This is a genomic window from Variovorax sp. PAMC28562 (assembly GCF_014303735.1).
In the GTDB taxonomy this organism is placed as follows: domain Bacteria; phylum Pseudomonadota; class Gammaproteobacteria; order Burkholderiales; family Burkholderiaceae_C; genus Variovorax.
In genome coordinates, this window is sequence record NZ_CP060296.1 from 1 (window position 1) to 226,264 (window position 226,264).

Genomic DNA, 226,264 nt, shown 5'->3' on the forward strand with positions numbered 1-226,264 from the left:
CCCCGTCACCGACGACCAGCGCGACTACCTCGCCACGCTGGCGCGCGACACGTGGCGCTTCTTCGAGCGCGTGGTCGGCCCCGAAGACAACCACCTGCCGCCGGACAACCTGCAACTCGAACCGCAGCCGACCATCGCCCACCGCACCTCGCCGACCAACATCGGCATGTACCTGCTCGCGACCTGCTGCGCACGCGAGTTCGGCTGGATCGATTCGCAGGCATTGGTGGCACGGCTCGGCGCCACGCTAGACGCCATCGACAAGCTCGACAAACATCAGGGCCATCTCTACAACTGGTACGACACGCAGACGTTGCGATCGATGCCGCCGACCTATGTGTCGAGCGTCGACAGCGGCAACATGGCGGGGCATTTGCTGGCGGTGGCACAAGCCTGCCGCACCTTTGCGAACGAGGATGCCGGCGGAGCCGCCGGCAGCGCCGCATCGGCGCACTCGCTGGAAGCGATCGCCCACCGCTGCGAGGCGCTGTGCGCCGCCATGAATTTTCAAGGCCTGTACGACGCCAAGCGCCACCTGTTCCACATCGGCTTGCGGGTCGACGACAACGCGCTCGACAAGAGCTACTACGACCTGCTGGCTTCCGAGTCGCGTCTGCTCAGCTTCCTGGCCATCGCCAAAGGCGACGTGCCGCGCCGCCACTGGATGGCGCTGGGACGCCCCTTCCTGTCGGTCGGTGCGCGGGCCAGCCTCAAGTCGTGGTCGGGCTCGATGTTCGAGTACCTGATGCCGGCACTCGTCATGCCCGAGCCCGACGACGGTCTACTGCAGGTCGCCAACGCTGCCGCTGTGACGGAGCAACAGGCTTACGGCAAGGCGCAGAAGCTGCCCTGGGGCGTGTCCGAGTCAGCGTACTTCGCGCAGGACCACTCGCTGGCCTACCAATACTCGCCCTTCGGTGTGCCGCGCCTGGCCTTGCGCCGCACGCCACCGACCGACCGCGTGGTCGCGCCCTATGCGAGCGCGATGGCGGCGTTGATGGCGCCGGCCGATGCGGTGGCCAACCTGCGCTTGCTCGAATCGCTCGGTGCGCGCGGCGACTGCGGCTTCTTCGACGCGGTCGATTTCACCGTATCGCGGCAACCTGAAGGCGAGCCGTTGAGCGTCGTGCGCAACTTCATGGCGCACCACCAGGGCATGTCTTTGGTGGCGTTGTGCAACGTGCTGCGCAACGACGCGCCGCGGCGCTGGTTTGCCAGCGCGCCGCTGGTCGAAGCCCATGTGTCGCTGCTGCACGAGCGCACGCCACGGCAGATCATCGGCAGCGCCGATCCGCGCACGCCGCCGGAACCTGCCGAAGGCGAAGCGCTGCCGGTGTTCCAGCCACGCGTCGTCGATCCGTCGGCGCCCGGCTTTCAACCGACGCACCTGCTGTCGAACGGCCGCTACACCGTCGCGCTGCGCGCCAATGGTGCCGGTGTGAGCCGCTGGCGATCGTTCAACGTGACGCGCTGGCGCGACGACCCGCTGCGCGACAGCCACGGCACGTTCTTCTACCTGCGCGACGTCGGCGACCGGGTACTCACGTCGGTCACCGCCCTGCCCGCGCCCGGCGAAGGCTGGAACTACCGCGCCCGCTTCCTGGCCGATCAGGTGCAGTTCGACGCCCGCACCAAAGACCTGCACGTGCGAACCACGGTGCTCATCAGCCCCGAAGACGACACCGAGCTGCGCACCGTCGCCATCCATAACACCGGCACAGAAAGCCGCACGCTCGAACTGATCTCGTACTTCGAGCCGGTGCTGTCGAACCCGAAGGCCGACGAGACCCATCCGGCCTTCACCAACCTCTTCGTCGAGACGCGTTGGGAGCCGACCTGGCGCGCCGTGCTGCTGTCGCGCAATCCGCGTCTTCACGGCGACGCCGTGGTGGCTGCCGCGCACTTCGTAGCGTCGGTCGACGCGCATGTCCTGTCGGTCGATTGCATGGTGGACCGCCGCGCCTTCATCGGCCGCAACCGCACGCTCGCGACGCCCGCGCTCGACCCGCAACCGATGACGGCCGATGGCAAGCCGACCAACGGGCTCGACGCCATCGCCTGCCTGCGCGTCAAGCTCGAGATCGCCGCCGGTGCGACGGCCCGCGTGACCTTTGCGACCGCGGCCGACGAGAACGTCGAAGCGCTGCTCCCGAGCATCGACCGCTACCTGCAACCGATGCATGTGGAGCGTGCCACGCGCATGGCCGCAACGCTGGCGCAGGTGCGACTGCGCGACCTCAGCATCGACCCCGCACAGAACCTGGCGCTGCAAGACCTCACCACCATCCTCACCTACACGACGCCGCGGGTGATGAGCGACCGCGGGCTGATCGACTTGCACCAGATCTGGCGCTTCGGCATCTCGGGCGACAAGCCGATCGTGCTGGTGCACATCCATTCGGTGACGGGCATGCGGCTGGTGAACGCCCTGCTGCGGGCACAACCCTGGTGGGGATTCGGGGGCGTGGCCTGCGACCTGGTCGTGCTCAACAGCGAACCCAATTCGTACCTGATGCCGCTGCAGCGCGAGATGGAAGCCTTGCGCGACCGCGTGGCGCAACAGACGCAGAACAGCTTTCCGCGCAACGATGCGGCCGGCTTCTATCTGCTGCGCGACCATGAAGTGGCGCCTTCGGAAAAGGCGGCGCTGTCGAGCCTGGCGCGCGTGGTCTTCACCGCCGATGGCCGCTCGCTCGAAGTGCAGGTGGCCGCGTTGCGCGACGCGGCGGTATCGGTGTCGATCGTCGCGCCGCCCGCGCGCGTGGCGCTGTCGGCACTGCCCTCTGCCGCGCAGCTCGCCGAATCGGTGACGGCGCCGCAGGGTGCGTTCGATGCCGCCACCGGCGAGTTCTGCTTCGAGGTCGACTTGAACCAACGGACGCCGCGGCCGTGGATCAACGTGATCGCCAACGCGTCGTTCGGCTTCCAGGTGTCGGAGTCGGGCATCGGCTACACGTGGGCGGTCAACAGCAGCATGAACCAGGTCACGCCGTGGTCGAACGACCCGGTGCAAGACCCGGCCTTCGAGCACTACCTGCTGCAGGACGTCGACACGCGCGAGCTGATCCCGCTGACGCCCGCAGGCCGCGGCGCCGGTGCTTCGCGCCATCGCGTGCGGCACGGCCAGGGCTACACCGTGTTCGAGTGCCTGCATCACAACCTGGTGCTGGAGACGACCTTCTTCGCGGACCGCGACGACGCCGTCAAGGTCGTGCATGTGAGCGTGCGGCACGAGGGCATCGGACAGCGCCGCCTTCGCGCTCTGGCGATGGTCGAGTGGCAGCTCGGAGCCGCACGCGGCGCGCGCCGTACCGTTCACACATGGAAGCCGGAGGACCAGGCCGCGGTGTTCGGGCTGCAGCGCGAGTCGAGCGCAGGTTTCGGCGGCAGTGCGGGATTCGTGCAACTCACCGGACTCGACGGCTTGTCGGCGCCGCTGCAATGGACCTGCGACCGCAGCGAATTCTTCGCCGGCCGCGGCATGGTCGAACTCCCCGACATGCTCGGCCAGCGTGCCGGCAGCGGGCTCGACGCCTGTGCCGCCATCGCCGGCGAGTTCACGCTCGCGCCAGGGCAGACGGCGCGCTTCAGCTTCGTGCTCGGCCATGCGGAGAGCGCCGACGCCGCACAGCAACTGGCAAGGCGCTGGCAAGCCCTGGACGCGATGCAGGCACTGGCGCAAGTGCGCGCTTTCTGGGACGACCTGCTCGGCCGCCTGCAGGTGCGCACGCCCGACCCGTTGTTCGATGCGCTGGTCAATCGTTGGCTGGCGTACCAGACGCTGGGGTGCCGCCTGTGGTCGAAGGCCGGCTTCTACCAGGCCGGAGGCGCCTTCGGCTTCAGGGATCAGCTGCAGGACGCCATGGCCTTTGCCGTGACCGATCCGGCGCGACTGCGCGAGCAGATCCTCGTCAACGCAGCACGGCAATTCCCCGAAGGCGACGTGCAGCATTGGTGGCACATGCCCGGCGGTGCCGGCGTGCGCACGCATTTCTCCGACGACCTGCTGTGGCTGCCTTACGCCGCAGCGCACTACGCCGAAGTCACCGGCGACCTGACGCTGCTCGACGAGACCGTGCCCTTCATCGACGGTCCGGCCATTCCGCCTGGCGCCGAAGACGCCTACTACGCACCGCAAATCTCCAGCCAGACGGCCAGCCTGTTCGAGCACGGCGCGCGCGCTATCGACCACAGCCTGGCGGTCGGCGCGCACGGCCTGCCGCTCATGGGCACCGGCGACTGGAACGACGGCATGAACCGCGTCGGCAATGAAGGGCGCGGCGAATCGGTCTGGCTCGGCTGGTTTCTCTGCAGTGTGGTCGCAGCCTTCTCGCCGTTGGCTGAAGCGCGCGGCGAGCACGAGCGCGTGGCGCGCTGGGCAGAAGCACGGCGCGGTTGGATCGCCGCCCTGCACGATACCGGCTGGGACGGCGCCTGGTTCCGCCGTGCGTTCTTCGACAACGGCGCGCCACTGGGTTCATCGACCAACGACGAGTGCCGCATCGACTTGATCGCACAGGCGTGGTCGGTGATTTCCGGTGCGTCGAGCGAGCGCTTCACGGCGCCGGCAATGGCCTCCGTGAAGGAACATCTGTTCGATGCACCGGCAGGCTTGTTGCGTTTGCTCGCGCCGCCGTTTGCCAAGTCGGAGAACAACCCCGGCTACATCCAGGCCTACCCACCGGGCGTGCGTGAAAACGGCGGCCAGTACTCGCACGGCGCGGTGTGGGGCCTGATGGCGCAGGCGCTCAGCGGCGACCACGAAGCGGCGTGGCGCAGCTTCGAAGGTCTGAGCCCCGCCCACCGATCGAAACATGCCGAGCGTGGCCCGGTCTACGAGCTGGAGCCCTACGTGATGCCCGGCGACACCTACGGCGCAGCGCCCTACGTCGGCCGCGGCGGATGGAGCTGGTACACCGGCTCGGCGGCCTGGCTGCATCGTGCGGCGGTCGAGACCTTGCTCGGCCTCGATGTGCGCGGCGACCGGCTCTCGATGACACCACGGATTCCGGCGCATTGGCCGGGCTTCGAGATGACGGTGAAGCTGGGTGGCCGGACTGTCGGGATCCGGTGCACGCGCGCCGGGACTGATCGCAATGCCGATGCAGAGGGCGGCCCGGTCCAACAGCTAGCGGCTGGCGAGTGGGTCGACTGGAGAGGGCTGCCGGAAGGGACTGTCTTGCAGGTCGAAATGGGGACTGCGCAAGGCGGTGCTGCGGGACTTTGAGATGGGTGAGCTGTTGAGGATGCGCCTGCGGTGTCTTTGCCAAGCAGGTCGCTGTGTCCGCTTGACTGGCCAGAGCCGGGCCTTAAGCCGCAACGCGTCGGCGTTCTCCTTTCTCGTCGCTGCAGAAGTTACGTACTTCGTTTAGATGACGCCAAGATTGCGGGGGAACAGTAAGGTACCGCGACACCACGGAGAAGAGCTTGAACCACCTATTCGAACGTTGCGCATCGGGCCTCGGCGTCATGGCTGTGTCCTTCACGACCTTCGACTGGGGCGCGACGGAAACTGAGAGCTGGTGCCGCTTTCTGTATCCCGTTGAGGACCGCTACTTCAGACCCAATCAGTGCTCCGGCATCTGCAACACTGGCATTCCCAGATGCTCAACAGCCTTGCGCACGCCAAACGATCCACCGGCAATCGCAGCAAAGAGATCAATCCCTGAATACCGGCGCACGAAGGCCCTCGCAGTTACCGCGTCAACAGGGTTAAGCCTGACCCTTCGGTCGAGACAGAAAGCCGCCGCAGGCGGACACTCCGGCAAAGCTTTCGGAGACTTCCATGTTGCGCACGATCACGGCGTTGGCACTGGCGACTGTTCTTCCACTCAGCGTCGCGGCGGCTGAGACGGCACGCGTAAAACCGCAGGGCAAAGTGCCACGAACGCATGCCGCTGCAAAAGCCTTTGCGAAGCCTCCCGCCGCCGATCCGAATGCCCTTGCTGCCGCCCTCGGAACCTATCCCGCCAAGGTCGAATATGCATCCAACGATGCACCTTTCGTGGTGTTCGATGTCTCTCCCCGAAAGCTGGAGCCGACAGCTGGCGCCGCTGACCCCAGGGAGGCGTCGCTGATGTTCGTCGCGACCGACGTGTTGAGTTACGTGAATGTCTTCATGTATTCGACTTCAGCGCAAAGCGAGCCAAAAGATGTGCCCGGTCGCACGGCCTGTGGCAGCAAGACTCCCGGCCACTACAGCTGCTCAGTGCCGCTCGGGGCCGCACTGGCGCAACTGAAAGGCGGCGATGGCATGGTCGGCCTCCGCATCGAAACCGAAGGGCTCGATGGCGACCGCAGCACGGTCAGGGTGACATTGCCGGTGAAGGCGGCATCGCAAACTACGCTGCCCGCACCATCGGCGCCAGGCCAGAACAACACGCCGACTTACCGGCACGCACTGCGCTTCATCGTCGACCACGCCAGCGACGTCAATCGCCCAGCAGTTCACCGATAGGCTGCAGGTCTTCGACGCGGTCGCATACCGCCTTGAAGACCATCATGATCGGGATGCCGAGCAGCAGGCCCCACACGCCCCACAGCCAGCCCCAGAAGATCACACCGACGAAGACGGCGAGCGGGTTCATGCGACTGGTGCGGCTGGTCAAAAACGGCAGCAGCAAATTGCCGACGAGGGTGTGGATCACCAGCGAGACACCGCCGATCACAAGCGCCATCTGGATGCTGTTGAACTGCAAAAAGGCGACCAGCCCCGCTGCGCCCATGACGATCACCGAGCCGATGTAGGGGATGAGATTGGTCACAGCGGCCAGGATGCCCCACACCGCGGCATTGCCAAGCCCCAGCGCCCAGAACGACAAGCCGGTCGCCAGGCCGACCAATGCGCTGGTGAAAATCTGGACGAGAAGGTAGCGCTCGATCTGTTTGGACATATCGTCCAGCACATGCACGGTGATCTTCTTTTTCTCCAGGCTCGGCCCGGTGATCTTCACCAGCTTGCGCCGGAATGTATTGCCCGACCCGAGCGCAAAGAAGGTGAGGAACACCACCAGTGTGAGTTGCCCGGTTGCCGACAGCAGCCCGACAGTGCCGCTCCACATGTAGTCGCGCACATTGAAGGCCGGGCGCTCGACGACTACGCGGGTGGCGCCGGTTCGGCTTGCGACCTTCGCCGAGTTTTCTTCGGCTGCCCGCTCCAGTTGCGACGCCGCCTGCTGCACGCTGTCCAGTGGCGTGCCGGTGCGCGCGGCAGCGCCCTGCCGTACTTGCGCCCGCAACTTTTGCGCCGCAAGGGGAAGCGAGTCGACAAGCTGTAAGGCGCTACCGGCGAGGGAATAGGTGGTCCATGCGATCGCACCGCCCAATATCAACAGAATCGCGGCTGCACCGAACCAGCGAGAAATTTTTATCCGCTCGAGTCGCGTGACGAGCGGCGCCAGCGCATAGGTGAGCAGCAGGCTCACCATCAGCGGAATGAATACCGCGGAAGCCCATTGCAGCGCAAAAACCGTGGCCAGCACGGCCAGGACCACGAGCGAGGCACTGCGCACATCGACCGGCATGTGAAGCAGCACGCGCTTCCCGTTTTTCTTCGCTCCCTCAGTAGAACTCGGTGCCTCAGGCGGTGGCCCCATCAGCGGTTCCAGCGCCGCCTCGATGACTGCCGGCAGTTCGACCGGAGACTCGTCTGCGGCGTGCGGTGTCACGGTGCTTCCTTCATCGCCTCGCGCACGGCGCTGAGTTGCCGTCGAGACACGACGACCGGCTCCGGAATGCCTTCGAGGCGCAAGGCCCAGCCGTCGATGTCTTCACCGTCGTCGTACTTCTCGAGTGCGCGAATGGCCGCACGCGACACCAGCGCGTTGCGATGCACGCGCACGAAGCGGTCGGCATAGCGCTCTTCGAACTCGACCAGCGAACCGTCCAGGATATGGCTGCGGGTGGCGGTGCGCACCGTGAGGTATTTGTACTCCGACTTGAGGTACAGCACCTCCGACAGCGGCACGCGTTCGGCACGGCCGCGGTCCTGGATCAACAGCGTTTCTTGCGGCACCTCGGGCTGTTGCCCGCGCCGGTCTTTCAGGTAGCGCTCGACTTTTTGCAGCGCTTGCTGGAGGCGCTCGACGCGCACCGGCTTGGTGAGGTAGTCGACGGCATCGAGCTCGAAGGCGGTTACCGCATGCGCAGCGTGCGCAGTCACGAACACCACGGCTGGCGCGTCGCTGCGCGCCTTCAGGCTGCGCGCGACTTCGAGTCCGTCGATGCCCGGCATGTGGATGTCGAGCAGCACCAGGTCGAGGGGCGTGTTGGCCAGATGCTGCAGGGCTTCCGCGCCCTGTGCCGCTTCCGCAACCACTTCGGCGCCCGGCTCAGTGCACTCGCCGAGCAAGGTGCGCAGACGCGATCGTGCGAGCGCTTCATCGTCGACGATGAGAGTCTTCAAGTTCATCGGTTCGTCTCGCTTGCGGCGCTCTGGGAGTGGCGCCCGTTCATGAAAATCAGTCGGCTTCCGCCGGAATGGCGATGCGCACGCGGTAATTCTGCTGATCGAGCCCGGCGCTGAACTGCGCCTGCATGTCGTGCAGCAGGCGCAACCGGTCGCGCACGTTGTCCAGCGCAATGCCATGGCCGCGAGGCAGTGGCTGGTCGGCCCAACGCAGCGGTGGCAGGCTGTTGATGACCTCGATCACCACCATGCTGCCGCGCCGTTCCGTGCGAATTCGCAGTTTGGCGCCGTCCGGACTGGGCTCGACGCCGTGCTTGACCGCGTTCTCCACCAGCGGCTGCAGCAGCAGGGGCGGCAGGCGCGCGCCACTCGCTGCCGCATCCAGATCCCAGCGAATGCGCAAGCGATTGCCGAAGCGCACCTGCTCGATCGCCAGATAGCGCTCGGCCAGCGCGATCTCGTCGGCCAGCGTGACCGACTCCCGTGGTTCGGCCAGGGCTTGCCGAAACAACTCGCTCAGGTCTTCCAGCATCGCTTCGGCCTTGGCCGGCTCGTCGCGCACGAGGGCGATCGCGCTGTTCAGCGTGTTGAACAGGAAGTGCGGCCGAATGCGCGCTTGGAGTTCTTCGAGCCGTGCCGTGGTGGCGGCCGGCGTGCGACCACGGGCGCGCAGAACCAGCGTCACCATGACCACCGCAGCGAACAACCCACCGGCCAGCACGCTGGCGATCCACGGCGCCGACGCCAACACGCCGGTCAGGCGCAGCAGGCCGCAGCCATAGAGCGCCGACAGCGAACCAAGCAAGCTGCCGACCGCGTACTGCGCGGGCCGTGGCAGGCGTCCGAGCACCTTCTTCAAGGCACAGGCCAACACCAGCCACAGCAACGTGGCCGGCAACGCGCCCCCCGTGACCGTAGCCGCCAAGGTGAGCCAGTCGGCCGGTGTCGGTGCAACGAAGAGCGTGGCAATCGCCACCACCGCTTCGACGAAAAGCACTGCCCGCAGCACCACCCCGATCTGGCAGGCGTCGAACAGCGCAGCGCCACCGTTCGGCGCTCTTCCCGCCGACCGCGCTGCAGAGGCTATTGCGGGCGCGCGCGTCTTCAAGAGCGTTGCCGCTGCGGTTTTGGGAGAGGTGCCCGATAAAATCGACGGGTTGCGCATCGCAGAAACGGTGGGTGACTAACCCATTATTGCCTCCCGGCACGCCCCTCGACAGGCCCGTATGACCCAAAACCAACTCGACAAGAAATCCGAAGCCTGGTCGGCTCTCTTCTCCGAACCCATGAGCGATCTGGTGAAGCGCTACACCTCCAGCGTGTTCTTCGACAAAAGGATGTGGGAGGCTGACATAGAGGGGTCGCTGGCGCATGCTGCAATGCTCGCCGCACAAAAGGTCATCGGCGCGCAGGACCACGCCGCGATTCAAAGCGGGATGACACAGATTCGTGCCGAGATCGAATCCGGCGCTTTCGAATGGAAGCTGGACCTCGAAGACGTGCACCTGAACATCGAGGCACGCTTGACACAGCTGGTCGGCGATGCGGGCAAGCGCCTTCACACCGGCCGCAGCCGCAACGACCAGGTCGCGACCGACGTGCGCCTGTGGCTGCGTGGCGAGATCGACCTGATCTCCGCCCTGCTGATCGAATTTCAGAAGGCGCTGGTCGACATTGCCGACAAGAACGTCGAGGTCATCCTGCCTGGCTTCACCCATTTGCAGGTGGCCCAGCCGGTGAGCTTCGGCCACCACATGCTGGCCTATGTCGAGATGTTCGCCCGCGACGCGGCCCGCATGCTCGACGTGCGAAAGCGCGTCAACTGGCTGCCGCTGGGCGCCGCCGCACTGGCCGGTACCAGCTACCCGCTCGATCGCGAGATGGTCGCTAGGACGCTCGGCATGGTCGACGAGCACGGCCATGCCAACGTCTGCCAGAACAGCCTCGACGCAGTGAGCGACCGCGACTTTGCGATCGAGTTCACCGCTGCGGCCAGCCTGTGCATGGTGCACATCAGCCGCATGAGCGAAGAACTGGTGTTGTGGATGAGCCAGAACTTCGCGTTCATCCAGATCGCCGACCGCTTCACGACCGGCTCGTCGATCATGCCGCAGAAGAAAAACCCCGACGTGCCCGAGCTGGCGCGCGGCAAGACCGGTCGCGTCGTCGGCCATCTGATGGCACTCATCACCCTGATGAAGGGCCAGCCGCTGGCCTACAACAAGGACAACCAGGAAGACAAGGAACCGCTGTTCGACACGGTCGACACCTTGAAAGACACGCTGCGCATCTTTGCCGAAATGATCGGCGGCATCACCGTCAAACCGGAGGCGATGGAAGCCGCTGCGCTGCGCGGCTACGCCACCGCGACCGACCTCGCCGACTATCTGGTGAAGAAGGGCCTGCCGTTTCGCGATGCGCACGAGACCGTGGCGCACGCGGTCAAGGCGGCCATATCGCACAAGGTCGACTTGTCGGAGTTGCCGCTCACCGTGCTGCAGCAGTTCAACCCGAACATCGAAAAAGATGTGTACGACGTGCTGAGCCTGCGCGGCTCGCTCAACGCACGCAACACGCTCGGCGGCACGGCCCCGGTGCAGGTGCGGGCGCAAATCGCAAGGCACCGCAGACGCCTGGGCTGATCACCTTCAAAGCGTCACGTTTGCACGCCTCGGTGCAACATGTGGCACGCTGAATCCGACACGCAAGCCCGCTCGTACCTTCTACATGACGCCCCATGTTCGACAATTCGCCAATGACAGCACTCAGCCCCGACGCCGAACTGATGGCGTTGATCGACCGTGTCGGCCAGCGCGACGAAACGGCATTGCGCCTTCTGTATGACCGCACCGCGCCCAAACTCTTCGGGCTCGCACTGCGCGTCGTGCGCCAGCGCGAGTGGGCCGAAGACGTGGTGCAGGAGGCTTTCATGACGATCTGGCGCATTGCGGGCGACTACCGTGCCACCCTGAGTCCGCCGATGGCGTGGATGGGCCTGATCGTCCGCAGCCGGGCGCTCGACCTGCTGCGCAAGCGCACCGCCGACCGCGCCCATCTCACGCAGGAGTTCGACGAGATCATGGAGGACACGATGCAATCGGATGCGGCGGACCCTTCCGCGACTGCCGATGCAAGTCAGCAGGCGTGGGCCTTGCATCAGTGCCTGAGCCAACTCGAAGGCCGGCAACGCGAGGTGGTGAGCCTGGCTTACCTGCGCGACTTGAGCCACAGTGAACTGGCCGAGCAGCTCAAGCTGCCGCTCGGCACTGTCAAAACCTGGATTCGCCGCGGCCTCGAGAAGCTGCGCGTCTGTATGGGCCGCTTCGCCTGAAGCAAAACATGAGACGCACAGGGACTTATCCATGAACCTTTCTTCGCATCCTGAATTGCTCGAGCTGCTGGCTGCAAGCCACGCGCTCGGCACGCTGCGTGGCGGCGCCCGGCGCCGTTTCGAATCGATTGCGCGGGAGCAGGCGCCAGTGCGCGCCGCGGCGCTGGTCTGGCAGAGCCGCCTGTCCAGCATGACCGAGTTGCAGGCATCGGTCACGCCCGACCCGGCTGTGTGGACACGCATTCGCAACATGATCGAGGCCGAACAAAGCGATCAGGCCATGCAGCGACAGCGTACTGCCCCCGCCGTGACCCCGGTCGCGGTCGGTCCGGTCGGCTGGCTGCGCAGCCTGGCGTTGTGGCGCGGTGCTGCGGCCGCTGGCGCTTTGGCCACGGTGCTGGCGGTGGTCGTCGGCATCAACCTGCGCGATGAGCTGCGCAATGCGCCGGCCGTGCAGTACGTGGCCGTGCTGCAAGACGACAAGTCCGCCGCGTCGATGCTCGTCACCTTTGATCCAAAGAGCCGTCAGCTGGTGCTGCAGCGCGTGGGCAGCTACCAAACAGCCGCCGACCGCTCGCTGCAACTCTGGGCCTTGCCACCGGGCGCTGCGCCGCGGTCACTCGGCGTGCTGGGCGACCAGCCGGCCCTGAAGCTCGCGGCCTCGGCATCGGAGATGCAGGCCGTGCCGACACTGGCGATCACCCTGGAGCCGCGAGGCGGCGTGCCACCCGGCAGCGGACCGACCGGTCCGGTGCTGTTCAAGGGTGCGTTGATCGAGAAAATGCTGTGATGCGATGCGCTTGATCGCGCGCGGGCAGCGACTGAAGCTGCAGCTTGCCCTGTCGTTCTCGTGCGCGTTCCTGCTGGGCGCGACGAATCTCTACGCGCAGCCCGTCACCAAGGCCATCGCGGACGCAGCCGCAGCCGATGCGGCGGTTACTGCCGCCGAGCAGGCCACGGCCACGGCCACGCAATCCTTGTCCGCGCACGCACGGTGGCGCCAGGAGCTGGACGCCATCGCCGCCGCCGACCGCGCACAACCGCCGCCGCTCGAGGGTGTGGTGTTCGTCGGCAGCTCGACCATCCGCCTGTGGCCGCATCTGGCGCAAGACTTTTCTCAGGTTCCCAACGTGATCCAGCGCGGCGTGGGCGGCTCGACACTGGCCGAGCACAGCGTGCTCGAGCATCAGCTCGTCGGCCAATACAAACCGAGGCAGGTGGTGGTCTACGCTGGCGACAACGACCTCGTCGAAGGCCAAACGCCGCTGCAGGTGCTGCACAGCTTTGCGCGTTTTGCCAATGCGGTGCGGGCCGACGCCCCGGATGCGCGCATCACCTTCATTTCGGTCAAGCCGAGCCCTTCGCGCGAGAAGGTATTGCCGCAGGTCCGCGAGACCAACAACATCGTTTCAGCGTATCTGCGTACGCTGAGCAACAGCGATTACGTCGACGTGTTCACTCCCATGCTGGGTGCCAATGGACGCCCGCGAACCGAGCTCTTTCGCGGCGACCAGTTGCACATGAACGCGACCGGCTATGCGCTGTGGCAGTCGCTCATCGCTTCGCATCTGGTGCCGCCGGTTTCTGCACTCGCGACATCGCCGACGGCTGCCGCGCCGCCGCGTTGACGGCTGGCTTGCGCCGGTCCCAGCGCAACATCGCCCACGCCACCGCGTAGAGCCAGCCGAACACCGCGAGCAACAACAAGGCGTCGCCCCACCAGGGCCGGGCGGTCTGGCTGTCGCCATAGAACGCCAGCACCGTCAGCACCGCGACCAGGTGTGCGCAAAACACCGGCAGCGATGCGGAGCCCATCGCCTCGAGCCATCGAAAGCGCGGCAGTCGTTCGATGATGGCGGGCCCGAAGCGCACCGCGAGGACGCCCAGCGCAGCAAGATCGAGCAGGCGCAGCGGGCCGAGCTGCCACTTGTCGAACAGCAGGTTGAGTTCGACATCGCCGCCAAAAGGCGCCTGCCCGTGCGCGCCGAAGTGCCGCCACACCAAGCCGTACAGCGCGACCACCGCCGCGAGCGACACCAGCCATGACGGAAAGCGCAACGGCCTGGCATCGGGCGCGTTGCGGCTGGCGCCCAGCCACAGCCCGGTGAACCACAGGAACTGCCAGCCGAAGGTGTTGAACGCTCCCATTTCCTGGAACGGCACCGGCAAGCCCGTCCAGTGCACGGTGAAGGCATAGATCCATTCGCTCAGCCCTAACTGCGCCAGCACCCAGAGCGCCGTGCTCATCGCCATCACGCCGAGCCAGCCGTGGCGCAGGCCGAAGGCCATGACCCACGGGCTCAACAGCATGAAAAAGATGTACATCGGCAAGATGTCGAGCAGCGCCGGTTCGTAGATCAGCAGCAGGCTGTAGATGAAGCCTCGATGCGGCTGCGCGAGGTAGTACGACACCAGGTTCTTCACCGCTTCCTGGTCGATCCGCAGGCTCACCGCGGTGATCACGAAGAACAGAAACAGCAGCGTCGCGGCCTGGCTCAGATAAACCTTGAGCGCGCGCTTCCAGAAGGCACGCCGCATCGGCTCCACGCCCTGGCTGTAGCCGATGCGGCTGTACACCAGGCCCGAGACAAAGGCCGACAGCAACACGAAACCTTCCGCCGCGGAGACAAAACCGAAAGGCTGGCCGAGGGGGTCGGTGAGCCGTGTCGGCAAGTGGGTGACGGTCATCAGCACGAGCATCAGCCCACGCAGTGCATCGATTTCCCAGAGGCGTTTCATTGGTCGCGTCGATTGTATGAATCGGCTACGCTGCGGCCCCTAAAGAGGGAGGAACCCGATGAACCGATTGCTTTCCAAATGGGCGCTGGGCACAGGCGTCTCGCTGGCCATGATGGCGCTGCCCGCCCACGCGCTGCAGATCACCAGTCTCACGCCCCAAGGCGAAGTGGCGCGTGTGCGCCAGATCGTCGCCAAGTTCGATCAGCCCGCAGTCAAGTTCGGCGACCCCAAAGCACCCGCGCCGCTCGCGGTGAGTTGCACGGACGCCGCCGCGGGCAAGGGCACCGGTCGGTGGACCGGCGAGAAGCAATGGGTCTACGACTTCGAGAACGATCTGCCGCCCGGCGTGCGCTGCACGGTCACGCGCATCGCCGATTTCAAGTCGGGCACCGGGGCCGAACTGACCGGCCCGGAGCGCTACCAGTTCAACAGCGGCGGCCCCTTCGTGCGCAACGTGCAGCCGAGCTACGGAAAGATCGACGAGCAACAACTCTTCGCGCTCGAACTCAGCGGCCCGGCCACGCTGGCCAGCGTGCGCCAGAACGTCTGGTGCGCGGTCGATGGCGTCGGTGAACGCGTGCCGGTGCGCCTGATCGAAGGGGCAGACCGTACCGGCCTGCTCAAGTCGTTCGGGCAGGACAAGGCCGCCGAGAAGGAGCCGCTGCGCTTCGTCACGATGCAATGCAACCGCACGTTGACCCCGGCAAGCCGCGTGCAGATCGTCTACGGCAAAGGCGTGGCGACGCCATCGGGCATTGCCAACGCGATCGAAAAGCGATTCGCTTTCGAAGTGCGCGAACCGTTCGCGGTGTCGTTCACCTGCGAGCGCGAGAACGCGCAGGCGGCCTGCCTGCCGTTGCGCCCGATGGAGCTGCGCTTCAACGCGCCGGTGTCGCGCAAGCTGGCGATGCAGATCACGATGAAGGGCGGCGACAAGACCCAGAAGCCAAAAGCCGACGAGGACAACGCCAACGACGATGACGCGGTGGTCGAGTCCGTCAGCTTCGCGCCGCCCTTCGCCGAGAGCACACCTTTCACCATCGCGCTGCCCGCTAAGTTCGTCGATGCGTCGGGCCGCGCGCTCGCCGCGCCGGGCAGCTTTCCGATGAAGACCGCGACCGGCCCGATGCCGCCGCTCGCCAAGTTCGCCGCCTCGCCCTTCGGCGTGGTCGAGCGCTTCGCCGAACCCGGCGGCGTGGCGATGATGCCGGTGACGGTGCGGCGCGTCGAGCCCGCATTGATGGTCAACGCGCTGACACCGGGCAAGGTCAGCGACATCAACCCACAGACCGATGCCGAGATCATCGCGTGGTACCGCAGGGCCAGGTTCTACGACAACAACTACACGGTCGACCGTAAGCTCGCGCGCACGGACGTCAAGGGTGCGCTGCCCAAGGTGATCGACAAGGACGAAAAAGACAACGTGCAGACGCGCATGCTGTCGCTGCTGGGCGGACAGGCGGGCGTCAAGACGCTCGATATGCCGAAGTCGGAGAGCGGTGATCCTCGGCCATTCGAGGTCATCGGCATCCCGCTCACGCCGGGCTTCCACGTGCTGGAGATCGCCTCGCAAAAACTCGGTGATTCGCTGCTCGACGAGCGCTACGGCGCGGGCCGCACGATGTACGTGCGCACCACCGCGCTGGCCACCAATTTGGCGGTGCACTTCAAGCTCGGTCGTGAGAATGCGCTGGCCTGGGTCACGACGCTCGACAAGGGCCAAGTCGTCGCCAACGCGAAGGTGCGCGTGTCCGATTGCCGCGGCAAGGAAGTCGCGACCGGCACCACCGATGCGAGCGGCATTGTCACGCTGAAGGGCATCTCGCCGGACGCGCCGAAGTGCAACGGCGCCGGGGGCAGTGACGGCAACAGCGACGGCGACGGCGACGACTACGGCACCGGTGCCTATTTTGTCAGCGCACGCGCCGGCGACGACCTCGCCTTCACCTGGACCGACTGGCAACGCGGCATCGAGCCCTATCGCTTCAACGTGCCGACCAGCCTGCAGGCCGAGCCCGATCGCGTGGCCCACACCATTTTCGACCGCACGCTGTTGCGCGCCGGCGAAACGGTGTCGATGAAGCACCTGATGCGCACGCAGACCAGCGCCGGCTTCGGCGTGACGGACGACCTGCCCGACACGCTGGTCATCACCCACGTCGGCAGCGGGCAGGACTACGACCAGCCGATCACCTGGCGCAAGACCGCGACGGGCGGCCGCAGTGCAGAGAACACCTTCGCCATTCCGCCAGCGGCCAAGCTCGGGCTGTACACGGTGGCGCTTGCGGGTGGAAAAGCAAAAGCCGGAAAGTCCGGCGGCGAGAGCGACGACGACAGCCGCGCGCTATCGACCGGCTCGTTCCGCGTCGAAGAGTTCCGCCTGCCGGTGCTCGAAGGCCGGGTCACGCCGACCGACAAGAAGCCGCTGGTCAACGCGACCACGGTGCCGACCGACGTGCAGATCAACTACGTGGCGGGCGGCGGCGCGGCCAACCTGCCGGTGCGCGTGTCGGCGCTGGTGCGTGGCAAGAACCTGAGCTTCGGCGACTACGACAGCTTTACCTTCACGCCGCCGCAAAAGCAGGACGCCTCGGCCGCCGGTGCCGATGAAGAAGCCGACGCAACGCAAGACGCGCGCGTCATCGCCGACAAGCTGCCGGTGACGCTCGACAAGAACGGCGCCGGCAAGGTGACGGTCGACAAGGTGCCGAAGAACATCGCACCGCGCGAACTGCTGCTCGAGGCCACTTACGCCGACCCGAACGGCGAGGTGCAGACCATCCGCAGCACGCAGACCCTGTGGCCCGCTGCGGTGATCGCCGGCGTGAAGACCGAGAGCTGGATTTCGGTCGGCCAGAAGCTCAAGTTCCAGGCACTCGCGCTCGACCTGAGCGGCAAGCCGCAAGCCGACGTCGCGCTCGATGTGAAAGCCATCGCGCGCATCACGACCAGCAGTCGGAAGCGCATGGTCGGCGGCTTCTACACCTACGACAACAAGACCGAAACCAAGGACCTGGGCACCGTGTGCAGCGGCAAGAGCGACAGCCGCGGCCTGCTGCTGTGCGATGCATCGCTGACCGAGCCGGGACGTGTCGAACTCATCGTCAGCGCAAAGGACATGGACGGCAACACCAGCGTCGCCGCCAACTCGGTGTACGTGACCAAGCAAGGAGAAATCTGGTTCGGCGGCGAAGACAACGACCGCATCGACGTGCTGCCCGAAAAGAAGAATTACCAGCCGGGCGAGGTCGCCAAGTTCCAGGTGCGCATGCCGTTCCGTTTCGCGACCGCGCTGGTGTCCGTCGAGCGCGAAGGGATCATCGAAACGCACGTGGTTCAACTCAATGGGCAAGATCCGACGGTGAGCCTCACGGTGAAGTCCGAGTGGGGACCGAACGCCTATGTGAGCGTGCTCGCCCTGCGCGGCCGTCTGCGGGAAGTGCCGTGGTACAGCTTCTTCACCTGGGGCTTCAAGGCGCCGCGCGAGTGGTGGACCGCCTTTTGGTACGAGGGCAAGGAGTACGTCGCGCCGACGGCGATGGTCGACCTGAGCAAGCCGGCCTATCGACTGGGCCTGGCCGAGATTCGCGTCGGCACGCGTGCGCACCAGATCGACGTGAAGGTGACGAGCGACAAGCCGAGCTACCCCGTGCGTGGCAAGGCGCAAGTGACCATCACAGGCAAGCTGCCCGATGGCAAACCGGCCGCAGGCGCCGAAGTGGCACTGGCCGCGGTCGACCAGGCGCTCCTCGAACTGATGCCCAACGACAGCTGGAACTTGCTCGAAGCGATGCTGCAACGGCGCAGCTGGGGCGTGAGCACCTCGACGGCGCAAATGGAAATCGTCGGGCGCCGGCATTACGGGCGCAAGGCCGTGCCGGCCGGCGGAGGTGGTGGCAAGGGCGCGGCGCGCGAGTTGCTCGACACGCTGCTGTTGTGGAACCCGCGCGTGGTCCTCGACGCCAATGGACAGGCCGTGGTGACGGTGCCGCTCAACGATGCGCTGACGACCTTCCGCATCGTCGCGGTGGCCGATGCAGGCACCGGGCTTTTCGGCACGGGCCAGACCACGGTCCAGGCCACGCAAGACCTGCAGATCATCAGTGGCCTGCCACCACTGGTGCGCGAAGACGATCAGTTCCGCGCGCAGTTCACCCTGCGCAACACCACGCAGAAGCCGATGAAGGTCGAGGCAGCACCGCGTGCGACGTTGCTCACGATGGCGCCGCAAACGGTCGACATCCCCGCCGGCGAATCGCGTGAAGTCGCGTGGATGGTGACCGCACCGGCGCAACTCGCGCAAACGCGGGCCGAGGCGATCCTGTGGGAGATCGAGGCCAGGGACATCACCGCCGGCAGTACCGGCAGTACCGGCAACAGCGCCGCGCGCGATGCGTTGAAGGTCCGGCAGCGCATCATCCCAGCGGTGCCGTTGACGGTGCAACAAGCGACGCTGGTCCAGCTCGAGGGGCCGTTCACGCTCGACGTGGCGATGCCCGCCGACGCCTTGCCCGGCCGCGGCGGGTTGAAGATGTCGTTGCAACCCAAGCTGGCCGAAGGCCTGCCCGGCGTACGCGACTACTTCGCCAACTATCCTTTCAGCTGCCTCGAACAGAAGACCAGTAAATCGGTCGGACTGCGCGACGGCCAGTTGTGGAAAGGCGTGGTCGCGCAGATCCCGAGCTACCTCGATGGCGACGGCTTGGCCAACTACTTTCCGCCACGCGATGGCGAGGCCAATCGCGGCAGCGACATCCTGACCTCGTACCTGCTGGCAGCGACGCAGGAAGCCGCGGCGCTCGACCCTGCCTTCGCGTTACCCGACGACGTGGCGGCACCGATGCAGGCCGGCCTGATCGCTTTCGTCGAAGGCAAGATCCAGCGCGAGTTCTGGAGCCCGCGCAAGGACCTGGACGTGCGCAAGCTCGCGGCGCTCGAGGCGCTGTCGCGCTACGGCAAAGCGCAGGGCCGCATGACGACCAGCATCACCATCGCGCCCAACCAATGGCCGACCAGCGCGGTCATCGACTGGATGAACATCCTGAAGCGCGTAACCGACGTGCCGCAGCGCAAGCAACGACTCGACGAAGCGAACAACGTGCTGAAGGCGCGCCTCAGTTACCAGGGCACCAAGCTCATCTTCAGCACCGAGCAGGACGACTACTGGTGGTGGTTGATGACCAACGGTGACGTCAACACCGCGCGCCTGTTGCTCAGCGTGATGGACGACCCGGCATGGAAAGACGACATCGGCAAGCTGGCCAACGGCTTCATCGGCCGGCAGCAGAACGGTGCCTGGCACACGACCACCGCCAACCTGTGGGGCGGCCTCGCGCTGGAGAAATTCTCGAAGGCCTTCGAGAGCACGCCGGTCACCGGCATCACTGCGGCGACGCTGGGCACCATCAAGGCACAGGTCGACTGGAGCAAGGTCGAGCGTGTGAAGGCGAGCGATGCGGCCGGCGTACCGAATCAAAGGACGTTCTTCGGCGCGCCCGCCTCGCCTGGCAACCTGCGCAACAACAGCATGTTCCTGCCGTGGCCGGCGGCGACACCAGCAGTCGCCGGCGCAGCCGCAGCGGCAGTCACGCCTGGTTCGCACGACACGCTTCTGGTGACGCAGCAAGGCACCGGCAAGCCGTGGCTCACACTGCAGTCGATCGCCGCGGTACAGCTCAAGGCACCGTTCGCGGCCGGCTACCAGATCAAGAAGACCATCACGCCGGTCGAGCAGGCCACGCCGGGCGTCTACACCCGCGGCGACATCCTGCGCATCGCCCTGGAAGTGAACGCCAGTGCCGACATGACCTGGGTCGTCATCAGCGACCCGATTCCCGGTGGCGCGACCATCCTCGGCGGTGGCCTCGGCCGCGATTCGCAGATCGCCACGCAAGGCGAGAAGAAGAGCGGCGCGGGTTGGGCGGCTTTTGAAGAACGCAGCTTCGAAGCCTTCCGCAGCTACTACGAGTACATGCCGAAGGGCGTGGTCAAGAGGGAGTACACCGTGCGCCTCAACAACGTCGGCGACTTCGCGCTGCCGCCAAGCCGCGTCGAGGCGATGTATGCGCCCGAGATGTTCGGCGAAATGCCGAATGCGCGGGTGAAGGTGGAACAAGCGAAGTAGAAGATTTACATCCGGCGCGCCGCTGCAGGGGCGGCGACACAGGCAACCAAGCGGTGCAGCGTCCAGCGATGCCCGCTTGCGTTCGGCAAGCCGGTGAACTAAAACGGCTGGCCCTTCGAAAGACTGCCCCATGACTGCCAGCGACCCGCTACTTGCCAGCCAACTCGTGGTTCGGGTTTGCCTCTTTCTCGTCGCGGCGATCGCCCTGTTTGGCGGTACGCTGCAAATGTTTCTAGGCCAGCCCGACACGTCACCGCGGCTGGACAACGTTCACCGATTCATGGCGGGTGTGTACTTCTCCACTGGCGTCATCAGCCTGTGGGCCGCCATCACCATTCGGCAACAACACACACTCGTGTACCTGCTCGCGCTCGGCGTGCTGCTGGCTGGCGTGGGTCGACTGGTCTCCATCAGCAAGGTCGGCCTGCCGAAGCCAACGGCCGTCTGGCTGGGCTATCTCATCCCCGAGTTGGCCCTGCCTTTCATCATCGCGATCGCACACTACATCGGCTCCAAATGACACATGCAACGCTCACCACTTGGCACGAGTTGGTCAAGACTCGCAACACCAAAGGGCTGAAGGATCTGCTGGCAGACGACGTCGTTTTCTACTCGCCCGTGGTGCACACGCCGCAAGCCGGCAAGGCGGTCACGGCGCAGTACCTGTCCGCCGCCTTTCACGTGTTCTTCAACGAAACGTTCCGCTACGTCCGCGAACTTGTCGGACCGAGCGATGCAGTGCTGGAGTTCGAGGTGAACATCGATGGCATCGCGGTCAACGGCGTCGACATGATCAAGTGGAACAACGAAGGAAAGATCGTCGAGTTCAAAGTGATGCTGCGACCACTCAAGGCGATCAACTTGATCCACCAGAAGATGGGCGTCCTGCTGCAGGCGAAGCAATAGCCACCAAATACCCGTCCGGCTTCACATGCGCGCCACCATCGCCAGACCGCTCGCTGCGCTGCTGTGCATGTTGGCGGCAGTCACAACGGCCGCTGCGGTCCCCACCTTCGATGCAGTGAAGCGCGACTTCCGCTCATCCGACGTCGCCGTGCTCGATCGCCATGGCGAACTGCTGCAACGGGTGCGCATCGATCCGACCGTGCGGCGCGGGCAATGGATCGACCTGGACGCCGTATCGCCCGCCCTTCGTACCGCGATGGTGCTGAGCGAAGACAAGCGCTTCTACGAACACAGCGGTGTCGACTGGCGCGCGGCATCGTCGGCCGCATGGGGCAATCTGTGGAACACGAAAACGCGCGGCGCCTCGACGATCACCATGCAACTGGCCGGCTTGCTCGACGACGACTTGCGGCGCGCGAGCGGCGGCCGCAGCTTCTCTCAGAAGGTCGGGCAGACGGTGGCTGCGGCGCAGTTGGAACGCAGTTGGCGCAAAGACCAGGTGCTGGAGGCGTACCTCAACACCGTGCCATTCCGCGGCGAAATCGTCGGGATCGATGCGCTCTCGCGCACGCTGTTCGGCAAGGCGCCGCACGGGCTCGATGCGCGCGAGGCGGCAGTGGCGGCGGCTTTGGTGCGAGCACCCAATGCGAAGCCGGCGGTGGTCGCGCAGCGGGCTTGCGAGGTACTGCGCGTGATGGAGCCGGAGCGAAGCAAGTCGGATTGCGAAGCGATGGACATGTTCGCGAGCGCGGCGTTGCAGAAGCGGGCGTTCGATTCGAACGAGGGGATTGCGCCGCATCTGGCGCGGCGGGTTTTGAGGGAGCGGGAGAAAGACGAAATTTCCACCACCTTGCGGGCGCCGTTGCAGCGCTTTGCGCTCGCCTCGCTACAACGCCACCTGCGCGAACTGCGCGGACGCCATGTCGAAGACGGCGCACTCGTCGTGCTCGACAACGCGAACGGTGATGTGCTCGCATGGGTCGGCTCGTCGGGTGTATTGAGCCAGGCAGCGGAGGTCGATGGCGTGACAGCGCAGCGGCAGCCGGGTTCGACCTTGAAGCCGCTGCTCTATGCCGAAGCGTTGGCCGAGCGGCGGCTCACCGCAGCATCGCTGCTCGATGATTCATCGGCACAGATCAACACGGCCGGCGGGCTCTACATCCCGCAGAACTACGACCGGCAATTCAAGGGGCCGGTGTCGGTGCGCACCGCGCTGGCTGCATCGCTCAACGTGCCGGCAGTGCGCACGCTGGTCATGGTGTCGCCGGCAGCCTTCGCTCGGCAACTGCGTGCCGCGGGCGTGCCGTTGAAGCAGAGCGGCGACTATTACGGGTACAGCCTGGCGTTGGGGAGTGCGGAGGTGTCGTTGCTGGCGTTGACCAATGGGTATCGGACGTTGGCGAACGGGGGGCGGTTCGGGGAGACGCGAGTCGTTGCGGGGCTGTCGCCATCCCTGCCTTCCCCCAGCGGGGGAAGGAGCAAAACAGAAGAGATGCAAGTCGTGCGCGCGGTCGATGCGGGTGCGGCCTTTATCGTGGGGGACATCCTTTCCGACGCCAATGCGCGGGCGCGCACCTTCGGGCTCGACAGCATCCTGTCGACGCGCTTCTGGACCGCCGTCAAGACCGGCACCAGCAAGGACATGCGAGACAACTGGGCACTAGGCTGGTCCGAGCGCTACACCGTCGGCGTATGGGTCGGCAACGCGAGCGGCGCGCCGATGTGGGACGTGAGCGGCACCAGCGGCGCGGCGCCGGTGTGGGCCGAGGTGATGCGCTTCCTCCATGCCAACGAACCGAGTCGCGCGCCGACGCCACCGACCGGGCTCGTTCGCACGCATGTGACTTTTGGCAGCGGCAACGACGGCGGGCTGCTCGAAGCGGCACGCGACGAGTGGTTTCTGCAAGGCACCGAGCAGGCCGAATTCGCGCTCGACTCGGTCCCCGGAAAGTCGCAACGCGACGGCGCTTCGGCGCGCATCACGTCACCGTCGAACGGCACCATCATCGCGCTCGACCCGGACATCCCACCGAACCGCCAGCGCGTGCGCTTCGAGAGCGGCGCGGGCGACCGCGCGGGACTGCGCTGGCAGATCGACGGCAACCCTTTTGCGCGCGGCGCCAGCGCGCAATGGTTGCCTTGGCCGGGACGACACGCCATTCAATTGGTCGATGCGGCCGGCGCGATACAAGACGAAATCAAGCTCGAAGTACGCGGCGCCGGCGTCGTTTCACCCGCACCCAAACGCTGAGCCGCTGCAGTGCCCGGGCCACCGTCCGGACGGACTTCGTCGCGTGCGCTTTAATCGAAGCAATGAGTTCCGTCGACCTGCTGATCGATGCCGAGTGCGACAACGCACCGGCACCATCCCCCACCCCTGCCATCACCCGCTCCAGTCGCTTGCTGCTCGGCCTCAGCGTCGTGCTGATCGCGTTCAACCTGCGACCGGTGTTCGCGAGCCTCTCGGTGGTGCTGCCCGAGATCATCGCTGCCACCGGCTTGTCGTCCACCGCAGCGAGCTTGCTGACGACCTTGCCCGTGGTCTGCCTCGGCGTCTTCGCGCCGTTGGCGCCATCGCTGGGCCGCCGCTTCGGCACCGAGCGAACGCTGCTCGGCTGCATGGCGCTGATCTTTGTCGGCACCTTGCTGCGCGGCAGCGGCAGTGTCGGGCTGCTGTTCGTCGCATCGGCCATCGCGGCCGCCGGCATTGCAGTGTCGAACGTGCTGCTGTCGGGCCTGGTCAAGCGCGACTTCGCAAAGCAGGCCGCGCTGATGATGGGCCTTTACACCATGGCGGTCTGTGGCGGTGCCGCTGCCGCGGCCGGCTTCACCGTGCCGCTCGAACATGCCATGGGCGGCGGATGGACCTGGGCGCTGGCGATGTGGGCCGTGCCGGCCGGCGTGGTCACCCTGCTGTGGGCGCCGCAAGCATGGTCGCTGGCTCCAGTCGCCAGCGAAGCTGCCTACACCGTGCGTGGCCTGTGGCGCGACAAGCTGGCGTGGCAGGTCACTTTCTTCATGGGACTGCAATCGGCTCTCGCGTACATCGTCATGAGCTGGCTCGCGCCAATCCTGAGGGAGCGTGGCCTTGGCGATGCGGCAGCAGGCTACGTTCTGTCGCTGTCGATCATCACGCAGGTGATCACCTGCCTCGTCGTGCCGGCCATCGCAGTCAAGTTCCGCAATCAGGTCGGCGTGGCCGTGGTGCTGGCCGTGCTCATCGTCGCGGCCATGCTGGGCTGCCTGCTGGCGCCGCTGTCGGGCATCTGGGTCTGGGCCGTGCTGCTCGGCATTGCGCAAGGCGGCTCATTTGCACTGGCGTTGACCTTCATCGTGCTGCGCTCGCCCGATGCACATGTGGCGGCGCACCTGTCGGGCATGGCGCAAGGCGTGGGCTATGTGGTCGCGGCCCTCGGCCCGCTGCTGGTGGGTCTGCTGCGCGGGTGGACCGGTGGGTTCGCGGCGGCGGCGTGGCTGTTCGTGGGGCTCGGCGTGGCGCTGGTGGTGGCCGGGCTGGGTGCGGGTCGCACGCTGCATGTGGGGGCGGTGACGGTGCCCGCGCTGGGCGGCAGTCGCTAGAGCGCGGTGTGGGTGTCGATACCGGCGATTTTTTAAGAATCGGCTGGGCGTTGCTTTGAAGCGTATGGCCGCTATGGGCATTGCACTGAAGTCGGCCCGCATGCGCTATGGCGCGCTGCAGGTGCGGGCCGTTTGGGTGAGGTCACCAAGGCAGGCTCCCCTATAATTTAACGGTTGGTGCTCGCTTTGGTTTTCAGGTCAAAGCAGTTCAACGGGAATCAGGATGGGATGCTGTGTATGTCTGAGTGGACACGCTTCGGCGCCCGAACCTGAGCTGCCCCCGCAACGGTAAGCGGACGCAAGCCCAGTGCTTGCAGCTCGTATTAAGTGCCCACTAGGTGAACGCCGCGCAAGCGACGGCCCGGGAAGGGAATACGGGTCGTCTTCGCCAGCCCGGATACCGGCCAATGAGGTGGCGCGTCATGCGAATGATGCGCCTTGCGGTGCATGCCTGCGGGGAAGCGGGCGAGCATGTCCAGTGCGGTGTTTCCATCATCATTCATTTCCCTTTCAGGTCGCTTGAGGTGACGCTGCTCCGCCAGTTTGTGGGCGATGGCGACGCCATGCATCTACGCAGGGTCCGAAACGCTGTCCCCGTCCAAACGGAGGTCACGGGATGAGCGCAGCCACTGCCGTGTCCTGCCGCGCACTGATGATCACTGCCCCGGCTTCGGGCCAAGGCAAGACCACGGTCACCGCCGCGCTGGCGCACTGGCACCGCAGCCGAGGCCGCCGCGTGCGGGTGTTTAAAACCGGCCCAGACTTTCTCGACCCCATGGTGCTGGAGTGCGCCAGCGGCGCGCCAGTGCAGCAGCTCGACCTGTGGATGGGTGGCGAAGCGCACTGCGCTGAATTGCTCTACGACGCCGCCATTCAGGCCGATCTAATTCTGGTCGAAGGCGTGATGGGTTTGCATGACGGGACGCCGTCGAGTGCCGATCTCGCATTGCGTTTCGGCCTGCCGCTGTTGGCCGTGATCGATGCCTCGGCGATGGCGCAAACCTTCGGTGCCGTGGCGCACGGGCTCGCCACTTACAGAGCCGGCCTGCAACTGACCGGCGTGCTGGCCAACCGAGTCGGCAGCTCGAGCCATGCGCAGATGTTGCGGGAAAGCTTGCCTGCCGGCATGACTTGGTATGGCACGCTGCCGCGTGGCGGAAACTACGGTTTGCCCGCGCGTCACTTAGGGCTGGTGCAGGCTGCAGAAGTCGGTGACATGGCCGAGCGGATTGCAGCTGCCGCACGGGCGCTCGGCGAGAACGGGGAGTTGCCCATCCCGCCGGTTGTTCAATTCGAGGCACCGCTCGCCTCGGACAATCTAGCGCTGCCGGCACTGCTGAGCGGCACCACCATTGCCATTGCGCGAGACGCTGCCTTTTCATTTCTATACCCCGCTAATCTCGATACCCTGCGTGCCTTGGGCGCACGGCTGTGCTTCTTCTCGCCGTTAGCCAACGAGCCGGTGCCGACTGCAGCTCAAGCGCTGTACCTGCCCGGCGGTTATCCGGAATTGCACTTGCAGGCATTGGCGAACAACACCGTCACGCGCCAATCCGTCCATGCACACCACGCTGCTGGCCGGCCCCTGGTCGCAGAGTGCGGCGGCATGCTGGCACTGCTGGAGACGCTCAGCGACAAGGCAGGCCACAGCTCGCCGATGATGGGCCTGCTGCCCGGCCAGGGCGTCATGACCGATAGGCTCGTCAACCTCGGCATGCACAGCCTGATGCTGCCTCAAGGCCAGGTGCGTGGCCATACCTTCCACCATGGACGCATTGCGACAACGTTGCCGGCCACGCTGCACACCGTGGCTCAGCGCCAGCAGGGTCGGGCCGAAGCCGTGTTCCACCAAGGCCGCTTGTTCGCTTCGTTCATGCACCTGTACTTTCCGAGCAACCCACTGGCCATCGCCGCGATGTTCAAGCCATGACCTTGTCCGCAATGTCCACCGAGCGAGCACTGCAGCCCTTGCCCGACACCCAACCACCACAGGGTGCGTCGCACGGCCGCGTCACCGTGCACACCGGCCCCGGCAAAGGCAAGAGCACAGCCGCGTTCGGGCTCGCGCTGCGCGCTGCCGGCCAAGGCGAAACAGTCAAGATCTACCAGTTCATGAAAGTGCCCACGGCGCGCTTTGGCGAGCACCGCTTATTCGAGCAACTGGGCATGCCTATCGAAGGTCTGGGCGACGGCTTTAGCTGGAAGAGCCGCGACTTGGAACATTCGGCCGAACTCGCGCGCGCGGGTTGGGCCCGTGCCGAGGCCACAGTGCGAGCCGGCGCGCACTCCCTGGTGGTGCTCGACGAAATCATGTATCCGCTGCGCTATGGCTGGATGTCGCTCGACCCGGTACTGGCCTGCCTGCGTGAGCGCCCATCGCATGTGCATGTGGTGCTCACTGGCCGCAATGCGCCGCAGGAAATGATCGATATCGCCGATTCAGTGACCGAAATGGCATTGATCAAACACCACTTCAAGGCAGGTGTGCCGGCACAACGCGGCATCGAGGACTAGTCACTTCGTCGCTTGCCTGACTTCTCTACGCTCACTCAGCCCATCCAGGAATCGACCATGCAATCCCGCAAGATCCCCGCCACCATCGTCACGGGTTTTCTCGGCAGTGGCAAGACCACTCTGCTGCGTCACCTGCTGCAAAACGCCCAAGGCCTGCGCATCGCAGTGATCGTCAACGAGTTCGGCGAGCTAGGCATCGACGGCGAATTGCTGAAAGGCTGCGGCATCGGTTGCGACGAGACCGGCGCGCCCAACGGCCAGTTGTTCGAATTGGCCAACGGGTGCTTGTGCTGCACCGTGCAGGAAGAGTTTGCCCCGGTGATGGAGCAGCTTGCAGCGCGCCGCGACCAGATCGACTACCTGGTGATCGAGACCTCGGGCCTGGCGTTGCCCAAGCCGCTGGTACAGGCCTTCCAGTGGCCCGCGTTGCGCAACGCCTTCACCGTCGATGCCGTGATCGCGGTGGTGGATGCGCCTGCCGTGGCGGCCGGCCGCTTCGCCGACGATCCGGTGGCGGTCGATGCCCAGCGCCGCGCCGACGACAACCTGGACCACGACTCGCCATTGCACGAGTTGTTCGAAGACCAGCTTGCCACCGCCGACCTGGTGATCGTGCACAAGACCGACGGCATGGACACTGCCGCGCTGGCCGGCGTCGAAGCTGCCATCCGCCTGGAAACCGCACCGGGCGTGAAGCTGCTGCATGCGCAGCATGGCCGCATCGACCTGGGCGTGTTGCTGGGCCTGGAGCGTGCGGTCGAAGACGTGATCGACCAGCGCAAGACGCACCATGACGCGGAAGAAGACCATGACCACGATGCCTTCGATTCCGTCTCGGTGAGTTTGCAGGTGCTCGATCGGGCGCGGCTGCTGACGGTGCTGCAAGACCTGGTCGAACGCCACGAGATCTACCGCGTCAAGGGATTTGTCTCGCTGCCCGGTGCGGCCATGCGACTGGTGATTCAGGGCGTGGGCACGCGCTTCGACAGTTACTTCGACCGGGCGTGGCGCGGCGACGAGATGCGCCAGTCGCGCCTGGTGCTGATCGGCGCCGGTCTGGACGCTGCAGTGCTGCAGGCCGAACTGGACCGCGACCTGTCGGCCAGCGTTCATTCCTGAAATCACCCAAGGACTCTCATGCACCTGATGTCCACACGCCCGGGCGGCCACGTTGAAGACGGTGGCCAGGGCGTCGTGCGCGTCGAGCAGACGCCCGCCTCGATCGTGGTGCTGAGCGCGGCGGACACCACGCTCTCGCTGCTCGCCGATGTGGCCGCCCAGCTCGGCCCCGACTACCCCAGCGTTCGCCTGGCCAACCTGATGTGGCTGCGCCAGCCAGCCTCCGTCGACATGTACGTCGACGACGTGCTGCGCCATGCCCGCGTGATCGTGATCGACCATCTCGGCAGCCCCAGCGACTGGGCTTACGTGGTGGAACGTGCGATGTCGCTTGCGCGCGAGCGGGGCCAGTGGCTGGCGATGTTCTCGGGTGATGCCTTCGAGGACGCGCAACTACTGATCCGCAGCACCGCACCGCAAGACGATTGCCGCCACCTGTGGCGCTGCCTGCGCGAAGGCGGGCGCGACAACGCAAAGGCCTTTTTTTCGCTGATCGGCCATGCCGCATTCGGCCTGGGCGAGCGGCCGCCGGTGCCGGTGCCGTTGCCCAGCGCCGTGCGGTACGAGCCCCAGGCCATCACCTGCCGCACACCGTGGAAATCGGGCGCACCCGTGGCCCTGCTGCTGTTCTACCGCGCCCATTTGCTCGCCGGCAACACGGCGGTTTTCGATGTGATGTTGGAGGCGCTGGCCACCGCCGGCCTTAACGCAGTGGCTCTTGCCGTCGATTCCCTCAAGAACCCTGAAAGCCATGCCGCGGTGCAAGCGCTGGTCGCGGAACACGCCGTGGCGATCGTGCTGAACGCGACCAACTTTGCCACCGCGTCGATCGACGGCAGCGATCTGGGCGATGCAAGAGATGCGGATACAGCGCCCGCGACCCTGGCCGGCGATGCCCCTGTGTTGCAACTTATCACCGCCGGCTGCTCGCATGAGCAGTGGCTGGCGGACGCACACGGTCTGGCGCCGCGCGACCTGGCCATGCAGGTGGTTCTGCCCGAGGTCGACGGCCGCATCCTTACGCGCGCCATCAGCTTCAAGGGCATGGCCTGGCGTTGCGAACGCACCGAACTCGACGTGGTGCGCTACGAAGCCGAACCCGAGCGCATGGCCTTCGTGGCCGAACTGGCGCGCCGCTGGTGCGTGCTGCGCGAGAAGCCCAATGCCGACAAGCGCATAGCGCTGATCTTGGCGAATTACCCGATCGACGATTCACGCATTGCCAACGGCGTGGGGCTCGACACACCCGCCTCGACCGTGGCTGCGCTGCATGCGCTGCAAGCGGCAGGCTACGCCACCGGAGAATTGCCGGCCAGCGGTGACGCGCTGATCGCTTCGCTGTTGCGCGGCATCACCAACGACCGTGTTGCCAACGACGCCCGGCCCGCCGCTCAGAGTTTCGCCATGGCTGATTACCTGGAAGACTTCCTTTTGCTGCCAGCCGACAGCCGCGCTGCCGTCAACGCCCTTTGGGGCGCGCCGGAACAGGACCCCACGCTGCGCAGCGGTCGTTTCACCATCGCCGGTCTGCGCTTCGGCCATGTCTTCGTCGGCATCCAGCCGGCGCGCGGACGCGACATGGATTTGTCGGCCAGCTATCACGACGCCGAGCTGGTGCCACCGCACCATTACCTGGCGTTTTATTTTTGGTTGCGTCGCGCCTTCGCGGTGGATGCGATGGTGCATGTCGGCACGCACGGCAACCTCGAATGGTTGCCCGGCAAGAGCGTGGCGCTGAGCGCAGCCTGCTGGCCCGATGCCATCCTCGGCCCGCTGCCGCACCTGTACCCCTTCATCGTCAACGACCCCGGCGAAGGCAGCCAGGCCAAGCGACGCACCCAGGCCGTGATCATCGACCACCTGATGCCTGCCATGACGCGCGCCGAGACCTACGGCCCGCTGCAGCAGATCGAGCGCCAGATGGACGAGTACTACGAGGCCTTGTCGCTCGACCCGCGGCGCGCGCGGCGGCTGCGTGAGGACATCCTCGAACGCACGCTGCGGGAAGGCTTGCACGAGGAGCTGGGCTTTGCCCGACCGGCAGACGACACCGCACGCGACAGCCTGTTGAAGGGGCTGGACGCTTATCTTTGCGAGATCAAGGAATCGCAAATTCGCGACGGCCTGCACACCCTCGGCAGCTCTCCACAGGGCCGGCAACGCATCGACACGCTGGTCGCGCTAGCGCGCTTTTCAGCAGGCACGGTGGCGGGTCAGAAAAGTCTGCTGCTGGCACTGGCACAAGACTTGGCACTCGACGGGGTGGACGGGTTCAACGTGCTCGGCCCGGACTGGGCCGCGCCGTGGCAGGGACCGCGCCCGCCGGCGCTGCAGCAGCTCAGCGACGATGTCTGGCGTCACGCCGGACACACACGCGAACGGTTGGAAAGGTTGGCCTCGCGTCTGGTGGCCGAACAGGTGATGTCCGATCAAGCTACACCAAAGGCCGATCCGGAGGCATTCGATGCGACAGCCTGGCCACACACCGCCCCGGTGCTGCAACGCCTGCGCCAAGTACTGCTCCCCCGGCTCGACGCTTGCGGCCCGCAAGAGATGACGCAGTTGCTACGCGGACTCTCCGGTCGCTTCGTGCCGCCCGGTCCGAGCGGTGCGCCATCGCGTGGCCGGCCCGACGTGCTGCCGACGGGGCGTAATTTCTACAGCGTCGATACCCGCGCCGTACCGACACCCACGGCCTACGCCATGGGTGCGGCCGCCGCCGAACGGCTCATCGAACGCCATCTGCAGGACCACGGCACGATGCCCGGCGAGGTCGGGCTGTCGGTATGGGGCACCAGCACCATGCGCACGGGCGGTGAAGACGTGGCGCAGGCTTTCGCGTTGTTGGGTGTGCGGCCCAAGTGGGCCGATGGCAGTGCACGGGTGGTCGACGTAGAAGTGCTGCCAATGGCCATCCGTCACCGGCCCCGCGTCGACGTGACCTTGCGTGTATCGGGCTTCTTTCGTGATGCCTTCCCCAACGTGATCGATCTGTTCGACACGGCAGTGCGTGCCGTCGCCGCCATCAGCGAAGACGACGAACCAGATGACGTGAATCCGATTCGTGCCCGCGTCCAGCGTGAAGCGGCGGCTGCCCTGGCGGCCGGCCAGGCGGCGGACGAAGCGGAACGTCAGGCCACCTGGCGCGTGTTCGGCCCGCGCCCCGGCGGCTACGGCGTCGGTGTGCAGGAGGTGTTGGACAGTTGCGACTGGAAAGATGGCGCCGATATTGCCCAGGCCTACGTTCAGGCTGGTTCCTTTGCCTATGGCCAGGGCGACCATGGCGTCGCGGCCCGCGCGCCGTTCGAGCGGCGACTGGCGCAACTCGATGCGGTGCTGCACAACCAGGACAACCGCGAGCACGATGTGCTCGACGCTGCCGACCATGCCCAGTTCCAGGGTGGCATGGCGGCCGCCGTGCAGCATCTGTCGGGCGTCCCGGCGGCGCTGTACCACGGCGACTTCAGCGTGCCGGGTTCGCCGCGCATTCGCACGCTGCGCGAAGAGGTGGCACGCGTGGTCCGTTCGCGCGCCGTCAACCCGAAGTGGCTGGAAGGCGTGCGTCGCCACGGCTACAAGGGTGCTTCGGAGATCGCCGTCACGGTGGACAACCTGTTCGCCTACAGCGCGACCACCGGTGTGGTCGCTGACCACCAATTCGCGTTGGTGGCCGATGCCTACCTGCACGACGACACGACGCGCGAATTTCTGCAGCAACACAACCCGCTAGCGCTGCGCGGCATCGGCGAGCGGCTGCTCGACGCAATGCGGCGTGGCCTGTGGGCCGAGCCTGGCGACCAGCGCGAGCGGATCGAACACCACCTGCTGGCGCTGGAGCGCCGGCTTGAAGAACACGGCGAAGGGCCGCTCTGATGACATCGAACTCTGCTGAACCGATTGCCGGGCCAACTGCCGACTCGAATGCCTGCCTCGTCGAACCCGCCACCCGCGCGACCTTCCCCTTCAGCGCGTTGGTCGGCCAGCCGTTGTTGCAGCGCGCTTTGCTGCTCGCAGCGATCGACCCCGGTATCGGCGGGGTGCTGATCAGCGGTCCGCGTGGCACCGCCAAGTCCACGGCAGCGCGTGCGTTGGCGGCCCTGGTGCCTCCGACGCCGGCGGCGTTACCTGCGCCTTTCATCACCTTGCCGTTGTCGGCCACGGTCGAGCAACTCGTCGGCACGCTCAACGTCGAAGACGTGCTGCGCGACGGTCGTCTGCGTCTGGCGCCGGGCCTGCTGGCGCGTGCCCACCACGGCGTGCTGTATGTCGATGAAGTCAACTTGCTGCCCGATGCGTTGATCGATGCTTTGCTCGATGTCGCGGCCAGTGGTGTCAACACCGTCGAGCGTGACGGCATCTCACGTCAGCATGCCGCGCGCTTCGTGCTGGTCGGCACCATGAACCCGGAAGAGGGCGAGTTGCGCCCTCAACTGCTGGACCGGTTTGGTTTGTCCGTTTCGCTGGCCAATCCAACCGATGCTGCGCTGCGCACGGCGATCGTGCGGGCGCGCCTGGGCTTTGACGAGAATCCGCACGGTCTGGTCGAACAACATGCTGGTGAGCAGGCCCGTCTGGTCGATGCTGTCGCCACGGCACGTGCTGCGTTGCCGCGCTTGGCGTGGTCGGATGCGGTACTGCACCACGCTGCGGCCTGCGCGCTGGCGGCCGGGGTCGATGGCATGCGGGCCGACCTGGTGATGCTGCGGGCGGCGCGTGCACTGGCGGCCTTTGAAAGCCGTGACGAGGTGACGACGCTCGATGTCGACGCGGTGGCTGAACTGGCACTGGCGCACCGTCGTGGTGACAAGGCACACGCCCTCCCCCCGCCCCCGGCGTCTCGCGCCCCGTCCGAGCAGAAAGCACAAGATCGCCACGCCGCGTCCACGGCACCCGGTCCCGACCCCGAACGCGCATCACCCGACGCCCTGGCCGCAGAGGCTCCGATCGGCGACTGGGGTGCCCTGCCGCCACGACCTGAAACCACCACACGCGTAACCGGCGTAGGAGGATGGCCATCAAAAAAAGCCTGAGCCCCCGTAGCCGTCTCGTGCGCCCCGGGCGCGCCGGTCTGCGGGGGCCGAAACCCCATCCCTCATCGACGCTCCATGCGCCAAGGCAACCCGCCGAGGGCTTGGCGCGTGGCCCTGTCGCGTGGTTGCCTACGTTGCTGGCCAAAGGCCCACAGCCGCTCCAGAGTGTCCACCTGCGCTATGCCGAGCGGCTGGTGAAGCACGCCAGGTTGCACCTCATCGTGCTCGACACCTCTGGCTCGATGCGCCAGCGTGGGCGCCTTGCGCTGGCCAAAGGACATGCGCAGTGGCTGATCGAGCAGGCCGCCCGCGTTGGCGACCACGTGGCACTGCTGTGCTTCGGCGGTCAGGGCGTGGTGTTGCAGCTGCCACCCGGACCGGCCCGCGCCTCCGGCCGCGCCAAGCTTCGACCGCTGGGCGGTGGCGGAGGCACTCCGCTGACGCATGCGCTGGCCGAGTCCGACGAGCTGCTGCGTCTCGCGCAGCGTCGCAATGGCCCGTCCGAAACCTGGCTGTGGCTGCTGACCGATGGCCGCACGCTGGAACAGCCGGTCGCACCGCAACTCGCCGGGCATGTCGTGATCGTTGACTTCGACGAACCTGCGAGCTCCATCGGCCGCTGTACCGCATGGGCGTTGCGCTGGGGCGCTGAACATCGTCTTGCCAGCCGGCCTACCTGAATCCTGAATACCGATGACCATGTCCCTTGAAGTTCCCCCTGCGCAGGTTACTGAAATCGTTATCTGCACGACCTGCCGACCTGCCGGCGCTTCACGCGAGTTGCCCGCTGCCGGAACGATACTGTTCGACGCCGTGCTGGCGCTGCAACACGAGGCACGACGGGCCGGCATCCATGTGCGCGGCATTGCCTGCATGAGCGGGTGCGAAAGGGCCTGCACCATCGCATTCCAGGCAGCAGGCAAACCCACCTACTATTTCGGAGACCTCGTCGCCGATATCGAAACTGCCGCGCAAGTCTTGGCTTGCGGACAGCTGCACGCAGACAACGCCGACGGCGCCTTGCTGCGCAGCCAGCGCCCGGAGCGGCTACGCGGTGGCATCCTGGGCAAGTTGCCGCCGATGATGACGTCGTTGCCGACCGCAGTGGAAGTCGTTGCAACAACGGCGGCGGTGGCCTGACGCTGATGGCCTCGATCCGCGTCATGCTCCCGATGCCGACGCCTCCGGAACCGGCCAGCGTTCCGGGGTCATCTGGTGTGCGTCCTCAAGCCAAAGGCTGGTGCCCTGGTGCGCATCGCGCCATGGCCTCGGGCGATGGGCTGTTGCTGCGGGTGCGGCCGCCACTGGCAAGAATGACGCGCGCTCAGGCGCTGGGGCTGTGCGAGCTTGCGCAAAGCCTGGGCTCGGGAATGATCGACCTGACTCACCGTGCCAATCTGCAACTTCGCGGTGTCCGGGCAGAAGACCACGACGCCGTGGTGGAGGCGCTTTGCAGGTTGGGTCTGGTCGATGTCGACGCCACACACGAAGCCTGGCCCGCCGTTCTGGTCGCGCCCTGCTGGCAGGCCGGCGATGACACGCAACGCATCGCCAGTGCACTGCTGGCGCGTCTGGGTGAGTTGCCGGCCTTGCCCTCCAAATTCGGTTTTGCCGTGGATGCGGGGCCGGCACCGGTGTTGACGGAGGCCTCGGCTGACGTCCGCATCGAGCGTGCCCGCTCGGGTGGTCTCATCGTGCGCGCCGATGGTGCTGCGGCCGGACATCTGGTACCGCGAGGCGACTTAGCGGAAGCCGTTGCAATGGCACTCGCGATGGCCGTTTGGTTTGCGGCAACTGCTGGGTCCGTGGCGCCGCCATCGAGACGCATGCGCGGGCTTCAGCAGGTGTGCGCAGTGCCCGGTGGAGATGCGCCGCTCGACACCGCGGCCCCTTCGGCCGCGCTGCCGAGGCCTGGCATGTCGCAGCTCGGACCGGTCTACGGCGTGGCCTTTGGTCAAATTGCGGCGACTGCGCTGGGCCACTTGCTGCAAGACAGCGGCGCCGTGGCCCTGCGCTTGACGTCGCAACGCGGCCTGATTCTGGAAGGAGGCGAGTGGCGGGAATCGACCGCATTCATCACGGTGGCTGACGATCCCCTGCTGCGCGTGGACGCCTGTCCCGGTGCTCCGGCGTGCGCGTCGGCCACGGTGGCGACGCGCGCCCTCGGCCTTTCACTCGCTCGGCAACTGCTCACTGACAGCCCTGGCGCACCACGCAGCCTGCACGTGTCCGGCTGCGCCAAAGGGTGCGCTCGTTCGGGTACCGCGGACTTGACGCTGGTCGGCCGCAACGGGACCTTCGACCTGGTGCGCAATGGCCGCCCCGGGGACGCGCCTGCGCAAACTGGGCTGTCTCCTGAAAACTTGCGCGTGTGCATTGGAGCCCCTTGAACCACAGCTTTGAAACCAACGGCGCCGAGATCTATCGCCGTTCCTTTGCCATGATCCGCGCCGAGGCCGACCTTGCCCGCTTCGACGCCGACGACGAGCCGATAGCGGTGCGCATGATTCACGCAGCGGGCCTGATCGGGCTTGAAGCGATGCTGCGCTTCTCGTCTGGCTTCGTGCACGCGGCGCGGTCGGCGCTGGCGGCCGGCGCGCCGGTCCTGTGCGATGCGCGCATGGTCAGCGAGGGCGTCACCCGCTCGCGCCTGCCCGCCGGCACCGAGGTGCTATGTACCTTGCACGACCCGGCCGTGCCCGGGATCGCGCAAGCCATGTCGACCACCCGTTCCGCTGCGGCACTGGAACTCTGGCGGCCGCATCTGAAGGGCGCCGTGGTGGCCATCGGCAACGCGCCGACGGCCTTGTTCCATCTGCTCAATATGCTGCAGGACCCGGCCTGCCCGCGGCCGGCGGCCATCATCGGGTGCCCGGTCGGCTTCATCGGCGCAGCCGAATCGAAGGACGCACTCTGGGCCGAACAGCCCGTGCCCTGCTGCATCGTGGCCGGCCGCCTGGGCGGCAGCGCCGTCACGGTGGCGGCGATCAACGCGCTCGGAAGCCGTCTGGAATGAGCGCACGCGGCACCCTCTACGGACTGGGGCTCGGCCCGGGCGAGCCGGACCTGATGACCGTGCGCGCCCACCGTCTGCTGTGCAGCGCGACCCACGTGGCATTCTTTCGCAAGGCCGGCCGGCCCGGACAGGCGCGGCGCATCGTCGATGGCCTGCTGCCCGAAGGCGTGGTGGAGCACGCGATGGAGTACCCGGTCACCACCGAAATTGCGGTGGAAGACCCGGCCTACAACCAGGCCCTGTCCGCCTTCTATGCCGACTGCGCAACGCACCTGCGCGCGCTGTCGGACGCCGGTCATGACGTTGTGGTGCTGTGCGAAGGCGATCCGTTTTTCTACGGCTCCTTCATGCACCTCTACACCCGATTGATCGACACGCACCCGGTGCAGGTGGTGCCTGCCATCACCGGCATGTCGGGCGCATGGACCGCCACTGGTCAGCCGATCACTTGGGGCGACGATGTGCTGACTGTCCTGATGGGCACGCTGCCCGAGGCCAGGCTGGCACGCCACATGGCCGATAGCGATGCGCTGGTGGTGATGAAGATCGGGCGCCACATCGACAAGGTGCGCCGCGCGCTCGCCACTGCCGGCCGATTGGACGATGCCTGGCTGGTCGAATACGCCACCATGCCGGGCCAGAAGGTGGTGCGGCTGGTCGAGGTCGAAGGTCGCATCACGCCTTACTTTTCGATCGTGCTGGTGCATGGGCAGGGGCGGCGGCCATGAATGACACGACCACGAGCGTCAATGCAACGACGGCGAATGCGGCGGGCCGGCTGGTCGTCGCCGGGCTCGGCCCGGGTGCTGAAGATTGGGTGACACCGGAGGTGACAGCTGCCCTGGCCGACGCCACCGACGTGGTGGGCTACATCCCTTACGTGGCTCGGGTGGCACCGCGCGCCGGCCTGACACTGCACGCCAGCGACAACCGGGTCGAGCTGGACCGGGCCGCTCATGCCTTGCAGATGGCCGCGTCAGGCCGGCGCGTGGTCGTGGTGTCCTCAGGCGACCCGGGCGTGTTCGCCATGGCATCGGCTGTGTTCGAGGCTGTCGAAGCGGGTCCGGCCGAGTGGCGCCGACTGGACGTGCGGGTGCTGCCCGGCATCACGGCGATGCTGGCGGCCGCGGCACGTGCCGGCGCGCCGCTGGGGCACGACTTCTGCGCCATCAACCTGTCCGACAACCTGAAACCTTGGGCGCTGGTGGAGCGCCGATTGCGACTGGCGGTGCAGGCCGACTTTGCGATGGCCTTCTACAACCCGCGCTCGGTATCGCGCCCCGAGGGCTTTGCCCGAACGCTGGTGGTGCTGCGCGAGGCTTGCGCTGCGGCAGGAAGCCCGGACCGCCCGGTGATTTTTGCCCGCGCCGTGTCGCTGCCCGAGGAGACGATTCGCGTGGTCGCGCTGGGCGATGCACAGCCCGAGATGGCCGACATGCGCACGGTCGTCATCGTCGGCTCCAGCTTGACGCGCGTGATCGCGCGCGACGGCCAGTCGTGGGTCTACACGCCGCGTTCGGTAGCACGCGAGGGGACGGCATGAGCGGGTTCAACGCTGTTGTCGTGCACCGTGATGTCTCCCTGGTCGAGCCACGCCAGCACCTCGGCCACGCGCCTGACCTCTTGCCGTGCCGGCAACGGCGGCCGCGCCACCATCAGCACCGGCAAGCCCAACGCGCGTGCCGCATGCAGCTTGGCCTGCGCGCCGCTGCCTCCAGCGTTCTTGCAGACGATGAGTTCGACCTGGTGTTCACGCATCAAGGCGATGTCGCCCGCCAAGTCGAAGGGGCCGCGCGCGACGATGGTGGTGTGCTGCGGCAGCGGCGGCAACTCGTCCGGTTGATCGACCAGCCGCAGGACGTAGTGATGCTGTGGCTGCGACGCGAAGACGGCCAAGTGCATGCGGCCCAAGGCCAGCATCACGCGCTGCGGCGGGCCACCCAGCGCCGCAACGGCCGCCGGCAGATCGGCCACCGGCTGCCAGCGGTCGCCGGCACCGGGCTGCCAGGCGTCGCGTGTCAGCGCCAGCAACGGAACGCCGGCCTGCGCGCAGGCCGCGACCGCATTGGCGCTCATGCGCGCAGCGAAGGGGTGCGTGGCATCCACCAAGTGAGTCACTTGCATGTCCTGCAGATGGCGCGCGAGGCCGGCGACGCCGCCGAAGCCGCCGACGCGCACCGCAATCGGCTGTGCCCTGGGCTGGGCCACCCGGCCGGCATACGACAACACGGCGCGCTCGCCACGTTCGGCCAGCGCCGACGCCATTGCGCTCGCTTCCAGCGTACCGCCGAGGATGAGGATATTGCGCGTGGTTGAAGTCATCAAAAAAGCACCGTGGCTGACAATTATCGGGTTGGGCGAAGACGGCTGGCAGGGCCTACCGCCGACCAGCCGTGCGGCCCTCGACGAGGCTGAACTGGTGGCCGGCAGCGCGCGCCATCTGGCGTTGTTGCCCAAGCTGCGAGCCGAGCGGCTCGAGTGGCCGGTGCCCTTTGCCGACGGCATTCCGATGCTGCTGGCACAGCGCGGGCGCCGCGTGGTGATGCTGGCCTCCGGTGATCCGTTCTGGTTCGGCGCAGGCAGCTCGGTGACGCGCCATCTTGGCGCGCACGAATGGCATGCCTTGCCGGTCGTATCGACCTTCGGTCTGGTTGCCTCGCGCCTGGGCTGGGCGCTGGAACTCGTGACCTGCCTTGGCCTGCACGCGGCGCCGCTGACCCGCCTGCGCCCTCATCTCTGCCCGGGCGCACGGTTGGTGCTGCTGTTGCGCGACGGTGCGGCCGTCGCAGACCTGGCGCGCTACCTGGTCGATAACGATTTTGGTGACAGTCTCATGAGCGTGCTGGAAGCCTTGGGTGGCCCGCGTGAGCAGCGGCGCGACGTGATCGCCTCCGAATTCAATCTGACCGATGTGAGCCATCCGGTGGCCGTGGCGCTGCAGGTGGCGGGCACCGGCCTGGCCCTGCCGCGCAGTGCCGGCCTGCCCGACAGTGTGTTTGCGCACGATGGCCAGATCACCAAGCAACGGGTGCGCGCCCTGGCCCTGTGCGCGCTGGCACCGCGCCCGGGTGAGCGGCTGTGGGACATCGGTGCCGGGTCGGGTTCCATCGCCATCGAATGGCTGCTGGCGCATCCTCGGTGCGAAGCTGTGGCCGTCGAGGCAGACGCCGAGCGCGCCGCCCGACTGCGCGGCAACGCCGACCGCTTGGGCGTCGACCGATTGGTGCTGGTAACGGGACGCGCACCCGACGTCATGACGGACCTGGCGTCGCCCGATGCGGTGTTCATCGGCGGTGGTCTGAGCGACGAGTTGCTGACGGCGCTGTGGAACCTGTTGCCTGCAGGCTGCCGTGTGGTGGCCCATGCCGTGACACTTGAATCCGAAGCACTGCTGGGTCATTGGCACGCCCGCGCCGGCGGCAGCCTGCTGCGCATCGAACTGGCCGAGGCCGCGCCACTGGGCACGCGGCGCGGATGGCGTGCCTCGTACCCGGTCGTGCAGTGGAGTGCCACGCGATGACGGTGGCAGGATTTGGATTTCGACGCGGCGCAACGCTGGCGTCGCTGCGAGATGCGCTGGCACAAGCGCTTTCAGCCATGCCACTTGTGATGCCGGTGCGCGCGATCGCGCTGATCGCCGTAGCGCATGACAAGGCTGAAGCACTGAGCCTGCGCGCATTGGCCGCCGAACTGGGCCTGCCCGTGCATGCAGTCGGTGCGGCGCAACTGAATGCCACCCCGACCTTGACCAACAGCGCCACAGTCCGCGCGCTGCGCGGCAGCGGCAGCACCGCCGAGGCCGCGGCATTGGCCGCTGCCCTGGTGCACGGCGGTCCGGGCGCCATGTTGTTGCACCCGCGCGTCGTGTCTACCGATCGCCTCGCCACCTGCGCTATCGCTGCGCTGGCCCCACAACGGAAAACCTGACTCATGACCATCCACTTCATCGGCGCCGGCCCCGGTGCCCCCGACCTGCTGACCCTGCGCGGACGCGACCTGATCGCCAGTTGCCCGGTCTGTCTTTACGCCGGCTCGCTGGTGCCCGAAGAAATCCTGGCGCACTGCCCACCCGGTGCGCGCATCGTCAATACAGCGCCGCTCGACCTCGATGCGATCGTCGCCGAGTGCGCTGCCGCCCATGCCGCAGGCCACGACGTGGCGCGGCTGCATTCAGGCGACCTGTCGGTGTGGTCGGCCATGGGCGAGCAACTGCGCCGGTTGCGCGCGGCTGGCATCCCGTACACCGTCACACCCGGCGTGCCATCGTTTGCGACCGCCGCCGCCGCACTGGGTGCCGAACTCACGCTGCCAGGGCTGGCGCAATCGGTGGTGCTGACGCGCACATCGGGCCGGGCCTCACCGATGCCGGCGGGCGAAAGCCTGGCCAACTTTGCCGCTACCGGCGCCACGCTGGCCTTGCACCTGTCGATCCACAAGCTGGCCGAAGTGGTCGCCGAACTGACACCGTTCTACGGCGCTGCCTGCCCGGTTGCCGTGGTCTACCGCGCCAGTTGGCCCGATGAAAAAATCTTCCGCGCGACGCTGGCCACCATCGAGGCCGCCATGGCCGAGGGGGTCGAACGCACCGCGCTGATCCTGGTCGGCCCAGCGCTGGCGGCCGAAGGCTTCAGTGACAGCCGTCTTTATGCCAAGGACTACGACCGAAGATTCCGGCCATCAGTGGCCGGATCGGACTGAGCACGCACAGCCTTGCCGAGCCGTCTCCAGATCAACATTTCCCATTTCATCAACCCTCGCGGCACACGCCGCATTCAACCTCACGGAGCCCCGCCATGCACATGGAACCCGGAATTGTCGACAGCACCAAGATCGTGCTGTCCTATGCCACAGCGAGCGCCTGCGCGCTCTATGCCGCCAAGCTGTCCCTCGACCACGTTCGCCAGGAAGGGGCGTTGTCGCTGCTGCTGCGCAGTGCGCTCGCCGCGTTGCTGGTCTTCGTTTTCTTCGAGGTGTTCCCGCATGCGCCCGTGGGCGTGTCCGAGGTCCATCTGATCCTCGGCTCGTCCCTGTTTCTGATTCTGGGCGCTGCCCCCACGGCCATCGGTCTGGCCGCCGGGCTGGCACTGCAAAGCCTGTTCTTCGAGCCGCAAGATCTGGCGCAATACGGCATGAACGTGACCACGTTGCTGGCCGCGCTCTTCGCCATGCAGGCAGTGGCCAAGCGGGTGTTGCCGGCCAAGCTGGCCTATGTCGATCTTGGCTACGCGCACGTGCTCAAGATGTCGGTGGTGTTCCAGGGCGGCATCGTCGCGTGGGTGGCCTTCTGGACCCTCTATGGTCGCGGCATCGGCGCTGAAACCTTGCAAAGCGTGGGCAGCTTCGGCGCCGCGTACATGAGCGTCGTGCTGCTGGAGCCGCTGATCGACCTCGGCGTGCTGGCCGCCGCCAAATGGCTGCGCGCTCGCTCCGGCGCGCGTGGCTCGGTGCTGCTGACGCATCGTCTGCACCACGCTGCTTGAGCCACGCAAGGTGCCGATGCATGCCGCGCCGCTGATCGAGCTGATGTTGATCGGCATCGGCACCGGCAATCCCGAGCACCTGACGCTCCAGGCCATCGGCGCCCTCAACCGGGCCGACCTGATCCTGATTCCTCACAAGGGCGTCGACAAGGCCGATCTGGCTGAACTTCGCCGCACGATCTGTGCGACGCATCTCGATGGCCCGGCCCGGCTGGTGGAATTCGATCTGCCGGTGCGCGACAGCGCAACGCCACGTTACCTCGACGGCGTACACGACTGGCACGCGGCCATTGCCGCGACGTGGGCGCGCGAGATTGCCGCCCACCGGCCACAGGGCGGCCGTGTCGCCCTACTGGTCTGGGGCGACCCGTCGCTGTACGACTCCAGCCTGCGCATCGCCGCGCAATTGCAGGCCGCCGGCATGGCGTTGCGCATCGAAGTGGTCCCCGGCCTGAGCAGCGTGCAATTGCTGACCGCCGCGCATGCCATCCCGCTCAACACGCTGGGCGGCCCGGTGCTGATCACGACCGGGCGTCAACTGCGGGAAGGCGGCTGGCCGGTCGGCCTGGAGACTGTCGTGGTGATGCTCGACGGCGCCTGCGCCTTCCAGACCTTGGCGCCGGAGCGTCTGCACATCTACTGGGCCGCCTATCTCGGCATGCCGCACGAGTTGCTGCTGGCCGGTCCGCTGGCCAGTACCGGGCCGCGCATTTTGTCGATCCGTGCCGAGGCGCGCGAAGCGCATGGCTGGATCATGGACATCTACCTGCTGCGTCGCGAGTGAGATGTCTGCAGCAGACAGTGGCTGGACTTTGCGGGTGGCGGACACCAGCGCACGTTCTCTCGAGGGTTAAGCGCGCGGCCCGAAAGCAGGTCTGCGCTGGCAACTTCTGCAACATCAACAGCGGTTGCAGCGGTTGTGATGCGATCAGCAGAGCTGAGTTCAAAGTTGGTGAGCTGTTCCTATTGCATAGGCCAACCAAGTGGGATTTTTCTCCCCAGACGGACGTCTGCTTGGGGCCCAAAGCCGAAGTTCGTTGTGCTCCATAGCGGACGTTCGCCGGCCGCCTCGGGTCTTGTCAGCGTTCTTTGCCATCGAGGATTCGCACTACCTCGTCAAGCCACGCGCGGGTTGTGAGGCGGTCTGCGGTTGGAAGGTAATAGCAACCCAGATCGGCAACAGTCGCGGCAAGCTCGGCTTCCGAACCAGTCCTGGAGATCAGGTCGCGAAGTTCCTGTGCAGCGGCTCTCACCTCGTCATTCGGCGACTCGCTCACGTATAACTCCACAACAGCGGTCGCTGTCGGCGAATCATCGAAACAGTCCTGATGAAAGTACGCGCCGAATAGATCGTGGAGGTTGGGATACTGCATCGAAGGTCCGTTAGTGGCCGTTTTCAGGCTTCGGTGACATCTGCTGGAAGGACCCACTTGCTGAGCCAATGTTCGAAGTCCTGGGCGACTTCGCTCGCACTCTTTGTGTTGAGCTGGAAGCACACGACTGCCATCTCGCCCGACGAATCGGCCGATGACAAATCAAGGCAGTGCGGGGCGTCGCCGTCCGGCTGGATGACCAGGAGCGTGGGAGGTAGCGCGAAGTCATCCCGAGCCCGGATGGTTTCGCCGTACGTCGAGCCACCCGAAAGGTCCAGGGCGTTTCCGTCGATGATGCCGGCGACCTCGATGCCGCCTAGATTCAGTGCGCCCGTCAGGGCCAGGAACCGTCGGTAGCTTGGCGGCAGCCGGACTCCAAGCGAACGTTCGAGCGCTTGAATTTGCGCTTCATCCGCGCCGCCGGCTATCCAAGCATCCGTCCCGGCCGCCGTAGCAGCTTGGAGCCTCTCACGCACAGTTTTCATGGTCCCCTCGAATGTCTGGTTCTGGCCGAATGGCAAAGTTCGTTCAATGGCCGCCGACAAGTGCGCCGATAGCCGCGGCCACAAGCGGCGTAAGCCAGTCCGCTTCGGAGAGCGCACCTGCCTTTTTTCTAAAGTGCTCGGTCACTGGCGTCCCCAAAAGTCGATCGACTTCATCGCCGTCAAGCCAAGCTGCGCTGCATTTCAGGCAGCAGTTGATAGCACCCGCACCGACTACCACCTTCCGCATCGGCACTGCATCGCGAGGGCAGATCACTTCGCGATCCCATTCTTCCCGAGGGCCGAGCGCGAGGTTGCGGGTGGCAACCTCATTCCTGACGAGGTCCGTGAAGAACGCTCCGGAGCAGATGTTGCAGTGCCACGCTGCGCCAACTTCCGGCGGTTGCTGAACAAGCTGGTGAGAATCGCGTGGACAGTTGTATTGCATGCAGTACCCGATCATCGAACTTCCGCTTTTGGCCGACTGTAGCCGGTCGTGGGATGGTGCTTCGGGCCCGAAGCAGTCATTTTTCAACTCATGACTACGCCTCAATAAGCAGAGTGGCAAGGGAACGTTTTAGCGGCGTACTTAGTCATCAGCCGCGCTTCGTCTTCTCGTCTTCCATGCATAGCAAATTCGGTGACCTGCTTCCACTCAGTTCCTGAGAGTTCGCTGTCAAGAACTTTCGAAATGCATGAGCAAATCTGATCTGCTCGCATTGGCAACGTCTGCTGCTTGACTGCTTGTGCCCTGCAGCCTGCACCCACGGCACTCTTGTACTGCCGGATTAGGTCCGGTGTTGCTTCTTGAGAGAACACCAATAAGGGCAAAAAGGCGAGCGTCAGGAGAAAAGACTTCATGAGGTTTGTGACTCGTCTTGATTGTGAATAGAGCGACTTTTTGCCAGCAATCGACGGTAGTGGCGAACCGCGCCGAATGCGTACCAAGCTCCCAAAGAAAGTGCCAGTGTGGTGCCAAAAAAGCCCGGGACAGAAGGCGTAGTCAAAAGTAGAGCAAAGCCGCAGAACGCCACCACTAGGAAGCCACCGATGAACGTACAGCGAGGTATTAGCTTTAAGAGCGGAATGATGTGCGGCACAACAAAGACAATCGCGAAGAGTGCCCCGATTGCGAAGAATGGGGTAAGGAACTGTTGATACATGGGCTTATGGGTCGAACGTCTGCTTGTGGCCGGTTGCCGACTAACGAGGTGCGCGTTGATAGTCCGTAAGTATTTGGCTCAAAGCTCTCTGGAAGTTAAGGTATCCGGGCGAGGCAGCATTCAGCCGCTGGCCCATCCGACGCTGAACATTTTCATTTGCCCTTTTGTAGGCTTTGCGAAAACTTGCGCCGGCTGCGGATTGGAGAAAGTTAACAGAGGCCGCGAGTTCGGCATCAGTCATTTGAGCCTCCAGTTCTTCTGCTACCAAAGGCTGAAAGTCATCCGACTTTAAGACGCCGCACACGCTTTGTTCATAGGTGCGATAGGCCTCTTGCAAGCGCGCCCAATAGGCGGAGCGAGGACCAATCCCGCCGAATGTTTTTGGATTGGCGAGGTAGATGGCCTCTGGATCTCAACCCGAGTTCGTCGTCTGCGCGCACTTCCCCTCGGAATCGCTCCGTTGGGTATCAAAGTCAAGCACCCGGGCAAGGCGAACGGCAAGCTCCGATTTTTGGGAGTCCTGAGCCTGTGCAAGTGCGCAGGAAGCTGCCAGAAGAAGGAAGACGATGTTGCGGAGCATGGTGACGAGCGAGCGATGAAGATGCAGGGTTGCCCATGCCGACCCCGCAAATGCTTGTTTGTATGCGCAAACGGTAGTCTGCTTGTGAGTTCGGCCTGCTGACTCTATATCCCGCTCTTGTAAAACGCCAACGAGTCGCTCGGAGCCAAATTGACCAACCGTGTCGAAGGACCGCTCCTGGCCAGATCCTGCCTTAGCTCGCACTACTCTCGGCGGTGTTGGCGTTTGCCCCAGATTGCGCCTTGAGCGCCCGCAGGGCCTCGCTACACGCGCCCCATGCTGCATTGAAGGCTGGCTCATCTTTCGCGAACACGTCGCTGAGGCTTCCGGGGCCAGTCATGGCCGTCGCCGAATTCAGATGCAAAGCCTCCGCCACATCACCTTGCTCAAGTGCAGTTCCGATTGCCTCGAACCGGCTGGCCCACCGCTCAAGCCCCTCACTGCGCAGCGCAACAACGAAGTCGCGAACGAGCGCCGCCGCCTTTTTCTGTTCGACTTCGGGGATGTGTTCATCGTTGATTTAGAGGGCTGCATTGAAGGTCCGGTTCTGGCCGAAAGCCGAAGTCACTGCGCCGTTTGATACAGGATCTCACCCGTGATGGCGACAGCGAGTTCCTCGTCGTCCCATTCGGAGTCATCTGAAAATCCCGTTTGATGCCGGCGCTTGGCCTCAGCCAAAACAAGATCGAGCGCGACGCAGTGCCGAGTCTATCGGCCACCCTTGTAGATACCAGCGCGTTGCTCGGAGCGAAATTGAACAACCGTGTTGTACGACCGCTCTGGCCGGTCATTGCCGCTACTTCTACGGCTCGACTGTCGCCGAAAACTTTAGCCAACTAGGGTGGACGAAGGAAAGATCTACAAAATCGTCGAAGTAAATAAGACTTAAGGCCTCCAGGCGCTTGATCAAGCCGTCGCACGCTTCTTGGCCAAAGGAAGCACCGGTGGATAGTAGGTCCGGGTCCTCGCCAAGCCAGGCCCCGATTTCCAAGGCGGTGAGAACAGCTTCGAGGGCAACGCTCCTGCGCGACAAGGCAGCGCGGCGGATGACGATCCCGTACTCGAATGTGATGGCGACGGTCATGATTGAAGGTCTGGTTTTGGCCCGATAGCGGCCATTCTTCCCTTAGTCCGAACTAGAGCCAATCAGCATCTCCGCCTCATTTGCCCCTGTGATGAGAAGCCCGAAATCCCAGAACACTGGATAGGCGGGATGTCCGCTTGCCAGCCGAAACGTTTCAACAGAAATCGCCCTGTGGGCCGCACTCTCGATTTGACTCGCCAAGGCAGCCAGGGCATTCGTGAACTGCGCCGAATGCAAAGAAGCCGGATCGTTACCGTCGGCCTGAGAGCCGATGTATGTGAGGCACGAGCGAGTTTCTGAGATTGCTTCGATGGCTGAGACGGCACGAATCTCCTCGACCACGACGTCAGCGCGCGCCAATGCATCCGCAATGAGCTGGCTCGAGACGCTTCTTGCGCGACGTGGTGTGGTGTACGCACGCAAGAACACCGAATAGTTGCAGCCGTTTTCGTTGAGGCATGTCGAAATGTCGTTCAAGGTCTGCTGGCGAATGTGCATCAAATGCCGACGAGCTCTGCAGATCGTCCGATTGTGATTAAGCGACTCTAGTCCCTGTCCACAGCGCTTTGATGTCGCTGCGATGAGACCAGTTCAAAAATTCCAAAGCCCGTTGCACCGCTGGAGCGACCTTCGTTCTTGTACGCCGGTTGGCTACTGAAAGCTAACTGCGCACTACCGCCAACTCGGCGGGATCAGAGCGAGTGCGTCCGGGTCGGAGAGCGAGTACTGCCGCACATAGGGCTCGCGGTCGAAAAGCTTGGCGTCGATCGTCGGGTCGATCCTGGGCTTGCGCAAGTCCTGCTTGCCAAGGAATGCCTTGACGCTGTCCATCGAGTCCCACAACGCCATGATGACCACTTCGACCGTCCCGTCCTCCTGATCGCGAAACAGCGCCACCGACCGTAGGTTACCCGGACTCCCGATCAATTCCTTCAGTGTCGTTGCTTCGAGGAACTCGCGGCACTCATCGCGCAGCGACGACAGGATCCAGAAGCCGTAGGTACGCAGGATCTTTTCGGTGTTGCGCTTGGTCATGTTGGCTTTGAGGGGATGCGGCGATCCTATCGACTCAAGCATGAATCCAAGTCTGCCGAGCGCGGCCATCCGGTCTCAGGCAATGATCCCTCGAGGCTTCTAATACGTCTTGTAAGGCAAGAACTTGCCCGACAACACCACGTTCACCCGGTCGCCCTTCGGGTCGCCCTGGCGCTGGATGTTCATGCTGAAGTCGATCGCGCTCATGATGCCGTCGCCGAACTCTTCGTGGATGAGTTCCTTGATGGTGGTGCCGTACACGTTGACCATTTCATACCAGCGGTAGATGAGCGGATCGGTAGGCACAGCGGTTGGCAGCGAGCCCTTGTACGGCACGACCTGCAACCACTTCTGCTCTTCCTCCGTGAGCCCGAAGATTTCGCCGACCGTCGCGGCTTGTTGTGCGTCGAGCGTCATTTGGCCGAGGCAGGCGGCAGTGGTCCATTCTTTCGACAGGCCGACCTTCTGGGCCACATCGGCCCACTGAATGCCCTTGGACACTTTGACGGTGATGATCTTCTCAGTGATGTCGTTGCGGTTCATACAGGTTACTTTTGGGATGGGTTGAGATACAGATGCAGACAGAGGTTCGCGCAAGCAACTGCCGTGCCGATCGACGCTTGCTAGCGAGCCCAGAGAAACTTGCGGTCTTCGGCCGTGATCGGCTGGTCGTTGATGCTGGCGAAGCGCCGGTGCATCAATCCGTTCTCCGCGAACTCCCAGTTTTCGTTGCCGTGACTGCGAAACCAGGCGCCGCTGTCGTCGTGCCACTCGTATTCGAAGCGGACCGCGATGCGGTTGTCGGCAAAGGCCCAAAGCTCTTTCTTCAGGCGGTAGTCGAGTTCGCGTGCCCACTTGCGCGTCAGAAACTCGACGACCTTCTCGCGCCCGGTGAGGAAGTCGGCGCGGTTGCGCCACTCGGTGTCGGGCGTGTAGGCGAGGCTCACGCGGACGGGGTCGCGCGTGTTCCATCCGTCTTCGGCGGCTTGCACTTTCTGGCGGGCCGATTCAAGAGTGAACGGCGGCAGCGGCGGGCGGGAGGTGGCTTCCATGAGGGGCTTTCAATCGGGGTGTTGCAAGGCGGGACAACGGCCGAACCATGATAATGAATGACTGCGAAAAAGAGACAAACGCCGAAGGAAACCCACACGTGCTCGACCTTTCCAAGATCACCACCATCGAAGATCTGCGAGTGATCGCCAAGCGGCGCGTGCCGCGCATGTTCTACGACTACGCCGACTCGGGCTCATGGACCGAAGGCACCTACCGCGCCAATGAAAGCGACTTCCAGAAGATCAAGCTGCGCCAGCGCGTGGCCGTCAACATGGAAGGCCGCTCGACCGCCACCACCATGATCGGCCAGCCGGTGTCGATGCCTGTCGCCATCGCCCCCACGGGCATGACCGGCATGCAGCACGCCGACGGCGAGATCCTCGGCGCCAAGGCGGCCAAGGCTTTCGGTATTCCGTTCACGCTGTCGACCATGAGCATCTGCTCGCTCGAAGACATCGCCGAGAGCACCGACCGGCACCCGTTCTGGTTCCAGCTCTACGTCATGAAAGACCGCGACTTCATCGAGCGGCTGATCGAACGCGCCAGGGCGGCCAACTGCTCCGCCCTGCAACTGACGCTCGACCTGCAGGTGCTGGGCCAGCGCCACAAGGACATCAAGAACGGCCTGACCGCGCCGCCCAAGCCGACCCTCGCCAACCTCATCAACCTGGCGACCAAGCCGGGCTGGTGTATGGGCATGCTGGGCACCAAGCGCCGCAGCTTCGGCAACATCGTCGGCCACGCGAAGAATGTCGGCGATCTGTCGTCGCTGTCGTCATGGACGGCCGAGCAGTTCGACCCGACGCTCAGCTGGGCCGATGTCGAGTGGATCAAGAAGCTGTGGGGCGGCAAGCTGATCCTGAAAGGGATCATGGATGTCGAAGACGCGCGGCTGGCGGCGTCGAGCGGCGCCGACGCGCTGATCGTCAGCAACCATGGCGGCCGTCAGCTCGACGGCGCACAGTCGTCCATCGAGGCGCTGCCGGCCATCGCGGAAGCGGTCGGCACCGAGATCGAGGTGTGGATGGACGGCGGCATTCGCAGCGGCCAGGACGTGCTCAAGGCGCGTGCGCTGGGCGCTCGCGGCACCATGATCGGGCGGAGTTTTTTGTACGCGCTCGGTGCTTACGGTGAAGCCGGCGTGACCCGCGCGCTCGAAATCCTGCACCGCGAGCTCGACATCACGATGGCGTTTTGCGGGCGAACCCAGATCGACCAGGTCGATTCGAGCATCCTGCTGCCCGGCACTTTCTGATGGAGAACACCATGAGCCTTCCTACGTTTCAGCAATTCGAAGTCGATGCCCTCGCCAAGGGCTTCGACGAGGTCGCGCCGCGGGTCTGGGACGCCGCCCAGACGGTCGACCTGCACACACATCCGTTCAGCGTCGAAGCGCTGGTGGTGCAAGGCGAGATGTGGCTGAAGGTCGGCGACGACACGCGCCATCTGTTGGCCGGCGACACCTTTGCGCTGGAATACGGAACGCCGCACTCGGAGCGCTACGGCATCGAAGGCGCGACCTACTGGGCCGCACGCCGTCACGCTGTCGCTTAAGTAGCCGACGCAGGCGCTGCAGGTGTATTCGCCTGCACCCATCGCACGATATCGGCCGCGCCCATCGCGCCGGCCTGCCGCGCCACCTCGCGTCCACCGACGAACAGTGCCAGCGTCGGGATACTGCGAATGTTGAAGCGCGATCCCAGAGCGGGCACCGCTTCCGTATCGACCTTGGCCAGCCGCACCCGCGGCTCCAGCTGCGCTGCGGCCTGCTCGTAAGCAGGCGCCATCTGACGGCACGGCCCGCACCACGGCGCCCAAAAATCAACGAGCACCGGCAGGTCGTTGCGCGCGACATGCCGGTCGAAGGCGGACTCGTTCAGCGCTGTCGAGTGCGCCGTGAACAGCGCCTTGTGGCAGCTCCCGCAATCGGGCGCGCTCGCAAGTTGCTCGCTGCGCACCCGGTTGGTGGTGTGGCAGTGCGGGCAAACGATGTGAAGCGACTCGCTCATGGAAATCAGCCCTCGCTTGAAGTCCCGCCTTCGGCCGGGCCGTGTGTCGAGCCAGCCGTCGTCGGCTTCATCGCGCGGGCAATCGCCTCACGCGCTTTCAATTCCGCAGCCACCGATGCATCCAGCCGCGAGCGCGACAGGCCGGCATGCTGGTAATTCATGTTCTCGTAAACCTCCGCAGCCGACGGATGGGCTTCGAGCACGGCGTTGAGCGCGTCGATATCGGCAATACGCGAAAGCTCCTGGCCGAGCCGCTCGGCGACGAGGCGATATTGCCCGGCATCGGGATGTCCACCGTGCTCCAGTCGCTCCAGCAGCTGGGCAACGAGCACGGCATTGGTGGTGAGGGTCTGGGTGGTTTTCATGATTCGAAACTGGGGTCGCGGCAAGCGAATACAAGGCCCGCCAGCGCCGACAAAAAGAAGTGTGCCGGGGCGATGGCCGACACGGTTTCGAGGTTGGCGACGCTCAACGGCCCCGCCGACCACCGCCACCGCCCTGCCAGCGTCCGCCGAACGTCCCACCTCTGCTGACGGCAAGAGGAATGCGCTTCGCGCCGACAGCGCCGCACGCATGATCGGCACAGAATAAGGCGAATGAGCACCGCCATTCCGCCGGCTTCCAAGGGGTCCACCGAGCCCGTCGCATACACCGAACCCCACTACACCGCCGCCGAAAAGCGCCACCGCATCTTCGCGATCATGGCGGCCTCGTCCGGCAACCTGGTCGAGTGGTTCGACTTCTATGTCTACGCTTTCAGCGCGCTCTATTTCGCGCCATCGTTCTTTCCCAAGGCGGACCCGACCGCACAGTTGCTGAACACTGCGGGCGTGTTCGCGGCGGGCTTCTTGATGCGGCCCATCGGCGGCTGGCTATTTGGCCGCGTCGCAGATCGCTACGGTCGCAAGAATTCGATGGTGATCTCGGTCACGATGATGTGCGCCGGCTCGCTCGCCATCGCATGCTTGCCGACATACGCGCAGATCGGCGCTTGGGCTCCCTTTCTTTTGCTCGTGGCGCGACTGTTCCAGGGACTGTCGGTCGGTGGCGAGTACGGCACCACAGCGACCTACATGAGCGAGATCGCGCTCAAGGGCCAGCGCGGCTTCTTCTCTTCGTTTCAGTACGTGACGCTCATCGGCGGGCAGTTACTGGCAGTGTTGGTGGTGGTCATCCTGGAGCAGTTGCTGAGCGAGGCCGAACTCAAGGCGTGGGGCTGGCGCATTCCCTTCGTGATCGGCGCCATCACCGCGGTCATCGCACTGCTGCTGCGTCGTACGCTGAAAGAAACGCAAAGCGCCGAGGCACGTGCCAATAAAGACGCGGGCTCGCTGGCCGGCCTTTTCCGCAACCACAAGGCTGCGTTTTTTACCGTGCTCGGCTACACGGCCGGCGGCTCGCTGATCTTCTACACATTCACCACCTACATGCAGAAGTACCTGGTGAACACAGTGCACCTGCCGATCAAGACGACCAGCTACATCATGACGTGCGCGCTGTTCGTCTACATGTGCATGCAGCCACTGTTCGGCATGCTGAGCGACCGCATCGGACGACGCAACAACATGCTGCTTTTCGGCGCGCTCGGTGCGCTCGCCACCGTGCCCATCCTCACCGGCCTGCAGCATGTGACAAGCCCGGTGATGGCCTTCGTGCTCATCATCCTGGCACTGGCGATCGTCAGCTTCTACACGTCCATCAGCGGCATCGTGAAGGCCGAGATGTTCCCGCCTGAAGTGCGTGCGCTGGGTGTCGGCTTGGCTTACGCCGTAGCCAATGCGATCTTCGGCGGTTCGGCCGAATACGTGGCGCTGGGCCTCAAGTCACTGGGTCACGAGTCGGCGTTTTACTGGTACGTGACGGCGATGATGGTCATCGCGTTCTTCGTGAGCCTGCGCCTGCCGCGCACCGCGAGCTACCTGCACCACGATCACTAGCGCCCATACCTCAGCCACGGGTGAGCCGCAGCCCGGCGTCGAGCAAGAGCACTTCGCCTGTCGTCTTGGCCGCGCCGGCGCCCAGCCACCATGCGGCGTCTGCGACATCCTCCGGCGACATCACCGCATCGAGTGCAGAGCGCGCCTTGTAGCCCTGCACCGTCTGCGCATAGCGTTCGGCGCCAAGCCCGTTCTGCAGCCACGGCGTTTCGACCAGCCCCGGCGCGATCGCGTTGACGCGGATATCGGGGCCGAGCGCACGCGCCAGCCCCACGGTCATCGCATTCAGTGCGCCCTTGCTCGCCATGTAGGCGATCGATGATCCCGTGCCCATCAGGCCCGCGATCGACGAGACGTTGACGATGCCGGTCACCGGGTTGCGCTTCAACAGCGGCACCAGTGCGCGGCTCATCTGGTATGGGCCGATCACGTTGACCGCGTAGATCCGCTGGAAGTCTTCTGCATCGAGTCCGTCGAGGTCTTTCAGCGCGACGAACTTGGTGGTGCCGGCGTTGTTGACCAGCACGTCGGCGCGGCCAAGGCGGGCATCGACCTCGCTGGCCAGCCGCCGGCAATCGGCGTCGGACGAGACATCGGCCTTGACGACCAGCGCATCGACGCCGAGTCCCCGGCATTCGTCTGCGACCGCCTCGGCTGGGGCCGGGTCGCGCGAGTAGTTGACGACCACGTCCCAGCCGTGCCCGGCGTAGAGCCGCACAGTGGCAGCCCCGATGCCCGACGACGAGCCAGTAACGACGCAGACTTTTCGATTGCCCATGAAATATGCCTTTCTGTGTGGCTCAATTTTCGATCGGCGAATTCAGCGACCCAGCGCCGGCACCCGCCAAGACAGCGGCGGCGGTCGGTAGTCCGGCTGCAGATGGCAGCCTGTGCCGAAGCCTGCTTCGTACTGAGAGCACAGCGCCGCCACCTTTTGCGGCGACGGCTTGTCGCCCTTGTCGATCCAGTCGAGCAAGGCCGTCATCAGCGCCGGGTATTCGGCATCGCTCAGATAGCTGTGCTCGGCCTCGTCGGCAAAAGTCTGTACCAGCCACTGCGAGGCACCGGCGCTTGCCACGATGTCGCGGTACGTGCTTTCAAGCTCGACGAAGGCGGTCGGGTCGTGAATGGCGTGGAGCGTCAGAACCGGCAAGCGGAGACGCCCGGTGGGCCGGCTGTCTTCAGCCAGTGCGCCGACGGCTTGCGGATCGGCCTCGTAGCGAAGCACGCCGGCGTTGAGCGCCGCATCGTCGTCGGAACCGCTGTAGACCACCTTCGCGTTGCCGAAAGGATTGCGTCCGCCGAGACGCTTTTGCGTCAGGTCCTGGAAGAGCGAAGTACCCCATTGCAGGTGCGACAGCAGCGTGCGCTCCGGCACTTTCACCACCGACAGAATCGTCTTCAGATGCGCGGCTTGCTCGGGGCTGCGTTGCGCGGCTGGCAAGCCGACGCCGGTGCATTCCTTGACCCGCGCAGCCAGGTCGGCGCGATGCATTTTCGAGTCGAGCGGCAGTCCCATCCAGAGCGGGTATTGCGTCTCGTCGGGCCGTGGATGGTTGCGGCATACGTACTGGTAAACCACGCGCAGATCGAGCCGGAACTCATAGGCGTTGCCGCCACCGCCCAGCACGCCGCTGGTGAGCAGCACACCGTCGTAGGCCGGCTGCAGTTCAGATGGCGCGCCGGGTGTTGCGCCAGCTACCGGTCCATAAAGTTCGGCACCTTTTGCCGCAACGCCGCCGCCGTAGCTCTGTCCATGCAGGATGGTGCGTCGCGGCTGGCCGAAACGCGCGATGAAAATCTTGCGCAGCCGCTCCGTGTCTTCTGCCGCCATCGTCACGCCGTAGCCCCCGCGCCGGTAGGTCGAGCCGGCCCATGCATAGCCGGCCTTGACCATGACCGACCAGCGTTTCAGGTCTTCGGCACCGCGCTCCAGCGTGGGGGCGCCGGTCTCCGGGCCGCCGTGCGAATGCATGACCAGCACGCGATTCCATTGCGCGGGGATGGCGATCCAGTAGAGCGCGCCTTCGGTGTCGCGCCCGGTGTAGCACTGCGCATCGGTTGGCACGCTGGCGGGGCAGCCGGCGGATCGGGGCGGCACCGGCTCGGCGGCGTGCGCGATGCCGACCGCGGCAAAGAGCGCAGTGGTCGCGATCAGGGCGGGAACGCAACGCGCAACGATCGTGCGCATCAGCGGTCGAAAGGAAAAATTCAAAGTCTCACTCCAGAGGATCGCGGTCGCTACCGCGAGCCACTGTAACGTCGACCGCGCCCGGCCGGTTCGATGCAGCGTCAGCGCCACATCAGCGCCGCATCAGCGCCGTCTCAGCGCCGCGTTAGCACCACTTCGAGGTATTCGCTCGGCACCACGAGCGAGCGCGGCCCGGCGACGTTGAGCCGCATCAGCAACTCCGTCAGGTCTGTCTCCAGCGCCGCCGCACTCTCCGCGGGCAGCGCGCCGAAAGCCTTGTGCACCGGCCCATACCAGGTACGAAACACCTCGATGAAATGCGCAGCCGAACGGTAGCGAAAGTTGAACATCCGCTTCGTCGCCACGATGCCCGCGGCACGTTCGCCGAACAGCGAGTTCAGATGCGACTCGACACCCCACAGCGATGGCGGCTGCAGCCCGGATGGCGGCGGCACGTGGCGGCCCAGCACCTTGAAGAGTTGGCCGATGAAACCTTCGGGCGTCCAGTTGGCCAGCCCGATGCGACCACCGGGCCGACACACACGCGCCATTTCCGAAGCACTCTGCGCATGGTTGGGCGCGAACATCACGCCGAAGGTCGAGACCACCGCGTCGAAGCTCGCGTCTTCGAAAGGCAGCGCCTCGGCGTCGGCGGTCTGAAACGCAACGTCGAGCCGCTCGGCCTGCGCACGCTCGGCACCACGGTCGAGCAACGAGGCGACGTAGTCGGTAGACGTCACCTTGCAGCCGCGGCGCGCCGCGGCCAGCGTGGCGTTGCCGTTGCCGGCGGCCACATCGAGCACCCGCTCGTCAGTGCACAGGTCGCAGGCTTCGGCCAATTGCTCTCCAACAATCTGCAGGGTGGTGCCGATGACGGCGTAATCGCCGCTGGCCCACGCAGTTTTTTGGCGGCTCTTCAGGGCATCGAAGTCGATGGGGGTGTTCATATCGGTTCTCCTTTAAGGAGGCCCACTGTCGCGCCGCGAGCACCGTCGAGTCCTGCCCCGGCGTCGCTCGCGACTGTCCGATCGTCCGCGCAACGGCATAGGCCGAGGGGCCGATGGTCAGAGCCGGCTGCCATCGACAAAATCAAAAGTCCCGCTCGAAGCGGAAGGAACGACCATGGGCGCAGACACCGTCTCCGACAACATTGCCGACTCGATCGCAGCCGCGCTTGAACGCGTCGAAACCGTGTTGCGGCGCCGACCCGACAAAGGCCTTGCCGACGACGCTCCCGCGACCGCCGAGTGGCAAGGCCGCACCCGCGTCGTCGCGCGCCATGCCAACGGCAAGGAGATGGCGACCGACATGCCGAAAGAGCTGGGCGGTACCGGCGACGAGGTCAGCCCGGGATGGCTGTTCCGTGCGGCCATAGCATCGTGCGCGGTCACATCCGTCGCCCTGCTCGCGGCGCGCGAAGGCGTCGCACTCGACCAGCTCGAAGCCCGGGTCGACAGCACGTCCGATGCGCGCGGCATGTTCGGCATGGTCGAGCTCGACGGCACGCCCGTGAGCGCGGCGCCGTGCGACATGCGATTGCACATCCGCATCGCCGCGCGCGGTGTGTCGACCGCGCGTTTGCGCGCGCTGGTCGAGACCGGCTGCGGGCAATCGCCGATCCCTTGCGCCGTGCAGATCGCATCGCCGATGTCGCTGCACGTCCAGGTGGACGATGCGTGATGGCCGACGAATGATGGATGCGCTATCGGAAACCCTGCGCGTGGTGCGGCTGGTAGGCGCCATCTTCATCAACGCGCGCTTTACCGCGCCGTGGTGCTATCAATCACCGCGTGCCGACACGGTGGCGCCGCTGCTCGAACCAGGCGCCGAGCGAGTGGTCATCTTTCATCTCATCACCGAGGGCGAGTGCTTCGTCGAAATGAACGGCCAGCCGCCGGTGCGCCTGGTCGCCGGCGACGCGGTGCTGTTCCCGCATGGCGACGCCCACCTCATGACGTCGCAGCCCGGGCTGCCACCGGCCACTGGCGGCGGGCGGCTGGCCGAAGTGCTTTCGCGACGTCCGGGGCAACTCGCCTATGGCGGCGGCGGTGCGCGCACGCGGTTGGTTTGCGGCTATCTGGCGTGCGATGCGCGTCTCGCCGCGATGCTGTTGCAAGGCCTGCCGTCGCTGGTCAAAGTGAACGTGCGCGGCTCCAGTGCCGGCACCTGGCTGGAGGCCTCGGTGCGTTACGCGCTGGCGGAGGCTCGGTCGCCGCGGCCCGGCGGCGCCGGCGTGCTCGCCAAGCTGGCCGAAGTGCTGTTCATCGAAGTGCTGCGGCTCTATGTGAACCAGCAGGCCGAAGGCCGCACCGGCTGGCTCGCCGGCGTCGGCGACCGCATCGTCGGCGCTGCACTCAATGCGCTGCACGCTAACCCGGCGGAGGCCTGGACGCTCGACGAACTGGCGCGCGTCGCGACCACTTCACGGTCGGTGCTGGCCGAGCGCTTTCAGCAACTCGTGGGCACCTCGCCGATGCAATACCTGACGCAATGGCGCATGCTGCTCGCGGCCAATCTGTTGTCGCGCAGCAATGCGCCGTTGGCGAGCATCGCGCAAGACGTCGGCTACCAGACCGACACCGCTTTCAGCCGCGCGTTCCGTCGCGAGTACGGCGCGCCGCCGGCCGCCTGGCGGCGCAGACAGTCGGCCCGCGCGCTGCCCATTCGGAGCCAAGCCAAGGCTCAACTCGCCGCCCTCCACAGCGCCGGCTAGTTGCGCACGAAGCCGTCGGCGGTCACGTCGAGCAGCGCGTCGACAGCATGTCGTCACTGCAGCGAAAATCGATGCACTGTGACTCCCGCGACTTCATCCAATTCACCGACACCGACACCGTCGCCATCGCCGATTCGCCGCATCGCGCATCTCGACATGGACGCCTTCTTCGCGTCCGTCGAACTGCTGCGCTACCCACAGTTGAAGGGCTTGCCGATGGTGATCGGTGGCGGCCGGCGGCGTGTCGACGAAGCGCTGCGACAGGCGCAGGGTGAAGGCGAACACAGGCGAGAACTGGCGCTGGACGAGATCCCGGTCGCCGCGTTTCCATTGCTCAAGGACTATGTCGGCCGCGGCGTCATCACCACCGCCACCTACGCGGCGCGGCAGTTCGGTGTCGGCTCTGCCATGGGCATGATGAAGGCCGCCAAGCTGTGCCCGCAGGCCATCGTGCTGCCGGTCGATTTCGACGAAGTGCGACGCTTGTCGCGGCTGTTCAAGAACACGATCCGCGAGATCGCCCCGCTGGTCGAAGACCGCGGCGTCGACGAGGTGTATGTCGACTTCACCGACGTGCCCGGTGGCCAGCGCGAAGGCGGCCGGGTGCTGGCACGGCTCATCCAGAAGACGATTTTCCAGGCGACCGGCCTGACCTGCTCGATCGGCGTCGCGCCCAACAAACTGATCGCCAAGATGGCGAGCGAGTTCGACAAGCCCAACGGCATCTCGATCGTCTACGAAGAAGACGTCCAGACCAGAATCTGGCCGCTGGCCGCACGCAAGGTCAACGGCATCGGGCCCAAGGCGGATGCCAAGCTGGAGAGCCTCGGCATTCGCACCGTGGGCGAGATCGCCGCCAAAGACCGCGACTGGCTCATCGCCAATTTCGGCAAAGCGAGCGGCGCCTGGATGCACGAGGTGTCGTGGGGCCGTGACGACCGGCCCGTCGTGACCGAGAGCGAGCCGGTGTCGATGAGCCGCGAGACCACTTTCGAGCGCGACCTGCACGCGGTGCGCGATCGCGCACAGCTCGGCGTCATCTTCACGCAGTTGTGCGAGAAGCTGGCCGACGACCTGCAGCGCAAGGGCTATGTCGGCAAGACGATCGGCATCAAGTTGCGCTACGACGACTTCAAAATCGCCACGCGCGACCAGACGATGGTCGCCTTCACCGCCGACGGAAAGACCATTCGCCAGATCGCCGGCCAATGCTTGAAAAGGGTGTCGCTGGAGCGCCCGCTCCGGCTGCTGGGCGTGCGCGTAGGAACTCTGGCTCTCGCCGCCTCAGCGACAGCGAACCGACCGCGCACCGAAGACGACCTCGCCGCCCGTACGCCCTCACTGTTTTGACTCACCGTGATATCGGATTTCCGGCAATCCGGACCGGCTTTGCCGGCGACAGCGCTCTGAGCGTCGGCCGCTCGATCCAGAGATGAAAGAGCACCGAACTCGCAATGCAGGCGGCAAAGATGCCGACGAATGACAGCACCATGCCGGAGCCACCGCGCAACCCGCCGGCCACGGCGAGCTTGCAGAGCACCGCGATCAGCGGGAAGTGGATCAGGTAGAGCGCATAAGAGGCATCGCCGAGCAACGACACGAAACGATTGCGAAATCGCTCGGGCCAGCGCTGCTCTGCCTGGACCAGGGCCACGATCAGGATTGCGCCGCACAGCCCATAGCAGAGGTCGAGTGCAGGCTTTGGCCAGGCGTCCCTGAACACCACTTCCATGGCGCCCACCGTGAAAAACGCGCCAGCTGCCAGCACCGCCGCGAGCATCGGGTGCGGCATGCGCCAGCCGCTCTGGACCACCCACGCCGTTGCGCCACCGATGCCGAACAGCAGCATCAAATCGTTGGCGAAAAACGCGCCCGGAAAGGCTTGGCTGCCCGACAAAACGTGCCAGATGAAGTTTGCTGCGAACAACACGATGACACCAGCGAAGAACAAGCGATGAACGATGGCCAGCCCGACAACGGCATAGAAAATCAACTCGTATTGCAACGACCAAGCCACGATGATCACCGGCGCACCGGTGCCGCCCACCACCGCCGGGTCTTGCGGCAATAGGAGAAGTGCTTTAACGAGCACCCCAGCGTCCGTCGGCATCGCATCGCGCAAAGCCGGAACCGTCAACGCCAGCAAATACACCCCGGCAAAGACGAAAAGATAGGTGGGGTAGATGCGAACAGCGCGCTTGCGCAAGTAGGAGACCAGGCGTTCGGGCACACCGAAATCCTTGCGGTGCATCAACACGATGATGAAGCCGCTCAGCACGAAGAAAAACGCAACGCCAGCGGTGCCGCCGAAGGAGCAGATACGCTCGATGGACGCAGCGTCAGCGCCGAAGTACTTGTCCTTGGCAAGGTTGGCTGCCAAGTGAAAACAAACGACAAGAATCGCTGCAACCGCCCGGCAGGCCTGGATGGATTGATACATCTTGTAAGGCTAACCGGGTTCAGCCTGGAACGGCACGCCAAACTCACGGGACTGGCCTGCGGTCAGAACAGGAAGTCGCTTGCGTCGGCGCCGGCTCAGCCGGGTGCGAGCACCAGCCGCACAGAGTCTGGCGCGACGGTGACCGCATAGCCGAGATCATCGGCGAGCGATTGCATTGCTATCGCATCGATGGCCAGCGCCCGTGGTGCGCGGTGCGCATCGGCCACCCGATCGGCGATCTCGGCGGAGCGCACGGAGGCTGTGAGCTGCAAGGCGTTCGCACCGTCGGCGCTCACGGCGATGCTGCCGACCTCGTCCACGCTGTCGTGCAGGTGCGCCATCGCGCCCAGAAAAAGGTAGCGCAACGCTGCACCGTTCGGCCAACGTGGCTCGTCGGCCGGTGCTGTCGCAGCCTCGAGTGACGGATCGATCTCGATGCGCACGCCATTCAAATCGAACGCGGCGCGCATCAGCCCGATGCACTCGGCGACCAGCACGCTGCGCGTGATGCCGTCGTCGTCGATGGCGAGTTCCCAGTCGCGCAAGGAGCGCACGCCGATGACCAATTCGCCGATCTGGTTGTCGATGAGAGACACACGCTGCTCCACTGCCGCAGCGTCGATCTGCGGCGCGGCCACTTGGCGCTTGAGCATCAGCAGCGCCATGCGTATGACCGACACCGGCGCGGCCATGTCGTGCCGCAGGGCGGGCAACGCGCGCGTCAACAGTTCGTGCCGCACCCCGGCCGCGATCCAGCTGCGGGCGCCCGGCGAAGCTTTCATCGAGCGGACGCGGGGCGCGCAACCGCCGCCGCGAGGATGCGGTCGAGCGCGTCGAAGTCGATAGGCTTTTGCAAGTAATGGTCGAACAGGCCGGCCGCACCTGTCGCATCAGTGGCCGCAAAGCCCGAGATGGCGACCAGCATCAGAGGCCGGTTGCCAGCCTCGACGCGCAGACGCCGTGCTACCTCGGTGCCAGGCTGGTCCGGCAAGGTGAGATCGATCAGCGCCGCATCGAACACTTCGGCGGCCGAAGCATCGAAGGCCTGCTGCGCGGTGTAGGTACACCGCGCCGTATGGTCCTGCAGCGAGAGCAACTCCTGCAAGAGGTCGGCAGCGGGTTCGTTGTCGTCGACGATCAGCACGTTCACTGGGGCAATTCCTGACACACAAAGCTCAAGAGTATCGACGCCCCGGCGGACCGGTGATGTAGGAGCGTGCCTACTGCCGCGCAGTGCGCGCGTTGGCCGGCAAGGCCTGCGGCCAGCTGGTGCGAAACGGGTTGATGTCGAGCCCGCCGCGCCGCGTGTAGCGCGCGTACACCGCGAGCTTGGTCGGGCGGCACTGCCGCAAGATGTCGGTGAACATGCGCTCGACGCATGGCTCGTGGAATTCGTTGTGATTGCGAAAACTCACGATGTACGCCAGCAGCCCTGCCTGTTCGATCGGCGGCCCGCTGTACCGGATCTGCACGCTGCCCCAGTCGGGCTGGCCGGTGACCAGGCAGTTGCTTTTGAGCAAGCGGCTGGTGAGCGTTTCGGTCACCGCCATCTGCGTGACGTCGCTGGTGAGCAGCTCCGGCGCAGGCTGGTAGTGCGTGCACTCGATGTCGAGCCGGTCGAGGTTGAGGCCGTCGAGTTCATGCACCGGCTCGGTGTCGAACTGGTCGGGCGCGATGAGCTTGACGCCGATGCCCTCGACGCGATCGCTGCCGCGCCACAACGCCTCGGCGACGTCGGCACGCAGGCGCTCGCGCACCGCGTCGGCCGTCGCGAACGTGCTGCCGTTGAAGCTGTTGAGGTAGAGCTTGAACGACTTGCTCTCGATGATGTTGGGCGTTTCGCAGGGCACCGTGAAATGCACGATGGCGAGCTGCGGCTTGCCGCGTGGGTTGAGCCAGCTCAGCTCGAAGGCGGTCCACAGGTCGGCGCCGAAGAACGGGAGTGCGCCGGGCTTGATCCCCATGGCTTCGCGCTGCGTGGCGCGCGAGATCGGGAACAGCTGCGTCGGGTCGTACTGGTCGACGTAGGCCGACGATTTGCCAAGTTGCGATTGAGCGGCGGTGTTGTCGATCGTCATGCTGCAGCCCTGCTGGTCTCGTTTGACTTCATGAACGGCACCATATGGTTCAGCAGGATCTGCTGAACCTCTGGCGGCAGGTCGTGGCCCATGCCCGGAACGGCCACGAACTTCGCGCCCGGGATGCGCCGCGCGGTGTCGACGCCGCAGGGCATCGGTACCAGCGCATCGGCATCGCCGTGCAGCACGAGGGTCGGCGACTTGATGTTCGGCAGCAGCTTCTCGCGGCCAGCATCGGCGCCGATTGCCAGCATCTGCCGCACCACGCCTTGCGGCCGGTAGGCGCGCCGGATGCCGGTCGCGATGCGATCGGCCAACACGGCATCGGGTTGCGGATAGGCGGGACTCGCAATGAGCTTGACGAGGCGCAGGCTGTAGCCGACCAGATCCGCCTCGGTCTTGCCGAGCGGCCGACGCAGCAGGGCTGCACCGACATCGCGCCGCGGACCCGGTAACCCGCGCGCGCCGCTGGAGCTCATGATGCTGACCAGGCTCAGCGTGCGCGAGGGCGCGATCGACGCCACGTGCTGCGCGATCATCCCGCCCATCGACGCGCCGACGATGTGCGCCCTGGCGATGCCGAGTGCGTCGAGCACGCCGATGGAATCGGCGGCCATGTCCTGCAGCTTGTATGCGGATTGGACCGGCAGGCCGAGGCGCTGCCGGATGGTTTGCCAGACCAGGTTACCGTTGCCGGCCGACTCGAACCCTTGGCTCAGCCCGATGTCGCGGTTGTCGTGCCGCACCACGCGAAAGCCGGCATCCACCAGCCCCTGCACGAAAGGCTCCGGCCAGCCGATCAATTGCATGCCGAGGCCCATGATGAGCAAGACGACGGGACGATCGACATCGCCCTGGTTGCCGGTGTCGTCGACTTCGATGTTCAGTCCGTTGGCTGTCAGTGTCATTGGATGGTTTCAGGTGAATTCGCGTTCGCGCAACCATTTGGTTGCGACCCACTTTTCGCCCATCAACACCGGCGCGCCGCCGTGTAGCGTGCGGGTGGCGGGATCGGGACTGTCGTAGCTGAAGAAGACGCCGGTGCCGGGCAGCGGGGCCACTTCGAGGCCGACATCGGGAAAGGTGGTGGCGCCGCCCTGCTCCGGCGCCTGCAGATACATCAGCAGGGTGCCGACGCGCTGGCCGCCGCGCCGAAGAATGGTCGGCGTGCCGGGCTCGGACGGATCGAAATAATCGTAGTGCGGCCGGTACTGCGCGCCTGGCGAATAGCGCAACACCTGCAGCCCTTCGCCGAATTCGAGCGGCCACTGCAGCAACCTGGCGATGCGCTTTTCGAGCCGCGACACGATCTCGTTTTCGCCGCGCTCGAAGAACATGCCGTCGCTGGTGCGATCGACGTTCATCACTTCGCCGCCCGTCTGCGTCTCGACCGTGAGAGAGCGCACCAGCCGCACGCGAGCGATGGCGATGAGCGCATCGCACTCTTCGTGCGACAGCAGATTGCCGAAGACGATCACGCGCGGATGGCGCATCGTCTGCATGATCTGCACTTGCCGGTCGCCGGCATCGACGTGGAGCGGCGAGCCTTCCAGATTCGGGCCGGGCAATGCTTTGGGTCCGTCTCCAGTTGGGCCGCCCTCGACGGGCGCGGCGCCGGGCAGCGCGAAGACCTGGGCCAGCGTAGCCTCGGCTGCATCGTCCTGCCAGCCGGCATCCCGCATAGAAAGGCGCAACGCGGCCGGCGAATGGCCGATCGCGAGTTGGGCCACTACCCACGCGCGCAGTTCGGGGCTGACCGGTTGGGTCACGCGATCTTTCTGCGGAAAACGAGCCGCTCGGGCGACGACACGGCTGCGGCAAAACCATAGCCTTCGAGATCGAACTTCTCCAGCGCACGGGGCGTGGCTGCCGTGTGCAACACCGCCCAGCGCGCCATAAGGCCACGCGCCCGCTTGGCGAAGAAGCTCACTATCTTGTACTTGTCGGCTTTCCACTCTTCGAAGACGCACTCGACCACGCGTGCGCTCAGCAAGCGCAGATCGACCGACTTGAAATACTCCTGCGACGCCAGGTTGACGACCACCGGTGTGTGGTCTGCCGCCAGCCGCTCGTTCAGATGACCTGCAATGCGCGGACGCCAGAACGCGTACAGGTCCTTGCCGTGCTTGTTGACGAGTTGCGTGCCCATTTCGAGCCGGTAAGGCTGCAACAGATCGAGCGGCCGCAGCACGCCGTAGAGCCCGCTCAGGATGCACACATGGTCTTGCGCCCAGGCCAGTTGCGCCGTGCTCAGGGTCTTGGCGCCGAAGCCGCCGTACACATCGCCGTCGAAGGCCAGCGCCGCCTGTTTGGCGTTGGTCGGCGTGCTCTTGCTCGACCATGCGGTGTAGCGCGCCACATTGAGCGCCGACAGGTTGTCGGAGAGGTGCATGAGCTCGGCGATCTGCTGCGGCGATTGGGTGCGCAGGAGCTTGATGAGTTCGACCGAAGGACCGCGTGGCCCTTCGAAATGCGGCAGGGTCGCGGGCACATCGGCCGGCACCGGCGTGACGTAGTCGAGCGACTTGGCGGGGGAGAGCAAAAACAGCATCGTTCAATTATCTGCGGCAGCGATGACCCGACGGGGCGCCGGTAAAATCGACGATCCATGAGCGAACTTTCCCCCATCGTCCAGCCCGGCCTCGACAGCCTTTCCAAATCCTTCGAACCCGCGGCCATCGAGGCCCATTGGGGACCCGAGTGGGAACGCCGCGGCTATGCCAAGGCCGGCTTTCGCGGCACGCAGCAAGCCAAGGCGGGCGCCGACGCGTTCTCTATCCAGTTGCCACCACCGAACGTGACCGGCACGCTGCACATGGGGCATGCGTTCAATCACACGATCATGGACAGCCTGGCGCGCTACCACCGCATGAAGGGCGACAACACCGTGTGGGTGCCGGGCACCGACCATGCCGGCATCGCCACGCAGATCGTGGTCGAGCGGCAATTGCAGGAGCAAAAGCAGAGCCGCCACGAACTGGGCCGCAAGAACTTCGTCGCGCGTGTGTGGGAGTGGAAGCAAAAGTCGGGCAACACCATCACCGAGCAGATGCGCCGCATGGGCGACTCGGTCGACTGGAGCCGCGAATACTTCACGATGGACGAGGGCCTCTCGACCACCGTCACGCAAACCTTCGTGCAGCTCTATGACCAAGGCCTGATCTACCGCGGCAAGCGCCTGGGCAACTGGGACCCGGTGCTGAAGACCTCGGTGAGCGATCTCGAAGTGGAGAGCGAAGAAGAAGACGGCTTTCTTTGGCATATCGCCTACCCGCTCGAAGACGGCAACGGCACGCTGACGGTCGCGACCACGCGGCCTGAGACGATGCTCGGCGACACCGCGGTGATGGTCCATCCGGAAGACGAGCGCTACAAGCATTTGATCGGCCAGCGCGTGAAGCTGCCGCTCGTGGACAAACTGATCCCGATCATCGGCGACGACTACGTCGACAAGGCCTTCGGTACCGGCGTGGTCAAGGTGACGCCCGCACACGACTACAACGACTATGCGGTCGGCCAGCGGCACAACCTGGATGTCATCAGCGTGCTGACGCTCGACGCGACCATCAACGACAACGCGCCTGAAAAGTACCGCGGCATGGACCGCTTCGTGGCGCGCAAGGCCGTGGTCGCCGACCTCGATGCGCTCGGCCTGCTGGTCGAGGTCAAGAAGCACAAGCTGATGGTGCCGCGCTGTGCCCGCAGTGGCGCCATCGTCGAGCCGATGCTGACCGACCAGTGGTACGTGGCGATGACAAAGGCCGGCGCCAACGGCCGCTCGATCGCGCAGGAGGCCATCGACGTGGTGAAGTCGGGCGAAGTCCGCTTCATTCCCGAGAACTGGGTCAACACCTATGACCACTGGATGGAGAACATTCAGGACTGGACGATCTCGCGCCAGTTGTGGTGGGGCCACCAGATTCCGGCCTGGTACGACCAGGACGGCAATGTGTACGTGGCGCACGACGAGGCCGAAGCACAAGCCAAGGCCGACAAGGTCGCGCCGGGCAAGACGCTCACGCGCGACGAAGACGTGCTCGACACCTGGTACTCGTCGGCCCTGCTGCCTTTCTCGACGATGGGCTGGCCCAACGTGCCCGACGCCACCGAAGCGCCGCTGGTCGACTACAACCTCTACCTGCCTTCAAGCGTGCTGGTCACGGGCTACGACATCATCTTTTTCTGGGTCGCCCGGATGATCATGATGACCAAGCACTTCACCGGCCGCGTGCCCTTTAAGGACGTGTACATCCACGGCGTGGTGCGCGATGCGCAGGGCAAGAAGATGAGCAAGTCGGAGGGCAACGTGCTCGACCCGGTCGACCTGATCGATGGCATCGCGCTGCCCGGTTTGCTCGACAAGCGCACGCAAGGCTTGCGCAAGCCCGAGACGGCGCCGACGGTGCGCAAGAACACGCAAAAGGAATTTCCCGAAGGCATTCCGGCCTTCGGCGCCGATGCGTTGCGCTTCACCTTCGCGTCGCTCGCCTCGCTCGGCCGCAGCATCAACTTCGACAGCAAGCGCTGCGAGGGCTATCGCAACTTCTGCAACAAGCTCTGGAACGCCACCCGCTTCGTCTTGATGAATTGCGAGGGCCAGGACTGCGGCCTGATGGAGCACACCAAGGAAGACTGCAAGGTCGGCGGGCCGGCACATGGCTACCTGAAGTTCAGCCGTGCCGACTTCTGGATCACCTCGCAGCTGCAGCGCGTCGAGGCCGAAGTCGCCAAGGGCTTTGCCGAATACCGGCTCGACAACGTCGCCAGCGCCATCTACCAGTTCGCCTGGGACGAGTTCTGCGACTGGTATCTTGAGATCGCCAAGGTGCAGATCCAGACCGGCACCGATGCACAAAAGCGCGCCACCCGCCGCACCTTGATCCGAACGCTCGAGACGCTGCTGCGACTCGCCCATCCGGTGATCCCCTTCATTACCGAGGCGCTCTGGCAGAAGGTCGCCGGCGTGGCCGGTCGCGAAGGCGAGTCGATCATGATCTCTGCCTACCCGGAGAGCCAGCCCGGAAAGATCGATCCCGCAGCCGAGGCGCATGTCGCGCGTTTGAAGGCATTGGTCGACGCCTGCCGCACCCTTCGCGGCGAAATGAACGTATCGCCGGCAACGCGACTGCCGCTCTACGCGGTGGCCGACGACGCAGAGGGCGCTGCCTTTTTGCGCGATTCAGCGCCGGTGCTGCAGGCGTTGGGCAAGCTCAAGGAGGTCAAGGTTTTCGACGACGAAGCAGCCTGGTCGGCAGCGGCCGACGCGGCCCCGGTGGCCGTTGTGGGGGCGGTGCGACTGTGCCTCCACATGGAAATTAACAAAGGTGAAGAAAAATCACGTATCGCCAAGGAGATCGCCCGGATCGAAGGCGAGATCGTCCGGGTGAATGGCAAGCTCGGCAATGAAGCGTTCGTCGCCAAGGCGCCACCAGCAGTGATCGACCAGGAGCGAAAGCGGCTGGCCGATTTCAGCAGCACGATCGAAAGATTGCGTGACCAGGTTGTGCGCCTCGGCTGACAGACCGCCCAGCGCTCGCCATTTAGGCTTGGCCCGTGGCTGTTGCAGGCACGTGCGCGCCGGTTAGTCCCTTTCGGTCAGTCTTTCCCTTTCCACTTTCGAACCGACGTCCCATCCCATGTCCAATTCTTCGACCCGCATCCGTAAAGCTGTGTTCCCGGTCGCCGGCTTCGGCACCCGCTTCTTGCCGGCCACCAAGGCCCAGCCGAAAGAGATGCTGCCGGTGGTGGACAAGCCGTTGATCCAGTACGCGGTCGAAGAAGCCTACGCCGCTGGCATCCGCGACATGATTTTTGTGACGGGCCGTAACAAGCGCGCGATCGAAGACCATTACGACACGGCTTACGAGCTTGAAAGCCAGCTCGAAGCCAGCGGCAAGACCGAACTGCTGCGCATCGCGCGCTCGGTCATGCCAGACGACATGACCTGCTCGTACGTGCGGCAACCGCGCATGCTCGGGCTGGGCCACGCCGTGTTGTGCGCCGAGCACCTGGTGGGCGACGAGCCCTTCGCCGTGCTGTTGGCAGACGATTTGATGGTCGGCCCCAAAGACGGCGAGCCCGTGCTGGCCCAGATGACGAAGATGTTCGAGCGCCTCGGCGGCTCGCTGCTGGCGGTGCAGGAAGTGCCGCTCGACCAGGTCAAGCGCTACGGCATCGTGGCAGGTGATTCGGTTGAAGACGGTCTGGTCAAGGTCAACCGCATGGTCGAAAAGCCTAAGCCCGAAGAAGCGCCTTCGCGTCTCGGTGTGGCCGGCCGCTACATCTTGACGCCCGGCGTCTTCGCAGAGATTCGCCTGCAGCCCAAGGGCGCGGGTGGCGAGATCCAGCTGACCGATGGCATCGCCGCGCTGATGAAGAAAGAGGCGGTCTACGCTTACTCGTACAAGGGCGTGCGATACGACTGCGGCAGCAAGGAAGGCTTTTTGCAAGCCACTGTCGAACTGGCGCTGGCGCACCCGGAAGTCGGCGCGTCGTTCCGCGAATATCTGAAGAGCCTCGCGCTCTGAGCTTCGAATCGACGAGTTCCTACTTCTCCGGCTGAACCAGCGGCAAAACGAAGCGTGCGACCTCGTCGTCGCTGATCGGCGTCAGCGGCAGTTTGAATGCCTCGCGCAGTCGCGCCACAAGCGATTGCGCCCACAGCGCGTTGCACACCAACCCTGCATGGTCGTCCGCAAGCAATAAGTTGTGCGGGTCGTCTCCGATGGAGTTGGTCACAACGAAGCTTTTGCCGATGGTCACGGTCTTGAACGCCGGCTTGGGGGCGCCGCCTCGCGTACCCCACCGTTGCACCAGCCAGGCCGCATCGTCGAAGAACGCCGTGTTGGGCTCACTCTCCGCGAGCTTTCGGATGCCGGCGTTGAAACTGTCGAGCGCCTTCCAGATATTGTTTCGCTCGGCCTCCGAAACCCAATTGTTGTTTTGTGCCGCGTCGTCCGCTTCGTTCGCGATGCCGGCCACCAGAATGAGCGTCTGCGGGTGCGATTCGTGGATGAGCTTGAGCGTCGCGCCGATCTGCTTGACGCAGCGCGAAGTCAGTTCCGCCAGCTTGGGCGAATCGGGCTCCCGCGACTGCAGGTCGAGCGAACTCGACCAGTCGTTCAGCCCCATGCGGATCAAGACCACGCCGCGCTTCCAGCGCTCAGGCTCCTTGTCCATCAAGGCAACCAGTCGCGGTGCCTGGCGGAATCGCCCATCCATCAAATTAGCGCAGCTCGCACCCGAGTTGGCGAAGTTGTAGAGAAAATCTTCTTTCTTGGGGGCACGGCCGCCACTTAAACCCAATGCCTCACGGCCGGTCGCGAGCAAGCCAGAACTGCCCCAGGCAACCCATGGACCGCTGTCGATTTCCTTGCCACGCAGCTTGTCGAGAACTTCAGTCCAATTGAAGGTTCGCGCATGAAAAGGGCCGCCGCGCTCGCCGGTGCCGGCCGGAAACGCAATGCGGTCCTGGAACGAGTGGCTGTTGGAATCGCCGATGACCGCAAATGGAATGGCGGTCGGCGACACCTTTCGGTTGAGTGCGTTGTCGGGCACGTCCTGGCTCCAGACATTGAAAGCCAGCATCACGCCGGCCGTAACGAACGCGGCGAAGCCGACGCGACGAAAGCCGGTGCGCATGATCTTCAGCGCCGGCGAATGATGTGGATGAACTCGTTGCCGACCGTCTGCTGTTCAACGAGATCGTTACCCGTTTGGCGCGCAAAAGCCTGAAAGTCACGCACCGAGCCCGCATCGGTCGCCACCACCTTCAGCAACTGGCCGCTGGCCATGTCGTTGAGCGACTTCTTGGCCTTGAGGATAGGCAGCGGGCAGTTCAGGCCGCGGGTGTCGAGCTCTTTGTGGATGTGCATCGCCGTCTTTCGAGTATGCTGAAAATAGTCTTGCGCGTTGACACCGATTTTAGGCGGCAGGCGTGTCGGATGTTGCGGCCACTGCAGGTGCCGCCGCCGGCTTTGGCCAATCGACGAACTGCGGCTCGATGCCGCGCGTGCGCAGCCAGTCGGCCAGTGCGTAGCCGGTGCCCGCGGGCCAGCAACGCAAATTCGGCAGATCGTAGAGCCGGTAGTCGACCAGTTCGGGCGACAACGACACCTCGCCATCGGCTACCGCGTGGTACGCGATGATGATCTGGTTCATGCGCTGGAAGTCGTACACGCCGACCAGATTGAGTTCGGTCGCGTCGAGGTTGGTCTCCTCCTTTATCTCGCGTGCAATGCCTTCTTTTGGCGTCTCGCCGGCTTCCATGAAGCCGGTGATGAGTGCATACATCTTGCTGTTGCTCCAGGCCGCGTTGCGTGCCAGCAGCACCTGCCCGCGGTATTCGATGATGGCCGCGAGCACGGGCGTCGGGTTGTTCCAGTGCGTGTGTCCGCAGTTGGAGCAACGCAGACGCGACTTGGGGCCGCCGTCTTCGTTCAGTGCAATCCATTCGAGTGGCGTCGCGCAAACCTGGCAAAACTTGGGATCTGGCATGGGAACCTTTAAGGAAGCGTCGGCGGACGCTTTGAAGAAAGCTACGCGGGGAAAACGCCAGTCGACAGATACCTGTCACCGCGGTCGCAAACGATGAACACGATGACAGCGTTCTCTACTTTTTTTGCGATGTCGAGCGCTACCCAGAGCGCGCCCGCCGCGGAGATGCCACCGAAAATACCCTCTTCGCGCGCCAGCCGCCGGCACATCTCCTCGGCGTTGTCCTGGCTCACGTTGACGACGGTGTCGACCCGGCTCGGCTCATAAATTTTCGGCAGATATTCCTGTGGCCATTTGCGAATGCCCGGAATACGCGAACCCTCGTCGGGTTGGGCGCCGATGATCTGCACGGCCGCGTTCTTTTCCTTCAGGAACCGCGAGACGCCGGTGATCGTGCCCGTCGTGCCCATGGCACTCACGAAGTGCGTCACTTCGCCATCCGTATCGGCCCAGATCTCGGGCCCGGTGGTTTCGTAGTGGATGCGCGGGTTGTCCGGGTTGGAGAACTGGTTGAGCACACGCCCCTTGCCTTGCGCGACCATCTGGTCGGCCAGGTCGCGGGCGTATTCCATGCCGCCGCTCTTGGGCGTCAGCATAAGTTCAGCGCCGAAGGCTTTCATGGTCTGGGCGCGTTCGATGGAGAGGTCTTCCGGCATGATCAAAACCATGCGGTAACCCTTGATCGCCGCAGCCATTGCCAGCGCGATGCCGGTGTTGCCGGAGGTCGCTTCGATCAACGTGTCGCCGGGCTTGATTTCGCCGCGCTCCTCGGCGCGCTTGATCATCGACAGCGCTGGCCGGTCTTTCACCGAGCCGGCCGGATTGTTGCCTTCCAGCTTGCCGAGAATCACGTTGTTGCGCTTCGCGTTTTCGGCTGCGTCGATCCGTTGCAGCGCGACCAACGGCGTTTTACCGATGGCTTCTTCGATCGTCGGGTAATTCATACAAGACACTGTGCCATAATTTTGGGTTGCTCTCTTCCGTGCCCGGGTGGTGAAATTGGTAGACGCAGGGGACTCAAAATCCCCCGCCGAAAGGCGTGCCGGTTCGATTCCGGCCCCGGGCACCACGGATTTTCAGAGCTGTCAGATCGTCGTCCAGCCATTGGTCACCGCGATCTTCAGCAACTCACTCGCCGAATCCACACCCAGCTTGCGCCGCAAGCTGAAGCGATGCGTCTCCACCGTGCGCACGCTGATGTCCAGCTCCTTCGCCACCAGTTTGTTGCTGCGCCCGTGCGCCAGCAGCAGCAGCACCTCGTGTTCACGAGCGGTGAGCTGCGGTGTCGTGTTGCCGAACTGCAGCATCAGGTCGGACACCTGCGCGCTGAAGTAACTGCCTCCGGCGCACACCGCGCTGATGGCGCTCAGGATTTCTTCTGTCGGCGACTCTTTGAGCACGTAGCCCCGCGCGCCTGCGCGGATGGCACTCAGCACGTACTCGCGGTTGTCGTACATGCTCAGCATCAACACCAGCACCTCGGGATGACGCGTGCGCAGGAACGTCGCCAGCTCGATGCCGTTCATGCCGCGCATGCCGACATCGATCAACATCAGGTCGGGCGGATCGGCGGCGGCCAGCGCCAATGCTTCAGCGCCACTCGCCGCTTCACCGATCACCCGGAGATGCGGCACCACGGCCAGCCGCGCGCGCAGTCCGTCGCGCACGAGGGAATGGTCGTCGACGATGACGAGCCGGATCGGCGCAGGCTCGTCGCTCATACGGCTCACATGGGGCAAAGGGCTCGTGCCGCCGATGTCGTTCGGGCCGGTCATGCGGGCACCGCCAATGGAAAGCTCGCAATCAACGAGGTGCGGCCCGGCTGCGAGATGAGCTGAAAGCTCCCGCCGTTGCGCTCCACACGCTCGCGCATATTCGTGAGCCCGATGCCGCGGTCCTTGCTGTGCTCGACGTTCTGCACATCGAAACCGCGCCCGTCGTCGGTGATGCGAAGCTCGAGCCGGTCGTGCGCATCGTCCAGCCGAATGTCGATGTGCCTGGCCCCAGCGTGCCGCTCCACGTTGCGCAACGCCTCCTGCGCAACACGAAACAGGCTCACGGCCTGCAGCTCGGGCAGCCGTTCTTCATGCACATGCGGCGACACAGTCACGGTCAGGCCACTCCGCTGCGCCAGCTCGTTGCCGATGTGCTCCAACGCCGCGGGCAGGCCCAGGTCGTCGAGCAAGGCGGGCCGCAGATCGTGGGAAATGCGTCGCACCTCGCCGATGGCTTGCGACAGCGCGCCGATCTCCTTGTCGATCGCCGTCACCGGTGCGTTACCCGGATGCGCGAGCCGGTGCCCGACCAGCTCGAACTGGTATTTGATCGAGACCAGCAGCTGACAGATATGGTCGTGCAACTCACGCGACACCCGGGCGCGCTCGTCTTCTTGGGAGCTCACAACGCGGTGCGCCAGCGCCTTCAGCTTGCGATCGGCCTGGCGCTGCTCGCTGATGTTGACCGCGAGCCCGCCCGCAAACACCGCGATCGCGGCGATCATCGCGACCGTTGCCAGGCCGAGCAACGTTTGCCGGACGCTGGCCAGCAAGCTGCCGCGCAGCCTTGCGGCTGCCGCATCTACATCGTCCAGATAGATGCCCGTGCCGAGCATCCAGCCCCAGCGCGGCAGCTCGACCGAATACCCCAGCTTGCGCTCGATGCGACCGGTCGAGGGCTTGGGCCACAAGTAGCGCTGGTAGCCGCCGCCCTCGTGCGCCCGTGCGATCAACTCGCGGATCATGTACGTGCCCTCGGTGTCACGCCGGTCCCACAAGTTCTGTCCAACGAGGTCCGGCTGGCGAGGATGAACCAGCGTCAGGCCCTCGCGGTCGTAAACATAGAAATAGCCGTCATCGCCGAAGTTCATATTCGCGAGGATGGCCTTGGCCTGCTCCTTGGCGGCCTCGTCGTCGCGCCCCGCACCGTAGAGGTTGTCGATGGAAGTGAGTGCCAGCGCGATGTAACTGCGGAGTTCTTCGCGCTTGGCGCTGAGCAGCACGTCCTCCAGAACCTGCGTCTGACGTTGCTCCAGCCGCTGCGTCTCGACCACCAGCAGCCCGCCGATCGCAGCGATGGCGAACAGCAGGGGCGCCACTGCGAGCAGGAGGATTTTCGCCTTCGGTTTCATGGTCGAGATTGTGCGATGCGCCCGGAATTTTCGTCGCGGGACAAGACGCCTTGGCGTTTTCCCTTAGGCAGTACTACCGAGGCGATCCCCGCACTCATGCGAATACAAAAAGAGACAGCCGCGCCCAATAATCGCGGAGCCTGGGGACCGCTGACTGCAATCCCTACAACCACCGCAGGAGACCTGACATGACCCCCTTTCCGAAAAGAATTGCCACCGCCGTAGCGCTGGCCGCCCTCACCACCTTCGCAGTGGCAGCAGACCCGATCAAGATCGGTGTCAATGGTCCGTTCACCGGCGGCTCGTCGTCGATGGGCGTCAGCATGCGCGACGGCGTGCGGCTTGCCGCGGCTGAAATCAACAAGGCCGGCGGCGTGCTCGGCCGTCAGATCGAACTCGTCGAGCGCGACGACGAAGCCAAGAACGAACGCGGCGTGCAGATCGCCCAGGAACTCGTCAACAAGGAGAAAGTCACCGCTGTTGTCGGCTACATCAACACCGGCGTGGCCCTGGCGTCGCAGCGCTTTTTCCAGGAAGCCAAGATCCCGGTGATGAACAACGTCGCGACCGGCTCCATCATCACGCACCAGTTCGACAAGGAACCCGAAAACTACGTGTTCCGCAACGCCGCGCACGACAGCATCCAGGCGCCGATGATCGTGGAAGAAGCCGTGACGCGTCGCGGCTTCAAAAAGGTCGCGATCCTGGCTGACTCGACCAACTACGGCCAGCTCGGTCGCGCCGATCTGGAGAAGGCGCTGGAGGCCAAGGGCATCAAGCCAGTGGCAACTGAAAAATTCAACATCAAGGACGTCGACATGACGGCCCAGTTGCTCAAGGCCAAGGAAGCCGGCGCCGAAGCGGTGCTCACCTATGGCATCGGCCCCGAGCTGGCGCAGATCGCCAACGGCATGACCAAGCTGGGCTGGAAGGTGCCAATCATCGGCAGCTGGACGCTCGCGATGGCCAACTACATCGACAACGCAGGCCCGGGCGGAGAAGGCGCGCGCATGCCGCAAACCTTTATTCAGGAGCCAACGACGCCCAAGCGCCAGTCGTTCATCGTGTCTTACCTGAAGATGTTCAACCCGAAGAACAGCCGGATGGATTCACCGGTCTCGGCAGCGCAGGGCTACGACTCGATCTACCTGCTGGCAGCTGCAATCAAGCAGGCCAACAGCACCGACGGCCCGAAGATCAAGGCCGCCCTGGAAGACCTGAAGACGCCGGTCGAAGGCGTGGTCACTACTTACAACAAGCCGTTCTCAAAGACCGACCATGATGCGATCTCCGCCAACATTCCGGTGTTTGGCGAGGTCAAGGGCCAGAAGGTGGTCTACGCCTACGCTGATGACCAGAAGAAGGCGTCCGAAGTCCGCATGAAGAAGTAAGCTTCATTCGCAAAGTCGCGCCGCCGAAGGTTCCCATGCCTTCGGCGGCGCGGTCCGTTGAAGCGCCGCAAACCGGCCTGGTTCACGCGGCCCCTACCGGTCCCCATTCACCTCCTCAGCGCCATGCAAATCTTTACCCAACTCATCTTCAGCGGCATCGCGCTGGGCATGATCTACGCCGTGATCGCGTTCGGCTATCAGCTTACTTTTGCCACCTCGGACACGCTCAACTTCGGCCAGGGCGATGCACTCATGCTGGGCGCGCTGGTCGGCCTGACACTGGTCGGCCTCGGCGTGAACTATTGGCTGATGATTCCGCTGGTATGCCTGTTCGGTGCCTTCCAGGGCGCCGTGGTGGAACGCATCGGCGTGCGCCCGGCGCTCAAGATCAAGTCCGAGTTCGGCTGGATCATGTCGACCATCGCGCTCGGCATCATTTTCAAAAACGTGGCTGAAAACGTGTGGGGTCGCGACGACCTGAAGTTCCCGTCGCCGCTGCCCGAGTCGCCGATGCACTTCCTGGGTGCCAACATTTTGCCGATGGAAATCCTGGTGGTCGGCGGCGCGCTGGCGATGATGCTGGCGGTCGAAGTATTCAACCGCAAGTCGATCTACGGCAAGGCCGTGGTTGCCACCTTCAACGACCGCGATGCCGCCAAGCTGATGGGCATCAACACCGGTCTGGTCATCACTTTTTCTTACGCGCTGTCGTCGATGAGCGCAGCGTTTGCCGGCGTGCTGATCGCGCCGTTGACACTCACGGGCGCAACGATGGGCGCCGTGCTCGGGCTCAAGGCCTTTGCCGTCGCCATCATCGGCGGCCTGAGCAGCGGCATGGGCATCGTCGTCGGCGGCATCATCCTGGGCATTGCCGAGACCACCACCGGCTTTTATCTGAGCACCGGCTACAAGGACGTGCCCGGCCTGGTGCTGCTGCTGATCGTGCTGGCAGTGCGGCCGCAAGGCCTGTTCGGCAAATCCATCATCAAAAAGGTGTGATTGCCGTGACGACCAAGAACATGAATCTCGAAAAAATGAAGACCAGCCATTTGCTGCTGGCCGTCATCGGCGTGGCGGCACTGCTGCTGTTCCCGGTGGGCATCACCAACCCGTATTACATCCACCTGCTCGAAACCATCATGATCTACGCGATCGTGTTGTTCGGGCTCGACATCGTGGTCGGCTACACCGGCCAGGTGTCGCTCGGTCATGCCGGACTGTTCGGCCTCGGTGCATACACCGCAGGCGTGCTCGTGTTCAAACTGGCAATGCCGTTCTGGGTCACGGTGCCGGCGGCGATTCTGGTGACGGCCGGCTTCGGCGCCCTGCTGGCGCTGCCGGCGCTGCGTGTCTCGGGGCCGTACCTTGCGATGGTCACGCTGGCCTTCGGCACCATCATCCAGATCCTGATCAACGAGATGAGCTTCCTGACGGAGGGCCCGATGGGCATCAAGCTGGACAAGCCCGAGTTGTTCGGTCACAAGCTCGACGAGCGCGAGTTCTACTGGGTCGTCGTGGTGCTGATGGTGCTGGCGCTGGGCGTCGTGCACCGCATCTTGCGATCGCACCTGGGTCGTGCCTTCGAGGCGCTGCGCGGCAGCCCGGTGGCCTCCGACTGTATGGGCGTGTCGGTGTACCGATACAAGGTCTATGCCTTTGTCATCAGCGCGGGCTTTGCCGGACTGGCCGGCTCGCTGTATGCCTACAGCGAACAGTACATCTCGCCCAACTCGTACAACTTCGAGCTCACGGTGCTGTTCCTGTTGGCCGTGATCATGGGCGGGCGCAAGAGCCGCATCGGCACGCTGCTGGGCGCGGCCATCATCGTGCTGCTGCCCAAGCTGCTCGACGACGTGGCGCTGTTTCGCTACGTGTCGGTCGCCCTCGCGGTGCTGGTGATGATCGTCGCCGTGGTCGGTATCCAGCGCAAGCGCACGACGCCCGCGCAGATGGCCATTCCGGTGGTCGGCAGCATCGCGTTGGCGGGGCTGGCGTTTTGGTTGCAGACCATGACCGACTGGCGCCTGTCGATCTTCGGCGTGATCATGCTGTTCGTCGTTTATTACCTGCAGGACGGCATCGTCGGTTTTGTGCGCAAGGCGCTGAACATGCGCCGCCCCGCTCCGCAGATCGATGCAGCCGTGACCGGTGTGCCGCGCGCCGATGCGGTGTCGGTCGCGGCCAATGCCGGCGGCGCTGAAGCGCTGCTCGAAGCCAGCGGCGTGCTGATGCAGTTCGGCGGCCTCAAGGCGCTCAACAACGTCGACCTGACGATCAAGCGCGGCACCATTCATGGCCTGATCGGCCCCAACGGCTCGGGCAAAAGCACGATGATGAACGTGCTGACCGGTATCTACGTGCCGACCGCCGGCGCCATCAGCTTTGCCGGAAAATCGGTGGTTGGGCGCACCTCGTCCGACATCGCGCTGTCGGGCATCGCGCGCACCTTCCAGAACGTGCAGCTGTTCGGCGAGATGACGGCCCTGCAGAACGTGCAGGTCGGCTTGCACCACACCTTCTACAGCAACCTGATCGATGTGTCGCTGCACACGCCGCGCTACAAGCGCGAAAGCGGTGCAGCGGTGCAACGCGGACTCGGCTTGCTGGAGTTTGTCGGGCTTGAAGCGCTGGCCGGTGAAGAGGCGCGCAACCTGCCGTACGGCAAGCAGCGCCTGCTGGAAATCGCCCGCGCGCTGGCACTCGATCCGCAACTGTTGTTGCTCGACGAACCCGCCGCCGGCCTCACCGCGCCGGACATCAAGGAGCTGATCGCCATCATCAAGAAGATCCGCGAGCATGGCGTGACCGTGATCCTGATCGAGCACCACATGGACGTCGTGATGGGCTTGTGCGACACAGTGTCGGTGCTCGATTTCGGCCAGAAGATCGCCGAAGGCGAACCCGCTGCGGTACAAGCCGACGAAAAAGTCATCGAGGCTTATCTCGGCGGCACTGTTGCGTAAGGACACACTATGCTGACCATCAACAATCTGTTCGCCGGTTACGGCAAAGTGCAAGTGCTGCACGGCGTGACGATCGAGGTGCCCAAGGGCAAGGTCGTGACGCTGATCGGCTCCAACGGCGCCGGCAAGACCACGACCATGCGGGCAGTTTCGGGAATGATCGCGCCGACTGCCGGTGAGATCACGCTTCACGGCAAGCGCATCGACGGGCTGGAGAGCTATCACATCGCCAAACTCGGCCTGGCGCATTCGCCTGAGGGCCGGCGCGTGTTCGCCACAATGACCGTGACCGACAACCTGACCCTGGGCGCATTTCCGCGCCTCACCGGCAGCCGCCCGCGTGGCGACGTGGCGGGCGATCTGGAGCGTGCGCTGGAGCTGTTCCCGCGTTTGAAAGAGCGACGCATGCAGCTTGCGGGCACCCTGTCGGGTGGCGAGCAGCAGATGCTGGCGATGGCGCGCGCGATCATGCTGAACCCTGAAGTCGTGCTGCTCGACGAGCCGTCGATGGGTCTCGCGCCGATCCTGGTCGAAGAGGTGTTCCGCATCATCGCGCGGCTGAAAAGCGAGGGCGTGACGATGCTGCTGGTCGAACAGTTCGCGGCCGCCGCGCTCAAGGTGGCCGACTACGGCTACGTGCTGGAGAACGGCCGCATCTCGGTGCATGGTCCGGCCGCCAAGTTGCGCGACGACCCCGCGGTGAAGGCCGCGTATCTGGGCGGCAGCCACTAGCTGCGGCAACGCCGCGTCTGACCTGATGGCCGGTAACGGCAGAGGCAACCGCGGAGGCAACGGCTAAGGCAACGACTGAGTTTTTGGCGGCTGCAAGCCGGTTGCCACAGTCGGATACAGCAGCCGCACGCGCAACTCGCGTTTCATGCGCGTGTTGTCGAGCCGGCGCGATTCGCCCATGAAGCTGAGCAGCGACAGCGGCAACTCGGCTCCCGCCTGCTCACGCGCGATGCGTCTGGGCCGGGGCAAGCCGTAGAGATCGGCCGCCAGGTCGACGTAGTCACCCATCTTGATGTCACTGTCGTCACTGGCATTGAACACGCGCTGCGTGCCGCCACGCCACAGCGCCACCACGCAGGCCCGCGCCAGGTCGTCGGCATGGATGTGATTGGTATAGACGTCGTCTTCACTGCGCAACACAGGCGTGCCTTTGCGGAGACGCTCGCGCGGCGTGCCGCCTTCGCGGTCAGGCGCGTAGATGCCGGGGATGCGCAGGATACGCACTGCCACGCCGGCGCGGCCCAGCCATCGCACCGAACGCTCGGCATCGACGCGGCGGTGCGCGCGGGGCGTGTGCGGGCTTGCCGCGCGCGTCTCATCCACCAGCGCACCACCGCAATCGCCGTAGACGCCGCTGGTCGAGCCGTAGACGAGTGCGTCGGGCAACGAGCGCAGGCGCAGTGCTCGCGCGAGCGCGACGGTGCGAGCGTCACGCCACCATCCAGTGCCCGCGACGTTGGCCGGTGGCGCCAGATGCAGCACGCGCGTCGCGATGCCGGCAAGACGCCCCAGCGAGCTCGGCACATCGAGATTGGCGACCAGCGGCGTGATCCCGGCTGCGCGCAATGCGGGCACCCTGTCGGGCGAAGAAGTCAGCGCGACCAGCTGCACCCGGCCGCGCAAGGCAAGTGCGGCGCGCATCCCGATATCGCCGCAGCCGACGATGAGTACCCTTGCTCGCCGAAAGCGCGCAGGCCGCGCGCCAATGGGACTGTTGATTGAAGGCAAAATCCGTGTCCCTTCCAGAGATTGACCGAAGAATACCCATGACCAGCGCCGCGCCGCACGAAGCGGGCTTTTCCATCAGCATCGAACCGAGCGGCAGAAGCTTTGTCGTGCAACCCGACGAAACCATCCTCGCGGCAGGCATCCGCCAGGGCATCGGCCTGCCCTACGGCTGCAAGGACGGCGCCTGCGGCTCGTGCAAGTGCAAGAAACTGTCCGGCGAAGTCACGCTCGGGACGCATCAAAGCAAGGCGCTGAGCGCCGAAGAAGAACTTGCCGGCTACGTGCTGACCTGCTGCGCGCGCCCGCAGAGCGACGTCGTCCTCGAGTCGCGCCAGGTGACCGAGGCCGGCGCTTTCCCGATCCGCAAGATGCCGGCGCGCGTGGCGGCCCTGGTCAAGAAATCGCACGACGTCGTGATGCTGCGCCTGCAGTTGCCAGCCGGCGAGCCGCTGCAGTTTCATGCCGGCCAGTACGTCGAGTTCATCCTGCGTGATGGCGCGCGGCGGAGCTATTCGATGGCCAACGCGCCGCATACGTTGGCTGAGCCAGGCACCGGCATCGAACTGCACATTCGGCACTTGCCCGGCGGCAAGTTCACCGACCACGTGTTCGGCGCGATGAAAGAGAAAGAGATTCTTCGCATCGAAGGCCCGTACGGCAGCTTCTTTTTGCGCGAAGACTCGGACAAACCGATCGTGATGCTCGCCTCGGGTACAGGTTTTGCGCCAATCAAGGCACTGCTGGAGCATATGAAATTCAAGGCCATCGACCGCGCTGCGATCTTGTACTGGGGCGGCCGCCGGCCCGAGGATTTGTACATGGACGAATGGGTGCGGGCACAGCTCGCCGGAATGCCCAACCTGCGCTACGTGCCTGTCATCTCCAACGCCGTGCCCGATGACAACTGGACCGGTCGAACCGGCTTCGTGCATCAGGCCGTGCTCGAGGACTTCGCAGACCTTTCGGGCTATCAGGTGTACGCCTGTGGCGCGCCCATCGTGGTGGACTCGGCCAAGCGCGATTACATGGCGCTGGGTGGACTGCCCGAAGAGGAGTTCTTCGCAGACGCCTTCACGTCAGAGGCGGACAAGGCAATTCCCTGACGCCATCGCTATGAACAAACGCACCTTTCTTGTCTTACTGGCGCTCAGCGCTGCCGTGATCCAAGCGCCAGCGCAGGCGCAATCGAACAGCCGCCCGATTCGCCTCGTCGTGCCCTACGCAGCCGGTGGCCCGATCGACGTTACAGCCCGCATCCTGGCCGAACGCGTCAAGGATGTGCTCGGCCCGGTCATCATCGACAACAAGCCCGGTGCGGGCGGGAACATCGGTGCCGACATCGTCGCCAAAGCGCCACCGGACGGGCTGACGATCGGCATCGCGGCGACGGCAACCAACGCTGTCAACCCGTGGCTTTACAGCAAGATGCCGTTCAACTCGGCGACCGACTTCGCACCCATCACGCAGATGGTCCGCGTGCCCAATGTGCTGGTGATGAACGCGGCGGCCGCGGAGCGCCTGAAGATCAACACGGTGGCCGACCTGATTCGCTACGCCAAGGCCAACCCCGCCAAGCTCAACTACGGGAGCGGCGGCAACGGCAGCGCCGGCCATCTGGCGGGCGAGTTGTTCAAGAAGGAGGCCGGCATCTTCGCGGTACACATCCCTTACAACGGCGGCAGCCCGGCCCAGCTAGCGCTGGTCTCAGGCCAGGTCGATTTCAACTTCGACAACCTTGCGACCGCAGCGCCGAACATCCGGTCCGGCAAGCTGAAGGCGATCGCCGTGACGACGTTGCAACGCAGCCCGTCGCTGCCCGAAGTGCCGCCGGTGGCCGACACGCTCAAGGGCTTTTCGGTCGATACGTGGTGGGGCTTGGTGGCGCCAGCCGGTACGCCGCCAGACGTGATCGCGAAGCTCAACAAGGCCTTCGTCGATGCGCTCAACGCGCCGGAAACGAAGACCCGATTTGCGTCGTTGATGGCCGAACCCGTCCCGACGACGCCGGATCAGTTCGGCGCGCTCATGAAGAGCGAAATGGCCAAGTACGAAAAGGTCGTCAAGGCCACCGGCGCCAAGGTGGATTGAGCGGTTACTCGCCGACTATTCCCCAAGATAGGCGGCCCGGACTTTCGGGTCGCTGAGCATCACCTTGGCATCGCCGAACATGGAGATCAGCCCCGACTCCATCACATAGCCACGGTCGGCGAGTTGCAGCGCGCGGTTGGCGTTCTGCTCGACGAGCAAGATGGTCACGCCCTGCGACGCCACCGTTTGCACGACCTCGAAGATCTTGTCGCACATGATCGGCGACAAGCCCATCGTGGGTTCGTCGAGCAGCAACACCTTGGGTCGCGCCATCAGTGCACGGCCCATCGCGAGCATCTGCTGCTCCCCACCCGACATGGTGCCGGCCAGTTGCGTCGCGCGCTCCTTCAAGCGGGGGAACGTCGTGAAAACGCGATCGATGTCGTTGCCGATCTCGACCTTGTCCGTGCGAATGTAAGCGCCGATCTGCAGGTTCTCGGTGATCGTCATGCGCGTGAACACGCCACGGCCCTCGGGCACCATGACCAGGCCCTCCTTGACGAGATCCCAGGCGCCGCGGCCCTTGATGTTCTTGCCCAGGAATTCGATGGTGCCGCCGAGGTGCGGCAAGGTGCCGGTGATGGCCTTCATCGTTGTCGTCTTGCCGGCGCCGTTGGAGCCGATCAACGAAACGAGCTCGCCCTCCAGCACTTCGAAGTCGATGCCCTTGACGGCCTGAATGCCGCCGTACGCGACTTTCAGGCCGCTGACCTTGAGTAGTGTCTGGGCCATGTCAATGTCCTCCGGTGCCGAGGTAAGCCTCGATCACCTTTTCGTTTTTCTGTACGTCGGCGGGCACGCCTTCGGCGATTTGTTTGCCGTAGTCGAGCACCGTCACGCGGTCGCACAAACCCATGATGAGCTTCACGTCGTGTTCGATGATGAGCACCGTGCGGTTGTCCTTGCGAATGCGATCGATGAGTTCGCGCAACTGCAGCTTCTCGGTCGCGTTCATGCCGGCAGCAGGTTCGTCGAGCGCGATGAGTTTCGGGTCTGTCGCCAGAGCACGCGCGATTTCGAGCCGGCGCTGGTCGCCATAGCTCAGGGTGCGCGCCTTGAAGTCCGCGTACTTGCCAACACCGACGTACTCGAGCAGTTCCATCGCGCGTTTGGCAATCGCCGCTTCCTCCCTCTTGAAACTGCTCGTGCGAAAGATCGCGCCGAAGACGCCCGAGTGGGTGCGCACATGGCGCCCGACCATCACGTTCTCGAGGGCCGTCATTTCAGCAAAAAGGCGGATGTTCTGAAAAGTGCGTGCGATGCCGGCTTGCGCCACTTCATGCACCGCTGTGGGTTGGTACGGCTTGCCGCCCAATTCGAAGCTGCCGCTGTCTGGCGTGTAGAGCCCGGTAATCACGTTGAAGAAGGTCGTCTTGCCGGCGCCGTTGGGACCGATCAGGCCGTACACCTGGCCCTGCTTGATGGTGATGCCCACGTCCGACAGCGCCTGCAAGCCGCCGAAACGTTTGGAGATGCCGCGCACCTCGAGAATGGTTTCAGTCATGTGCTGGCTCGTTCAAGGATTGATCGACATCGGACGCGCGGCACCGCCGGGCACTTCATCGGATGGTGCCTCGAGGCCCGAGCCGTGCTGCTGGATCGATCCATCGATCGGCACCGGGCTGCCCTTGGCCGAAGCGAGCGACTTGCCGTGGTCTGGCGATGGCCACAAGCCACGCGGCCGCACCAGCATGATGATGATCATGGCAAGCGCGATAAAGAGCTGGCGCAGGATGGATGCATCGAGCCGGCCGTCGGTCAGCGCCTGGAGCGGACCCGCCACGTAGCGCAGCACCTCGGGCAGCGTCGCCAGCAATACCGCGCCGAGGATCACGCCCGGCAAATGGCCGATGCCACCCAGCACGACCATCGCGACGATCATCACCGACTCGTTCAAATTGAAAGACTCCGGCGTGATGGCGCTTTGGAACGACGCGAACATGGCACCCGACACGCCGCCAAAGCTGGCGCCCATGCCGAAGGCCAGCAGCTTCATGTTGCGTGTGTTGATGCCCATCGCTTTGGCGGCGATTTCGTCCTCCCGAATCGCCATCCAGCCACGCCCGACTCGCGAGTTCTGCAAGCGGTGCGAGATGACGAGCGTGACCAGCACGAAGACCAGAAACAGGTAGTAATACAGCGTGACCGAAGACATCGTGTAACCACCGATGGTCAAAGGCTTGCCCAGATTGAGCCCGAAAAAATGCACCGAATCGATCCCGTCGATGCCTTTTGCGCCGTTGGTGATGTTGGCCGGGTGGTCCAGCGTGTTCATGAACACACGAATGATTTCACCGAAGCCCAACGTCACGATGGCCAGATAGTCGCCGCGCAGTTTGAGCGTGGGCGCGCCGAGCAGCACACCAAAAACTCCCGCCAGACCCAGCGCCAGCGGAATCACCACCAGCAGCGGCGTGTGCAGCCCCCCCGGAAACATCGCGGCGATGGCCGGAAAGTTATCGGTCAACTGCGAGGAATTGAGCAACGCGTACATGTACGCGCCGATCGCATAGAAGGCCACATAGCCCAGGTCGAGCAGACCGGCGTAACCGACCACGATGTTCAAGCCCAGCGCCAACAGGCAATAGAGCAAAGCGGTGTCGGCGATGCGCACCCAGGCATTGCCGAACTGCTGCAGGATATGCGGCAGCACGATGAGGGCAATGGCCGCAAGGATGAAGAGAACGATGCTTTTTTTCTTTTGCATGGTGTTCACTCCTTAAGCCCGGTCTGCCACGCGCTCGCCCAGCAAGCCGGATGGCCGCACGGTCAGTGTGATGATGAGGATCACGAACGCGAAGATGTCGGCATGCTGGCTGCCCAGCACATCGCCCGTGAGCGTGCCCAGGTAACCGGCCCCGATCACTTCGACCAACCCCAGCACCAACCCGCCGACCACGGCGCCCGGCAGGTTGCCGATGCCGCCGAACACCGCCGCGGTGAAGGCCTTGAGGCCGGGCAAGAAACCCATCGAGTGGTTGGCGATGCCGTAGTTGGAAGCTTGCATCACGCCAGCGATGGCTGCGAGCACAGCGCCGATGACGAATGTCGCTGAAATCACCACGTCAGGGCGGATGCCCATGAGCGACGCGACGCGCGGGTTCTCGGCGGTGGCGCGCATCGCGCGGCCGAGTTTGGTGTAGTTGACCAACCAGGTCAGCACGGCCAACGAAATAGCGGTAACGACCAGGATCATGATTTGCGTGGGCGAGATCGACGCGCCGGCCACATTGATGGAATCAGAGGGCAACAAGGTCGCATAAGGCTTGTTGGTCGGCTTCCAGATGATCATCGCCAGCGTCTGCAGCAGGATCGACATGCCGATAGCCGTAATGAGCGGCGCCAGCTTCGGGCTGTTTCGCAGTCGCCGGTAAGCCAGCTTCTCGATCACGAAATTAAGCGTGGCCGCGACGACGCAGGCGCAGATCAGCGCGATGATGAGCATGAGCCAGCCTGGCATGCCGGGCATCGACTCCTGCATGAAGCGGATCACGCTCCAGCTGGTGAGCGCGCCGACCATCAGCACTTCGCCGTGCGCAAAGTTGATGAGGTTGATGATGCCGTACACCATGGTGTAGCCCAAGGCTATCAAGGCATACATGCTGCCGAGAACCAGACCGTTGATGATCTGCTGCAGCAATATTTCCATAACGAGTCCCTACGCACCGGATTGGCGCCGTTCAGCTACCTAGCAAAATTCCCGCCAGACCCGATCGGTTGGCGGCAAGGTGGGCGGGATTGTAGGCACGCATGCACGCTACTTTGGTGCATTCGGGGCACGGGTTTTCCCGCTGTGGCGTGTGCTCACCACAGCCTTTTGCAGATTGCGCATGCGGTGATGTCGGGCGTGGTGCCCACAGTCGATCGCTGTTGCAAAGACCATTCCTTTGGTCGGCTGCCAGTCAGTCTTTTGCGTCGTCGTTTTTCTTGCGGAGCTCGCGCAGCTTCTCGGCAATACGGATCTCCAGCCCCCGTTCGACAGGCCGATAAAACGGCGGCGGTGCCATGCCGTCGGGCAGATAGCTCTCACCGGCAGCAAAGCCGTCGGCCTCGTCGTGCGCATAGCGATAACCTTTGCCGTAGTCGAGCTCCTTCATGAGCTTGGTCGGTGCATTGCGCAGATGCATCGGCACCGGCCTCGTCCCGTCGTTCTTGATGAAGGCCTTGATCTCGTTGTACGCCTTGTAGACCGCGTTCGACTTGGGCGCCATCGCCAGGTAGATCACGCATTCGGCCAGCGCGAGCTCGCCTTCCGGCGTGCCAAGGCGCTCGTAGACTTCGGCTGCGTCCAGCGCGAGCCGCAGAGCCCGCGGGTCGGCCAGGCCGATGTCTTCGCTGGCCATGCGCACCAGGCGGCGCGCCATGTAGCGCGGGTCGGCGCCGCCATCGAGCATTCGCATGAACCAGTAGAGCGAGGCATCGGGGTCGCTGCCTCGGACCGATTTGTGCAGCGCGCTGATGGTGTCGTAGAACTGTTCGCCGCCCTTGTCGTAGCGCCGCATGCGCTCGCCCAGCACGCGCAGCAACCAGTCGTCGGTGATCTGCTCGATCTTCTCGGCGCCTGCGGCAACGGCCAGCGTTTCGAGCGTGTTGAGTAGGCGGCGCGCATCACCGTCTGCATAGGCAACGAGCCGGTCGATCGCAGCGCCTTCGATGGCCGGCACCGCGTTGATCTGCTGGGCGCGCGTGACGATCTGTCTCAGGTCGTCCTCACCCAGCGGTTGCAGCACGTACACCGCAGCCCGCGAAAGCAACGCCGAGTTCACCTCGAAGGAAGGGTTCTCGGTCGTCGCGCCGATGAAGGTGAACAGGCCTGACTCGACGTGCGGCAAGAAGGCGTCTTGCTGGCTCTTGTTGAACCGATGCACTTCGTCGACGAACACGATGGTGCGGCGTTGCTCCAGCCCATCGCGCGCAACTGTCGCCCGATCGACCGCATCGCGAATGTCTTTCACGCCGCCGAGCACCGCGCTGATACTCAAGAACTGCGCATCGAACGAATCCGCCATCAAACGGGCGATGGTCGTCTTGCCGGTGCCGGGCGGTCCCCAGAGGATGCAGGAGTGCGGCTGGCCCGACTCGAACGCGATGCGCAGTGCCATGCCCGGTCCGAGCAGGTGCTGCTGGCCGATGACCTCGCCCAGCGTCTTCGGTCTCAGGCGCTCGGCCAGTGGTTGGTGTGATGTCGCTGCAGTGGCTTGGGATTTGACGGCCATGGAGACATTTTGCGATGCCGACCGCGACCGCGGAGGCTATTGCTTCAAAACATCGGCGCCCGCAGGCGTCTTGAATTCGAAGGTGCCTGCCGGCAGCGTCGGATTGACCTCGACCTTGCTGAACTTCAATACCGATCGCTGGCCGAAGCTGTCGAGGATTTCGAGCGCCGCCAACGCGTCACCCTGAAACCCGATCTGCACGCTCTGGAGCTGGCCGTCCTTGCTCTTCGGGGTTGCCTTGACCCACTGCAGGCCATCGCGCTCCGGCGCGCCTTCGAGCGCGAAGTCGGTCTGCAGTGCGCGCAAGTCGGGAGCGGCCGCAATCAGTGCGGCGGGCGTCGACCCAAGGGCCTGCGCCTGTGGGCGCTGCGTGACCTGGTTGAGATCGACATCGAACAGCGACAGCGTCTTGCCGTCGGCGACGATGGTCTGCGCAAACGGCTTTTTGTAGTCGAACTTGAATTTGCCAGGCCGCTGGAACTCGAAGGTGCCGGTCGACGTCTTGACGCGCCCCGGCTGGACGTCGCGCGGCGGCGCGGTCACGGTCTGCGTGAAATCGGCGCGGCCGCTTTTCACGGTCTTCACAAATGACTCAAGGCTTTCCATGCCGCCGGCCCATGCGCTGCCACATGCACCGAATGTGGCAGTTGCTATCAACAGTGTCGCAAAGAGCTTTTTCATCAATCGTCCGTTAGGTTCACTCGGCGCGCGCCGGCACCAGAATTTCGCGCTGGCCATTGGTGCTCATCGAGCTGACCAGGCCGGCCTTTTCCATGTCTTCGACCAGCCGCGCCGCGCGGTTGTAGCCGATCTTCAAGTGGCGCTGCACCAGCGAAATGCTGGCCTTTCGGTTTTTGAGCACGACCTCGACCGCCTGGTCGTACATCGGATCTTTTTCGGCGCTGGCATCGCCGCTCATAGACAGGTCTTCGCCGTCGACCGAACCGCCTTCGAGTACGCCTTCGATGTAGTCGGGCTCGCCTTGCGACTTGAGGTACGCGACCACGCGATGGACTTCCTCATCGCTGACGTAGGCGCCATGAACGCGAACCGGCAGTCCGGTGCCGCTGGCCATATAGAGCATGTCGCCCATTCCGAGCAGCGCTTCTGCGCCCATCTGGTCGAGGATGGTGCGCGAGTCGATCTTGCTCGACACCTGAAACGAAATCCGGGTCGGAATGTTGGCCTTGATAAGCCCGGTAATAACGTCGACGCTGGGACGCTGCGTTGCCAGAATCAAATGGATGCCTGCGGCGCGCGCCTTTTGCGCGAGTCGCGCGATCAGTTCCTCGATCTTCTTGCCGACCACCATCATCAGGTCGGCCAGCTCGTCGATGACGACCACGATGTGCGGCTCGCGGCGCAATGGCTCCGGATCGTCCGGCGTCAGGCTGAACGGGTTGTAGATGAACTCTTCGCGGGCCTTGGCCTCATCGATCTTGACGTTGTAGCCGGCCAGATTGCGCACCCCGAGCTTGCTCATGAGCTTGTACCGGCGCTCCATCTCGGCCACGCACCAGGTGAGGCCGTGAGCGGCCTGCCGCATGTCGGTGACCACCGGCGCCAGCAGGTGCGGAATGCCTTCGTAGACCGACATTTCGAGCATCTTGGGATCGATCATCAAGAGCCGAACGTCGCGCGCCTCGGCCTTGTAGAGCAACGACAAGATCATCGCGTTGATGCCGACCGACTTGCCCGAGCCGGTCGTGCCAGCCACCAGCACGTGCGGCATCTTGGCAAGGTCGGCGACGACCGGGTTGCCGATGATGTCCTTGCCGAGGCCCATCGTGAGCATCGACTTGCCCTCGTGATAGATCTGCGAGCCCAGGATTTCGCTGAGCTTGATCGACTGCCGCTTGGCGTTCGGCAACTCGAGCGCCATGAAGTTCTTGCCGGGGATGGTTTCGACCACCCGGATCGACACCAGCGACAACGAACGCGCCAGGTCTTTGGCCAGGCCGACGATCTGCGAACCCTTGACGCCGGTCGCCGGTTCGATCTCGTAGCGCGTGATCACAGGTCCAGGCGAGGCCAGCACCACGCGCACTTCAACGCCGAAGTCCTTCAACTTCTTCTCGATCATGCGAGAGGTCATTTCGAGCGTGTCGGGCGAAACCGTCTCCTGCCTCACCAACGCTGCATCGAGCAAATCGACTTGCGGCAACTTGCTGTCGGGCAATTCCTTGAAGAGCGGCTTCTGGCGCTCTTTGACGACGCGCGTGCTCTTGGGCACATCGCTCATGGCCGGCTCGATCTGCACCGGCGGCGACGGCGCGCGGCGCCTCGGCGGCGGGTCGATGCGTATCTCGTCGTCAGCTATCTCGCCGTCGTCGCCATCGCCATCGCGCGAGGCCAGATACTCATCGGCCTCCGCGCGCTCCCGGACGGCCTTCTTGCCCAATGCAATGTCGGCCGCAATCTCGCGCTTTTCGCGCCGCGATTCGAACAGCGAATACACCCGCGAGCCGATGCGTTCTGCGATCAGGCTCCACGAAAATCGGAACACCAGCGCAGAACCGATCACGCCGCAGGCAATGGCGATCAGCGCCGAGCCGGTAAAGCCCATCCACTTGACGCTCGCCGGCCCCACGAGATAGCCGAGGATGCCGCCGCCATGACCAGGCAAACGAAATTCGAGACGGTACAAGCGCGACCATTCGAGCATGGCGCTGGCGCATAGAAGCAGCACCAGCCCCGCCCAGAACGCGATACGGCTGCGGTTGAAGCGACCGCGCACCGGCTCCTCGGCGGGCGACACTTCGCCTCCGCGCAGCCAGCCGGCCAACGATGACAGCCAGACACGCAGGCCCGCCGCAAGGCACCACCAAACTGAATAGCCGGCCAGGAAGTAGCTGCCATCGGCTATCCACGCGCCGAGTCGGCCTCCCCAGTTCTTGACGTCACCGCCCGTGCCGGACGTCGACCAGGCCGCATCGGACGGGGTGAAGCTCAACATGGCGAGCAGCCAGAACAGCAGCACCACGAACCCCGCGATCAGCGTGATTTCGTGGGCGAAGCGCATCGCCTTCAGGCGCACGGGCTGCGCGTCGGCACCGGGAGAAGAAGATTGAAGCGTATTGAGCGAATAGGTCATGAAAAACGCGGCATCCAGCCCTCTACTCCAGACAACGGAGAACGGGCAACGGCCGCATGAACACTACAACGAAAAAGGCGCCTGTCGCGTTGTCAGCGACGGCACCGTCAGAAGCGCGCAACGCGCTGCGGCGCCATGCCCGTTTCAAGCCGTCTGCGGAAGTCGCAGCCGGCATGGCCGCTCAGGTCAGCGACAGCAGCCGGTCTTTAACGATCATCGAGCCATCGGGCTGCGTCTGGACAAAGCCTCGCTCTTCGAGGTCTTTCATGACTCGGCTGACCATCTCGCGCGATGCGCCCACCATCTTGGCCAAGTCCTGGCGGGAAATCTTGTCACGCACTTTGAGGTTACCCGCGCCATCGTCCACTGCGAACTCGAGCAGGGAGCGCGCGACGCGCCCATAAACATCCATCAACGCGAGCGACTCGATCTTGCGATCGGCGTGCCGCAAGCGTTGCACCAGGCCGCGCATGATGTTGTACGACATGGACGAGTTCTCGGGCAGGCAGCGCGCGAACGCTTCGCGGCCCAACATGAGGACGTCGGTCTGAACTTCAGTGCGGACGGTGGCCGAATGCGGCTCGTCGTCGATCAAGCTCATCTCGCCGATGTAGTCGCCGGGTTGCAAGGTGGCAAGAATGACTTCGCGGCCCCGGCTGTCGGTACTCATGACACGCGCTCGTCCTGTAAGGATGATGTACAGCGCATCTGATTTCTTGCCCTGCTCGACCACCATCTCCGCGCGCTTGAAGCGTTTTTTGATGATCGCATCTGCGATGCTTGCAGCCTGCATGGGAGTCAGGGCTGCGAACAGTGGGACGCGCCGGAGCAGCTCAAGATTGGACAGCATCGACATTCAATTAATCCTCGCTACCGCACGTTGTTCGACCAATTGCAAACCAATTCATTAAAGCAATCGTGCGCATTGAAAATGGAGCGCGCCCGGTATTGAACCGGGCGGTGATACTTCATACCTATCACCCTGAAAATGTACACGCTGACGCAGCGCAAATCTTAGGTTTTCTATCCATGTCCTCATCCCCACAACACGCCAAGGTCCTGATCCTGGGCTCCGGCCCGGCTGGCTACACCGCCGCCGTTTATGCGGCACGCGCCAACCTGCAACCGCTCCTCATCACCGGCATGGCTCAGGGCGGACAGCTCATGACCACGACCGAAGTCGACAATTGGCCGGCCGACGTTCACGGCGTTCAAGGCCCCGAACTGATGCAGCGTTTCCTGGAGCACGCAGAGCGGTTCAAGACGCAAATCGTGTTCGATCACATCAATAAGGTCGACTTGAGCAAGCGACCTTTCACTCTCTCCGGCGACAGCGCAACCTACACCTGCGACGCCCTCGTAATCGCCACCGGTGCTTCGGCAAAGTATCTGGGCCTCGACTCGGAACAGAAGTTCATGGGACGCGGCGTGTCCGGATGCGCAACTTGCGACGGCTTCTTTTACAAGAACCAGGAAGTTTGCGTCATTGGCGGCGGCAACACGGCGGTTGAAGAGGCACTCTATCTGTCGAATATCGCCAGCAAGGTCACTCTCGTGCACCGACGCGACAAGTTCAAGGCGGAGCCCATCTTGATCGACAAGCTCTACGAGAAAGAGCGTGAAGGCAAGATCGTACTCAAGGTCCACAACACGCTCGACGAAGTGCTGGGCGACGACTCGGGCGTGACGGGCGTTCGACTCAAAAATGCGCAAACAGGCTCGACCGAAGACATCAAGCTGCAGGGCTGCTTCATCGCGATCGGTCATCACCCCAACACCGACATCTTTGAAGGCCAGGTCGAGATGAACGGCGGCTACATCGTGACGCGCTCGGGGCTGCAGGGCTTTGCGACCATGACGAGCGTGCCGGGCGTCTTTGCCGCAGGCGATGTGCAAGACAGCATCTACCGTCAAGCCATCACCAGCGCAGGCACGGGCTGCATGGCAGCGCTCGACGCACAGCGCTTCCTCGAACAAGACGGCACGCTATAATCGCAAGCTTTGCTGAATTCGGATGCATTTTTGCACTCCGGCAAGCCGGGGTACCGCCACCCGTTTCTGGCGAGGTCAAGCTGCAAACCACCCCCAACGGATTTCGATTCGCTGCAACCGGTGCCAGCTGTTCATGAAGGAGCGTCCACATGGCACGCGTATGTCAAGTCACGGGTAAGGGCCCGATGGTCGGAAACAATGTTTCCCACGCCAACAACAAAACCAAGCGCCGGTTCTTGCCGAACCTGCAATACCGTCGTTTCTGGGTCGAGACAGAAAACCGCTGGATTCGCCTGCGTGTTTCAAGCGCTGCTTTGCGCCTGATCGACAAAAACGGCATCGACGCCGTGCTCGCAGATCTGCGCGCACGCGGCCAAGCTTAAGGAGCTAAATCATGGCAACGAGCAAAGGCGGACGCGAAAAGATCAAGCTGGAATCCACTGCGGGTACCGGCCATTTCTATACGACCAGCAAGAACAAGAAGACGATGCCTGAAAAGATGTCGATCATGAAGTTTGACCCCAAGGCGCGCAAGCACGTCGAATACAAAGAAATCAAGCTGAAGTAATTCGGCTGGTTCCATTAAAAAACCCGCTGCAATCCAGCGGGTTTTTTGTCGCCTGCGATCTATGAAGAGCGCCAACGCACCAAAGTGACAGACACAAAAAAGCCGGCACAAAGCCGGCTTTTCATTCCCGTCCCACGCGCTATCGCATTGCGACGAGCCAGTAGGTGATCTGTACGGCTATGTACGAGCAGCCCGCAAGCGCACCGAGAACTCACGCAGCGCGCTGATGCCGCTGGCTTCCGCGCGGTGACACCAAGCGGCCAGATCGCTGGCCAACTGTTCACGCGAGTGCGATGTATTGAGCCACAGCTGACGCAGTTCCTCACGCATCGTCACCATCTTGTCCAGCACCGGGTGCGCGGCGCGGGCCTGCACCAAGTGCGGACGGGCCGATGCCGGCACCTTGTCGTCGTCGCGATGCAGCCAGCGGTTGGCCGCCTTCAGAACCGACAGATCGGCGCCCTTGGCCTTAAGCAAGGCCAGTTCGTCACGCGTCGTTTGACGCATTCCCCGGGCATAACCGGCCATCACTTCATAGCGATTGGCGATGACGGCCTCGAGCGTCTTCTCGTTGGCCACGGGCTGGATGTCGCCCATGAGCATCTTTGGCGGAACCTTCTTGACCTTGGCCCAGCCGATGGCTTGCATCATCTGGATGTAGACCCAGCCGATATCGAACTCGTACTTTTTGACAGAGAACTTGGCCGACGTCGGGTAGGTGTGGTGGTTGTTGTGCAGTTCTTCGCCGCCAATGATCAGACCCCAAGGCGAAACGTTGCGGCTCGCATCGGGCGCCTCGAAGTTGCGGTAGCCCCAGTAGTGGCCAATGCCATTGATGATGCCGGCAGCAGTGATTGGAATCCAGAGCATCTGCACGGCCCAAACCGCCAGGCCCAACATGCCGAACAGCGCCACATTGATGACAAGCATCAAGCCCACGCCTTGCCAGCTGAAGCGCGTGTACAGATTGCGCTCGATCCAGTCGTCAGGCGTGCCGTGGCCGTAACGCTCCATCGTTTCCATGTTCTTGGATTCTTTGCGATAGAGCTCGGCGCCGCGCCAAAGCACTTCGTCGATGCCCTTGACCTGCGGGCTGTGCGGATCTTCTTCCGTCTCGCACTTCGCATGGTGCTTCCGGTGAATGGCAACCCATTCCTTGGTCACCATGCCGGTGCCGAGCCAGAGCCAAAAGCGGAAAAAATGCGACGGGATCGGGCCAAGGTCCATGGCACGGTGCGTTTGCGTCCGGTGCAGGAAGATAGTGACGGCCGCGATAGTAATGTGCGTGGTGACGAGCGTGTACAACACGACTTCCCACCACGTAAGATTCCACAAGCCGTGTCCGAGCCATTCGATGGCCGCGTTCAGAACGGCAGAGTCAGAAAGCAACATTGAGTCAGGTACTCCATGGCCACACGAAGGTGCAGCCTTAAGATATGGTCCAATTTTAAGGGGCCGAGGCCATTTTGAGGCCCTATATCCTTGATAAATCGCAAGGGTATCTACCTCTTTGGAGCGTCGGGCCTATTTGCGGTTCCACACGGCTGCAAAGAAACCATCGGTCGCGTGCTTGTGTGGCCAAAGCCGCAAATAGCGGGTATCGGCCTCGCCGCCTGCACACAATTTCTTTGCGCCCTCGACTTTCAGCCCCTCCAGCACCTCTGCCACGTCCATCGGCGCGAAATCCGGGTTGGCCGCGCTGAAAGCCTCCGCAATGGCCTCGTTTTCTTCCGGCAGCAGGCTGCACGTCGCATAGACAAGCCTGCCGCCGGACTTCACCAGCCGTGCCGCACTTTGCAGGATGGCAGCTTGCTTCGCAGTCATTTCAGCCACCGACTGGGGCGACTGGCGCCACTTCAGATCGGGATTGCGGCGAAGGGTGCCGAGTCCCGAACAGGGCGCGTCGACCAGCACGCGATCGATCTTCCCGGCCAGTCGCTTCACGCGGTCGTCGCGCTCGTGCGCGATAGCGGCAGGATGGACGTTGGACAACTGGCTGCGCGCGAGCCGTGGCTTCAGAGCGTCGAGCCGGTGCGCCGACGTGTCGAAGGCATACAGCCGACCGGTGTTGCGCATCGTGGCACCGATCGCGAGCGTCTTGCCGCCCGCGCCAGCGCAAAAATCGACCACCATTTCGCCGCGCTTGGCGTCGAGCAGCAACGCCAGCAATTGCGAGCCTTCGTCCTGTACCTCGACCGCGCCGCGCACAAAGGCGTCGAGCTTGTTGAGCGCCGGCTTGCCGTCGATGCGCAAACCCCAAGGCGAGAATGGCGTTTCTACGGCGGCGATGCCTGCCTTCTTCAGTTCCGCTTTGACTTCGGGCCGCTTGGCGATCAGCACATTGACCCGCAGATCGAGCGGCGCCGGCTGCTGCAAGCTTTCGGCCAACCGCCAAAAATCGTCGCCCAATTGCGCCTTTAGCGGACCGACCATCCATTCGGGCAAATTGTGGCGATGGCGCTCGAGGAGATCGTCCTGGCTGACGGCGTCGCAGTTGTCCAGCCAACGCTTTTCGGTGTCGTTGAGTGCACTTTTCAGGAAGTCGCGGGGTCCGTAGAACCCCAAAATCGCCATGCGACGCTCCTTGGAACCGCTGCCCGAAGGCGACAAGTGATCGAACAACAGCTTCTTCCGAAGCACGGTGTAAACGGTCTCGGCCAGCGTGCCGCGCTCGCGCGGCCCGAACTCACGGTGATCACGAAAAAAACGGGAAACGACCTGGTCGGCCGGATGATCGAATTTCAGAACAAGGCCGACCAGATCGGCGGTCGCCTGCAACAGGGCTTGGGGATGCATGGGTCGATTGTCCCATCCTGCCTCCGCAGCGCCGGCGCCCAGACTCCGGCCGCCACAATCCGACGATGACCGACGACGACCTCCCGCCCCTGATTGCGACGCCCCCCGGCCGCTACCGCCACTACAAAGGCGGCGAATACGAAGTCATCGACACCGTGCGCCACAGCGAAACCCTGGAGCCGATGACGCTTTATCGCGCGCTTTACGGCCAGCATGGTCTATGGGTACGGCCCGCAGCGATGTTTGGCGAAACCGTTCAGGTCGATGGCGTCGAACGCCTGAGGTTCAGGCGGATTCCGGACTAGCAGTTGCTTCGATTTCGAGCCAGCGCTCGATGGCCAGCGGATAAAGACGATGCTCCTGTGCGAGCACCCGCTCGGCCAGAGTGGCGACCGTATCGCCGTGCAGTACCGGCACCGCGGCCTGCGCGAGGATCGGGCCGTGGTCGAGCTCCGTGGTGACATGGTGCACGGTAACGCCCGCCACCTGGCAGCCCGCGTCGATCGCTCTTTGGTGGGTGCGAAGCCCCGGAAAGGCCGGAAGTAACGACGGGTGGATGTTGATCAGACGCCCCTCGAAATGCGCCACGAAACCGGGAGTCAAGATACGCATGAATCCTGCCAAAACGACCAGCGCGGGCGCATGAACGTCGATGGCTGTTGCCAGTGCGGCGTCGAACTCATCGCGCACCGCAAATGCTTTGTGGTCTACGGCCGCCGTAGCGATGCCGTTCGCTGCTGCCAGAGAAAGGCCGCCCGCCGTCGGCTGGTTGCTGATGACCGCCGCGATGCGAGCGCCGAAACGCTCTGCCCAGCGACCGCTCCCGGCAGCCCGCACGATGGCCGCCATGTTGGAGCCGCCGCCGGAAATCAGGATCACGATGTTCTTCATGGAGGCGCAAATTATCTGTGCGCGCAGCTGCGGCCTTTTTTGTCGCGGCGCGGACACCCGAAAACCGCACGACCGTGCTAAAAACCGCAATTCCGGAGATTAAGCCGCAACGGCGATCCGATCAACACAGCGAGGCATGCATGGATTTGAGCTTCACGCCCGAAGAACAAAAGTTCCGCGAAGATATTCGCGCCTGGGTCAAAGATAACCTTCCCCCCGAGATTTCGCACAAGGTACACAACGCGCTCGAGCTGACGCGCGAAGATCTCCAGCGGTGGGCCAAGATTTTGGGCTCCAAGGGCTGGCTCGGTTACGGCTGGCCAAAGGAATTCGGCGGTCCGGGTTGGACAGCCATCCAGCGCCATCTTTTCGAGGAAGAAACCGCCCTGGCTGGCGCGCCGCGCATCATTCCGTTCGGACCTGTGATGGTCGCGCCGGTGATCATGGCTTTCGGCAATGCCGAACAGCAGAAGCGCTTTCTGCCTGGCATCGCCAGCGGTGAAGTCTGGTGGAGCCAGGGCTACAGCGAGCCGGGTTCGGGTTCCGACCTCGCCTCGGTCAAGACCAAGGCCGAACGCCAAGGCGACAAGTACATCGTCAACGGCCAAAAGACCTGGACCACGCTCGGCCAGTATGGCGACTGGATGTTCAACCTCGTGCGCACCAGCAATGAGGGCAAGCCGCAAACCGGCATCAGCTTCCTGCTGCTCGACATGAAGTCGAAAGGCGTGACGGTGCGGCCGATCAAGCTGCTTGACGGCGGCCATGAAGTCAACGAAGTGTTCTTCGACAACGTCGAAGTGCCGGCCGAGAACTTGGTCGGCGAAGAGAACAAAGGCTGGACCTACGCCAAGCATTTGCTCAGCCACGAGCGCACCAACATCGCCGACGTGAACCGCGCCAAGCGCGAACTCGAACGCCTCAAGCGCATCGCGAAGAGCGAAGGTGTTTGGGACGCGGCGGGCGATGCTTACGCTTTGCGCTTCCGCGACGAGATTGCCAAGCTCGAAGTCGACCTGGTCGCCCTCGAGATGATGGTCCTGCGCGTTCTGTCGGCCGCCACGTCGGGCAAGAACTCGCTAGACGTCGCCGGTCTGCTGAAGATTCGCGGCAGCGAAATTCAGCAGCGCTACACGGAACTGATGATGCTGGCGGGCGGCGCTTATTCGTTGCCGCTTATCCGCGAGGCCATGGAAGCTGGCTACCAAGGCAACTTTCCCGGTGGCAACCCTGCACTGGCGCCGCTCACGTCGACCTTCTTCAACATGCGCAAGACCACCATCTACGGTGGCTCGAACGAAGTGCAACGCAACATCGTCGCGCAGACGGTTCTCGGCTAACGCCTTGGAACCGTCCGCGCGAGCGCGACAGGACTGCTCCCCACTCCCCCTCCACGAGGGGGCTCCAGCAAGAGCTTCGCTAGGAATTAAAAATGGATTTCAACTTCACCGACGACCAGGAACAACTTCGCGACGCCGTTCGCAAGTGGGTCGACAAAGGTTATGATTTCGAACGCCGCCGTAAGATCGAAGCGGCCGGTGGCTTCTCGCGCGAAGCGTGGGATGAAATCGCCGAGCTCGGTCTTGGCGGTCTCTACATCAGCGAAGACGACGGCGGGCTCGGCATGGGCCCCGTTGCAGGCATGGTGGTCATGGAAGAACTCGGCCGCGGCATCGTGCTGGAGCCTTTTGCACAGACGCTGATCGCGGGTGGGGTGCTGGGCGGCTACGCCAGCGCCGACGTCAAGGACAACTGGCTGCCACGCATCGCTGGCGGTCAGGCCATCGTCGTGCTCGCGTACCAGGAGCGCAAGGCACGCTACCGGCTCGATGTGTGCGAAGCCAAAGCCGCCAAGTCGGGCGACGGCTACACGGTCAACGGCACCAAGAGCCTGGTGGCTGCCGGCGATGAAGCCGATGCTTTCCTAGTGCCGGCCCAGCTAGACGGAAAGATCGCACTCTTTTTGGTCGAGCGCAGCGCCAGCGGTGTCGAAGCACGCGGCTACGGCACGCAGGCTGGCGACCGCGCCGCTGAAGTCGTGTTCGACAAGGCAGCGGCAACTTTGGTCACGGTCGACGGACTGACGGCCCTAGAGCACGCTGTCGACATCGGCATCGCAGCGATCTGTGCCGAAGCGGTCGGCGTCATGGACAAGACGGTCGCGTTGACGGTCGACTACATGAACCAGCGCAAGCAATTCGGCGTGACGATCTCCACCTTCCAGGCGCTGCGCCATCGCATCGCCGACATGAAGATGCAACTCGAACTCGCGCGCTCGATGAGCTACTACGCATCGCTCAAGCTCAATGCGCCGGCAGAGGAACGCCGCCAGGCAATGGCACGGGCCAAGTACCAACTCGGCACATCAATGCGCTACGTCGCGGCGAACTCGGTGCAGTTGCACGGCGGCATCGGCGTGACCGACGAATACATCGCGAGCCATTACTTTCGCAAGCTCACGCAGCTCGAAATGACGTTCGGTGACACCCTGCATCACCTGGGAGAAGTGTCCACGCGCATGCAGGACACGGCGGGCGTCTTCGCCTGAACGCGCGACTTCTTTCGCCACCTGCCGACCAGCGCCCTCGCATCCAGCGCACCACACGCCCGCCCGCACTCGTCGGCGGGCGTTTTTTTACTTGAAACGAAGCTTGCAATGCCCACGCACACACGTCGCACAGTCCTCATTGCGGGTTTGGCCATGGCCGTCGCCGTCACCATGCTCACCGCCTGCGCCACCGCGCCTTCCCCGTCTACGACCGAGCGCCCGCCGATCGTGTTCATGCACGGCAATGGCGATTCAGCAGCGCTTTGGCAAACGACGATCTGGCGCTTCGAGTCGAACGGCTGGCCACGTGATCGACTGTTCGCCGTCGACCAGCCGATGCCGCTGGCGCGGGACGACGACACCATCGCCCAAGCGGGCCGCACTTCGACGGCGGAGTCCGCAGCCTTCCTGCAAACCGAAGTCGACAAAGTGCTGAAAGCGACGGGCGCCAGCAAGGTCGTGCTGCTTGGCAACTCGCGTGGCGGCAACACGATCCGCAACTACGTACAAAACTACGGCGGCGCTGGCAAGGTCAGCGCCGTGGTGCTGGGCGGAAACCCCGCCCACGGCATCTGGAACGTGCCGGGCTTCAACGAGCGCAGTGAATTTTCAGCGCGCTCGGCCCTCATTCAGCAACTGAACATGCCCAAGGGACCGAGCGGCGAAGAGGTCACGCCCGGCGTCCGTTGGCTTACGCTGCGCTCCGACAACAACGACAAGTTCGCGCAGCCCGATGGCGTGTGGATCGGTGCGCCCGGCAAGCCGACGAACATCGGCTACGAAGCGCCGGCGCTGAAGGGCGCGACCAACATCGTGCTGCCGCGTGTCGATCACCGCGAGACGTCGTTCTCGCCGGCAGCCTTTGCCGCGACCTGGCAGTTTCTGGTGGGCGAGGCACCAAAGACCACCGCCGTGACACCAGAGTCCACGGTCGTGCTCGACGGGCGCCTCACCGGCTTCGGGCTTTCAAGCCTCGATCCCGCGAGCGGACAGTTCACCAACAACCTCCCGATCGTCAGCGCACAGTTGACGGTCTACGCAACGGATGCCGGCACGGGTGCTCGCACCGGCGAACCCGTGCATCGCAAGACCATCGGCGCCGATGGGCGCTGGGGCCCGTTCACGGCCCGGCCGACGATGGCGTACGAGTTCGAGATCACTGCCCCCGGCTATGCCACGACGCACACCTACCGCAGCCCCTTCCCGCGCAGCAGCAGCGTCATCAACCTGCGGCCTGAACGCATCGCACCAGCTGACCGCGATGCCAGTGCCATCGTGATATTCACCCGCCCGCGCGGCTACTTCGATGCCGAGCGCGACACCATGCGCTTCGACGGGCAAGCTGCGCTGCCAGGCGTTCCGCCGCGCGGTTCGGGTGTTTCGTCGTCGAAGATCAAGCTGACGAGCGAGGCGCCGCGTTCTGTCGCCGGCGAGTTCAATGGTGAGCGCGTCGCAGGCCAGACCTGGCCCGCGGCGCAAGGCAACATCACGTTGCTCGAACTGACGTACTGACGTACTGACGTCGTCCGGAGGCCGCAGCGGAATTGAAGAGCGGCGCTGCTAGCCGTGCAGCCGCGAGCTGTGCGGCAGGTGGGCCATCAAGAACTCCATCTGGTCCGCCAGGATGCGGCGATTGCGCAGGATGAAGTCTTCCCACAGGCTGGGCACATAGGGCGCGTAGAGCAGCGGCATGTTCGCCTGCTCCGGCGTGCGGCTGCTTTTGCGATGGTTGCAGGGCTTGCAAGCCGTGACGACATTCATCCACACATCGATGCCGTTTTGCGCAAACGGAATGATGTGCTCGCGCGTGAGTTCTTCGTCATGGAAGTGGCCGCCGCAATAGGCGCAGAAGCCCCGGTCACGGGAAAACAGCTTGCTGTTGGTCAGCCCGGGGCGCTGTGTAAAAGGATTGATGCGCGGCACGCCCTTGGTGCCGATGATGCTGTTGATCGCGATCTGCGACTGCAGCCCGGTCACAGCGTTGTGCCCGCCACGATACACCGCCACCTGCGCGCCCACCTCCCAGCGAACTTCGTCCGCCGCGTAGTGAATTACCGCCTGTTCGAGCGATATCCACGACTGGGGCAGCCCTTGGGCCGACAGTTTCAAGACCTTCACCACACGTCTCCTCAAAAAAGGGAAGAACCACGGAAAGACCGGATGCACACGGTGAGTCGCAGGCGCCCCTGAGCAGAGGGCAATTGACTCACTGCGTCACAATATACCGGCTTTGTGACAAATCGCTGCTGCGAGCCCATTTGACGGGCGCGGGCTGCTATCAAAAAGAGATCAATTCGACAACGCCTATGCAGGTTTTTCGCGGTTTTCGGCACCCGGGTGTGGCTAAAGCCTGCGCCCTGACCATCGGCAATTTCGATGGCGTCCATCGTGGCCATCAGGCCATGCTCGCCCTCTTGAACACCGAGGCCCGTCAGCGGGGCCTGCCGAGTTGCGTGCTGACTTTCGAGCCGCATCCGCGCGATTACTTCGCGGCGCTTGCGAAGCGACCGGAGCTCGCGCCAGCCCGCATCGGCACCCTTCGCGACAAGCTGGCCGAGCTGGCTGCCGGAGGTGTGGCGCAGACCATCGTGTTGCCTTTCGACAATCGGCTCGCCTCGCAAACCCCCGATGAATTCGTGCGCGACGTACTTGTCGACGGCCTCGGCGCCCGCTACGTGCTGGTGGGTGACGACTTCCGCTTCGGTGCCAAGCGCGCCGGCGACTACGCGATGCTCGACGCTGCCGGTGACGCGAACGGCTTCGACGTGGCGCGCATGAACAGCTACGAAGTGCACGGCCTGCGGGTGTCGAGTTCGGCCGTGCGCGAGGCGCTAGAGGCCGGACGCATGAAAGAGGTACAGACGCTGCTTGGCCGACCTTATGCCATCTCGGGCCATGTGGTGCACGGCCGCAAGCTCGGTCGGGCGCTGGGTGCGTCGGCGCCGGGCAAGGACGACGGTTTTCGCACGCTCAACCTGCGGTTCAAGCATTGGAAACCGGCGGCCAGCGGCATCTTCGCGGTGCTGGTGCACGGCCTCGGCGACAAGCCGCTGCCGGGCGTTGCCAACCTCGGCGTGCGGCCGTCGCTCGATGCCAACGACGTGAACGCCGGTCGTGTGCTGCTCGAAACGCATTGCCTGGAGTGGCCCTCGCAACTCGGCATCGAAGGTGCCTACGGTAAAATCGTTCGCGTGGAACTGCTCTCAAAACTGCACGACGAATTGCGCTACACCAGCCTCGAAGCCCTGACTGCAGGCATCGCGAAGGATGGCCGGGACGCGCGCGCGTTCTTCGTGTCCATGCCTGTGCAGACCCACGCGGAAACCCACCGCCAGACCACGCGCGACCGAATTTAGCCTTGCACGCTCGTGCTGCCGCCCTTCGACAAGCTCAGGGCGAACGGCTTTCCCCTCCGTTCCGACGCTGACCCGTTCGGGCTGAGCCTGTCGAAGCCCTGTTCCGTACTCCAATCATGTCCGACACCCCCTCCTCGACCGACTACCGCGCCACCCTCAACCTGCCCGACACCCCCTTCCCGATGCGCGGCGACATGGCCAAGCGCGAGCCGGGCTGGGTCAAGGAATGGGAAGACGAAGGCCGCTACCAGCGCCTGCGCGACGCTCGCATGGGCGCGCCCAAGTTCATCCTGCACGACGGCCCTCCCTACGCCAACGGCCAGATCCACATGGGCCACGCCGTCAACAAGATCCTCAAGGACATGATCACCAAGGCGCGACAGCTCGAAGGTTTCGACGCGCTCTATGTGCCGGGCTGGGACTGCCACGGCCTGCCGATCGAGAACGCGATCGAGAAGAAGTACGGCCGCAACCTGAGCCGCGACGACATGCAGGCCAAAAGCCGCGCCTTCGCGACCGAGCAGATCGCGCAGCAGATGACTGACTTCCAGCGCCTGGGCGTGCTGGGCGAATGGACGCATCCGTACAAGACGATGGACTTCGCCAACGAGGCCGGCGAGCTGCGCGCCTTCAAGCGCGTGATCGAGCGCGGCTTCGTCTACCGCGGCCTGAAGCCGGTGTACTGGTGCTTCGACTGCGGCTCGTCGCTGGCCGAGTTCGAGATCGAATACGCCGACAAGAAGTCGCAAACCATTGACGTCGCCTTCAAAGCGCACGAACGCACCAAGGTGCTCGAAGCCTTCGGCCGGCCCGACGTGCTGGGCGATGTGTTCGCCGTCATCTGGACCACCACCGCCTGGACCATCCCGGCGAATCAGGCGATCAACCTGAACCCCGAGCTCGAGTATTCGCTGGTGGACACCGAGCGCGGTCTCTTGATCCTGGCCAACTCGTTGGTCGAGATGTGCATGACGCGCTACGCGCTCGATGGCAAAGTACTGGCCACAGTCAAGGGCGAGGCGCTCGGTGGCCTGGAGTTCGAGCACCCGCTCTATGACGTCGACGCAGGCTACCAGCGCCTGTCGCCGGTGTACCTGGCCGACTACGCCACCGCCACCGACGGCACCGGCCTCGTCCACTCCTCGCCCGCCTATGGCGTGGATGACTTCAACTCCTGCATCGCACATGGGCTGACGATCGACGACATCCTGAATCCGGTACAAGGCAACGGCAGCTATGCGGCCGACTTTCCGTTGTTCGGCGGCAAGAACATCTGGAAGGCGGTGCCCGAAGTCATCGCTGCGCTGCGCGATGCCGGCCGCCTGATGACGACAGAGACCATCACGCACAGCTACCCGCATTGCTGGCGCCACAAGTCGCCGGTCATCTACAGGGCCGCGGCCCAATGGTTCATCCGCATGGACGAAGGCGAAGGCGTGTTCACCAAGGACAAGGCGCCCAAGACCTTGCGCCAGACCGCGCTCGACGCCATCGAACAGACGACCTTCTACCCAGAGAACGGCAAGTCGCGCCTGCACGACATGATCGCCAACCGGCCCGACTGGTGCATCTCGCGCCAGCGCAGTTGGGGTGTGCCGATCCCGTTCTTCCTGCACAAGGATTCGGGCGAGTTGCACCCGCGCACGATGGAGATCCTGGACCAGGCGGCCAGCATCGTCGAGGCCGGCGGCATCGAGGCCTGGAGCCGCGTCACGACCGAAGAAATCCTCGGTGCCGACGACGCACCCAGCTACACCAAGAGCACCGACATCCTCGAGGTTTGGTTCGACTCGGGCTCGACCTTCTGGCACGTGCTGCGCGGCACGCACGCTCCGGGCTTTCACGAAACGGGCCCCGAAGCCGACCTGTACCTCGAAGGCCACGACCAGCACCGCGGTTGGTTCCACTCATCGCTGCTGATCGCCTGCGCGCTCGAAGGCCGAGCGCCCTACCGCGGGCTGCTGACGCACGGCTTCACCATCGATGCGCAAGGCCGCAAGATGAGCAAGTCGCTCGGCAACGGGCTCGACCCGCAGGAAGTCAGCAAGAAGCTGGGCGCAGAAATCATCCGCCTGTGGGTGGCAGCAAGCGACTACTCAGGCGACATCGCGGGCGACGACAAGATCCTCGCGCGCGTGGTCGACGGCTACCGGCGCATCCGCAACACGCTGCGCTTCCTGCTGGCTAACACCAGCGACTTCGACATCGCCAAGGATGCGGTGCCGCTCGACCGCATGCTGGAGATCGACCGCTATGCGCTCAGCCGCGCAGCGCAATTCCAGGCCGAAATCCTCGCGCACTATCAGGTGTACGAATTCCATCCGGTCGTCGCCAAACTACAGATCTACTGCTCGGAAGACCTGGGCGGCTTCTACCTCGACATCCTGAAAGACCGGCTCTACACGACCGCGCCGGGCTCGCTGGCGCGCCGCAGTGCGCAGACCGCGCTTTGGCACATCTCGCAGGCGATGCTGCGCTGGATGGCGCCGTTCCTGAGCTTCACCGCGGAAGAAGCGTGGCGCGTGCTGGGCCACACTGAATCGATCTTCACGCAGACGTACACCGACCTCGGCACCGCTGACAACGCGTTGCTCGCCAAGTGGAGCCGCATCCGCGAGATCCGCGATGGCGTCAACAAGGAAATCGAAACGGTGCGGGCCGAAGGCAAGGTCGGCTCGTCGCTGCAAGCCACGCTGCAACTGACGGCGCCGCCGGAAGATCACGCACTGCTGCAGTCCCTCGGTGACGACCTGAAGTTCGTCCTCATCGCGTCGGACGTCGCGCTGCTGTCTGGCACCGCACTGTCGACCGTGGTCGTCGCATCGAGCGAAGTCAAATGCGAGCGGTGCTGGCACTACCGCGCCGATGTCGGCCACGACGCGGCCTACCCGACCATCTGCGGCCGTTGCACCAGCAACCTGCACGGTGCGGGCGAAGTGCGGAGCGTTGCCTGACATGGCGCGCACCATGACCTTGTCGCGCGGCGGCAGCCTGTGGCCCTGGCTCGGCTGGGCAGCGATCGTGCTGATCGTCGACCAGTTCACCAAGACGTTGATCCTGGGCTATTACCGGCTGGGCGATCACACGCCCGTCACCGGCTTCTTCAACATCGTGCGGGCCCACAACACAGGTGCGGCGTTTTCGTTCTTGGCGGACCACTCTGGCTGGCAGCGCTGGCTGTTCACCGTGATCGGCATCGCTGCAGCGGTCTTCATTTTGTGGATGCTCAAGACGCACGCCGGCCAGAAGCTGTTTTCGTTTGCCATGGCATCCATCCTCGGCGGCGCGATCGGCAACGTGATCGACCGGATGATGCATGGGTACGTGGTCGACTTTCTCGACTTCTACGTCGGCAACTGGCACTTCCCGGCGTTCAACGTGGCCGACAGCGCCATCACGTTGGGAGCGATCTGTCTGGTGCTGGACGAGCTTCGTCGGGTCAGACGAGGCAAGTAGGCGCGGCCCTCCCTTTGGGACTCGACGCGGGGCCGGCCGTCAAGGACTACAGGCACGCACCCCTTCGCAGCGGACAGGCGAAGGCGACACGCAATTGGCAGCAACTGGGGTGTTAGCCTTTCCCGATGAAGCATTTATTGAACCTGCTGGCAGCCATCGCGTTGCTGGTCTGGGGAACCCATCTCGTTCGCACCGGCGTGTTGCGCGTCTTCGGCGCCAACCTCCGCAAGATCCTCGTGCGCAGCATGCGCAACCGCTTCACGGCCGCGCTGTCGGGCATCGGCGTCACGGCGCTGGTGCAGTCGAGCACCGCGACCTCGCTGATGACTTCATCCTTCGTCGGCGCGGGGCTGGTCACGCTGCCGGCAGCGCTGGCTGTCATGCGCGGTGCCGACGTCGGCACGGCGCTGATGTCGGTGCTTTTTTCCACCGATCTGTCGTGGCTGTCGCCGCTCTTCATCTTTGTCGGCGTGGTGCTCTTCATCACGCGCTCTGCCAGCGCCGCAGGCCGGGTCGGTCGCGTGCTGATCGGCCTCGGGCTCATGCTGCTCGCGCTGCAACTGGTGGTCGCCACCACCGGGCCACTGTTCTCTTCACCGGCCGTGCGCGCACTGCTCGCATCGCTCAACAGCGATGTGCTGCTCGAGATCACCATCGGTGCGGTCTTCGCGGTGGTCGCCTATTCCAGCTTGGCCGTGGTGCTGCTGGTCGCGGCCATGGCGAGCTCGAACGTGGTCCCGCTCGACGTGGCGTTGGGCCTCGTGCTCGGCGCCAACCTGGGCAGCGGCTTGCTGGCGGTCCTCACAACCGCCAAGTCGCCGGTACCGGTGCGCCAGGTGACCGTCGGCAACCTGATCTTCAAGATTGCCGGTGTCGCTATCGCAGCACCCTTCGTTGGCCTCTATTTGCGCGAAGCGCGCCACTTCGTTTCAGACGCCACCTCTCTTGTGGTGCTGTATCACCTGGCCTTCAACGTCTTCGTGAGCCTCGGCTTCATCGGCTTTACAGACATGGTTGCCCGCCTGGTGTCCCGCGCGATGCCGGTGCCGGTCGCAAACACCGCGACGCAGCGGCCGCACCATCTCGATCCATCGGCCCTCTCGACGCCCTCGCTCGCCATCTCTAACGCGGCGCGCGAGGCCTTGCACCAGGCCGACATCGTGGAGACCATGCTGATCGGCATGCTCAACGTGCTGCGCAACAACGACCTGCGGCTCGCGCAAGAGCTCCGCAAACTCGACGACACGGTGGACGAGCTCTACTCGGCCATCAAGTACTACATGACGAAGATTTCGCGCGAGGCGCTCGGCGAAGAAGAGAGCAAACGCTGGACCGACATCATCAGCTTCACGATCAACATGGAACAGATCGGCGACATCATCGAGCGCGTGATCATCGACATCGAAGACAAGAAGATCAAGCCGCAGCGCAATTTTTCGGACGCCGGCATGAAGGAGATCGTCGAACTGCACGAGCGGCTGATCGCCAACCTGCGCCTGAGCATGAGCGTGTTCCTGAACGGCAACGTGCGCGATGCGCAAAAGCTGCTGCAAGAGAAAGCACGCTTTCGCGACCTGGAGCGAGCCTATGCGACCACGCACCTCGGCCGGCTGTCGAACCAGACGGCGCTGAGCATCGAAACCAGCTCGCTGCACATCGACCTGATCAGCGACCTGAAGCGCATCAACTCGCACATCTGTTCGATCGCTTATCCGATCCTGGACTCGGCCGGCGTGCTTTCGCCGAGCCGGCTGCGCGAGTCGCGGCTCGGCGAACTCGAAGCCTGAAAACCTAGGGGCCGACCGACCTTGCGGTCTTGGCTTGTTCCGCCGCCTTGGGCGGCGCTTCGATCAGCGGCCGCCGCGCATAGCGCTGTGCCAGATACGCACACACCATCAACTGCATCTGGTGGAACAGCATCAACGGCAGCACGATCGCGCCGACCGTGTGCGCCGCGAACAGCACCTGCGCCATCGGAATGCCACTCGCCAGGCTTTTCTTGGAGCCGCAGAAGACGATGGTGATCTCGTCGGCCTTGTCGAACCCGAGCCTGCGCGCGAGCCAAGTGGTGCTGACCAGCGCCAGTGCCAGCAGCACGCCGCAGATCAGGAGCAGCCCGGCGAGTGCGCCGATCGGCACCTGCTTCCACAGGCCTTCGATCACGGCGGCACTGAAGGCGGTGTAGACCACCAGCAGGATCGAGCCACGGTCCACATAAGTGAGGATGGCCGCACGGCGCTTGATCCAGCCGCCGATCAGCGGGCGCAACAAATGGCCCGCGACGAACGGCGCCATGAGCTGCAGCAAGATGCGGCCGATGGAGTCGAGCGATGCACCCGCACTGGCGTGCTGCACCACGACGAGGTTGACGAGCAACGGCGTGACGAAGACACCGAGCAGTGTCGATGCCGAGGCGCTGCACACCGCAGCCGGCACGTTGCCCCGCGCCATCGATGTGAAGGCGATGGCCGACTGCACCGTGGCCGGCAGCACGCAAAGAAACAGGATGCCCGTGTACAGATCGGGCGTGACGAGCGGCAGCAGCACCGGTTTCAGCGCGAGGCCAAGCACCGGGAACAGCAGGAAAGTGCAGGCGAACACCAAGAGGTGCAAGCGCCAGTGGGTGATGCCCGCCAGAATCGCCTCGCGCGAGAGTTTGGCCCCGTGCAAAAAGAACAGCAGGCCGATGGCGAAGGTGGTCAGCCGTCCGAAAAACACAGCGGTGCCGCCGCTCGCCGGAAGCAGGCTGGCGATCACGACGGTCGAAACCAGCGCGAGCGTGAAGTTGTCGGGGAGAAAGCGTGAACGGGCCATGACGCGTATTGGAACGCGGCCGCATTCAAAAGAGAAATCGATTTATCTGATGGATATATGATTCCTTTGCATGAACGTCACGCTGCGCCAACTCCGGGTTTTTCGGTCGGTCGCCGACGGTCGCAACTTCAGCCGCGCCGGGGATCAGGTCGGCCTGACCCAGCCTGCAGTGAGCCGTGCCATCCTCGAACTCGAGTCCCAGCTGGGCCTGAAACTGCTCGATCGCACCACGCGCGAGGTGACGCTGACCGAGGCGGGCCAGTCGCTGGCGGCGCGGCTCGATCGCGTGCTCGACGAGCTCGACCAGACACTGCAGGACGTGGCCGGGCTCGCGAATGCGAGCGGCGGCAAGGTGCGTGTGGCCAGCAGCCCGACGCTTTCGGCCAACCTCATGCCGGCGTGCATCGCAGCATGCGCCACGGCCGCACCCGGCATCCACTTCATGCTGCTCGACCGCATCCAGCAAGACGTGCTGGACAGCGTGCGCAGCGGCGAAGTCGACTTCGGCGTCGTGATCGAACCATCGGCCACCGACGACCTGCATTGCCAGAACATGCTGAGCGATCCATTCGTCATCGTGACGCTGCCCGGGCATCCCTTTGCGCAGAAAAAGAGCGTTCGATGGTCGGCACTCGATGGCGCAGAACTGGTGCTGCTCGACCACGCTTCCGGGAGTCGACGGCTGATCGACGACGCTTTACAAAAGCACGGTGCATCGTGCCGGGTGACGCAGCAACTCGGCCATCCGACCACCGTGTTTCGCATGGTCGAAGCGGGCATCGGCATCAGCGTGATGCCGGCGTTGTCGTTGCCGCCCGGGGGCTTGGGCGACCTGGTGGTGCGCCCGCTGACACCGCGGGTGCAGCGCACCATCATGCTGATACGGCGGCGCAACCGGGCGCTGTCGCCCGTGGCAGAACGGGTATGGAAGCTGGTACGCGAGACTGTTGAAGCGACAGATGCCCTTAGCGGCCAAGCCCGTGCAAGCTGATGCGCGTCGCGTGGGCGTCGTGCGTCAGTGGTGGTTAGTTTGCTCTTGCCGCCGGCGCAGGCAGAAGTCGATCAGGTCATCGATTTCGGTGGCCTTGTCGAACACCGCGTCGGCACCGAGCTCGGCGCAGCGCTGGCGCACATGGCGCGTCGTATGGTTGCTCAACACCACGAGCCTTTGCGTGGATGACCGGTCGCGGCAGGCTTCGATCACGTTCATGCCGCTGCCTTCTTTCAGGAACAGATCGATGATGGCCAAGTCCCACTTGCCGCGGTTGTGCGTGAGCCAGGCCGTCCCCTCGTCTTCGGTCTCGGCCTCACCGACGGTTTCGACACGCGCCACTTCGCGCAACGTGCCGATGAGGTTTTCACGGATGGTTGCGTTGTCTTCGACGATGTAGGTTCTGACGGTGTTCATGGCCAAGCTTGGTTCAGAGCGTCAGCACCGTGCAACCCGTGGTCTTGCGCGCTTCGAGGTCGCGATGCGCCTGCGCCACTTCGGTGAGCGGGTAGCGCTGGTCGATCGAGATCTTGACTGCGCCGCTTTCGACGACCTTGAACAGATCATCGGCCGCCGCTTGTGTCGCCTCTCGCGTGGCGATGTGCGTGAACAAGGTCGGGCGCGTCACGTACAGCGATCCGCCGGAAGCCAGCTTGCCCAGGTTGAACGGCGGCACCGCGCCAGAGCCGTTGCCGAAGATGGCGAGCAAGCCGAAGGGCCGCAGGCAGGCCAGCGAGCCTTCGAAAGTGTCTTTGCCGACCGAGTCGTAGACGACCTTGACGCCCTTGCCACCCGTGATCTCTTTCACACGTTCCGAAAAATTTTCGGTGCTGTAGTTGATCGCGAATGCAGCGCCATGATCGAGCGCCATCTTGCACTTGGCGTCGCTGCCGGCCGTGCCGATCAACTGGAGTCCGAGCGCCTTGGCCCACTGGCAAGCGATGAGTCCGACGCCGCCAGCGGCCGCATGAAACAGGATGAAGTCACCGGCTTGCAAGCCCTCGGCCGGCAGCGTCTTCTTGAGCAGGTACTGCGCTGTCAGCCCCTTCAACATCATGGCGGCACCCGTCTCGAAAGAGATGGCATCGGGCAGCTTGCACACGCACTTGGCAGGCATGACCCGCGCTTCGCAGTAGCTTCCTGGTGGTTGGCTCGCGTAGGCCGCACGGTCGCCAGCCTTCAGGTGCGTCACGCCCTCGCCCACCGCCTCGACGATGCCCGAGGCTTCCATGCCGAGTTGCAGCGGCATCGCAAACGGATAGAGCCCGCTGCGCTGGTACGTGTCGATGAAGTTCAACCCGACTGCCTTGTGGCGGATGCGTATTTCACCGGGGCCGGGCTCACCGACGTCGACCTCCACGATCTTCAGTTCTTCGGGACCGCCCTGGCGGTCGATTCGGATGGCTTTGCTCTTCATCGATGTCTCCAAAATTCAGTGGCGCATGGTGCCACGATCGCGGCAGGGACGCTCGTCAGTAAGTGCCTGGGTAGGCGCCGCCATCGGCCAGCACGTTCTGTCCATTCACGTAGCCGGCCTGCATGCTGCACAAGAAAGCGCAGATGGCTCCGAACTCCTCAGGGTTGCCGAAGCGCCCCGCCGGAATGGCCTTTTGCCGGGCCGCGCGAATCGCGTCGATGTCTTGCCCGGTTTTCTTGGCGGTACCGGCCATGGTGCCCTTGAGCCGATCGGTATCGAAGGCGCCCGGCAGCAGGTTGTTGATGGTCACGCCCTTGGCCGCGAGGCTCGTGCGCGCCACGCCCGCTACAAAGCCGGTGAGCCCACTGCGCGCGCCGTTCGACAAGCCAAGGATGTCGATCGGCGCCTTGACCGAGCTCGACGTGATGTTGACGATGCGCCCGAAGCCACGTGCCGCCATGCCGTCGACCGTGGCCTTGATGAGTTCGATCGGCGTCAGCATGTTGGCGTCGACTGCCTTGATCCACGCTTCGCGATCCCAGTCGCGAAAGTCGCCGGGAGGCGGACCACCCGCGTTCGTGACGACGATGTCGAAGTTGGAGTGCACCGCAAAAGCAGCCGCACGACCGGCCTCGGTCGTGATGTCGGCCGCCACGGTCTTGACCCACGGCGTGGCTGCCGCTGACCCGCCGGCGCGTGCCGCCCGCAGCTTGACCGCAGCCGCTTCGAGCGCCTCGGCGCCGCGCGCCACGATCACCACGTTCACGCCCTCCTGCACCAACGCCAATGCGCTGCCGAAGCCGAGCCCCTTGCTCGCGCCACACACCAGCGCCGTCTTGCCTGCGATTCCGAAATCCATGGGGTTGCTCCTTGGGCGCTAACGGCCCGACCGTGTGAAAACAAAGATGCCCGCGATGACCAGCGCCGTTCCTGCAGCGATCCATGCGGTGAACGGCTCTCCCAAAATCAACGAGCCCATCAGGATGGTCGATACCGGACCGACCATGCCGGTCTGCGCGGCGACCGCCGCGCCGATGCGCTCGATCGCCATCATCACCATCAACACCGGCACCGCGGTGCACAGCGTAGCGTTGAGCACTGACAGCCATATGACTTGCGAAGCCACTTCGAACGCAGCGCTGATCGGCCGCAGCAGCACGAACTGCGCGATGCACAGCACGCACGCCACGCTGGTCGCCAAACCGACCAGCCGCAGCGAGCCAAGGCGTTTGACGAATTCACCGCTGTAGATGAGGTAGCCCGCATAGCTCACCGCGCTCAAAAAGCACAGCAAGGCGCCCCACGCCGCATCGGTGCCGCTGGTACCGCCAAGGCTTGCGCCGCTGCTCAGCAACTCGTGGCCGAACACCAGCAGCACGCCGGTGTAGCTGATCAACATGCCGATGATCTGCGCACGCGAGGCGCGGCGCCGATACAAGAGCCAGCCGAACAAAAGCACCAAGGTCGGGTTGAGGTACAGGATCAAGCGCTCGAAGCCGGCCGAGATGTAGGCCAGCCCGGCGAAGTCGAGAAAGCTTGCGAGGTAGTACCCCGAAAAGCCAAGACCGAACACGCCGATCCAGTCGCGCGTGGTGAGCGCCGGCTTGCCGCGACCCGACCACCACGCCATGATCACGAACAGCGGCAGCGCGAACAGCATGCGCAGCATGATGAGCGTGACCGCGTCGACACCATGCCGATACGCGAGCTTGACGATGATCGCCTTGCCGCTGAAAGCGATCGCACCGACCGTGGCCAACACGAGCCCGCCGGCGATGGACTTGCTATGTGCCTGTGCTTTTGCCTGTGCTTCGGCTGCAGTCGATGTAGCTGCCACTGGCGATCAAAATCCTGCGGCCACGCCGTCGCGCCGCGCATCGCTGGCCGCCACGTAACCCTCGACGGCCGGATTGCCCTTTTCTTCACCGACGCGCCAGATGAACTGCCCGGCACCGAAGTCCTGGTACGAGTCGTTGATGACTTCCATGCGATGGCCGAGCGCGCCGAGCCCTTCGATCGTCTTCGGGTTCATCGCCGACTCGACGTTGATCTCGAGTCCCGCGTTGAAACGCCAGCGTGGCGCATCGCAGGCGGCCTGCGGGTTCTGCTTGTAGTCGAGCATGCGCACGAGAGTCTGCATATGCCCTTGCGGCTGCATGTTGCCGCCCATCACCCCGAAGCTCATGACCGGCTGCCCGCCCTTGGTAAGAAAAGCCGGAATGATGGTGTGAAACGGCCGCTTGCCCGGTGCCACCACATTGGCACTGGCCGTGTCGAGATTGAAGCCGTGTCCGCGGTTCTGCAAGCTGATGCCGAACTCCGGCTCGACGCAGCCCGATCCGAAGCCCATGTAGTTGCTCTGGATGAAGCTCACCATCATCCCGCTCTCATCCGCAGCGGTCAGGTAGATGGTGCCGCCCTTGACCGGATTGCCGACGCCGAAGTTCTGCGCTTTTTTCACGTCGATCAGTTTGGCACGCGAGGCGAGGTAGTCGTCATCGAGCATTTGCAGGTGGGTCACCGCCATCGACGATGACTCGGCAACGTGGTGATACACGTCGGCAAAGGCCAGCTTCATCGCCTCGATCTGCAGATGTTGCGACGCCACCGAGTCGACCGGCATCGAGGCGATGTCGAACTTCTCGAGGATGCCCAGCGCGATCAACGCTGCGATGCCTTGGCCGTTGGGCGGGATCTCGTGCAACGTGTAGCCGCGGTAGTCGCGCGAGATCGGTTCGACCCATTCGGGCTTCCAATTGGCGAGGTCGCTGGCTTTCAGGCTGCCGCCGTTGGCGGTCGAAAACTTCTCGATCGCCGCGGCAATCTCGCCGCGATAGAACGATTCGCCCTTGCTGGCCGCGATCGACTTGAACGCGCGTGCGGCCGCGGCAAACCTGAAGAGTTCTCCGACTTCGGGCGCTCGGCCCCATGGCAAGAAGCCTTGTGCAAAGCCCGGCTGCGATTGCAAGAGCGACGTCGCGGCCTCCCACTTTTGCTGGACCACCGGCGGCACCAGATAGCCGCGCTCGGCCGTCTCGATGGCGGGCGCCATCAGGTCGGCGAACGGCAGCTTGCCGAAGCGCTCGCTCAACGCGGCCCAACTCGCGACCGCGCCCGGTACCGTCACCGAATCCATGCCGCGCTGCGGCGGCGTGCGCGCGTCGGCGCCGTACTTGCGCTTGAAGTAGTCGGGCGTCCAGGCCTGCGGTGCGCAGCCCGACGCGTTGAGGCCGTGCAACTTCTTGCCGTCCCACAGGATGCAGAACGAATCGCTGCCCAGGCCGTTGCTCACCGGCTCGACCAAGGTCATCACCGCGGCTGTCGCCACCGCCGCATCGACCGCGTTGCCGCCCTGCTGCAGGATGCGCAGGCCCGCTTGCGCTGCGAGCGGATGCGAGGTCGACACCACGTTGCGCGCGAAGACAGGAATGCGCGTGGACGTATAGGGATTGCCGTAGTCGAATTTCATGGAGCTTCAGTCGCCTTTGATGTTGCGGTCGGTGATGATCTTTTTCCACTTGGCCGCGTCGGCGGCGACCATGCTGGCCAGCTCCTGCGGTGTGCTGGTGGTCGGCTCGATGCCGAGGCGCGACAGCTTGGCGCGCACCTCCGGATCGGCCAGCGCCTCGTTGGCGGCGGTGTTGATGCGCGTGACCAGATTCGGCGGTAGCGCCTTGGGTCCGTACAGGCCGAACCATGTATTCGATTCGAAGCCCGGCAGCACTTCGGCGATGGGTTGCAAGTCCGGTGCCAACGGACTGCGCTTGAGCGTCGTCACGCCCAGCGCGCGCAACCGGCCGTCGCGCACGTGCGGCATGCCGGTCGGCAATGAATCGAAGAGCACGTCGATCTTGCCGCTGATCAGGTCGGGGATGGCCAGCGCCGTGCCCTTGTACGGAATGTGCGTCACGAAGATGCCGGCCTGCGACTTGAACAGTTCCGCCGTCAACTGCACGATGGTGCCGTTGCCGCTCGATGCGTAGTTGAGCTTGCCGGGGTTCTTCCTGGCGTAGTCGATCCACTCGCGCACCGTCTTGGCGGGCGCGTCGTTGGGCACCAGCATCACGCTCGGCGCATCGCCGACATGCGCGATCGGCGTGAAGTCGCGCACCGTGTCATACGGCAGTTTGACGGTCATGGCCGGGCCGATCGAGTGCGTGCTGGTGGTGGCGAGCAGCAGCGTGTAGCCGTCGGGCGTCGCCTTGGAAACAATGTCGGTGCCTATCGCGCCACCTGCGCCGGGCCGGTTGTCGACCACCAATGTGGTGCCGAGCTTTTCGCCCATCTTCTGCGACAGCGTGCGCGCAAAAAGATCGGTGGCGCCGCCTGCGGAAAACGGCACTACGAGACGAATCGGTTTGGTGGGATAGGTCTGCGCCCACGCCCCGCCGAAGGCAAACGCCCCGGCCATGGCGACCGACGCGCGAAGAAAGTGATTGCGCTGCATTACATCGATTAAAGCAAAACGGCACCCGAAGGTGCCGCTCGCTTGTTCCGATGCGCAGTGCCTACTCTTCGACGAACGCCTCTTCGCGCTTGTTCTTGACTGCCGGCAACAGCACGATGACCAGCAGCAGTAACGCAGCCGCCAACAGGCCCGCCGAGATCGGTCGCGACACGAAAACACTCCAGTCGCCACGCGACAACAAGAGCGCGCGCCGCAGGTTCTCTTCCATCATCGGCCCCAGGATGAAGCCGAGCAGCAGCGGCGCAGGCTCGCACCCCAGCTTGTAGAACAGGTAGCCGATGAAGCCGAAGATACCCACCAGCCAGATGTCGAAGGTGTTGTTGTTGGTCGAGTAAACGCCGATCGCGCAGAACAGCACGATGGACGGAAACAGATACTTGTACGGCACCGACAGCAGCTTGATCCACATGCCGATGAGCGGCAGGTTCAGGATCACCAGCATCGCGTTGCCGATCCACATCGATGCGATCAGGCCCCAGAACAGTTCAGGGTTGCTGGTCATGACCTGCGGACCCGGCTGGATGTTGTGGATGGTCATGGCGCCGACCATCAACGCCATCACCGCGTTGGGCGGAATGCCGAGCGTCAAGAGCGGAATGAAGGACGTTTGCGCACCGGCGTTGTTGGCCGATTCGGGTGCGGCCACGCCACGGATGTTGCCCTTGCCGAAAGGCACTTCGCCCGGACGCAGCTTGGTCTTCTTTTCGATGGTGTAGGCCGCGAAAGAGGCCAGCAAAGCACCGCCTCCGGGCAGGATGCCGAGGGCAGAACCGAGCGCTGTGCCGCGCAGGATTGCCGGGACCATGTTGCGGAAGTCTTCCTTGGTCGGGAACAGGCCGGTGACCTTCGCGGTGAACACTTCGCGGTCTTCATCGGGCTGCGACAGGTTGGCGATGATTTCGCCGTAGCCGAACACGCCCATGGCGATGGCGACGAAGCCGATGCCGTCGGTGAGTTCAGGAATGTCGAAGCTGTAGCGCGCGACGCCCGAGTTGACGTCGGTGCCGACCAGGCCCATCAAGAGGCCCAGCACGATCATCGCGATCGCCTTCAACAGCGAACCCGAGGCCAGCACCACGGCACCGATCAGGCCCAGGATCATCAGCGAGAAGTATTCGGCCGGGCCGAACTTGAAGGCCAGTTCGGTCAGCGGCGGTGCGAAGGCGGCAAGGATCAAGGTACCGACGCAGCCCGCGAAGAACGAGCCCAGGCCAGCTGCTGCGAGCGCAGGTCCGGCTCGCCCTCGTCGCGCCATTTGATAGCCGTCGATGACAGTCACCACCGAGGACGATTCTCCGGGCAGGTTCACCAGAATGGCAGTCGTCGAGCCGCCGTATTGCGCGCCGTAGTAGATGCCTGCCAGCATGATGAGTGCCGACACCGGGGGCAGCGCATAAGTCGCAGGCAGCAGCATCGCGATGGTCGCGACCGGGCCAATGCCGGGCAGCACGCCGATGAGCGTGCCCAGAACGCAGCCGATCAGGCAGTACAGCAGGTTCGTGAAGGTGAACGCGACGCCGAAGCCGATCGAGAGGTTATGAATCAGGTCCATGTGTGTGCTCCCTTAACCCGTGATGAAGGTGGGCCACACCTGAATTTGCAGCTTGAGTGCCAGGATGAACGCGACATAGCTGCCCGCAGCCAGCACCGTCGCGAGAACGATCACCTTGGCCAGGTTGAACTCGTTGCCCGCCAGGCTCGAGATGAGCGTGAGCGCGTAGATGGCGACGATGAGGCCCATGGCCGGCAAGCCGATGCTGGGCAAGCCGCCGAGCAACACGCCAAAAGCAAAGTTGGCCAACAAGATGAAGACCACCTGCTTCCACGCCCACCTGCCGATCTTTTCGCCATCGGCGGTTTCGACAGTGAGCGCGGTGAAGACGATGACCAGGCCAATGACGGCCATCACGACGCCCAGCATCAGCGGAAAGTAACCCGGCCCCATCCGGGCACCACTGCCCACGTTGTAGGTCGTCGCGCCCCAGGCGAACGCGATCCCGGTGATGGCGAACATCAGTCCCGAGAAAAAGTCTTTCTGACTTTTAATTTTCATGAACCCGTCTCCTCGACATATTTCGAACCACGCGATTGTGTGGTCAGGCAGAGGTCAGGACGATGTGGATTCCACCTAATGCAAGCCTAGGGATAACCCCGAAGCTCAGTCGAGCGGCGGGGTAGCGCTCAGCACTTCTTCGATGGTGGTGAGGCCTTCAGCCACGCGCAGAGCGCCGGCAAGCCGAAGAGGTCGCATGCCGTCGGTGACGGCTTGTCGCTTCAAGGCGCTGAGGTTCGGCTCCTTGTTGACCTGCGCCTTGAACGCCTCGCTGATGCTGAGCAATTCATAGAGGCCCATGCGCCCCATGTAGCCGGTCATGCGGCAGTCGACGCAGCCGACTGGCTTGTACGCGCTGACCGAACCGGTAATCTGCCAGGGCTTGACGAACTCGGCAAGTTTCTCGCGCGTGATCGACTCGTCGGGCAGCTTGCAGTGCGTGCACAGCGTACGCACCAGCCGCTGCGCCAGCACACCCAGCATCACTGCGTTGATGAGGTACGACGGCACACCCAGCTCCATCAGCCGCGTGATGGCGCTCGGTGCGTCGTTGGTGTGCAGCGTGCTGAAAACCAGGTGGCCGGTGAGCGCCGACTGCACCGCCATTTCGGCCGTGGCCAGGTCGCGAATTTCGCCGACCATGATGATGTCCGGGTCCTGCCGCATCAGGGCGCGAAGGCCTTCGGTAAATCCGAAGTCGAGTTGCGGCTGCACCTGCGTCTGGTTGAACGAAGGCTCGATCATTTCGATCGGGTCTTCGATGGTGCTCACGTTGACCTGCTCGGTCGCGACGCGCTTCAAGGTGGAATAGAGCGTGGTCGTCTTGCCGGAACCGGTCGGGCCGGTCACCAGGATGATGCCGTGCGGCCGTGTCACGAGCTGCTCCCAGCGCTTGGCGTCGTGCTGCGCGAAGCCGAGCGCATCCAGATCTTTCACCGCGGTGTCGGGGTCGAAGATCCGCATCACCATCTTCTCGCCGAAGGCGGTCGGCAAAGTCGACAGACGCATTTCGACTTCGTCGCCGCGCATGTTCCGGGTCTTGATGCGGCCGTCGAGCGGGCGCCGCTTTTCGACCACATCCATGCGGCCGAGCAGCTTGATGCGCGCGACCATCGCGTTCATGACACCCATCGGCATCTGGTAGGCCGGGTGGAGCACGCCGTCGATGCGAAAGCGGATCACGCCCTGTTCCCGCCGTGGCTCCAGATGGATGTCGCTGGCACGCTGGTCGAAGGCGTATTGCCAGAGCCAGTCGACCACCTGCACCACGCTTTGGTCGTTGGCGTCGAGCTGCTTGTTGCTCTTGCCGAGCTCGACCAGCTGCTCGAAGCTCGCGCCGCCCGTGTTGCCGCCGACTTTTTGCGCAGCCTTGACCGACTTGGCGAGGGCGAAAAATTCGGCCGTGTAACGCTGGATGTCGGTCGGGTTGGCCACTACGCGGCGCACCGATCGGCGCGCCTGCCGCTCGACTTCGGAAACCCAGTCGGTTAGAAAAGGCTCGGCTGTGGCAATGACGACTTCGCTCGGCGTCACCTGAATGGGCAGCACCTTGTGGCGTTCGGCATAGGCCGCGCTCATGGTGTCTGCGACCTTGCCCACGTCGACCTTCAACGGATCGATGCGGAGGTAGGCCAGGCCTGCGCGACCGGCCAGCCACTGCGTCAGCATTTCCAGATCGAGCGGCTTGCCGTCTTTTTCGCGCGTCATTGCGACGTTGGCGAGCCGCACCAACGGCGCCTGCCGGCTTTCCGCCTGAGCGCAGCGGGCGATGGTGCGCTTGGCTTCTTCAGGCGAGATAACGCCGTCGCGTGCAAGCCATTCGATGAGATGCCGCAGATCGAGCGGCCCTTCGTATCGGGTCAGCGAGGCTGCGGGTTGAACGGAGCGGGGAGCGGCACTCATGAATCAGGTCTGGGGTTTGAAGACCCGCAGCCACTTGGGCGCAGGCAGACCCCAACGAGTTTGTATGGTTTGCGCCCGGTCGGCAAGCGCGGCGCGCTTGGGTTCACTGGCCGTGCGCTGGGCCAGCACCACGGTGTTGCCTTCGCGGGTCGGCTTGAAGGCCCACACCGCGCCGACACCGAACGCCGCACTGATCTTTTCCAGACTTTTCTCATAGCTCGACGAGCGACCGAACAGGTTGACCGTCATGCAGCCGTCCTCGGTCAGCAGAGCGCGGCAGTCGGCATAGAAGTCTTCGCTGTCGAGCACCGGCGCTGCGGCCTCGTGGTCGTACAAATCGACCTGCAACGCATCGACGGTGCCATGCCATTTCGGCTTCTTGATTTCTACTGCGGCATCGGCGATGACGATTTCCAGCTTGACGTCGTCGGCCGGCAGCTTGAACCAGCCACGGCAGGCGGCCACGACTTGTGGATTCAGTTCGACCGCGGTGGTTCGCATGCGCAATGTCTTGCGGCTGAACTTGGTCAGCGTCGCGGCGCCGAGCCCGAGCTGCATCGCATGGCGGCGCGCCACGGTCGAGGGCTCGACGAACAGGAGCCAAGCCATCATTCGCTGGACGTATTCGAGTTCGATCTCGAACGGCGCATCGATCTTCATCGAACCCTGGACCCATTCGGTCCCCAGATGCAGGTAGCGTACGTCGCCCCAGTCCGAGAAATTGACTTCAGGAAGAGACATCGTTTTAGTGGACATGCGGTTGCGGATGATGCCATCCAGACGACAAAAAACCCGCCGCGGCGGGTTTTTGATTGGTTCCGAAGAACAGACTGATCTGCAAAGGTCAGCAAGCTTCGGCTTCAGGCTCACTGCTTCTTGGCAGCTGCGTTTTCTGCGGTGCCCGGGATCTTTTCACCGATCTTGGCACCTGCCGCGCGCATGCCATTCGCAGTGCTGTGACCAGCGTTCTCGACGACATTGGCGCCCTTCTTGGCGACCTTCTTCGTTGCGCGATAGGCCTTCTTGGTGCCAGTCTTGGTGGCGTTGTAGGCCTTCTTGGTTCCGCTCTTGGTCGCGTCGACAGCGTCCTTGGTGGTTTCCTTGGCGCGCTCTGTCACGGTCGGTGCGGGAGCAACGGCCGGCGCGGTTGCCGGTGCAGTCGTCTGAGCATTGGCAGACAGACCGATCGATGCAAAGGCCAGGGCGAGCACGGCCGGGACGGTGCGAATGAAAGATGCGTTCATGAAGAATCTCCTTGAAAGTTGGAGTGACGAACTTGTCACTGTGTGGATCTAACGAACCACGGTGCTTCAAGGATGACACCAAAGAACTTCACGTTGAAGACAAGCTTGGAAGTCGGGGCGTTTGCCTACGCGGCCTCGTGGTTCCGAACCGACAAGTCGATCGGCGAATTGATCAAAGGGCCCAGCTTCGGCAATGCGGCGATGGCGTTTCGGGTCGTCGCCTCGGCCAACGCATCAATGCTGATGCCGCGCAGGCCCGCCACCACTTTGGCGATGCGCGGCAGTTCACCGGGCTCATTGCGAGCCTGCGGCGAGCCGTCCTGACGCTGCTCTGCGGTTCGATAGAGCCAGTGCGGCTGAATGTCCGGCGAATCTGTTTCCATGACCAGCGCGTCGAGCGGCAGGCTGGCGGCAAGGCGCCGCAACTGGAGGGCCCGCTCGAAGGTCACAGCGCCGCCAAAGCCCAGCTTGAGCCCGAGCGAGATACAGGCGTTCGCCTGCTGCTCGCTGCCATTGAAAGCGTGCGCGATGCCCTGCCACGGTCGCCCGGCACCGACTTGGCGCAGATGCTTGAGCACCTTGTCGACCGAACGTCGCACATGGATAACCACCGGCAAATCGTACTTTCGGGCCAGCACCAGCTGGGCATGAAAGAAATGCTGCTGTCGTTCGTCGTCCAGACCCTCGACGAAGTAATCGAGCCCGATCTCGCCGACAGCGACCAGGCGAGGGTCGTTGATGCGGGCCGCAAGCTCGGCGTCCAGCAAGTCGAGATCACTGTCCTTCGCGTCGCCGGTGCAGAGGGGATGGATGCCCAACGCATAGGCGTCACCCTGCGCGTGGGCCAGGTCGCGCACGGTCGCGAAGTTGAACGCCGCCACCGCCGGAATGACACACAGCCGTACGTTTTTGGCGGCTGCGCGAGCGCGCACTGCCGGCTCATCGGGCCCGAATTGAGCTGCGTCCAGATGGCAATGGGTATCGACGAAAAGAGCCATCGGCGGATGATGCCCGAACCGCTGCAAGGCGGCACAAAGCGTGCTACCGTCATCGCTTCAGCGTCTTCTTTTAACCGGAGGTGCCTCGATGCGCAGGCCAGGTTTGTACAGCCGATCGCCCCGAAATCCGTCGCAATCCGCGGCCGGCTCGGCCCCGGAAAACGCTGAAACTGCGAGCGCGGGGGCTGGTGTCGCTGACACGCTTCCGTCTGCAGCTGCCAAGTCAGCGCGCACCGGTCCGGGCCGTAAAAGTTTCGTTGTCCTGCTTGCGCTGTGCGTCGCAATGGCCGCCGGCGGCGGCTACTACTGGCCGCACCAGGGCAACCGCACCCTCACCCAAAAAGACATCGACGCAGCAGTGCTGCGCTCGTTGCAAACCGCCGTGCTGCCGTCCCCTGCCGCCAAGGCAGCCGACATCATCCGACCCTCCGTGGTGCGAGTCGTGAGCTACGGCCCCGAAAGGAAAACGCCCGAGGCCACCACTGAAAAGCGCGGCCGCAACATGGCGAAAGGCAAAGCGCCCGAAGCCGATGCGGAAGGCGACAACGAACGCGGTGTCGGCACCGGCGTGGTCATCGTGGACAAGGGCGTCATCCTGACCAACCTGCACGTCGTGGCGGGCGCCGACCGCATCAAGGTCACCTTTTTTGACGGCCTCGAGTCGATCGCCACCGTCACCGGCGTGCAACCAGAAAACGACCTGGCGGTGTTGCAGGCGCAAAAGATTCCGGACGACCTGTATGCCGCGACGATGCGTTCCACCGCCGACCTGCAGCCAGGCGACGAGGTTGCTGCCGTCGGCTTTCCGTTCGGGATCGGTCCTTCGGTGTCGGCTGGCGTGGTGTCGGGGCTCAAGCGATCTTTCCGCTCGCCTGAAGGCAAGCAGGAACTCGGCAACCTGATCCAGTTCGACGCGGCGGCCAACCCCGGCAACTCCGGCGGTCCGCTCATCAATATGCAGGGCGAAGTGCTGGGCATCGTGACGGCCATCCTGAACCCGACACAGGCGCGCACCTTCATCGGCATCGCCTTTGCGATCCCCATAGAAAACGCGGCAGCCGCGGCCGGCATGCCGCCGTTCTGACCTTCAATCCAGCGGAAAACTCAGAGAGCACCGAAATCCCATGAGCACTGAAAACCCGTCGTTCTCTCCTTCGCCCGCCACGGCCGAACTGATGGAGCAAATCCTTTATCAGGTGAAACGGGTGGTGGTCGGGCAGGACCGTTTTCTCGAGCGCGTGATGGTCGCGATATTGGCGGGCGGGCACCTGCTGGTCGAAGGCGTGCCGGGCCTGGCCAAGACGCTCACCATCAAGACGCTGGCCGAAACCGTGCAGGGCCAGTTCAAGCGCATCCAGTTCACGCCCGACCTGGTGCCGGCCGACCTGGTCGGCACGCGCATCTACAACCAGAAGACCGGCGACTTCAGCACCTCGCTCGGCCCGGTCTTCGCCAACCTGTTGCTGGCCGATGAAATCAACCGCGCCCCCGCCAAGGTGCAGAGCGCGCTGCTCGAGGTGATGCAGGAACGGCAGGTGACCATCGCCGGCGAGACGCACAAGGTGCCGCGCCCGTTCCTGGTCATGGCCACGCAGAACCCGATCGAAACCGAAGGCACCTATCCGCTGCCGGAAGCGCAGGTCGACCGATTCATGATGAAGGTACTCGTCGACTACCCGACCGATGAAGAAGAGTTCGTCATCGTGCAGCGCGTGATCGGCCCGCCAGTCGAAGTGAGCGCGGTTGCCACGACCGATCAATTGGCGCAATTGCAAGCCGAAGCACGGCGCGTGTATGTCGACCCTTCGCTGATCCAGTACGCAGTCAAGCTGGTATCGGCCACGCGCACACCCGAGAAGCACGGCCTGAAAGACATGCGCCGCTTCATCACATTCGGTGCCAGCCCGCGCGCCAGCATCAACCTGACCGAAGGCGCGCGCGCGCTGGCGCTGCTGCGTGGCCGCACCTATGCGCTGCCCGAAGACATGACCGCGCTGGTGCCGGACGTGCTGCGGCATCGGGTCACGCTGTCCTACGAAGGCCTGTCGGAAGGGCTCACGCCCGACAGCCTCATCGACAAGATCATGAGAGCCGTGCCCGCACCTGCAAAACCGCTAGAGCATGAAAAGCTGGTGGCGTAGAACGCCCCGCTCGCCTGCAAAGTCGCCCATCCAGGAGCGGCCGCCGGGGCTTGCCGCCAACGATGCGGCGCCCGCGATGGGCGTGGATCGCGCGTTGCGACGGCTTGAGTGGACGGTCATTCGCCGGCTCGATGGCCTGCTGCAAGGCGACTACCGCACGCTGATGCGCGGCACCGGGCTCGACTTGGCCGACTTGCGCGAATACCAGCTGCACGACGATGTGCGGCACATCGACTGGAACGTGACCGCGCGGCTGCAATCGCCGCACGTCCGCGTCTTCACCGAAGACCGCGAAATGTCGGCTTGGTTCGTGCTCGACCTGAGCCGGTCAGTCGACTTCGGTTCGGGCCTGAAGGCCAAGCGCGAGATCTCGACCGGCTTCGTCGGCGTGCTCGCGCGGCTGCTCACGCGGCACGGCAACCGCGTCGGCGCGCTGATCTACGGCAACGACCTCGAAGCGGTGATTCCGCCACGCAGTGGCCGCCGCCACGTGCTGCATCTGCTGCATGCGATGGAGCGCCGCGCCGAGGCCTTGCTGCTGCAAAAAGGCATGACCCGGCTGTCGGACATGCTGAAGTCGGCCGCCAACCTGATGCCGCGCCGCTCGACCGTTTTCGTGGTATCGGATTTCCTGAGCGAGCCCGGGTGGGAGAAACCGCTAGGCCAGCTCGCACAGCGCCATGAAGTGATCGCCGTGCGTCTCTACGACCCGCTCGAGCTCGAGTTGCCCGACCTCGGACTGGTGCCGTTGCGCGATGCCGAAACCGGCGAACAGCTGTGGGTCGACACACACGACAAGGGTTTCCGCAAACGCTTTGCGCGCATCGCGGCCGAACGCGAAGCGACTTTGCGCGCATCTTTGGCCAAGGCCGGCGTCGACGCGCTCGAACTCTCGACCGATGACGACCTGGTCGAAGCCATCGTGCGCTTCGCCGACCTGCGCAAGCGCAAGGTGCGCTCGGGTGCGGGCAGCATCAAGGCCTTCGCATGACCCCAATGAACTTTCTGTGGCCTCAATTCCTGTGGTTGCTGCTGGCGCTGCCGTTGCTGATCGTCTTGTACTTGTGGCTGATGCGCCGCAAGAAAAAGCTGGCAATGCGCTATGCGAGCCTGTCGATCGTGCGCGAGGCGATGGGCGCCGGCCAGAGCTTTCGGCGCCACGTGCCGCCGCTTATCTTTCTGCTTGCCATCGCGGCCATGTTGATTGCCGCATCGCGGCCCACCGCCGTGGTTCTGCTGCCGTCGAGCAACCAGACCATCATCCTGGCGATGGACGTATCGGGCAGCATGCGCGCCGCCGACGTGCTGCCCAGCCGCATCGTGGCCGCGCAGGAAGCTGCCAAGGGCTTTTTAAAAGACCTGCCGCGCAGCGTCAAGGTCGGCATCGTCGCCTTTGCCGGCAGCGCGCAAGTGGCGCAGCTGCCGACCACCAACCGCGAAGATCTCTACACCGCCATCGATGCATTCCAACTGCAGCGCGGCACCGCCACCGGCAACGGCATCATGATGTCGCTCGCCACGCTGTTCCCCGATGCCGGCATCGACATCGACAAGGTCAATGCGCCGAGCCGCCAGCGCGGCGTGCCGATCGAACAGGCCGGCAAGGCAGCGCCCAAGGAGTTCGTGCCGGTCGCGCCCGGCTCGTACACCTCCGCTGCCATCATCATGCTGACCGACGGCCAGCGCACCACCGGTGTCGACCCGCTCGATGCCGCCAAGATTGCAGCCGACCGCGGGGTGCGCGTCTACACGGTCGGCGTCGGAACGGTCGATGGGGAAACGATCGGCTTCGAAGGCTGGTCGATGCGCGTGCGACTCGACGAAGACACGCTGAAGGCGATCGCGCAAAAGACAAATGCCGACTACTTCTATGCCGGCACGGCGGGCGACCTGAAGAAGGTCTACGACACGCTCAGCTCGCGGCTCACCGTGGAGAAAAAGGAAACCGAGATCTCGGCCCTCTTCGCGCTGGCCGCCGCGCTCCTGGCCGTGGTTTCTGCGGGCCTTTCGATCTTCTGGTTCAACCGTATCCTCTAGCTTTCAAGAAGCAATGGAGACATGCGGATGTTCGATTTAAAAGGCAAGGTCGCGCTCGTCACGGGCGGCAATGGCGGCATCGGGCTCGGTATGGCCAAGGGCCTGGCGCAAGCCGGTGCACGCGTCGTGATCGCGGCGCGCAATGCCGAGAAATCAGCCGCCGCTGTCGAGGCGTTGATCGCGCTGGGCAGCGACAGCTTTGCGCTAGCCGCCGACGTCACCGATGAAGCTTCGGTGACGTCGCTTTTCGCTCAGCTTGCCCAGCGCTGCGGCAGGCTCGACATACTCGTCAACAACGCCGGCATGACAGTGCGCAAGTCGGTCGACCAACTCACGCTCGCCGAGTGGAACCAAGTGATGGACACCAACCTCACCAGCGCTTTCTTGTGCAGCCGTGCGGCGCACCCGCTCATGAAGGCAGCGGGCGGCGGCAAGATCATCAACATCGGTTCGATGATGTCGATCTTCGGCGCGCCGTATGCACCGGCGTACGGGGCGAGCAAAGGAGGCATCGTGCAGCTGACCAAGGCGACCGCCATGTCATGGGCTGCAGATGGCATTCAGGTGAACGCCATCCTGCCGGGCTGGATTCAGACTGCGTTGACCGATGGCGCGCGTGAGCAGGTCGCAGGCTTGAGCGAGCGTGTGGTCGCACGTGCGCCGGCGGCGCGGTGGGGGCAGCCGGAAGACCTCGCGGGGACTGCGGTGTTCCTCGCGAGCGCGGCGTCGGACTTCGTGACAGGCACGGCGATTCCGGTCGACGGTGGGTACTCGATCGCGGGCTGACCCTGCAGGCGGCTATCGCGCAGCACGCGTCAGCATGCGCCCGGCACGCGCGAGCACTTCGGGCTTTCCGTCATTGGCTTGATTGCCGTCATTGCGAAAAGCCAGCGCCCCATTCACGAACACCCGTTCGATCCCCACGCTGATGCTCTTCGGCTTGTCGTAGGTCGCGGTGTCGGCAATGGTCGCCGGATCGAAAACGACCACGTCGGCCATGGCACCGACACGCAGTTGGCCGCGGTCGGCGATGCGCATGTTGCGCGCCGTCATGCCGGTCATCTTGTGCACCGCCTGCTCCAGCGTGATGAGCTTGCGCTCGCGCCAGTAGCGTGCAAAAACGCGCGGGAACGCGCCCCACAAACGCGGGTGCGGATGCCGATCGTGCGGCAAGCCGTCGCTACCGATCATGCTGCGCGGATGCGCGATCACGCGCTCGACATCAGCCTCCTGCATCTGGAAGTAGCACGCGCCGCCGGGCTGCAGGCGGCGGCACGCTTCTTTCTGATCGACGCCCCACTCTTTCGCCACATCTGCGAGCAGCCGACCGGTCACTTCAGGGTGCGTGTCCGACCACGTCAGCAGCACGTCGATGACGCCATCGACCAGGTCTTCGCGCAGCACGGTCGAGCCGGCCACGTAGGGGTAGACGTCGAGGGCGATGTCCTGCCGGCCGGCCAGCGCATCGATCAGCGGCAGTGTCTCCAGCGTGCGGCCCCAGTTGGCCGGGCCGGCGCACTTGTGATGCGAGATCACGAGCGGTACGCCGGCCTCGAATGCCGTGTCGCCGGCTTCGTGCATCGCCTCGACGATCGCTTGCATTTCGCTGCGCAAATGCGTGGCGTAGACGCCGCCATGCCGTGCGACGACGCGGGCCAGTGCGGTGACTTCTTCGGCCGGCGCCGCGAAGGCCTCTTCATAGAACAGACCGGACGAGAGGCCATGTGCTCCCGCTTGCATACAGGCATCGAGCAGCGCGCCCATGTGTGCGAGTTCGTCGGGCGTCGCGGCCTTGTCGAGTGTCTGCATGGCTGCGAAACGCAAGGTGGTGTGGCCGACCAGCGCGGCGACATTGAGAGCGGGTTGAGCGGCATCGACGGCGACGCGGTAATCGTCCATGGTCGCGTGCAGAAACGAATCGGCGCCCAGCAACGTGAGCGGCGGTTTTGCTTGCGCAACGCGATACGGCGCGAGCGAAATGCCGCAGTTGCCGGTGACCACCGTCGTGATGCCTTGCGACACTTTGGGCAGGCACGCCGGGTCGCGCAACAGGGTGGCGTCATCGTGCGTGTGCACGTCGATAAAGCCCGGCGCGATCACCTTGCCGCGGCAGTCGATCACATCGACCTCGGCAACGTCGATGCCAGCCGGCAAGCGATGCCGAAGCCCTTCGCCCATGGCCACAATGCGGTCGCCCTGCAACAGCACATCACCCGGCCAGCCCGGGCCGCCGGTGCCGTCGATAACCAAGCCATCCTGAAGAAGGGTGAGGCCCGTGGCAGCTGATTCAGCCATGCTTCAACCCTCCGCCGTCCCAGCTTTGCAACGGATGCGTGGCCGCGTCGATGCCGTGTCGCTGGAACGCTTCGCGTGCGCGCTGCAGGCGCTGCACCGCCGGCTCGCCGCGGCGCTGCGCGACGAGCACCGTGAGTATCTCGATGACTGTCAGATGCGCCAGGTACGCATCGATGCCGACATGCATCACCGCGTCGTCGGGCACCGACATACCGAGCAAAAAGTCGGCGCGCTCTGCCAGCGCCGTGCCGGGTCGCGTCAACGCCACCACCTTGGCGCCCTGCCCGCGTGCGATGTCGACTGCATCCAGCAACGACGGCATGCCGCCAACATGCGAAATCGCGATGACCACGCCACCCGGCCGCTGCGCCGCGCCGGCCACTTGCTGCAAGTGATAGTCGGCCCATGCGTTGGCCGAGATGCCGAGGCGGAACAGCCGCGCCTGCAGGTCGTTGACCATGAACCACGAGGTCGCGCCCGCACCGTACAAATCCACGTGGGGCGCTGCTGCGATAGCGGCCACAGCGCCTTCGAGCACGGCCATGTCGAGCTGGCTGCGAACGCCCGAGACCGAAGCCGCGGCGCTGCGAGAAATCTTGGCAACGACGTCGTCGGCCGCGTCTTCGATGTTGACGCGGCGATGCAGTGGCGAGCCGCCCAGCGCCAGCTCTTGTGCCAACGCCAGCTTGAATTCGCGCAGCCCGGCAAAGCCGAGATCGCGGCAGGTGCGCATGATGGTCGGCACCGAACTGCGCGAGCGCTCGGCCAGCAACTCGAAGCTTTCACCGAGCACGCGGTCGGGGTCTTCGAGGATCATGTCGAGGATCGCGCGCCGCGTCGTCGGCGCGCTCTCGCGGAGCTCGGCGATACGTCGCAGGAGGGACAAAGTCATTGCGGTTGCCATGCTCAAAAGTTGATCGACACCGCATCGCTCACGCGGTAGTCGTCTTCCACGATCGGCATCCAGTGCCATTTGTCGAACGTCGTGCATGGATGCGAGATACCGAAGCCGATGCGCTCGCCGACGACCGGTGCCAGCGCATCGTCGGTTGCGGTCCAGCGCAGGTAGCCGTGCTGGTCGTTCAACGCGCTGATGTGCCAGCTGGCCGGTACCGTCGATGTGACCTGCGCACCAAGCAACGCACGCGCGATGGGCGTCGGCATCGACAGGTCGAACGACACATCGCGCTTGCCCATCGCGACGATGGCGAGGCGTGGTTCGGGGCATGACTGCACGGTGGTCCACACCTCCATCGCGGGGCGAAGGCTGTCGCCGCAGTCGCAACCGAGACGGGCATCGATCGACACCTGAAAGCGCTGGTAGGTGCCGTGGTCGTGCGTGACGTAGCAGCCCGAGCGCAGCAGGCCGCGCACCGGCATGCCGAGCGCCGGCTTGAGTCGTGCGGCAACGAGGTCGTAGATGGCGGAGCCGCCGGCCGACACCAGCACTTCGTCGGTCTCGAAGAGTCCGTGCGTTTCGCAGTGGCGTGCGACCGCTTCGACGCGGCCCATGATCGTGTCGGTGTACGCGGTGTCCGGGCCCGTCTCGCCGGTGGCGCCCTGCCCTTCGTAGCATTCGATGCCGACCAGTTTCACGGCCGGGCTTGCCTTGCAACGCTCGGCCAGCGTGGTGGCCTGCTCGTGCGTGCGGCATCCGGTGCGGCCACCGTCGACACCGATCTCGATCATCAGCTCGAAGGGCAGATGCTCCTGATGTGCGTGCGACCAAGCTTCGATGAGATCGAGTTGCGCCACCGAGTCGAGCAGGAACACGATCCGCAGTCCTTCGTGGGTGCGCAACAGCTGTTGAATGCCGCCGAGGTCTTCGTCGCTCACCACCTGGTTCGCGATGAGCGTGCGCCGCGCGCCCGCCGCCACGCCGACGGCCAGTTGCGTGACGGTTGCAAAGGTCATGCCCCAGGCACCGGCATCGAGCTGGCGCTGGAACAACTGCGGCGACATCGTCGTCTTGCCATGCGGCGCCAGGTCGACGCCCCACTCGCGCACACGGGCCTGCATCCAGGCCAGGTTGTGCTCCAGCGCTTCGCGTTTCAGGACAGCCAGCGGCAGCGGCAGATCGCCGGCGAGCACGTTCCATTGCGCAGCGCCGATGTCGCTGCGCAGCCGCGGTGGCTGCGTGCGCGGGTAGCCCTTGAAGCCGCTGTGCAGCAACGGGTCGAGCAGGTCGTGGGTCGATGAATTCATGTCGTCAGTCTCGAATCGATTGCGCCCAGCAGATCCTTGCGGATGCAGGCAGAAAAATGACCGGGCGCCAGCTCTTCCAGCGGCGGCACGGTTTGCGCACACGCTTCGATAGCCTGTGGGCAGCGGGTGCGAAACACGCAGCCCGAAGGCGGCGCGATCGGACTCGGAATATCGCCCTTCAACGCCACATGTTCGCTCGGCTGCAGCGGATCGGGCTTCGGGCTCGCAGCCAGCAGCGCTTGGGTGTACGGATGAAATGGTCGCTCGAACAGTTCGGCAGTCGTCGCCACTTCCATCACCTTGCCGAGGTAGAGCACCACCACGCGGTCGCACAGGTACTCGACCACATCGAGGTCGTGCGAGATGAAGAGCATGGTGAGCGACAGGCGCTCACGCAGGTCGGCCAGCAGGTTGATGACCTGCGCCTGGATCGACACGTCCAGCGCCGACAACGGCTCGTCGGCGACGATGAACTCAGGCTCGACCGCAAGCGCACGCGCCACGCCGATGCGCTGCCGCTGGCCGCCCGAAAACTCGTGCGGAAACCGACTGGCATGTTCGGCGCGGAGGCCCACCGTTTCAAGCAGCTCGGCGATGCGCTTGTCGCGCGCAGCGGCACCTTTGTGCAGCCCATGCGTGGCAAGCGCTTCGCCGAGGATTGCGCTGATACGCATCTTCGGATTCAGGCTCGCATACGGATCCTGAAAAATGATCTGCAGCTTGCTTCGCAGGCGGCGCATGTCACCTCCCGACAGCTTGCCGACGTCCTGGCCGCGGTACAGCACCTCGCCATCGGTACGCTCCACCAGTCGCAACAAGGTGCGACCGATGGTGCTTTTTCCCGAGCCGGATTCACCGACGAGACCCAGTGTTTCGCCTTGCTTGATGGCGAACGAAACATCGTCGACGGCGCGCACCGGACGCGCGCCGGTGCCGAAGTATTTCTTGAGGTTGCGCACCTCGATGAGAGGCTCTTCCATGATCGCGCTCATGCCGCCCCCAGCTCGGAAACTTCGGTTGCAGCCCCAGTCAAATCGACGTGCTCCAGCACGCGGATGCAACGCGCCTCGCGGTCAGTCTGCGTGCTGATCAATGGCGGCATCGCGGCGCGGCAAGCGTCGATCGCCAGGTCGCAACGCGGCTCGAAAGCGCAACCCGGCGGCGGTGCCAACGGGCTCGACACCTGCCCGCGAATCGCGAACAACCGCTTGGGTCGCGGCTGTCCGGCGCGCGCTGCCTTGCCCGGCAAGCAGGCCAGCAATCCTTGCGTGTACGGATGCTCCGGCGCAGCGAACATCGGCCGCACCGGCGCATGCTCGACCACCTGGCCGGCATACATCACGACCACATCGTCCGCATGGTGCGCGACCACGCCGAGGTTGTGCGTGATGAACAGAATGCTCATGCCGGTTTCCGCCTGCAGCCGTCGCATCAGCGCAAGGATCTGAGCCTGGATGGTCACGTCGAGTGCGGTGGTCGGCTCATCGGCGATCAGCAATGTCGGGTCGCACGCCATCGCCAGCGCGATCATCACGCGCTGCCGCATGCCGCCTGACAGTTGATGCGGGTACTCGTACAGCCGCTGCGATGCAGCCGGAATCTCGACCAGTTCGAGCATACGCAATGCGTGGGCCAGCGCCGCTTTGCGGTCGAGGCCCTTGTGCAACCGAACGCTTTCTGCGATCTGCTCGCCGATGGTGAACACCGGGTTGAGGCTGGTCATCGGCTCCTGAAAAATCATCGACAACTCGTTGCCGCGGAGGCGTCGCATATCGGTCTCTGGGAGCTTCAGCAAGTCGACGGTACGACCGTCGCGTGTCGCAAATGCTGTTTCTCCGGCGACCTGTGCGTTGGCGGTCTTGGGGAGCAGCCGCATGAGGGTGAGGCTGGTGACCGACTTGCCTGAACCCGACTCGCCGACCAAGGCGGTGGTCTTGCCGGGTTGGATCGAGAAGCTGACGTCGGCCACCGAGCGAACCAGGCCGTCTTCGGTGGGGAAGCTGGTGCTCAGGTTCCTGACTTTGAGGCGGGGAGCGGTGGTCATGTCAGTGGCTCCAGCTATGGTTTCGGGAGCACTCGTCGATTCGCGCCGAGGGATCGCGTCGATGGTGTGCTCCCCGCAGCGAAATAAAGGAGGAGGCCGAAGGCCGGGGGACATTCGCGGAGGGGAGTACGCCGTCGGCGCGATGCCGCTTCGCACTCAACAACGTAGTTTGCAGACGATGCTCCATTCACGCCGCCTTCTTCAATTTCGGGTCGAGCAAGTCACGCACACCATCACCGAGCAGCTGCAAAGACAGCGCAGTGAAGATGATCGCCAGCCCCGGAAACAACACGACCCAGAACGCGCGGTCGGCATATTGCTGGCTCCCCGCGACCATCGTTCCCCAGGTCGGGATGTCGGGGGGTACGCCGACGCCGAGGAACGACAGGCCGGCTTCAGCGAGGATGGCGTACGCGAAGATGAACGACACCTGCACGAGGATCGGCGACATCAGGTTGGGCAGGATGTGGCGCCACAGGATGCGCGAGGTTCGCACGCCGAGCGCGCGCACGGCTTCGACGAACAACAACTCGCGAACCACCAACGTCGATGCCCGCACGACCCGCGCGACACGTGGCGTGTAGACCAAGACCAGTGCCAGCACGACGTTGCCTAGCGAAGCGCCCAAGATGGCGACCAGCGCGATCGCGAGCAGGATGTCGGGGAACGACATCATGGCGTCGACGACTCGCATGATCGGTGCATCGAGCCGACGGAAAAAACCGGCGACGAGCCCCAGCGCGGTGCCGAAGACGACCGAGCCAAGGGCCGTCAGTGCCGCGATGGTGAGCGAGTAACGCGCACCATGAACGATGCGCGCGTACATGTCTCGGCCCAGTTCGTCGGTGCCCATCAGGTGCTCCGCGCTCGGCGGCTTCAAACGGTCGAGCACGGCCGTGTCGTTGGGGTCGAACGACGCGAACCATGGCGCGCCGATCGCCATGACGGCGATGACCAGCAGCACCAGCGCGGAGATCATCACCGTGCGGCGATGCATCAGCTGGCGAAGTGTTCTCGGGAGTTGCATGACTGTGCGTTCCGGGTGTCGGCTTGCGCGCTCAGAGCTTGACGCGCGGATCGACCGCGACGTACAGCAGGTCGATCGAGAAATTGATGAGCACGTAGATCGCGGCGATCACCAGCAGCGCGCCCTGGATCACCGGGTAGTCGCGCCGCAGCACCGCATTGACGACGAGGCTGCCCACGCCCGGCAGGCCGAACACGGTCTCGGTCACGACGGCGCCGCCGATCATCAAGGCAGCGGTCAGGCCCAGTACGGTGACGATCGGCACCAAGGCATTGCGCAGCGCGTGCTTCAACACGACAGTGCTTTCCGACAGGCCTTTGGAGCGCGCCGTTCGCACGTAGTCTTCACCCAGCACATCGAGCATCGATGCCCGCGTGAAGCGGATGATGAGCGCCGAGTTGAGCAGGCCCAGCACGGCCGCGGGGAGGATCAGTGAATGCAGCCGTTCGAGCAGCGGCGCACCGGGCGCGCCGTAACCCGACACCGGAAACCAGCCGAACGACACCGCGAAGATCTGGATCAGCACGATGCCGAGCCAGAAGCTCGGAATGCTCGCGCCCAGCATCGCGATGCCGGTGAAGAACTGATCGATCCAGCGCCCGCGAAACACCGCCGAGACGATGCCGCACGGCAAGCCGATCAGCGCCGCGATGGCGACTGCCATCAACGACAACAGCGTGGTCGGTTCGGCCCGCTCCCACAGTGCCTGCGTCACCGGCCGCTGCAGAAAAATCGACTGGCCGAGGTTGCCTTGCAGCACTTCGCGCAGCCAGTAGCCGAACTGCACGGGCAGCGGCTTGTCCAGCCCGTATTCCTTTTGCACGCGGGCGATGTCGGCGGCGGTGGCCTGGTCGCCGAGCAGCACCGACACAGGGTCGCCCGACGCGGCGCGCGTCAGGATGAAGACCAGCACCGCCACGATGGCGAGCACGATCAACATGCCTGCGAGGCGGGAAGCGAGATAGCGGTACATCGCAAGGCGCTTACTTGATCTTCGCATTCCAGAAGAACGGCCAGGTCGCGGGCTGGTAGTTGTCGAGCGCCGGGCTCCTGGCCGACAGACCATTGAACTTGCCGACGTTCACGTACGGCACTTCGTCGTAGACGACCTGCTGGACCTTGCCCCACAGCGCACCACGCTTAGCAGGATCGCTCTCGACGTTGAAGGCCTGCAGCGCGGCCTTTTTGGCGGGCGTGTCCCACCAGCCGGGCGCACCGTCACCGAGCTGCGGTGGCGACAGCATCGGCTCGGGGAACTGGCCCGAATGCGTCACGTAGATGTCCCACAACTTCGGATCGTTGCGGCGCTGCACGAGCGTTGCCCAGTCGACGATGTTGAGTTCGACCTTGAAGCCGGCCTTCTTCAACTGCTCGGCCATCAGCAAGGCCATGTTGTAGTGAAAGTCGTACTGGCGGCTGGCCATCAGGCGAATCGGCTCGCCTTTGTAGCCGGCCTTGACCGCTGCTTCTTTGGCTTTCGGGCCATTGCGCTGGTTGTACAGCTCGGTGCCGCTGGTCGAGTAGAAAGGCGAGCCTTTCGGGAAGTGATTGCCCTCTGCAATGAAGAAGCGCGTATCGCCGAAGCCGGCGGCCAGCATCTCGCCCTCGCCCATGCCGGTTTGCACAGCCTGGCGCATCGCCTGGTTGGCCAGCACGCCTTCCTTGGTGTTGAAAACCAGGTACGGGAAGCCGAACGATGGCGTGAGGATGGGTACGGTTTTGCCGCCCGACTTTTCAAGCCGCGTCAGTGCCTCGACCGGCAGCAGATCGGCGAAGTCGTATTGAGCCGCCAGCGCGCCTTCGACCCGCGTGCTCGCGTTGGGTACGGGCACGAAGCGCAGCTCTTCGATGAGCGCCTCGCGCTTGCCGCCATAGCCGTTGGCCGGCTCTTTGCGCGCGCTGTATTTGTCGAAGCGCGTCAGGATGACGAAGCGGTCGGGCTGACGCTCCTTGAACTTGTACGGACCGGTGCCGACGAAGTCTTTCAGCGGCTGCGCGATCGAGTCTTTCGCCATGATGGCGGCCATGCCGCTCGGCAATGCGAGCTGCGACACCAGCGGCGCATACGGCGCTTTCAACACGATGTCGACGCCGAGCGCGCCCTTGGCCTTGAGGCTCTCGATCTGCGCGCCCACTGCCTTGCCGCGTGGCGACTGCTCGATCCAGCGCTGCAGGCTGGCGACCACGTCGTCGGCGTTCAGTTCGCGGCCGTTGTGCAGCATCACGCCCTTGCGCAAAGTGATCGAGTAGCTCTTGCCATCGGCCGAGATTTTGGGCATCGACTCGGCGAGCATCGGCACCACGTTCCACTTGGCGTCGAAGGTGTAGAGCGGCTCGAACACGTGCTGCATGATGGTCGCGACCAGGTCGGCGGTCGATGCCATCGGGTCTAGCGTTTGCGGCTCGGCCACCATCGCCAGCGTGGCGTAGTTGCGCGGCGCTTGCGCCAGTGCTGCGGGCGCTCCCACAGTCGCTGCGACGGCCAGCGCCGCCAGCAAGGCGCCGCTGACGAGGGCATGTTTCAAGACAGATTTGGCTAGGTTGGTGGCTCGCATTGAAACTCCTTCGCTTCAGGATTTGTGAAATTTACTTTCGCACCGCCGGACTTTGAAGCATCAAACGCGCCAAATCACCCGGGAAAACCCTCTATCTTGGACCTTTTACTGAAATAGAATTTCACAGCCAAACACAGCGGCCCGTCCGCAGGAGTCTTTCATGCCCCTCGAATACCTCGGTGGATCGCCCACCGCCTCCGACCGCCAGGTCCGCCCTTTCTCCCCGGCTGTGCGCGCGGGCGACTTCATCTACGTGTCGGGCCAGGTGCCCGCCGACAGCAACGGCGAAATCGTGGTCGGCGGCATCGAAGCGCAAACGCGGCAGGTCATGGAGAACCTGAAGTCGGTGCTCGCGCTGGCCGGCGCGACGCTCGACGACGTCTGCAAAAGCACGGTTTGGCTGCAGGACGCGCGCGATTTCGGTGCCTTCAACCGTATCTACATGGGCTACTTCAGTGCCGAAGGCCGGCCGGCCCGTTCGACCACGGAAGCACGGCTCATGGTCGACGCGAAGGTCGAGATCGACGTGGTGGCTTACAAGCCGAAGTGAACCCCGCGCAGGGTCCTCAGGGCGCGCCTGCGGCTGCCGCCACGTAGGCGGCCAGTGTCTTGATCTGCACTTCGGTCAGCGTCTTGAAAGACGGCATCGGCCCGATGCCATTGCGCATCGCCTTCTCGACCCGGTCGGCATCCGGGCGAAGGTCGTCGAGATCAGGGCCGATCTGCCCGCTCGCGCCGGCCTTCTTGAGCGCGTGACAGAGCGCGCAAGCCGGCAATGGCGCCACGCCGTCGACGAACAGCTTGCGCCCGTCGTCGGCTGAAGCTTGCGCCTGTGCGCCGATTGATGGCAGTAGCGACAACAGCGCCAGTCCGGCTGCCGCAAGGGTCCGAAAACGCATCGCTTCAGGCGACCGTGATGGCGACGGCGTGGTCGCGCCAGCTCGAGTTCAGGTAGCCGGCTTTGTTCTCGACGCGGTTCTCGACCTGCACGTTACCGCGCACATCGGTCACCCGGCTGGCCAGCACGTATTGGCCAGCGGGCAGCTGCACCGGCAGTTCGAACTGACGCCAGGCGAAGCGCCCGAGATCGGGTCCGGCCAGCGCCGCACGCTGCCAGGTCGCGCCGCCGTCCATCGAAACATCGACCTGCTTCACTGCATTGACGCCGGCAAACGCCACGCCCTGAATCAGCAGACCGCGCGCGCCCAGTTTCGCAACGCCCGCCAGCGGCGTGTTGATCCACGACTTGGGCGGCATTTGCCACACCGACGGATCGGTCGGACGTATCGCGGCTTCGGCCGACGGTGTCATGCGGTAGTCGGTCTGCTGGATCGACGAATCGCTTTCGACCGTGGTGAAGGCGAGCTTCTTGACGTACTTGACGCTGTTGACGCCGGTGAAGCCCGGCACCACGAGCCGCAGCGGGCCACCGTGCGCCAGCGGGATGGGCTGCCCGTTGATCTCCCATGCGAGCACGGCGTCTTCCATGGCGGCCGCCGGCACGCTGCGCTCGACACGCGACTTGGCATCGACACCCACCGGCAGCACTTCGCCGCCCGTGCCGGTCATGAACAACATGCCCGGCAGCACGCCGCCGGTCGCATGCACGAGGTCGCGCACCGGCACGCCGGTCCACATCACGCAACCGGCAGCGCCGACTTGCCACGGTGTGCCGCTCGGTTTGGACGGGAACATGCCGCGGCCGTTGCCGCTGCATTGCAGCACCATCGCCACGCGCTCGGTGCGCATGGCCTTGAGCTCGCGCACGGTGAGTGATTTGGGGCGACGCACGCCTTCGATCTGTACGACCCAGTCGTCGGGCTTGGCCACTATGTCGGCGCTCGGCGGCGTGAGGTTGTTGCGCACGTAGAGCTGGTTGACAGTAGTCAGAGCTCCGTTGCCGGCAGCACCGCGGCGCGTTTCGATGGTGTTCGCGCTGTGCACGATCATCGAGCCGGCGTCCTTGAAGGCGGCATACGCGGGCAGCGATCGCGCCGGCGCGCCCTGCGCGAAAGCAGAGCGGACCGGGCCCAACGTGCCGAAGGCGATGGCTGCGCCGGTGCCCGTCAGAAGGGAGCGGCGCAGAGGATTTCGCGCGAGCGGAAGGTCGGTCATTCGAGGGACTCTTTCGTAAAAGGATGACGATGTCGATGCGGCGTAACCACCGTAGATCCCGGGGACACTAACCGGCACGCCGCTGCCGACGCTTGCAGGCTCACTTGGCGTTCGTATCGACCGCGAGGCCGGCGGCACGCCACTCGGGCAACCCGCCACGAAACCAGTTGACGTTTTTATAGCCGGCCTTCAGCGCCGCGATGCTGGCCTTGTGACTCTTCCAGCACTCCGGGCCGTTACAGCCGAACACCAGCACGGCATCGCGTTCGGGGCCGAGCTTCGCAATGTTGAACTGGTCGGCATCCGAAGTGAAGTCCGGGTCTTTCGCCGACTTCTCGACGTACGGCACGAGCACCGACCCGGGCACATGGCCCTCGTTGAATTCGGCGTCGTTGCGCGTGTCGATGTAGCGAGCCGTATGGGCCGACAACATCGCGGCCACGGTCTTGGCGTCGACCACCTTGGCACCAGCCAGCGCACGCGGCGTGAAGTAGCCGAGCGTCGACACGTAAGTGAAATCTTGGGGCGACACACGCGTCGTCTTGCTGCCCGCGGCTGCGACTTCGGCGAGGTCGGCCCGGAATGCGTCGGCCGAGATCTTCGAGCCGTCCTTGATGGCCAAACTCAAGCCCGGTACTTCGCGCGATTCCATGATCACCTTGACCTGGCTGCCGGCCGCAATCCACTTTTCGTAGGTCGCCTTTTCGACACCCACCACGTCACAGCGCCCGATCTGCAAACAGACCAGCAGCGCGTCTTGATAGCGTGTTTCGTAGAGATCCCGAAAGTGGCGCTTGATCGTGGTGTTCGCAGCCACGGTTTCACCGCGCAGCAGGTACGTGACCAGGCTGTCCTGCATGGGAAGCCCGAGGCGTTTGCCCGCCGCCTGCTGGAAGTTGGTGATCGGGCTGTGCGTCGACACGACGAGCACGGCTTGCGAGCGAACATCGAGCTGTGCGACGGGTGTGTAGCCGTAGCGCAAGGCCGAGCCGATGAGGTGGGCCGGGCCGACGACGACATCGGGAATGCGGGCGCGGGTGGCGCTGAGGTCGCTCGTCATGTCGGCCAGGCCGGCCATCGTCGAATCGTTGAACCGCTCCTTGCGCAGCACCTGCTCGATGGCCGTGCGCCAGCTCGTCATGGTGGCGCCACGCGATTGCTCGCCCTGATCGCCAGGGTTCACCAGAATCTTCACTTGTGCATGCGCTGCCAGTGAGAGCAAGAGGCCGGCGACGACACCGAGTGGGCGCAGCCAGCGCGACGGCGACACGCCGCAACGCACAAATTCTTTGGTCATCCCATTCCGCCCCTTCAAGTCAGTAGTGATCCGAAGTATGAAACGTTCGGATACAGGCCTGCAAGAGCCACGAAAGTGCTCAGTCGGCCAACCGGCCCGCCACCAGGCGCAACACGCGGTCGCAGCGCGTTGCCAGCGTCTCGTCGTGGGTGACCATGACAAAGGCCGTGCCGTGCAGCCGCGCCAGTTCGAGCATCAGCGCGAAGACGCCGTCGGCGGTCGCACGATCGAGGTTGCCGGTCGGTTCGTCGGCCAGCACGCAGGCCGGTTGAGTGACCAGCGCGCGCGCGATCGCCACGCGCTGACGCTCGCCGCCCGACAACTCGGCCGGGCGATGCTGCAGCCGCTCGGCGAGTCCGACGCTGGTGAGCATCGCGGTCGCGGCGCGCGCGGCGTCCGCCGGATCGGCGCGCCGGATCTTGAGCGGCATCGCGACGTTGTCGAGTGCGCTGAATTCCGGCAGCAGGTGATGGAACTGGTAGACGAAGCCGAGGTGCAGATTGCGCATGCGGCCCTGCTCCGCCGCATCGACCGTGGCGATGTTCTTGCCAAGCAGTTCGACGCTGCCCGCAGTTGGCGCATCGAGCCCGCCCATCAGGTGCAGCAAGGTGCTCTTGCCCGAGCCCGACGCACCGACGATGGCCAGCGTTTCGCCGGCGCGCACGTCGAGGTCGACGCCGTGCAGCACGGTCAGGTCGAGCCGGCCTTCGTGGAAACGCTTGGTGAGGCCGCGTGCCTTGAGGACCACCTTCGACGATGCAACTTCACTCATAGCGCAGCGCCTCGGCGGGGTTCACGCGGCTGGCGCGCCAGCTCGGATACAGCGTCGCGGCAAAGGAAAGCACCAGCGAAATGATGGCGATCGGCATGATGTCGCTCTGTTGTGGATCGCTCGGCATCTTGCTGATCAGGTAGATGTCCTGCGGCAGAAAGCTGGTGTGCAGTGCGTGCTCGATGGCCGGCACGATCACGTCGATGTTGTAAGCCACGCCCAGCCCCAGCACGAGGCCGAGCACGGTCCCGATGACGCCGACCATCGCACCCTGCACCACGAAAATTGCCATGATGCTTTTCGGGCTGGCGCCCAGCGTTCGCAAGATGGCGATGTCGGCGCGCTTGTCGGTCACTGTCATCACCAGAGTCGACACCAGGTTGAACGCCGCGACCGCGACGATCAGCGTCAGGATGATGAACATCATGCGTTTCTCGACCTGCACCGCAGCAAACCACGTCTTGTTCTGGCGCGTCCAGTCCTTGATCAAAAACGAACCCGGCAACGTGGCGGCAAGCTCATCGGCCACCTCGCGCGCCTGGTGCAGGTCTTTCAGCTTGATGCGCAGGCCGCTCGGGCCGTCGAGGCGAAACACGCGTTGCGCGTCTTCCTCGTGAATCATCGCCAGCGCCGAGTCGTATTCGTAATGGCCCGAATCGAACGTGCCGACCACGGTGAACTGTTTCAGCCTGGGCACGACGCCGGCCGGCGTGACCTGGCCGCCCGGTGCGATCAGCGTGACCTGGTCGCCATCGCGCACGTAGAGCGAGCGCGCGAGTTCGATGCCGAGCACGACGCCGAACTGGCCCGGCACCAGCTTGTCGAGCGCGCCTTTTTGCGCGGTCATCGAGATGTCGGTAACTTGCGGCTCGAGCTTGGGATCGATGCCACGAATCAGCGTGCCTTTCATGTCTTCACCGCGCGCGATGAGCGCTTGCGAGGCGATGAACGGCGCCACGCCGATCACTTCCGTGTTCTTGCGCGCAGCAGCGGCGATGGCGTCGATGTCTGCCAGCGCTTGCCCGTCGCGCGAAGTGATCTCGATGTGCGAGATCACGCCGAGCATGCGGTCGGTCACTTCTTTCTGGAAGCCGTTCATTACGCTGAGCACGATGATCAGGGCGGCCACGCCGAGCGCGATGCCGAGCATCGACACGCCGGAAATGAAGGAGATGAAGCCGTTGCGCCGCGTCGCCCGGCCTGCGCGCGTATATCGCCAGCCAAGTTGCAGTTCATAGGGGATGGGCATAGGCCGACGATTGTGGCATCCCGGACAATAGGCCCATGGTTGCCACCGCCTCTTCAAGTTCTCCCGGTTCGTCCCCTCGTCATCTGCTTATTCCCTACGCAGGACGCAATTCCCCCGCCTGCGCCGCCGCGCTCGTCGGCTTGCGGCTTCCCAATCTCGAAGCCCTGCTGGCACGCGCGACGCTCGCCGACGACGACACACAGGCAGACACCACCCGCTCGCCGCCGCACGAACGCGCACTGGCACAAGCGCTCGGCCTCGCGTCGGCAGATGGCTGCATCCCGTGGGCCGCCCTTGACGCGCGCCGCAGCAAGGTCGCGGAGGCGGACGACGCCGAAGCCTGGGGCTGGGCCACGCTCTGTCACTGGCAGGTCGGCATCGACGACGTCGTGCTGGGCGATCCGGCCGCCATCGAGATCGACGCGGCCGAATCCGACGCGTTGCTGAAAGCGGCGCAACCGTTCTTCGAAGAAGACGGCATTGCATTGCGCGGGTCGGCCGTGCCGGGCCGCTGGCTCGCGCGCGGCGCGGTGTTCCAAGGCATCGCGACGGCGTCGATCGACCGCGCCATCGGCTGGCCGATCTCGAAGTGGTCGCCGCTGTCGGACCATGCAAGGTCGCTGCGCCGCCTTCAAAACGAAATGCAGATGCTGCTCTACACCCAGCGGGTGAACGACGATCGTGCAGCCCGCGGCGTACCGCCGATCAATTCGTTCTGGCTCAGCGGCACCGGGGCCTTGCCGCCGGAGCTGTTGCCTTTCGATGTCGATGCACCCGAGGTGATCGGCACCCTGCGACCGGCCGCGCTGCGTGACGACGGCCCCGTGTGGGCCGAGGCCTGGCGCGCACTCGATGCCGGCCCGATCGCCGAAGCGCTGGCCGCTGCGACGCGCGGCGATGAAGTCACGCTGACGCTGTGCGGCGATCTTGCAGCCAAGCGCTTCACGACGCACAAACGCACCTTCGGGCGCTGGCTCAAGGGCCTGTTCGAGCGGCCGTCAGCGGCCACTTTGCTGGCAACGCTGTGAAGATCGTTGCCCGGATCATTCCGCCGCGCAGCGCCTGGGCGCTCGAGCAGGCAGGCGTGCATCCGCTGCTCGCGCGCCTGTATGCGGCTCGCGGCGTGCTCGGCAAGGACGAACTCGACGACGGTCTCGCGCGCCTGCTGCCGCCCGACACATTGCGCGGCACGCGCGAAGCCGCCGTGCTGCTGGCCGACGCCATCGCGGCGGACCAGCGCATGTGCATCGTGGCCGACTACGACTGCGACGGCGCGACCGCCTGCGCAGTCGCCGTGCGCGGTCTGCGCCTGCTCGGCGCGAAGAACGTGAGCTATCTCGTACCGGACCGCGTGATCGACGGCTACGGCCTGACGCCGCCCATCGCCGAACGCGTGGCCGACCGCGGCGCCGACCTGCTCATTACCGTCGACAACGGCATCGCCAGTGTCGACGGCGTGGCCGCGGCGCAGGCGCGCGGCCTCAAGGTGCTCGTCACCGACCACCACTTGCCCGGCCCGCAGCTGCCATCGGCCGAAGTGCTGGTCAACCCGAACCAGCCCGGCTGCGACTTCGAAAGCAAGAGCATCGCTGGCGTCGGCGTCATGTTCTATGTGCTGCTGGCTTTGCGCTCCGAGCTGCGCACGCGCGGCGTCTTCACGCTGGCGAATCAGCCGAAGCTCGACGTGTTGCTGCCCCTGGTCGCGCTCGGCACCGTGGCCGACGTGGTCAGGCTCGATGCCAACAACCGCCGCCTGGTGGCGCAGGGGTTGCGCCGCATCCGTGCGGGCTCGATGCAGGCCGGAATCGCGGCGCTGTTCAAGGCGTCCGGTCGCAACGCACCCACGGCCACCACCTTCGACTTCGGCTTTGCGCTCGGCCCGCGCATCAACGCCGCCGGGCGCTTGGCCGACATGACACTCGGCATCGAATGCCTGCTCACCGACGACGCCGCGCGCGCCGACGAGCTGGCACGCACGCTCGACGGCATCAACCGCGAGCGGCGCGACATCGAGGGCGGGATGCGCGACCAGGCGCTGCTGCTGGCCGAGTCGCTATTCGATGCGAGTGGCGACAGCAGCGAGGCGCCGCCGCCGGCCATCAGCGTGTTCGATGCAGCGTTTCATGAAGGCGTGGTCGGCATCGTCGCGTCGCGTCTGAAGGATCGATTTCATCGGCCGACCTTCGTCTTCGCGGCGAGCGCAGCGCCGGGCAAGGAAGCGGAACTCAAAGGCTCGGGCCGCTCCATCCCAGGCTTCCATCTGCGCGACGCATTGGACCTTGTTGCCAAGCGGCATCCCGGGGTGCTGCTGCGCTTCGGCGGCCATGCCATGGCGGCGGGTTGTACGGTGGCCAGCGAGCACTTCGAGACCTTCTGTAAAGCCATCGCACAGGTCGCGCAAGAGTGGCTCGCCGCGTCGTCGCTGGTACGCCAGATCGACACCGACGGTCCATTGGCGCGCGAGTATCTGCGCGTCGATCTGGTCGATACGTTGCACCGCGAGGTGTGGGGCCAGGGCTTTGCGCCGCCGACTTTCAGCGAAGAGGTCGAGGTGCTGTCGCAGCGGCTCGTCGGCGAAAAGCACCTGGCGTTGAAGCTGCGCCATCAAGGGCGGCCGATCGACGGGATCTGGTTCGGCCATACCGATCCGTTGCCTGCGAAGGTGATGCTGGCGTTTCGGCTCGATGCCGATGAATGGCAGGGCGTGCGGCGGGTGCGTTTTCTGGTCGAGGGGGCCGAGGGCTAGATTGCGCCGTCGCCTTTCTTCGCCAGCAAGCTGACCAGCTCAGGCACCAGCGCCTGCGGGTCGCCCTCACGCAGCGCGCGCTCGAAGGTCTCGTGCACGCCGTCCGCAATGGCGCGCGCAGCGCCGATGTCGCCCGCCATCGTCGTGTAGTAGCCCATGTCCTTGGCCGCGTTCGACATGAAGAAGCGCAGCCCCGACGGATCGCGCGACAGGATGTACGGCTTCATGCGCTCGAGCGCCAGACCGCCACCACCGCCCTTTGCCAGCACATCGACCAGCACCTCGGGCGCCACGCCCGACCGCTCGGCACAAGCAGCCGCTTCGGCCAACAGACCGACGAAGCCGAGCGAGACGTAGTTGTGCAGCAACTTCATGCGATGACCGGCACCGACCGGGCCGGCGTGCGTGATGTTCTCGGCGAAGCAGGCAAGCAGCGGCTTGCATTCTTCGAACAGCGCGGCATCGCCACCCACCAGCAGATTGAGACGACCTTCGGCCGCCTCTTTGGGCGTGCGCGTCATCGGCGAATCGAGGAAGCGGCCACCCGCTTCCATCACCAGTTTTGCCAATCGCTCCGTCGAAGTCGGAATCGCAGTGGAGCAATCGATGATGACGGTGCCTGCTTTCCGGCCTTGCAGGCCCTGCAGCACGCCATCGTCGCCCATCAAGACGGCCTCGACCTGCGGCGATCCGGTGACGCACAGAATGACGATATCGACCGCCGCTGCGAGTTCGCGTGGCTTGCCGTATGTGGTCACGCCCGCCGCCTTCAGCGCATCGAGCGGCTGGTTGCCAGCATGCTCCAGGACGGCCAGCGGATAGCCATGCTTCACGATGTTGGTCGCGATGCCGTGGCCCATCATGCCGATGCCGATCATTCCGATCTTCTTCATTTTTTGTCTCCAGAAATTGGGTTGGAGCGGCCCATGTTCAGGGCCGCTTGAACTCGTGATTTAACCCGACATAGAAGCCGCGCGCATGCTCGGGCCCGGTGCGCGAGGTCGTGACGTCGAGACTGGTGAACGGCGTGAAGTTGAAACGCGCGCCGATGCGTGTGGTCCACGCGTCGAAAGCGCGGTTGCGCTCCGCGAGCAACGACACCGCCTCGTTCAGTGCCCACTCGGTGCCAAGGCCTCGGCGGAAAGTACGTTCACCGGTGACGGTCGCCCAGTCGGCACCGATGTTGGCGTGGATCTGCCAATTGGGGGTCGCAACCAGCGTGAACGGAAATACCAGCTGCCGTCCCGGCTTGCCGTGGTGGGTACGGTCGAAAGTAGCGTTGGCCGACACGGCACCGCTGAAGCGCGCATCCGCCTCCTGGCCGAACCATGTCCACTTGACCTGTGGCCCCGCGTAGTAAGTGCCGGGATTCGACGTGCGATCGAGATTCACGCCCAGCTCGATCGGCCCGACACGGCAGGTGGGTCCGACATGCAACGCGTTGACCGGAACCGCCCCGGAACGCCCGCCCCATGTCTCGACGAGGCACTGACCGCGGTCGAGCGTGCCCGCATCGTCGACGTCCAGATGGCCGCCAGCCAACGCGCTGCCCGCGTGCAACAGGCACAGCAAAGCAGCACCGGCCAGCGCCATGCTTCGCCTCATGCTGCTCGTTGTTCTCATCGTGGGCCTCCCGGATCGACCGCGTCTTGGCGCGCAATCGCTGCGTCATCGTGGACGGGTTCGGCGGATTCTAGGATGCCAAAACGGCAAGTCGATGACGCCTGCGCACCCGCGGCGACGTAGGTGCTCAGCTCACACTTCGATCAGATTTCGAAGTGCGGCTGCAACTCGCGAATGCGCTTCATGGCAACGCCCGCTGCCGCTGTGCGCGTCTCGACGCCGAGCTTCACGTACACGCGCTCCAGATGCTTCTTGGCAGTGGCCGGGCTGCTGCCGAGGATCTCGCCGATGTCCTTGTTGGTCTTGCCCTTGACCACCCAATAAAGCACTTCTGCCTCGCGCGCCGTGAGCTTCAGGCTCAGGCTCATGGCCTCGATGACGGCGACGTCGGACACCTCGCGCAGGATGATCATCCATTCGGCACCGTCGTCGTCATGGCCGGTTTGCTGGTGCAGCCGCAACGTGAGGCTGCGCGCCGCGGGGCCGATCGCCAGGACAGGTGGCTCGATGCGGTCGACCGTGCCCGGCAAGTGCAGGCGCAACCAGTCGAGCACCACGGCCGGCGTCTCGGGCGCGCTGGTGCCGCAATAGCGCAGCAACAGTTCGCGCGCCAAAGCGGTCTGCCAGATGAGCCGGCCTTCGGGCAGACGCACGGTGATGCTCGCGTAGCCGAACGCATCGAGCGCGTTGCGCGCCTGGCCGGCCTGTTGCGCCGCCTGCCGCGCACGGCGTGCGCCCTGCAGATGCACGTTCATGCGCGCCAGTACTTCCTTCGGCTTGATCGGCTTGGTGACGTAGTCGACACCGCCCGCTTCCAGCGCAGCGACCAGGTGCTCCGTCTCGGTGAGCCCGGTCATGAAGACGATAGGGATGTGCGCGGTGGCCGGGTCGGCCTTGAGCCGGCGCGCCACTTCGAAGCCGTCGATGCCGGGCATCATGGCGTCGAGCAGCACGATGTCGGGCCGGGCCTGCGCGGCACGCTGCAACGCGGCTTCGCCATTGGTCGCGACCAGCACGGTGTAGCCGGATTCGTCGAGTGCGTCGTGCAGCACGGCCAGGTTGTCGGGCACGTCGTCGACGATCAGCACCAGATCGGTGTTGCGGGCGAGCGGGCGGTCGGTGGGGCTCGAGCTCACTTGCAATCCATCGCTTCGAACTGGAACTGGCGCGCCAGGGCGCGTTGCGCGCTGGTCCAGGCAGCGCACTCGGGCTGCTCGGCATCGATGTCGTCGAGCTGGTTCATGATGCCGCGAAAGTAACCCAACCCGACGGCTTCTTCCAATGCGCGCAAACGTTCGGGTGCGGGGCGCACCATGATCAGCGCTTCGACAGCACCGGTCGCAGAGGGCTTTGACGGTGCGGGTGTGGCGGTCCATTGCAAAACGAGCCGCCGCTCCAGCCAATCGAGCAACTCGCTGTGGCGCACCGGCTTCACGAAAAAATCTTCCGGCGTGATGCCGACGTCGTTGTCGAGCCGCTTGTCGAACGCATTGGCGGACACGATGGCGATGACGGTGTGCGACAGGCCCAGCTTGCGAGCACGGCGAATCGTTTCCCAGCCGTCGATGCCGGGCATCGCCAGGTCGACGAACATCGCATCCGGCCGATAGCCGGCGGCCAGCAGGTCGAGCGCGTCGTGGCCGCTCGCAGCCGCGCGCAACTCGAAGCCGAGCGGCGTCAGCACCTGCACGAGCAATTCGCGATCGGCCTCTTCGTTGTCGACCACCAGCACGCGGCGGCGCTCGCCCGCATAGCCACGGCGCACACGCGGCATGGGTGCCGGCAACTGCGCACGGCGCGGGCCGGCCAGTGCCTCGTGCACGCGCGGCAGGAACAGTCGAACGCGGAAGATCGACCCGACGCCCGGCCTGCTCTGCACCTGCATCTCGCCTCCCATCAGGTCGGTCAGCATCTTGGCGATGGTGAGGCCGAGGCCGGCGCCCGGCGCCGAACTGCTGCCGACGTTGCCGCCACCGCCGCCTGCTGATATAGCCGGGTTGCCGCCCGAGGCCCCACGAGAAAACGGCTCGAAGATGCGCTCGATGTCTTCGGCTGCCATGCCCGGGCCGGTGTCTTCGATCTCGATGGTCGCGAACTCGCGTGCATGGGCCAGCCGCAAAGTGACCTGCCCGGACGCGGTGAACTTGATCGCGTTGCCGAGCAGGTTGATGAGAATCTGCCGCACCCGTTTTTCGTCGGCGCGTACCACCTCGGGCAAGCCTTCTGCGGGCTCGAAGAAGAAGGCAAGGCCCTTCTCTTCGGCCTGCAGCTCGAACATGTCGGCCAGCTCGCGCATCGAATCGGCAAAGCGCATCGGCCGCGCATGCAGCGTGAGCTTGCCGGCCTCGATGTGGGCGATGTCGAGCGTGCCTTCGATCAGCGACAGCAAGTGCTCGCCGCCGCGCTTGATGACGGCCACCGCCTGCTGTCGGTGCGGTGGCACGGAGGCGTCTTCGCCCATCAGCTGCGCATAGCCCAGGATGCTGTTCAGCGGCGTGCGCAACTCGTGGCTGATGGCGCTGATGTAGCGACTCTTGGCCTGGTTGGCCTGGTCGGCTGCGCGCTTGGCCTGCTCCGCGATTTCGCGTGCCTCGTCGGCAGCCTGCTTGGCCGCTTGAAGGGCACGGTCGGTTTCGTGGTGCAACGCGATTTCGCGCACCAGCAAGTGCGTCTGCCGGTTCGATTCTTCTTGCGCCACCTTGCGACTCTGTTGCGCCAGCACCAGCCACCAGGCGACGATGCCGGCCAGCACGAGCAGTGCCATGTAGACCTTCGAGAAGCCCGATCGCAATGCCGCCTGCGCGCCCACCGTTTCGTTGGGCGTCATGGTCTGGAGCGTGCCTTCGGCCAGCGCCCGCAGCTCCTGCGTGTAGAGCACGCCGAAGACGATCGCCAGCAGCGGCACGATGATCAGCATCAACAGCAGGAAGTGGCCGAGCCCGGTGTCGAGATAGCGCCAGCTGCGTTGGGGCAGCAGCCAGCGCAAGACGGCCGACCATTGCGCCGACAGGCCGGCCTGCGGCTTGCACAGGTCGCCGCAACGCGCATCGAGCGTGCAGCACAGCGAACAGATCGCGCCCTGGTACGCCGGGCAATGCGCCATGTCCGGCCCTTCGTACTCGCGCTCGCAAATCACGCAGCGCTGCACGACCAGCCGCTGGCGAGTTCCGACTTCGGCCTCGACCCGCGCCCATCGCACCGACCGTGCGCCGGGTGCAGGCGCGAACAGCGCGGCACCGTTTCCGTTGGAAGTCCGTGCGATGTAGTACTTGCCGCCGGTCGCCCATGCGATGAACGGCGAGGTCACCAGCGCCGTGCCGAGCGCGATCAACGCTGAAAACGCCTGCGCCATCGGCCCGAAAAAGCCGAGGTAAGCCGTGATCGAGAGCACCGAGGCCAGCGCCATCGCACCGACGCCGACCGGGTTGATGTCCCACAGATGCGCGCGCTTGAATTCGATGCCCGGCGGCGACAGGCCCAGCGGCTTGTTGATGACCAGATCGGCGACCACCGCCATCATCCAGGCGATGGCGATGTTGGCGTAGAGCCCGAGCACATCGCCCAACGCCTCGAACACGTTCATCTCCATCAGCATGAACGCGATGAGCGCGTTGAACACCACCCACACCACGCGGCCCGGATGGCTGTGCGTGACGCGCGAGAAGAAGTTGCTCCAGGCCAGCGAGCCGGCATAGGCGTTGGTGACGTTGATCTTGATCTGCGAGATGACCACGAAGAGCGCCGTGGCAGCAACCGCCCAGCCGTAGTTAGGGAACACGTACTCGTAGGCCGCGAGGTACATCTGGTTCGGATCGACGGCCCGGTCGACCGGCACCATGTGCGTGATCGCCAGATAGGCCAGAAGCGCGCCACCGAGCATCTTGATCACGCCGAGAACGACCCAGCCCGGCCCGCCCGCCAGCACGCCGGCCCACCACCGCCCGCGTGTTGCTGCGGTACGTTCGGGCATGAAGCGCAAGTAGTCGGCCTGCTCGCCCATCTGCGTGATGAGCGCGATGCCAACCGTCAATGCCGCACCAAAAAGGCGCAGGTCGAAGCCGGCCGAGCCGCCTTTCTCACCGCTGTAGTGCGTAATCCCGGCAAAGGCGCCCGGATCGCGCACCACGACGAAGCAGAACGGCACGACCAGCATCAGCAGCCAGATCGGCTGGGACCAGAGTTGCAGGCGGCTGATGGCCGATACGCCGTGCGTCACCAAAGGGATCACGACCAGCGCGCAGATCAGGTAACCCCACACCGGCGGCACGCCCAGCGCGAGCTCCAGCGCATACGCCATCACCGCCGCTTCGAGCGCAAAAAAGATGAAGGTGAACGACGCATAGATCAGCGACGTCAGCGTCGAGCCGATATAGCCGAAGCCGGCGCCACGCGTCAGCAGGTCCATGTCGACGCCGTAGCGCGCCGCGTACACGCTGATCGGCAAGCCCGCCAGAAAGATGATGAGCCCCGTCACCAGGATGGCCCAGAACGCGTTGGCAAAACCGTACTGCACGAGCAGCGTGGCGCCTACCGCCTCCAGGATCAGGAACGAAGCCGCGCCGAAAGCCGTGTTGGCGACCCGCCATTCAGACCACTTGCGAAAGCGCTGCGGCGTGTAGCGCAGCGCGTAGTCTTCGAGCGTTTCGCTCGCGACCCAGCTGTTGTAGTCGCGCCGGACCTTGACGATGCGCTGTGGCGCTTCGTCGGGTCCAGGGGGCGTGGTGGGGTTCGGATTCACATTTTTTCGGTGCAGATTTCATGCCACGGCGCAGGCGCGCGCAAAGGACGGCATGACTGTTGCAACGCTCACCCGTTGCCCATAATGCCCTGATCATGGAACTCACTCCGCGCGAAAAAGACAAGTTGTTGATCTTCACTGCCGCCTTGCTGGCCGAACGGCGGCAGGCTCGGGGTCTGAAGCTCAACTACCCCGAAGCCATTGCGTTGATTTCTGCCGCCGTCATGGAAGGGGCGCGCGATGGCAAGAGCGTCGCCGAGCTGATGAGCGCCGGCCGCAGCGTGCTGACGCGTGCCGACGTCATGGACGGCATCGCCGAAATGATCCCCGACATCCAGGTCGAAGCGACCTTTCCCGACGGCACCAAGCTGGTGACGGTTCACCAGCCGATCGTTTGAAGCCCGACGACCACAACGACCATCACGAGGATCTCTTTTCATGCGCACCGCTTCTGTATCCACGAGCTTCATCGCCCTGCTCGCACTGCTGCCGCTCGCGGCCAGCGCGCACACCGGCGTCGACGGCGGACTGCACCATGGCCTGGTCAGCGGCTTCATGCACCCGCTGACCGGCGCCGACCATCTTGCGGCGATGGTGGCGGTAGGCCTCTGGAGTGCGCTGTCGGCACGTCGCGCCTGGCCCGATCTGTTGTGGGCGCCGCTCGGCTTCGCGGCGATGCTGCTGGTCGGCGCGCTGATCGGTCTGGCGGGCATTCAGCTGCCGGCGGTCGAGCCGATGATCGCGGCATCGCTGCTGGTGCTCGGCTTGCTCGTCGTCACGCAGAAGCATCTGCCGCCTGCCGCAGCAGCGGTGCTGGTCGGCGGTTTCGCGATTTTTCATGGCGTCGCGCATGGGCACGAGTTGGCGAACCAGTCCGGCGCGGCGCTGACGCTCGCCGGCATGGTGGCCGCGACGGTGCTGCTGCATCTGGCCGGCATCGCTGCCGGTTGGGCGCTGCGTCGCGGCAATGTCTGGCTGCCGCGCGCAGCAGGTGCCGCGGTGGTCGCACTCGGCGCCGTGCTGCTCGTGCAAGCCGCCTGAACGGAGCCCTCGCATGATCCCCGGCGAACTCTTCACCGACGAAGGCGACCACGCGCTCAACAGCGGCCGGCGCACGCTGACGCTCATCGTGCAGAACACCGCAGACCGGCCGATCCAGGTCGGCTCGCACTATCACTTTGCCGAGACCAACGGCGCGCTCGGCTTCGACCGAGAAGCGGCGCGCGGCATGCGGCTGAACATCGCGTCGGGCACTGCGGTTCGCTTCGAACCGGGCCAGCAGCGCACGGTCGAATTGGTCGACTTTGCCGGCGGCCGCGTGGTCTACGGCTTTCGTGGCCTGGTCCAAGGAAAACTCTAGATGGCAACGATCGGACGCCGCGCCTATGCGGAAATCTTCGGCCCCACCGTAGGCGACCGCGTGCGGCTCGCCGACACCGACCTCATCGTCGAAGTCGAGGCCGACTACACCTTGCGCGCCGGGGCCTACGGCGAAGAAGTGAAGTTCGGCGGCGGCAAGACGATTCGCGACGGCATGGCGCAATCGCAACGCACGCGCGACGGCACAGGCAGTGGCGCGACGGCCGGTGGCGCCGTCGACACGGTGATGACCAACGCGTTGATCCTCGACCACTGGGGCATCGTCAAGGCAGACATCGGACTGAAGGGCGGCCGCATCGTCGCCATCGGCAAGGCCGGCAACCCCGACGTGCAACCGGGCGTCGACATCGTGATTGGGCCCGGCACTGAAGTCATCAGTTGCGAAGGCAATATCGTGACGGCCGGCGGCATCGACAGTCACATCCATTTCATCGCGCCGCAGCAACTCGAAGAGGCGCTGACCTCCGGCGTGACGACCATGCTCGGCGGCGGCACCGGCCCCGCGACCGGCACCTTCGCGACGACCGCGACGCCCGGCCCGTGGCACATCGAACGCATGCTGCAGGCCGCCGACGCGTTCCCGATGAACCTCGGCTTTCTGGGCAAGGGCAACGCCAGCCTGCCGGACGCGCTGCACGAGCAGATCAATGCCGGCGTGATCGGCCTGAAGCTGCATGAAGACTGGGGCACGACGCCGGCAGCCATCAGCAACTGCCTTGACGTGGCCGACGCCACCGACACGCAGGTGGCGATCCATTCAGACACGCTGAACGAATCGGGCTTCGTCGAGAACACCATCGCGGCGGTCGGCGGGCGCGGCATCTGCGCCTTTCATACCGAAGGCGCGGGCGGCGGTCATGCGCCGGACATCCTGCGGGTGGTGGGTGAAGAGAACTTCTTGCCATCGTCGACCAACCCGACGATGCCGTACACGGTGAACACGCTCGACGAGCACGTCGACATGCTGATGGTGTGCCACCACCTCGACCCCGGCATCGCCGAGGACCTGGCCTTTGCCGAGTCGCGCATCCGAAAGGAAACCATCGCGGCCGAAGACATCCTGCACGACCTCGGCGCTATCAGCATGATGAGCAGCGACAGCCAGGCGATGGGCCGTGTGGGCGAAGTCATCATTCGCACCTGGCAGACGGCGCACAAGATGAAGGCGCAGCGCGGCTGGCTGGCACCGACCGGCCAGGGCGAACTGGTCGAGGCGCTGCAGCGCAACGACAACTTTCGCGCCAAGCGCTACATCGCCAAGTACACGATCAACCCGGCCATCGCGCACGGCATCGCACACGAAGTGGGCAGCATCGAGGTCGGCAAGTGGGCCGACCTGGTGGTGTGGAAGCCAGCGTTTTTCGGTGTGAAGCCGTTCACCATCATCAAGGGCGGCACCATCGCCATGGCCGCCATGGGCGACCCCAACGCATCGATCCCAACGCCGCAACCGGTGCATTACAGACCGATGTTCGGCGCCTACGGTGGTTCGCTCCACAAGAGCTCGCTCACCTTCGTGTCGCAGGCAGGGTTGGCAGCGGGCATCGGCGAAAAGTACGGTCTGCACAAGACGCTGGTGGCGGTTAAGAATGTGCGGGGCATCCGCAAGAAGCACATGGTCCACAACGGCCTGACGCCGAAGATGGAGATCGATACGCAGACCTATGCGGTGCGTGCAGACGGCCAGTTGCTGGTGTGCGAACCGGCGACCTCGTTGCCGCTGACGCAGCGGTACTTTTTATTCTGAAGCAGACGCTTCTTGAATATGCCGACGAATCCACGAAGCGAAACTCGGCTCATCCAAAGCGCCGGAAGCGAGGTCGAGCATCGTGAGTACGCATTCGGCATCGGGCGCCATCAACTCGAAGCGATTCAGCAAGAGAAACAGTTCAACCGCGACGAAGGCCGTTCGTTTGTTGCCGTCAATGAAAGGATGGTTACGAGCAATGCCAAAGCCATAGCTGGCAGCGATCGCAGCGACGTCCGGACTTTCGTAGGTGGCCAGTTGCTGTGGCCGCGCGAGCGCCGACGCGAGCAGATTTTTATCGCGTACGCCGGAGGCGCCTCCATGCTCGGCGAGTTGCGCCTCATCGACAGCGTGCGCCACTGCACTGTCGAGCCAATGCCAGTCGCGAGATGCCAAACTCATTTGGCAAGTTCACGCAAAACATCGCGCCGCTTTTTCATGATGCGTCGCGCCGCCGTCATTTGCGCCTCGAATTCGGCGTTGTACGGCGTCAACATCACACCGTTCGCCGCCTCCGTCCAAAACACGGTGTCGCCCTTGCCCAGCTGCAGTCGCGCGAGCAATTCTTTTGGCAGGATCACTCCAACGGAGTTACCGATCTGGGTAAGTTTGAGTGCAGACATAGGCGGCCTTGAGTTATAACAAATGTTATACTATCTTGCTACGCGAGAGAGTACAAGCGTTGCGCCGCCAACTAACGACCCAGCCACTTTTCTCGACTCAGATACAGCAACAGCAACAGCAACAGCAATAGCAATGCGCCGTCGAACAATTCGCAAGACGTCTTTGCGACCATCGAAAAGTTGGCCGACGTCCGCACCAAGGGTTTCCTGAGCGACGAAGAATTCGCCGCCAAGAAGTCCGAGTTGCTAAGCCGTGTCTGACCGCGCCTGACCACGCCGACTCGCACACACCGTTCTTTCTCCATCCTGCTTTTTTTGCCCCCATGCTGACTGCCAACAAACTGATGCCCCAGGGCAAGGGCCTCGCGCCCGTGCTGCTCAAGCGTGCTGCCACCATCGAACTCGACTGGGACGTTCGCCAGAAGAGTCGCTTCGACACCATCGATTCGCAAGGCCGGCAGGTCGGCATCTTCTTGCCACGCGGCACTGCGGTGCGCGGGGGCGACGTGCTGGTGGCCGAAGACGGCTCGCTGATCCGGGTGATCGCGTCGCCGCAGCCGGTGCTGGTCATCACCCATTGCACCGAACACGGCACGCCCTTCGATCTGACACGCGCGGCCTACCACCTGGGCAATCGTCACGTGCCTATAGAGCTCAAGCCCGACCACCTCAAGATCGAGCCCGACCATGTGCTGGCCGCCATGCTGCGCTCGATGCACCTGATCGTGCGCGAGGCGGAAGAGGCCTTCGAGCCGGAGGGCGGCGCATATGGCGCGCATGCATCCGGCGACCATGGCAAGGCGCCCGTCGGCCCGGTGCTCCACCCCGACGCCTATGCACAGCCGCAAGACAATGGCCATCCGCACAGCCATGAGCAAGGTCATGACCACGGGCACGATCACGACGGTCCGCACCACGCGCACTGACCTGCATGCCTGACCCTGCCGCGCCTGTGGGCGCCCTGCCGGCCTCCAGCCTTCTCCAGCTCATCTGGCTGGCCTCGCCGGCGCTGCCCATCGGCGGCTTCTCGTACTCCGAAGGCATCGAGGCCGGCGTCGAATGGGCCGGCCTTGCAACGGAAGCGGCAGCCTCCGACTGGCTGGTAGATCAGCTGCATCTGACCCTGGCACGCGGCGACCTGTCGATCGTCGCCCAAGCCATCGACGCCTGGCGCACGCAAGACGCCGAGCGCCTCGCCCGCCTCAACGCCTGGGTGCTGCAGACCCGCGAGACCGCCGAGTTCCGCTTGCAGACCGAGCAGATGGGCCGCTCGTTCGTCGAATGGCTGAAGCTGCATCACGACGACGTGGTGGCCTCCTTCGACAAGATGCCGGTGACCTACCCGATCGCATTCGCCTTTGCCGCATCGCGCACGCAAGCCACCGTGCGCGATGGCTGCCTCGCCTTTGCGTTTGGTTGGGCAGAGAACATGACAGGCGCCGCGGTCAAGTGCGTGCCGCTCGGCCAGAGCGCCGGCCAACGCATGCTGGGCCGGCTGGCTGCTGAAATTCCGCATGCGGTCGACCACGCCATCGCACTCGGCGACGACGATCGTCAGGCCTTCTCTCCCATGCTCGCCGTGCTTTCCGCGCGGCACGAAGCCCAGTATTCACGCCTCTTTCGAAGCTAAGGTCCACACCATGTCCTCCGCCCTGCACCACATCCCCAACCGCACCAAGAAACTGCCGCCGCTGCGCGTGGGCATCGGCGGTCCGGTCGGCTCGGGTAAGACGACGCTGCTCGAAATGCTGTGCAAGGCGATGCGCGACAAGTACGACCTGATCGCCATCACCAACGACATCTACACCAAGGAAGACCAGCGCATCCTGACGGTCGCCGGTGCGCTGCCGGCCGAACGCATCATGGGTGTCGAGACCGGCGGCTGCCCGCACACTGCCATCCGGGAAGACGCGTCGATCAACCTCGAAGCCATCGACCGCATGCTGGGCGAGTTTCCGAACGCAGACGTGGTGTTCGTCGAGAGCGGCGGCGACAACCTGGCCGCCACCTTCAGCCCCGAGCTGAGCGACCTCACGATCTACGTGATCGACGTCGCCGCCGGCGAAAAGATCCCGCGCAAGGGTGGCCCCGGCATCACCAAGAGCGACCTCTTCATCATCAACAAGACCGACCTGGCGCCCTACGTTGGCGCCAGTCTGGAAGTGATGGAAGCCGACACCAAACGCATGCGCAAGCAGCGGCCCTACGTCATGACCAATCTCAAAACCAAGACCGGGCTGGCCGAGGTGGTCGCGTTCATCGAAGAGCGGGGCATGCTGGCCGAAGCCTGAGCAGCGGAGCGCGACGCGTCAGCGCGCGCCGCGACTTCGACCACGGGTTTTCCCGAAGCCGGAGGGAAGTTGGGACGTCGCGCAGCCATTTCACGGCTGTCGCGGCATCTGGTTTGAATCCAATGTGAACTTGTTCACGTAAAGCTTTGGCTAGCGTGAATCCGACCGGGAAATTCGGCCGGATCAAGCAGCACCGGGCCTCTCAAACCAAACCAACTTTCGAGGTGAAGTGATGAAATTGACAAGACTTCCAATTCAGGCCTGCGCGCTGGCGTTGTGCGCCATCGCCGCGGGCGGCGCGCTCGCATCGAGCCACCGCGAGGCGCCGTCGATTGCCGGGTCGCCCAAGCTCGACGGCACCGACTTCTACATGTTCCGCAGCTACGACCCAGCCCGTGCGGCCTACACGACGCTGATCGCCGATTACCAGCCGGACCAGAGCCCGTACGGTGGACCCAATTACTTCAACATGGATCCGAACGGCTTGTACGAGATCCACATCGACAACGTCGGCGACGGCAAGGAACACATCACGTTCCAGTTCCGGTTCCAGAACACGTTGCGTGACATCGCCCTTCCCATTGACGGCGTGAAGACCTCGATTCCACTGGTGCAAGCCGGCGGCATCACCGGCCCGAACCAGCCGACCAGCAATCTCCGCGAGACCTACACGGTGAATGTGGTGCGTGGCCCGCGTCGGGGTAGCCTGGGTGACCCGGTCAAGAAGCTCGACGGCACCACCGTGTTCGACAAGCCGACCGACAACATCGGCGAGAAAACTTTCGGCGTGGCGCCGGGCTATGCCAACTACGCAGCCCAGCACGTGTACGACGTCACCATCCCCGGATGTGATGCGCCGGGCAAGGTCTTCGTGGGTCAGCGAAAAGATCCCTTCGTCGTCGCGCTCGGTCCGATTTTCGACCTGATCAATCTCGCACCGCTGGGCTCCGTCAACGTACCGAATTCCGATTCGCTGGCCGGCAAGAACATCACGTCGCTCGAAATGGAAGTGCCCACCTCCTGCCTGACCACAGCCGGCAGCACCATCATCGGCGGCTGGACGACGTCCAGCGCACGTCAGGGGCGACTTGTCGCCAGCCCGCCGAAAAGCGGCCACGGCACCACCTACCTCAACGGTGGCGCATGGACCCAGGTGTCGCGTCTCGGCATGCCGCTCGTCAACGAACTCGTGATCGGGCTGAAGGACAAGGATCGCTTCAACAATTCGCAACCGAGTGACGACAAGCAGTTTCTGCCGTACGTGACAAACCCCGCGTTGCCAGCGCTGATCGAAACCTTGTTCCCATCGGCCAAGGCACCGACCAAGTTCCCGCGCACCGATCTGGTTGCCACATTCCTGACGGGCATCGACGGGCTCAACAAACCAGCCAACGTCGTGCCGTCGGAAATGCTGCGTCTGGAAACGAAGATCGCGCCGACCCCGATGGCGAACCAGAGCAACCTCGGCGTGGCCGGTGGCGACCTCGCGGGCTTCCCGAACGGACGTCGCCCGGGTGACGACGTGGTGGACATCGAGTTGCGCGTGGCCATGGGTGCACTCTGCGTGTTGACCACCGATACCGACAAGTTCAAGCTTGGCTGCAAGCCATCGGACGCACCGGCCGGTAGCCTGCCATTTACCGATGGCGCACTGCAGACGCCAGCCGCGTTCCCTGCCGTGTTCCCATACCTCAACACGCCGCTGCCAGGCGCCGTGACCCAGCAGCAGCCGTAAGGAGTTAGCACCATGAAGAACAAGCTTCTGAAACTGGGCGTCGCGCTCGCTGCGGCACTCGTGCTCACGGCCTGCGGCGGTGGCGGCGGCGGAGGTGGCTATGTGCCGATCGGGACAGCACCGCCGGCGCAGAACCCTCCGCCGCAGACCACGCAGCCCCCCATGATGGCGGATGCCTACGACAGCTTCATTTCGTATGTGAAACAGCTCGTGGCAGGTACCTCGGAGACCGCCCCACCGGCCGACGTGTCGAAGTTCGACCCGCCGCCGACATCGGAAACCAAAGACCCGGTCTCTACGCAATAGAGAAGGCTCAGTGGTCGCGTTCGCATGATCCGATACGGTGCTGTCGCAGCCTCGCTGCTCGCGGCGGTACTGTCGGTCTTCGTCGCCAGCGGCACGGCACACGCCGTGCCGCGGGTGCCGACGAGCGACAACGAGATCGTCGAATCGCTTCCCTCCGTGGCAGGCTGGTCACGCGAGGAGCGTCGTCTCCGTCGCGAACTGGTGCAACGGCCGCGCGACGAGGGCACCGCCCTCGAAGCCGCCAAAACTTACCTCGATCTCGCGCGCTCGCAAGGCGACGCGCGCTACGCCGGCTACGCCATGGGCGTGCTGCAGGCATGGCAACCACTCACGGCGACCACGCCCAACCGCATCCTAGTGATGCATGCGACGGTCGCCCAATTTCTTCATGACTTCGATGGCTCGGAGCGCACGCTCAAGCTCGCGCTTACTGCCGACGCGTCTAACGCCCAGGGCTGGCTCACGCTGGCGACGATCCTCCGAGTGCGCGGCCGCTATGCCGATTCGGATGCGGCATGCCGCTCGCTGGTCAAGCTGCGACAGAACCTCTATGCCGTGGCGTGCTTGGCCGAGAACGCGGGCCTGCGTGGCGACCATCGCGGCGCGCAGGAGTCGTTGCAAAGCCTGCTCGACAGTCCGCCGCTGAAAGATCCGCGTCAGAACGCGACGCGGCAATGGCTATTGACGACGGTGGCAGAAATCAATGAACTGGCAGGCCGTGCGCCCGCTGCCCATACCGCCTACCGCCAGGCACTGGGCGCCGAGCGCGCAGGCTACGACGTGCTGGCCTACAGCGACTTTCTGCTGAGCCAGAGCCGACCGGCTGAAGTCTTGCCCCTGCTCAAGTCCGAGCCGCGCAGCGACGCCGTGTTGTTGCGCATCGTCATGGCCACGCAACGGCTCGGCGAACAAAAGAAGTTGACCGCTGCGCAACGCGCAACGGCGCAGAGCGACGTGGACGAGCTAGCGGCGCGCTTCGATGCCGCGGCGCTTCGGCCCGGCAGCACGGTGCTGCATGCGAGAGAACACGCGATGTTCGCGCTCGACGTACAAAAGGATGCGCGCCGCGCGCTCGAGCTCGCGCGGCTCAACGTGCAATTGCAGCGCGAGCCGATCGACCTGCTTGTGTTCGCACGAGCCGCCGCCACGGCCAACGACGATGCGGCGCGTGCAGAAGTCAAGGCGTTGATGCGGCAAATCGGGCTGCGCGATGCGCGGGTCGATGCGGTCTTGTGATGAGGCGTGCCTTTGTCGTTCGCGTCCTTGCTGTGCTGGCGATCGGCATCGTGTTCATCCTTCCAGCGCAAGCCCACAAGGCCAGCGACGCCTACCTGCAGTTGAGCCGCGCCGGCGACCAGTTGAACTTGCGCTGGGACATCTCGCTGCGCGATCTCGACGCCATGCTCGACATCGATAAAGACGGCGACCAGAAGCTGAGCTGGGGCGAAGTCAAAGCACGCATGGACGACATTCGTGCCTATGCGCTGGCGCACCTGCAATTGCAGCAAGGGCGCTGCGTGTTGAACGAAGCGCAGCCGCCCGCCATCGAAAGCCGCGTCGACGGCACCTACCTCGTGCTGCAGCTGCAGTCGCAGTGCGCTGCGGGCGATCGCCTCGATGTCGACTACCGGTTGTTCAAGGAAGTCGACCCGACGCACCGCGGCTTGTTGCGCGTCGACATGGGCAGCGCTGCGGCTCCAGCGCTGCGGTCGCTCGATCCGGTGGGCGGAGCAGTTGCTGTGGCGCTGCCGCACGATGCGACGACTGCGTCACCCTCACCTGAATCCTCCGGCGACACCAGCTTTCTCCTCGACGGCATCCATCACATCCTGATCGGCTACGACCACATCCTGTTCCTGATCTGCCTGCTGCTGCCCGCAGTGCTGGTGCGCACGCGCGAGGGCTGGCGGCCGGTAGCGCGGTGGCAGCAGGCGGTGTGGCCGATGTTGGCGACCGTCACGATGTTCACCCTGGGCCACTCGATCACGCTGGCGCTGGCGGGGCTCAAGATCGTGTCGCTTTCACCGCGCCTCATCGAGCCGGCCATCGCGCTCACCATCATCGTGGCGGCGGTCGACAACATCGTGCCGGTGCTGCGCGGGCGCCGTCGCATCTTCACTTTTCTGTTCGGCCTGATTCACGGCTTCGGCTTTGCGAACGTGCTGGCCGAGCTCGACTTGCCAGTCGCGAGCTTCGTGTCGGCATTGCTGAGATTCAACCTCGGCGTAGAGGCCGGCCAGTTGATCATCGTGACCATGGCGCTGACGGTCCTGCTGGCACTGCGGTCTTGGCGACGCTATCCGCCAGTCGTGTTGCGCGGCGGTTCGGTCTTTGCGGTGATCGTTGCCGCGCTGTGGTTTATCGAGCGGGTCTTCGACCTGAAGATCCTGCCGATCTAGAAGCTCTGCTTGGAGCAGGCAGCTTGCCGACCACTTGCTCATCAGCGCTGAGTGGTCGCCGTTGCCCGCGCGGCGACTGTAGCCTGGGAAGTCAGGGGTCGAAGCGGCGCCAGCGACCACGCGCCCACATGGATCGAGCTCGACTGGCCGGCGAGCTGAACGCTCAGACCTGCTAAGTTTTTTTCGATGGGACCTTCGACGCGTTCTTCGGGAAGTCCAGCACGTCCATCGCTTCCTTCAGGCTTTGCGCCGCACCCGCCAAGTCGTCCCACGGCTTGTTGCCGACGTCGAGGCGGCCGTGAATGTTCGCGAGCTTCCACTGGTCGCCGCCGGTGACGTGGTCGATCTCGTCCCAGCCGATTGGCACCGACACGCCAAGGCCCGGCCGGGAGCGCAGCGTCCATGCACACGCCGTCGTGGCGCCGAACCCGTTGCGCAGGTAGTCGACGAAGATCTTGCCGACGCGATTGCGTGGCCCGCTCTTGGCAACGAACATCTGTGGCAACGTGCTCGCCAGATGCTGGACGATGGCTTGCGAAAAGTCCTTCACGGTGTCCCAGTCGAGTTGCTTGCGAATGGGCACCACGACATGCAGGCCCTTGCCGCCGCTGGTTTTCACGAAAGACCTCAACTCCAGTTCTTCCAGCAACACACGGACCAGCTTGGTCGCTTCCTGGATGGTCGCCCAGCTGACGCCCTGGCCGGGGTCGAGGTCGAAGGTCATGCGGTCGGGCTTGCCGATGGATGTCTTCACCGCATTCCACGTGTGGAACTCGATCACGTTCATTTGCGCTGCCGACAGCAGGCCTTGCATGGTCGGTATTTCGAGGTAGCGGCCGTGGTCGGGATCGAGCGCGGGGTCGAGCTCACGCACGCCGGGCAGCTTGTATTTGTCCAGGTGCTTTTGAAAAAACAAACTGCCGGCGATGCCATCCGGCGCACGCAGCAAGGACACCGGGCGGTTCTTTAAGTGGGGCAGCATCAAGGGCGCAATCAACGCGTAGTAGCGGACGATGTCGATCTTGGCGGCGCCGGTGCTGGCGTCCACTACGCGATCCGGGCTGGACACCTTGAAACCCGCGGGCAATGAGGTCGCGAGCGAAGGCTTGTCTGCTGCGGTCTTGGCGGTCTTGGCGGTCTTGCTGGATGCAGGCAACGATTTGCTTGCCTCCTTGGTCGCTCTTTTGGCTGGCACCTCGGCCGGCACTTCACTCGATGTCTTCCCCGACATCGACGCATTTTGAACATGCACCGGTTTCTCCCGCACGATGGCTGTCGGCGGCTTGTCCGTTCTCAGCCCATGGAACACAGAATGGCGCACGCTGCCTGTCGTCGTCCATTCGCCGAAAGAGACTTCTGCGATGAGTTTGGGCTGGACCCAATGGGCCTTGCGATCGATCGCAGTCTTCGCAGAGAACGGGCTCTTGTCGGCCGCGAGCGCATCGAGTTGCTTCCGCAATTGCGCCAGCGATTGCGCGTTGAAGCCGGTGCCGACGTTGCCTGCATAGCGCAGTGCACCCTTGTCGTCGTGCACACCCAGCAAGAGCGACCCGAGACCAGCGCGCGAACCCTGCGGATCGGTCCAACCACCGATGACGAACTCCTGCCGCTGGGTGCATTTGAGCTTGATCCAGTCCGGCGAACGGCTGGCGCGATAGATGGAATCCTTGCGCTTGCCGATGACGCCTTCAAGGCCGAGCTTGCATGCCGACAGCGTGATATCGCGGCCCGGCGCGTCGAACTCGTCGCTGAAACAGATCGCATCGGAATCGATGCCGTCGACCAGCGACTTGAGGAGGCCACGCCGGTTTTCCAACGCCACTTCGCGCAGGTCTTGTCCGCCGCAGAACGGCAGATCGAAAACGAAGTAGACGATGTCTTTGGTGCGCGCCTTGTCGAAGGCGTTCTGCAGCGCCTGGAAGTCCGGCACGCCCGCGCTGCCATGGACGACGATCTCACCGTCTAGCCAGCACGGTGGCAACCCGGCCTTGCGCAACGCTTCGGCCAGGTGCTCGAGCTTGTGCGTCCAATCGTGGCCGTTTCGGGTGAAGAGATTGACGTTGACGCCGTCGACGCGTGCCAGCAAACGGTAGCCGTCGAACTTGATCTCGTACAGCCAGTTGGCAGGGTCGGACGGTGGCGCGTCGACCAGCGTGGCGAGCTGCGGCTTGAGCGCGGCCGGGAGCTTGGCGCGCTTGATCCCGGGAATGCCGACGGGCTCGATTGGTGAGTCATCCGCCTTAGGGGTCTTCATCGTGCGTTCCCCTGCATCCGGTGCTGGCAACTTCGCGACGCTATCGGGCAGCTCATCGACCACGCTGTACTCGGTGGCGGAGCGCTCGTATGCATCGTGCTCCTTGATGAGCAGCCAGGGCGGTTGCTTGTCGGCGTCCCTGCCCTTCATGCGCACGAGGGTCCAATGCCCATGCAACTTGTGGCCATGCACCTCGAACTTGAGCTTGCCGGTGCGATAGCCTTCGCGCGCGTCGCCGATCGGCGCCCAGGTGCCTTTGTCCCAGATGATGACCTTGCCGGCGCCGTACTGCTTATCCGGGATCTGCCCTTCGAAGCTGTTGTAAGCGATGGGATGGTCTTCAACCTGCACTGCCATGCGCTTGTCCGCCGGGTCGAAGCTCGGACCCTTGGGCACAGCCCAGCTTTTCATGGTGCCGTCGAGCTCGAGGCGCAAGTCATAGTGCAGGCGCGTCGCCCAATGTTTCTGGATGACGAACTGCAGACCGCGCTTGGACTCTGCACGACTCTCGCCGCCGTCCTGCGGCTCGGGCGTGATCGAGAAGTTCCGCTTGGCCTTGTAAGGCCCGAGTGCATCGTGTTTGGCCATGGCGATGCAGCCTAAGCCCGAGTCCCCTTCATGCACTGTAGGACGGCGCAGCGTCGCTGCATGAGGTCAGGTGAGAAGCCCGAGCCTTTGCCGGCGCGCAAGCTCTGCGCCGCGATGCGGCCGAGTTCTTCGGGACAGCCGGTTGGCGGAGAGCGTTCGCGCTGCTCCGCGACGGTACAGCACTCTGCCGCCGAGCACCTTGATTCGGGCCCGGTTCGGGAAGTCGACGCTCAGTGCTTGATCAGCAACTTGATAACGTAGACGATGAACGCGCAGATCAGGATGGCGGCAACGATGCGTCCCCACGGCAGCCCGCCGTGCGACCGCGCCTGCACGAAATCCGCCCGGCTCAACGGCGTGAACTTGCTGTGGTCCGGCTTGTCTCGCGCCCAATCATGGAAGTTGTCGCGCTCGGTGTTCATGTAAGTCATTGTACTTACACCTTGAAGCACTGTTAACGCCATTCAGGGGCAAAAACATACCTCTCGTCACCTGCTGCCAAGGGCGACTCAGCGTGCGCCGGTCGCGTACTTCGCTTCCAGCGCATCCAGCGCCGGCTTGCCTACCAGCCGCTGCCGCTCCGCGAACGACACGACCAGGGCAGGGTCCTCGTCGATGCGCCCCGTCTCACGCAGCACTGTCAGCGCTTTCTGCATGCCAGCGACGGCGCCCTGCAACGCCGCATTGGCATAGAGCACCAGGCCGTAGCCCAGCCCGGCCAGTTCGTTGGCGCCGAAGATCGGCGTCTTGCCGCCGATCACCATGTTCATCAACTGCGGCCGCACCAACCGCTGCGGCAGCGCGCGAATCTCGTCGACCGTGGTCACGGCTTCGACGAACAGGATGTCGGCACCCGCTTCGCTGAACTTCTGCGCGCGTTCGAGTGCCGCCTCGAAGCCCTGGGTAGCGCAGGCATCGGTGCGCGCGAGGATGAGCAGGTCAGGGTCGGTGCGGGCGTCTACCGCGGCCTTGATCTTGGCGACGGCTTCGTCGGTGCTGATGACATCCTTGCCGGAGAAGTGGCCGCAGCGCTTGGGCGCGACCTGGTCTTCGAACTGGATGCAATCGGCGCCGGCACGTTCGAGCACGCGCACCGTGTGCCGCACGTTCAGCGCGTTGCCGAATCCGGTGTCGGCATCGACGATCAGCGGCAGGCTGACCGCGTCGCGGATTCGCGCCGTATGGTCTGCGATCTCGTGCAGGCCCATGAAGCCCTGGTCGGGCAGGCCGAACCACATGTTGGTGACGCCGGCGCCGGTGATGTAGATGGCCTCGAATCCCAGGTCCTCGATGACGCGGGCGGAGAGGGCGTTGAAGGCACCTGGCACCAGCACGCCGCGGCGCGCCTCGGCCAGCGCGCGAAGGGTTTTGCGTGGGCTGCTTGACATGAGGTGGAGGGTAACTCCCCTTAATCCTCCATCCTCCGCACTCGGTGCTCGCGCGACCAAGCAGGTGTGCGCCTCGCTGTGGCTTCCCGAGAGCTGGCCCCATCCGACTCCGGCGGGCTGCCGGCTTCGATGAAAAGGCGCTTGATCATCGGGTAGCGCGCTCGCACCTCGCGCTGCAGCGTCGAGATGGTGGCGGCCGCCTGGTCGGTGGCGGTGCCGTCGTCGAAGTCGAGATCGATGGTCACCAGCGCGTCATCGGGCCCGATGTACATCGACAGAATTTCCCCGACGCCGTTGACGCCCGGATGCGCCAGCGCCAAAGCACGAATCTCGCGCGCGGTTTCCGGGCGAATGCCCTCACCTATCAGCAACCCGCGCGACTCGCGAATGAGCAACACCGCCACGCCCACCAACAGCACCCCGATGACCACCGACGCCGCGCCGTCGAGCGCCGGCATGTCGAGCCGGTGACTGGCGTAGATGCCGACGGCCGCGACCAGCAGACCGGCCAGTGCCGCCGAATCTTCGGCCAGCACCGTGTAGGTCGTCGGGTCCTTGCTGCGGTGGAGCGCTGTCCAAAACGGCTGCCCGTGGGTCTGGCCAATAAACTGCTTCAGTGCGATGGTGAAGCTCGTGCCTTCGAAGACGAAAGCGGCGGCCAGCACGATGTAGTTCCATATTGGATCGCGCATCGGCTCGGGATTGCGAATGTGCTGGATACCTTCATAGAAAGACACGCCGCCGCCCAGACCGAAGATCAGCACCGCCACGATCAGGCTCCAGAAATAGAGCTCCTTGCCATGCCCGAAAGGGTGCTCCGGCGTTGCGGGCCGCTGGCTCAGCCTGAGGCCGACCAGCAGCAAGATACCGTTGAAAGTATCGACCGCCGAGTGAATGCCCTCCGACAGCATGGCCGAGCTGCCCGTGACGCCGGCGACGACGAACTTGGTGATGGCGATCGCCACGTTGGCGCCGATCGCGCCATAGATTGCAATTTTGGATTTGGCCATGCGTGCATGTTGACGGAACCCGGTCGATCAGCCTGTGGGACTGTCGAGCGTCAGGCTGAGTCAGCGCAATCCACGCGTGTCCCATATCTGCCGCCGTGCTGAATCGCGCGCGTACCGATGGCGTCTTTCACGCCGTCATTGTCTCCAGAACGCGAACACCGAGGTTCTCTTTTCGAGGGTTTTCCCTAGGTTTTCCGATTCAAAATTCAGCCCATGGACAGCAATCGACACCACTTCCGGACCCGTCGAGTCATCCAGAACACCCAAGGAAATTGAAATGAACAGCTCGAAGATCATCGCCGCCGTTGCACTCACACTCTTCGCCGCCGCTGGCGCGCAAGCCGAAACCTATGACGGCGTGCACGCGCTGACGCATGAAGCCAACCGCACGCAGGTGCAGGCTCAGGGCGTTGTCGCCGCACACAGCGACAACCCATACGCTGAAGGCGCCGACTCGGGTGTGCTGACGATCGCGTCGTCGACCGACCGCAGCGTGGTCCGTGCGCAAGCCGTCGCTGCAGCGCACAGCCCTAATCCGTACGCTGATGGCTACGGACAAGGCGTCTTGACGCTGGCCGGCAGCACGCTCGACCGTGCCACGGTGCGCGCACAAGCTCGCGCTGCGACACGCGGCATCAACTCGGCGTCGCTGTAAGAACCGGTGCGCGCCGGGACATAATCCTGGCGCGCAATTTGCATCCGGCAGAGCGCAGAGTAGAAGCGTTCAGCCCGGGGCGAGTTTTCGCATTTTTCGCAGCCGCGGCAGGAAATTGCTCTTTCAAGTTCGTATCCCCACACGCAACCCGAAGGACTTTTCATGCTTGTCACCCAACAACCCGTTTTTCGCAAGTTCTGGCATGCCGTTATGCCGCTGACCGAACTTGCCCACGGCCCCAAACCTTTCAAGCTGCTCGGCGAAGACATCGTGCTCTTCATGGATGCCGACGGAGAGCCGGCCGCGCTGCGCGACCGTTGCTGCCACCGCACCGCGAAGTTGTCCAAAGGCTGGTGCGTCGATGCCGAGGGCAAAGCCTGCGGCCAGGGCGCGATTCAGTGCGGCTACCACGGCTGGACCTACGACCGCAGCGGCCAGGTCGTTCGCATTCCCCAATACGAAGCAGACCGCGCGATCTCGCCCGACTACAAAACGCCGGCCTACCACTGCACCGCTCGCTACGGCTTCGCCTGGGTGGCGCTCGAAGACCCGATCGCCGACATTCCGGCGATTCCCGAATTCGACGACCCGGGCTATCGCACGATCTTCCAGTTCTACGAAACCTGGGACACCAGCCCGATGCGCGCGCTCGAAAATTCGTTCGACAACTCGCACTTCAGTTTCGTGCATCGCGGCACTTTCGGCGTAGCTGCCAGCCCGAAGCCGAGCAAGTACAACCTGGTCGAGAACGACAACGGGTTCTATGCCGAGACGGTGATCGAAGCGGTCAACCCGGAGAAGTTTCACGCCGTCAGCGGCGTGACAGAGCCGATCACGACGCGCCACATGCGCAACGCCTACTTCTTGCCCTTCTCGCGCCGGCTCGACATCGAGTATCCAGCGCCGACCGACGGGGACGGACAACCTGTCAAGCCAGGCAAGCGACACATCATCATCAACTGCTTCACGCCGATCGACGATGGCCGCATGCAGCTGTGCCAATGGCTCTTTCGCAACGACACCGAAGCCGACTGCGCCGCGCAGATGTTGACGGCCTTCGATGAAGAGATCACGCGCGAAGACAAGGACATCCTCGAATCGACCGACCCCGATGCGCTGGTCGACACGCGCCGGCGCGGCGTCGAATATTCGATGGATTCCGATCGGCCCGGCATGCTGATCCGAAAGCATCTGATGCAATTGCTGTCCAAGCATGGCGAGGCCGAAGTCCACCGCGCCATGAAGGTCGTCACGCTACGGCAGGCCGCCTGATCAGACGGCTTTGTCGTCCTTATCACCGCTGCCATTGAGCATGTCGCGCAGCATTGCAAGCGCCGCTTCCGCCGTGGGCGCCATGGCGGTCGAGCGCGTCAGCATCAGGTTCATGCGCTGGCCCAGGCCTTCGACCAGCACGCCGCTTTGGGTCTCGCGCAGATTGCCGTCCGAACCTGGCGTGGTCGGGATGACCGCGGCCACGCGGCCGGCGTAGGTGCCTTCGGGCACGCCGTACGTGACCACCGGCTTCTGCAGGGCAACGGCAAAGCCGACTTCGAAAGCCGTGCCCGAATCCGGCTCGACACCTCGAAAGCTCATCAAGTTGGCGATCACGCCGTCGGCCTCGTGCATGAGCGCCACGTTGCCGTCGTAGATGCGCTGCGCCATTTCATCGTCGGTTCCGACGAATCCTTCGGAAATCCCGCCATCGGACGGCACCAGGCCGACCATGCCGAGACGTTCGCAATGGGCCAGCAAGCTCTGGAAAATCTGCTTGCTGTCGGGAAAGAAAACGTCGGGCCCGGCGAGGTAGACGCGCGGACCGCTGGCCCTGGCTTTCATTTCTTGCATACCGTCTCAAGCCAGCGGCAGTTCGATAGTGCCAGCCAGCAGAACCTGATCGATGCGCTCGGCGCTGGCGATGACAATAGCGCGCTCAGACGAGTTGGCACGCTCTCCCACCACGCGCCACAGGCAGCGAATCGAGCCCGCGTCGAGCGCACTCGTCGGTTCGTCCAGCAAGGTCAACGCCCGACCGGAAGCCAGCGCGCTCGCCAGCCAGACCTTGCGCTTGGAGCCGGTCGACAACATGTACATCGGCTTGTCGATGTGCGGCGTCAACGAAAACCCATCGACCATGTCTCGCCACGCGCGCTCGTCGAATGCCGCGTCGCCCTCGCGCAAGGTCGCCGTGCATGCGCGCGCCGTCACCTGATCGAAAATCGATGTCGCCGAATCGACGAAGAACACGTTGCGTCGATAGGCTTCAGGGCTCTCGTCCAATCTCACGCCCGAGAGCGTCAATCGGCCGCCGGCGGGCTGCACGCCGGCCATGATCCGCAGCAAGGTCGATTTGCCGCCGCCGGTATCGCCGAACATGAGTGTCACGCCGGAGCCGATCGATGCAGACCAACCACTGGCAAGGGGCGATTGCTCCGGATAAGTGAAGTTCAAATCCTGTATTCGCAGGACGGGGAGATTCAACGCGGTGTTCATCGGCGCCACCGTACCTCAATGCCGAAAGCCGACCTGCGGAACCGCCGTTCAGCAGGCTCTTTGTAGGAAAGCTTCTCGTGTTGAGGCCGACACGTCGACGCGTTGCTACGAAGCGCGTTGAACAGGCTCCACAAACACACCAACATCCCCGGAGTCACCATGCGAACCCACGTTCTTGCCATCGCCGTTTTATCTTTTGCCGTCCTGAGCGGTGCCGCCGAAGCCAAGGGCTGTCTGAAGGGCGCTGCAGTCGGTGGCGTCGCGGGCCACGTCGCCGGCAAGCATGGCGTATTGGGTGCCGCAGCCGGTTGCGCCATCGGCCACCACGAAGCCGCCAAGAAAGACAGCGAGTCTGCGGCCAAGGCGCAAGCTCAGGCAGCCACGCAATCTGCTGCAGCACCAACCCAGCCGCTGAAGAAATAAGACACCCGCAATCGACCCGCGTCGGCCAGCCGTTCGCTAGTCCGGCACGGATTCGCTGACGGCATCTGTGGGCTGCACAAACAACAACGCGCGCCCGCTTCCGCTCGACTTCGCAAGGTACATCGCCGCATCGGCAGCGCGCAACAGCGCATCGGCGCCCGTACCCGAGGCAGGGTAGAGCCCCACGCCTACGGAAGTGCCGAGGTGGAGCACGTGCCCTTCGATTTGCATCGGCGTGCGAAAGCCGTCGAGCAAGGTTTGCGCGAACATCATCGCGCCCGCCGGCCCGTCGACCTGACGCCTGAGGATCGCGAACTCATCGCCGCCCAGCCTCCCGACCACGTCGGATACGTCGACCAATCGCCGCATGCGATCGGCCACCTGCACCAGCACCTTGTCGCCGATCGCGTGACCGAAGTGATCGTTGATCGACTTGAACTTGTCGAGGTCGATGAAGTACACGGCAAAGATTTCACCGGTGCTTTGTGACTCATCCGTCGCGTCATGAAGCTCTTCGAGAAACACCTCGCGATTGGTCAGCGCGGTGAGACCGTCGTGCTGCGCCATGTGCCGAATACGCTCTTCACTGCGCTTGCGCTCGGTGATGTCGGCATAGGTGCGGACGACGCCGCCGCCCTCGATCGGCACGCTCTGGATTTCCACCACTTGTCCGTTCGGACGCATGCGGTCGTAGCTGTGCGGCCGATCGAGAATGCCGCCGCCACGAACAAAATCGAGCACATCCTGCGGCGTGTGCATGAACTCGTCGCTGGCCCATTGATGCGCCAGCACCTGGCCGAACGTCGGTCTGGACGCCATCAATTCCGGCGGCAGATCGAGCAGTTCCATCGCACGTCGGTTGCAGACTTCGACCACCCTGTCGGCGTTCACCATCATGATGCCCTGCTCCATTCGGTCGAGCGTGGCTTCGAGCAGCATCGACTTGCTCTGCAACTGAGCCTCACTCTCCCTGGCGCGTGCTTCGGCAACGCTCAGGAGGTGGTGCTGGCGCTTGAGCAGGGTGATGTCGACATGCACGAAAAATCCCTTGCCATCGGGGCTGCGCTGCGCGATGACACGACTCCACCGGTCGCGGGGCAGCGGCAGTTCGAAGGGCGCGCCGGCAAAACGCATGTTGTCGACCAGCGTCGCCAGGCCGCGCTCGTACAGGGCCTGCTCATCGCTTGCGTGCGCATCCCAGGCGGCGCGGTAGACGTCGGCAAACCCAGTGCCGACCGCCGCTGCCCTCGCAGCCACGCCATACATCGAAACGAATGGCTCGTTGACCCAGAGAATGCGGTCGGCAATGTCCGTCACCATCACGCCGTCAGCCACGTGGTCGAGCAGTGTTGCTTCGACAATGACCTGCTCACTCACTTGTTTGGTGCTGGCCGGTTCGACGTTCATGCCGTCTGCAGAATCCGTGGCGACGCTTGCTTCGGGCTCAACCTTCCACAGGCGGACCCGGCACGCTCCCGGCACGGGAAACGCCGTCACCTGGAGGCGCCTGCCCAAATGCTCGAATGAAAAGGGTCGTTGCTGAGTGCGGTGGCGGTCCAGGCCTTCCTGCACGTAACGCTCGATCAGCGGCAGCTCGTCCGGGCCCAGGCGCTCCCGATAGAAACGGCGCAGATTGTCGACGTAGGGCTCGCCCACATGAACGTAGGCTGCGTGCTCCGGAAAAAACTTCAGGAACGCCCGGTTCCAGAGCACGGTGGCATCGGCACTGTCGAAGACGCACATCGCAACGCCCAGCCCATCGAAACCTTCGGCCATCGGACGAAGCACGTTCAAGGTCTCGGCCTGCCCCGTCTCGGGCGGCGTCGGGTTGTCGGCTGCGTTCATTCCACCATCTCCGCATCGAGCTCGGCATCGAACTGTTCGAAGCTCACAGGCCTGCCGAAAAAGTAGCCCTGGCACAACAGGCAACCGTGTTTCTCCAGAAACTCCAGCTGCTCCTGCGTCTCGACCCCTTCGGCGACGATTGACAAATCGAGGCTCCTGGCCATGCCGATGATGGTCTGGATGATGAGTTCGACCTTCGGGTTGACGCCGATGCCATGCACGAAGAACTTGTCGATCTTTACCTGATGCAGCGGCAATTGCGTCATGTACGACAGCGACGAAAAACCGGTGCCGAAATCGTCCATCGAAAACTGGATGCCGATGGCGGCCAGCGATCGCATCTTGCGGATCGTCTCGCTCACTTTGTCTTGCAGCAGGCTCTCGGTCAGTTCCAGCTTGAGACGCGACGGGTCGGCGCCGGTGCGGATCAGCACGTCGCGAACCTGATCGGCGAAGTCGTCGCGACGGAACTGGCGCGCACTCACGTTCACCGCGAGCACCAGATGTGAGCGCTTCGGATGGTGGCTCCAGCGCTCCAGCTGAATGCAGGCCTGCTCCATCGCCCACAGGCCGATCGGCACGATCAAACCGGTCGTCTCGGCCAGTTCGATGAAGCCGGCCGGGGGCACCATGCCGCGATGCGGATGCATCCAGCGGATCAGGACTTCGGCGCCGATGACCTCGCCTTCCGAGGTTACCTGTCGCTGGTAATACAGCACGAACTCCTTGGCCGACATGGCCGCGTGCAGTTCGTTCTCGAGCGTGGCGCGCGCCGTGATGGTGGTCTGCATCGCCGTCTCGAAAAAATGCATGGCGTTGCCGCCTGCCGTCTTGGCATAGTAGGTGGCGATGTCGGCCTGCTTCAGTAATTCTTCGAGCGACAGATCCTGCGCGCCGAAGAGCGTGGCGCCGATGCTGCAGGTGATGTGGTGCTGCTGGTTGGCGAGCTCGAACGGCTGCTGCAGCTCCGCCAGGATCGCCTCGCCCAAGGCCTTGGTCTGCATCGCTGCGACAGCCGGGTCTTCGCTGAGATTCTCCAGCAGCATGACAAATTCGTCACCGGCCAGCCGGGCCACAGTGTCACCATCTCGCATGCTCACCAAAAGCCGGAAGGCAACCTGCTTCAACAGCAGATCGCCGATGCTCTGACCGCGTGCGTCGTTGAGCGTCTTGAAATGGTCCAGATCCAGAAACAACAAAGCGCCTTGTCGCGGGCGGCGAGCGTTGTTGTCCGTGGCCGCCTGTAACCGATGCAGCAGCAGCCGCCGATTCGGCAGCCCGGTGAGGTTGTCGTAGAAGGCCAGATGCTCGATTTCGCGTGCCGCCGATTTGCGCTCGGTGATGTTGCGCAAGATCACGATGAAGCGCGCATCGGCCCCTTCGCCCACCGCCTTGCGCGAGACCGACATTTCGAACCAGGTGGTGCCGTGCGCCGCGCGCCGCTCGAACTGGCGTCCGGTCGAAAAGCCCGATACATAAGTTTCTTCGAGCGCCGACATGACTTCGGCTGCGGCATCGGGCGGCAACAGATCCGAGATCAGATTGCCGACCGGCTGCGCCACGTCGATCGCCGGTTCAAGCGTGCGGGGCGAATGAAAGCGATGACAGCGGCCATCGAGCCCCAACTCGAGCAGCACGTCGGGCAAGGCATCGAGCGTGGCCTGCAATTGCGCCTTGCCGTCGATCACGTCGGCGATGTGACGCCGCCTCTCCGTGACGTCGCGGTACACGCACACGAGGCCGCCATCCGGTGTGCGGCTCTTGACTGCCAGCACGACCTGCCCGCCTTCGAACGTGAGTTCGCGCTCGCCCTGCCTGGGCCGCTGGCGCCGGTCCGACTCGGTGCGCACGTCGTCGTCCTGATTGACGATCTCGGCGCGCACATGGGGCGCGCCCGCGTCGATGATCCGGTCGAACGGCAACAGCGGCGCCATCATGTTCCGTGCCCATGGGAAGGTGTCGACGAAACGGCGGTTCCATGCGAGCACGCGATCTTCGGAGTCGAGCAGCACGAACCCGTCGACCATCGACTCGAGCGCCTGGTCGAGCGTGGCCCGCGAATGCCATTGCCGCCGAAAGTGCAGCTGCGTCAGGTAGGCCACCCCCAGGATCATGAGCATGAAAACCGCTGCTGCGCCCAGAATGAAAGTGCGCTGCCGTCGCCATTCGTACAAGGCCGAACTCAACGGGATGCTCGCGACGATCAGGAGGTTGCGATGCAGCGTCGGCCGCGCCACGACCAAGGCAGGCTCGCCGCTCAGGCGCGCCGGCAGACGCTGCACCTGGCCGGCGCTGCCGCGCTCGCTCAGCGCCGGCAGGATAGGCCGACCCGAAAGGTCGTCGCGCGGCGGCATGCTGGCGAGCATCGGACCTGCATCCTGCTCGAGCGTCACTTCGAGACCCCTGATGTCCGCGCCCTGGGTCAGGATGGTGGTCAGCAGGGACAACTGCACTTCGGCAATGGCCACGATGTGGTTGCCGTCCGCCAGCTGCAGATCGCGTGCGAAATAGACGACTCGCTGAGATGTCAAAGAACTCACCGACGGCGTGCTGATCTCCAGCGACGATGCAGGCTGCGCGAGCACTTGCTGCAGGAAGCCGGTCGGCAGCTGGACCACGAGCCGGGTGCCGCGCCGCTCCGATGTCGCCACCACGTCGCCCTTGGGATCGACAAAGGCGATGTACCTGACCAGCAAGTTCTGCCGCACGATCTTCTGCATCAGCTGTGCCACGTCGGTCCGCGATGCATCGGCTGTGACTGTCGCGAGCGTGGAGGTTTGCAAGGGCTCGCTCAAACTGGCCAGCAACAAGTCGACGCCCAGCAAGCTGCGATTGAGCGCGGCCTCCGAGCCTCTGACGAAGCGCACGGCCTGGCTCTCGCTGTCAGCCAGCGCCTTGTCGCGCATCTCGGCTGTCAGGATCACCGCAGTGCCCAGGACGGCCAGCAGGAACAGGGCTGCGACGCCGTAGATGAAGGCGATGAATCGGCGAGGCAGCAGGTTGTTCACTGTACCGAGGGCGCCTTGATGCCCACCGCCGGCCCGATGGTTTGCTGCCACAGCTGGGCGCAGGCGAAGCCGCACCGTTGCACCCAGGGGCCGAGAACGTTCGCAGTGAAGATGTCGCGCCGACGGCGCTCGTCGGCGGCAGAAGGCTGTGCCACCGACATCGCGCCACGCGTACCGCGAATGCAGCTGTCGGCGCCGGTATTGCAGGCCACGCCGTCTCCGGTTTCACGCTCCGATTCGGCCCACACAGTGGCTTCGAGTTTCGGCAACTCGGTCTTCAAGAGCACCTTTAAATCCGGCGGCAGCGTGTTCCACATGTCCTTGTTGGCGCCGAACACGGCCAGCCCCCAGCTCACCGGCATCGTGTACAGCGAGCCGGTGATCTTGTGCAGCCCCATGGTGTTGCCCGACATCGCGCCGGTGATTGCGCATTCGGTGTTGTCCGACTTCATGTTGGACAGCAGCGACTCGAACTCGATGAGCAGGGGCGTTGCCTTGAGGGCACCGACGAAGTCCGCCTGGCTGACGCTCGAAACGCGAATGCGCCGACCGGCGAGATCGGACAACTGCGTGGCCGGCCGCTTGCAGAAGATGACCTGCGCCGGATAGACGTAGACCGCGAGCAACTCGACATTGAACCGATCTCGCAAGATCTTCTCCAGCGTGGGGCGAAACGCGCCGATGACGCGGCGCATCGTCGCCATGTCCGGGTTGAGGCCAGCCAGATCCGCTGCGCCCAGTTCGGGCTCTTCGCTCGACACCTGGCTCAGCAACGCGGTACCGAACGGAATCACACCCAGCTTCATGAGGTTGAGCATTTCCTGACCCGGGACGCCAGCCTGGTTGAAGGGCACGATGCTTGCGCTGTATTTGCCGCCGCTCAGACGGGCCAGGTCTTGCGCCCAGAAGCGCTCTTCATACAGCGTGTACTGGTTGAGCGTTGCCAGTCCACCGACGATTCGCAGCCGACGTTCAGCGCCTGGCTCACCCGCGCGCACGAATCCCGTGCCGAGCATGAGTGTTGCGACGTAAGCCAAAAGCATGCATCGCCGCACCAAGGCGAAACAACCGGATTTCATGGTCTCGATCATGGCCTCTAACTGGCCAAAGACACATCAAATTACAACCAATCAACGCACATTTTTCACGCGACGTGGTCTCCACGCGCCAGGTAATGCCGCGCCTTGTCTGCATACATGGCCTTGTCGGCGCGCTGAAGTGCCGAATCGAGGTGCTCGCGCGCTTCGCAAGTCGCTGTGCCGATGGCAAAGCTCAACACATGACCGCTCTGCCCGGAATAGAACTGGTTATTGAGTTCGAGCAACGAGAGGATCCGGTCGCGCATCGCTTCGGCACCCCGCTCGTCGGTCTTGGGCATCAGCACCGCGAACTCGTCGCCACCGATGCGCGCAGGCCAGGCCGGCGCATCCACCGCCATGCTCAACACCTCGCCCGCGCGTCGCAGCAACACGTCGCCGGCGGCGTGGCCGGATTCATCGTTGACGTGTTTCAGCCCGTTGAGGTCGATGGCCAGCATCGACACCGGCCACGGGCCTTTGCGTGAAAGCCGGTTGAGCTCTTCGGAATAAAAAGTGCGGTTGTTCAACTGGGTCAGCACGTCGTGCTTTCCGAGGTATTCGAGGTAGGCCTCGGCCTTCTTCCGGGCGGTAATGTCGACCAGCGACACCAGCACCAGATCCCATGTGGCAAGTCGGTCTTCAAGCACGGCGAACTGCATGTGGATGTTGATGGTGTCGCCTGCCAGCGAGTAGTTGACGACCTCGCGCTGCTGCAGCGTCTTGCCATTCCACAGGTCTTGCAACTGGTCGGCGAAAGACTCCGTCATTTCGTCGCGAAAAACGCGCGAGAGGTTGTGCAGCAGCATGTCCTTGTCGGTGGCCACGAACATTCGCAATGTTTCGCGGTTGACGTCGATGACGCGGATCTCCTGTATGCAGCGCGTGACGAACTCGGGGTGCACCTTGATGAAGGTCGCAAAGTCGTCGATGCCGCGCTCGCGGATGTCGTCCAGCAACAGCTTGACTGCGCTGAAGTCCTCGACCCACAGCGAGACCGGCGAGTGCTCGAACAGGCCGCGCGCATAGCGCTCGCTTTCGATGCGCTCCCGCTCCGCGCGGACGCGCTCGGTGATGTCGTCGAGCGACACCAGCACGCGATCCCATGTGGTCTCGTGACCCGGCAGCACCCGCACGCGCACCTGCACGTCGAGGCGGCGGCCGTCCAGCGCGTAGTTCACCGTCTGGTTGTCGAAGCCCAAATGGCCTTGCCACAGTTGCGTCAGTTCGTGCACGACCGGCGCAGCCATGTCGCCGCGAAACACCTTGTCGAGTTGCGACAGCAAATGCTCCTGCGAGTCGGCTGAAAAGAGAGAAAGCGTACTTTGGTTGACACGCAGCACACGCCACTGCGCCATGCATTCACGCACTCGTGCAGGGTCTGCTTCAAGATGCGCTGCAAGGTCCTCGACGCCCTCGGCGCGCCAGCGGTCGAACAACCGCTTCAACCCGCTGTAGTCCTCCAGCCAGAGGGACACGGGGGCCAGGTCGAACATCGATTCAAAATCGGTCATGGACTCCATCGGTCGGCAATTCCTTTGTCTTGATGACAGGCGTTAAACGTTGCTGGTCGCGCGCACTTCGTCGATCGTGGTCTGGCCCGCCAGCACCTTGTCGATGCCGTCTTGCCGCAGCGTTCGCATGCCTTCACGCATGGCGGTCTCTTGCAGCTCTTCGGCGCGTGCGCCGTTTTGCACCAGGCGGCGCAGCGGGCGCGACATGACCATCAGTTCATGAATGCCGACGCGCCCCTTGAATCCGGTGTCGCCGCACTGCTTGCAGCCCACGCTTTGGTACATCTGCAGCGCGCCGTCACGGGCAGAACGCGTGAGCCAGCCGCTTCGCACGGTGTCGTGTTCGGCCGCCATCTCGGTCGCTCCGAAGGAGTGCATGTAGTCCGACAGCAACTCGTCGACCTCGGCCCCGGTCGCCGGTCGGCTGGTCACGCAATGCGTGCACAGGCGGCGCACCAGACGCTGCGCCAGCACCGCCAGCAACGAGTCCGCGAAGTTGAACGGGTCCATGCCCATGTCGAGCAGCCGCGTCACGGTCTCGGGCGCGCTGTTGGTGTGCAGCGTTGACAGCACCAGGTGGCCGGTAAGCGACGCTTCGATGGCGGTCTTGGCGGTTTCTTCGTCGCGGATTTCGCCGACCATGATCACGTCGGGATCGGCCCGTACGAAAGCCCGCAGCGCCTTCGCAAAGGTCCAGTCGATACGCGGATTGATCTGCACTTGGCGCAACCCGACCTGCGTGATCTCGATCGGGTCTTCGGCGGTCCAGATCTTCCGCTCGGGCGTGTTGATGTGCATCAGAGCCGAGTGCAGCGTCGTGGTCTTGCCGGAGCCCGTAGGTCCCACGCAAAGCACCATGCCGTAAGGCCGTTCGATTGCCGCCTTGAGCTGCGCCAGGTTGCGCTCCGACAAGCCCAGCGCGTCGAGCGCGATCGGTTTGGCAGAGGCCAGCAGCCGCATCACGACGTCTTCCAGGCCGTTGTTGGTCGGCACGGTCGCCACCCGCAGTTCAAGCCGATGCTGTGGTGAAAACTTCGAGAAATTGATCTTGCCGTCTTGCGGCTTGCGCTTCTCGCTGATGTCGAGGTCGCACATGATCTTGATGCGGGCGATGAGCGCGTTGCGGTAGTTTGGCGGCAGTTCCAGGTAGGTATAGAGCCGGCCGTCGCGCCTGAAACGGATGCGGATCTTTTCGCGGCCCGGGTAGCTCTCGATATGAATGTCGGACACGCCCTCGCGATGCGCTTCCAGGATCATGCGGTTGATCATCCGCACCAGCGAGTTGTCGGACTGCTCGATCGGCGCGTCTTCGTCGGACGCAGGCTGGCCTTCTTTTTCGAGCGTCTCCAGCAGCTCGTTGGTGCCGGTGATGTCGAACTCGATCGGGCGGTCGAGGTCGGCGCTCGCCGGTCCGACTTCGGTCGCACCGATCTTCTCGTAGGCCTTGAACAGGATCGCGTTGAGGTCGGCGTATTGCCCGAGCACCGGCACCACCTTGATGCCGGCGATGAATTCCGCCTCGTCGATGGCCGCGTGCCGGTTGGCCGGATCGTCGAGCGCCACGATCAGACGGCCTTCGTTCACCATCAGCGGCATGACCTGCAGGCGTCGTGCGGCACCGTGGCTGATTTTTCGCAGGGCCTCCGCCGCGGGCGGAAAGAGCTGCAGATTGACCAATGGATATCCCATCTTGCGGGCCAGTGCAGTCTGCAGGTCCAGCCGCTTGATGACGCCCATGCGAATCAGCGTTTCGCCGAGCGGTACGGTACGGTCGAACTGTTGCTGTGCCAGGCCGTCGCGCAACTGCTCTTCGGTGATGAGGCCGAGCGAGATCAGCGCCTGGCCGATGCGCACCATCGGCATGCGGCTCTGCGCTTCGAGCTGCGCCACCAATTGCTCCGGTGTAACGACTTCGGCTGACAGCACGGACTCGCTCTCGCGCTCTGGCGATGCCGCACCGGACGCCTGGTCCTCGGCTGGTTCCACGTCGAGCGGCTGCAAGCTCAAGGAAGGTTCGGCAGGCGCGTCTGGCGCCGATGCATCCGGCTCGGACAACAACACTTCCTTGAAGCTGCTGCGCGGCACGAAAAGCCGCACCACCGAGTTCTTGTCTTCACCGGCGACAAAAAGAAAAAGCCCCGGAGCGGTCTTGCGCTGGCCCAGCGATTCACCCTCTAGAACACTGCCGTCGTTCCAGGTGATCTTGAAGGACGACCACTTCGCGGTGCCGGCGGCGGTCCCGATGGACAGTGGCCGCGTCAGGCGCAGCATGCGGAACTGATTGAAGCGCACGGTGGTCGCTCGGCTCGACTGATTGAGCTGCACATGCACCGCTTCTTCTTTCGGCAAGAAGCGCGTCAGCTTGCCAACCACGCGCTGATTGTTCGCGCCAAAGAACTCGCAGGCCGGCGCGTCATTGATGACGGCGTTCGGTGCGAAGCCCGGCGCGACGGGGTTCGGCCACGTGAAGCCACTGGCTTGGGCAGACTCGTCGGCGGGGCTTTCCAGAGCGGCCGCCCCGGCTGAAGATGGCTTTTCAACTTGCATGCCGGCGATGCTACGCCTGCTGAAACGCAGTCCGAGGCGGTCCCGGGATTTTTTGAAAGTCAGCGGGGGTCAAAAGGCCGCGAGCATGTCGCTCGCAAGTTCCTCGAAGAGCTGCATGTGCAGTTCGAAGGCGCGGCGGGCCTCGGCCACGATGGCTCGCGCAGTCGCTTCGCCAGGCTGCAGTTGTTCGAGCCCTTCCCGGTAGGCCCGCTTCAACTGCACCGTTTCTTCCGATGTGCCGAACTCATAGAACGCTGTCCCTTGTCCGGGCGGCAGCGCCATGCTCTCGCGCACGATGCGTCGCAGCATCTGCCCGCCGCTCAGGTCGCCGAGGTAGCGCACGTAGCTGTGCGCGGCCAGCAATTCGGGCTGCACTTCGTCCAGCGTGCGAAGCCGCGCCACGTAGTCCACGGTGGCCGGCTGCATGGCGTAGGCATCGGCCCAACCGGCGCCGTGCAGTGCGTCGAGGTCGGCTTGCAGCGGCCCTTCGCGCCGCAGTTGCGAAAAGGACAAGGGAGACAAAAGCGGATCGCCCGCATGCCGCTCGAGCGCCGGCTCCAGCGCGGCATAGATCGCGTGCAGGTTGCGCAGCATGGCGCAGTAGGCCTGTCGTTCCATCCGGCCGCGCAGCAACAGGCCCATGAAGGCGCTGCGCTCGGCTTGTGTATGCAACTCGCGGGTTTCGGCTTTAAGGGATTCGGAAAGACTGGGCTTCAAGCCGGACTCCCTGTGGCCGACATGGCCACGCATTCCTTCGATCATAGGCAGTGGAACGACCCGCATGTGCTAGCCGCAACAAGCGAGCGATGTCACTTCGCGCCGATCCGATCGAGCTGCGCGACCGCATCGCTGTCCAGCGTCAGATCGACCGCTGCCAGGTTCTCGTGCAGATGCCCCACAGACGATGTGCCGGGAATCAGCAGGATGTTCGGTGCGCGTTGCAGCAGCCACGCCAGAGCGACCTGCATGGGCGTCGCGCCCAGCGAACTGGCAACGTCGGACAGGGCCGTCGACTGCAATGGCGTGAAGCCGCCGAGCGGAAAGAACGGCACGTAGGCGGTACCGTGTGTCGAGAGTTCGTCGATCAACGCGTCGTCGTCCCGATGCGCCAGGTTGTACATGTTCTGCACGCAGGCGATCTTGCAGATGCGGCGTCCATCGGCGATCTGCGTGGCCGTCACGTTGCTCAGGCCGATGTGATGCACCAGGCCTTGCCGTTGCAGTTCGGCCAGGGCGACGAGCGGCTCTTCCAGCGAGCCCTCGACTGGCCCATGCACGTCGAGCATGCTGCGCAGGTTGACGACTTCCAGCACGTCGAGCCCGAGGTTGCGCAGGTTGTCGTGCACCGCCTGCGTCAGCTCCTTGGGCGACATGGCCGGAATCCACGAGCCGTCTTCGCCGCGGCGGGCACTGATCTTCGTGACGATGACCAGATCGTCGCGGTAGGGATGCAGCGCCTCGCGGATGATCTGGTTGGTGATGTGCGGGCCATAGAAGTCGCTGGTGTCGATGTGGTCGACGCCGCTTTCGACGGCAGCACGCAGCACCGCGACAGCGCCTGCGCGGTCCTTCGGCGGCCCGAAGACGCCCGGGCCTGCCAGCTGCATCGCGCCGTAGCCGACGCGCTTGACGGTGCGGACACCGAGAGTGAATGTTCCTGCTTTTCCGATATCGATCACGATGGTTCCTTTGCGGTGTGACTTGGCGTCTGGCGATCAATGTAGGTCGCATCGACTCGGGCGATAAGATGCCGCGCTCGGCACAGGCTGTACGGAATCTCGAACAATGGCGGCAGACCTCGGTGATCTCACGGCGCTGGTCGCCGTCGCCCGTGCAGGCGGCTTTCGCGAAGCGGCCCGCCTTACCGGCAGCAGCGCCTCCAGCCTCAGCGAAGCGGTTCGCCGCCTTGAAACCCGGCTCGGCGTGCGGTTGCTCAACCGCACCACCCGCAGCGTCGCGCCGACGGAAGCCGGCACGCGGCTTATCGACCGGCTCGGTCCAGCGCTGGTCGAGGTGGAGGCCGCGCTCGACGTCGTCAACGGCTTCAGGGATCGCCCCGCAGGCACGCTCAGGCTCAACGTGCCGATCAGCGCCGTGCGCCTCGTGTTGCCACGCATCGTGCCGCCGTTTCTGGCGGCCTACCCCGACATCGTTCTCGACATCGTGGCCGATGACAGCTTCGTCGACATGCTCGCGGCCGGCTGCGACGCTGGCATCCGTTACGACGAACGGCTGGAGCAGGACATGATCGCCATCCCCATCGGCCCGCGCGAACAGCGCTACGCCACAGCGGCATCCCCGGCGTATCTCGACCGCCGCGGCCGTCCCGAGCATCCGCGCGACTTGCTCGACCACGCCTGCATGCGCGGCCGCTTCGCCAGCGGTGCGATGCCGGTCTGGGAGTTCGAGCGCGACGGCGAGGTCGTGAAGGTCGACCCCACCGGGCCGCTCATCGTGCGCATTGGTGCCGCCGTCGACCTCGCCGTCGATGCCGCGATCGCGGGCACGGGTGTGATCCAGCTGTTCGACGACTGGTTGAAACCGCACCTCGACAGCGGCGCGCTGGAACCGGTATTGCAGTCGTGGTGGCCACGTTTTTCGGGCCCGTTTCTTTACTACCCGGGACGCCGCTACTTGCCTGCGCCGCTGCGGGCGTTTGTCGACTTCATCACCAGAAATTGACCACGAGCGCCCCGTGCCGGTGAGCGAGATCTCGCTCGCGTTGAACGGCAAGGCCGATCGATACGGCCGACGCCGGACGTCAAGCGCCCGCTCGCACGCTGCCGAAATCGGTGAAAGCGTCGACGAAGCCATCGGCATCGACATCGCGCACCGGCTCCCCGTGGTTGTAGCCATAGGTCACCAGCACGACGGGGCAACCGGCCGCGCGCGCGGCGCGCGCATCGTTGCTGGAGTCACCGAGCATCAGCGTGCGGGCTGGTGACGTTCCGAGGTATTCGCAGGTCCTCACCAACGGCATCGGATCGGGTTTTTTGCGCTCGAACGCATCGCCACCGAACACCACCTCAAAGAAGCCGTCGAGTCCTTTTGCCGCCAGCAACGGACGCGCGAAATCGGTCGGTTTGTTGGTGATGCAGGCCAGGCGCAACCCGCGGGACCGAAACAGTTCCAGGCCCTCGCGCACGCCCGGAAAAACGACTGACTGCTGCCCGTTGACGAGGCGGTAGTGATACTGAAAACACGCCGAGGCTCGGTCGAAGAGCGACGCTGTGCGCACGGCCACCGTTGGCGCGAGGACATGGTCGAGTACCGAACCGATGAGGTGCTCGGAACCCTTGCCGACCATCGGCTCGACGGTTTCGGCGGTGATGCCGGGCAGACCGAGTTCTTCCAGCATGAGGCGGAGAGCGGCCACGAAATCGCCCAGCGTGTCTACCATCGTTCCGTCGAGGTCGATGATCGCGGCGTCGTAGCGAGACAGGTCGAAGACAAGCGGTTTCACGACGCCGATTTTATTTGCGCTCGGCGACGACCCTGGCGGCGGTTACCGTTTGGCTGCGCGCAGCGCCGCGCGCAAGGCCAGATAGCCCGCCACCCACGCGGCGGCAATGTCGGTTTCCGGCTCGCCGATCCGCCTCGGCTTGAAGCTGAATCCATCCTCCAACGATCCGTCTTCCTCGAGCAACATCCAGTGGAATTCCCCGGGCTCGAGTTCCTTGACAGCGAGTGCCAGCGATGTGGCGACGTTCATGTGTGCTTCCGGTGGTTAGCTGAAATGGACAGTTTCTGGCCGAGAAGTTAGAGCTCATAGGAAGCTGTGCACAGAATCCAGCAGCGATTTCGGGCCGTTCGCATGATTCTTTCAATAGTGTCGAATGTGTCTCATTGTTCGATAACGGACATACCGAACATGCTTCAAGCGAGCTGCCTGCAGCTATTTGCGCCGTAACTGCAGGGGCACATCCGGCGCCGTCGGTACGTGTTCTTCCAGGTCGTCGACGATCCAGTTCGGCACTGAAGAAACCCCTTGGGCAACCACCTCGCTGTATTGCTGATCGCCAGACACAAAGCGCAGTGCACATCCACCGAGGCCAACGACGTCGCCGTCGGCCAGAGTCTGCGTCATCACGCGCTGGCCATTGACGAGAGTGCCGTTGCGGCTATTGGCATCACGGATGGTCACGAAGGCTGCATCGACAGTGATCACCGCATGTCGACGGCTCGCAGCGATGTCGTGGAGCACGATGTCGCTGTGCAGGCTTCGGCCGAGGGTCGTTTCCGTGGCGGTCAACTCAAAGGATTCAAGGTCGCCACCGGCTCTCGTCAGTATCAGTTTGGGCATGGTGTCCAACGCCGGGTTGGCAACCGAAAAGTCCGCCGCGACCTGCGCGCTTCATGATAACCACGCGGTTCGCACCGGCGCAGCAGCTTGCGCGATCAGTGTCCTGCGCGGGAGCGGTGTAGCGCCTCGGAGCGCGACTCGATCACCGCGTAGTCAGCAACCGCAGCCAATAGCAAATCCGCGTCGACACGGTGCTTTCTTGCACTCGCACGCACGTCGTCTGCCAGTGCGGTCGAAGGATCGCCTTGCGCGCTGCCGAGCCGCGTCGTCGCCGCCGAGAAGGTCTCGGCGAGGTCGCGAATTTGCTGCGTATACCGGGCGGCATAGGCTTCCAGCAGCTGCTCGATGCTGGAATCCTGCACTGCACTCCCGGCGACAGCGGAATTTTCAGATTTGTCGAACGTCATGCGACGCACTCTACGGTCAATCCAACAGCGCCCGTGTCAGCCAACGCCACGAACTTCAGGGAGTTGCGCATTCGAAACTTGCAGCGCGCCTGGGGTCACCCTGCCCTCGGTATTTGACCAGTGTCGGCCAACGGCACATCGGCCGCGCCAGGGTTTCGGCAAACGGTGCTACGGCCCGCAGGTCGACTTGCACCAGATCTTGCGGCGCGTGTGCGCGCTCGACCCAATCGGTCAGCGTCTGCAGCATGTCGACGCTCACGGGCGCCCCGGTGCCGACATGGTCGGCGCCGGGCGTTGTGTAGAGCCGCACAAAGGAATCTGCGCTCTCTTGACCCATGCGCGCCACCACCGAACGGTAGTAGTCGATTCCCGCATACGGGTTTTGCGCGTAGTCGGCCAAGTGCTCGCTGATCACCAGCTTGCCGCCGCGCGCGCGAAAAGCCGACAGATCCGGATCTGTCGAGTCCATCAGTGCAGAAACTTCGCGCACGCGGGGTGCGAAATCCTCAGGCCGAAATCGGCTCGGATCGAACGCCGCATCACGCGCGTAGAAATATTGAATTGCGCCGCTGCCATAGAGCCAGGCACGGCTGCTGGTCGGCCCGACCGGCAACGACTGTCGCGCTGTACCGGTCTGCCAGCTGACATAGCCACCTACAGGTCCGGTGCCGGACGCTGCCTCGCCGCCCCAGCCCCAACCCGGGTAGCTGCGAATGCCATTGGCCAGCGGGAAGCTGAATTCATACGGTGCATGCAGCGTTCGCACCGCCTGAACCTGCGCATCGCTCAGGCAGTCGGTCGTGGCTGAACCCGCGCAGCGTAATGTCGCAGGATCGAACAGCTCGCCGCACGCCATAGGGTTGCCGACGATGCCATCGACCAGTCCGTCGAGCGCATCGCAGCGGGCCAGAACTGCGCTTGCCAGCAGCTTGACGAGCGGTGGCGGCAACCAGCCATCGCCGGTTTGGGTGACACCCATTCGCGTGCCGGCTGCCTGCAGGCCGGTCCAGTTGATGACCGGCACGCGGCTGAAGATGCCGTCGAAATCCTGCGGATAGCGCTGGGCCAGCATCAGCCCTTCGCGGCCGCCCTCGGAGCTGCCCATGAAGTAGAGCTTGGCCGGACCTTGCCCATAGCGGCGCTTCATCAGATCCACCGAAACGTCGCGCACTTTCTTGTACGACGCGTGCGCGAAATTGACGAGCGCCTCGTCGTTGAGCGCGAAGGCCTGGAGCGCGACACCGGGCGCGTTCTGGTGGCCCGAGTCGGTACCGACGGTGACGAATCCGCGCGCCAGCGGCGACGGCTGATCGATGCGCGCAGAAGGTGGCAACCCGACCGCGTTAACCAACGCACCGTTGAAACCACCGCCGCCGTACTGCAGCGATCGGCCGTTCCACTGGCTCGGCAGGTTCACCTGAAAGCGGATCGGCGGCGCCGCCGGATCGACCGGCTGCACGGCGCCCAGGACCCGGCAGTACTGCGGCGTCGCAGGCACCACCACCACTTCGGGCGGTGGCGGAACAAAGGGCAATGGATTCGTCAATGAGAGTTCGCTGGCTGACACCAGCGTGGCCGATTCGATCACCGCGCCCGAGCTCGGCAGGCCGATGGCCGCGGCTGGAATCGGCTGCATCATTGCAGCGCACGCAGCCGCCGGATCGGCCACGGCGCGGACCGAGCCGGTGTCTGCGCAGCCGGCCAGCAGCGCGACGGTGAGGCTTGCCAGAGCAGCCAGCGGCGCAGCGCCGGCACGCGCCCACGCGGTTGTCGATTGCTTCATACGTCTCCTGTTGTTTTTTGAAATCGGGCGCCAGTATGAAGCAACGCGATGTGTCACGTCGGGCCGCATTGCGCCATGTGCGCGCCGCTTGTTGCAACGAAAATAGACGCCATGCAAATGCCTCCGTCGACCCCTTTCCAGATCCGGCAATTCGATGTCTTCGTGTTTCGCGCGCCGGCCGACCCGCCGGTGCAGACCTCGTTCGGAATCATGCGCGACCGCCCTGCCGTTCTGGTGCGCCTGACCGATGCGGACGGTCATGTCGGCTGGGGCGAGATCTGGTGCAACTTCCCCACCGTGGGCGCAGAGCATCGCGCGCGGATGGCGTTGGCTTACTGCAAGCCGGTGGTCATGGCGCACGCCTGGACACACCCGCGCGAGGGTTTCGAAGAACTCACGCGCCGCTTCGCCGTGCTGGCGATTCAGACTGGCGAATACGGTCCGTTGCATCAGATCGTCGCCGGCGTCGACACGGCGATGTGGGACCTCTTTGCGCGCCGCGCCGGCAAGCCGCTCTGGCAACTGCTGGGAGATACCGATGGCGCAGAAGACGGTGCGCGTGCCCCACCGATCCAGGTCTACGCCTCCGGCATCAACCCGACCGAGCCCGACCGACTGGCGCTGCAAAAACGTGACGAAGGCTATCGTGCGTTCAAGCTCAAGGTCGGCTTCGGCGCCGAGCGCGACCTCGCCAATCTGCGCCTGTTGCGCGACGCACTGGGCAACGAAGCGACGCTGATGGTCGATGCCAACCAGGCCTGGGATTTCGACGAGGCGCGCCTCGCCGGCCAGCGCATGGCGGGCTTCGATCTGCTGTGGATGGAAGAGCCGATGCGCGCCGACCAACCGGCACCACGCTGGACCGAACTCGCGAAGGCGCAACCCCTGACCCTGGCCGGCGGCGAAAACCTCACCGGCTTGTCGCAGTTCCGCGAGTTCATTGCCGCGCAGGGGCTGCCGATCATCCAGCCTGACGTCGGCAAATGGGGTGGCATTACCGCGTGTCTCGACGTCGCCCTCGAAACGGTGGCGGCCGGCAAGTGGTACTGCCCCCACTGGCTGGGTGGCGGCATCGGCCTCGCCGCGTCGATGCATCTGAAAACCGCTGTCGGCGGTCCGGGCTATGTCGAAGTCGACGCCAATCCGAACCCGCTGCGCGAACTGACCGCGCTGCCGAACTTCGTCGTGCGCGACGGCGCCGTCACGCTGTCCAACGCACCCGGCCTGGGCGTGGTGCCCGACCTGGAGGCATGCCACCAGTACCTGATCGAGGTCTCGCTGACCGGTGTCTGAGACACCGGTCGCTCCTCAGTAAATGGCTGGCTCCGGCGTCGGCCCGTTGCCCGACAGGCTCTCGAAGTCGCAACCCAGATGCGCCTGCGTGACCTCGCGCTGGAACATGCGCGTGTAGCCGCGTGTGAATGGTTGCACCGGCGCGACCCAGGCCCGGCGCCGTTCGGCCAGTTCTTCATCAGGCACCAGCATGTCGAGCCGGCGTTCGCCGATGTCGAAGCGGATCATGTCGCCGGTTTTCAGCAGCGCCAGCGGCCCGCCGATTGCCGATTCGGGCGACACATGCAGGATGCAGGTGCCGTAGTGGGTGCCGCTCATGCGCGCGTCGGAGATGCGCAGCATGTCGCGCACGCCCTGGCGCAACAGCTTCTTAGGGATCGGCAAGTTGCCCCACTCGGGCATGCCGGGCCCACCGACCGGGCCACCGTTGCGCAGCACCAGCACGGTCGACTCGTCGACGTCCAGAGCTTCGTCGGCCATCGCCGCGAGCATCTCGGCGTTCGACTCGAAAACGAGCGCGCGGCCGGTGTGGCGCAACAGGGCCGGTGTCGCCGCCGATGGCTTGACGACGGCACCGTCGGGGCACAGGTTGCCACGCAGCACAGCCAATGCGATACCGGCTTCAGGACAGTCGACGGTACCCCGGATCAGCGGTGTCTCCGGGTCGAGGATGGTGCCGTCGTCGGTCGACGGCCAGTGGACTATGTTGTCGCCCAGCGTGCGGCCGGTGACGGTCATGGCCGACAGGTCCAGATGCTTCGCGATCTTGTTCAGCACCGCCGGCAGGCCACCTGCAAAGTGAAAGTCTTCCATCAGCTTCTCGCCCGACGGATAGAGGTTGGCGATGACCGGCACCTTGCGCGCAATTTCATCCAGGTCGTCTACGGTGATTTCGATGCCGGCGCGCCCGGCCATCGCCGGAAGGTGAACGGCCGCATTGGTCGAGCCACCCAACGCCATGTAAGCCGCGATGGCATTCATGAACGACGCTTTGCTCACGATGCGCGAGGGCTTCAGGTCTTCCCACACCATGCCGACGATGCGCTCGCCGCAGCGCCAGGCCATGCGGCTGTGCTCTGCATCCACCGCCGGAATGCTCATGGCGCCCGGCAGCGAGAGGCCGAGTGCTTCGGCAATGGCCGTCATGGTGCTGGCCGTTCCCATCGTGTTGCAGGTGCCGGTGGTGCGCGTCATGCGCGCTTCGAGTCCGACCCATTCGGCCTTGTCGATGTTGCCGATGGTGTACTCGGCCCAGAACTTCTTGGTGTGCGTGCCGGCACCGACCGCCTGACCTTTGTAGCGGTCGTTCAGCATCGGGCCGGCAGGCATGAAGATGGCGGGGATGTCCATCGACAGCGCGCCCATGATGAGTCCGGGCGTCGTCTTGTCGCAGCCGCCCATCAGCACCGCACCGTCGATCGGCAGGCTGCGCAGCAGTTCCTCGCACTCGATCGACAACAGGTTGCGGTAGATCATGGTGGTCGGCTTGACCATCACTTCGCCGAGGCTCAACGCCGGCAGTTCGAGCGGGTAGCCGCCGGCCTGCAGCACGCCGCGCTTGACGGCTTCGGCACGCTCGCGGAAGTGGGCGTGACACGGAGACAGGTCGCTCCATGTGTTGATGACGCCGATCACGGGCCTGCCCATGAATGCTTCGCGCGCCAGCCCTTGCGCCTGCATGCGCTGACGATGCGCGAAGCCACGAATGTCGTCGCTGGCGAACCAGCGCTGGCTGCGCAGCTCTTCGATGGATCGAGTCGGCTTGGCGGTGTGGGTCACTGAGACATCAACGGACATACGAGGAAAGCGCTTTCATTCAGTAGGTGGCGGGCGCTTTGGCCGCCGCATTCACGGGCGCACCGGACACCGACGCGGACTTGAAGCGCGCAGCCACGTCGTCGGCAGCCTTGCGCAGCAACACCTGGTCGGTAGCGACCGCAACGAACAGCGCGCCGAGGTTCAGGCACTCGCGGGCGCGTGGTTCGTCGAGCATCAAAATGCCCGGCGCCTTGCCGCACGCCAGGATGCGGCGGATGGCGGCGTCGATGGCGGCACGCACTGTCGGGTGATTGACCTGGCCGGCCACGCCCATGCTGGCGGACAGGTCACCGGGGCCGATGAACACGCCATCGACACCGTCCACGTTGGCGATGTCTTCGAGTTGCTCCAGCGCCTCGGCCGTTTCGACCTGCACCAGCACGCACAACTCACGCTCGGCCTGCGCCACATAGCCGGTGTCGCGACCGAAGCGCGAGGCGCGCATGGTGCCGCCCATGCCGCGGATGCCACCCGGCGGATAGCGCGTTGCAGCGACGGCCGCCTCGGCCTCGGCGCGGTTCTGCACGAAGGGCAACAGCAGCGTCTGCGCACCGATGTCGAGGTATTGTTTGATGAGCACCGAGTCGTTCCACGGCGGCCGCACGACGGCCGACGTCGGCTTGTCCCTTTCAGCCTGCACTGCCTGCAGTTGCTGCAGCATCAGCACCGGGTCGCTCGGCGCGTGCTCGGTGTCCAGCATGATCCAGTCGAAGCCGGCCCCGGCGAGCAACTCGGAGATGTAGGGATACGGCAGCGTCGACCAGATGCCGATTTGCGGCTGCTTGGCAGCGAGTGCGTGTTTGAAGAGGTTGATGGCGGGCATAAGCACTTTCGGTTCGGTAGGTTTCTTGCGGCGCTCAGTCGATCTGCACGTTGCCGGCTTTGATGACCTCGCCCATGGTGGCGTAGTCGGCCTTGATGCGTGCTTCGAATTCCTGCGGCGTGGACGACAGCACGTCGAAGCCCTGATCTTCCATCGACTTGCGGAACGCGGGTTCCTTGAGGACTTCGCGCATCTCCTTGTTCAGCCGATCGACGATCGGCGCTGGCGTGCCGCTGCGCACGAGCATGCCGCTCCAGGCGAGCTGCACCACGCCCGGCGCGCCGGCCTCGGCCATCGTCGGCACGTTCGGCAACAACCTGGAACGATGCGTGTCGGCGACCGCCAGCACCCGCACCTTGCCGGCCTTCTCGAAAGCCAGCACCGCCGAAAGGTTGTGGAACATCATCGGGATTTGCCCGGCGATGACATCGTTGAGCGCGGCAGGGCCGCCCTTGTACGGCACGTGGATCATCGAGGTGCCGGTCTTCGTTTCGAACTGCAGCCCTGTCAGGTGCATGGTGTTGCCGTTTCCGGCCGAGCCGAAAGTCAGCGTACCCGGCCTGGCCTTTGCGGCGGCGACCACATCGGCCACCGTTTTATAGGGCGTTGCCGCACCGACGATCAGCACGTTCGGCGTCTGGTTGGTCAGCGTGATCGGCTGAAAATCCTTGAACGAGTCGAAGCCCGGCGTCTTGTACAGATGCGGGTTGACGGCCATCGTGCTGACCGAGCCGAAGAAGATCGTGTAGCCATCGGATGCCTGTTGCCGTGCCACATAGGCAGCCGCGATGTTGCCGTTGGCGCCGGGCTTGTTCTCGATGACGATCGGCTGTCCCAGGCGCTTGGCCAATACCTGCGCGAACGGCCGCGCGAACTGATCCGCTGCGCCACCGGCCGGCTGCGGCACGACCAGCATGATCGGCTTCTGGGGATAGTCGACGGCGGACTGCGCGTGCGCTAGGGAGGCGCCCAGCGCCAGGGCGGCAGCGAGGATTGGCCAGGCCCGTCGGGTCATCTTGAACTTCGGCATGTAGCTCTTCGGCATGTATCTCTTCGACATGTATCTCTTCGTTGGCTCACTTGGGCGAGACGTGATGGTCGCCACGCCAGAACGCGATCTGGTGCGCCACCTGGTGCTCGACCATCGGGCGCCCGCCGAGTACGCGCAGCCCGCGTGCTACGGCGCCGGCCATCAGTTCGGTGTCGCGCGCGGCAATGATGTCGAACAGCGCGGCATCGGCCGGCAGCAGCGCCGGGTCGAAGGGCATCGGATCATCTTCATGCAGGCCCATCGGCGTGGCGTTCACGGCCAGCCCGGCGTGGGCCAGGGCTTCGCGGCGATGGCCGACGGCAAGGTCGGGAAACTTCCGCTGCAGCGCGTGTCGCAGGGCTGCGGCGCGGTTGGCGTCGGTGTCCAGCACGTCGATCTCTCGCACACCGGCTGCGGCCAGCGCGAAAGCGATCGCGGTGCCTGCGCCGCCCGAGCCTGAGATCACCACCGGCCTGCCCGTGTCGAGCAGACCGTTCGCGCGTGCGGCGCCGAGAAAGCCGATGCCATCGGAGTTGGCGCCGGCCCAGTGGCCATCGGCTTCGAGCCGCAGCGTGTTCGCCATGCCGGTATCGCGCGCCTCGGCCGTGGCCCGGCTGCACAGCGCGAAAGCCGCCGCCTTGTGCGGAATGGTGAGGTTGACGCCTTGCAGGTTGGTCACGCGCGCCAGCTGCGCCAGCGTCGCGCTCAGGTCGGCGGGCAAGACGCCCATCGGCACCATGTGCCAGTCGAGCCCGGCGGCGGCGAACGCGGGGTTGTAGGTGCGCGGTGCGCGCACATGATCGACCGGATGGGCCAGGATAGGAACGATGCGCGTTGCGCCGGTAAGGGGTGGGTGGGACACGCTCAACCCTTCACCGCGCCGGCCGTCAAACCGCTGACCAGATAGCGCCGCACCAGCATCGAGAACACCAGCACAGGCGCCATCACCAGCGAGCCGCCGGCGGCGATCTTGCCCCACTCCCAACCTTCGTAGTTCATGAAGTTGACAACCGCCACGGGTGCCGTGCGGGCATCGGTGCGGGTCAGGATGAGGGCGAAGAAGAAGTCGTTCCAGGCGTACAGAAAACACAGGATGGAAGTGGCGGCGATGCCCGCCGTCGCCATCGGCATGACGATCTCGAAGAACACCGTCGGAAAGCCGGCGCCGTCCATCAACGCCGCCTCTTCGAGCGATTCCGGCACCGCGTCGAAGAACGGCTGCATCATCCAGATGACCAGCGGCAGGTTGAAGGTCATGTAGATCAGGATGAGGCCGGTGCGCGTGTCGAGCAGGCCGAGCCAGCGGTACGCCAGAAAGAACGGAATGGTGAAGGCGATGGGCGGCGCCATGCGCGTCAGCAAAATGCCGAGCCCCAGCCCGAAGCGCCCTCTTCCGGTCCAGCGCGACAGGGCATACGCGGCTGGAATTCCCAGCAGCAAGGCCAGCACCGTCGACACGATGCTGGTGATCAGGCTGTTGACGAAAGACTCCGGAAAGCCCGCTTGCCAGAGCCCGACGTAATGCTCCAGCGTCGGCGTGAAGAACACGCGCGGCGGAAATTCCAGGATCAGCGGCGTCGGCTTGAACGACATCTGCAGCAGCCACAGGAAGGGCAGCAGCATCACGAGCAGGATGATCGGCACGGCCCACCGCGCCAGCGGCCAGCGGCGGCGCAAAGCCAGCATGCGTTGCGATGTCATGAATCGATTCCCCGGTTGCGGCTGACCCGCATCGCGGCCCAGCTGATGAGCACCGTGGCCACCAGCAGCACCACGGTGATGGCGCTCGAATAGCCCAGCTCGCCGAAGTTGAAAGCCACCAGGTAGGCGTAGTAGTTGGTCACCTCGGTCACCGAACCGGGCCCGCCGCCGGTCAGCAGGAAGATCAGCGGGAACGCCTTGATGCTGTCGATCAGCCGGAACAGCGTGCACACCAGCAGCACCGGCGCGATGTACGGCAGCACGATGTGGCCGAACACGCGCCAAACATCGGCACCATCCATGCGCGCGGCCTCGACATATTCGGCAGGCAGCGTCTGCAACGACGCAAGCACCATCAGGAAGGTGAACGGCGCCCACTCCCAGGTGTCGGCGATGACGATAGCCCACAGCGCGAAGTCGACATGCGTCGTCATCGCCGGCAGCGCAATGCCGAGCATCCGCGCGGCCTGGTAGATCGGGCTGATGTCGGGCGTGTAGATCAGTTTCCAGATCACCGCCACGACGATGGGCGGCAGCACCATCGGGATCACGAACAGGTGCCGCAACGACTTCCAGCGGTCTTGTCCCGAGTGCACCAGAAGCGCCAGCCCGGTGCCGAGCAGCACCTGCAACACCACCGTGTAGACCGACAGCCGCGCCTGCACCCAGAGCGAGCCTACGAAGCGCTCGTCGCTGCCGAGCAACTTGTAGTTGCGCAGCGGCTCGGTGAAGTCGGTGAGCGAACCGGGGTTGACCAGCGCCCCCGGCGTCAGGCTGGTGACCAGCAGGAACAGCGTCGGCAAGCCCGCCACGAGCAGCAGGAACAGCAGGCTCGGCGCGATGGCCATCCGCACGAAACTGCGGCGTTGACGTTCATAGGATGCAGCGGCCATCGGCGGTGCGGGCTCAGACTTTCGCGCCAGCGCGGCGCAGGCTGCCGAGTGCGGCCTCTTGCGCCGACTTCATCGACTCGGCTGGAGGCATCTGGCCCGACACCACGCGCTCGACCGCCTTGTTCACCACGTCGCCGATCAGCGGGAATTCCTTCACCGTGCGGTAGGCCATGTAGTTGTGCGTCTTGCTCGGCATGTCGAGCACTTCGAGGTAGAGCTTGCCGATGTCCTGGCCGTTGACCGTATTGATGCGCTTGTATTCGGCGCTCTCGATCACCGAGCGGCGGCAGATCGACGGATGGCCGGTGTCCTTCACGATGCGCGCGGTCAGCTCGGGGCTGAGCGTCCATTTGATGAACTCCCAGGCGGCTTCCTTGTTCTTGGCGTTCTTCGGAATGCCCAGGCCCTGGCTGTTCGATGCGGGAAAGTCCCCTTTAGGCCCGGCCGGCATGCGCATCACGCGGGCCGTGTCCTTCACTTTGCTGTCGGGCGAGGTGAGCATCGCGGTGACCCACGAACTGGAGTGGATGAAGATGTTCGAACGGCCGCTGATGAGTGCGGCGCGGGCCTGGTCTTCGGTGTAGCCGAGCACGCCTTGCGGCCCGTATTTCGACAACAGCGTCGTGTAGAAAGCGGTGGCCTCGATGGACGCCGGCGTGTCGAGCGCCGGCTTGATGTCGGTGGGCGGGTTGACGAACAGATCGCCGCCGTAGCCCTGAATGTAGGGTGGCAAAAACCAGTGATGCAGGTTCGAGCTGACGAAGCCGGTGACCGGCCCGCTGCCGCCGTCCTGCCCATTGACCGCTTCGCACACCTTCATGAGTTCGTCGAAGGTGCGCGGTGCTTCCACGCCGCGCTTTTTCATGAGGTCGGTGCGGCTGATGCCCATCAACATGGCGCCGCCTTCCCATGAATAGCCGAAGGTCTTGCCAGCCTTGTCGAGGTACGGCAGTTGCGCACCCTTGACGAAGTCGTCGGGGTTCCAGCTGGCCGGCGTGAGCTTGCGGTCGTTGCTGAAATCGTCGAGGTTGGCGAGCAGGCCAGCGGCCACCCAGCGCGCCGCCAGGATGAAAGTGACGTTGCAGAAATCCCAGGCGCTGCCACCTGACGACAGCTCCAGGTCGGCCTGCTGGTTGTAGACCGGAAAGGCCGACAACTGCAGGTCGACCGTCATGCCCGTTTGCGCCTCGAACTCGGGAATGTATTTGCGCAGGATGTTGAAGAAGCCGTGCTGGTAAGCAGCGCCGCGCAGCTTCACGCCAGCGAAGGGCTTGGCCTGCGCGAGGGCCGGAAATGCGAGCGTGCTGCCGGCACTCACCGCCACGGTGGCGGCGGCAGCCTTGATCAGGCGGCGACGCTGGGCGTCGATTCGAAGGGGTTCGGTGGTGCGCATGGTGTGTCTCCTAGAGGCTCTGCCGGGGATGGACCGCAGGCAGGCTCGACATGCTCCTTGCCTTTGGCAGTCAGGAATATGACAGACAATTTAAATTCATACCGTCGTGGAAAACCCGGAGATCAGGCGCAATTCGCCTCGTATAACCTCCATCAGCCAAATTATTATGTCTGACCAGAATATCCCCTCAGTGACTTCAGCCAGCCCCGCTGCGCGGCGTGGGCCGCTGGCCGTCACCGAGGCGCTGGCGCGGCGAGTGATGGGCGGCGAGTGGGGTGACGGCACCTCGCTGCCGACCGAAGTCGAGTTGGCCGAACAGTTGGGCGTGGCCCGTACCTCGGTGCGCGAAGCGTTGAGCCGGCTCAAGGCCAAGGGCCTGCTGGTGTCGCGGCAAAAAGCCGGCACCCGCGTGCTGCCGCGCATGCAATGGAACATGCTGGACGAAGACGTGTTGCGCTGGGCCTGGTCGGGCAACGATCGCGTGCAGATGGCGCAACACCTGATGCAGTTGCGGCGCATCGTCGAGCCGGCCGCGTGCGAACTCGCGGCCGCCTCGGCGCCCGATGCCGCCATCGCCGCCATCGAGCGTGCCTACCGTGCGATGGATGCTGCGGGCATGGACCCGGTCGCCTATGCGGGGCCCGACCTGGAGTTCCATCACGCCATCCTGAGCGCCACCGGCAACCCGTTTTTAGTGGCCTTCGGTGCCACCATCGAGGCCGCGCTGCGCACCTCGTTCGAGCTGTCGACGCGGCAACCCGGCGCGCCGCGCAAGAGCCTGCCGCTGCACCGCGCAGTGCTCGACCAGATCTGGGCGCGCAAGCCAGCCGAGGCGCGCAAGGCGATGGAGGAACTGCTCGGACTGACCGAATCCAACATCCAGCGCGGGGTCGCGCAGGCGGCCAATTCGCCCACGGGCTGACACCTTTTTCAACGCAACGCAGCAAAGAAATTCATGGCCGAGATCCAACTCAAATCCATCAGCAAGCGCTTCGGCGACGTCGAGGTGATTCCCGACATCGACCTCACCATGCCCGACGGCCAGGTGACCGTGCTGCTCGGTCCGTCGGGCTGTGGCAAGTCGACCTTGCTGCGCATGATCGCCGGCCTCGAAACGCCGAGCGGCGGCGAGGTGCGCATCGCCGGCCGATTGATGAACGACGTGCCGCCCTCCGACCGCGGCTGTGCGCTGGTGTTCCAGAACTACGCGCTGTACCCGCACAAGACCGTACGGCAGAACCTGGCCTTCCCGCTGCGCATGGCCAAGGTGTCGGCCGCCGAACAGCAGCGCAGCGTCGACGAGATCGCCGGCACGCTCGAACTCACGCCTCTGCTCGACCGCTTTCCGCGCCAGCTCTCGGGCGGCCAGCGGCAGCGTGTGGCCATGGGCCGCGCGATGATCCGCCGGCCCGAGGTTTTTCTGTACGACGAGCCGCTGTCGAACCTCGACCTCGAGCTGCGAGTGCGCCTCCGCCTCGAGATCGCGCGAATGCAGCGAACGTTGAAAGCGACCGCCGTGTACGTGACGCACGACCAGACCGAAGCCATGACGCTGGCCGACCAGATCGTGGTGTTGCGCAAGGGTCGCATCGAGCAGGTCGGCTCGCCGCTGACGCTGTACCGGTCGCCTGCCAACCTGTTCGTCGCCGGCTTCATCGGCACGCCGCGCATCAACCTCTTCAAGGTCCAGCGCTGCGAGCCGGATGCGCGCGGCACTTTCTTGAGGCTGGGCGACGCGACGCAGCAGGTGCCGCTCCATGTCCCGCTTCGGCTGCACGGGGAAGCCACCACGATCGGCTTCAGGGCCGAGCAGGCCCGCATCGGCGAACCAGCGCCCGGCGAGGTCGTGCTGGAACTGCGCGACTGCGAAACGCTGGCCGTCGAGCAGCTCGGCGATCGCGCCTTCTGCTACCTGCGCTCGGCCCTCGGCGAGCTGGTGTTGCTCGCACCGACCGCCAACCCGCAGCTCAGCGGCACGCTGCGCCTTTCGATTGCGCCCGAGTCGTTGCACTTTTTCAGCGCCGACGAGCGCGCGGTGCAAAGCGAGGCGATTCGCGCCGTCGCCTGAGTTCGCCGACCTCGAGCGAACTCGAGCGACCTCGAGGCACTACGTCGGCACGAAGGTCCCGTGCAGGCCCAATGGCAGCGCGTACGGCAAGGTGGCTTGCGCAACCGGTCCATCGGTCAAGGCGTCGGCGGCAAAACAGGAGAGCACCGTCTTTTTCTGCGCATAGTCGAACACCGTGCCCAGCACCCAACCCGGGCCTCGACCGTCCGGCACGAACAGGTGTTCCTCGACCACCGATTCCTTTCCATAGCTGAAGACCTGGGACGATCCTGATTCGACGTTGGTGTTGGCGATCGCGCTCAACATCGGCAGGCCGACAAGCGGATTCGTCGCATGAATCACGTGGCCATGTCGCAGTCCGACCGAGCGTGGATCGATGCGCGGAAACTCGGCTTCTGCTGCGAGGTCGACCTGCGTCGCCTTGCCGCTTCCAAGGTCGAGGCTGGCGACTGTGAGCGTCGGGCTCGAAGCGCGTACCAGCTGGCCGCGCATGACGTCGCGCGTGCTTGCGAAGAGGGTCGACGCATCGGCGGAGCGCGCATAGTCGACATGGACCACGGTGCCGCTTGCGGTCTCTTCTTCCCAGGCATTTCCGAGGTGAAACAGAAAGCCGACTGGCAGCATGAATGTCTGCTGCCGCTTCCAGTCTTTTTTGTCGATGACCAGCGCGCGCATGCCGAGTTCGGGCCGCCACACATGCGAGTCGAGAACGCTGGCGCCGGCCATCCTTCGCTTGACGTCGTACACCAGCGGCGGCAGCAAAAAGACGAGGTGCCTGGCGGTCACTGCGAAGTCGTGAATCATCGGCAGGTCGGCGAGCGGCAGCGCATCGGCACGTCGCAGCACGCCGTCGGGCGCGATCTCGTAAAGCAGCAACAGGCCGCTGTTCGAGCTCAGGCCGAAGTTCCAGACCGTCCCGTCGGGCTCGACCCTCGGATGGGCGGAGAACGGGACGCCCGCAAGATCGGCGCGCCAGGTCTTGATGCCGCGCGTCTCCAATGTTTGCGGATCGAGGCGCGTGGCCGAGCCGCCTTCCCAAAGCGCCAGCAGTTCGCCGCCCACGTGCAGCATGCTGATGTTGGCGACGTTCATGCTGTCGGGAGAGGTCACTTCGTCGGTGCCCTTGAACACGGTGCCGAAGCCCTCCGTCAGCCGCCGCCCGGCGCGCATTTCAGCCGCGCGCTTGGCGGTCGCCACGTAGCGGCCCTGGTGGTGAACCTCGCTGCCGGCGATCACGAAACGATGCGCCATGCCATCGCCGTCGAACCAGTGGTGGTAGCGCTCACCGCCCAGGTCATGGCCGGCCGGGCCGATGCGATAGAGCGTGCCAGCGACGGCATCGGGGAAACGCCCGCGCACCCGGGCGGCGGTCAGCGGCAGGTCGCCCTTCGGCGTAGCGAAGGCCGACTTCCAGGGCATGGTCGAGGCATCGAACTGCGCCTGCCAGGTGTCCGGCGCGTCGAGGGTGTCGGCGCGGGCCGACATCGACGGAAGAAGTTGCAGAAGCGGCGACACACTGCCTGCGGCAAGCAGGCGGCGCAGAAGTTCACGGCGATCCATGGCTCGACTCCGCGCTCAGTGCAGCCGGAAAGCGATGGTGCTGTCGGCATCCACCTTGACCGCAGCCGCGTCGAACGACGGCGGACCCATGCGCCCTTTGGCATCGTTCGAATACCCGTAACGCTCGGTCGGCAATCCCACCAGATTCGTGTCGAGCTTTTCATTGCCGTTCTCGTCGGCGAAAGACTTGATCACATAGCGCCCCGCTGCCAGACCGGCAAAAGCGAACTGCGCCGTGCCGTCCCGCATCGGAACCTTCTGCGACACCAGCGGCTTGTCGGCGGCAAAGGCTTCGGCCGAGTCGAACAGCGCCACGAAGAGCGTGGCCGGAACCGTCGGTCCATCGGTGACCGTGACTTTGAGGTCGGCTGCACTGGCGGCGAACGGGAGCAGCAATGCAAAGATGGTCGCGCTCAGCGGTCGAAAAAGATTCATGTCGAAGCCCCTTGGGAAGTGGAACTCCGACCATCGCGCGAAGTGTTCTCGACGGCCATCGGAATGCGACGAGATGCTGCCGGCTGGCGCGAAGCGTTCGGAGGCTGCGCGGTGAATGCCGATGGCGTCTTGCACCGGCCGATCCGGGAAGCTGAACAAGACGACTTCCACTTCGGCCTCTAGCCGCAGCGTGGGCCACGACGGCACCACGAAAGTATCAGCTCGCACGTTCCAATACCCGTGCCCGTGCCGATTGCATGAACGCCGTATCGGTCGTGGTCACGCCGACGATCTTGGCAAGCTGCCGGCTGACAGTGACATACGCGTGGCCGATGCGACCTTCGAAATACAGCGAATCGCCACGGGCCAGGTGCACTACCTCACCACCCTCGAAGTGCACGTCGATCGCACCCGAGAGCACATAGGCGAACTCTTCGCCGGCATGTCGTGCGAAATCTTCCGGGCCGTTCAGGGTGCGCGAATGGACTGTCCCGACCACCGGGCTCATCTGCTTGCCGACCGCTGTGGTGCCGAGAAACTCATACGCGAAGGACAGGCCGCGGTACACCACGCCCTTGCCGGCCCGCGTGACCACCGGCCCCTCGAGCAAGGCCGGCTCGACACCGTCGCTGGCGAACATGGCGTTCATGTCCATCCGCAGTGCGCGCCCGAGTGCCGCGAAGTTTTCGTAGCCGAGCGCTAGCTGCCCACGCTCGGCACGCGAGATGGTCGTGATCGACACGCCCGACAACGCCGAAAGTTGCGACAGGGTCCAGCCGAACGCTTTGCGAGCCGAGCGCAAACGCTTGCCGAAAGTCTCGCGGTCGAGCGTGGTGGGCTCGACTGCGGGGGCGCTGCGTGAATGTGCTTTCAAGGCTTGCCGTCCTGTCGTTGTCGTTGCCGAATTCTGCCAGCCCAAACAAAAATGTTCATGCGTACGCCGCACCGCGAACTGGCCTGAAATTTGCGTATCCGCAAATTGTGATTTACGCTGCGCCAACTTTCGGTCTTCCTTTGCCCTGCTTCTTCCCGTCAATGCACCACTTGCGCGCAGTCCGCACCATCTTCCAATGAGCGTCACGGCTTCATCACCTTCCGCAGTCCAGGCGGACTTTCTCGTCATCGGTGCGGGCATTGCCGGTGCCTCGGTCGCACACTGGCTCGCACCGCACGGCCGGGTCGTCGTGCTCGAGCGCGAAGACCAGCCCGGCTATCACTCGACCGGCCGCTCTGCCGCGCTCTTCATGGAAAGCTACGGCACGCCACAGGTGCGCACGCTCACGATGGCGAGCCGCGCTTTCTTCGACAACCCGCCACCCGGCTTCACCGACCATCCGCTGCTGACGCCACGCGGCGCCATGATGATCGCGGCGCCGGGCCAAGAGGCGCATCTCGATGAGCACTGGGAGGTGCTGCGCGGCATGAGCAAGGGCGCGCAACGACTCGATACCGCCGCCGCCCTCGCGCTGGTGCCGGTGCTGCGCGCGGAGCAGGTCATCGGCGCCGTCTACGAACCCGACGCGGCCGACATGGACGTGCATGCCATTCACCAGGGTTATCTGCGCGGCATGCGACAAGCCGGCGGCAAGTTGGTTTGCAACGCGCCCGTCGATGCGATGGAGCGTACCGGGCAGGGCTGGCGCGTGCAGGCTGGCGGTGTCACGTATGAAGCGCCCGTCGTGCTCAATGCGGCCGGCGCCTGGGTCGACACCATCGCGAAACTGGCCGGCGTGCAGCCGATCGGCATCGAGCCACGGCGGCGCTCGGCCTTCATCTTCGCGCCGCCCGAGGGCGTCGACGCATCGCGTTGGCCGATGGCTTTCGGCGCGACCGAAGACTGGTACATCAAGCCCGACGCCGGCATGCTGCTCGGTTCGCCGGCCAACGCCGACCCGGTCGAGCCGCAAGACATCCAGCCTGAAGAGTTCGACATCGCGCTGGCGATTCACCGCATCGAAGAGAACACCACGCTCGCGATCCGCAGGCCGACGCGCACCTGGGCCGGGCTGCGCTCCTTCGTGGCCGATGGCGATCTGGTGGGCGGCTTCGACGACGCAGTGCCCGGCTTCTTCTGGGTCGCGGCGCAAGGCGGCTACGGCATTCAGACCTCGCCCGCGATGGGCGAAACCTGCGCGGCACTGGCGCGCGGGCTGCCGGTGCCGGCGCACGCCGCGTCGTTCGGACTCACCGCGGAGATGCTCGGCCCACAGCGGTTGCGCAAGGCCGCAGCCCTTTCACCCACCTCATAAGGAGCCCACCATGCGCGTCTTCAGCGGATCTCTCGCCACCGAAACCAACACCTTCGGACCCATGCCCACGGGCCTCGCATCGTTCAAGGACCGCGGCTACTACGCCGCCGGCAAGCACCCCGATGCGATGACGTTCTTCTCCGGCCCGCTGTGGGCGGCCCGCCTTCGCGGCAAGGAACTCGGCTGGGACCTGGTCGAGGGCATGGTTGCCGGCGCGCAGCCCAGCGGCACCACGACGCGGCACGCCTACGAAACGCTGCGTGAAGAGTTGCTGGCCGACCTTGCCGCCGCATTGCCGGTCGACATGGTGGTGCTCGGCCTGCACGGGGCCATGGTCGCCGACGGCTACGACGATTGCGAGGGCGACCTGCTCACCCGCGTGCGCGCACTTGTCGGGCCCAAGGTCGTGGTCGGCGCCGAGCTCGATCCGCACTGCCACCTCACGCCGGAAATGATCGCGCAGGCCGACCTGCTGATCGCCTTCAAGGAGTACCCGCACACCGACGTGCTGGAGCGCGGCATCGAGCTGGTCGACCTCTGCGCGGCGATGGTCGAAGGCAAGATCAAGCCGGTGGCCTCGGTGGTCGACTGCGACATGATCGTGACCGTCCACACCTCGCGCAATCCGGCGCGCGCTTTCGTCGATCGCCTGCAGTCGCTCGAAGGCAAAGACGGCGTGCTGTCGATTTCGGTCGCGCACGGTTTCTCGTGGGGCGACGTGCCGGAGATGGGCACCAAGCTGCTGGTCTATGCCGACGGCGACCAGGCCAAGGCCGATGCCCTCGCGCGCCAGCTGGCCGACGAACTGATCTGCATGCGCGAGGCGCTGGCGGTGCGCTATCCCGACATCGACAGCGCACTCGACGAAGCGCTGGCTTTCGATGGCGGCCCGGTCGTGCTGGCGGACGGCGCCGACAACCCCGGCGGCGGCGCGGCGGGCGACTCGACCTTCATCCTGCGACGCATGATCGAACGTGGCATCGAGAACGCGGCCATCGGCCCGATGTGGGACCCGATCGCTGCACGCATCGCATTCGAGGCCGGAGAAGGCGCACGGCTCGCGCTGCGCATCGGCGGCAAGATCGGCCCGATGTCGGGCGACCCGCTCGACCTGGTGTGCACGGTCAAGGCACTGCGCCACGACATGGTGATGACCGGCCTGGCAAATACGCCGGTGGCGCTTGGCGACTGCGCGCTGGTCGAGGCCAACGGCATCGAGGTCGTGCTGATCACGCTGCGCAACCAGGCGATGGGTACGGATGTGTTCACGCAGCTCGGCTGTGACCTGGCTTCTAAAAAGATCATCGTGGTGAAGTCGTCGCAACACTTCTACGCATCGTTCTCCAAGGTCGCGAAGCACGTCATCTACGCGGGCGCGCCGGGCGCCGTGACCATCGATTTGTCGACCTTGCCGTACCGCAAGGCGCGCATGCCGAAGTGGCCGCTGGTGGCCACCCTCGCCGCTGCCTGATTCCCTTCTTTGTTTTCAGCCCAACTCACCACCGGAGTACCGACGATGAAACGACGCACGCTTGCAACCCTCGCTGCATGGGGCAGCCTGGGCCTCTCTCTGGCGCTTGCCGGCCTGCCCGCACAGGCGCAGACCAAGACATTGAAAGTCGTCGCGCATGCCGACGTGAAGATCCTCGACCCGACCTTCACCACCGCCTACATCTCGCGCAACTTCGGCTACATGGTCTACGACACGCTCTTCGCGCAAGACGCTACCGGCAAGCCGCAGCCGCAGATGGTCGACAAGTACGCCATGTCGAAAGACGGCAAGCAGTGGAGCTTCTCGCTGCGGCCCGGATTGAAGTTCTCCGACGGCAGCCCGGTGACCTCGGCCGACGTGGTCGCATCGCTGCAGCGCTGGGGTGCGCGCGACAGCCTGGGCCGTGCCATGGGCGCGGTCGGTGCCGAGTGGAAGGCTGTCGACGCCAACAACTTTTCGCTGACGCTCAAGGAGCCTTTCGGCATGGTGCTCGATGCGCTGGCCAAGCCATCGGGATTTCCGCCGGTGATCCTGCCGGAGCGTCTCGCCAAGATGCCGGCGACCTCGCCATTGACCGAAGTGCTCGGCTCCGGCCCCTTCATCTTCAAGCGCGACGAGTGGGTGCCCGGCAACAAGGCGGTGTTCGTGCGCAACCCCAACTACGTCGCGCGCAGCGAACCACCGAGCGGCCTCGCCGGCAGCAAGAAGAGCAACTTCGATCGCGTCGAGTGGCTCTATCTGCCCGACGCCAACAGCGCCATCGCGGCGCTGAAGAACGGCGAAGTCGATATCGTCGAGCAGGTACCGCCGGACTACATCACACCGTTGCGCACCGACAAGAACGTGAAGATCGGCGCCGGCGGTTCTTACCAGGGCTTTCTGGTGCTTAACCACACGTACCCGCCCTTCAATAATCCGAAGGCACGGCAGGCACTCGCGATGGCGGTCAACCAGGAAAAGTTCACCGCGGCGATGGGCTACCCGCTCGACATGCGCGTGACCTACTGCGCGACGTATTTCATCTGCGGTGGTCCCAACGAAACCTCTGCCGGCGCGGAGCCGTATCGCAAGACCGATCTGGCAAAGGCCAAGCAGTTGCTCGCCGAGTCCGGCTACAAAGGCGAGAAGGTCGTGCTGCTGGTGCCGACCGACGTCACTTACCTGAACGCCGAAGCCTTGATGGCCGCGCAGACGATGCGCAACATGGGCATGAATGTCGACATGCAGAACATGGACTGGGCCTCCATCGGCGCGCGCCGCGCCAAGAAAGATGCACCCGACGCCGGCGGCTGGAACATGTACGTGACGGTGGCCGGAGAGTTCGACGTCAACTCGCCCATTACCAACGCGTATCTGGGCGCGGCCTGCGGCAACTCGCTGCCCGGCTGGCCGTGCGACAAGGAGCTCGATGAACTGCGCACCGCGTGGATCAGGGAAACCGTGCCGGCCAAGCGCAAGGAGCTGCTCGACGCCTTCCAGAAGCGCGCCTACGAGACCATTCCCTATGTGAACGCGGGCCAGTATTCGGCCGCCTTTGCGGCACGCTCCAACATCAAGGGCATCGACAAGTTGTGGTCGGGCATGCCGGCGTTCTGGGTGCTCGACAAGTAAGCGAGCGAAAAAGCACGAGGGCTTTTCGACATGGGCTACATCCTTCGCCGCCTGCTCGCCACGCTGCCCGTGATGGCGGTGGTCGCCGTCGTGGTGTTCCTGCTGATTCACCTGTCGCCCGGCGACCCGGCGGCGCTCATCGCCGGCGACCTGGCGACAGTCGAGGACATCGAAAAGCTGCGCACGGCCCTCGGCCTGGACCAGCCGCTGTGGCAGCAGTTCGCGCTGTGGCTGGGCCGGCTCGCAACCGGCGACCTCGGCATCTCGATCTTTACGCAGGTGCCGGTGACCCAACTGCTCGCACAGCGGCTGGAGCCGACCGCTTCCATCGCGGCACTCACCATGCTGCTCACCTTGCTCATCGCCGTGCCGCTCGGCACGCTGGCGGCCTACCGCGCCGGCAGCTGGATCGATCGGCTGGTCATGCTCTTCGCGGTGCTGGCCTTCTCGGTGCCGGTCTTCATGATCGGCTATCTGCTGGTCTACGTCTTCGCGATCCAGTTGCCGTGGTTCCCGGTTCAGGGCTACTCGCGCATCGCGGACGGCGTCGGCCCGTGGCTGCGCAGCCTTGTGCTGCCTTGCGTGAACCTCGCGCTGGTCTACATCGCGCTCGTCACCCGCATGACGCGCGCGACCGTGCTCGAAGTGCTGCATGAGGACTACATCCGAACCGCGCGCGCCAAAGGTCTCGGTGTGCTGCCGGTGCTGGGGCATGCGCTGCGCAATGCAGCGATCCCGATCGCCACCACCATCGGCGTTGGCATCGCGTTGCTGATCGGCGGCGTGGTCGTCACCGAGACGGTGTTCGCCATTCCCGGCGTCGGGCGACTCGTCATCGATTCCGTGCAGCGCCACGATTACCCGGTGATCCAGAGCGTGTTGCTCATTTCGGCCGGTGTGTACGTGCTGATCAACCTGCTGATCGACCTGAGCTACCGCCTGTTCGACCCGCGCATCCAGTACTGAACGCCCCCGCCTCATGTCTACCGTTCTGCCTCCTGTCGTGCCCGATTCTTTCGCTGCAGCAGACGTCCCCTTCGTGCTGCCGCGTTGGCACTGGGCGCGCAAGCACCCGACGCTGATCATCGGTGCACTGCTGCTGATCGCGATCGCGGCGCTGTCGATCGCGGCACCGTGGATCGCCAACTTCGATCCGCAGGACATCGACCCGCTGGCACGCATGCAGCCGCCTTCCGCCGAACATTATTTCGGTACGGATGCGCTGGGGCGCGACGTTTTCAGCCGCGCGGTGTGGGGCGGCCGCGTATCGATGATCGTCGGCCTGTGGGTGGGCGTACTGGCCACGGTGCTGGGCGTACTGCTCGGGCTCTTGGCCGGCTTCGTGCCGTGGGCCGACACGGTGGTGATGCGCGTCATGGACGGACTGATGGCGATCCCCGGCATCCTGCTGGCGATCGCGCTGATGGCGGTGACGCGCGCCAGCCTGACGACCGTGATCGTCGCGATCACCATCCCCGAAATCCCGCGCGTGGTACGCCTCGTGCGCTCGCTGTCGCTGACGTTGCGCGAACAGCTCTATGTCGAAGCGGCGCATGCCGTCGGCACCCGGCTGCCGGTGATCCTGGCGCGCCACGTGCTGCCCAACATGGTTGCGCCGCTGATCGTGCAGGCGACCTTCGTGGCAGCGGCCGCGGTGCTGACCGAGGCCGCGCTGTCGTTCCTCGGTGTCGGCATCCCGGCGCAGACGCCGAGTTGGGGAAACATGATGGCCGAGGGGCGCAACTTCGTCGCGGTGGCGTTCCACATCATCCTGTACCCCGGCATCCTGCTGGCCATCACGGTGCTGGCAATCAACCTGCTGGGCGATGGCTTGCGCGATGCGCTCGACCCGCGCCTGGCACGCCAGCTATGAACGCGCAGCGCACAGGAACACCCACCCGATGAAAGCCCTGTCCCGCATCGCATTGCCCACCGGCGAGCCATTGCTCGAGGTCGACAACCTGCGCACCCACTTCGACACGCTCACCGGCCCGGCCCGCTCGGTCGACGGCGTCTCGTACACCGTGCGCGCCGGCCAGACGCTGGGCGTGGTCGGCGAATCCGGCTGCGGCAAGAGCGTGACTGCGCTGTCGATCATGCGGCTGCTGGCCACACCACCCGCGCGCATCAGCGGCTCGGTGCGGCTGCGTGGCATCGACCTGCTGAAGCTGACCGAAAGCGAAATGCGGCAGATACGCGGCAACCGCATCTCGATGATCTTCCAGGAGCCGATGACCTCGCTCAACCCGGTGCTGACCATCGGTCGGCAGATCGCCGAGACGGTGCAGGTGCACCAGAAGGCGAACCGATCCGAAGCCTTGGCGCGCGCGGTCGAGATGCTGCGCGTCGTACAGATTCCGGAGCCGGAGCGGCGGGTTCATGAGTACCCGCATCAACTCTCCGGCGGCATGCGACAGCGCGTGATGATCGCGCTCGCCCTGGCCTGCAACCCCGAGGTGCTGATCGCCGACGAGCCGACCACCGCGCTCGACGTGACGATCCAGGCGCAGATCCTCGACCTGATCCGCCGGCTGCAAAAGGAACTCGGCATGGGCGTCGTGATGATCACGCACGACCTGGGCGTGGTGGCCGAGAGCTGCGACCGCGTGGTCGTCATGTACGCCGGCAGCACGGTCGAGGAGGCCGACGTGATCGACCTGTTCGAGCGGCCACTGCATCCGTACACACGCGCGCTGATGGCATCGATGCCTTCGATGAACACGCACAGCGCGCGGCTGACCGAGATCCCGGGACTGGTGCCGTCACCGCAATCGCCGCGTCGTGGCTGTGCCTTTGCGCCGCGCTGTACGTATGCCAATGCGCGCTGCGTGGCAGAAGTGCCGGGCCTGACGAATCAGAGCGATCCCGACCAACCCGGCGAGCGTCACACGGCTGCCTGCTTCGCGGTCGAGGAAGGCCGCATCGGCCATGAAGAAGGTGCCATCGCATGAACGCGGCTGTCCTAGATTCAAGGGCGCCTCTCGCAGAGGCTTCGACGACCTTGCTCAAGGTCGCAAACCTGAAGAAGCATTACGCCGCACCCAAACGCTGGTTGACGAAGCAGCAGTCGCCGGTGCAAGCGGTCGATGGCGTCTCCTTTACCGTGGCGCGCGGCGAGACGCTGTCGCTGGTGGGCGAGTCGGGCTGCGGCAAAACGACCACAGCCAAGTCGGTGATGCGATTGATCGAACCGACCTCCGGCTCCGTGCAGCTCGACGGCGAAGAGCTGACGACGCTGAGCCCCGAAAACATGCGGCTGCGCCGGCGCGATGTGCAGATCATTTTTCAGGACCCTTATGCGTCGCTGAGTCCGCGGCTGGCGGCCGGCGAAATCGTGGGTGAGCCGCTGCGCAACTTCGGCATGTCACGTGCGGAGCGGCACGAGCGCGTGACCTGGTTGTTCGGCAAGGTGGGGCTGCGACCCGAATCCGTCACTCGATTCCCGCACGAGTTCTCGGGCGGCCAAAGGCAACGCCTGGGCATCGCGCGGGCGCTGGCGCTCAACCCAAAGCTGATCGTCTGCGACGAGCCCGTGTCGGCGCTCGACGTGTCGGTGCAGGCGCAAGTGGTGAACCTGCTCATGGACCTGCAGGCCGAGTTCGGCATCGCCTATCTCTTCGTCGCGCACGACCTGGCTGTCGTGCGCCACATCAGTCATCGGGTGGCGGTGATGTACCTCGGACGCATCGTCGAAGTGGCCGATCGCGACACGCTGTTTTCGGCACCCCGGCATCCGTACACCGAGATCTTGTTGTCGGCGGTGCCGGTGCCGAACCCGCGCACGCCGGCCAAGCGGATGCTGCTGCAGGGGGATCCGCCAAGCCCGGCGAACCCGCCTTCGGGCTGCCGCTTTCATACGCGTTGCCCGATGGCCAAGGACATCTGCAAGCAGCAGGACCCGACGTTGAGCGAGCGCGATTCCGCTTCGACCGGCGGGCACTGGGTGGCTTGCCATTTCCGCTAGCCGCTTCAGACAGAGGCCGTAGCCAGCCACCCCATTTAGCACCCACACCGCGACACAACCCAACAAAGGATTTCCCATGACGCCAGCGCCAAGCCATTACGACCTGCTCATCCACGGCGGCACCGTCATCGACGGCACCAAGGCGCCTCGTTTCATCGCCGATATCGGCGTGATCGACGGTCACATCGCAGCCATCGGCAAGCTCGACGGTTGCACGGCAGACCGCACGCTCGACGCGACCGGCCGCATCGTGGCGCCGGGCTTCATCGACTCGCACACGCACGACGACCAGGCTGTGCTGTCGCAAGCGGCCATGCCCTTCAAGGTGTCGCAAGGCGTGACCACGGTGGTGGCCGGCAACTGCGGCATCAGCGCCGCACCGCTGCGCGCCGACATGGAACTGCCGATGCCGCTGAGCCTCATCGACTCGCCAGCCGAAGGTCGCTTCACGACGTTCAAGGCGTACCTGGATGCGTTGCGCGCGACGCCGTCGTCAGTGAACGTGGCGGCGATGATCGGCCACTCGACCTTGCGCGCGTTGACCATGGGCGACCTGGATCGGCCAGCCAACGAAGCGGAAATCGCGGCCATGCAGGCACATGTCGAAGAGGCGATGCAGGCGGGTGCAATCGGCCTTTCGACCGGGACGTTCTATCCACCAGCGGTAAAGGCCACGACCGAAGAAATCATCGAGGTGAGCCGTCCGCTGAGCAAGCGCAGTGCGGTCTACGTGACCCACATGCGCGACGAGGGCGACCGCGTCATGGAAGCGCTGGAAGAGACGTTCGCGATCGGCCGTGCGCTCGATATACCGGTGGTCATCTCGCATCACAAGGTAATGAACGCGCAGAACTTTGGCCGCAGCAAGGTGACGCTGCCCTTCATCAAGGAGACCATGAAGCACCAGTGCGTGTCGCTCGACTGCTACCCATACACGGCAGGCTCGACCATGATCCGCACCGACCGCGGCATGCTCGAAGGCCGTGTGCTCATCGCCAGCAGCGAGCCGCACCCCGAGTGCGCCGGCCGCGACCTGGCGGACATCGCCAAGGAATGGGGCGTGCCCAACGACGAGGCAGCCCGCAAGCTGCAGCCCGGCAGCGCGATCTATTTCATGATGGACGAAGACGATGTGCAGCGCGTGATGGCGTTCGACGAAACGATGATCGGCTCTGACGGCATTCCGCTGGGCGACAAGCCGCATCCGCGCTTGTGGGGCACCTTCCCGCGGGTGCTAGGCCACTACAGCCGCGACATCGGTTTGTTCCCGCTGGAGACCGCGGTGTGGAAGATGACCGGGCTCACTGCGCGCAACTTTGGCCTGCACGGCCGCGGCACGCTGAAGGTCGGGCAGCACGCCGACATCGTGATTTTCGATGCGGCGACCATTCGCGATGCGGCGAATTACGAGACACCGACGAAGCCGGCGGAAGGCATCGATGCCGTGATCGTCAACGGCACCATCACCTGGCATCACGGCGTTCACAGCGGTGCACGCAGCGGCCAGGTGATTACGCGCCGGGACAAGGCGACGGCGGAAGCGTCGTAAGCCCTCTTCAGGCGCGGCGCGCGGGCGCGGGCTCGATGTGGCGTTGCATCGCAGCGATGCCGGCCTGAACCGCCTGGCTTCGCGTTGGGTGTGGCACAGCTGCTTTTTCAAGCGTGGCGCGAGGCAGGCCGAAGACTTCGCGCCCAAGCACCGCCCACAAGAAACGTCCGCTGACGGGTTCGTCCACAACCAGTTCCAATCCTCTTCGCACGTCGATACCTCTGAGTTCAGTTGATGTGGACTCGATTGGACTTGGGCTGTGCATGGCTGCGATGTGCGGATTTCACGCTTTCGCAAAGTAGGTAACAAAACGCTTGTTGGCGAGGCTTTTTACCAACGTCGCAGACGACGTTTTGCACGGCGGGTCGACCATGCGAACGCTACTCGATCTTTCCCCCGGTCAATTTGGCTAGAGGGTCATCGGCCACCGTTCATCGGCAGACGACCGTCGTGCCGACAGGCTGGCACCTCTGGCCGTTGAGACCTTGATAGCTCTGCAGTTTGCCGTTCGGGTTGTAGCGATTGCCGAGCGTGTCGTTGCAGCCGCCGGCATCGCACGAGCGGAGTTGCGGTCGCATGTCTTGCGGCGGGCCGGGTTGGCGGTACCTGCTGTCGGGATACGCGTAAGGGTATGGATATGGCGTGCCCGCGCTGTCGTCCGCGTATTCAGCGGCACGACGTTGGCGTTCCAGCGCGCGTCGCTGTGCTTCGGCACGTTCTTCGGCGAAGCGATCGGCCGTTGGCGATTGCGGCGTTCGCGTTGCCGATGGCGGCACGGACGATGACGGCGGCCGCTCCGGCGGAGCCAGCCGCGGGTCGGTGGCCTCGGGGCCCATCACCTGTTCTGCGCTGCGCGTATGGGCCGGACACTTCTGATCGGTGTAGCTCACGTTGCCGCCACCATCGACGCAACGAATGACCTGGGCGTGTGCCGCTCCGCCTGCCAGGGCGCCGACGTTGAGACAAAGCGCGAAGACGAAGAGGTGTCGCATGGATAGCCATTGTCCTCAGTTAGTGCGCGGCGTGAATTGCGTGAATCGCATCACGCCATCGTCGACGGCACCGAACCGCATCGCCACCCTGTCGATCAGGTAGTTTTGGATCAGCTTGAATGGTCGGGTAACGCCCTGCCTGGGCAACTGACCAGCGGCACGCTCAAAGTAGCTTGAAGAGAAATTGGTCCATGGACGCAGGGGCGCGTCGGGAGCCAACGCGGGAACCACGCACTGTCGCGCGCCAGTCTTTCGCATGTGATTGAGCAACCGGCAAACGTAGCGCGCGGTGAGGTCCGCCTTGAGCGTCCACGACGCGTTGGTGTAGCCGAAAGTGTTGGCCATATTGGGGACGCCGGTGAACATCAGGCCCTTGTAGTTGAAGCTGCGAGAGGGCTCCACGCGCTGGCCGTCCAGATACAAGGCGGTGTTGCCCAGCACCGCCAGCTTCAATCCGGTGGCCATCACGATGATGTCGGCATCGAGCGAGGTGCCCGACGCGAGCCGCACACCGGTCTCGGTGAAGGACGCGATGCGGTCTGTCACCACAGACGCTCGCCCGGACTTGATCGCATTGAAAAAATCGCCATCGGGCACGAGGCACAGGCGCTGCTCCCAAGGGTTGTAGCGCGGCGTGAAGTGGGTGGCGATGTCGACGCCCGGCCCGAGCGCCCGGTGCACCCCACCGAGCAACAGCTTGCGCATGCGCTGCGGACGGTGCTTGCAGAGGGCGACCACGAACTGGCTCAAAAGCACGTTCTTCCAGCGCGCGATGCCGAGCGCCACACGCTGCGGCAGGTAGCGCCGCAACCGGACGTCCAGTGCGTCGACCGACGGCCGCGCCGCCATCCAGGTCGGCGAGCGCTGCAGCATCGTCACGTGCGCTGCCTTGTCAGCCATGGCCGGCACCAGCGTCACGGCGGTGGCGCCACTGCCGATCACCACCACGCGCTTGCCCGCGTAGTCCAGATCGGTCGGCCAGTGCTGCGGATGCACGATCCGCCCATTGAAGCGGGCCTCACCGGGGAAGTCGGGCCGATAACCTTCTGCGTAATCGTAGTAGCCACTGCACATGAAGAGGAAGCCGCAGCGAATGGACAACGCGTTGCCACCTGGAGCGCGGCCGACTTCCACACGCCACTCCGACTTGGAAGAGGACCATTCCGCGCGCAGCACCTTGTGACCGAAGCGCACCTTGCGGTCGATGCCGTGCTCGCGCATGGTGTCGCGCAGATAGTCGAGGATGGCCGGCCCTTGCGCTATGGCTTTGGCATCTGTCCAGGGACGGAACGAGAAGCCGAGCGTGTGCATGTCGGAATCGGAGCGCACGCCGGGATAGCGAAACAGGTCCCAAGTACCGCCGATAGAAGCGCGTGCCTCCACGATGGCAAAGCTTCGGTCGGGGCAGTACTGCTGCAGGTGATACGCCGCGCTGATGCCGGAAATGCCGGCGCCAACGATCAATACGTCAACAAATTCATCCGCCATCGAGTGTCCTTTTCAGGTCGTCCGCGCCTGAGTTTCACGCGAAGCTGGCGAAAGGCGCAATCAGGTCGATCACCGCTCTCGCGGCGGACCGCTGCGTCAGGAAGCGCAGCTCAACTTCAGCGCCTCGATGCGACCCCCGAAACCCAGTTTGCGAACCAGACCGCCTTCACGGCTGTTGGCTGGAAAGTTCACCACGCGGTCCTTGAACATCGCGTGCTCGTAGACCTGCAGCGTCGCATTGGGACCGACCGACACACTGTCGATTTCGCGCTTGAGCGCGCGTGCGGTGCCTTTGTCCATGCTCTCGGCTTCGGCAGGCCCGACCAGGGTCACCATGTCGCCTTCGAAGTTGCGCTGCGAATAGAACTGCGCCCAGCAGCCGGACTGCAATGCCGGATCGGTGATCTGCACCGGCACCAGCAGGATCGTCGGATCCGGGCTGTTTACCGCGGTTGTCGTGGTCGACGGCGCGGTGCTGCAAGCACCGAGGGCCAATGCGAACGTGAGCGCGATGGCTGAAGCGAAGGGAGTGGTTTTCATGGGATGCGCAGCGGTGTGAAAGTAAGAAACACGGAGGTTAGACGCCGTCTCGTGCAGTCGCCACGGAAGCGCAGGCCGTGACCCTGTAGGCGCACTTCTTCAGCGCCGTCAGGGTGGCGTCGCATCGCTACAGCCCCTTTTTACGGGACGCTTTCAAGTCGGTCGCGTCAGAAAGCGCACTAAGTCACGATCGAAAACAAATGTTTCCACCCAACATTTTGCGAGCCGCACTTGCGTCCGAATGTAACTAAAATGGATTACATGAACGACGATACAGATACTAATTTCGGCTGGTGGACCGACAAGCCGGAACGCGCCACCCGCACCGCAGCGCTCGAGCGAAGCCGGCGCGAATACCGCAACAGCGGCGGCTCGCGCGTGTGGCTGCACGCGGGGCTGGTGATCGCATTGATGGTCGCCTTTGGCGTGTCGATCGTTTCCCTGGCAACCCGCTGATCGCACCCCATGGCCAAACAAAAAAACACCCGCTCCGGCAACGACACAGGCTTTGCCGATTTGAGCAAGGCCGATGGAACCGGAGATCCCGCGCGCCGCGTATCGTGGCTGTGGATCGCGGCGGCGGTCGTCGCAGTCCTCGTCATTCTGGCCGTGGTCGTTCTTCGCTGAACCGCCCTCTCGCTCGGGCGCAGAACTGCCAACCGCTCAACGCTCGATCGTCTTGTTCCAGCGCGCGTTCCAGGCGGGACGGTTCGCGTTGATGCTTTCCCAGTCCACTGTGATCGCGGTCTTCATGTAGCCGTTGATTGCAGCGACCTGCCCCACCCCTTCGCCGACGGCCGGCGCCTTCGGGTTGGTCGGGATCTGGCTGCCGTACTGCAACACATTCGCTTGAGCCAGCGGCGACAACAGGAACTCGGCGAGCTTTTGTGCGAGTTCGGGCTCGCTGTTGTTGGCGATCACGCACTGGCCGACCATCAACACGACAGCGCCTTCTTTCGGGTTCGCGTACTCGACCGGAATGCCCTTGACCTTGAGCGCGGCCACGGCGGTTGGCGTCAGCGGAAAGATAGCCGCTTCATTCGTCTGCACCATCTCGGAAATCTTGGCCGAGCTCGGGATGTACTCCAGCACGTTCGGCCCGATGGTCGTGGGCCAGGCCTTGAAGCCAGGCTCGACGTTCTTGTCGTTGCCACCCTGGATGCGGTTGAACATCAGGAAGCCGTGAAGTCCGAACGACGATGCCGACACTGACTGGAACACGACCTTGCCCTTGAACTTGGGGTCGGCCAGGTCCATCCACGAGGTCGGCGCGGCCCAGCCCTTTTCCTTGAACATCTTCGCGTTGTAGGCGAGGCCCGTCACGCCCAGGCTCACGCCGCTGGCCATGTCGTCCTTGAAGCGCGCGGCCGGATAGATGTCGTTGAGCGCAGCGCTCGGGCGCTGCTTTTCGCAGAGGCCCATGCCGATGGCGCGCACCATGATGCCGTCGTCCAGGAACATCACGTGCATCTGCGGCTTGTCCTTGTTGGCCTGCGCCTTGGCCAGGATGTCCGACGAGGTGCCCGGCACCACGACGACCTTTGCGCCATAGAGCTTTTCGAAGGCAGGAAAGACGTACTGCGAGTACGCCTTCTCCATCGTGCCGCCGTTCATGCCGATGTAGATCGTCTTGGTCTGGGCGCTTGCCATGCCGCACGCGGCAAGGGCGGCAACTGCGGTCGCGGTGAAGAGGGCGCGACGCAAGGCGATGGGCTGTTGGGTTGAGCGGATGGAGCGGATGGAGCGGAACATGGGCTTTCCTTTCGAGGGTGGGGACGAGGAACGGGAAACGAAATGACTTACGAGGCAAGCACCGGCGTTGCTGCCGGCACGGATGAAAAACGGTCGACCGCGAAGGCACCGATGGGTGTGCGGGTGCGGCCGTCGCGCGCGAGATCGGCGAGCACCTCGCCGACAGCCGGTCCGATCTGGAAGCCACCGCCGGAAAAGCCGAAACCATGGAACAGACCCGGCGTCGTGCGACTCGGGCCGATCACCGGCTGACGGTCGGGCAGATAGCCTTCGGTGCCGCCCCACGTGCGAATGAAGTGAGCATTGCGGAGCATCGGCAGCAGCTCGATTGCCTGCTTCGAAAGCAGGGCGATGGTGTCGCGATCGGAGCGGGAGCGGTCGGCATCGAGCAGGCGACCCGGCCCACCGCCCAGCACCAGATTGCCCCGCGCGACCTGGCGGCAATACACACCGCCACCTTCCACGCCAAGGCTCCACTGCATGAAAAACGGCAACGGCTCGGTGACGGCCATGGCGGGGCTGCGGGAAACCATCGGCACCACATCGCCGAACTGTTCAGCGATGGTGATGGCCCACGCGCCAGCGCAGTTGAGCAGGACCGGCGCCTCGACTTGGATCGCGTTGCCTGATTCCAGATTCAAAGCCCGCAGATGAAAGCGCTGGCCGTCGTGCGCGATCTCATCGACGCGCGTGCGCTCATGGACTACCGCGCCGGCACGCTGCGCGGCCATCGCGAAGGCGGGCGACACCAGCCGCGGATTGGCCTGGCCGTCTTCGGCGCAGAGCGATCCACCGACCGCCTTGCCGCCGAGCCACGGGCATTGCGCACGCAGCGTGGCGCCCGACAAGATTTCGATGCCGAGATCGAAATCGCGCGCCCTGTCGCGATAGCTTTCGAGCGCTGCCAGGTCGGCCTCGCTGCGTGCGATCTTGAAGTGGCCGGAGCGCAGGTATTCACCATCGATGCCGATGAGTTCGGGCAAGCGCCCCCACATTTCGTGCGCGCGCTGTGCCAACGGCAACTGGCTGAGCGGCCGACCCTGGCGGCGCACGCCACCGTAGTTGATGCCGCTCGACCGCGAGCCGCACAGGTCGCGCTCCAACAGCACCACGCCAAGCCCCATGCGGCGCAAAGCGAGCGCAGCCGAACTGCCGACGATGCCGCCGCCGACGATGGCCACATCGGTGACGATGCGCTGCGTCATGCGCCGGCTCCTTCGCTCGCTACGTGCAGCAGGTGAATCGGGATCGGCTTGATGGGTGCCTGACCACGCAGGCGACCGACCAGTTGCACGGGCTTGCCGACGGCGTGCGCAAGAATTTCCGCCGCCGCCACGCCGCACATGCGGCCCTGGCAACGACCCATGCCGACTCGGCTCAAGGCCTTGAGCCGATTGAGTTCATCGGCACCGCTGTCATGGATGGTCTGGCGCAGCTCGCCTGCCGTCACGTTCTCGCAGCGGCACACCACGAGCTCGTCGGGTGCGTGCGCCGCCCAATCTTGTGGAAACGGAAAGGCGCGTTCGAGGCCCTCGCGAAAACGCGACAGCTTTGCAAGCTTGCGCTCGAGCTTTCGCACACGGTCGGCGTCGATGTGCACGCCTTCGTCGGCGAGCAGTGACAGCGCTGCCAGTTCACCGGCCCACTCTGCGGCATCGGCGCCCATGATGCCGGCGCCATCGCCCGCAAGGTACACGCCGGCCACGCTGGAGCGGCCCACCGCATCGCGTTCGGGCAGGTGCGCCCGCTGCATCGGTGCGAAGGCGAAGCGGCAGCCGAGCAGGTCTGCCAATTGCGTCTCGGAGCGCAGCGCGTAGCCGAAGCCGATGGCGTCGCAATCGAGCGTGTGCTCGTGGCCGTCTTGCTCCCACACGACAGCGCTCGTGCGCTGGTCGCCAAGCACGCGCACTGGCCGCACGCCGCTGTGCAACGCCACGCCATGCGTGCGCAACCAGCCGACGTAGTACACGCCCTTCATGAAGACGGCGGGCTGTGTGAGCATGGCCGGCACGGCAGCCAGCTGATCGGCGAAGTGCGCGGTGTCGAGCACGGCTGCCACCTCGACGCCGGCCTTCGCGTATTGGTACGCGACCAGATACAGCAACGGCCCGGTGCCCATGAACACCACGCGGGAGCCTATCGTGCAACCCTGAAATTTGAGCGCCACCTGCGCACCACCGAGCGTGTACACGCCGGGCAAGGTCCATCCCGGCACGGGCAGCACACGGTCGGTCGCACCTGACGCGACGATGAGCTGGCGATAGGGCACGGTGCGCGTGGTTTGCGTCGGTCCGTGCATCACGTCGAGCCGCCCGTCCTGCACGTTCCACGCCAGACTGTCGGGCCGGTAGTCGATCGAGCCGACGACGCCGTCGATCGCGCCGTGCACCGCGGTCGCGCGCGATGCTTCCATGCCGTAGAGCGATTCAGGCGCACGCTTGAAGTGCACCGGCGGGCGGCGGTAGATCTGGCCGCCAGCGCGAGATGCTTCATCGATGAGCACGGGCTTGATGCCGTAGCCGGCCAGCGTCTGCGCGGCACGGATGCCGGCCGGGCCGGCGCCGACGATCACCGGCTGCAACGCGAGGGTCGTCCTCATGCAAGCGCTCCGTCCGCAGCGCCTGATCTGCCTGTAGTGAGCGCCATGCCCGGCTCGATGAAGGTCGAGCAGGCACGCAGTCGCGCGCCATCGGCCGTTTCGACCCAGCAGTCCTGGCACGCACCCATCATGCAGAAGCCGGCCCGCGCCTCACCGCTGAACTCGTTGCGCCGCAACCTGCCGACCTGCGTGAGCATGGCCGTCAGCACCGTGTCGCCGACCAGCGCGCTCGCGGCCACACCGTCGATGCTGAAGGCCACGGCTTCGCGATCTTGTTCAGCGACGCGGCGCAGCAGGGGTTGGGATGAAGACATGGCTAGCGACGCCCCACCAGCACGCGGTCGAGCCCATACACGCGGTCGAGCAGGATCATCGCGACTGCAGTCACCGCCACCATCAGTGCCGACACCGCCGCCATCAGCGGATCGATCGATTCGGTCGCGTACATGTACATGCGCACCGGCAAGGTCACGGTGCTGGGCGAGGTGACGAAGATAGACATGGTCACTTCGTCGAAGCTGTTGATGAACGCCAGCATCCAGCCACCCGTCACGCCCGGCAGGATCATCGGCAGCGTGATGCGCGTGAAGACGGTGGCTTGCGTCGCCCCGAGCGACAGTGCCGCCTGCTCGGTGCTGCGGTCGAAGCCGACCAGCGCCGCGACGACCAGCCGCAGCGTGTACGGCGTGACGATCAGCGCATGCGCCATCACCAGGAAGCCGAAGCTGCCGGTGCCGCCGACCAAGGCGAAGAGCCGCAGCAGCGCCACGCCGAGCACCAGGTGCGGAATGATCAACGGCGACAAAAACAGCGCGTTGAGGAAGTCGCGGCCCGGAAATTCATAGCGCGTGATCGCCATGCCCGCAGGCACCGCCAGCAGCGTCGCGATAGTGGCCGACGCCAGCGCCAGCCACAGGCTGTTCCAGAACGACTGCATGAAGTCCGGGTGCGCGAACACCGCGCGAAACCAGCGCAGCGAGAATTCGGTCGTCGGCAGCGTGAGCGTGTTTTCTGGCGTGAAGGCGACGACGCACACCACCACCAGCGGCGCCAGCATGAAGGCGATGACCAGCGCGTTGAACGCGAGGGCGAAGGGTCCGTTCTTGGTCATGGGAGCGTGGAGTTCATATCAACCCAAGGACTTCTTGTAGCGGCCTTCGACCAGCCGGTTGTAGCTCAGCATGACCACAAGATTGGCGACCAGCAGCACCAACGCGACAGCGGCGCCGAGCGGCCAGTTGAGTTCGTGCAGGTACTCGTCGTAGACGACCGTCGCGACCATCTTCAGCCGGCGCCCGCCGAGCAAACCAGGGATCGCGAAGGAACTGGCAGACAACCCGAACACGATCAGGCTCCCCGACAGAATGCCCGGCATCACCTGCGGCAGCACGATGCGGCGCAGCGTGGTGAAGGGCGATGCCTTGAGCGACAGCGCAGCGTTTTCGACGCCCGGATCCAGCTTCTGCAGCGAGGTCCACACCGGGATGACCATGAAGGGCAGCATCACGTGCACCAGCGCGATGACGACTGCGGTCTCGGTGTAGAGCATCTTGATAGGCCCGATGCCGACAAGGCCGAGCAACCCGTTCACCAGGCCTTCAGGGCCGAGCAGCATGCTCCAGCCGAACGCGCGCACCACGACCGACACGAGCAGCGGCGCCAGCACTACCAGCAGCAGGATCGAGCGCCACGGGTTGCGCATGCGGCTGAGCACGTAGGCTTCCGGCGTGCCGATCGCTACGCAGATCAGCGCCACCAGCCCGGAAATCCAAAAGGTGCGCCAGAAGATGCCGTAGTAATAGCTGTCGGTAAAAATCAGTGCGTAGTGCGCCAGCGTGAACTCGCCGGCCTTCGGTCCAGTGACCGGGTCGTAAACGTTGAACGACAGCACCGCGGTGAGCACCAACGGCACCACGAGCAGCGCGGCGAACAGCAGCAGCGCCGGCCCTGACAGCCACCACGGCGTGGCTTTGCTGCGCCCCTTGTTCGGCAGGCTCATCGTCTGGCTCACGCTGCGACCTCGGCGACCACCGTTTCGTCATCGGCCGGCAGCAACCGCGTGCAATGGTCCGGCCAGTCGACAGCGGCGCGCGCGCCCTCTTCCAATGCGTCGCGGCCATCGTTCGGGCACAGCACCATCAGGTCACCGATGGGCGTGGCGACGCGATAGAGCCATTGGCTGCCGAGAAAGAAGCGCTCGCCGACTTCGCCATCGAGACGGCCGCTGCCCGACGCCACCAGTTGCAGCTTTTCCGGACGCACGCTGAGCAGAACGGACGCCCCGGCGCGGAACCCGGTGTCGGCCACATCGACGCTCAATGCGCCGATCCGCACGGTTTGCCTCGGGCTGTCGCCGCTGATTCGGCCTTCGAGCAGGTTGGCCTTGCCGACGAAGGTCGAGATGAAGCGCGTGCGCGGATGCTCGTAGACGTTGTGCGGATGGTCGATCTGCGTGGCGCGGCCGCCTTCCATGACGACGACGCGATCGCTGATCGACATCGCTTCGCTTTGGTCGTGCGTGACCATGACGGTGGTGGTGCCGACCTTGCGCTGGATCTGGCGCAGTTCGAACTGCATTTCCTCACGCAGCTTGGCGTCGAGGTTCGACAGCGGCTCATCGAGCAGCAGGACAGGCGGCTCGATCACCAGGGCACGCGCCAGCGCCACGCGCTGCCGTTGTCCGCCGGACAACTCGCGCGGGTACTTGTCGGCGTGCGCTTCGAGGTGCACCAGGCCCAGCGCATCGCGCACCCGCTCGCGCCTTTCGGACTTCGGCAATTTGCGCATCTCCAGCCCGAAGCTGACGTTGTCGCGCACCGTCATGTGCGGGAAGAGCGCGTAAGTCTGAAACACGATGCCGAGGCCGCGCGTGTTGGCCTTGGCATGGGTGATGTCGCGGCCGTCGAGTTCGATGCGGCCTTGTGTCACCGCCTCGAAGCCGGCGACCATCTGGAGCGTGGTGGTCTTGCCGCAACCGGACGGCCCGAGCAGCGAGACGAACTCGCCCTTCTCGACCGACAGGTTCATCGAAGACACGGCGCAGGTATCGCCGTAGAACTTGGTGACGCCCGTGAGTTGCAGGAAAGACATGCCGACCTCCTTTTCATCTGCTTCCGCCGTGGTGGCGGAAGTTACGCAATCTATTGCAAGGAATGCGCCCTAAGCGCTCGGGTATTCCATAGAATAGAATCTTTCTTTTATTTATTCCGTTAAATGGAATAAATAGAGCATTAAAAGATAAAACTATTCCGCGCAACGACATGACAGAACCCATAGCGTCGACGGCTGCAGTGCCTCGACTGTTTTCGGTGATCCGCGCGCTCACCGAGGTGCACCCGGATGGGGGCCGCGTGACCCAGATCGCGCGCAGCGTCGGGCTGACCCAGGCCACGGCGCACCGTTTGCTGCAGTCGCTGGTGGCAGAGGGCATCGTCGAGCAAGACGCGCGCAGCAAGCTGTATCGGCTCGGCATCGAGTTCTTCGCCATGGCGGCGCACGCCGGCAATCCGGGCGACCTTCGCACGCTGTGCCGACCTGCCCTGTTGCGCCTGTGCGCAAGCCTCGGCGACAGCATCTTTCTGCTGGCACGCAGCAACTTCGACGCGATCTGCCTGGACCGCAGCGAAGGTCCGTTTCCCATTCGCTCTTTTTCCGGCGACATCGGTGGGCGCGTGGCACTCGGCGTCGGCCAGGGCGCGATGGCCATCCTGGCGTTCTTGCCCGAGGCCGAGCGTGAAGAAGTCATCCGCTTCAACCTGTCGCGGCTGCGCGAGTACGGCATCCACGACGAGGTCTATCTGCGCACCGAAATCGACCGGGTGCGGCAAGCCGGTTTTGCCGCTCGCAACGCAGGGCTGCTCGACGGCATGGCCGGTGTCGCGGTGCCGATCCTCGATCGCGAAGGCCGCGCCGTCGCCGCGCTGGCCGTCGGCACGATCGCCGACCGGCTGAATGCCGACCGCCTGCCGACCGTGGTTGAACTGCTCAAGCGCGAGGCGGTCGCGATCGGGCCGAAGATCAATCCGTTCGATCCCACCTTGCGCCGGCCCTCGCAGATCCTGGCCAATGCGTCTGCTTGATGCCGCGAATGCAGCCGATACGCCCTCCTCACGTGTCTTCGTCCTCCACCTATGCCTCCACTTTTTGACGCCATGACCCAAGCCCAAAGCTCCCCTGCATCCGCTCTTTCCGAAGAAGTCGCAGCCCTGCTGGAGCGCCTCGGCGTGCCGCGCGCCGCAACCGTCGGTGGCGATCTTCCAGCACGTTCGCCCGTTACCGGCGAGACCATCGCCGCGGTCACGCAAAGCTCGTCAGCCGGGGCGACTGCCGCCATCGGGCGCGCCCACGCGGCCTTTCTGGAATGGCGCAAGGTGCCGGCACCACGCCGCGGTGAACTGGTCCGCCTGCTGGGCGAAGAACTGCGCACGGCCAAGACCGATCTCGGCCGGCTCGTGACCATCGAAGTCGGCAAGGTGCCATCCGAAGGCGCCGGCGAAGTGCAGGAAATGATCGATATCTGCGACTTCGCGGTCGGCCTGTCACGCCAGCTCTACGGCCTGACGATCGCCACCGAGCGCGCACAGCATCGGATGATGGAAACGTGGCATCCGCTGGGTGTTTGCGGCGTCATATCGGCCTTCAACTTTCCGGTGGCCGTTTGGTCGTGGAATGCAGCGCTGGCGCTGGTGTGCGGCGATGCAGTGGTGTGGAAGCCTTCGGAGAAAACGCCGCTGACCGCGCTGGCCGTGCATGCCATCGCGCAACGCGCCCTCGCACGCTTCGGTGACGCACCAGTCGGCCTGCTCGAGTTGCTGATCGGGCAGCGCGACATCGGTGAAACACTGGTCGACGATGCGCGCGTGGCGGTGCTTTCCGCCACCGGCTCGACCGCCATGGGGCGCAAGGTCGGCCCGCGCGTGGCCGCCCGTTTCGCGCGCGCCATCCTCGAGCTCGGCGGCAACAACGCCGCCATCGTCGCGCCATCGGCCGACCTCGACCTCACGCTGCGCGGCGTCGCGTTCTCTGCCATGGGCACGGCCGGCCAGCGCTGCACCTCGCTGCGTCGCCTGTTCGTGCACGACAGCATCTACGACGCTTTCGTGCCGCGCCTGGCCAAGGTGTATGCCAGCGTTCAGGTCGGCGACCCGCGCGAGCCCGGCACGCTGGTCGGTCCGCTGATCGACGCTGCGGCCTTTGCCGGCATGCAGGCAGCGCTGCACGAGAGCCGCGCTGCCGGCGCCATCGTGCATGGCGGCGAACGCGTGACCAGCATTGGCGGGGCCGACGCTTTTTATGCGCGCCCGGCTCTGGTCGAGTTGAAAGCACATGAGGGCGCCGTGCTGCGCGAAACCTTCGCGCCCATCCTCTACGTGGTGCGCTACGAAAACATGGACGAGGCCATTGCCTGGAACAACGCGGTCGGCGCCGGCCTGTCGTCTTCCATCTTCACGCTCGACATGCGCGAGGCCGAGCGCTTCATGTCGAGCGCCGGTTCGGACTGCGGCATCGCCAACGTCAACATCGGACCGAGCGGTGCCGAAATCGGCGGCGCTTTCGGCGGCGAAAAGGAAACCGGTGGCGGCCGCGAGGCCGGCGGCGACAGCTGGAAGGCGTACATGCGGCGTGCCACCAACACGATCAACTATTCGACCGAATTGCCACTCGCGCAGGGCGTGACGTTCGACATCGGCTGAGCCCATGGCAGCAGGTCACGAAGCGAAGCGCGTCCTCGTCGTCAAGTCCGGCGGCGAAGCAGCGGTAGCCGAATGGCGCAGGCACTTTCAAGCCGTTGCGCCGCATATCGACGTGCACTGGTGGGACGACGCATCGGTGTCGCCGGAGCGAGTGGACTACGCGCTGGTCTGGGAGCCGGAGCCGGGCCGCCTGGCTGCGATGCCGAATCTGCGGGCGACGCTCAGCAGCGCCGCCGGCGTAGAGCACATCACCGCCGACCCCGCCTGGCCCCGCCACTTGCCGCTGCTCCGCGCTGCCACGCCCGAAGCGTCGCAGCGTATGAGTGAGTACGTTTGCATGGCCGTGCTGGCGTTGCTGCGCGACTTGAAGCGAATGGTGCGGCAGCAGGCCGTGCATCGATGGGACATGTTCACGACGGAGCGCGCCGCGACCGACACCTGCGTCGGCATCCTCGGGCTCGGCGCGATGGGCGCGCACACGGCGCAAATGGTGCGGGGGCTGGGCTTCGAGGTGATCGGCTGGTCACGCAGCCGCAAGGCGCTCGACGGCATCGAATGCCATGCGGGTGACGATGAGCTGCCAGCCTTTTTCGAGCGCTGCGATGTACTGGTTTGCCTGCTGCCGGCGACGCCTGAAACCGAAGGCATCCTCAGCGCGAAAACGTTCGCCCTGTTGCCCAAAGGTGCGGGCCTGGTCCACGTTGGCCGCGGGTCGCATCTGCGCTACGACGATCTGGCTGCGGCGCTCGATGCGTCGCACCTGTGCGGCGCCTTCATCGACGTGTTCGAAGAGGAGCCGTTGCGGTCAGACCATCCAGCCTGGGCACACGACAAGATCTTCGTCACGCCGCATGTTGGCGCCATGGCTTCACGGCGCGCACGCGCTGTTTTCTTTGCGACGCAGATTGCGAAGTTCGAGCGGGGCGAGACGCCCGATGGGCTGTACGAGCCGGCCAGGGGTTACTGAAAAACAGTCCGGCGCCGGTACGCGGCCACGCAGCGCCAGACGAACCAGAGCAGCGTCACGTTCAGGCAGACACCGCCCACCACGAAGAAGCCGGCGCGTTCGGCAAAGCCGGGGGCTTGGTCCAGTGTCAACAGCACCAGCGACCACGGCAGGGCGCAAAGAATCGCAGCGCTCAGCAACCAGCTTTCTTCGTTCGGCGTCAGCAGTGCAGCAACCACCAGCACGCCGGCCAGTGCCGTGACAGTGACGCCGAGAGCCACGGTCAGCCACCAGTTACGACGCTGCCAAAAGGGTGATTGCGCAAGAACCATGAACAGAATTCTGCCCCGCGATGCATGCCGTGTCTGCGTAATTTGACACGTCTGGCCGGAGTTGCGTGCAAGCGTTTTCAGGGCACCACAGTTTTGCCGGCAGCCGCATGGGCAACGGCGTTGCCGGGCTGATTCGCCTCTGCGTTTTCGGCGTTCTGCGCGTCTCTTGCTTCCTTCAGTCGCCGAAGTTCCTGCATCTCCTGCTCGGTGTGCTCCAGCACCGGCTCTGCCACGAAAAAGACGTTGGCGATGTCGGAACTGGTCAAAAACAGGAAGCTCAGGCCGGCATCCAACTCGGCCGGCGGGATGTCTTGCACGGCGATGGCTTCCATCGAGCCCGCGTCGCCGATCCTGATGTGCCCCTTCTTCGGGTACCGGAGCACCAGCTGGCTGATCGTTCCGTCGGTCTTGACGAAAAAATCCTCGACCACGCCGGTGTAGATGAGCACGGCTCCGCTCGTATCGCCGGACTTGGTCAACACATTGGCCCGGACCCGCTTCGCCTTCTTCGAGCCGCCTGCATGACGCCGCCCCTCGTTGAGCGAATACATCCAGCGATGGCGCGCGAAGCGCCGCATCGCCCGCAGTTGCATGACCATGCCGGCGGCCAGCCCGAGCAGCGCGCCGGTCACGGTGACGACGAAGAAATACGCCGTGATCTGGACAGCGTTTTCGTCAACCATCTTGCTGGTGGAAGCGAGCGTGCCGCGAATGGCCGACAACGTCTGCGGCGTGTCGCTCAGCCGGGGCGGCGCCGGCAGGCTGTCGATGCGCAGCAGCGGAATGAACTCGTCGAGCGCGACACAGCGCGCACCGAGGATTTCAGACCGGCACAGCCAGCCATTGATGGCGATATACCAGCCAGCGTGCACGAGAAAGGCCACGCCGACGACGATTGCGAGCTGCCCGAGCGGGCTGATGGGCGTCGCCTCGCGCGTGACCTGGTCGGGCAGATAGAACCCGAAGAAGAACGCAAAGCCCGGCAACAGAAGCACGACGACAACGACGGTTGCCCAGGCAAGCGACATGAGCGGAGGCGGGGTGCGGAGGCTAAAAAGGAACGGGGCGCGCGAGCCGGTCGAAAAGCTCGGGGCTAGACCGGTGCGACTGCCATCGCGAGCGGCACGTCGAGCACTCGCGAACGGAGTGCTGCCTGGCTTTTGCGCGCTGCCAGCAATTCGTCGATTTCCTTGATGACCTGTGGCAGCCTCACGCTGTCGCGCCCCGGTCGGGCCATTACCTCGGACACGATCTCGCTGCTGCCGGCGTAGCCGATCAACAGGTCGAAAACCTCGTCGTCGGTGTCAGTGAGAAATCTCATCGAATGCGCTCTCCGGTTCGTACATGCCCGGAATGTAGAGCCTCGGGCGCATGAGTTCAAGAGCGCAGTGTGTCAGGCGCTCGGCATCGCCTCATGGACTCAGAGCTTCAGAGC

213 protein-coding genes, 1 tRNA gene and 1 riboswitch (1 of these 215 cut by a window edge) are annotated in these 226,264 nt (G+C 64.6%); of the genes, 94 read left to right on the top strand and 120 right to left on the bottom strand.

Going from position 1 to position 226,264, the window contains the following annotated elements:
* Positions 1 to 499 precede the first annotated feature (499 nt).
* On the top strand, positions 500 to 5,227 hold the full coding sequence (locus tag H7F36_RS22425) for a GH36-type glycosyl hydrolase domain-containing protein (protein WP_410003096.1): 4,728 nt from the start codon (positions 500 to 502) through the stop codon (positions 5,225 to 5,227).
* Positions 5,228 to 5,785: 558 nt separating this feature from the next.
* Complete coding sequence (locus H7F36_RS00010) at positions 5,786 to 6,457, top strand: hypothetical protein (protein ID WP_187052759.1); 672 nt, start codon at positions 5,786 to 5,788, stop codon at positions 6,455 to 6,457.
* On the opposite strand, the gene H7F36_RS00015 is transcribed toward H7F36_RS00010, so the two are convergent.
* The 3 genes from H7F36_RS00015 to H7F36_RS00025 are packed head-to-tail and all read right to left on the bottom strand — an operon-like array spanning position 6,432 to position 9,572.
* On the bottom strand, positions 6,432 to 7,667 hold the full coding sequence (locus tag H7F36_RS00015) for an AI-2E family transporter (protein WP_410003054.1): 1,236 nt from the start codon (positions 7,665 to 7,667) through the stop codon (positions 6,432 to 6,434). The two genes, H7F36_RS00010 and H7F36_RS00015, sit on opposite strands and share 26 nt — an antisense overlap.
* On the bottom strand, positions 7,664 to 8,410 hold the full coding sequence (locus tag H7F36_RS00020) for a LytR/AlgR family response regulator transcription factor (RefSeq protein WP_187052760.1): 747 nt from the start codon (positions 8,408 to 8,410) through the stop codon (positions 7,664 to 7,666). Before H7F36_RS00020 ends, H7F36_RS00015 begins: the two co-directional genes overlap by 4 nt.
* Positions 8,411 to 8,459: 49 nt before the next feature.
* A complete protein-coding gene (locus H7F36_RS00025; RefSeq protein WP_187052761.1) occupies positions 8,460 to 9,572 on the bottom strand; it encodes a sensor histidine kinase in 1,113 nt (370 codons plus the stop codon).
* Between the two features lie 61 nt (positions 9,573 to 9,633).
* Between H7F36_RS00025 and argH the strand changes: the two genes are divergently transcribed.
* The 4 genes from argH (at position 9,634) to H7F36_RS00045 (ending at position 13,366) form a co-directional block, all read left to right on the top strand.
* Positions 9,634 to 11,049 carry an argininosuccinate lyase gene (gene argH, locus H7F36_RS00030; protein WP_187052762.1) on the top strand — a complete coding sequence of 472 codons (1,416 nt, stop codon included), beginning with the start codon at positions 9,634 to 9,636 and terminating at the stop codon, positions 11,047 to 11,049.
* A gap of 113 nt (positions 11,050 to 11,162) precedes the next feature.
* Complete coding sequence (locus H7F36_RS00035; protein ID WP_187052763.1) at positions 11,163 to 11,738, top strand: sigma-70 family RNA polymerase sigma factor; 576 nt, start codon at positions 11,163 to 11,165, stop codon at positions 11,736 to 11,738.
* Positions 11,739 to 11,769: 31 nt separating this feature from the next.
* A complete protein-coding gene (locus H7F36_RS00040) occupies positions 11,770 to 12,528 on the top strand; it encodes an anti-sigma factor domain-containing protein (protein ID WP_187052764.1) in 759 nt (252 codons plus the stop codon).
* Positions 12,529 to 12,532: 4 nt separating this feature from the next.
* Entirely contained in the window at positions 12,533 to 13,366 is an 834-nt protein-coding gene (locus H7F36_RS00045) for an SGNH/GDSL hydrolase family protein (protein ID WP_187052765.1), read from the top strand.
* Here H7F36_RS00045 and opgC read toward each other — a convergent pair.
* A complete protein-coding gene (opgC, locus tag H7F36_RS00050; RefSeq protein ID WP_187052766.1) occupies positions 13,293 to 14,477 on the bottom strand; it encodes an OpgC domain-containing protein in 1,185 nt (394 codons plus the stop codon). The two genes, H7F36_RS00045 and opgC, sit on opposite strands and share 74 nt — an antisense overlap.
* A 58-nt stretch (positions 14,478 to 14,535) precedes the next feature.
* On the opposite strand from opgC, the gene H7F36_RS00055 reads away from it, so the two are divergent.
* The 16 genes from H7F36_RS00055 (at position 14,536) to cobJ (ending at position 38,308) form a co-directional block, all read left to right on the top strand.
* Positions 14,536 to 20,601, top strand: coding sequence for an alpha-2-macroglobulin family protein (locus H7F36_RS00055; protein ID WP_187052767.1), 6,066 nt, complete (start codon positions 14,536 to 14,538; stop codon positions 20,599 to 20,601).
* A 130-nt stretch (positions 20,602 to 20,731) separates the two neighbouring features.
* Positions 20,732 to 21,121: a DUF4345 family protein gene (locus H7F36_RS00060; RefSeq protein WP_187052768.1), complete on the top strand. Its 390-nt coding sequence runs from the start codon at positions 20,732 to 20,734 to the stop codon at positions 21,119 to 21,121.
* The gene (locus H7F36_RS00065; RefSeq protein ID WP_187052769.1) at positions 21,118 to 21,507 is read left to right on the top strand and encodes a nuclear transport factor 2 family protein; all 390 of its coding nucleotides are present in this window, start codon (positions 21,118 to 21,120) and stop codon (positions 21,505 to 21,507) included. Before H7F36_RS00060 ends, H7F36_RS00065 begins: the two co-directional genes overlap by 4 nt.
* A gap of 25 nt (positions 21,508 to 21,532) precedes the next feature.
* Positions 21,533 to 23,758, top strand: a complete 2,226-nt coding sequence (pbpC, locus tag H7F36_RS00070) for a penicillin-binding protein 1C (protein ID WP_187052770.1) — start codon at positions 21,533 to 21,535, stop codon at positions 23,756 to 23,758.
* Positions 23,759 to 23,820: 62 nt separating this feature from the next.
* Positions 23,821 to 25,086, top strand: coding sequence for a CynX/NimT family MFS transporter (locus H7F36_RS00075; RefSeq protein ID WP_187052771.1), 1,266 nt, complete (start codon positions 23,821 to 23,823; stop codon positions 25,084 to 25,086).
* A gap of 158 nt (positions 25,087 to 25,244) precedes the next feature.
* Positions 25,245 to 25,510: riboswitch (cobalamin riboswitch) on the top strand.
* 192 nt (positions 25,511 to 25,702) lie between these two features.
* A complete protein-coding gene (locus H7F36_RS00080; RefSeq protein WP_187052772.1) occupies positions 25,703 to 27,016 on the top strand; it encodes a cobyrinate a,c-diamide synthase in 1,314 nt (437 codons plus the stop codon).
* Positions 27,013 to 27,600 carry a cob(I)yrinic acid a,c-diamide adenosyltransferase gene (cobO, locus tag H7F36_RS00085; RefSeq protein WP_261802440.1) on the top strand — a complete coding sequence of 196 codons (588 nt, stop codon included), beginning with the start codon at positions 27,013 to 27,015 and terminating at the stop codon, positions 27,598 to 27,600. Before H7F36_RS00080 ends, cobO begins: the two co-directional genes overlap by 4 nt.
* A 57-nt stretch (positions 27,601 to 27,657) precedes the next feature.
* Positions 27,658 to 28,719: a cobalamin biosynthesis protein CobW gene (cobW, locus tag H7F36_RS00090; RefSeq protein WP_187052773.1), complete on the top strand. Its 1,062-nt coding sequence runs from the start codon at positions 27,658 to 27,660 to the stop codon at positions 28,717 to 28,719.
* 18 nt (positions 28,720 to 28,737) lie between these two features.
* Positions 28,738 to 32,592: a cobaltochelatase subunit CobN gene (cobN, locus tag H7F36_RS00095; protein WP_187052774.1), complete on the top strand. Its 3,855-nt coding sequence runs from the start codon at positions 28,738 to 28,740 to the stop codon at positions 32,590 to 32,592.
* A complete protein-coding gene (locus H7F36_RS00100) occupies positions 32,592 to 33,749 on the top strand; it encodes an ATP-binding protein (RefSeq protein WP_187052775.1) in 1,158 nt (385 codons plus the stop codon). The genes cobN and H7F36_RS00100 overlap by 1 nt, the downstream gene beginning before the upstream one ends.
* Positions 33,750 to 33,850: 101 nt before the next feature.
* Positions 33,851 to 34,429, top strand: a complete 579-nt coding sequence (locus H7F36_RS00105) for a vWA domain-containing protein (protein ID WP_261802441.1) — start codon at positions 33,851 to 33,853, stop codon at positions 34,427 to 34,429.
* 13 nt (positions 34,430 to 34,442) lie between these two features.
* Positions 34,443 to 34,889: a DUF1636 domain-containing protein gene (locus tag H7F36_RS00110; RefSeq protein WP_261802442.1), complete on the top strand. Its 447-nt coding sequence runs from the start codon at positions 34,443 to 34,445 to the stop codon at positions 34,887 to 34,889.
* 122 nt (positions 34,890 to 35,011) lie between these two features.
* Positions 35,012 to 36,139 (top strand): cobalamin biosynthesis protein CobG, encoded by a 1,128-nt coding sequence (locus tag H7F36_RS00115; RefSeq protein ID WP_187052777.1) that lies wholly within the window; start codon positions 35,012 to 35,014, stop codon positions 36,137 to 36,139.
* 50 nt (positions 36,140 to 36,189) lie between these two features.
* Positions 36,190 to 36,765, top strand: a complete 576-nt coding sequence (locus H7F36_RS00120) for a precorrin-8X methylmutase (protein WP_261802582.1) — start codon at positions 36,190 to 36,192, stop codon at positions 36,763 to 36,765.
* A complete protein-coding gene (locus H7F36_RS00125) occupies positions 36,762 to 37,493 on the top strand; it encodes a precorrin-2 C(20)-methyltransferase (RefSeq protein WP_187052779.1) in 732 nt (243 codons plus the stop codon). The genes H7F36_RS00120 and H7F36_RS00125 overlap by 4 nt, the downstream gene beginning before the upstream one ends.
* Complete coding sequence (gene cobJ / locus H7F36_RS00130; RefSeq protein ID WP_187052780.1) at positions 37,490 to 38,308, top strand: precorrin-3B C(17)-methyltransferase; 819 nt, start codon at positions 37,490 to 37,492, stop codon at positions 38,306 to 38,308. The genes H7F36_RS00125 and cobJ overlap by 4 nt, the downstream gene beginning before the upstream one ends.
* Here the strand turns inward: cobJ and H7F36_RS00135 are convergent.
* Positions 38,269 to 39,087 carry a cobalt-precorrin-6A reductase gene (locus H7F36_RS00135; RefSeq protein WP_187052781.1) on the bottom strand — a complete coding sequence of 273 codons (819 nt, stop codon included), beginning with the start codon at positions 39,085 to 39,087 and terminating at the stop codon, positions 38,269 to 38,271. The genes cobJ and H7F36_RS00135 overlap by 40 nt on opposite strands.
* Here H7F36_RS00135 and cbiE point away from each other — a divergent pair.
* The 5 genes from cbiE to cobF all read left to right on the top strand — a co-directional run bounded on the left by cbiE (position 39,074) and on the right by cobF (position 43,029).
* Positions 39,074 to 40,285 (top strand): precorrin-6y C5,15-methyltransferase (decarboxylating) subunit CbiE, encoded by a 1,212-nt coding sequence (gene cbiE, locus H7F36_RS00140; RefSeq protein ID WP_261802443.1) that lies wholly within the window; start codon positions 39,074 to 39,076, stop codon positions 40,283 to 40,285. The genes H7F36_RS00135 and cbiE overlap by 14 nt on opposite strands.
* Positions 40,282 to 40,692, top strand: coding sequence for a cobalamin biosynthesis protein (locus H7F36_RS00145; RefSeq protein ID WP_187052783.1), 411 nt, complete (start codon positions 40,282 to 40,284; stop codon positions 40,690 to 40,692). Before cbiE ends, H7F36_RS00145 begins: the two co-directional genes overlap by 4 nt.
* A gap of 3 nt (positions 40,693 to 40,695) precedes the next feature.
* On the top strand, positions 40,696 to 41,463 hold the full coding sequence (gene cobM / locus H7F36_RS00150) for a precorrin-4 C(11)-methyltransferase (RefSeq protein ID WP_187052784.1): 768 nt from the start codon (positions 40,696 to 40,698) through the stop codon (positions 41,461 to 41,463).
* A gap of 95 nt (positions 41,464 to 41,558) precedes the next feature.
* A complete protein-coding gene (locus H7F36_RS00155; RefSeq protein WP_187052785.1) occupies positions 41,559 to 42,245 on the top strand; it encodes an energy-coupling factor ABC transporter permease in 687 nt (228 codons plus the stop codon).
* A gap of 16 nt (positions 42,246 to 42,261) precedes the next feature.
* Positions 42,262 to 43,029 carry a precorrin-6A synthase (deacetylating) gene (gene cobF / locus H7F36_RS00160; RefSeq protein ID WP_222620412.1) on the top strand — a complete coding sequence of 256 codons (768 nt, stop codon included), beginning with the start codon at positions 42,262 to 42,264 and terminating at the stop codon, positions 43,027 to 43,029.
* A 295-nt stretch (positions 43,030 to 43,324) separates the two neighbouring features.
* Here cobF and H7F36_RS00165 read toward each other — a convergent pair whose 3' ends face one another.
* Both H7F36_RS00165 and H7F36_RS00170 read right to left on the bottom strand, forming a co-directional pair.
* On the bottom strand, positions 43,325 to 43,618 hold the full coding sequence (locus H7F36_RS00165; RefSeq protein ID WP_187052786.1) for a contact-dependent growth inhibition system immunity protein: 294 nt from the start codon (positions 43,616 to 43,618) through the stop codon (positions 43,325 to 43,327).
* Between the two features lie 23 nt (positions 43,619 to 43,641).
* Complete coding sequence (locus H7F36_RS00170; RefSeq protein ID WP_187052787.1) at positions 43,642 to 44,103, bottom strand: SMI1/KNR4 family protein; 462 nt, start codon at positions 44,101 to 44,103, stop codon at positions 43,642 to 43,644.
* Positions 44,104 to 44,149: 46 nt separating this feature from the next.
* Here H7F36_RS00170 and H7F36_RS00175 point away from each other — a divergent pair, with 46 nt between their 5' ends.
* Positions 44,150 to 44,590, top strand: a complete 441-nt coding sequence (locus H7F36_RS00175) for a hypothetical protein (RefSeq protein ID WP_187052788.1) — start codon at positions 44,150 to 44,152, stop codon at positions 44,588 to 44,590.
* 59 nt (positions 44,591 to 44,649) lie between these two features.
* Here the strand turns inward: H7F36_RS00175 and H7F36_RS00180 are convergent, their stop codons facing one another.
* The 7 genes from H7F36_RS00180 to H7F36_RS00210 form a co-directional block, all read right to left on the bottom strand.
* Positions 44,650 to 44,961: a hypothetical protein gene (locus tag H7F36_RS00180; protein WP_187052789.1), complete on the bottom strand. Its 312-nt coding sequence runs from the start codon at positions 44,959 to 44,961 to the stop codon at positions 44,650 to 44,652.
* Positions 44,958 to 45,263: a hypothetical protein gene (locus H7F36_RS00185; protein ID WP_187052790.1), complete on the bottom strand. Its 306-nt coding sequence runs from the start codon at positions 45,261 to 45,263 to the stop codon at positions 44,958 to 44,960. Before H7F36_RS00185 ends, H7F36_RS00180 begins: the two co-directional genes overlap by 4 nt.
* Before the next feature lie 1,382 nt (positions 45,264 to 46,645).
* Positions 46,646 to 46,927 carry a hypothetical protein gene (locus tag H7F36_RS00190; protein WP_187052791.1) on the bottom strand — a complete coding sequence of 94 codons (282 nt, stop codon included), beginning with the start codon at positions 46,925 to 46,927 and terminating at the stop codon, positions 46,646 to 46,648.
* Positions 46,928 to 46,969: 42 nt separating this feature from the next.
* The gene (locus H7F36_RS00195) at positions 46,970 to 47,404 is read right to left on the bottom strand and encodes a hypothetical protein (protein WP_187052792.1); all 435 of its coding nucleotides are present in this window, start codon (positions 47,402 to 47,404) and stop codon (positions 46,970 to 46,972) included.
* A gap of 195 nt (positions 47,405 to 47,599) precedes the next feature.
* Positions 47,600 to 47,962, bottom strand: coding sequence for a hypothetical protein (locus H7F36_RS00200; RefSeq protein WP_187052793.1), 363 nt, complete (start codon positions 47,960 to 47,962; stop codon positions 47,600 to 47,602).
* Between the two features lie 99 nt (positions 47,963 to 48,061).
* The gene (gene cynS / locus H7F36_RS00205) at positions 48,062 to 48,505 is read right to left on the bottom strand and encodes a cyanase (RefSeq protein ID WP_187052794.1); all 444 of its coding nucleotides are present in this window, start codon (positions 48,503 to 48,505) and stop codon (positions 48,062 to 48,064) included.
* 80 nt (positions 48,506 to 48,585) lie between these two features.
* Positions 48,586 to 49,014 (bottom strand): DUF1348 family protein, encoded by a 429-nt coding sequence (locus H7F36_RS00210; protein ID WP_187052795.1) that lies wholly within the window; start codon positions 49,012 to 49,014, stop codon positions 48,586 to 48,588.
* Positions 49,015 to 49,112: 98 nt separating this feature from the next.
* On the opposite strand from H7F36_RS00210, the gene H7F36_RS00215 reads away from it, so the two are divergent.
* Positions 49,113 to 50,270, top strand: coding sequence for an alpha-hydroxy acid oxidase (locus H7F36_RS00215; RefSeq protein ID WP_187052796.1), 1,158 nt, complete (start codon positions 49,113 to 49,115; stop codon positions 50,268 to 50,270).
* 11 nt (positions 50,271 to 50,281) lie between these two features.
* A complete protein-coding gene (locus tag H7F36_RS00220; protein ID WP_187052797.1) occupies positions 50,282 to 50,569 on the top strand; it encodes a cupin domain-containing protein in 288 nt (95 codons plus the stop codon).
* Here the strand turns inward: H7F36_RS00220 and trxC are convergent.
* A complete protein-coding gene (gene trxC / locus H7F36_RS00225) occupies positions 50,566 to 51,024 on the bottom strand; it encodes a thioredoxin TrxC (protein ID WP_187052798.1) in 459 nt (152 codons plus the stop codon). The genes H7F36_RS00220 and trxC overlap by 4 nt on opposite strands.
* Before the next feature lie 5 nt (positions 51,025 to 51,029).
* Positions 51,030 to 51,389, bottom strand: coding sequence for a hypothetical protein (locus H7F36_RS00230; RefSeq protein WP_187052799.1), 360 nt, complete (start codon positions 51,387 to 51,389; stop codon positions 51,030 to 51,032).
* 336 nt (positions 51,390 to 51,725) lie between these two features.
* On the opposite strand from H7F36_RS00230, the gene H7F36_RS00235 reads away from it, so the two are divergent.
* On the top strand, positions 51,726 to 52,961 hold the full coding sequence (locus tag H7F36_RS00235; RefSeq protein WP_261802583.1) for an MFS family transporter: 1,236 nt from the start codon (positions 51,726 to 51,728) through the stop codon (positions 52,959 to 52,961).
* A gap of 10 nt (positions 52,962 to 52,971) precedes the next feature.
* Here H7F36_RS00235 and H7F36_RS00240 read toward each other — a convergent pair whose 3' ends face one another.
* The 3 genes from H7F36_RS00240 to H7F36_RS00250 form a co-directional block, all read right to left on the bottom strand.
* A complete protein-coding gene (locus H7F36_RS00240; RefSeq protein WP_187052801.1) occupies positions 52,972 to 53,739 on the bottom strand; it encodes an SDR family NAD(P)-dependent oxidoreductase in 768 nt (255 codons plus the stop codon).
* A gap of 42 nt (positions 53,740 to 53,781) precedes the next feature.
* The gene (locus H7F36_RS00245; protein ID WP_187052802.1) at positions 53,782 to 55,152 is read right to left on the bottom strand and encodes a hypothetical protein; all 1,371 of its coding nucleotides are present in this window, start codon (positions 55,150 to 55,152) and stop codon (positions 53,782 to 53,784) included.
* A gap of 134 nt (positions 55,153 to 55,286) precedes the next feature.
* Entirely contained in the window at positions 55,287 to 56,099 is an 813-nt protein-coding gene (locus tag H7F36_RS00250; RefSeq protein ID WP_187052803.1) for a class I SAM-dependent methyltransferase, read from the bottom strand.
* Between the two features lie 175 nt (positions 56,100 to 56,274).
* Between H7F36_RS00250 and H7F36_RS00255 the strand changes: the two genes are divergently transcribed.
* The 3 genes from H7F36_RS00255 to H7F36_RS00265 all read left to right on the top strand — a co-directional run bounded on the left by H7F36_RS00255 (position 56,275) and on the right by H7F36_RS00265 (position 59,215).
* Positions 56,275 to 56,832 carry an OsmC family protein gene (locus tag H7F36_RS00255; protein ID WP_187052804.1) on the top strand — a complete coding sequence of 186 codons (558 nt, stop codon included), beginning with the start codon at positions 56,275 to 56,277 and terminating at the stop codon, positions 56,830 to 56,832.
* Positions 56,825 to 57,865: an AraC family transcriptional regulator gene (locus H7F36_RS00260; RefSeq protein WP_222620414.1), complete on the top strand. Its 1,041-nt coding sequence runs from the start codon at positions 56,825 to 56,827 to the stop codon at positions 57,863 to 57,865. Before H7F36_RS00255 ends, H7F36_RS00260 begins: the two co-directional genes overlap by 8 nt.
* A gap of 156 nt (positions 57,866 to 58,021) precedes the next feature.
* Positions 58,022 to 59,215, top strand: coding sequence for a Y-family DNA polymerase (locus H7F36_RS00265; RefSeq protein WP_187054725.1), 1,194 nt, complete (start codon positions 58,022 to 58,024; stop codon positions 59,213 to 59,215).
* Between the two features lies 1 nt (position 59,216).
* On the opposite strand, the gene H7F36_RS00270 is transcribed toward H7F36_RS00265, so the two are convergent.
* The 7 genes from H7F36_RS00270 to yaaA form a co-directional block, all read right to left on the bottom strand.
* Complete coding sequence (locus H7F36_RS00270; RefSeq protein WP_187052805.1) at positions 59,217 to 60,305, bottom strand: acyltransferase family protein; 1,089 nt, start codon at positions 60,303 to 60,305, stop codon at positions 59,217 to 59,219.
* Positions 60,306 to 60,400: 95 nt separating this feature from the next.
* Positions 60,401 to 61,087, bottom strand: coding sequence for a hypothetical protein (locus H7F36_RS00275; protein ID WP_187052806.1), 687 nt, complete (start codon positions 61,085 to 61,087; stop codon positions 60,401 to 60,403).
* The gene (locus H7F36_RS00280; protein ID WP_187052807.1) at positions 61,084 to 61,455 is read right to left on the bottom strand and encodes a response regulator; all 372 of its coding nucleotides are present in this window, start codon (positions 61,453 to 61,455) and stop codon (positions 61,084 to 61,086) included. Before H7F36_RS00280 ends, H7F36_RS00275 begins: the two co-directional genes overlap by 4 nt.
* 70 nt (positions 61,456 to 61,525) lie before the next feature.
* Positions 61,526 to 62,383 (bottom strand): NADPH-dependent 7-cyano-7-deazaguanine reductase QueF, encoded by an 858-nt coding sequence (queF, locus tag H7F36_RS00285; protein ID WP_187052808.1) that lies wholly within the window; start codon positions 62,381 to 62,383, stop codon positions 61,526 to 61,528.
* Complete coding sequence (locus H7F36_RS00290) at positions 62,380 to 63,291, bottom strand: alpha/beta fold hydrolase (RefSeq protein ID WP_187052809.1); 912 nt, start codon at positions 63,289 to 63,291, stop codon at positions 62,380 to 62,382. Before H7F36_RS00290 ends, queF begins: the two co-directional genes overlap by 4 nt.
* A gap of 9 nt (positions 63,292 to 63,300) precedes the next feature.
* Entirely contained in the window at positions 63,301 to 64,152 is an 852-nt protein-coding gene (locus H7F36_RS22065; RefSeq protein WP_261802444.1) for a 2OG-Fe(II) oxygenase, read from the bottom strand.
* On the bottom strand, positions 64,149 to 64,934 hold the full coding sequence (gene yaaA / locus H7F36_RS22070) for a peroxide stress protein YaaA (RefSeq protein WP_261802445.1): 786 nt from the start codon (positions 64,932 to 64,934) through the stop codon (positions 64,149 to 64,151). Before yaaA ends, H7F36_RS22065 begins: the two co-directional genes overlap by 4 nt.
* Positions 64,935 to 64,991: 57 nt before the next feature.
* On the opposite strand from yaaA, the gene H7F36_RS00300 reads away from it, so the two are divergent.
* Both H7F36_RS00300 and galU read left to right on the top strand, forming a co-directional pair.
* Positions 64,992 to 67,901 carry a valine--tRNA ligase gene (locus tag H7F36_RS00300; protein ID WP_187052811.1) on the top strand — a complete coding sequence of 970 codons (2,910 nt, stop codon included), beginning with the start codon at positions 64,992 to 64,994 and terminating at the stop codon, positions 67,899 to 67,901.
* Between the two features lie 118 nt (positions 67,902 to 68,019).
* Positions 68,020 to 68,910 (top strand): UTP--glucose-1-phosphate uridylyltransferase GalU, encoded by an 891-nt coding sequence (galU, locus tag H7F36_RS00305; RefSeq protein WP_187052812.1) that lies wholly within the window; start codon positions 68,020 to 68,022, stop codon positions 68,908 to 68,910.
* A 19-nt stretch (positions 68,911 to 68,929) separates the two neighbouring features.
* Here the strand turns inward: galU and H7F36_RS00310 are convergent, their stop codons facing one another.
* From H7F36_RS00310 to cysM, 4 genes are read right to left on the bottom strand one after another with little or no spacing between them, the layout of a single operon-like run.
* The gene (locus H7F36_RS00310) at positions 68,930 to 70,024 is read right to left on the bottom strand and encodes an SGNH/GDSL hydrolase family protein (RefSeq protein WP_187052813.1); all 1,095 of its coding nucleotides are present in this window, start codon (positions 70,022 to 70,024) and stop codon (positions 68,930 to 68,932) included.
* A 5-nt stretch (positions 70,025 to 70,029) separates the two neighbouring features.
* Complete coding sequence (locus tag H7F36_RS00315; protein WP_187052814.1) at positions 70,030 to 70,257, bottom strand: sulfurtransferase TusA family protein; 228 nt, start codon at positions 70,255 to 70,257, stop codon at positions 70,030 to 70,032.
* A gap of 49 nt (positions 70,258 to 70,306) precedes the next feature.
* Positions 70,307 to 70,879: an NUDIX domain-containing protein gene (locus tag H7F36_RS00320; RefSeq protein WP_187052815.1), complete on the bottom strand. Its 573-nt coding sequence runs from the start codon at positions 70,877 to 70,879 to the stop codon at positions 70,307 to 70,309.
* Between the two features lie 41 nt (positions 70,880 to 70,920).
* On the bottom strand, positions 70,921 to 71,823 hold the full coding sequence (cysM, locus tag H7F36_RS00325) for a cysteine synthase CysM (RefSeq protein ID WP_187052816.1): 903 nt from the start codon (positions 71,821 to 71,823) through the stop codon (positions 70,921 to 70,923).
* Between the two features lie 40 nt (positions 71,824 to 71,863).
* On the opposite strand from cysM, the gene H7F36_RS00330 reads away from it, so the two are divergent.
* Positions 71,864 to 71,948: transfer RNA gene (locus H7F36_RS00330), tRNA-Leu, on the top strand.
* Between the two features lie 16 nt (positions 71,949 to 71,964).
* On the opposite strand, the gene H7F36_RS00335 is transcribed toward H7F36_RS00330, so the two are convergent.
* The gene (locus H7F36_RS00335; RefSeq protein ID WP_187054726.1) at positions 71,965 to 72,600 is read right to left on the bottom strand and encodes a response regulator; all 636 of its coding nucleotides are present in this window, start codon (positions 72,598 to 72,600) and stop codon (positions 71,965 to 71,967) included.
* Between the two features lie 50 nt (positions 72,601 to 72,650).
* Positions 72,651 to 74,006, bottom strand: coding sequence for a cache domain-containing protein (locus H7F36_RS00340; RefSeq protein ID WP_187052817.1), 1,356 nt, complete (start codon positions 74,004 to 74,006; stop codon positions 72,651 to 72,653).
* Positions 74,007 to 74,194: 188 nt separating this feature from the next.
* Here H7F36_RS00340 and H7F36_RS00345 point away from each other — a divergent pair, with 188 nt between their 5' ends.
* From H7F36_RS00345 to H7F36_RS00360, 4 genes are all read left to right on the top strand, one after another.
* Complete coding sequence (locus H7F36_RS00345; RefSeq protein WP_187052818.1) at positions 74,195 to 75,397, top strand: ABC transporter substrate-binding protein; 1,203 nt, start codon at positions 74,195 to 74,197, stop codon at positions 75,395 to 75,397.
* A 123-nt stretch (positions 75,398 to 75,520) separates the two neighbouring features.
* Positions 75,521 to 76,396 (top strand): branched-chain amino acid ABC transporter permease, encoded by an 876-nt coding sequence (locus H7F36_RS00350; protein WP_187052819.1) that lies wholly within the window; start codon positions 75,521 to 75,523, stop codon positions 76,394 to 76,396.
* A gap of 35 nt (positions 76,397 to 76,431) precedes the next feature.
* The gene (locus H7F36_RS00355) at positions 76,432 to 78,360 is read left to right on the top strand and encodes an ABC transporter permease subunit (protein ID WP_187054727.1); all 1,929 of its coding nucleotides are present in this window, start codon (positions 76,432 to 76,434) and stop codon (positions 78,358 to 78,360) included.
* Positions 78,361 to 78,369: 9 nt separating this feature from the next.
* Positions 78,370 to 79,092, top strand: a complete 723-nt coding sequence (locus H7F36_RS00360) for an ABC transporter ATP-binding protein (protein WP_187052820.1) — start codon at positions 78,370 to 78,372, stop codon at positions 79,090 to 79,092.
* A 63-nt stretch (positions 79,093 to 79,155) separates the two neighbouring features.
* On the opposite strand, the gene H7F36_RS00365 is transcribed toward H7F36_RS00360, so the two are convergent.
* On the bottom strand, positions 79,156 to 80,100 hold the full coding sequence (locus H7F36_RS00365) for an SDR family oxidoreductase (protein WP_187052821.1): 945 nt from the start codon (positions 80,098 to 80,100) through the stop codon (positions 79,156 to 79,158).
* Between the two features lie 38 nt (positions 80,101 to 80,138).
* On the opposite strand from H7F36_RS00365, the gene H7F36_RS00370 reads away from it, so the two are divergent.
* Both H7F36_RS00370 and H7F36_RS00375 read left to right on the top strand, forming a co-directional pair.
* On the top strand, positions 80,139 to 81,203 hold the full coding sequence (locus H7F36_RS00370) for a CDP-6-deoxy-delta-3,4-glucoseen reductase (RefSeq protein ID WP_187054728.1): 1,065 nt from the start codon (positions 80,139 to 80,141) through the stop codon (positions 81,201 to 81,203).
* A gap of 10 nt (positions 81,204 to 81,213) precedes the next feature.
* Positions 81,214 to 82,188 (top strand): Bug family tripartite tricarboxylate transporter substrate binding protein, encoded by a 975-nt coding sequence (locus tag H7F36_RS00375; protein WP_187052822.1) that lies wholly within the window; start codon positions 81,214 to 81,216, stop codon positions 82,186 to 82,188.
* A gap of 15 nt (positions 82,189 to 82,203) precedes the next feature.
* Here H7F36_RS00375 and H7F36_RS00380 read toward each other — a convergent pair whose 3' ends face one another.
* The 8 genes from H7F36_RS00380 to H7F36_RS00415 form a co-directional block, all read right to left on the bottom strand.
* Positions 82,204 to 82,920: an ABC transporter ATP-binding protein gene (locus tag H7F36_RS00380; protein ID WP_187052823.1), complete on the bottom strand. Its 717-nt coding sequence runs from the start codon at positions 82,918 to 82,920 to the stop codon at positions 82,204 to 82,206.
* A gap of 1 nt (position 82,921) precedes the next feature.
* The gene (locus H7F36_RS00385) at positions 82,922 to 83,692 is read right to left on the bottom strand and encodes an ABC transporter ATP-binding protein (RefSeq protein WP_187052824.1); all 771 of its coding nucleotides are present in this window, start codon (positions 83,690 to 83,692) and stop codon (positions 82,922 to 82,924) included.
* A 12-nt stretch (positions 83,693 to 83,704) separates the two neighbouring features.
* Positions 83,705 to 84,895 carry a branched-chain amino acid ABC transporter permease gene (locus H7F36_RS00390; RefSeq protein WP_187052825.1) on the bottom strand — a complete coding sequence of 397 codons (1,191 nt, stop codon included), beginning with the start codon at positions 84,893 to 84,895 and terminating at the stop codon, positions 83,705 to 83,707.
* Positions 84,896 to 84,907: 12 nt separating this feature from the next.
* Positions 84,908 to 85,837, bottom strand: coding sequence for a branched-chain amino acid ABC transporter permease (locus H7F36_RS00395; RefSeq protein ID WP_187052826.1), 930 nt, complete (start codon positions 85,835 to 85,837; stop codon positions 84,908 to 84,910).
* 253 nt (positions 85,838 to 86,090) lie between these two features.
* Complete coding sequence (locus H7F36_RS00400; RefSeq protein ID WP_187052827.1) at positions 86,091 to 87,404, bottom strand: replication-associated recombination protein A; 1,314 nt, start codon at positions 87,402 to 87,404, stop codon at positions 86,091 to 86,093.
* Between the two features lie 36 nt (positions 87,405 to 87,440).
* Positions 87,441 to 88,085 carry an outer membrane lipoprotein chaperone LolA gene (gene lolA, locus H7F36_RS00405; protein ID WP_187052828.1) on the bottom strand — a complete coding sequence of 215 codons (645 nt, stop codon included), beginning with the start codon at positions 88,083 to 88,085 and terminating at the stop codon, positions 87,441 to 87,443.
* Positions 88,086 to 88,101: 16 nt separating this feature from the next.
* Complete coding sequence (locus tag H7F36_RS00410; protein ID WP_187052829.1) at positions 88,102 to 90,498, bottom strand: DNA translocase FtsK; 2,397 nt, start codon at positions 90,496 to 90,498, stop codon at positions 88,102 to 88,104.
* A 181-nt stretch (positions 90,499 to 90,679) separates the two neighbouring features.
* A complete protein-coding gene (locus H7F36_RS00415; protein ID WP_187052830.1) occupies positions 90,680 to 91,354 on the bottom strand; it encodes a Crp/Fnr family transcriptional regulator in 675 nt (224 codons plus the stop codon).
* Between the two features lie 173 nt (positions 91,355 to 91,527).
* Here H7F36_RS00415 and trxB point away from each other — a divergent pair, with 173 nt between their 5' ends.
* From trxB to rpmG, 3 genes are all read left to right on the top strand, one after another.
* Complete coding sequence (trxB, locus tag H7F36_RS00420) at positions 91,528 to 92,490, top strand: thioredoxin-disulfide reductase (RefSeq protein WP_187052831.1); 963 nt, start codon at positions 91,528 to 91,530, stop codon at positions 92,488 to 92,490.
* A 149-nt stretch (positions 92,491 to 92,639) separates the two neighbouring features.
* Positions 92,640 to 92,873, top strand: coding sequence for a 50S ribosomal protein L28 (gene rpmB / locus H7F36_RS00425; RefSeq protein ID WP_187052832.1), 234 nt, complete (start codon positions 92,640 to 92,642; stop codon positions 92,871 to 92,873).
* An 11-nt stretch (positions 92,874 to 92,884) separates the two neighbouring features.
* On the top strand, positions 92,885 to 93,058 hold the full coding sequence (gene rpmG / locus H7F36_RS00430; RefSeq protein WP_007830291.1) for a 50S ribosomal protein L33: 174 nt from the start codon (positions 92,885 to 92,887) through the stop codon (positions 93,056 to 93,058).
* Positions 93,059 to 93,235: 177 nt separating this feature from the next.
* Here rpmG and H7F36_RS00435 read toward each other — a convergent pair whose 3' ends face one another.
* Together H7F36_RS00435 and H7F36_RS00440 are read right to left on the bottom strand one after the other, a co-directional pair.
* Positions 93,236 to 94,450: a fatty acid desaturase gene (locus H7F36_RS00435; protein WP_187052833.1), complete on the bottom strand. Its 1,215-nt coding sequence runs from the start codon at positions 94,448 to 94,450 to the stop codon at positions 93,236 to 93,238.
* 132 nt (positions 94,451 to 94,582) lie between these two features.
* Positions 94,583 to 95,854 carry an RsmB/NOP family class I SAM-dependent RNA methyltransferase gene (locus H7F36_RS00440; RefSeq protein WP_187052834.1) on the bottom strand — a complete coding sequence of 424 codons (1,272 nt, stop codon included), beginning with the start codon at positions 95,852 to 95,854 and terminating at the stop codon, positions 94,583 to 94,585.
* Positions 95,855 to 95,919: 65 nt separating this feature from the next.
* Here H7F36_RS00440 and H7F36_RS00445 point away from each other — a divergent pair, with 65 nt between their 5' ends.
* Positions 95,920 to 96,159: a DUF1653 domain-containing protein gene (locus tag H7F36_RS00445; RefSeq protein ID WP_187052835.1), complete on the top strand. Its 240-nt coding sequence runs from the start codon at positions 95,920 to 95,922 to the stop codon at positions 96,157 to 96,159.
* Here the strand turns inward: H7F36_RS00445 and purN are convergent.
* Entirely contained in the window at positions 96,140 to 96,745 is a 606-nt protein-coding gene (gene purN / locus H7F36_RS00450; protein ID WP_187052836.1) for a phosphoribosylglycinamide formyltransferase, read from the bottom strand. The genes H7F36_RS00445 and purN overlap by 20 nt on opposite strands.
* A gap of 140 nt (positions 96,746 to 96,885) precedes the next feature.
* On the opposite strand from purN, the gene H7F36_RS00455 reads away from it, so the two are divergent.
* The 3 genes from H7F36_RS00455 (at position 96,886) to H7F36_RS00465 (ending at position 100,805) form a co-directional block, all read left to right on the top strand.
* Positions 96,886 to 98,085 (top strand): acyl-CoA dehydrogenase family protein, encoded by a 1,200-nt coding sequence (locus H7F36_RS00455; protein WP_187052837.1) that lies wholly within the window; start codon positions 96,886 to 96,888, stop codon positions 98,083 to 98,085.
* A gap of 92 nt (positions 98,086 to 98,177) precedes the next feature.
* Positions 98,178 to 99,293, top strand: a complete 1,116-nt coding sequence (locus tag H7F36_RS00460; RefSeq protein ID WP_187052838.1) for an acyl-CoA dehydrogenase family protein — start codon at positions 98,178 to 98,180, stop codon at positions 99,291 to 99,293.
* Between the two features lie 108 nt (positions 99,294 to 99,401).
* Positions 99,402 to 100,805, top strand: coding sequence for an alpha/beta fold hydrolase (locus H7F36_RS00465; protein ID WP_187052839.1), 1,404 nt, complete (start codon positions 99,402 to 99,404; stop codon positions 100,803 to 100,805).
* A gap of 48 nt (positions 100,806 to 100,853) precedes the next feature.
* Here the strand turns inward: H7F36_RS00465 and H7F36_RS00470 are convergent, their stop codons facing one another.
* On the bottom strand, positions 100,854 to 101,411 hold the full coding sequence (locus H7F36_RS00470; RefSeq protein ID WP_187052840.1) for an HNH endonuclease: 558 nt from the start codon (positions 101,409 to 101,411) through the stop codon (positions 100,854 to 100,856).
* 188 nt (positions 101,412 to 101,599) lie between these two features.
* Here H7F36_RS00470 and H7F36_RS00475 point away from each other — a divergent pair, with 188 nt between their 5' ends.
* The 4 genes from H7F36_RS00475 (at position 101,600) to H7F36_RS00490 (ending at position 107,892) form a co-directional block, all read left to right on the top strand.
* Complete coding sequence (locus tag H7F36_RS00475) at positions 101,600 to 102,649, top strand: bifunctional riboflavin kinase/FAD synthetase (protein WP_187054729.1); 1,050 nt, start codon at positions 101,600 to 101,602, stop codon at positions 102,647 to 102,649.
* Between the two features lie 116 nt (positions 102,650 to 102,765).
* A complete protein-coding gene (gene ileS, locus H7F36_RS00480) occupies positions 102,766 to 105,603 on the top strand; it encodes an isoleucine--tRNA ligase (protein WP_187052841.1) in 2,838 nt (945 codons plus the stop codon).
* Positions 105,604 to 105,616: 13 nt separating this feature from the next.
* On the top strand, positions 105,617 to 106,105 hold the full coding sequence (lspA, locus tag H7F36_RS00485) for a signal peptidase II (RefSeq protein WP_410003055.1): 489 nt from the start codon (positions 105,617 to 105,619) through the stop codon (positions 106,103 to 106,105).
* 125 nt (positions 106,106 to 106,230) lie between these two features.
* Entirely contained in the window at positions 106,231 to 107,892 is a 1,662-nt protein-coding gene (locus H7F36_RS00490) for a Na/Pi cotransporter family protein (protein ID WP_187052843.1), read from the top strand.
* 4 nt (positions 107,893 to 107,896) lie between these two features.
* On the opposite strand, the gene H7F36_RS00495 is transcribed toward H7F36_RS00490, so the two are convergent.
* Entirely contained in the window at positions 107,897 to 108,919 is a 1,023-nt protein-coding gene (locus H7F36_RS00495) for a bile acid:sodium symporter family protein (protein WP_187052844.1), read from the bottom strand.
* Between the two features lie 70 nt (positions 108,920 to 108,989).
* Here H7F36_RS00495 and H7F36_RS00500 point away from each other — a divergent pair, with 70 nt between their 5' ends.
* A complete protein-coding gene (locus tag H7F36_RS00500; protein ID WP_187052845.1) occupies positions 108,990 to 109,910 on the top strand; it encodes a LysR family transcriptional regulator in 921 nt (306 codons plus the stop codon).
* A gap of 24 nt (positions 109,911 to 109,934) precedes the next feature.
* On the opposite strand, the gene H7F36_RS00505 is transcribed toward H7F36_RS00500, so the two are convergent.
* The 12 genes from H7F36_RS00505 to H7F36_RS00560 form a co-directional block, all read right to left on the bottom strand.
* Positions 109,935 to 110,327, bottom strand: a complete 393-nt coding sequence (locus tag H7F36_RS00505; protein ID WP_187052846.1) for a response regulator — start codon at positions 110,325 to 110,327, stop codon at positions 109,935 to 109,937.
* Positions 110,328 to 110,340: 13 nt separating this feature from the next.
* Positions 110,341 to 111,327, bottom strand: coding sequence for a quinone oxidoreductase family protein (locus tag H7F36_RS00510; protein WP_187052847.1), 987 nt, complete (start codon positions 111,325 to 111,327; stop codon positions 110,341 to 110,343).
* Between the two features lie 55 nt (positions 111,328 to 111,382).
* Positions 111,383 to 112,186, bottom strand: coding sequence for an SDR family oxidoreductase (locus H7F36_RS00515; RefSeq protein WP_187052848.1), 804 nt, complete (start codon positions 112,184 to 112,186; stop codon positions 111,383 to 111,385).
* Between the two features lie 18 nt (positions 112,187 to 112,204).
* Positions 112,205 to 113,164, bottom strand: coding sequence for a DMT family transporter (locus H7F36_RS00520; protein ID WP_187052849.1), 960 nt, complete (start codon positions 113,162 to 113,164; stop codon positions 112,205 to 112,207).
* A 6-nt stretch (positions 113,165 to 113,170) separates the two neighbouring features.
* Positions 113,171 to 114,796: a gamma-glutamyltransferase family protein gene (locus H7F36_RS00525; protein ID WP_222620415.1), complete on the bottom strand. Its 1,626-nt coding sequence runs from the start codon at positions 114,794 to 114,796 to the stop codon at positions 113,171 to 113,173.
* A gap of 6 nt (positions 114,797 to 114,802) precedes the next feature.
* Positions 114,803 to 115,774 (bottom strand): Bug family tripartite tricarboxylate transporter substrate binding protein, encoded by a 972-nt coding sequence (locus H7F36_RS00530; RefSeq protein WP_187052850.1) that lies wholly within the window; start codon positions 115,772 to 115,774, stop codon positions 114,803 to 114,805.
* Positions 115,775 to 115,835: 61 nt separating this feature from the next.
* Positions 115,836 to 117,347, bottom strand: a complete 1,512-nt coding sequence (locus tag H7F36_RS00535) for a tripartite tricarboxylate transporter permease (RefSeq protein ID WP_187052851.1) — start codon at positions 117,345 to 117,347, stop codon at positions 115,836 to 115,838.
* Between the two features lie 12 nt (positions 117,348 to 117,359).
* Positions 117,360 to 117,848 carry a tripartite tricarboxylate transporter TctB family protein gene (locus tag H7F36_RS00540; RefSeq protein WP_187052852.1) on the bottom strand — a complete coding sequence of 163 codons (489 nt, stop codon included), beginning with the start codon at positions 117,846 to 117,848 and terminating at the stop codon, positions 117,360 to 117,362.
* Between the two features lie 105 nt (positions 117,849 to 117,953).
* Positions 117,954 to 119,750: a GspE/PulE family protein gene (locus H7F36_RS00545; RefSeq protein WP_187052853.1), complete on the bottom strand. Its 1,797-nt coding sequence runs from the start codon at positions 119,748 to 119,750 to the stop codon at positions 117,954 to 117,956.
* Positions 119,751 to 119,753: 3 nt separating this feature from the next.
* Positions 119,754 to 120,506: a spermidine synthase gene (locus H7F36_RS00550; protein WP_187052854.1), complete on the bottom strand. Its 753-nt coding sequence runs from the start codon at positions 120,504 to 120,506 to the stop codon at positions 119,754 to 119,756.
* Between the two features lie 110 nt (positions 120,507 to 120,616).
* Complete coding sequence (locus H7F36_RS00555; protein ID WP_187052855.1) at positions 120,617 to 120,994, bottom strand: hypothetical protein; 378 nt, start codon at positions 120,992 to 120,994, stop codon at positions 120,617 to 120,619.
* Between the two features lie 125 nt (positions 120,995 to 121,119).
* Entirely contained in the window at positions 121,120 to 121,992 is an 873-nt protein-coding gene (locus H7F36_RS00560) for a TatD family hydrolase (RefSeq protein ID WP_187052856.1), read from the bottom strand.
* 88 nt (positions 121,993 to 122,080) lie between these two features.
* Between H7F36_RS00560 and H7F36_RS00565 the strand changes: the two genes are divergently transcribed.
* Genes H7F36_RS00565 through H7F36_RS00585 form a run of 5 tightly spaced genes read left to right on the top strand, consistent with a single transcriptional unit; the run spans position 122,081 to position 126,956 of the window.
* Positions 122,081 to 123,076, top strand: a complete 996-nt coding sequence (locus H7F36_RS00565; RefSeq protein ID WP_187052857.1) for a S1C family serine protease — start codon at positions 122,081 to 122,083, stop codon at positions 123,074 to 123,076.
* Positions 123,077 to 123,116: 40 nt separating this feature from the next.
* The gene (locus tag H7F36_RS00570; RefSeq protein ID WP_187052858.1) at positions 123,117 to 124,133 is read left to right on the top strand and encodes an AAA family ATPase; all 1,017 of its coding nucleotides are present in this window, start codon (positions 123,117 to 123,119) and stop codon (positions 124,131 to 124,133) included.
* Positions 124,114 to 125,124 carry a DUF58 domain-containing protein gene (locus H7F36_RS00575; protein WP_410003056.1) on the top strand — a complete coding sequence of 337 codons (1,011 nt, stop codon included), beginning with the start codon at positions 124,114 to 124,116 and terminating at the stop codon, positions 125,122 to 125,124. The genes H7F36_RS00570 and H7F36_RS00575 overlap by 20 nt, the downstream gene beginning before the upstream one ends.
* Before the next feature lie 5 nt (positions 125,125 to 125,129).
* Entirely contained in the window at positions 125,130 to 126,170 is a 1,041-nt protein-coding gene (locus H7F36_RS00580) for a VWA domain-containing protein (protein WP_187052859.1), read from the top strand.
* Between the two features lie 27 nt (positions 126,171 to 126,197).
* Complete coding sequence (locus H7F36_RS00585) at positions 126,198 to 126,956, top strand: SDR family NAD(P)-dependent oxidoreductase (protein WP_187052860.1); 759 nt, start codon at positions 126,198 to 126,200, stop codon at positions 126,954 to 126,956.
* Between the two features lie 12 nt (positions 126,957 to 126,968).
* On the opposite strand, the gene H7F36_RS00590 is transcribed toward H7F36_RS00585, so the two are convergent.
* The 8 genes from H7F36_RS00590 to H7F36_RS00625 form a co-directional block, all read right to left on the bottom strand.
* The gene (locus tag H7F36_RS00590) at positions 126,969 to 128,465 is read right to left on the bottom strand and encodes an N-acyl-D-amino-acid deacylase family protein (protein WP_187052861.1); all 1,497 of its coding nucleotides are present in this window, start codon (positions 128,463 to 128,465) and stop codon (positions 126,969 to 126,971) included.
* Entirely contained in the window at positions 128,458 to 129,357 is a 900-nt protein-coding gene (locus H7F36_RS00595; RefSeq protein WP_187052862.1) for a MurR/RpiR family transcriptional regulator, read from the bottom strand. Before H7F36_RS00595 ends, H7F36_RS00590 begins: the two co-directional genes overlap by 8 nt.
* A 14-nt stretch (positions 129,358 to 129,371) precedes the next feature.
* Positions 129,372 to 130,670: an amino acid deaminase gene (locus H7F36_RS00600; RefSeq protein ID WP_187052863.1), complete on the bottom strand. Its 1,299-nt coding sequence runs from the start codon at positions 130,668 to 130,670 to the stop codon at positions 129,372 to 129,374.
* A complete protein-coding gene (locus H7F36_RS00605; RefSeq protein WP_315971434.1) occupies positions 130,667 to 131,650 on the bottom strand; it encodes an ABC transporter ATP-binding protein in 984 nt (327 codons plus the stop codon). Before H7F36_RS00605 ends, H7F36_RS00600 begins: the two co-directional genes overlap by 4 nt.
* Positions 131,651 to 131,658: 8 nt before the next feature.
* On the bottom strand, positions 131,659 to 132,714 hold the full coding sequence (locus tag H7F36_RS00610) for an ABC transporter ATP-binding protein (RefSeq protein ID WP_187052865.1): 1,056 nt from the start codon (positions 132,712 to 132,714) through the stop codon (positions 131,659 to 131,661).
* Positions 132,715 to 132,901: 187 nt separating this feature from the next.
* Positions 132,902 to 133,741: an ABC transporter permease gene (locus H7F36_RS00615; RefSeq protein WP_187052866.1), complete on the bottom strand. Its 840-nt coding sequence runs from the start codon at positions 133,739 to 133,741 to the stop codon at positions 132,902 to 132,904.
* Between the two features lie 31 nt (positions 133,742 to 133,772).
* Positions 133,773 to 134,714 (bottom strand): ABC transporter permease, encoded by a 942-nt coding sequence (locus H7F36_RS00620; protein ID WP_187052867.1) that lies wholly within the window; start codon positions 134,712 to 134,714, stop codon positions 133,773 to 133,775.
* 10 nt (positions 134,715 to 134,724) lie between these two features.
* Positions 134,725 to 136,296 (bottom strand): ABC transporter substrate-binding protein, encoded by a 1,572-nt coding sequence (locus tag H7F36_RS00625; protein WP_187052868.1) that lies wholly within the window; start codon positions 136,294 to 136,296, stop codon positions 134,725 to 134,727.
* Between the two features lie 160 nt (positions 136,297 to 136,456).
* Here H7F36_RS00625 and H7F36_RS00630 point away from each other — a divergent pair, with 160 nt between their 5' ends.
* Positions 136,457 to 136,846: a RidA family protein gene (locus H7F36_RS00630; RefSeq protein WP_187052869.1), complete on the top strand. Its 390-nt coding sequence runs from the start codon at positions 136,457 to 136,459 to the stop codon at positions 136,844 to 136,846.
* A gap of 16 nt (positions 136,847 to 136,862) precedes the next feature.
* On the opposite strand, the gene H7F36_RS00635 is transcribed toward H7F36_RS00630, so the two are convergent.
* The 5 genes from H7F36_RS00635 to H7F36_RS00655 all read right to left on the bottom strand — a co-directional run bounded on the left by H7F36_RS00635 (position 136,863) and on the right by H7F36_RS00655 (position 141,729).
* A complete protein-coding gene (locus H7F36_RS00635; RefSeq protein ID WP_187052870.1) occupies positions 136,863 to 137,195 on the bottom strand; it encodes a c-type cytochrome in 333 nt (110 codons plus the stop codon).
* A 4-nt stretch (positions 137,196 to 137,199) separates the two neighbouring features.
* Entirely contained in the window at positions 137,200 to 138,411 is a 1,212-nt protein-coding gene (locus H7F36_RS00640; protein ID WP_187052871.1) for a sulfite oxidase, read from the bottom strand.
* Positions 138,412 to 138,511: 100 nt separating this feature from the next.
* A complete protein-coding gene (locus H7F36_RS00645; RefSeq protein WP_187052872.1) occupies positions 138,512 to 139,708 on the bottom strand; it encodes a rhodanese-like domain-containing protein in 1,197 nt (398 codons plus the stop codon).
* 79 nt (positions 139,709 to 139,787) lie between these two features.
* Positions 139,788 to 140,480, bottom strand: a complete 693-nt coding sequence (gene lolD / locus H7F36_RS00650) for a lipoprotein-releasing ABC transporter ATP-binding protein LolD (protein ID WP_187052873.1) — start codon at positions 140,478 to 140,480, stop codon at positions 139,788 to 139,790.
* Positions 140,473 to 141,729 (bottom strand): lipoprotein-releasing ABC transporter permease subunit, encoded by a 1,257-nt coding sequence (locus tag H7F36_RS00655; protein ID WP_187052874.1) that lies wholly within the window; start codon positions 141,727 to 141,729, stop codon positions 140,473 to 140,475. The genes lolD and H7F36_RS00655 overlap by 8 nt, the downstream gene beginning before the upstream one ends.
* Before the next feature lie 35 nt (positions 141,730 to 141,764).
* Here H7F36_RS00655 and H7F36_RS00660 point away from each other — a divergent pair, with 35 nt between their 5' ends.
* Both H7F36_RS00660 and recJ read left to right on the top strand, forming a co-directional pair.
* Positions 141,765 to 142,757: a hypothetical protein gene (locus H7F36_RS00660; protein WP_187052875.1), complete on the top strand. Its 993-nt coding sequence runs from the start codon at positions 141,765 to 141,767 to the stop codon at positions 142,755 to 142,757.
* Positions 142,754 to 144,475: a single-stranded-DNA-specific exonuclease RecJ gene (recJ, locus tag H7F36_RS00665; protein ID WP_187052876.1), complete on the top strand. Its 1,722-nt coding sequence runs from the start codon at positions 142,754 to 142,756 to the stop codon at positions 144,473 to 144,475. The genes H7F36_RS00660 and recJ overlap by 4 nt, the downstream gene beginning before the upstream one ends.
* Here recJ and H7F36_RS00670 read toward each other — a convergent pair.
* From H7F36_RS00670 to H7F36_RS00685, 4 genes are all read right to left on the bottom strand, one after another.
* Positions 144,472 to 145,368 carry an NAD(P)-dependent oxidoreductase gene (locus tag H7F36_RS00670; protein ID WP_187052877.1) on the bottom strand — a complete coding sequence of 299 codons (897 nt, stop codon included), beginning with the start codon at positions 145,366 to 145,368 and terminating at the stop codon, positions 144,472 to 144,474. The genes recJ and H7F36_RS00670 overlap by 4 nt on opposite strands.
* A gap of 37 nt (positions 145,369 to 145,405) precedes the next feature.
* Positions 145,406 to 146,098 carry a hypothetical protein gene (locus tag H7F36_RS00675; protein ID WP_261802446.1) on the bottom strand — a complete coding sequence of 231 codons (693 nt, stop codon included), beginning with the start codon at positions 146,096 to 146,098 and terminating at the stop codon, positions 145,406 to 145,408.
* A 143-nt stretch (positions 146,099 to 146,241) separates the two neighbouring features.
* A complete protein-coding gene (locus H7F36_RS00680) occupies positions 146,242 to 147,234 on the bottom strand; it encodes a response regulator transcription factor (protein WP_261802447.1) in 993 nt (330 codons plus the stop codon).
* Positions 147,231 to 150,851 (bottom strand): ATP-binding protein, encoded by a 3,621-nt coding sequence (locus H7F36_RS00685; protein ID WP_410003077.1) that lies wholly within the window; start codon positions 150,849 to 150,851, stop codon positions 147,231 to 147,233. The genes H7F36_RS00680 and H7F36_RS00685 overlap by 4 nt, the downstream gene beginning before the upstream one ends.
* Positions 150,852 to 150,931: 80 nt before the next feature.
* On the opposite strand from H7F36_RS00685, the gene H7F36_RS00690 reads away from it, so the two are divergent.
* Genes H7F36_RS00690 through ureC form a run of 4 tightly spaced genes read left to right on the top strand, consistent with a single transcriptional unit; the run spans position 150,932 to position 153,963 of the window.
* Complete coding sequence (locus tag H7F36_RS00690; RefSeq protein WP_068631962.1) at positions 150,932 to 151,234, top strand: urease subunit gamma; 303 nt, start codon at positions 150,932 to 150,934, stop codon at positions 151,232 to 151,234.
* A 40-nt stretch (positions 151,235 to 151,274) separates the two neighbouring features.
* On the top strand, positions 151,275 to 151,877 hold the full coding sequence (locus H7F36_RS00695) for a HupE/UreJ family protein (protein WP_187052880.1): 603 nt from the start codon (positions 151,275 to 151,277) through the stop codon (positions 151,875 to 151,877).
* Between the two features lie 13 nt (positions 151,878 to 151,890).
* Positions 151,891 to 152,196: an urease subunit beta gene (locus H7F36_RS00700; protein ID WP_187052881.1), complete on the top strand. Its 306-nt coding sequence runs from the start codon at positions 151,891 to 151,893 to the stop codon at positions 152,194 to 152,196.
* Positions 152,197 to 153,963, top strand: a complete 1,767-nt coding sequence (ureC, locus tag H7F36_RS00705) for an urease subunit alpha (protein WP_187052882.1) — start codon at positions 152,197 to 152,199, stop codon at positions 153,961 to 153,963.
* Here the strand turns inward: ureC and H7F36_RS00710 are convergent.
* Together H7F36_RS00710 and H7F36_RS00715 are read right to left on the bottom strand one after the other, a co-directional pair.
* The gene (locus H7F36_RS00710) at positions 153,955 to 154,365 is read right to left on the bottom strand and encodes a type II toxin-antitoxin system death-on-curing family toxin (protein ID WP_187052883.1); all 411 of its coding nucleotides are present in this window, start codon (positions 154,363 to 154,365) and stop codon (positions 153,955 to 153,957) included. The genes ureC and H7F36_RS00710 overlap by 9 nt on opposite strands.
* On the bottom strand, positions 154,362 to 154,586 hold the full coding sequence (locus tag H7F36_RS00715) for an AbrB/MazE/SpoVT family DNA-binding domain-containing protein (RefSeq protein ID WP_187052884.1): 225 nt from the start codon (positions 154,584 to 154,586) through the stop codon (positions 154,362 to 154,364). The genes H7F36_RS00710 and H7F36_RS00715 overlap by 4 nt, the downstream gene beginning before the upstream one ends.
* Before the next feature lie 323 nt (positions 154,587 to 154,909).
* On the opposite strand from H7F36_RS00715, the gene ureE reads away from it, so the two are divergent.
* The 7 genes from ureE (at position 154,910) to H7F36_RS00750 (ending at position 161,317) form a co-directional block, all read left to right on the top strand.
* Positions 154,910 to 155,512 (top strand): urease accessory protein UreE, encoded by a 603-nt coding sequence (gene ureE / locus H7F36_RS00720; protein WP_187052885.1) that lies wholly within the window; start codon positions 154,910 to 154,912, stop codon positions 155,510 to 155,512.
* Between the two features lie 5 nt (positions 155,513 to 155,517).
* Positions 155,518 to 156,216 carry an urease accessory protein UreF gene (locus tag H7F36_RS00725; RefSeq protein WP_187052886.1) on the top strand — a complete coding sequence of 233 codons (699 nt, stop codon included), beginning with the start codon at positions 155,518 to 155,520 and terminating at the stop codon, positions 156,214 to 156,216.
* Positions 156,217 to 156,226: 10 nt separating this feature from the next.
* Positions 156,227 to 156,877, top strand: coding sequence for an urease accessory protein UreG (gene ureG, locus H7F36_RS00730; RefSeq protein WP_187052887.1), 651 nt, complete (start codon positions 156,227 to 156,229; stop codon positions 156,875 to 156,877).
* 232 nt (positions 156,878 to 157,109) lie between these two features.
* A complete protein-coding gene (locus H7F36_RS00735; protein ID WP_187052888.1) occupies positions 157,110 to 158,612 on the top strand; it encodes a DUF4331 domain-containing protein in 1,503 nt (500 codons plus the stop codon).
* Positions 158,613 to 158,624: 12 nt separating this feature from the next.
* Entirely contained in the window at positions 158,625 to 158,918 is a 294-nt protein-coding gene (locus H7F36_RS00740) for a hypothetical protein (protein ID WP_187052889.1), read from the top strand.
* Positions 158,919 to 158,942: 24 nt separating this feature from the next.
* Positions 158,943 to 160,154 (top strand): tetratricopeptide repeat protein, encoded by a 1,212-nt coding sequence (locus tag H7F36_RS00745; protein WP_187052890.1) that lies wholly within the window; start codon positions 158,943 to 158,945, stop codon positions 160,152 to 160,154.
* A complete protein-coding gene (locus H7F36_RS00750; RefSeq protein WP_187052891.1) occupies positions 160,154 to 161,317 on the top strand; it encodes a HupE/UreJ family protein in 1,164 nt (387 codons plus the stop codon). Before H7F36_RS00745 ends, H7F36_RS00750 begins: the two co-directional genes overlap by 1 nt.
* Positions 161,318 to 161,489: 172 nt before the next feature.
* Here H7F36_RS00750 and ligD read toward each other — a convergent pair whose 3' ends face one another.
* The 4 genes from ligD to H7F36_RS00770 all read right to left on the bottom strand — a co-directional run bounded on the left by ligD (position 161,490) and on the right by H7F36_RS00770 (position 166,557).
* Complete coding sequence (gene ligD, locus H7F36_RS00755; protein WP_187052892.1) at positions 161,490 to 164,159, bottom strand: DNA ligase D; 2,670 nt, start codon at positions 164,157 to 164,159, stop codon at positions 161,490 to 161,492.
* A 230-nt stretch (positions 164,160 to 164,389) separates the two neighbouring features.
* Positions 164,390 to 164,590, bottom strand: a complete 201-nt coding sequence (locus tag H7F36_RS00760; protein ID WP_222620416.1) for a hypothetical protein — start codon at positions 164,588 to 164,590, stop codon at positions 164,390 to 164,392.
* Positions 164,591 to 164,668: 78 nt separating this feature from the next.
* Positions 164,669 to 165,547: an oxaloacetate decarboxylase gene (locus tag H7F36_RS00765; protein WP_187052894.1), complete on the bottom strand. Its 879-nt coding sequence runs from the start codon at positions 165,545 to 165,547 to the stop codon at positions 164,669 to 164,671.
* Positions 165,548 to 165,567: 20 nt separating this feature from the next.
* Positions 165,568 to 166,557 carry a cation diffusion facilitator family transporter gene (locus tag H7F36_RS00770; RefSeq protein ID WP_187052895.1) on the bottom strand — a complete coding sequence of 330 codons (990 nt, stop codon included), beginning with the start codon at positions 166,555 to 166,557 and terminating at the stop codon, positions 165,568 to 165,570.
* A gap of 277 nt (positions 166,558 to 166,834) precedes the next feature.
* On the opposite strand from H7F36_RS00770, the gene H7F36_RS00775 reads away from it, so the two are divergent.
* Both H7F36_RS00775 and H7F36_RS00780 read left to right on the top strand, forming a co-directional pair.
* Positions 166,835 to 167,212: a helicase SNF2 gene (locus H7F36_RS00775; RefSeq protein WP_187052896.1), complete on the top strand. Its 378-nt coding sequence runs from the start codon at positions 166,835 to 166,837 to the stop codon at positions 167,210 to 167,212.
* Between the two features lie 162 nt (positions 167,213 to 167,374).
* A complete protein-coding gene (locus H7F36_RS00780) occupies positions 167,375 to 168,484 on the top strand; it encodes an aromatic ring-hydroxylating oxygenase subunit alpha (RefSeq protein ID WP_187052897.1) in 1,110 nt (369 codons plus the stop codon).
* Here H7F36_RS00780 and H7F36_RS00785 read toward each other — a convergent pair whose 3' ends face one another.
* On the bottom strand, positions 168,485 to 169,057 hold the full coding sequence (locus H7F36_RS00785) for a nucleoside 2-deoxyribosyltransferase (RefSeq protein ID WP_187052898.1): 573 nt from the start codon (positions 169,055 to 169,057) through the stop codon (positions 168,485 to 168,487).
* 6 nt (positions 169,058 to 169,063) lie between these two features.
* A complete protein-coding gene (locus H7F36_RS00790) occupies positions 169,064 to 169,702 on the bottom strand; it encodes an ATP-binding cassette domain-containing protein (protein ID WP_187052899.1) in 639 nt (212 codons plus the stop codon).
* Positions 169,703 to 169,861: 159 nt separating this feature from the next.
* Between H7F36_RS00790 and H7F36_RS00795 the strand changes: the two genes are divergently transcribed.
* Positions 169,862 to 170,125, top strand: coding sequence for a hypothetical protein (locus H7F36_RS00795; RefSeq protein ID WP_187052900.1), 264 nt, complete (start codon positions 169,862 to 169,864; stop codon positions 170,123 to 170,125).
* A 36-nt stretch (positions 170,126 to 170,161) separates the two neighbouring features.
* Here H7F36_RS00795 and H7F36_RS00800 read toward each other — a convergent pair whose 3' ends face one another.
* From H7F36_RS00800 to H7F36_RS00830, 7 genes are all read right to left on the bottom strand, one after another.
* Positions 170,162 to 171,970: a PAS-domain containing protein gene (locus tag H7F36_RS00800; protein WP_261802448.1), complete on the bottom strand. Its 1,809-nt coding sequence runs from the start codon at positions 171,968 to 171,970 to the stop codon at positions 170,162 to 170,164.
* Positions 171,967 to 174,978, bottom strand: a complete 3,012-nt coding sequence (locus H7F36_RS22355; protein WP_315971435.1) for an EAL domain-containing protein — start codon at positions 174,976 to 174,978, stop codon at positions 171,967 to 171,969. The genes H7F36_RS00800 and H7F36_RS22355 overlap by 4 nt, the downstream gene beginning before the upstream one ends.
* Entirely contained in the window at positions 174,975 to 175,994 is a 1,020-nt protein-coding gene (locus tag H7F36_RS00810; RefSeq protein ID WP_187052901.1) for a TRAP transporter substrate-binding protein, read from the bottom strand. Before H7F36_RS00810 ends, H7F36_RS22355 begins: the two co-directional genes overlap by 4 nt.
* A 128-nt stretch (positions 175,995 to 176,122) precedes the next feature.
* Positions 176,123 to 177,577, bottom strand: a complete 1,455-nt coding sequence (locus H7F36_RS00815; RefSeq protein WP_187052902.1) for a diguanylate cyclase domain-containing protein — start codon at positions 177,575 to 177,577, stop codon at positions 176,123 to 176,125.
* A gap of 33 nt (positions 177,578 to 177,610) precedes the next feature.
* Positions 177,611 to 179,494: a GspE/PulE family protein gene (locus tag H7F36_RS00820; protein WP_187054735.1), complete on the bottom strand. Its 1,884-nt coding sequence runs from the start codon at positions 179,492 to 179,494 to the stop codon at positions 177,611 to 177,613.
* Positions 179,495 to 180,184: 690 nt separating this feature from the next.
* Positions 180,185 to 180,832 carry a heme oxygenase (biliverdin-producing) gene (locus H7F36_RS00825; protein ID WP_187052903.1) on the bottom strand — a complete coding sequence of 216 codons (648 nt, stop codon included), beginning with the start codon at positions 180,830 to 180,832 and terminating at the stop codon, positions 180,185 to 180,187.
* A 92-nt stretch (positions 180,833 to 180,924) separates the two neighbouring features.
* Positions 180,925 to 181,794, bottom strand: a complete 870-nt coding sequence (locus tag H7F36_RS00830) for an aldo/keto reductase family oxidoreductase (RefSeq protein WP_187052904.1) — start codon at positions 181,792 to 181,794, stop codon at positions 180,925 to 180,927.
* A 106-nt stretch (positions 181,795 to 181,900) separates the two neighbouring features.
* Here H7F36_RS00830 and H7F36_RS00835 point away from each other — a divergent pair, with 106 nt between their 5' ends.
* Positions 181,901 to 182,797, top strand: a complete 897-nt coding sequence (locus H7F36_RS00835) for a LysR family transcriptional regulator (RefSeq protein ID WP_187052905.1) — start codon at positions 181,901 to 181,903, stop codon at positions 182,795 to 182,797.
* A 79-nt stretch (positions 182,798 to 182,876) separates the two neighbouring features.
* Here the strand turns inward: H7F36_RS00835 and gph are convergent, their stop codons facing one another.
* The 5 genes from gph to H7F36_RS00860 form a co-directional block, all read right to left on the bottom strand.
* Positions 182,877 to 183,578 (bottom strand): phosphoglycolate phosphatase, encoded by a 702-nt coding sequence (gph, locus tag H7F36_RS00840; RefSeq protein WP_187052906.1) that lies wholly within the window; start codon positions 183,576 to 183,578, stop codon positions 182,877 to 182,879.
* A 42-nt stretch (positions 183,579 to 183,620) separates the two neighbouring features.
* The gene (locus H7F36_RS00845; protein WP_187052907.1) at positions 183,621 to 183,827 is read right to left on the bottom strand and encodes a hypothetical protein; all 207 of its coding nucleotides are present in this window, start codon (positions 183,825 to 183,827) and stop codon (positions 183,621 to 183,623) included.
* Between the two features lie 183 nt (positions 183,828 to 184,010).
* Complete coding sequence (locus H7F36_RS00850; protein ID WP_187052908.1) at positions 184,011 to 184,418, bottom strand: FHA domain-containing protein; 408 nt, start codon at positions 184,416 to 184,418, stop codon at positions 184,011 to 184,013.
* A 95-nt stretch (positions 184,419 to 184,513) separates the two neighbouring features.
* The gene (locus tag H7F36_RS00855) at positions 184,514 to 184,825 is read right to left on the bottom strand and encodes a hypothetical protein (protein WP_187052909.1); all 312 of its coding nucleotides are present in this window, start codon (positions 184,823 to 184,825) and stop codon (positions 184,514 to 184,516) included.
* A 55-nt stretch (positions 184,826 to 184,880) separates the two neighbouring features.
* Positions 184,881 to 186,608 carry a tannase/feruloyl esterase family alpha/beta hydrolase gene (locus H7F36_RS00860; RefSeq protein ID WP_187052910.1) on the bottom strand — a complete coding sequence of 576 codons (1,728 nt, stop codon included), beginning with the start codon at positions 186,606 to 186,608 and terminating at the stop codon, positions 184,881 to 184,883.
* 111 nt (positions 186,609 to 186,719) lie between these two features.
* Here H7F36_RS00860 and H7F36_RS00865 point away from each other — a divergent pair, with 111 nt between their 5' ends.
* Positions 186,720 to 187,901: a mandelate racemase/muconate lactonizing enzyme family protein gene (locus tag H7F36_RS00865; RefSeq protein WP_261802450.1), complete on the top strand. Its 1,182-nt coding sequence runs from the start codon at positions 186,720 to 186,722 to the stop codon at positions 187,899 to 187,901.
* Between the two features lie 15 nt (positions 187,902 to 187,916).
* Here H7F36_RS00865 and araD read toward each other — a convergent pair whose 3' ends face one another.
* Genes araD through H7F36_RS00900 form a run of 7 tightly spaced genes read right to left on the bottom strand, consistent with a single transcriptional unit; the run spans position 187,917 to position 195,559 of the window.
* Positions 187,917 to 189,680, bottom strand: a complete 1,764-nt coding sequence (gene araD / locus H7F36_RS00870; protein ID WP_261802451.1) for an L-arabinonate dehydratase — start codon at positions 189,678 to 189,680, stop codon at positions 187,917 to 187,919.
* Positions 189,681 to 189,717: 37 nt separating this feature from the next.
* Positions 189,718 to 190,542 (bottom strand): aldolase/citrate lyase family protein, encoded by an 825-nt coding sequence (locus H7F36_RS00875; protein WP_187052912.1) that lies wholly within the window; start codon positions 190,540 to 190,542, stop codon positions 189,718 to 189,720.
* A 34-nt stretch (positions 190,543 to 190,576) separates the two neighbouring features.
* Entirely contained in the window at positions 190,577 to 191,602 is a 1,026-nt protein-coding gene (locus H7F36_RS00880; protein ID WP_261802452.1) for a Bug family tripartite tricarboxylate transporter substrate binding protein, read from the bottom strand.
* Positions 191,603 to 191,618: 16 nt separating this feature from the next.
* Entirely contained in the window at positions 191,619 to 192,434 is an 816-nt protein-coding gene (locus H7F36_RS00885; RefSeq protein ID WP_187052913.1) for a shikimate dehydrogenase family protein, read from the bottom strand.
* Between the two features lie 2 nt (positions 192,435 to 192,436).
* Positions 192,437 to 193,273, bottom strand: a complete 837-nt coding sequence (locus H7F36_RS00890) for a carbohydrate ABC transporter permease (RefSeq protein WP_187052914.1) — start codon at positions 193,271 to 193,273, stop codon at positions 192,437 to 192,439.
* Positions 193,270 to 194,166 carry a carbohydrate ABC transporter permease gene (locus tag H7F36_RS00895; RefSeq protein ID WP_187052915.1) on the bottom strand — a complete coding sequence of 299 codons (897 nt, stop codon included), beginning with the start codon at positions 194,164 to 194,166 and terminating at the stop codon, positions 193,270 to 193,272. Before H7F36_RS00895 ends, H7F36_RS00890 begins: the two co-directional genes overlap by 4 nt.
* Positions 194,167 to 194,179: 13 nt before the next feature.
* Complete coding sequence (locus H7F36_RS00900) at positions 194,180 to 195,559, bottom strand: ABC transporter substrate-binding protein (RefSeq protein WP_187052916.1); 1,380 nt, start codon at positions 195,557 to 195,559, stop codon at positions 194,180 to 194,182.
* Positions 195,560 to 195,749: 190 nt separating this feature from the next.
* On the opposite strand from H7F36_RS00900, the gene H7F36_RS00905 reads away from it, so the two are divergent.
* Positions 195,750 to 196,481, top strand: coding sequence for a FadR/GntR family transcriptional regulator (locus tag H7F36_RS00905; protein WP_261802453.1), 732 nt, complete (start codon positions 195,750 to 195,752; stop codon positions 196,479 to 196,481).
* A gap of 33 nt (positions 196,482 to 196,514) precedes the next feature.
* Positions 196,515 to 197,627: an ABC transporter ATP-binding protein gene (locus H7F36_RS00910; protein ID WP_187052918.1), complete on the top strand. Its 1,113-nt coding sequence runs from the start codon at positions 196,515 to 196,517 to the stop codon at positions 197,625 to 197,627.
* Positions 197,628 to 197,666: 39 nt separating this feature from the next.
* Here H7F36_RS00910 and H7F36_RS00915 read toward each other — a convergent pair whose 3' ends face one another.
* From H7F36_RS00915 to H7F36_RS00925, 3 genes are read right to left on the bottom strand one after another with little or no spacing between them, the layout of a single operon-like run.
* Positions 197,667 to 199,187, bottom strand: a complete 1,521-nt coding sequence (locus tag H7F36_RS00915; RefSeq protein WP_187052919.1) for a carotenoid oxygenase family protein — start codon at positions 199,185 to 199,187, stop codon at positions 197,667 to 197,669.
* 15 nt (positions 199,188 to 199,202) lie between these two features.
* A complete protein-coding gene (locus H7F36_RS22090; protein ID WP_261802454.1) occupies positions 199,203 to 199,850 on the bottom strand; it encodes a DUF2141 domain-containing protein in 648 nt (215 codons plus the stop codon).
* The gene (locus H7F36_RS00925; protein ID WP_187052920.1) at positions 199,840 to 200,496 is read right to left on the bottom strand and encodes a helix-turn-helix domain-containing protein; all 657 of its coding nucleotides are present in this window, start codon (positions 200,494 to 200,496) and stop codon (positions 199,840 to 199,842) included. The genes H7F36_RS22090 and H7F36_RS00925 overlap by 11 nt, the downstream gene beginning before the upstream one ends.
* Positions 200,497 to 200,692: 196 nt before the next feature.
* Between H7F36_RS00925 and H7F36_RS00930 the strand changes: the two genes are divergently transcribed.
* From H7F36_RS00930 to H7F36_RS00965, 8 genes are all read left to right on the top strand, one after another.
* Positions 200,693 to 201,871: an NAD(P)/FAD-dependent oxidoreductase gene (locus H7F36_RS00930; RefSeq protein WP_187052921.1), complete on the top strand. Its 1,179-nt coding sequence runs from the start codon at positions 200,693 to 200,695 to the stop codon at positions 201,869 to 201,871.
* Positions 201,872 to 201,881: 10 nt separating this feature from the next.
* Positions 201,882 to 203,342 (top strand): M81 family metallopeptidase, encoded by a 1,461-nt coding sequence (locus tag H7F36_RS00935; RefSeq protein ID WP_187052922.1) that lies wholly within the window; start codon positions 201,882 to 201,884, stop codon positions 203,340 to 203,342.
* A gap of 45 nt (positions 203,343 to 203,387) precedes the next feature.
* Entirely contained in the window at positions 203,388 to 204,974 is a 1,587-nt protein-coding gene (locus tag H7F36_RS00940; protein ID WP_187052923.1) for an ABC transporter substrate-binding protein, read from the top strand.
* Between the two features lie 30 nt (positions 204,975 to 205,004).
* Positions 205,005 to 205,940, top strand: coding sequence for an ABC transporter permease (locus H7F36_RS00945; protein WP_187052924.1), 936 nt, complete (start codon positions 205,005 to 205,007; stop codon positions 205,938 to 205,940).
* A 13-nt stretch (positions 205,941 to 205,953) separates the two neighbouring features.
* On the top strand, positions 205,954 to 206,847 hold the full coding sequence (locus tag H7F36_RS00950; RefSeq protein ID WP_187052925.1) for an ABC transporter permease: 894 nt from the start codon (positions 205,954 to 205,956) through the stop codon (positions 206,845 to 206,847).
* Positions 206,848 to 206,875: 28 nt separating this feature from the next.
* Positions 206,876 to 207,925 (top strand): ABC transporter ATP-binding protein, encoded by a 1,050-nt coding sequence (locus tag H7F36_RS00955; protein WP_187052926.1) that lies wholly within the window; start codon positions 206,876 to 206,878, stop codon positions 207,923 to 207,925.
* Positions 207,922 to 208,938 (top strand): ABC transporter ATP-binding protein, encoded by a 1,017-nt coding sequence (locus H7F36_RS00960; protein WP_187052927.1) that lies wholly within the window; start codon positions 207,922 to 207,924, stop codon positions 208,936 to 208,938. Before H7F36_RS00955 ends, H7F36_RS00960 begins: the two co-directional genes overlap by 4 nt.
* Before the next feature lie 76 nt (positions 208,939 to 209,014).
* The gene (locus H7F36_RS00965; RefSeq protein WP_187052928.1) at positions 209,015 to 210,487 is read left to right on the top strand and encodes an N-acyl-D-amino-acid deacylase family protein; all 1,473 of its coding nucleotides are present in this window, start codon (positions 209,015 to 209,017) and stop codon (positions 210,485 to 210,487) included.
* 7 nt (positions 210,488 to 210,494) lie between these two features.
* Here H7F36_RS00965 and H7F36_RS00970 read toward each other — a convergent pair whose 3' ends face one another.
* The 4 genes from H7F36_RS00970 to H7F36_RS00985 form a co-directional block, all read right to left on the bottom strand.
* Positions 210,495 to 210,674 (bottom strand): hypothetical protein, encoded by a 180-nt coding sequence (locus H7F36_RS00970; RefSeq protein WP_187052929.1) that lies wholly within the window; start codon positions 210,672 to 210,674, stop codon positions 210,495 to 210,497.
* A gap of 244 nt (positions 210,675 to 210,918) precedes the next feature.
* On the bottom strand, positions 210,919 to 211,479 hold the full coding sequence (locus H7F36_RS00975; protein WP_187052930.1) for a DUF4124 domain-containing protein: 561 nt from the start codon (positions 211,477 to 211,479) through the stop codon (positions 210,919 to 210,921).
* A gap of 15 nt (positions 211,480 to 211,494) precedes the next feature.
* On the bottom strand, positions 211,495 to 212,967 hold the full coding sequence (locus H7F36_RS00980; RefSeq protein WP_187052931.1) for a flavin-containing monooxygenase: 1,473 nt from the start codon (positions 212,965 to 212,967) through the stop codon (positions 211,495 to 211,497).
* A gap of 96 nt (positions 212,968 to 213,063) precedes the next feature.
* Positions 213,064 to 213,507 (bottom strand): hypothetical protein, encoded by a 444-nt coding sequence (locus H7F36_RS00985; protein ID WP_187052932.1) that lies wholly within the window; start codon positions 213,505 to 213,507, stop codon positions 213,064 to 213,066.
* A 261-nt stretch (positions 213,508 to 213,768) separates the two neighbouring features.
* Between H7F36_RS00985 and H7F36_RS00990 the strand changes: the two genes are divergently transcribed.
* The gene (locus tag H7F36_RS00990) at positions 213,769 to 213,963 is read left to right on the top strand and encodes a hypothetical protein (protein ID WP_187052933.1); all 195 of its coding nucleotides are present in this window, start codon (positions 213,769 to 213,771) and stop codon (positions 213,961 to 213,963) included.
* A 9-nt stretch (positions 213,964 to 213,972) separates the two neighbouring features.
* Complete coding sequence (locus tag H7F36_RS00995) at positions 213,973 to 214,134, top strand: hypothetical protein (RefSeq protein WP_187052934.1); 162 nt, start codon at positions 213,973 to 213,975, stop codon at positions 214,132 to 214,134.
* A 36-nt stretch (positions 214,135 to 214,170) separates the two neighbouring features.
* On the opposite strand, the gene H7F36_RS01000 is transcribed toward H7F36_RS00995, so the two are convergent.
* Genes H7F36_RS01000 through H7F36_RS01030 form a run of 7 tightly spaced genes read right to left on the bottom strand, consistent with a single transcriptional unit; the run spans position 214,171 to position 220,948 of the window.
* Positions 214,171 to 215,259, bottom strand: a complete 1,089-nt coding sequence (locus H7F36_RS01000) for an ABC transporter substrate-binding protein (RefSeq protein ID WP_187052935.1) — start codon at positions 215,257 to 215,259, stop codon at positions 214,171 to 214,173.
* A gap of 47 nt (positions 215,260 to 215,306) precedes the next feature.
* On the bottom strand, positions 215,307 to 216,464 hold the full coding sequence (locus tag H7F36_RS01005; protein WP_187052936.1) for an NAD(P)/FAD-dependent oxidoreductase: 1,158 nt from the start codon (positions 216,462 to 216,464) through the stop codon (positions 215,307 to 215,309).
* Positions 216,461 to 217,858, bottom strand: coding sequence for an NAD(P)/FAD-dependent oxidoreductase (locus H7F36_RS01010; RefSeq protein ID WP_187052937.1), 1,398 nt, complete (start codon positions 217,856 to 217,858; stop codon positions 216,461 to 216,463). Before H7F36_RS01010 ends, H7F36_RS01005 begins: the two co-directional genes overlap by 4 nt.
* Entirely contained in the window at positions 217,855 to 218,172 is a 318-nt protein-coding gene (locus tag H7F36_RS01015; RefSeq protein WP_187052938.1) for a (2Fe-2S)-binding protein, read from the bottom strand. Before H7F36_RS01015 ends, H7F36_RS01010 begins: the two co-directional genes overlap by 4 nt.
* Before the next feature lie 2 nt (positions 218,173 to 218,174).
* Positions 218,175 to 218,969 carry an ABC transporter permease gene (locus tag H7F36_RS01020; RefSeq protein ID WP_187052939.1) on the bottom strand — a complete coding sequence of 265 codons (795 nt, stop codon included), beginning with the start codon at positions 218,967 to 218,969 and terminating at the stop codon, positions 218,175 to 218,177.
* A gap of 18 nt (positions 218,970 to 218,987) precedes the next feature.
* The gene (locus H7F36_RS01025) at positions 218,988 to 219,857 is read right to left on the bottom strand and encodes an ABC transporter permease (protein WP_187054739.1); all 870 of its coding nucleotides are present in this window, start codon (positions 219,855 to 219,857) and stop codon (positions 218,988 to 218,990) included.
* A gap of 8 nt (positions 219,858 to 219,865) precedes the next feature.
* The gene (locus H7F36_RS01030) at positions 219,866 to 220,948 is read right to left on the bottom strand and encodes an ABC transporter ATP-binding protein (protein ID WP_187052940.1); all 1,083 of its coding nucleotides are present in this window, start codon (positions 220,946 to 220,948) and stop codon (positions 219,866 to 219,868) included.
* A 170-nt stretch (positions 220,949 to 221,118) separates the two neighbouring features.
* Here H7F36_RS01030 and H7F36_RS01035 point away from each other — a divergent pair, with 170 nt between their 5' ends.
* From H7F36_RS01035 to H7F36_RS01045, 3 genes are all read left to right on the top strand, one after another.
* Positions 221,119 to 221,937 (top strand): IclR family transcriptional regulator, encoded by an 819-nt coding sequence (locus tag H7F36_RS01035; protein ID WP_187052941.1) that lies wholly within the window; start codon positions 221,119 to 221,121, stop codon positions 221,935 to 221,937.
* A 72-nt stretch (positions 221,938 to 222,009) separates the two neighbouring features.
* Positions 222,010 to 223,551: an aldehyde dehydrogenase family protein gene (locus H7F36_RS01040; protein WP_187052942.1), complete on the top strand. Its 1,542-nt coding sequence runs from the start codon at positions 222,010 to 222,012 to the stop codon at positions 223,549 to 223,551.
* 4 nt (positions 223,552 to 223,555) lie between these two features.
* Positions 223,556 to 224,518 (top strand): 2-hydroxyacid dehydrogenase, encoded by a 963-nt coding sequence (locus H7F36_RS01045; protein ID WP_187052943.1) that lies wholly within the window; start codon positions 223,556 to 223,558, stop codon positions 224,516 to 224,518.
* Here H7F36_RS01045 and H7F36_RS01050 read toward each other — a convergent pair.
* From H7F36_RS01050 to H7F36_RS01065, 4 genes are all read right to left on the bottom strand, one after another.
* Positions 224,512 to 224,829 (bottom strand): hypothetical protein, encoded by a 318-nt coding sequence (locus H7F36_RS01050; protein WP_187052944.1) that lies wholly within the window; start codon positions 224,827 to 224,829, stop codon positions 224,512 to 224,514. The two genes, H7F36_RS01045 and H7F36_RS01050, sit on opposite strands and share 7 nt — an antisense overlap.
* Before the next feature lie 77 nt (positions 224,830 to 224,906).
* Positions 224,907 to 225,857 (bottom strand): hypothetical protein, encoded by a 951-nt coding sequence (locus tag H7F36_RS01055; RefSeq protein ID WP_187052945.1) that lies wholly within the window; start codon positions 225,855 to 225,857, stop codon positions 224,907 to 224,909.
* 65 nt (positions 225,858 to 225,922) lie between these two features.
* Positions 225,923 to 226,150: a hypothetical protein gene (locus H7F36_RS01060; RefSeq protein ID WP_187052946.1), complete on the bottom strand. Its 228-nt coding sequence runs from the start codon at positions 226,148 to 226,150 to the stop codon at positions 225,923 to 225,925.
* A gap of 107 nt (positions 226,151 to 226,257) precedes the next feature.
* Positions 226,258 to 226,264: the 3' end of a hypothetical protein gene (locus H7F36_RS01065; RefSeq protein WP_187052947.1), read on the bottom strand. The gene runs 149 nt beyond the window's last position; the window shows 7 of its 156 coding nt (coding positions 150-156); its start codon lies beyond the right edge, outside the window; its stop codon occupies positions 226,258 to 226,260.

Excerpts from the sequence above, each read along its gene's own strand:
- H7F36_RS00145 (WP_187052783.1), top strand. The coding sequence starts at position 40,282 with ATGACGGTGGCAGGATTTGGATTTCGACGCGGCGCAACGCTGGCGTCG.
- trxC (WP_187052798.1), bottom strand. The coding sequence starts at position 51,024 with ATGAGCGAGTCGCTTCACATCGTTTGCCCGCACTGCCACACCACCAAC.
- H7F36_RS00935 (WP_187052922.1), top strand. The coding sequence starts at position 201,882 with ATGCGCGTCTTCAGCGGATCTCTCGCCACCGAAACCAACACCTTCGGA.
- H7F36_RS00200 (WP_187052793.1), bottom strand. The coding sequence starts at position 47,962 with ATGACCAAGCGCAACACCGAAAAGATCCTGCGTACCTACGGCTTCTGG.
- H7F36_RS00760 (WP_222620416.1), bottom strand. The coding sequence starts at position 164,590 with ATGACTTACATGAACACCGAGCGCGACAACTTCCATGATTGGGCGCGA.
- H7F36_RS00375 (WP_187052822.1), top strand. The coding sequence starts at position 81,214 with ATGAACAAACGCACCTTTCTTGTCTTACTGGCGCTCAGCGCTGCCGTG.
- H7F36_RS00460 (WP_187052838.1), top strand. The coding sequence starts at position 98,178 with ATGGATTTCAACTTCACCGACGACCAGGAACAACTTCGCGACGCCGTT.
- trxB (WP_187052831.1), top strand. The coding sequence starts at position 91,528 with ATGTCCTCATCCCCACAACACGCCAAGGTCCTGATCCTGGGCTCCGGC.
- H7F36_RS00515 (WP_187052848.1), bottom strand. The coding sequence starts at position 112,186 with ATGGATTTCGGAATCGCAGGCAAGACGGCGCTGGTGTGTGGCGCGAGC.
- cobN (WP_187052774.1), top strand. The coding sequence starts at position 28,738 with ATGCACCTGATGTCCACACGCCCGGGCGGCCACGTTGAAGACGGTGGC.
- H7F36_RS01030 (WP_187052940.1), bottom strand. The coding sequence starts at position 220,948 with ATGTCTTTCCTGCAACTCACGGGCGTCACCAAGTTCTACGGCGATACC.
- H7F36_RS00435 (WP_187052833.1), bottom strand. The coding sequence starts at position 94,450 with ATGTTGCTTTCTGACTCTGCCGTTCTGAACGCGGCCATCGAATGGCTC.
- H7F36_RS01060 (WP_187052946.1), bottom strand. The coding sequence starts at position 226,150 with ATGAGATTTCTCACTGACACCGACGACGAGGTTTTCGACCTGTTGATC.
- H7F36_RS00390 (WP_187052825.1), bottom strand. The coding sequence starts at position 84,895 with ATGCAAAAGAAAAAAAGCATCGTTCTCTTCATCCTTGCGGCCATTGCC.
- H7F36_RS00640 (WP_187052871.1), bottom strand. The coding sequence starts at position 138,411 with ATGACCGACCTTCCGCTCGCGCGAAATCCTCTGCGCCGCTCCCTTCTG.
- H7F36_RS00980 (WP_187052931.1), bottom strand. The coding sequence starts at position 212,967 with ATGGCGGATGAATTTGTTGACGTATTGATCGTTGGCGCCGGCATTTCC.
- H7F36_RS00545 (WP_187052853.1), bottom strand. The coding sequence starts at position 119,750 with ATGAGTGCCGCTCCCCGCTCCGTTCAACCCGCAGCCTCGCTGACCCGA.
- H7F36_RS01000 (WP_187052935.1), bottom strand. The coding sequence starts at position 215,259 with ATGTTCCGCTCCATCCGCTCCATCCGCTCAACCCAACAGCCCATCGCC.
- H7F36_RS00855 (WP_187052909.1), bottom strand. The coding sequence starts at position 184,825 with ATGACGTTCGACAAATCTGAAAATTCCGCTGTCGCCGGGAGTGCAGTG.
- galU (WP_187052812.1), top strand. The coding sequence starts at position 68,020 with ATGTCCAATTCTTCGACCCGCATCCGTAAAGCTGTGTTCCCGGTCGCC.
- H7F36_RS00555 (WP_187052855.1), bottom strand. The coding sequence starts at position 120,994 with ATGAACGCATCTTTCATTCGCACCGTCCCGGCCGTGCTCGCCCTGGCC.
- H7F36_RS00185 (WP_187052790.1), bottom strand. The coding sequence starts at position 45,263 with ATGTATCAACAGTTCCTTACCCCATTCTTCGCAATCGGGGCACTCTTC.
- H7F36_RS00080 (WP_187052772.1), top strand. The coding sequence starts at position 25,703 with ATGAGCGCAGCCACTGCCGTGTCCTGCCGCGCACTGATGATCACTGCC.
- H7F36_RS00960 (WP_187052927.1), top strand. The coding sequence starts at position 207,922 with ATGAACGCGGCTGTCCTAGATTCAAGGGCGCCTCTCGCAGAGGCTTCG.
- H7F36_RS00045 (WP_187052765.1), top strand. The coding sequence starts at position 12,533 with ATGCGCTTGATCGCGCGCGGGCAGCGACTGAAGCTGCAGCTTGCCCTG.
- H7F36_RS00100 (WP_187052775.1), top strand. The coding sequence starts at position 32,592 with ATGACATCGAACTCTGCTGAACCGATTGCCGGGCCAACTGCCGACTCG.
- H7F36_RS01045 (WP_187052943.1), top strand. The coding sequence starts at position 223,556 with ATGGCAGCAGGTCACGAAGCGAAGCGCGTCCTCGTCGTCAAGTCCGGC.
- H7F36_RS00300 (WP_187052811.1), top strand. The coding sequence starts at position 64,992 with ATGAGCGAACTTTCCCCCATCGTCCAGCCCGGCCTCGACAGCCTTTCC.
- H7F36_RS00565 (WP_187052857.1), top strand. The coding sequence starts at position 122,081 with ATGCGCAGGCCAGGTTTGTACAGCCGATCGCCCCGAAATCCGTCGCAA.
- H7F36_RS00610 (WP_187052865.1), bottom strand. The coding sequence starts at position 132,714 with ATGACCACCGCTCCCCGCCTCAAAGTCAGGAACCTGAGCACCAGCTTC.
- H7F36_RS00240 (WP_187052801.1), bottom strand. The coding sequence starts at position 53,739 with ATGGGCAATCGAAAAGTCTGCGTCGTTACTGGCTCGTCGTCGGGCATC.
- H7F36_RS00810 (WP_187052901.1), bottom strand. The coding sequence starts at position 175,994 with ATGCTCGGCACGGGATTCGTGCGCGCGGGTGAGCCAGGCGCTGAACGT.
- H7F36_RS00835 (WP_187052905.1), top strand. The coding sequence starts at position 181,901 with ATGGCGGCAGACCTCGGTGATCTCACGGCGCTGGTCGCCGTCGCCCGT.
- H7F36_RS00510 (WP_187052847.1), bottom strand. The coding sequence starts at position 111,327 with ATGAAGAGCAAAGCCATCCGAATCGACCGCCAGGGCGGTCCCGAAGAA.
- H7F36_RS00975 (WP_187052930.1), bottom strand. The coding sequence starts at position 211,479 with ATGCGACACCTCTTCGTCTTCGCGCTTTGTCTCAACGTCGGCGCCCTG.
- H7F36_RS00605 (WP_315971434.1), bottom strand. The coding sequence starts at position 131,650 with ATGGAAGAGCCTCTCATCGAGGTGCGCAACCTCAAGAAATACTTCGGC.
- H7F36_RS00170 (WP_187052787.1), bottom strand. The coding sequence starts at position 44,103 with ATGAAAACTGTGCGTGAGAGGCTCCAAGCTGCTACGGCGGCCGGGACG.
- H7F36_RS00415 (WP_187052830.1), bottom strand. The coding sequence starts at position 91,354 with ATGTCGATGCTGTCCAATCTTGAGCTGCTCCGGCGCGTCCCACTGTTC.
- cysM (WP_187052816.1), bottom strand. The coding sequence starts at position 71,823 with ATGAATTACCCGACGATCGAAGAAGCCATCGGTAAAACGCCGTTGGTC.
- H7F36_RS00845 (WP_187052907.1), bottom strand. The coding sequence starts at position 183,827 with ATGAACGTCGCCACATCGCTGGCACTCGCTGTCAAGGAACTCGAGCCC.
- cobJ (WP_187052780.1), top strand. The coding sequence starts at position 37,490 with ATGAATGACACGACCACGAGCGTCAATGCAACGACGGCGAATGCGGCG.
- H7F36_RS00370 (WP_187054728.1), top strand. The coding sequence starts at position 80,139 with ATGACCAGCGCCGCGCCGCACGAAGCGGGCTTTTCCATCAGCATCGAA.
- H7F36_RS00230 (WP_187052799.1), bottom strand. The coding sequence starts at position 51,389 with ATGAAAACCACCCAGACCCTCACCACCAATGCCGTGCTCGTTGCCCAG.
- H7F36_RS00055 (WP_187052767.1), top strand. The coding sequence starts at position 14,536 with ATGAACCGATTGCTTTCCAAATGGGCGCTGGGCACAGGCGTCTCGCTG.
- H7F36_RS00725 (WP_187052886.1), top strand. The coding sequence starts at position 155,518 with ATGCCTGACCCTGCCGCGCCTGTGGGCGCCCTGCCGGCCTCCAGCCTT.
- H7F36_RS00930 (WP_187052921.1), top strand. The coding sequence starts at position 200,693 with ATGAGCGTCACGGCTTCATCACCTTCCGCAGTCCAGGCGGACTTTCTC.
- H7F36_RS00875 (WP_187052912.1), bottom strand. The coding sequence starts at position 190,542 with ATGCCCGCCATCAACCTCTTCAAACACGCACTCGCTGCCAAGCAGCCG.
- H7F36_RS00245 (WP_187052802.1), bottom strand. The coding sequence starts at position 55,152 with ATGCGCACGATCGTTGCGCGTTGCGTTCCCGCCCTGATCGCGACCACT.
- H7F36_RS00625 (WP_187052868.1), bottom strand. The coding sequence starts at position 136,296 with ATGCGAGCCACCAACCTAGCCAAATCTGTCTTGAAACATGCCCTCGTC.
- H7F36_RS00735 (WP_187052888.1), top strand. The coding sequence starts at position 157,110 with ATGAAATTGACAAGACTTCCAATTCAGGCCTGCGCGCTGGCGTTGTGC.
- ureE (WP_187052885.1), top strand. The coding sequence starts at position 154,910 with ATGCTGACTGCCAACAAACTGATGCCCCAGGGCAAGGGCCTCGCGCCC.
- H7F36_RS01020 (WP_187052939.1), bottom strand. The coding sequence starts at position 218,969 with ATGACCAAGAACGGACCCTTCGCCCTCGCGTTCAACGCGCTGGTCATC.
- purN (WP_187052836.1), bottom strand. The coding sequence starts at position 96,745 with ATGAAGAACATCGTGATCCTGATTTCCGGCGGCGGCTCCAACATGGCG.
- H7F36_RS00915 (WP_187052919.1), bottom strand. The coding sequence starts at position 199,187 with ATGGATCGCCGTGAACTTCTGCGCCGCCTGCTTGCCGCAGGCAGTGTG.
- H7F36_RS00525 (WP_222620415.1), bottom strand. The coding sequence starts at position 114,796 with ATGAAATTCGACTACGGCAATCCCTATACGTCCACGCGCATTCCTGTC.
- H7F36_RS00695 (WP_187052880.1), top strand. The coding sequence starts at position 151,275 with ATGCGCACCGCTTCTGTATCCACGAGCTTCATCGCCCTGCTCGCACTG.
- H7F36_RS00600 (WP_187052863.1), bottom strand. The coding sequence starts at position 130,670 with ATGAATTCATCGACCCACGACCTGCTCGACCCGTTGCTGCACAGCGGC.
- H7F36_RS00630 (WP_187052869.1), top strand. The coding sequence starts at position 136,457 with ATGCCCCTCGAATACCTCGGTGGATCGCCCACCGCCTCCGACCGCCAG.
- H7F36_RS00020 (WP_187052760.1), bottom strand. The coding sequence starts at position 8,410 with ATGAACTTGAAGACTCTCATCGTCGACGATGAAGCGCTCGCACGATCG.
- rpmG (WP_007830291.1), top strand. The coding sequence starts at position 92,885 with ATGGCAACGAGCAAAGGCGGACGCGAAAAGATCAAGCTGGAATCCACT.
- pbpC (WP_187052770.1), top strand. The coding sequence starts at position 21,533 with ATGCGCGCCACCATCGCCAGACCGCTCGCTGCGCTGCTGTGCATGTTG.
- H7F36_RS00255 (WP_187052804.1), top strand. The coding sequence starts at position 56,275 with ATGGGCGCAGACACCGTCTCCGACAACATTGCCGACTCGATCGCAGCC.
- H7F36_RS00780 (WP_187052897.1), top strand. The coding sequence starts at position 167,375 with ATGCTTGTCACCCAACAACCCGTTTTTCGCAAGTTCTGGCATGCCGTT.
- argH (WP_187052762.1), top strand. The coding sequence starts at position 9,634 with ATGACCCAAAACCAACTCGACAAGAAATCCGAAGCCTGGTCGGCTCTC.
- queF (WP_187052808.1), bottom strand. The coding sequence starts at position 62,383 with ATGACGATCGACAACACCGCCGCTCAATCGCAACTTGGCAAATCGTCG.
- H7F36_RS00900 (WP_187052916.1), bottom strand. The coding sequence starts at position 195,559 with ATGCGCACCACCGAACCCCTTCGAATCGACGCCCAGCGTCGCCGCCTG.
- H7F36_RS00155 (WP_187052785.1), top strand. The coding sequence starts at position 41,559 with ATGCACATGGAACCCGGAATTGTCGACAGCACCAAGATCGTGCTGTCC.
- H7F36_RS00850 (WP_187052908.1), bottom strand. The coding sequence starts at position 184,418 with ATGCCCAAACTGATACTGACGAGAGCCGGTGGCGACCTTGAATCCTTT.
- H7F36_RS00410 (WP_187052829.1), bottom strand. The coding sequence starts at position 90,498 with ATGACCTATTCGCTCAATACGCTTCAATCTTCTTCTCCCGGTGCCGAC.
- H7F36_RS00615 (WP_187052866.1), bottom strand. The coding sequence starts at position 133,741 with ATGCAACTCCCGAGAACACTTCGCCAGCTGATGCATCGCCGCACGGTG.
- H7F36_RS00505 (WP_187052846.1), bottom strand. The coding sequence starts at position 110,327 with ATGAACACCGTCAGAACCTACATCGTCGAAGACAACGCAACCATCCGT.
- H7F36_RS00310 (WP_187052813.1), bottom strand. The coding sequence starts at position 70,024 with ATGCGCACCGGCTTTCGTCGCGTCGGCTTCGCCGCGTTCGTTACGGCC.
- H7F36_RS00670 (WP_187052877.1), bottom strand. The coding sequence starts at position 145,368 with ATGAAGAAGATCGGAATGATCGGCATCGGCATGATGGGCCACGGCATC.
- H7F36_RS00745 (WP_187052890.1), top strand. The coding sequence starts at position 158,943 with ATGATCCGATACGGTGCTGTCGCAGCCTCGCTGCTCGCGGCGGTACTG.
- H7F36_RS00940 (WP_187052923.1), top strand. The coding sequence starts at position 203,388 with ATGAAACGACGCACGCTTGCAACCCTCGCTGCATGGGGCAGCCTGGGC.
- H7F36_RS00985 (WP_187052932.1), bottom strand. The coding sequence starts at position 213,507 with ATGAAAACCACTCCCTTCGCTTCAGCCATCGCGCTCACGTTCGCATTG.
- H7F36_RS01005 (WP_187052936.1), bottom strand. The coding sequence starts at position 216,464 with ATGACGCAGCGCATCGTCACCGATGTGGCCATCGTCGGCGGCGGCATC.
- ureG (WP_187052887.1), top strand. The coding sequence starts at position 156,227 with ATGTCCTCCGCCCTGCACCACATCCCCAACCGCACCAAGAAACTGCCG.
- H7F36_RS00475 (WP_187054729.1), top strand. The coding sequence starts at position 101,600 with ATGCAGGTTTTTCGCGGTTTTCGGCACCCGGGTGTGGCTAAAGCCTGC.
- cobM (WP_187052784.1), top strand. The coding sequence starts at position 40,696 with ATGACCATCCACTTCATCGGCGCCGGCCCCGGTGCCCCCGACCTGCTG.
- H7F36_RS00335 (WP_187054726.1), bottom strand. The coding sequence starts at position 72,600 with ATGAGCGACGAGCCTGCGCCGATCCGGCTCGTCATCGTCGACGACCAT.
- H7F36_RS00950 (WP_187052925.1), top strand. The coding sequence starts at position 205,954 with ATGTCTACCGTTCTGCCTCCTGTCGTGCCCGATTCTTTCGCTGCAGCA.
- H7F36_RS00065 (WP_187052769.1), top strand. The coding sequence starts at position 21,118 with ATGACACATGCAACGCTCACCACTTGGCACGAGTTGGTCAAGACTCGC.
- H7F36_RS01055 (WP_187052945.1), bottom strand. The coding sequence starts at position 225,857 with ATGTCGCTTGCCTGGGCAACCGTCGTTGTCGTCGTGCTTCTGTTGCCG.
- opgC (WP_187052766.1), bottom strand. The coding sequence starts at position 14,477 with ATGAAACGCCTCTGGGAAATCGATGCACTGCGTGGGCTGATGCTCGTG.
- H7F36_RS00770 (WP_187052895.1), bottom strand. The coding sequence starts at position 166,557 with ATGGCCAAATCCAAAATTGCAATCTATGGCGCGATCGGCGCCAACGTG.
- H7F36_RS00135 (WP_187052781.1), bottom strand. The coding sequence starts at position 39,087 with ATGACTTCAACCACGCGCAATATCCTCATCCTCGGCGGTACGCTGGAA.
- H7F36_RS00765 (WP_187052894.1), bottom strand. The coding sequence starts at position 165,547 with ATGTCAAGCAGCCCACGCAAAACCCTTCGCGCGCTGGCCGAGGCGCGC.
- H7F36_RS00035 (WP_187052763.1), top strand. The coding sequence starts at position 11,163 with ATGACAGCACTCAGCCCCGACGCCGAACTGATGGCGTTGATCGACCGT.
- H7F36_RS00440 (WP_187052834.1), bottom strand. The coding sequence starts at position 95,854 with ATGCATCCCCAAGCCCTGTTGCAGGCGACCGCCGATCTGGTCGGCCTT.
- H7F36_RS00785 (WP_187052898.1), bottom strand. The coding sequence starts at position 169,057 with ATGCAAGAAATGAAAGCCAGGGCCAGCGGTCCGCGCGTCTACCTCGCC.
- H7F36_RS01015 (WP_187052938.1), bottom strand. The coding sequence starts at position 218,172 with ATGTCTTCATCCCAACCCCTGCTGCGCCGCGTCGCTGAACAAGATCGC.
- H7F36_RS00790 (WP_187052899.1), bottom strand. The coding sequence starts at position 169,702 with ATGAACACCGCGTTGAATCTCCCCGTCCTGCGAATACAGGATTTGAAC.
- H7F36_RS00380 (WP_187052823.1), bottom strand. The coding sequence starts at position 82,920 with ATGGCCCAGACACTACTCAAGGTCAGCGGCCTGAAAGTCGCGTACGGC.
- H7F36_RS00700 (WP_187052881.1), top strand. The coding sequence starts at position 151,891 with ATGATCCCCGGCGAACTCTTCACCGACGAAGGCGACCACGCGCTCAAC.
- H7F36_RS00955 (WP_187052926.1), top strand. The coding sequence starts at position 206,876 with ATGAAAGCCCTGTCCCGCATCGCATTGCCCACCGGCGAGCCATTGCTC.
- H7F36_RS00890 (WP_187052914.1), bottom strand. The coding sequence starts at position 193,273 with ATGACATCGCAACGCATGCTGGCTTTGCGCCGCCGCTGGCCGCTGGCG.
- H7F36_RS00995 (WP_187052934.1), top strand. The coding sequence starts at position 213,973 with ATGGCCAAACAAAAAAACACCCGCTCCGGCAACGACACAGGCTTTGCC.
- H7F36_RS00355 (WP_187054727.1), top strand. The coding sequence starts at position 76,432 with ATGAAGACCAGCCATTTGCTGCTGGCCGTCATCGGCGTGGCGGCACTG.
- H7F36_RS00340 (WP_187052817.1), bottom strand. The coding sequence starts at position 74,006 with ATGAAACCGAAGGCGAAAATCCTCCTGCTCGCAGTGGCGCCCCTGCTG.
- H7F36_RS00620 (WP_187052867.1), bottom strand. The coding sequence starts at position 134,714 with ATGTACCGCTATCTCGCTTCCCGCCTCGCAGGCATGTTGATCGTGCTC.
- H7F36_RS00860 (WP_187052910.1), bottom strand. The coding sequence starts at position 186,608 with ATGAAGCAATCGACAACCGCGTGGGCGCGTGCCGGCGCTGCGCCGCTG.
- H7F36_RS00675 (WP_261802446.1), bottom strand. The coding sequence starts at position 146,098 with ATGAGAACAACGAGCAGCATGAGGCGAAGCATGGCGCTGGCCGGTGCT.
- H7F36_RS22425 (WP_410003096.1), top strand. The coding sequence starts at position 500 with ATGAATTTTCAAGGCCTGTACGACGCCAAGCGCCACCTGTTCCACATC.
- H7F36_RS00445 (WP_187052835.1), top strand. The coding sequence starts at position 95,920 with ATGACCGACGACGACCTCCCGCCCCTGATTGCGACGCCCCCCGGCCGC.
- H7F36_RS00775 (WP_187052896.1), top strand. The coding sequence starts at position 166,835 with ATGAACAGCTCGAAGATCATCGCCGCCGTTGCACTCACACTCTTCGCC.
- H7F36_RS00590 (WP_187052861.1), bottom strand. The coding sequence starts at position 128,465 with ATGGCTGAATCAGCTGCCACGGGCCTCACCCTTCTTCAGGATGGCTTG.
- H7F36_RS00060 (WP_187052768.1), top strand. The coding sequence starts at position 20,732 with ATGACTGCCAGCGACCCGCTACTTGCCAGCCAACTCGTGGTTCGGGTT.
- H7F36_RS00165 (WP_187052786.1), bottom strand. The coding sequence starts at position 43,618 with ATGCAGTATCCCAACCTCCACGATCTATTCGGCGCGTACTTTCATCAG.
- H7F36_RS00115 (WP_187052777.1), top strand. The coding sequence starts at position 35,012 with ATGGCCTCGGGCGATGGGCTGTTGCTGCGGGTGCGGCCGCCACTGGCA.
- ureC (WP_187052882.1), top strand. The coding sequence starts at position 152,197 with ATGGCAACGATCGGACGCCGCGCCTATGCGGAAATCTTCGGCCCCACC.
- H7F36_RS00800 (WP_261802448.1), bottom strand. The coding sequence starts at position 171,970 with ATGAACGCAGCCGACAACCCGACGCCGCCCGAGACGGGGCAGGCCGAG.
- H7F36_RS00660 (WP_187052875.1), top strand. The coding sequence starts at position 141,765 with ATGGTTGCCACCGCCTCTTCAAGTTCTCCCGGTTCGTCCCCTCGTCAT.
- H7F36_RS00175 (WP_187052788.1), top strand. The coding sequence starts at position 44,150 with ATGGCCGCCGACAAGTGCGCCGATAGCCGCGGCCACAAGCGGCGTAAG.
- H7F36_RS00990 (WP_187052933.1), top strand. The coding sequence starts at position 213,769 with ATGAACGACGATACAGATACTAATTTCGGCTGGTGGACCGACAAGCCG.
- H7F36_RS00945 (WP_187052924.1), top strand. The coding sequence starts at position 205,005 with ATGGGCTACATCCTTCGCCGCCTGCTCGCCACGCTGCCCGTGATGGCG.
- H7F36_RS00495 (WP_187052844.1), bottom strand. The coding sequence starts at position 108,919 with ATGGCCCGTTCACGCTTTCTCCCCGACAACTTCACGCTCGCGCTGGTT.
- H7F36_RS00910 (WP_187052918.1), top strand. The coding sequence starts at position 196,515 with ATGGCCGAGATCCAACTCAAATCCATCAGCAAGCGCTTCGGCGACGTC.
- H7F36_RS00880 (WP_261802452.1), bottom strand. The coding sequence starts at position 191,602 with ATGTCGAAGAGATACATGCCGAAGAGCTACATGCCGAAGTTCAAGATG.
- H7F36_RS00490 (WP_187052843.1), top strand. The coding sequence starts at position 106,231 with ATGAAGCATTTATTGAACCTGCTGGCAGCCATCGCGTTGCTGGTCTGG.
- H7F36_RS00275 (WP_187052806.1), bottom strand. The coding sequence starts at position 61,087 with ATGAAAGCTTCGCCGGGCGCCCGCAGCTGGATCGCGGCCGGGGTGCGG.
- H7F36_RS00110 (WP_261802442.1), top strand. The coding sequence starts at position 34,443 with ATGACCATGTCCCTTGAAGTTCCCCCTGCGCAGGTTACTGAAATCGTT.
- H7F36_RS00500 (WP_187052845.1), top strand. The coding sequence starts at position 108,990 with ATGAACGTCACGCTGCGCCAACTCCGGGTTTTTCGGTCGGTCGCCGAC.
- H7F36_RS00655 (WP_187052874.1), bottom strand. The coding sequence starts at position 141,729 with ATGCCCATCCCCTATGAACTGCAACTTGGCTGGCGATATACGCGCGCA.
- H7F36_RS00260 (WP_222620414.1), top strand. The coding sequence starts at position 56,825 with ATGCGTGATGGCCGACGAATGATGGATGCGCTATCGGAAACCCTGCGC.
- H7F36_RS00965 (WP_187052928.1), top strand. The coding sequence starts at position 209,015 with ATGACGCCAGCGCCAAGCCATTACGACCTGCTCATCCACGGCGGCACC.
- H7F36_RS00715 (WP_187052884.1), bottom strand. The coding sequence starts at position 154,586 with ATGTCTGCACTCAAACTTACCCAGATCGGTAACTCCGTTGGAGTGATC.
- cynS (WP_187052794.1), bottom strand. The coding sequence starts at position 48,505 with ATGAACCGCAACGACATCACTGAGAAGATCATCACCGTCAAAGTGTCC.
- rpmB (WP_187052832.1), top strand. The coding sequence starts at position 92,640 with ATGGCACGCGTATGTCAAGTCACGGGTAAGGGCCCGATGGTCGGAAAC.
- lspA (WP_410003055.1), top strand. The coding sequence starts at position 105,617 with ATGACCTTGTCGCGCGGCGGCAGCCTGTGGCCCTGGCTCGGCTGGGCA.
- H7F36_RS00345 (WP_187052818.1), top strand. The coding sequence starts at position 74,195 with ATGACCCCCTTTCCGAAAAGAATTGCCACCGCCGTAGCGCTGGCCGCC.
- H7F36_RS00270 (WP_187052805.1), bottom strand. The coding sequence starts at position 60,305 with ATGTATCAATCCATCCAGGCCTGCCGGGCGGTTGCAGCGATTCTTGTC.
- H7F36_RS00540 (WP_187052852.1), bottom strand. The coding sequence starts at position 117,848 with ATGAAAATTAAAAGTCAGAAAGACTTTTTCTCGGGACTGATGTTCGCC.
- H7F36_RS00120 (WP_261802582.1), top strand. The coding sequence starts at position 36,190 with ATGATCCGCGCCGAGGCCGACCTTGCCCGCTTCGACGCCGACGACGAG.
- H7F36_RS00190 (WP_187052791.1), bottom strand. The coding sequence starts at position 46,927 with ATGACCGTCGCCATCACATTCGAGTACGGGATCGTCATCCGCCGCGCT.
- cobF (WP_222620412.1), top strand. The coding sequence starts at position 42,262 with ATGCATGCCGCGCCGCTGATCGAGCTGATGTTGATCGGCATCGGCACC.
- H7F36_RS00580 (WP_187052859.1), top strand. The coding sequence starts at position 125,130 with ATGAACTTTCTGTGGCCTCAATTCCTGTGGTTGCTGCTGGCGCTGCCG.
- H7F36_RS00645 (WP_187052872.1), bottom strand. The coding sequence starts at position 139,708 with ATGACCAAAGAATTTGTGCGTTGCGGCGTGTCGCCGTCGCGCTGGCTG.
- H7F36_RS00235 (WP_261802583.1), top strand. The coding sequence starts at position 51,726 with ATGGCGGCCTCGTCCGGCAACCTGGTCGAGTGGTTCGACTTCTATGTC.
- H7F36_RS00210 (WP_187052795.1), bottom strand. The coding sequence starts at position 49,014 with ATGGAAGCCACCTCCCGCCCGCCGCTGCCGCCGTTCACTCTTGAATCG.
- H7F36_RS00535 (WP_187052851.1), bottom strand. The coding sequence starts at position 117,347 with ATGGACCTGATTCATAACCTCTCGATCGGCTTCGGCGTCGCGTTCACC.
- H7F36_RS00315 (WP_187052814.1), bottom strand. The coding sequence starts at position 70,257 with ATGCACATCCACAAAGAGCTCGACACCCGCGGCCTGAACTGCCCGCTG.
- H7F36_RS00220 (WP_187052797.1), top strand. The coding sequence starts at position 50,282 with ATGAGCCTTCCTACGTTTCAGCAATTCGAAGTCGATGCCCTCGCCAAG.
- H7F36_RS00865 (WP_261802450.1), top strand. The coding sequence starts at position 186,720 with ATGCAAATGCCTCCGTCGACCCCTTTCCAGATCCGGCAATTCGATGTC.
- H7F36_RS00710 (WP_187052883.1), bottom strand. The coding sequence starts at position 154,365 with ATGAGTTTGGCATCTCGCGACTGGCATTGGCTCGACAGTGCAGTGGCG.
- H7F36_RS00040 (WP_187052764.1), top strand. The coding sequence starts at position 11,770 with ATGAACCTTTCTTCGCATCCTGAATTGCTCGAGCTGCTGGCTGCAAGC.
- H7F36_RS00585 (WP_187052860.1), top strand. The coding sequence starts at position 126,198 with ATGTTCGATTTAAAAGGCAAGGTCGCGCTCGTCACGGGCGGCAATGGC.
- H7F36_RS00250 (WP_187052803.1), bottom strand. The coding sequence starts at position 56,099 with ATGAACACCCCCATCGACTTCGATGCCCTGAAGAGCCGCCAAAAAACT.
- H7F36_RS00075 (WP_187052771.1), top strand. The coding sequence starts at position 23,821 with ATGAGTTCCGTCGACCTGCTGATCGATGCCGAGTGCGACAACGCACCG.
- H7F36_RS00740 (WP_187052889.1), top strand. The coding sequence starts at position 158,625 with ATGAAGAACAAGCTTCTGAAACTGGGCGTCGCGCTCGCTGCGGCACTC.
- H7F36_RS00530 (WP_187052850.1), bottom strand. The coding sequence starts at position 115,774 with ATGCAGCGCAATCACTTTCTTCGCGCGTCGGTCGCCATGGCCGGGGCG.
- H7F36_RS01010 (WP_187052937.1), bottom strand. The coding sequence starts at position 217,858 with ATGAGGACGACCCTCGCGTTGCAGCCGGTGATCGTCGGCGCCGGCCCG.
- H7F36_RS01025 (WP_187054739.1), bottom strand. The coding sequence starts at position 219,857 with ATGAGCCTGCCGAACAAGGGGCGCAGCAAAGCCACGCCGTGGTGGCTG.
- H7F36_RS00595 (WP_187052862.1), bottom strand. The coding sequence starts at position 129,357 with ATGACTTTGTCCCTCCTGCGACGTATCGCCGAGCTCCGCGAGAGCGCG.
- H7F36_RS00795 (WP_187052900.1), top strand. The coding sequence starts at position 169,862 with ATGCGAACCCACGTTCTTGCCATCGCCGTTTTATCTTTTGCCGTCCTG.
- H7F36_RS00025 (WP_187052761.1), bottom strand. The coding sequence starts at position 9,572 with ATGCGCAACCCGTCGATTTTATCGGGCACCTCTCCCAAAACCGCAGCG.
- H7F36_RS00895 (WP_187052915.1), bottom strand. The coding sequence starts at position 194,166 with ATGGCCGCTGCATCCTATGAACGTCAACGCCGCAGTTTCGTGCGGATG.
- H7F36_RS00400 (WP_187052827.1), bottom strand. The coding sequence starts at position 87,404 with ATGGCCGTCAAATCCCAAGCCACTGCAGCGACATCACACCAACCACTG.
- lolD (WP_187052873.1), bottom strand. The coding sequence starts at position 140,480 with ATGAGTGAAGTTGCATCGTCGAAGGTGGTCCTCAAGGCACGCGGCCTC.
- H7F36_RS01050 (WP_187052944.1), bottom strand. The coding sequence starts at position 224,829 with ATGGTTCTTGCGCAATCACCCTTTTGGCAGCGTCGTAACTGGTGGCTG.
- cobO (WP_261802440.1), top strand. The coding sequence starts at position 27,013 with ATGACCTTGTCCGCAATGTCCACCGAGCGAGCACTGCAGCCCTTGCCC.
- H7F36_RS00265 (WP_187054725.1), top strand. The coding sequence starts at position 58,022 with ATGGACGCCTTCTTCGCGTCCGTCGAACTGCTGCGCTACCCACAGTTG.
- H7F36_RS00385 (WP_187052824.1), bottom strand. The coding sequence starts at position 83,692 with ATGACTGAAACCATTCTCGAGGTGCGCGGCATCTCCAAACGTTTCGGC.
- H7F36_RS01040 (WP_187052942.1), top strand. The coding sequence starts at position 222,010 with ATGACCCAAGCCCAAAGCTCCCCTGCATCCGCTCTTTCCGAAGAAGTC.
- H7F36_RS01035 (WP_187052941.1), top strand. The coding sequence starts at position 221,119 with ATGACAGAACCCATAGCGTCGACGGCTGCAGTGCCTCGACTGTTTTCG.
- H7F36_RS00290 (WP_187052809.1), bottom strand. The coding sequence starts at position 63,291 with ATGACACTGACAGCCAACGGACTGAACATCGAAGTCGACGACACCGGC.
- H7F36_RS00360 (WP_187052820.1), top strand. The coding sequence starts at position 78,370 with ATGCTGACCATCAACAATCTGTTCGCCGGTTACGGCAAAGTGCAAGTG.
- H7F36_RS00010 (WP_187052759.1), top strand. The coding sequence starts at position 5,786 with ATGTTGCGCACGATCACGGCGTTGGCACTGGCGACTGTTCTTCCACTC.
- H7F36_RS00395 (WP_187052826.1), bottom strand. The coding sequence starts at position 85,837 with ATGGAAATATTGCTGCAGCAGATCATCAACGGTCTGGTTCTCGGCAGC.
- lolA (WP_187052828.1), bottom strand. The coding sequence starts at position 88,085 with ATGAAAAAGCTCTTTGCGACACTGTTGATAGCAACTGCCACATTCGGT.
- H7F36_RS00560 (WP_187052856.1), bottom strand. The coding sequence starts at position 121,992 with ATGGCTCTTTTCGTCGATACCCATTGCCATCTGGACGCAGCTCAATTC.
- H7F36_RS00635 (WP_187052870.1), bottom strand. The coding sequence starts at position 137,195 with ATGCGTTTTCGGACCCTTGCGGCAGCCGGACTGGCGCTGTTGTCGCTA.
- yaaA (WP_261802445.1), bottom strand. The coding sequence starts at position 64,934 with ATGCTGTTTTTGCTCTCCCCCGCCAAGTCGCTCGACTACGTCACGCCG.
- H7F36_RS00180 (WP_187052789.1), bottom strand. The coding sequence starts at position 44,961 with ATGAAGTCTTTTCTCCTGACGCTCGCCTTTTTGCCCTTATTGGTGTTC.
- H7F36_RS00690 (WP_068631962.1), top strand. The coding sequence starts at position 150,932 with ATGGAACTCACTCCGCGCGAAAAAGACAAGTTGTTGATCTTCACTGCC.
- H7F36_RS00550 (WP_187052854.1), bottom strand. The coding sequence starts at position 120,506 with ATGTCCACTAAAACGATGTCTCTTCCTGAAGTCAATTTCTCGGACTGG.
- H7F36_RS00575 (WP_410003056.1), top strand. The coding sequence starts at position 124,114 with ATGAAAAGCTGGTGGCGTAGAACGCCCCGCTCGCCTGCAAAGTCGCCC.
- ileS (WP_187052841.1), top strand. The coding sequence starts at position 102,766 with ATGTCCGACACCCCCTCCTCGACCGACTACCGCGCCACCCTCAACCTG.
- ligD (WP_187052892.1), bottom strand. The coding sequence starts at position 164,159 with ATGGCCAAACACGATGCACTCGGGCCTTACAAGGCCAAGCGGAACTTC.
- H7F36_RS00465 (WP_187052839.1), top strand. The coding sequence starts at position 99,402 with ATGCCCACGCACACACGTCGCACAGTCCTCATTGCGGGTTTGGCCATG.
- H7F36_RS00570 (WP_187052858.1), top strand. The coding sequence starts at position 123,117 with ATGAGCACTGAAAACCCGTCGTTCTCTCCTTCGCCCGCCACGGCCGAA.
- H7F36_RS00125 (WP_187052779.1), top strand. The coding sequence starts at position 36,762 with ATGAGCGCACGCGGCACCCTCTACGGACTGGGGCTCGGCCCGGGCGAG.
- H7F36_RS00750 (WP_187052891.1), top strand. The coding sequence starts at position 160,154 with ATGAGGCGTGCCTTTGTCGTTCGCGTCCTTGCTGTGCTGGCGATCGGC.
- cobW (WP_187052773.1), top strand. The coding sequence starts at position 27,658 with ATGCAATCCCGCAAGATCCCCGCCACCATCGTCACGGGTTTTCTCGGC.
- H7F36_RS00350 (WP_187052819.1), top strand. The coding sequence starts at position 75,521 with ATGCAAATCTTTACCCAACTCATCTTCAGCGGCATCGCGCTGGGCATG.
- H7F36_RS00320 (WP_187052815.1), bottom strand. The coding sequence starts at position 70,879 with ATGCCAGATCCCAAGTTTTGCCAGGTTTGCGCGACGCCACTCGAATGG.
- H7F36_RS00455 (WP_187052837.1), top strand. The coding sequence starts at position 96,886 with ATGGATTTGAGCTTCACGCCCGAAGAACAAAAGTTCCGCGAAGATATT.
- H7F36_RS00815 (WP_187052902.1), bottom strand. The coding sequence starts at position 177,577 with ATGGAGTCCATGACCGATTTTGAATCGATGTTCGACCTGGCCCCCGTG.